Source organism: Ignavibacteriota bacterium (assembly GCA_013285405.1).
Taxonomy (GTDB): domain Bacteria; phylum Bacteroidota; class Ignavibacteria; order Ignavibacteriales; family Ignavibacteriaceae; genus IGN2.
In genome coordinates, this window is record CP053446.1 from 461,371 (window position 1) to 692,056 (window position 230,686).

The 230,686-nt window shown below is 34.9% G+C and carries 195 protein-coding genes (2 of these 195 running past the window's edge); 79 read left to right on the forward strand and 116 right to left on the reverse strand.

All coding sequences use genetic code 11. The annotated features are described in order from the left end of the window. The 4 genes from HND39_02050 to HND39_02065 form a co-directional block, all read right to left on the reverse strand. Positions 1–22, reverse strand: the start of a protein-coding gene (locus HND39_02050; protein QKJ95143.1) for a DUF1028 domain-containing protein. Its footprint begins 1,391 nt before the window's first position; only the first 22 of its 1,413 coding nucleotides appear in the window; the start codon lies at positions 20–22; its stop codon lies beyond the left edge, outside the window. Positions 23–72: 50 nt separating this feature from the next. Beyond that, positions 73–2,505 (reverse strand): penicillin-binding protein 1C, encoded by a 2,433-nt coding sequence (locus HND39_02055; GenBank protein QKJ95144.1) that lies wholly within the window; start codon positions 2,503–2,505, stop codon positions 73–75. Between the two features lie 394 nt (positions 2,506–2,899). Continuing rightward, on the reverse strand, positions 2,900–3,304 hold the full coding sequence (locus HND39_02060; protein ID QKJ95145.1) for a GxxExxY protein: 405 nt from the start codon (positions 3,302–3,304) through the stop codon (positions 2,900–2,902). Positions 3,305–3,697: 393 nt separating this feature from the next. Beyond that, positions 3,698–5,125 carry a hypothetical protein gene (locus HND39_02065; protein QKJ95146.1) on the reverse strand — a complete coding sequence of 476 codons (1,428 nt, stop codon included), beginning with the start codon at positions 5,123–5,125 and terminating at the stop codon, positions 3,698–3,700. A 28-nt stretch (positions 5,126–5,153) separates the two neighbouring features. On the opposite strand from HND39_02065, the gene HND39_02070 reads away from it, so the two are divergent. Further along, complete coding sequence (locus tag HND39_02070) at positions 5,154–5,360, forward strand: hypothetical protein (GenBank protein ID QKJ95147.1); 207 nt, start codon at positions 5,154–5,156, stop codon at positions 5,358–5,360. A 39-nt stretch (positions 5,361–5,399) separates the two neighbouring features. On the opposite strand, the gene HND39_02075 is transcribed toward HND39_02070, so the two are convergent. The 18 genes from HND39_02075 to HND39_02160 form a co-directional block, all read right to left on the reverse strand. Further along, complete coding sequence (locus HND39_02075) at positions 5,400–9,107, reverse strand: hypothetical protein (GenBank protein QKJ95148.1); 3,708 nt, start codon at positions 9,105–9,107, stop codon at positions 5,400–5,402. A gap of 159 nt (positions 9,108–9,266) precedes the next feature. Next, positions 9,267–9,887, reverse strand: coding sequence for a hypothetical protein (locus tag HND39_02080; GenBank protein QKJ95149.1), 621 nt, complete (start codon positions 9,885–9,887; stop codon positions 9,267–9,269). 25 nt (positions 9,888–9,912) lie between these two features. After that, on the reverse strand, positions 9,913–10,473 hold the full coding sequence (locus HND39_02085) for a hypothetical protein (GenBank protein QKJ95150.1): 561 nt from the start codon (positions 10,471–10,473) through the stop codon (positions 9,913–9,915). A gap of 19 nt (positions 10,474–10,492) precedes the next feature. Continuing rightward, positions 10,493–10,984: a hypothetical protein gene (locus HND39_02090; GenBank protein QKJ95151.1), complete on the reverse strand. Its 492-nt coding sequence runs from the start codon at positions 10,982–10,984 to the stop codon at positions 10,493–10,495. 310 nt (positions 10,985–11,294) lie between these two features. Then, positions 11,295–11,693: a hypothetical protein gene (locus HND39_02095; GenBank protein QKJ95152.1), complete on the reverse strand. Its 399-nt coding sequence runs from the start codon at positions 11,691–11,693 to the stop codon at positions 11,295–11,297. Between the two features lie 174 nt (positions 11,694–11,867). Further along, positions 11,868–12,101: a KH domain-containing protein gene (locus HND39_02100; protein ID QKJ95153.1), complete on the reverse strand. Its 234-nt coding sequence runs from the start codon at positions 12,099–12,101 to the stop codon at positions 11,868–11,870. 618 nt (positions 12,102–12,719) lie between these two features. After that, complete coding sequence (locus HND39_02105) at positions 12,720–13,025, reverse strand: hypothetical protein (protein QKJ95154.1); 306 nt, start codon at positions 13,023–13,025, stop codon at positions 12,720–12,722. A gap of 70 nt (positions 13,026–13,095) precedes the next feature. Then, the gene (locus HND39_02110; GenBank protein QKJ95155.1) at positions 13,096–13,692 is read right to left on the reverse strand and encodes a hypothetical protein; all 597 of its coding nucleotides are present in this window, start codon (positions 13,690–13,692) and stop codon (positions 13,096–13,098) included. Positions 13,693–13,849: 157 nt separating this feature from the next. Beyond that, positions 13,850–17,986, reverse strand: a complete 4,137-nt coding sequence (locus HND39_02115; protein ID QKJ95156.1) for a response regulator — start codon at positions 17,984–17,986, stop codon at positions 13,850–13,852. A 70-nt stretch (positions 17,987–18,056) separates the two neighbouring features. Next, positions 18,057–18,350, reverse strand: coding sequence for a hypothetical protein (locus HND39_02120; GenBank protein ID QKJ95157.1), 294 nt, complete (start codon positions 18,348–18,350; stop codon positions 18,057–18,059). Between the two features lie 435 nt (positions 18,351–18,785). Then, positions 18,786–18,953 (reverse strand): T9SS type A sorting domain-containing protein, encoded by a 168-nt coding sequence (locus HND39_02125; protein QKJ95158.1) that lies wholly within the window; start codon positions 18,951–18,953, stop codon positions 18,786–18,788. Between the two features lie 198 nt (positions 18,954–19,151). Then, positions 19,152–19,649, reverse strand: coding sequence for a hypothetical protein (locus tag HND39_02130; GenBank protein ID QKJ95159.1), 498 nt, complete (start codon positions 19,647–19,649; stop codon positions 19,152–19,154). A gap of 27 nt (positions 19,650–19,676) precedes the next feature. Then, positions 19,677–20,192, reverse strand: coding sequence for a hypothetical protein (locus HND39_02135; GenBank protein ID QKJ95160.1), 516 nt, complete (start codon positions 20,190–20,192; stop codon positions 19,677–19,679). Between the two features lie 99 nt (positions 20,193–20,291). After that, complete coding sequence (locus HND39_02140) at positions 20,292–20,672, reverse strand: T9SS type A sorting domain-containing protein (GenBank protein QKJ95161.1); 381 nt, start codon at positions 20,670–20,672, stop codon at positions 20,292–20,294. Between the two features lie 725 nt (positions 20,673–21,397). Continuing rightward, positions 21,398–24,199: a T9SS type A sorting domain-containing protein gene (locus tag HND39_02145; GenBank protein ID QKJ95162.1), complete on the reverse strand. Its 2,802-nt coding sequence runs from the start codon at positions 24,197–24,199 to the stop codon at positions 21,398–21,400. 318 nt (positions 24,200–24,517) lie between these two features. Further along, positions 24,518–27,493: a T9SS type A sorting domain-containing protein gene (locus HND39_02150; protein QKJ95163.1), complete on the reverse strand. Its 2,976-nt coding sequence runs from the start codon at positions 27,491–27,493 to the stop codon at positions 24,518–24,520. 188 nt (positions 27,494–27,681) lie between these two features. Continuing rightward, complete coding sequence (locus tag HND39_02155) at positions 27,682–28,968, reverse strand: T9SS type A sorting domain-containing protein (protein QKJ95164.1); 1,287 nt, start codon at positions 28,966–28,968, stop codon at positions 27,682–27,684. A 191-nt stretch (positions 28,969–29,159) separates the two neighbouring features. Next, positions 29,160–32,015, reverse strand: a complete 2,856-nt coding sequence (locus HND39_02160; GenBank protein ID QKJ95165.1) for a T9SS type A sorting domain-containing protein — start codon at positions 32,013–32,015, stop codon at positions 29,160–29,162. A 472-nt stretch (positions 32,016–32,487) separates the two neighbouring features. Here HND39_02160 and HND39_02165 point away from each other — a divergent pair, with 472 nt between their 5' ends. The 9 genes from HND39_02165 to HND39_02205 all read left to right on the forward strand — a co-directional run bounded on the left by HND39_02165 (position 32,488) and on the right by HND39_02205 (position 41,407). Further along, positions 32,488–33,567, forward strand: a complete 1,080-nt coding sequence (locus tag HND39_02165; GenBank protein QKJ95166.1) for a glycosyltransferase — start codon at positions 32,488–32,490, stop codon at positions 33,565–33,567. Continuing rightward, positions 33,558–34,379: a class I SAM-dependent methyltransferase gene (locus HND39_02170; protein ID QKJ95167.1), complete on the forward strand. Its 822-nt coding sequence runs from the start codon at positions 33,558–33,560 to the stop codon at positions 34,377–34,379. The genes HND39_02165 and HND39_02170 overlap by 10 nt, the downstream gene beginning before the upstream one ends. A gap of 55 nt (positions 34,380–34,434) precedes the next feature. Beyond that, positions 34,435–34,827 carry a cytidine deaminase gene (gene cdd, locus HND39_02175; protein QKJ95168.1) on the forward strand — a complete coding sequence of 131 codons (393 nt, stop codon included), beginning with the start codon at positions 34,435–34,437 and terminating at the stop codon, positions 34,825–34,827. An 84-nt stretch (positions 34,828–34,911) separates the two neighbouring features. After that, positions 34,912–35,493, forward strand: a complete 582-nt coding sequence (locus HND39_02180) for a thymidine kinase (GenBank protein ID QKJ95169.1) — start codon at positions 34,912–34,914, stop codon at positions 35,491–35,493. A 6-nt stretch (positions 35,494–35,499) separates the two neighbouring features. Then, positions 35,500–36,855: a NupC/NupG family nucleoside CNT transporter gene (locus HND39_02185; protein ID QKJ95170.1), complete on the forward strand. Its 1,356-nt coding sequence runs from the start codon at positions 35,500–35,502 to the stop codon at positions 36,853–36,855. A 1-nt stretch (position 36,856) separates the two neighbouring features. Then, positions 36,857–37,678 carry a purine-nucleoside phosphorylase gene (locus HND39_02190; GenBank protein ID QKJ95171.1) on the forward strand — a complete coding sequence of 274 codons (822 nt, stop codon included), beginning with the start codon at positions 36,857–36,859 and terminating at the stop codon, positions 37,676–37,678. Positions 37,679–37,780: 102 nt separating this feature from the next. Beyond that, entirely contained in the window at positions 37,781–39,715 is a 1,935-nt protein-coding gene (gene secD, locus HND39_02195; GenBank protein QKJ95172.1) for a protein translocase subunit SecD, read from the forward strand. A gap of 29 nt (positions 39,716–39,744) precedes the next feature. Further along, on the forward strand, positions 39,745–40,887 hold the full coding sequence (gene secF, locus HND39_02200) for a protein translocase subunit SecF (protein QKJ95173.1): 1,143 nt from the start codon (positions 39,745–39,747) through the stop codon (positions 40,885–40,887). Between the two features lie 271 nt (positions 40,888–41,158). Further along, positions 41,159–41,407, forward strand: a complete 249-nt coding sequence (locus HND39_02205) for an RNA-binding protein (protein QKJ95174.1) — start codon at positions 41,159–41,161, stop codon at positions 41,405–41,407. A gap of 381 nt (positions 41,408–41,788) precedes the next feature. Here the strand turns inward: HND39_02205 and HND39_02210 are convergent, their stop codons facing one another. The 16 genes from HND39_02210 to HND39_02285 form a co-directional block, all read right to left on the reverse strand. Then, positions 41,789–42,112: a rhodanese-like domain-containing protein gene (locus HND39_02210; protein ID QKJ95175.1), complete on the reverse strand. Its 324-nt coding sequence runs from the start codon at positions 42,110–42,112 to the stop codon at positions 41,789–41,791. A 208-nt stretch (positions 42,113–42,320) separates the two neighbouring features. Continuing rightward, positions 42,321–42,734, reverse strand: coding sequence for an STAS domain-containing protein (locus HND39_02215; protein ID QKJ95176.1), 414 nt, complete (start codon positions 42,732–42,734; stop codon positions 42,321–42,323). A gap of 311 nt (positions 42,735–43,045) precedes the next feature. Next, positions 43,046–47,068 (reverse strand): T9SS type A sorting domain-containing protein, encoded by a 4,023-nt coding sequence (locus HND39_02220; GenBank protein QKJ95177.1) that lies wholly within the window; start codon positions 47,066–47,068, stop codon positions 43,046–43,048. A gap of 637 nt (positions 47,069–47,705) precedes the next feature. Then, on the reverse strand, positions 47,706–48,335 hold the full coding sequence (locus tag HND39_02225) for a T9SS type A sorting domain-containing protein (GenBank protein QKJ97850.1): 630 nt from the start codon (positions 48,333–48,335) through the stop codon (positions 47,706–47,708). Between the two features lie 690 nt (positions 48,336–49,025). Next, entirely contained in the window at positions 49,026–49,442 is a 417-nt protein-coding gene (locus tag HND39_02230; GenBank protein ID QKJ95178.1) for a hypothetical protein, read from the reverse strand. 223 nt (positions 49,443–49,665) lie between these two features. Then, positions 49,666–50,385, reverse strand: a complete 720-nt coding sequence (locus tag HND39_02235) for a M48 family metallopeptidase (GenBank protein ID QKJ97851.1) — start codon at positions 50,383–50,385, stop codon at positions 49,666–49,668. After that, on the reverse strand, positions 50,381–53,413 hold the full coding sequence (locus HND39_02240; GenBank protein QKJ95179.1) for an HsdR family type I site-specific deoxyribonuclease: 3,033 nt from the start codon (positions 53,411–53,413) through the stop codon (positions 50,381–50,383). Before HND39_02240 ends, HND39_02235 begins: the two co-directional genes overlap by 5 nt. After that, complete coding sequence (locus HND39_02245; GenBank protein ID QKJ95180.1) at positions 53,410–54,618, reverse strand: restriction endonuclease subunit S; 1,209 nt, start codon at positions 54,616–54,618, stop codon at positions 53,410–53,412. The genes HND39_02240 and HND39_02245 overlap by 4 nt, the downstream gene beginning before the upstream one ends. Next, a complete protein-coding gene (locus tag HND39_02250; GenBank protein QKJ95181.1) occupies positions 54,609–57,095 on the reverse strand; it encodes a type I restriction-modification system subunit M in 2,487 nt (828 codons plus the stop codon). The genes HND39_02245 and HND39_02250 overlap by 10 nt, the downstream gene beginning before the upstream one ends. 98 nt (positions 57,096–57,193) lie before the next feature. Continuing rightward, a complete protein-coding gene (locus HND39_02255; protein ID QKJ95182.1) occupies positions 57,194–59,746 on the reverse strand; it encodes a SpoIIE family protein phosphatase in 2,553 nt (850 codons plus the stop codon). 4 nt (positions 59,747–59,750) lie between these two features. Continuing rightward, positions 59,751–61,430, reverse strand: coding sequence for a SpoIIE family protein phosphatase (locus HND39_02260; GenBank protein QKJ95183.1), 1,680 nt, complete (start codon positions 61,428–61,430; stop codon positions 59,751–59,753). A 3-nt stretch (positions 61,431–61,433) separates the two neighbouring features. Continuing rightward, the gene (locus HND39_02265) at positions 61,434–61,874 is read right to left on the reverse strand and encodes an ATP-binding protein (protein ID QKJ95184.1); all 441 of its coding nucleotides are present in this window, start codon (positions 61,872–61,874) and stop codon (positions 61,434–61,436) included. A gap of 2 nt (positions 61,875–61,876) precedes the next feature. Then, positions 61,877–62,227 (reverse strand): STAS domain-containing protein, encoded by a 351-nt coding sequence (locus HND39_02270; GenBank protein ID QKJ95185.1) that lies wholly within the window; start codon positions 62,225–62,227, stop codon positions 61,877–61,879. Between the two features lie 49 nt (positions 62,228–62,276). Then, positions 62,277–64,328 carry a SpoIIE family protein phosphatase gene (locus HND39_02275; protein QKJ95186.1) on the reverse strand — a complete coding sequence of 684 codons (2,052 nt, stop codon included), beginning with the start codon at positions 64,326–64,328 and terminating at the stop codon, positions 62,277–62,279. 168 nt (positions 64,329–64,496) lie between these two features. Next, positions 64,497–66,035, reverse strand: a complete 1,539-nt coding sequence (locus HND39_02280) for a hypothetical protein (protein ID QKJ95187.1) — start codon at positions 66,033–66,035, stop codon at positions 64,497–64,499. Further along, the gene (locus HND39_02285; GenBank protein QKJ95188.1) at positions 66,035–66,628 is read right to left on the reverse strand and encodes a sigma-70 family RNA polymerase sigma factor; all 594 of its coding nucleotides are present in this window, start codon (positions 66,626–66,628) and stop codon (positions 66,035–66,037) included. Before HND39_02285 ends, HND39_02280 begins: the two co-directional genes overlap by 1 nt. Positions 66,629–66,769: 141 nt before the next feature. On the opposite strand from HND39_02285, the gene HND39_02290 reads away from it, so the two are divergent. The 4 genes from HND39_02290 (at position 66,770) to HND39_02305 (ending at position 69,125) form a co-directional block, all read left to right on the forward strand. Further along, positions 66,770–67,111 carry an STAS domain-containing protein gene (locus HND39_02290; protein ID QKJ95189.1) on the forward strand — a complete coding sequence of 114 codons (342 nt, stop codon included), beginning with the start codon at positions 66,770–66,772 and terminating at the stop codon, positions 67,109–67,111. Between the two features lie 96 nt (positions 67,112–67,207). After that, positions 67,208–68,482, forward strand: a complete 1,275-nt coding sequence (locus HND39_02295) for an adenylosuccinate synthase (GenBank protein QKJ95190.1) — start codon at positions 67,208–67,210, stop codon at positions 68,480–68,482. 128 nt (positions 68,483–68,610) lie between these two features. Next, a complete protein-coding gene (locus tag HND39_02300; protein ID QKJ95191.1) occupies positions 68,611–68,835 on the forward strand; it encodes an addiction module protein in 225 nt (74 codons plus the stop codon). Beyond that, positions 68,832–69,125 carry a type II toxin-antitoxin system RelE/ParE family toxin gene (locus HND39_02305; GenBank protein QKJ95192.1) on the forward strand — a complete coding sequence of 98 codons (294 nt, stop codon included), beginning with the start codon at positions 68,832–68,834 and terminating at the stop codon, positions 69,123–69,125. Before HND39_02300 ends, HND39_02305 begins: the two co-directional genes overlap by 4 nt. Before the next feature lie 65 nt (positions 69,126–69,190). Here the strand turns inward: HND39_02305 and HND39_02310 are convergent, their stop codons facing one another. Continuing rightward, positions 69,191–71,221, reverse strand: a complete 2,031-nt coding sequence (locus HND39_02310; protein QKJ95193.1) for a T9SS type A sorting domain-containing protein — start codon at positions 71,219–71,221, stop codon at positions 69,191–69,193. A 361-nt stretch (positions 71,222–71,582) separates the two neighbouring features. On the opposite strand from HND39_02310, the gene HND39_02315 reads away from it, so the two are divergent. The 6 genes from HND39_02315 to fbp all read left to right on the forward strand — a co-directional run bounded on the left by HND39_02315 (position 71,583) and on the right by fbp (position 81,450). After that, a complete protein-coding gene (locus tag HND39_02315; protein ID QKJ95194.1) occupies positions 71,583–72,728 on the forward strand; it encodes an ATP-binding protein in 1,146 nt (381 codons plus the stop codon). A 144-nt stretch (positions 72,729–72,872) separates the two neighbouring features. Next, entirely contained in the window at positions 72,873–75,323 is a 2,451-nt protein-coding gene (locus HND39_02320; protein ID QKJ95195.1) for a leucine--tRNA ligase, read from the forward strand. Between the two features lie 138 nt (positions 75,324–75,461). After that, positions 75,462–76,754 carry a serine--tRNA ligase gene (serS, locus tag HND39_02325; protein ID QKJ95196.1) on the forward strand — a complete coding sequence of 431 codons (1,293 nt, stop codon included), beginning with the start codon at positions 75,462–75,464 and terminating at the stop codon, positions 76,752–76,754. Between the two features lie 98 nt (positions 76,755–76,852). Beyond that, positions 76,853–78,598: an ABC transporter ATP-binding protein gene (locus HND39_02330; GenBank protein QKJ95197.1), complete on the forward strand. Its 1,746-nt coding sequence runs from the start codon at positions 76,853–76,855 to the stop codon at positions 78,596–78,598. A gap of 6 nt (positions 78,599–78,604) precedes the next feature. Further along, positions 78,605–80,395, forward strand: coding sequence for an ABC transporter ATP-binding protein (locus HND39_02335; GenBank protein QKJ95198.1), 1,791 nt, complete (start codon positions 78,605–78,607; stop codon positions 80,393–80,395). Positions 80,396–80,427: 32 nt separating this feature from the next. After that, positions 80,428–81,450 carry a class 1 fructose-bisphosphatase gene (gene fbp, locus HND39_02340; GenBank protein QKJ95199.1) on the forward strand — a complete coding sequence of 341 codons (1,023 nt, stop codon included), beginning with the start codon at positions 80,428–80,430 and terminating at the stop codon, positions 81,448–81,450. A 560-nt stretch (positions 81,451–82,010) separates the two neighbouring features. Here fbp and HND39_02345 read toward each other — a convergent pair. Next, positions 82,011–82,277: a hypothetical protein gene (locus HND39_02345; protein QKJ95200.1), complete on the reverse strand. Its 267-nt coding sequence runs from the start codon at positions 82,275–82,277 to the stop codon at positions 82,011–82,013. Positions 82,278–82,392: 115 nt separating this feature from the next. Here HND39_02345 and waaF point away from each other — a divergent pair, with 115 nt between their 5' ends. Then, on the forward strand, positions 82,393–83,388 hold the full coding sequence (waaF, locus tag HND39_02350; protein ID QKJ95201.1) for a lipopolysaccharide heptosyltransferase II: 996 nt from the start codon (positions 82,393–82,395) through the stop codon (positions 83,386–83,388). Continuing rightward, the gene (locus tag HND39_02355) at positions 83,385–84,659 is read left to right on the forward strand and encodes a 3-deoxy-D-manno-octulosonic acid transferase (protein QKJ97852.1); all 1,275 of its coding nucleotides are present in this window, start codon (positions 83,385–83,387) and stop codon (positions 84,657–84,659) included. The genes waaF and HND39_02355 overlap by 4 nt, the downstream gene beginning before the upstream one ends. Positions 84,660–84,664: 5 nt before the next feature. Here HND39_02355 and HND39_02360 read toward each other — a convergent pair whose 3' ends face one another. Then, on the reverse strand, positions 84,665–85,171 hold the full coding sequence (locus tag HND39_02360) for a DinB family protein (GenBank protein QKJ95202.1): 507 nt from the start codon (positions 85,169–85,171) through the stop codon (positions 84,665–84,667). Positions 85,172–85,189: 18 nt separating this feature from the next. After that, complete coding sequence (locus HND39_02365) at positions 85,190–86,164, reverse strand: isoaspartyl peptidase/L-asparaginase (protein QKJ95203.1); 975 nt, start codon at positions 86,162–86,164, stop codon at positions 85,190–85,192. Positions 86,165–86,449: 285 nt separating this feature from the next. Between HND39_02365 and HND39_02370 the strand changes: the two genes are divergently transcribed. Beyond that, complete coding sequence (locus HND39_02370) at positions 86,450–87,202, forward strand: DUF2459 domain-containing protein (GenBank protein ID QKJ97853.1); 753 nt, start codon at positions 86,450–86,452, stop codon at positions 87,200–87,202. Positions 87,203–87,240: 38 nt separating this feature from the next. On the opposite strand, the gene HND39_02375 is transcribed toward HND39_02370, so the two are convergent. Then, entirely contained in the window at positions 87,241–89,373 is a 2,133-nt protein-coding gene (locus HND39_02375; protein QKJ95204.1) for a S46 family peptidase, read from the reverse strand. Between the two features lie 87 nt (positions 89,374–89,460). Here HND39_02375 and HND39_02380 point away from each other — a divergent pair, with 87 nt between their 5' ends. Continuing rightward, a complete protein-coding gene (locus HND39_02380) occupies positions 89,461–90,477 on the forward strand; it encodes a zinc-binding dehydrogenase (GenBank protein ID QKJ95205.1) in 1,017 nt (338 codons plus the stop codon). A gap of 73 nt (positions 90,478–90,550) precedes the next feature. On the opposite strand, the gene uvrA is transcribed toward HND39_02380, so the two are convergent. The 33 genes from uvrA to HND39_02545 form a co-directional block, all read right to left on the reverse strand. Beyond that, positions 90,551–93,370, reverse strand: coding sequence for an excinuclease ABC subunit UvrA (uvrA, locus tag HND39_02385; GenBank protein QKJ95206.1), 2,820 nt, complete (start codon positions 93,368–93,370; stop codon positions 90,551–90,553). A 235-nt stretch (positions 93,371–93,605) separates the two neighbouring features. Further along, a complete protein-coding gene (locus HND39_02390; GenBank protein QKJ95207.1) occupies positions 93,606–93,860 on the reverse strand; it encodes a hypothetical protein in 255 nt (84 codons plus the stop codon). Between the two features lie 104 nt (positions 93,861–93,964). Next, positions 93,965–94,996, reverse strand: coding sequence for an MCE family protein (locus HND39_02395; protein QKJ95208.1), 1,032 nt, complete (start codon positions 94,994–94,996; stop codon positions 93,965–93,967). Then, positions 94,993–95,742 (reverse strand): ATP-binding cassette domain-containing protein, encoded by a 750-nt coding sequence (locus HND39_02400; GenBank protein ID QKJ95209.1) that lies wholly within the window; start codon positions 95,740–95,742, stop codon positions 94,993–94,995. The genes HND39_02395 and HND39_02400 overlap by 4 nt, the downstream gene beginning before the upstream one ends. Next, complete coding sequence (locus HND39_02405; protein ID QKJ97854.1) at positions 95,742–96,482, reverse strand: ABC transporter permease; 741 nt, start codon at positions 96,480–96,482, stop codon at positions 95,742–95,744. The genes HND39_02400 and HND39_02405 overlap by 1 nt, the downstream gene beginning before the upstream one ends. 204 nt (positions 96,483–96,686) lie before the next feature. Continuing rightward, positions 96,687–97,052, reverse strand: a complete 366-nt coding sequence (locus HND39_02410) for a YraN family protein (protein QKJ95210.1) — start codon at positions 97,050–97,052, stop codon at positions 96,687–96,689. Next, positions 97,049–97,693 carry a ribonuclease HII gene (locus tag HND39_02415; GenBank protein ID QKJ95211.1) on the reverse strand — a complete coding sequence of 215 codons (645 nt, stop codon included), beginning with the start codon at positions 97,691–97,693 and terminating at the stop codon, positions 97,049–97,051. Before HND39_02415 ends, HND39_02410 begins: the two co-directional genes overlap by 4 nt. 14 nt (positions 97,694–97,707) lie before the next feature. Continuing rightward, positions 97,708–98,547 (reverse strand): geranylgeranylglycerol-phosphate geranylgeranyltransferase, encoded by an 840-nt coding sequence (locus HND39_02420; protein ID QKJ95212.1) that lies wholly within the window; start codon positions 98,545–98,547, stop codon positions 97,708–97,710. A gap of 271 nt (positions 98,548–98,818) precedes the next feature. Continuing rightward, a complete protein-coding gene (locus tag HND39_02425; protein ID QKJ95213.1) occupies positions 98,819–99,076 on the reverse strand; it encodes a (4Fe-4S)-binding protein in 258 nt (85 codons plus the stop codon). A 31-nt stretch (positions 99,077–99,107) separates the two neighbouring features. Then, positions 99,108–100,874: a BamA/TamA family outer membrane protein gene (locus tag HND39_02430; GenBank protein QKJ95214.1), complete on the reverse strand. Its 1,767-nt coding sequence runs from the start codon at positions 100,872–100,874 to the stop codon at positions 99,108–99,110. After that, a complete protein-coding gene (locus HND39_02435; protein ID QKJ95215.1) occupies positions 100,861–101,823 on the reverse strand; it encodes a 1-phosphofructokinase in 963 nt (320 codons plus the stop codon). The genes HND39_02430 and HND39_02435 overlap by 14 nt, the downstream gene beginning before the upstream one ends. A gap of 138 nt (positions 101,824–101,961) precedes the next feature. Further along, positions 101,962–103,239, reverse strand: coding sequence for a GWxTD domain-containing protein (locus HND39_02440; GenBank protein QKJ95216.1), 1,278 nt, complete (start codon positions 103,237–103,239; stop codon positions 101,962–101,964). A gap of 11 nt (positions 103,240–103,250) precedes the next feature. Then, on the reverse strand, positions 103,251–104,549 hold the full coding sequence (gene rimO / locus HND39_02445) for a 30S ribosomal protein S12 methylthiotransferase RimO (GenBank protein ID QKJ95217.1): 1,299 nt from the start codon (positions 104,547–104,549) through the stop codon (positions 103,251–103,253). A gap of 162 nt (positions 104,550–104,711) precedes the next feature. Beyond that, positions 104,712–105,527 carry a phosphatidate cytidylyltransferase gene (locus HND39_02450; protein QKJ95218.1) on the reverse strand — a complete coding sequence of 272 codons (816 nt, stop codon included), beginning with the start codon at positions 105,525–105,527 and terminating at the stop codon, positions 104,712–104,714. Beyond that, positions 105,520–105,879: a hypothetical protein gene (locus tag HND39_02455; protein ID QKJ95219.1), complete on the reverse strand. Its 360-nt coding sequence runs from the start codon at positions 105,877–105,879 to the stop codon at positions 105,520–105,522. The genes HND39_02450 and HND39_02455 overlap by 8 nt, the downstream gene beginning before the upstream one ends. Further along, complete coding sequence (locus HND39_02460) at positions 105,879–106,853, reverse strand: CPBP family intramembrane metalloprotease (protein QKJ95220.1); 975 nt, start codon at positions 106,851–106,853, stop codon at positions 105,879–105,881. The genes HND39_02455 and HND39_02460 overlap by 1 nt, the downstream gene beginning before the upstream one ends. 130 nt (positions 106,854–106,983) lie before the next feature. Next, entirely contained in the window at positions 106,984–109,062 is a 2,079-nt protein-coding gene (locus tag HND39_02465; protein ID QKJ95221.1) for a T9SS type A sorting domain-containing protein, read from the reverse strand. A gap of 11 nt (positions 109,063–109,073) precedes the next feature. Beyond that, entirely contained in the window at positions 109,074–109,769 is a 696-nt protein-coding gene (locus HND39_02470) for a hypothetical protein (protein QKJ95222.1), read from the reverse strand. 11 nt (positions 109,770–109,780) lie between these two features. After that, positions 109,781–111,388, reverse strand: a complete 1,608-nt coding sequence (locus tag HND39_02475; GenBank protein ID QKJ95223.1) for a T9SS type A sorting domain-containing protein — start codon at positions 111,386–111,388, stop codon at positions 109,781–109,783. Between the two features lie 290 nt (positions 111,389–111,678). Beyond that, entirely contained in the window at positions 111,679–112,458 is a 780-nt protein-coding gene (locus HND39_02480) for a DUF3108 domain-containing protein (protein QKJ97855.1), read from the reverse strand. A gap of 34 nt (positions 112,459–112,492) precedes the next feature. Next, positions 112,493–113,524: a glycosyltransferase family 9 protein gene (locus tag HND39_02485; GenBank protein ID QKJ95224.1), complete on the reverse strand. Its 1,032-nt coding sequence runs from the start codon at positions 113,522–113,524 to the stop codon at positions 112,493–112,495. Continuing rightward, a complete protein-coding gene (locus HND39_02490; protein ID QKJ95225.1) occupies positions 113,521–114,135 on the reverse strand; it encodes a DNA-3-methyladenine glycosylase in 615 nt (204 codons plus the stop codon). Before HND39_02490 ends, HND39_02485 begins: the two co-directional genes overlap by 4 nt. 35 nt (positions 114,136–114,170) lie before the next feature. After that, positions 114,171–114,833: a tetratricopeptide repeat protein gene (locus tag HND39_02495; protein QKJ95226.1), complete on the reverse strand. Its 663-nt coding sequence runs from the start codon at positions 114,831–114,833 to the stop codon at positions 114,171–114,173. 13 nt (positions 114,834–114,846) lie between these two features. Continuing rightward, on the reverse strand, positions 114,847–116,307 hold the full coding sequence (locus HND39_02500; protein ID QKJ95227.1) for a glycosyltransferase: 1,461 nt from the start codon (positions 116,305–116,307) through the stop codon (positions 114,847–114,849). Positions 116,308–116,322: 15 nt separating this feature from the next. Further along, a complete protein-coding gene (locus HND39_02505; GenBank protein QKJ95228.1) occupies positions 116,323–116,862 on the reverse strand; it encodes a hypothetical protein in 540 nt (179 codons plus the stop codon). Positions 116,863–116,864: 2 nt separating this feature from the next. Next, positions 116,865–117,974 carry a sigma-54-dependent Fis family transcriptional regulator gene (locus HND39_02510; protein ID QKJ95229.1) on the reverse strand — a complete coding sequence of 370 codons (1,110 nt, stop codon included), beginning with the start codon at positions 117,972–117,974 and terminating at the stop codon, positions 116,865–116,867. Between the two features lie 254 nt (positions 117,975–118,228). Then, positions 118,229–118,849: a ribonuclease Z gene (locus HND39_02515; GenBank protein QKJ95230.1), complete on the reverse strand. Its 621-nt coding sequence runs from the start codon at positions 118,847–118,849 to the stop codon at positions 118,229–118,231. A gap of 1 nt (position 118,850) precedes the next feature. Continuing rightward, positions 118,851–119,600, reverse strand: a complete 750-nt coding sequence (locus HND39_02520) for a tetratricopeptide repeat protein (protein QKJ95231.1) — start codon at positions 119,598–119,600, stop codon at positions 118,851–118,853. A gap of 39 nt (positions 119,601–119,639) precedes the next feature. Next, a complete protein-coding gene (gene miaB / locus HND39_02525) occupies positions 119,640–121,001 on the reverse strand; it encodes a tRNA (N6-isopentenyl adenosine(37)-C2)-methylthiotransferase MiaB (GenBank protein ID QKJ95232.1) in 1,362 nt (453 codons plus the stop codon). Positions 121,002–121,085: 84 nt separating this feature from the next. Further along, entirely contained in the window at positions 121,086–121,241 is a 156-nt protein-coding gene (locus tag HND39_02530; protein ID QKJ95233.1) for a hypothetical protein, read from the reverse strand. Between the two features lie 262 nt (positions 121,242–121,503). Further along, positions 121,504–122,796, reverse strand: a complete 1,293-nt coding sequence (locus HND39_02535) for a T9SS type A sorting domain-containing protein (GenBank protein ID QKJ95234.1) — start codon at positions 122,794–122,796, stop codon at positions 121,504–121,506. Between the two features lie 139 nt (positions 122,797–122,935). Then, the gene (locus tag HND39_02540) at positions 122,936–124,183 is read right to left on the reverse strand and encodes a T9SS type A sorting domain-containing protein (protein ID QKJ95235.1); all 1,248 of its coding nucleotides are present in this window, start codon (positions 124,181–124,183) and stop codon (positions 122,936–122,938) included. 167 nt (positions 124,184–124,350) lie between these two features. Further along, a complete protein-coding gene (locus HND39_02545) occupies positions 124,351–127,269 on the reverse strand; it encodes a T9SS type A sorting domain-containing protein (protein ID QKJ95236.1) in 2,919 nt (972 codons plus the stop codon). Between the two features lie 191 nt (positions 127,270–127,460). Between HND39_02545 and HND39_02550 the strand changes: the two genes are divergently transcribed. Then, positions 127,461–128,390, forward strand: a complete 930-nt coding sequence (locus tag HND39_02550; protein ID QKJ95237.1) for a TIGR01777 family protein — start codon at positions 127,461–127,463, stop codon at positions 128,388–128,390. Between the two features lie 31 nt (positions 128,391–128,421). Here HND39_02550 and HND39_02555 read toward each other — a convergent pair whose 3' ends face one another. The 4 genes from HND39_02555 to HND39_02570 are packed head-to-tail and all read right to left on the reverse strand — an operon-like array spanning position 128,422 to position 131,810. Beyond that, on the reverse strand, positions 128,422–128,982 hold the full coding sequence (locus HND39_02555) for a hypothetical protein (GenBank protein ID QKJ95238.1): 561 nt from the start codon (positions 128,980–128,982) through the stop codon (positions 128,422–128,424). Next, positions 128,979–129,215, reverse strand: coding sequence for a hypothetical protein (locus HND39_02560; protein ID QKJ95239.1), 237 nt, complete (start codon positions 129,213–129,215; stop codon positions 128,979–128,981). The genes HND39_02555 and HND39_02560 overlap by 4 nt, the downstream gene beginning before the upstream one ends. A 57-nt stretch (positions 129,216–129,272) precedes the next feature. Further along, a complete protein-coding gene (locus tag HND39_02565; protein QKJ95240.1) occupies positions 129,273–130,601 on the reverse strand; it encodes an adenosylhomocysteinase in 1,329 nt (442 codons plus the stop codon). A gap of 60 nt (positions 130,602–130,661) precedes the next feature. Beyond that, positions 130,662–131,810 (reverse strand): methionine adenosyltransferase, encoded by a 1,149-nt coding sequence (locus HND39_02570; protein ID QKJ95241.1) that lies wholly within the window; start codon positions 131,808–131,810, stop codon positions 130,662–130,664. 167 nt (positions 131,811–131,977) lie between these two features. Here HND39_02570 and HND39_02575 point away from each other — a divergent pair, with 167 nt between their 5' ends. After that, positions 131,978–132,931: a DUF561 domain-containing protein gene (locus HND39_02575; GenBank protein QKJ95242.1), complete on the forward strand. Its 954-nt coding sequence runs from the start codon at positions 131,978–131,980 to the stop codon at positions 132,929–132,931. Between the two features lie 4 nt (positions 132,932–132,935). Here the strand turns inward: HND39_02575 and HND39_02580 are convergent, their stop codons facing one another. Continuing rightward, a complete protein-coding gene (locus HND39_02580) occupies positions 132,936–134,165 on the reverse strand; it encodes a 4-hydroxy-3-methylbut-2-enyl diphosphate reductase (GenBank protein QKJ95243.1) in 1,230 nt (409 codons plus the stop codon). A 2-nt stretch (positions 134,166–134,167) separates the two neighbouring features. After that, entirely contained in the window at positions 134,168–134,650 is a 483-nt protein-coding gene (locus HND39_02585; GenBank protein QKJ95244.1) for a hypothetical protein, read from the reverse strand. Positions 134,651–134,726: 76 nt separating this feature from the next. Here HND39_02585 and prfA point away from each other — a divergent pair, with 76 nt between their 5' ends. Further along, positions 134,727–135,800 (forward strand): peptide chain release factor 1, encoded by a 1,074-nt coding sequence (gene prfA, locus HND39_02590; protein QKJ95245.1) that lies wholly within the window; start codon positions 134,727–134,729, stop codon positions 135,798–135,800. A gap of 17 nt (positions 135,801–135,817) precedes the next feature. Here prfA and HND39_02595 read toward each other — a convergent pair whose 3' ends face one another. From HND39_02595 to HND39_02685, 19 genes are all read right to left on the reverse strand, one after another. Beyond that, positions 135,818–137,383, reverse strand: a complete 1,566-nt coding sequence (locus HND39_02595; GenBank protein ID QKJ95246.1) for a response regulator — start codon at positions 137,381–137,383, stop codon at positions 135,818–135,820. A gap of 138 nt (positions 137,384–137,521) precedes the next feature. Further along, a complete protein-coding gene (locus HND39_02600) occupies positions 137,522–138,892 on the reverse strand; it encodes a sigma-54-dependent Fis family transcriptional regulator (GenBank protein QKJ95247.1) in 1,371 nt (456 codons plus the stop codon). Beyond that, complete coding sequence (locus HND39_02605; protein QKJ95248.1) at positions 138,885–140,543, reverse strand: PAS domain-containing sensor histidine kinase; 1,659 nt, start codon at positions 140,541–140,543, stop codon at positions 138,885–138,887. Before HND39_02605 ends, HND39_02600 begins: the two co-directional genes overlap by 8 nt. 106 nt (positions 140,544–140,649) lie before the next feature. Then, on the reverse strand, positions 140,650–144,042 hold the full coding sequence (locus tag HND39_02610) for a hypothetical protein (GenBank protein ID QKJ95249.1): 3,393 nt from the start codon (positions 144,040–144,042) through the stop codon (positions 140,650–140,652). Between the two features lie 2 nt (positions 144,043–144,044). After that, positions 144,045–144,704, reverse strand: coding sequence for a DUF4159 domain-containing protein (locus HND39_02615; GenBank protein ID QKJ95250.1), 660 nt, complete (start codon positions 144,702–144,704; stop codon positions 144,045–144,047). 137 nt (positions 144,705–144,841) lie between these two features. Further along, positions 144,842–147,295, reverse strand: coding sequence for a T9SS type A sorting domain-containing protein (locus tag HND39_02620; GenBank protein ID QKJ95251.1), 2,454 nt, complete (start codon positions 147,293–147,295; stop codon positions 144,842–144,844). Between the two features lie 34 nt (positions 147,296–147,329). Then, positions 147,330–147,968, reverse strand: coding sequence for a T9SS type A sorting domain-containing protein (locus HND39_02625; GenBank protein QKJ97856.1), 639 nt, complete (start codon positions 147,966–147,968; stop codon positions 147,330–147,332). A 1,902-nt stretch (positions 147,969–149,870) separates the two neighbouring features. Next, on the reverse strand, positions 149,871–150,896 hold the full coding sequence (locus HND39_02630; protein QKJ97857.1) for a T9SS type A sorting domain-containing protein: 1,026 nt from the start codon (positions 150,894–150,896) through the stop codon (positions 149,871–149,873). Between the two features lie 806 nt (positions 150,897–151,702). Next, positions 151,703–154,690, reverse strand: coding sequence for a T9SS type A sorting domain-containing protein (locus HND39_02635; GenBank protein ID QKJ95252.1), 2,988 nt, complete (start codon positions 154,688–154,690; stop codon positions 151,703–151,705). Positions 154,691–155,153: 463 nt separating this feature from the next. Next, positions 155,154–155,711: a hypothetical protein gene (locus HND39_02640; GenBank protein QKJ95253.1), complete on the reverse strand. Its 558-nt coding sequence runs from the start codon at positions 155,709–155,711 to the stop codon at positions 155,154–155,156. Between the two features lie 256 nt (positions 155,712–155,967). Then, positions 155,968–157,206 carry a hypothetical protein gene (locus HND39_02645; protein ID QKJ95254.1) on the reverse strand — a complete coding sequence of 413 codons (1,239 nt, stop codon included), beginning with the start codon at positions 157,204–157,206 and terminating at the stop codon, positions 155,968–155,970. A gap of 401 nt (positions 157,207–157,607) precedes the next feature. Further along, positions 157,608–158,900 carry a DNA recombination protein RmuC gene (gene rmuC / locus HND39_02650; protein QKJ95255.1) on the reverse strand — a complete coding sequence of 431 codons (1,293 nt, stop codon included), beginning with the start codon at positions 158,898–158,900 and terminating at the stop codon, positions 157,608–157,610. Positions 158,901–159,007: 107 nt separating this feature from the next. After that, positions 159,008–160,531, reverse strand: a complete 1,524-nt coding sequence (locus HND39_02655; GenBank protein QKJ95256.1) for an aromatic amino acid lyase — start codon at positions 160,529–160,531, stop codon at positions 159,008–159,010. A gap of 166 nt (positions 160,532–160,697) precedes the next feature. Then, positions 160,698–161,234: a hypothetical protein gene (locus tag HND39_02660; protein ID QKJ95257.1), complete on the reverse strand. Its 537-nt coding sequence runs from the start codon at positions 161,232–161,234 to the stop codon at positions 160,698–160,700. Beyond that, positions 161,231–161,821 (reverse strand): hypothetical protein, encoded by a 591-nt coding sequence (locus HND39_02665; protein ID QKJ95258.1) that lies wholly within the window; start codon positions 161,819–161,821, stop codon positions 161,231–161,233. Before HND39_02665 ends, HND39_02660 begins: the two co-directional genes overlap by 4 nt. A gap of 114 nt (positions 161,822–161,935) precedes the next feature. Continuing rightward, on the reverse strand, positions 161,936–163,204 hold the full coding sequence (gene hflX, locus HND39_02670) for a GTPase HflX (GenBank protein QKJ95259.1): 1,269 nt from the start codon (positions 163,202–163,204) through the stop codon (positions 161,936–161,938). Between the two features lie 121 nt (positions 163,205–163,325). Then, a complete protein-coding gene (locus HND39_02675) occupies positions 163,326–165,431 on the reverse strand; it encodes a VWA domain-containing protein (protein ID QKJ95260.1) in 2,106 nt (701 codons plus the stop codon). A 103-nt stretch (positions 165,432–165,534) separates the two neighbouring features. After that, positions 165,535–167,394: an aspartate ammonia-lyase gene (aspA, locus tag HND39_02680; protein QKJ95261.1), complete on the reverse strand. Its 1,860-nt coding sequence runs from the start codon at positions 167,392–167,394 to the stop codon at positions 165,535–165,537. A gap of 80 nt (positions 167,395–167,474) precedes the next feature. Then, a complete protein-coding gene (locus HND39_02685) occupies positions 167,475–169,736 on the reverse strand; it encodes an aconitate hydratase (GenBank protein ID QKJ95262.1) in 2,262 nt (753 codons plus the stop codon). Positions 169,737–169,911: 175 nt separating this feature from the next. Between HND39_02685 and HND39_02690 the strand changes: the two genes are divergently transcribed. From HND39_02690 to HND39_02715, 6 genes are all read left to right on the forward strand, one after another. After that, positions 169,912–171,285 (forward strand): sigma-54-dependent Fis family transcriptional regulator, encoded by a 1,374-nt coding sequence (locus HND39_02690; GenBank protein QKJ95263.1) that lies wholly within the window; start codon positions 169,912–169,914, stop codon positions 171,283–171,285. Positions 171,286–171,752: 467 nt separating this feature from the next. After that, positions 171,753–171,905, forward strand: coding sequence for a hypothetical protein (locus tag HND39_02695; protein ID QKJ95264.1), 153 nt, complete (start codon positions 171,753–171,755; stop codon positions 171,903–171,905). A gap of 374 nt (positions 171,906–172,279) precedes the next feature. After that, positions 172,280–172,810: a hypothetical protein gene (locus tag HND39_02700; GenBank protein ID QKJ95265.1), complete on the forward strand. Its 531-nt coding sequence runs from the start codon at positions 172,280–172,282 to the stop codon at positions 172,808–172,810. A gap of 21 nt (positions 172,811–172,831) precedes the next feature. Continuing rightward, on the forward strand, positions 172,832–173,428 hold the full coding sequence (locus HND39_02705) for a hypothetical protein (protein ID QKJ95266.1): 597 nt from the start codon (positions 172,832–172,834) through the stop codon (positions 173,426–173,428). Between the two features lie 10 nt (positions 173,429–173,438). Then, positions 173,439–174,692, forward strand: coding sequence for a hypothetical protein (locus HND39_02710; protein QKJ95267.1), 1,254 nt, complete (start codon positions 173,439–173,441; stop codon positions 174,690–174,692). A 360-nt stretch (positions 174,693–175,052) separates the two neighbouring features. Beyond that, entirely contained in the window at positions 175,053–175,829 is a 777-nt protein-coding gene (locus HND39_02715; protein QKJ95268.1) for an STAS domain-containing protein, read from the forward strand. Between the two features lie 22 nt (positions 175,830–175,851). On the opposite strand, the gene HND39_02720 is transcribed toward HND39_02715, so the two are convergent. After that, the gene (locus HND39_02720; GenBank protein ID QKJ95269.1) at positions 175,852–176,226 is read right to left on the reverse strand and encodes a co-chaperone GroES; all 375 of its coding nucleotides are present in this window, start codon (positions 176,224–176,226) and stop codon (positions 175,852–175,854) included. A gap of 128 nt (positions 176,227–176,354) precedes the next feature. Here HND39_02720 and HND39_02725 point away from each other — a divergent pair, with 128 nt between their 5' ends. Both HND39_02725 and HND39_02730 read left to right on the forward strand, forming a co-directional pair. Continuing rightward, complete coding sequence (locus HND39_02725) at positions 176,355–176,969, forward strand: class I SAM-dependent methyltransferase (protein ID QKJ95270.1); 615 nt, start codon at positions 176,355–176,357, stop codon at positions 176,967–176,969. Positions 176,970–176,973: 4 nt separating this feature from the next. After that, a complete protein-coding gene (locus HND39_02730) occupies positions 176,974–178,245 on the forward strand; it encodes a glycosyltransferase (GenBank protein QKJ95271.1) in 1,272 nt (423 codons plus the stop codon). On the opposite strand, the gene HND39_02735 is transcribed toward HND39_02730, so the two are convergent. The 12 genes from HND39_02735 to HND39_02790 form a co-directional block, all read right to left on the reverse strand. Beyond that, positions 178,219–179,475, reverse strand: coding sequence for a glycosyltransferase (locus HND39_02735; GenBank protein QKJ95272.1), 1,257 nt, complete (start codon positions 179,473–179,475; stop codon positions 178,219–178,221). The two genes, HND39_02730 and HND39_02735, sit on opposite strands and share 27 nt — an antisense overlap. 1 nt (position 179,476) lies before the next feature. After that, positions 179,477–180,283 carry an FkbM family methyltransferase gene (locus HND39_02740; GenBank protein ID QKJ95273.1) on the reverse strand — a complete coding sequence of 269 codons (807 nt, stop codon included), beginning with the start codon at positions 180,281–180,283 and terminating at the stop codon, positions 179,477–179,479. Between the two features lie 29 nt (positions 180,284–180,312). Next, positions 180,313–181,044 (reverse strand): class I SAM-dependent methyltransferase, encoded by a 732-nt coding sequence (locus HND39_02745; protein QKJ95274.1) that lies wholly within the window; start codon positions 181,042–181,044, stop codon positions 180,313–180,315. 37 nt (positions 181,045–181,081) lie between these two features. Further along, positions 181,082–181,984: a sugar transferase gene (locus tag HND39_02750; protein ID QKJ95275.1), complete on the reverse strand. Its 903-nt coding sequence runs from the start codon at positions 181,982–181,984 to the stop codon at positions 181,082–181,084. A gap of 140 nt (positions 181,985–182,124) precedes the next feature. Next, positions 182,125–183,495 (reverse strand): T9SS type A sorting domain-containing protein, encoded by a 1,371-nt coding sequence (locus tag HND39_02755; GenBank protein ID QKJ95276.1) that lies wholly within the window; start codon positions 183,493–183,495, stop codon positions 182,125–182,127. Between the two features lie 184 nt (positions 183,496–183,679). Beyond that, positions 183,680–185,179, reverse strand: a complete 1,500-nt coding sequence (locus HND39_02760; protein ID QKJ95277.1) for a T9SS type A sorting domain-containing protein — start codon at positions 185,177–185,179, stop codon at positions 183,680–183,682. A gap of 151 nt (positions 185,180–185,330) precedes the next feature. Beyond that, positions 185,331–186,038, reverse strand: coding sequence for an FkbM family methyltransferase (locus tag HND39_02765; GenBank protein ID QKJ95278.1), 708 nt, complete (start codon positions 186,036–186,038; stop codon positions 185,331–185,333). A 253-nt stretch (positions 186,039–186,291) separates the two neighbouring features. Beyond that, positions 186,292–186,762 (reverse strand): FkbM family methyltransferase, encoded by a 471-nt coding sequence (locus tag HND39_02770; protein ID QKJ95279.1) that lies wholly within the window; start codon positions 186,760–186,762, stop codon positions 186,292–186,294. A 25-nt stretch (positions 186,763–186,787) separates the two neighbouring features. Further along, positions 186,788–188,173, reverse strand: coding sequence for a flippase (locus tag HND39_02775; protein ID QKJ95280.1), 1,386 nt, complete (start codon positions 188,171–188,173; stop codon positions 186,788–186,790). Beyond that, positions 188,130–190,706, reverse strand: a complete 2,577-nt coding sequence (locus HND39_02780) for a hypothetical protein (GenBank protein ID QKJ95281.1) — start codon at positions 190,704–190,706, stop codon at positions 188,130–188,132. Before HND39_02780 ends, HND39_02775 begins: the two co-directional genes overlap by 44 nt. 14 nt (positions 190,707–190,720) lie before the next feature. Next, positions 190,721–191,533 carry a class I SAM-dependent methyltransferase gene (locus HND39_02785; protein ID QKJ95282.1) on the reverse strand — a complete coding sequence of 271 codons (813 nt, stop codon included), beginning with the start codon at positions 191,531–191,533 and terminating at the stop codon, positions 190,721–190,723. Positions 191,534–191,697: 164 nt separating this feature from the next. Continuing rightward, entirely contained in the window at positions 191,698–192,753 is a 1,056-nt protein-coding gene (locus HND39_02790) for a glycosyltransferase (GenBank protein QKJ95283.1), read from the reverse strand. Between the two features lie 249 nt (positions 192,754–193,002). Here HND39_02790 and sufB point away from each other — a divergent pair, with 249 nt between their 5' ends. The 41 genes from sufB (at position 193,003) to HND39_02995 (ending at position 227,759) form a co-directional block, all read left to right on the forward strand. Further along, positions 193,003–194,451, forward strand: a complete 1,449-nt coding sequence (gene sufB / locus HND39_02795; protein QKJ95284.1) for a Fe-S cluster assembly protein SufB — start codon at positions 193,003–193,005, stop codon at positions 194,449–194,451. A gap of 117 nt (positions 194,452–194,568) precedes the next feature. Beyond that, a complete protein-coding gene (gene sufC, locus HND39_02800) occupies positions 194,569–195,336 on the forward strand; it encodes a Fe-S cluster assembly ATPase SufC (GenBank protein ID QKJ95285.1) in 768 nt (255 codons plus the stop codon). Beyond that, complete coding sequence (gene sufD, locus HND39_02805; GenBank protein ID QKJ95286.1) at positions 195,336–196,661, forward strand: Fe-S cluster assembly protein SufD; 1,326 nt, start codon at positions 195,336–195,338, stop codon at positions 196,659–196,661. The genes sufC and sufD overlap by 1 nt, the downstream gene beginning before the upstream one ends. After that, a complete protein-coding gene (locus HND39_02810) occupies positions 196,661–197,920 on the forward strand; it encodes a cysteine desulfurase (GenBank protein ID QKJ95287.1) in 1,260 nt (419 codons plus the stop codon). Before sufD ends, HND39_02810 begins: the two co-directional genes overlap by 1 nt. Beyond that, positions 197,917–198,372: an SUF system NifU family Fe-S cluster assembly protein gene (locus tag HND39_02815; GenBank protein QKJ95288.1), complete on the forward strand. Its 456-nt coding sequence runs from the start codon at positions 197,917–197,919 to the stop codon at positions 198,370–198,372. Before HND39_02810 ends, HND39_02815 begins: the two co-directional genes overlap by 4 nt. A gap of 27 nt (positions 198,373–198,399) precedes the next feature. Next, the gene (locus HND39_02820) at positions 198,400–198,723 is read left to right on the forward strand and encodes a DUF59 domain-containing protein (protein ID QKJ97858.1); all 324 of its coding nucleotides are present in this window, start codon (positions 198,400–198,402) and stop codon (positions 198,721–198,723) included. Between the two features lie 95 nt (positions 198,724–198,818). Further along, complete coding sequence (locus HND39_02825; protein ID QKJ95289.1) at positions 198,819–199,352, forward strand: BrxA/BrxB family bacilliredoxin; 534 nt, start codon at positions 198,819–198,821, stop codon at positions 199,350–199,352. Between the two features lie 438 nt (positions 199,353–199,790). Then, positions 199,791–200,270 carry an Rrf2 family transcriptional regulator gene (locus HND39_02830; GenBank protein ID QKJ95290.1) on the forward strand — a complete coding sequence of 160 codons (480 nt, stop codon included), beginning with the start codon at positions 199,791–199,793 and terminating at the stop codon, positions 200,268–200,270. Positions 200,271–200,575: 305 nt separating this feature from the next. Then, positions 200,576–201,289: a Crp/Fnr family transcriptional regulator gene (locus HND39_02835; GenBank protein QKJ95291.1), complete on the forward strand. Its 714-nt coding sequence runs from the start codon at positions 200,576–200,578 to the stop codon at positions 201,287–201,289. A 139-nt stretch (positions 201,290–201,428) separates the two neighbouring features. Then, entirely contained in the window at positions 201,429–201,656 is a 228-nt protein-coding gene (locus HND39_02840; protein ID QKJ95292.1) for a DUF2249 domain-containing protein, read from the forward strand. Positions 201,657–201,673: 17 nt separating this feature from the next. Next, positions 201,674–202,483 carry a DUF2249 domain-containing protein gene (locus tag HND39_02845; protein QKJ95293.1) on the forward strand — a complete coding sequence of 270 codons (810 nt, stop codon included), beginning with the start codon at positions 201,674–201,676 and terminating at the stop codon, positions 202,481–202,483. 1 nt (position 202,484) lies between these two features. Then, positions 202,485–203,750 (forward strand): hypothetical protein, encoded by a 1,266-nt coding sequence (locus tag HND39_02850; protein QKJ95294.1) that lies wholly within the window; start codon positions 202,485–202,487, stop codon positions 203,748–203,750. Between the two features lie 5 nt (positions 203,751–203,755). Next, complete coding sequence (locus HND39_02855; GenBank protein ID QKJ95295.1) at positions 203,756–204,061, forward strand: metal-sulfur cluster assembly factor; 306 nt, start codon at positions 203,756–203,758, stop codon at positions 204,059–204,061. Continuing rightward, on the forward strand, positions 204,062–204,517 hold the full coding sequence (locus tag HND39_02860; GenBank protein ID QKJ95296.1) for a hypothetical protein: 456 nt from the start codon (positions 204,062–204,064) through the stop codon (positions 204,515–204,517). A 5-nt stretch (positions 204,518–204,522) separates the two neighbouring features. After that, positions 204,523–204,765: a 4Fe-4S binding protein gene (locus HND39_02865; protein ID QKJ95297.1), complete on the forward strand. Its 243-nt coding sequence runs from the start codon at positions 204,523–204,525 to the stop codon at positions 204,763–204,765. Further along, complete coding sequence (locus HND39_02870; GenBank protein ID QKJ95298.1) at positions 204,753–204,980, forward strand: hypothetical protein; 228 nt, start codon at positions 204,753–204,755, stop codon at positions 204,978–204,980. Before HND39_02865 ends, HND39_02870 begins: the two co-directional genes overlap by 13 nt. 80 nt (positions 204,981–205,060) lie before the next feature. Beyond that, entirely contained in the window at positions 205,061–205,369 is a 309-nt protein-coding gene (locus tag HND39_02875; protein ID QKJ95299.1) for a cupin domain-containing protein, read from the forward strand. 44 nt (positions 205,370–205,413) lie between these two features. Beyond that, entirely contained in the window at positions 205,414–206,190 is a 777-nt protein-coding gene (locus tag HND39_02880) for a methyltransferase domain-containing protein (GenBank protein ID QKJ95300.1), read from the forward strand. Positions 206,191–206,234: 44 nt separating this feature from the next. Continuing rightward, positions 206,235–206,960 carry an iron-sulfur cluster repair di-iron protein gene (gene ric / locus HND39_02885; GenBank protein QKJ95301.1) on the forward strand — a complete coding sequence of 242 codons (726 nt, stop codon included), beginning with the start codon at positions 206,235–206,237 and terminating at the stop codon, positions 206,958–206,960. 6 nt (positions 206,961–206,966) lie between these two features. Then, on the forward strand, positions 206,967–208,382 hold the full coding sequence (locus HND39_02890; GenBank protein ID QKJ95302.1) for a cytochrome oxidase subunit I: 1,416 nt from the start codon (positions 206,967–206,969) through the stop codon (positions 208,380–208,382). Continuing rightward, complete coding sequence (locus HND39_02895; protein QKJ95303.1) at positions 208,379–209,353, forward strand: c-type cytochrome; 975 nt, start codon at positions 208,379–208,381, stop codon at positions 209,351–209,353. The genes HND39_02890 and HND39_02895 overlap by 4 nt, the downstream gene beginning before the upstream one ends. Next, complete coding sequence (locus HND39_02900) at positions 209,350–209,598, forward strand: hypothetical protein (GenBank protein QKJ95304.1); 249 nt, start codon at positions 209,350–209,352, stop codon at positions 209,596–209,598. The genes HND39_02895 and HND39_02900 overlap by 4 nt, the downstream gene beginning before the upstream one ends. Beyond that, positions 209,576–210,388: a cytochrome c gene (locus HND39_02905; GenBank protein ID QKJ95305.1), complete on the forward strand. Its 813-nt coding sequence runs from the start codon at positions 209,576–209,578 to the stop codon at positions 210,386–210,388. Before HND39_02900 ends, HND39_02905 begins: the two co-directional genes overlap by 23 nt. Before the next feature lie 47 nt (positions 210,389–210,435). Continuing rightward, positions 210,436–210,927 carry a carboxymuconolactone decarboxylase family protein gene (locus HND39_02910; GenBank protein ID QKJ97859.1) on the forward strand — a complete coding sequence of 164 codons (492 nt, stop codon included), beginning with the start codon at positions 210,436–210,438 and terminating at the stop codon, positions 210,925–210,927. 15 nt (positions 210,928–210,942) lie between these two features. Further along, positions 210,943–211,614 (forward strand): flavodoxin reductase, encoded by a 672-nt coding sequence (locus tag HND39_02915; GenBank protein QKJ95306.1) that lies wholly within the window; start codon positions 210,943–210,945, stop codon positions 211,612–211,614. A gap of 3 nt (positions 211,615–211,617) precedes the next feature. Next, positions 211,618–211,839 (forward strand): hypothetical protein, encoded by a 222-nt coding sequence (locus HND39_02920; protein QKJ95307.1) that lies wholly within the window; start codon positions 211,618–211,620, stop codon positions 211,837–211,839. A 9-nt stretch (positions 211,840–211,848) separates the two neighbouring features. Continuing rightward, positions 211,849–212,202, forward strand: coding sequence for a DUF488 family protein (locus HND39_02925; GenBank protein QKJ95308.1), 354 nt, complete (start codon positions 211,849–211,851; stop codon positions 212,200–212,202). Positions 212,203–212,390: 188 nt separating this feature from the next. Further along, complete coding sequence (locus HND39_02930) at positions 212,391–212,984, forward strand: hypothetical protein (protein QKJ95309.1); 594 nt, start codon at positions 212,391–212,393, stop codon at positions 212,982–212,984. A 296-nt stretch (positions 212,985–213,280) separates the two neighbouring features. Next, positions 213,281–213,634, forward strand: a complete 354-nt coding sequence (locus HND39_02935) for an NADH-quinone oxidoreductase subunit A (protein ID QKJ97860.1) — start codon at positions 213,281–213,283, stop codon at positions 213,632–213,634. After that, the gene (locus tag HND39_02940) at positions 213,631–214,269 is read left to right on the forward strand and encodes an NADH-quinone oxidoreductase subunit B (GenBank protein QKJ95310.1); all 639 of its coding nucleotides are present in this window, start codon (positions 213,631–213,633) and stop codon (positions 214,267–214,269) included. Before HND39_02935 ends, HND39_02940 begins: the two co-directional genes overlap by 4 nt. Before the next feature lie 7 nt (positions 214,270–214,276). Continuing rightward, positions 214,277–216,025: an NADH-quinone oxidoreductase subunit C/D gene (gene nuoC / locus HND39_02945; GenBank protein QKJ95311.1), complete on the forward strand. Its 1,749-nt coding sequence runs from the start codon at positions 214,277–214,279 to the stop codon at positions 216,023–216,025. Positions 216,026–216,069: 44 nt separating this feature from the next. After that, positions 216,070–216,534: an NADH-quinone oxidoreductase subunit NuoE gene (gene nuoE / locus HND39_02950; protein ID QKJ95312.1), complete on the forward strand. Its 465-nt coding sequence runs from the start codon at positions 216,070–216,072 to the stop codon at positions 216,532–216,534. Continuing rightward, positions 216,534–217,814, forward strand: coding sequence for an NADH-quinone oxidoreductase subunit NuoF (gene nuoF, locus HND39_02955; protein QKJ95313.1), 1,281 nt, complete (start codon positions 216,534–216,536; stop codon positions 217,812–217,814). The genes nuoE and nuoF overlap by 1 nt, the downstream gene beginning before the upstream one ends. Further along, the gene (gene nuoG / locus HND39_02960) at positions 217,815–220,535 is read left to right on the forward strand and encodes an NADH-quinone oxidoreductase subunit NuoG (GenBank protein QKJ95314.1); all 2,721 of its coding nucleotides are present in this window, start codon (positions 217,815–217,817) and stop codon (positions 220,533–220,535) included. Further along, a complete protein-coding gene (gene nuoH, locus HND39_02965) occupies positions 220,532–221,488 on the forward strand; it encodes an NADH-quinone oxidoreductase subunit NuoH (GenBank protein QKJ95315.1) in 957 nt (318 codons plus the stop codon). The genes nuoG and nuoH overlap by 4 nt, the downstream gene beginning before the upstream one ends. A gap of 37 nt (positions 221,489–221,525) precedes the next feature. Then, positions 221,526–222,041: an NADH-quinone oxidoreductase subunit NuoI gene (gene nuoI, locus HND39_02970; GenBank protein QKJ95316.1), complete on the forward strand. Its 516-nt coding sequence runs from the start codon at positions 221,526–221,528 to the stop codon at positions 222,039–222,041. A 4-nt stretch (positions 222,042–222,045) separates the two neighbouring features. Continuing rightward, on the forward strand, positions 222,046–222,579 hold the full coding sequence (gene nuoJ / locus HND39_02975; GenBank protein QKJ95317.1) for an NADH-quinone oxidoreductase subunit J: 534 nt from the start codon (positions 222,046–222,048) through the stop codon (positions 222,577–222,579). Then, positions 222,576–222,884, forward strand: coding sequence for an NADH-quinone oxidoreductase subunit NuoK (nuoK, locus tag HND39_02980; protein QKJ95318.1), 309 nt, complete (start codon positions 222,576–222,578; stop codon positions 222,882–222,884). Before nuoJ ends, nuoK begins: the two co-directional genes overlap by 4 nt. Before the next feature lie 2 nt (positions 222,885–222,886). Further along, positions 222,887–224,770 (forward strand): NADH-quinone oxidoreductase subunit L, encoded by a 1,884-nt coding sequence (gene nuoL, locus HND39_02985; GenBank protein QKJ95319.1) that lies wholly within the window; start codon positions 222,887–222,889, stop codon positions 224,768–224,770. Beyond that, the gene (gene nuoM, locus HND39_02990; protein QKJ95320.1) at positions 224,767–226,347 is read left to right on the forward strand and encodes an NADH-quinone oxidoreductase subunit M; all 1,581 of its coding nucleotides are present in this window, start codon (positions 224,767–224,769) and stop codon (positions 226,345–226,347) included. The genes nuoL and nuoM overlap by 4 nt, the downstream gene beginning before the upstream one ends. After that, a complete protein-coding gene (locus HND39_02995) occupies positions 226,344–227,759 on the forward strand; it encodes an NADH-quinone oxidoreductase subunit N (GenBank protein ID QKJ95321.1) in 1,416 nt (471 codons plus the stop codon). Before nuoM ends, HND39_02995 begins: the two co-directional genes overlap by 4 nt. 61 nt (positions 227,760–227,820) lie before the next feature. Here the strand turns inward: HND39_02995 and HND39_03000 are convergent, their stop codons facing one another. Together HND39_03000 and HND39_03005 are read right to left on the reverse strand one after the other, a co-directional pair. Then, positions 227,821–228,255, reverse strand: a complete 435-nt coding sequence (locus tag HND39_03000) for a CBS domain-containing protein (protein QKJ95322.1) — start codon at positions 228,253–228,255, stop codon at positions 227,821–227,823. Between the two features lie 250 nt (positions 228,256–228,505). Beyond that, on the reverse strand, positions 228,506–228,856 hold the full coding sequence (locus HND39_03005) for a hypothetical protein (GenBank protein QKJ95323.1): 351 nt from the start codon (positions 228,854–228,856) through the stop codon (positions 228,506–228,508). 163 nt (positions 228,857–229,019) lie between these two features. Between HND39_03005 and HND39_03010 the strand changes: the two genes are divergently transcribed. The 3 genes in view from HND39_03010 to HND39_03020 are tightly spaced (at most 22 nt apart) and all read left to right on the forward strand, a layout consistent with a single transcriptional unit that may run on beyond the window. Next, the gene (locus HND39_03010) at positions 229,020–229,628 is read left to right on the forward strand and encodes a TetR/AcrR family transcriptional regulator (GenBank protein ID QKJ95324.1); all 609 of its coding nucleotides are present in this window, start codon (positions 229,020–229,022) and stop codon (positions 229,626–229,628) included. Beyond that, on the forward strand, positions 229,625–230,596 hold the full coding sequence (locus HND39_03015; protein QKJ95325.1) for an HlyD family efflux transporter periplasmic adaptor subunit: 972 nt from the start codon (positions 229,625–229,627) through the stop codon (positions 230,594–230,596). The genes HND39_03010 and HND39_03015 overlap by 4 nt, the downstream gene beginning before the upstream one ends. Before the next feature lie 22 nt (positions 230,597–230,618). Beyond that, positions 230,619–230,686, forward strand: partial view of an ABC transporter ATP-binding protein gene (locus HND39_03020; GenBank protein QKJ95326.1) — the beginning only. It continues 847 nt past the right edge of the window; only the first 68 of its 915 coding nucleotides appear in the window; the start codon lies at positions 230,619–230,621; the stop codon falls past the right edge of the window.

Sequence of the window (230,686 nt, forward strand, 5' to 3'; positions counted from 1 at the left end):
ATTTCTGAATTAAATTTTTCATTTCTGTTTCGCAAATTTTAATGAATTCATTTTTAAATTACGAATTATTAATCAATAATACTTGATGCTGACATGAACACTTCCATCTCTTCCTCTGTCATCGAGACAGGTAATTTTCAATTCCTTTTCATTGGGAATGAAGAAAACACGTTCACCAGGTTTAGTTTTTTTTAAGAACTTTTCATTCACATACCAGTAGTGAGTTTTCACTCGGCTATCTGAAGCAGCAAGCAAAAGAATTTCCTGCTTCGAATCTTTCTCAAGAAAATATTCATAATCTTCTGATGGTGATAAAATTTTCGGACCGCTTTCAGCGTATATTGCAGAGCAATCCGGATTATGAATCGGAGGTTTTTTGTAATCAAATTTATTTTGATAAAGCCAAACAGAAAGTTCAGGTTGATAAACTGCAAACACTTCTTTTTTATATTCTGATGAAGGCAGACAGCTTGTGCAATACTGAATCGTTTCATCGAGATTTACGTAAACTGGTTTGTGAATATCACAGACTTGATTGTGAGATTTATTTTTAATCGCATAATCTGAAATTATACTTGGACAATACTGAGTCGGAATCATTCCGCTTTCTCTGCAAACTTTTCTTGTTATTAATTCTTCCGGTGCTTCGAACCATTTTACGTCCGAATTGTAGCCTGCCTGCCGGACAGGCAGGTCAATTGAATTGAACAAATCGAACAATAACGGAACTGCAATTTCACTCCCAGATAAATTTGTTGAACCAACTCCATTGAAGTTGCCCATCCAGACTCCGATAGTATAGTTTGGATTGAATCCAATTGCCCATGCATCTCTTTTGCCGTACGAAGTACCTGTCTTCCAAGCAAACTTTGGCAGCTTTGAATCGTTCGAAAGATTTGCAATATCACTCCGGTTTACTCCCGAAAGAATATCTGCAATCAAGTATGATGATGATTCGGAAAAAATTTGAGTTCCTTCCTGTTCTTCATTCTCAAGTATAAAATTTATCGGATATAATTTTCCGTTTCTCGCAAATGCAGTAAACAACCTCGTTAGTTCCTGAAGATTAGTTCCGCAGCCGCCGAGGATCATCGAAAGTCCAAGCTGATTTTTTTGTTTTTGTATTTGATTGAATCCACATCCTTCGAGAAAACTAGTGAAATTATTTAATCCAATTTGCTCAAGCAATTTTACCGCCGGAATGTTTAGTGAATTTACAAGAGCAAATTCTGTTGAAACGTTTCCATAAAATTTCAGATCATAATTTTCAGGTTGATATCCGTGAAAGTCAGTTGGAATATCAGCGAACTTCATTTGCGGAGTTAAATTTCCTTCATCAAATGCATAAGCATAAAGTGCAGCTTTGAGTGTTGAACCGGGTGAACGGATTGCAGTAATTCCGTTTACCTGTCCGAATGAACTTTCATCATAAAAATCAGCGGAACCACAGTAAGCAACGACTGATGAATTTCTGTTGTCAATGATCAGAACAGCGCCGTTTGTAATTCCTTTATAAAAAACTTTGTTGACATTTCTCTTTAATAAATTTTCTACCATCTGTTGAATTGGAAGTTCAAGTGTGGTATTAATTATATCACCGTGAAAATTTTCTTTTATATAATATGAAAAGTGAGGTGCAAGAACCGGAATTGAATATCGATTGTTTTCTATCGGCTCATTGAGTGCATCATTTAAGTCTGAGGATGAAAATATTTTTTCTTCACTGAACTTGTTTATCCAGTAATTTCTTTTCTGAATAACTGATATTAGGTAATCCTTTACCATTCCGACTTGTTCGGAATCTGACAAAAGATTTTGATTGTTAGATTCCCGAGTCGCTCCGTTCCCGGGAATGACATTATCAATGTAATTAATTGATTGTCTTCGATCCAAACGAAGATTATTTGGATCATTTGGAATGATTGCAAGTGTTATTGCTTGAGCAAGACTTAATTTATCCGGTGGTCTGTTAAAGTAAATGTATGATGCTGACTTTACTCCTTCAATATTTCCGCCGAAAGGAAGAAGGCTCAGATAGAGTTCAAGAATTTCTTTTTTTGAATATTTAATCTCAAGTTGAATCGCACGAAACATTTCACCGAGTTTATTAAAGTACGTTCTCTTTTTTGGTTCAAGCATTCGTGCGACCTGCATCGTTATTGTTGATGCTCCAAGCTGAGTCTCTCCTGCACTTACATTTTTATAAAAAGCGCGAACTACAGCAATTGGATTTATTCCCGGATGCCAGTAAAACCAACTGTCTTCCTTTTCAACTATTGCTTTGATGAGTTCAGGAGAAATTTCATCAAGTTCTGTTCTCAATCTCCACTTATCATCACATGTCAGGTAAGCAGTTAATAGTGTTCCGTCTTTTGAATGTATTTCTTTTGAGAATTCCTTTTTCGATGGTAATGGAAAAAGCAAATCCAGCACAATAAAAAGTAACAGTATTGTGAAGACAATCTTTATTGTACGATCATATTTTTTTAATAGTTCAAAATGCATTTATACCCAAGTATACCCGAATAATAGAACGCAGATTCCGCTGATTGAGCAGATCAACGCAGATAATAATTTATTTAATTTCATATTTAAAATCTGAGAAAATCTTGCCTGATCTGCGTCACCTGCGTTCCATTAAAAATTTCTTGTTACACCTCTATCTAATAGAACGCAGATTTTGCTGATTGAGCAGATCAACGCAGATCAATATTTTTTGTGATTAAATATTATGCTCTTTTAATAAACAACTTTTGTTGAAATTGAATTAATGCTATAAAAATATCATTTTTAAAATTTATCTGAGAAAATCTTGCCTGATCTGCGTTACCTGCGTTCCATTAAAAATTTCTTGTTACACCTCTATCTAATAGAACGCAGATTTTGCTGATTGACCCGATTATCGCTGATCTGAATTTAATTTTTTGTTTTTATTCATAAATATTTTTCTTCTTACTTCAGGCATTTTTCCGAAATTCAAAAGTAATCCAACTTCAACATCTGTTGCTTTTAAATAATTTAGTAATTGCGCTTCGTGTTCTTCACAAATATTTTCAGCAGCTTTTAATTCTACTATAACCAATTTTTCAATTAAAAGATCGGCAAAATAATCTCCGATCATTTCTGATTCATAATAAACTTTAATATTCTTTTGCTGCTCAACAAAAATTCCCATTTTGTTTAGTTCAATTCTCATTGCATTCTCGTACACTTTCTCCAGAAATCCATAACCGAGAGTATTATAAACTTTATAAAATGCCTGTATTATTTTTGAAGTTAATTCTTTATGTAGATACTCTTCCATTTTGACCTCCTTGATTAATGATTATATGATACAGAACGCAATTTAAATCTGAGAAAATCTTGCCTGATCTGTGTCACCTGCGTTCCATTAAAAATTCCTTGTTACACCTCTATCTAATAGAACGCAGATTTTGCTGATTGAGCAGATCAACGCAGATAATAATTTATTTAATTTCATATTTAAAATCTGAGAAAATCTTGCCTGATCTGCGTCACCTGCGTTCCATTAAAAATTTCTTGTTACACCTCTATCTAATAGAACGCAGATTTCGCTGATTGAGCAGATCAACGCAATTAATAATTTATTTAATTTCATATTTAAAATCTGAGAAAATCTATCTAATCTGCGTCACCTGCCTACCGTCAGGCAGGTCTGCGTTCTATTGTTTTTAAACTATTCTCCTAACCTCTGCAAAACTTTCACAACACCGGCACCATGATACGAATGATACTCCTGATCATACATTGCTTCTGCACCAATTACGGGAAGCTGATAAGTGCCCTGATTGACTACACGAAGCAAGTAATAAAATTCTTTTGTCTGATTTCTAACCAAGTTAGTGAACAAAAGCAATCTGTCATCACGGATATCCATATACTGAACATTCATCGGATTTTTTGAAACCCATTTCAACTCAGTTGCAGGATTTAATCTGGGATTCTCAATTTCAAATCCCGCAGGAATTAAATCTGTAATGATTATGTTTTCAGCATTTCTGTCAAATCCTGTTAACTCAATTTTACAAACGATCAATTCGCCCTGATAAAATCCTTTATCAGGAATTAATCTTCCGGTATTGTAACTGTAGTATGATCTTCTTATCCGCATATTTGAATCTTCTTCTTTTACTTTATCATTTACTTTCACACCTTCAGCACTCCAGAAATAATATACTTCACCATTCCCAGAAGCTTTCAATGAAATATTTGCAGCATTTAGTTTGCTATCTGTTACGGTCAAATCTTTCCCTGAAAATTTATTAATTGATTTACCATCAACAAGAATATCCACAACTACATTTGCATCTGCATTCAAACTTGCAGCTTTACCAAGTGCAAGAAATGCAAATGATCTTTCCTGAGTTGAATACATTCTGTCCGCGTTCTGAGTGAGATATTTTATGATTTGTGGAATCTGTTTGTTAGCTGGTTCAACTTGCAGAAGAACATTCAGCATTATTGCATTAGCACGAATATCAGAATCAAAACTTCCGCCAGTTAATCTGTCAGTTCTCTCAGGAGTGAAAGCGTTCGGAACAATTTCATAATATGCATTCCATCTTCCCATCAATGCGTAAGAACCTGCAAGAAGATAACGCATATCTTCAGATACTAAATGAGGACGAGCTTTGTAATAATTCATTGTTGCAATATCACCTTGCTCAGCCATTGCAAGTACATAAAGCGAATAAATAATTTCTTTGTTTGCAATTTTCTTAATTGTTCTTCCGGTTGAAAGATAAGTTACATAATCAAAAGTGCTTTGTTCTTTTGCTTTCTGAGAAAGATATTTCATCAACCTGTTGAGTACATTTTCTGAAACATTAAAACCTGCTTTCTTTGCTTCCACTAAAAAGTGGGCTGCATAAACTGATCCCCACCAATTCGATTCGGTTCCTCCCTGCCAGTATGCGATTGAACCATCATACAACTGCATCGATTCAATTTTGCGAATTCCTTCTTTCACATAATAGACAGGATTATTTGAACGATACATTTCCGGCGCAACAAGCTTTGCGAGATCTTCAAAATATAATTGCGGAAATAATTTAGATACTGTTTGTTCAACACAACCGTGTGGATAACCAACAAGATATTTCAATTGCTTTGCAAACTTTACAGCAGGAAATTTGCTTATTGTTAATGTTGTTGATTGTGTTCCTTTCAGAAAATTTTTTGGAATATCAATTTTAATTTCATTACCGGCAGTAATTGTTCCCGAACCAGTTTCAACAACCAGCGGAGAAATTGGTCTGACTGCAATATCTATTTCCTCCTTAATCTTTGCGAGTCCATTGGTTTCAAAAATTATTTTTCCGGCTCCAACCTGTGACTGAGCAACAATATTAAATGTAACATTTCCGGTTGAATTAGGTTTAAGCTGAATTGTTTTTTTTTGTTGATGAAGTAATTTTCAATGGTCCTTCTACGTTTATCGATACCTCCACATTCGCTGCTTTATCTGTTGTATTAATTAATGATACAGGCGTAACAAGCGAATCATTCACTGCAAGAAATCTTGGAACTTGCGGTTCAAGAATTAAATCATCAGCAACTTTTATTTTATTTTCGGCTGAACCAAACTTTGAATCTGTATAAGCAACTGCCATCAATCTGACTTCACCATTGAATTGAGGAATGTTTAAAGATACAGTTACGGTTCCATCACTGTTAGTTTTCTTTATTCCACTCCAGTACGAAAGAAGTTTAAATCTTTTAACAGAAATCGGATTTGTCCTTTTCTGAAGCTGTTTTTCCATTTCACCACCACCGGGAGAGGAATTGATTTTCACAATTTCCGGAAGAAGAAGTTTGTACAAGTCATAACTTTCAACCATTAACGGACGTTTTGCGTACATAAATTCAAATGGATTGGGTGTTTCATAATTTGTTATTTGCAAAATACCTTCATCAACTGCTGCTACAGTTACATAAATATCTTTCTGGGATTCAGTTTTGATGGTGATGTTTTGTGTTGTGTTCGGTTTAATTTTTTGAGGTGCAGAAATTGTAACAGGAAGTTTATTATTGTTCTTCACAACTTTCATTGATGCAAAACCATGTCCGACAAGAAATGGTGCGGTGTCATCTTTAGAATGTTTCTTAAAAAGTGTTGCAGTTACGTAAACATTCGGCATGTAATCATTATTAAGCGATAGTTCAAGCTCTGCAGATCTTTCATTCACATCAAGATATTGATACTCATACACATTTCCGCGTTCAAGTGTAACGAGAAGCTTTCCAGAAAATGGACAGGTAAAAAGAACTTTAGCTCTTTCACCGGGTTCGTATTGTTCTTTATCATAAACAATCTCGACTCTGCCTTCTCTATCAACTTCAAAAGATCCTGCTGTTGATGTTCCCCAACTGTAAGCATAAAAAATTGTCTTCTCATAATTACTATCCCCCTTTTTTAAAATTCTTAATTCATACTTACCTGATTTTGAAACGATTACATTAAACTTTGTTGGTCCGGTTATAGTTATATCTTTTTCCCATTCAGTAAATTCTTTTTCTTCAGATGCATAATAGTAACGATTGCTGTAATCTTTTTTCAGAACTGTCTGCCATTCATATCTGACAAGTTTTGCTGTTGCGGAAAAATCTTTAATCTGTTTATCATCTTTATTAACAGCAACAAGATTGAAGTTTATATTCTGATTCACTCCATAGTAATAATCAGTTGATTTTATTCCGATGAAATAATCTTTCGGGAAAACATCAAAACTTGCTGAACGAGTTACTGTTCTTCCCGTTAAATCAAAAACACTAACGTATGCAGTCCCGGTTACAATTCCTTTGCTCTGTATTCCGTCAGGAATATTGAATTCGATTTTAGTTTTTCCTTCCGGATCCAACTGACCTTCGAGAAAAGTATTTTGTATTTCAGTATTGGTGATAGAAGAATTCGAAAAAGTGTATCCGGGATAATTTTTGCTGTAGAAAGATTTGTGATTCAACTGAATATCAGCTTCATATTTCATATCCGCAGCAGGTGCACCAAAAAGAAATTCTGCAGCCACATCAATTTTAACCTTATCACCAGGTTTTGATTTCTGTTTATCCGAAGAAACATTAACGCGAATTTTATCGGGGACAAATTCCTCGACACTGAATTTGTACGAACCGATCAGCCGTTTATCGCCTGTATATACATCAACAGAATAACTTCCTGTCTGTGAGTATTCAGGCAGTTTAAATGCAAGTTCAAATGAACCTTGTGCATTTAAATCTTTTTTGAACTCTTCAAAAACTTTTCCGGTTGGTGTAATTATTTTCGCAATCAGAGGAACATCTTTAACAATCTGAATTTTATCATTTCTCACAATCGCTGATAAGTTAATTTCTTCACCGGGACGATAAATATTTCTCGGTCCGTAAAGGAACACATTGAAATCTGCGGCATACTGTGTTAATCCTCCTACATCGAACCGTGAAGTTTCAACTAATGTTTCTCTTAAATCTATGTAATTAAAATCTTCATCCTTCTCAACAACAATTAATCTTGGAGAAAATCCTTCAATATTTTTTTTCACATCTTTGAAAACTGCAACTCCACCACCATCTGTATTTGCTGTCAATAAAGTCTGGTTGTTTGATGAAATAATACTTACCTCAGCACCAGATACCGGCTCTGCACTACCAATCGAATTCACAAAAACATAAATCTGATCCTCAGCTACTTTTGAAATAATTCCGAGATCAGAGATTGCGACAACTTTAGAATCACTTCGCCATCTTTCTTCTTCGGAACGAACGGAAACCGTGAAGATTCCTTTATATTTCTGACCAAGCGCTTTGTCAAGATTAACTGTAAAACTCTTTAGCCAGTTTTGTCCCTGTTGTAATTTTATTTTTTCTTCGTAGAGAGATTTTCCAAGATCACCGACATAATAATCCGGGTTGTAGCCATAATTATATTCATCATAATAATAGTAGTAGCCGTACTGATTTAAGAAATGAAGAATATTATTTTTATAAACCTGCGATACTTCAACCTCAACTTCATTAATATTTACTGCGTTGACTTTCAGATTTTCCTCACCGCCAAGCATCAGATACTTTCCTTTTTTATCTGCAAAGTTGATTGAAGGTTCAACATTCACCATTGAAACTTCCTGTTCATAATCATCCTGAAGGATACCACCGTACAATCCGGGTAAACCTTTTTTTATTTTGAGTTCAACGGTTTGAACATTACCGAGATCAGTTTCAATTCGCAAAACATTTCCACTTACCGAAAAGTTCAGCTTCTTTTCCGGGTTGGTAGTTATAAAATCTTTTAATCTTTTTTCATCAACTGTTTGCGTTGTTGCAACTTCAATCCATCCCGAAGCTCCGTTGAATCCAGCAGTTACATTTGTGATTGCAAGCTGAGTAATGGGAGGAAGTTTTGCTTCGAAAGTTCTTGATTCCTTTAAACCGTCTTTACCAAGTGAAGAAACAAAATTTTCTTTTACTTTTACAGAGAATAACTGTTCTTTATCTGTCTGCTGAACTTCTCCAAAATTTATTGCAATAACATCTGCGGTTTGTTGGGAAACAATCTGAAAATCTGTTACATCAGCACCTGCTCTTTTGATTTCCAAAAAATCTTTCAATGATTTTGGATCAACAGGATAATTGAAATAAATATTTGCCTGCACGCTCAGCTTATAATTCTGGTAAGGAATATTTGTCCAGAAAAAATCAACTTTTGTAACATCAAAGAAAGGTGTGTGAAAAGAATATTCATCAAAGTCCGGAGAGAAATTTGTTTTAAATAAAACATTTTTATTAATGCTTGCTGAATATCTTTGCATCGGTTCAAGAGGTGAATCAGGCGAGAAAACTAAAGTGCTTGGAGACGACCATTTAAACTTCCCCGGAATTTTCGGATTGAACGTAACAAACTCTTCATCGAGCCATTTATTCTGCACATCGGCAGGTGCAAGGTCTTCAGAAAATTCAATTGTGAAGTTGGTGAGATTCTGAACCTCACCTGTTGGTGAAAATGAATCGACTTCAACCGTATTGGAAGGTCCGCATCCGATTATAATTAATAAAAAAATTACTATTGAAATGAAGAAATGAAGCGAGCGCATTTTGTTCTCCTTAAAAAGCAGATAAATTTTTGTATGCAAAATATTTATTTAGAATGAAAGAAGGAATTATAAGGAGATAAAAATTGCAGACAATAAAAAAACCCTGCCAGTATTTAACGGCAGGGTTAACGGGGAACCAGCATTTATTCAACCTTTTTGTTATTCTGTGGTGTTGTTTACTACATTAGATATAGCTAATTCTAAAGCCATTGAAACAAGTGTCAATCTATCCTCTTGAAATTCAAACTTTAAAACAAGATTTAACGGATCACAACAAGTATTTTGTATTCTGAAAATCTTTGTGAAGTAAACAACCGACTGGTTTGCTGCATTAACTTTGACAATCTGTACCGATGGCTTTTTAACAGTCCACGGACGATTGCAATGTGGGCAGTTGACTTTAAACAATGCATCAACAAAAAGATCAACTTTAAGAGTCTTATCCGGAGACGTTCCTGCCGGAGATGTTTTATAAGTACTCAGATTGTGAACATTCCAGATGTCTTGTTCTACTTCACGAATTCCATAACGCACAAGTCCTGATATTTCAACAAGGCTGTTGAGTTTGTGACTTGGATCGTAAAGTGTTCCCGATAGTTTTATCACATTTGGATATGTGAAATGAAATACATCTTTGTTGAGTCCATAGGTTGATGATTCCTCATCAGGGCTGCCAATAAATTTTGTGGACTCAAAACCTTCAGGGTCCGTAATTGAACTCTGGCATCCTAAAAAGAAACCGAATACCAGAAGTGTCAGGGAGATAAATAGAGCTTTCATTTTAGTACTCCTTAGTTAAAGTTTATTAATATTGATTTATTTCTGTGGCTAAAGTTCTTTCGTTTGGCAGCGCAAGCCACACTGCGCTTAATTCAATACGATTATATGTAACCAGGAATCTGACTTTAAGCAGCATTCCGTCTTCACGACCTTGAATTGAATATGATTTTTCAAGCAGTGATACAGAGTTTCCAACTAATGCAACAAAGTCTTCAGATACATCAGAAATGAATCCGGCTAACTCATCTTCTGGTGATGGTGAACAAATTGTACAGACGTACTGCATATCTACATCGGTTTCAAAATAAATTGAAACAGATTTTTGAGGTTCAGGTAACATCTGATCCCGGTACGAAATTCTGTAAATATATTTTATTTGTCCTGATACCCGGTAAAACGAATTACCAGCAGAACGTGGATCACTTAACAATTCCTGAAGTTGGATTACACCGTGCAAGTTTGTATTTGTTTTTTGGACTTCAGATTTATCAACCACGTCATTTATTAATGGATCAACCGGAGAATCCTGACAACCAGTTAAGAACAATAACACTGCAGCGGAGAGAGATACGATTAAATTTTTCATTTTAATACTCCTTAATATTTTATGTGAAGTATCTTTCAAGTCGAACCAGATTTACGTTTGCCAATCCTACTCCATTTGTTGTTACCAGATAGCGAACAAGAAGCACAACATCGCTTCTGTTGGTGATTGAGTACATCTTTTCAAGAAGTAGTATTCCTTCTTCACTTACGTAAACAATTTCTTCACTCCTGTTTTCGATACGCCATTCAAGATGAACCATTCCAAGTTTATCACAAAGTTTTGAGCTCATATGAAATTTCAGGGATATCTCCCATAATCCAATTGGATTCATTGTTCTGTTAATTACCTCATGCGTGTAATTAACATAACCGTTAAGATTACAGATACCGTAATTCGGATCTCTGACTTCGCAACATATTTTAATTGTGTTTTTGACAGGAAGACTATCTTTATTGATTTGAGAAATTTCAGGTTGGTTAATCTGATTTTCCTGACACCCGGAAAATATTGCTATAAAGAAAGCGATTAGAATTAAACTTAATGTTTTCATTTTGACCTCCAAGTTTTTTTTAAAATGTTGTTTAAGCTACAGTGCAAATAAAATAAATTGATGAGGGAAGTAGTTATCAACTACGTTGCAAATAGTTGTCATTTTTTCAAAATCACTTGAACTAATGTTTCAAAAACTTGCAACTATGTTGCAAGTATTCTTTTTATTCATTTTTGTACGACTTTCAAGAACAGCAAATGAGTTAACGCACAGGAGTTATTACAGATTGATGAGAAGTGAAAATAAAAATGCGGATTAATCATCCGCATTTACAATTAATTTATAAAACAAATTATTTTACTTATAACAATTACTTAGACATTACAATTATTCTTGGAGGTGCATCAGGCCAGCTTAGGGTGCTAATACAAAAAATGGAACAATAAAATACCTGATCATTGATAGGTTCCCTTACCACATATGAATCGCTTACATCATCAGCAGAATTAATTACAAAACCAAGATTTTGTTCTTTGATAGGTAAAAAATCAGCAGCATTAATAATGTATATAGCAAAATCACCATTAATTGTTTTAAATTGAATTGTATCATCCACAGCTACGTCTATTCTTATTGTTTTAGCAAAGCAGGGGGCATCTGCATCTAATTCTATCAGATGAAATTTTGCTGGCTCGGTTGGTTGCGCAAGTATTATGTTTGAGAAACAAACTGCGAAAAAAAGAACCGGAATAAATTTTAATTGTTTCACATAACCTCCTATTTATGGTTGTTAATAAATGAAATTATTTAATGAAAATGTTATAAAGCGAATCAACCCCCGGGTGTTCAACAATTAACACCCGAAGGTGAATTAGAGAAATGATTTATTTGATCGCAGAGAAATTCTTGAATATGTGTTCATAGAATTAGTTATTTATTTTTTCTATTCTTTAACCTGCAATGTTGCCCGGTAACGATCTTTAGCCGCTACCGCAGTCAACAATGTTCTTAGTGCATTTACGTTTTTACCTTGCTTGCCTACAATTTTACCGATATCAGTTTTATCAACTTCTATTTTTATATCAATTGTCTTCTGATCGGAATTGCTTTCTTCAATTCTAACTTTTTCAGGTTTATCGACGAGCTGTTTAACAATATATTCGATAAATTCTTTCATGTATTCATCCTTTATTTGTGTTTGGGAAGTGATTGTCAAAAATTGTATTTGAATTTTGAAGATAGTTGGAAATTAAAATCGGTGGGCGGGCAATTAACCCGCCCGAGCTGTCCTCCCACCCGGAATTACCGCACATATTTTGCGCTGTTCTCCGGACAGATCTGCCTCCTGAATAAAAACAGTTAGTCCAATTCCTTAAAAAATTATGATTTGATTTTTTTAAATCCTCCGACAGATTAAACCCTGAAGTAGGATTCTGATTATCTGACTGGTTTGTATTTATACTGCTCAACATTTGGAACACTGCAATGGCTGTTTCACATTATTATTAAAATATTTTTACAAAAGGATATTTTCTATCCTAAATACTATTTGCCTTTTAGCCAGGTTTAGGAGCGAGAGGGCAAAATCGATAATTAGGGTGCGTATGCGTTTTTCTTTCAATCTCACCCTCTGCTTTGCTGTGCTGCGGGCAAAAACATTAAATCCAACTTTTCAAAAAACATTTACCTCCACTCGACTTAAAATTAAGAGGGCGAAATTGTACTACCGGGTGCGCTTACCTTTTGTAATCAATTTCCACCCTCTCATTCATCCGTTCTACAGGTAGGTAATAAATCATTTAGTTAATTCCATTTCCTTTGATTCACAAAAACTATCTGCTACCACATGACAGAAATATGTTCCAAAGGGAAGTTCTTCAGCAATAAATTCAAGTTCATACGTTCCTGCATCCTTTGTATTCTCAATCATTTTATCAATCACTTTACCGTAAGTGTTAGTAATTATCACCGTCATTCTTGTTCTATGAGGCAGGTTAATTTTAATTATTGTCCTTTTTTTGAACGGGTTAGGATCATTTTGTTCCAGACAAAAACCTGGTTTAATATTTTTCTTTATTTCTGTTGCTGCTGTTAAAATCACAATTATTACCTTTTATACTTATAACATGAATTGTAGCTGTTTCGGAAAAAAATTATCCGGCTATAAAAATTTATTTACTGAAATTTCGAACACACCATCCCAGTGCCCATCCTTCAACAGGGCTTCTATAGTACTCAGTGCATTGCTGCGGTTGATCTACTAGCGAGTCCAGCGTGTTATTGATGAAGCAATAATTTATTTCCATCGTCACTTTGTGAAGAAATTCACTTGCAACTTTATAGCCTGTATTTTCATCTCTCAGATAAACTCCACAGAAATGTTCTTGTTTATCATCCTCATAAGGAATCCACGAATTACCACCATCAGTCGTTTTCATTATCGCACAGAAAATATCTGCAGCCCAAAGCATTTTATTATCTACATTTTGATTTTTAGAAATAGCAGCCGGTTTTTCAGACCAGCTTTTACCTCCATCTTCAGTGGATAATAAAATACCATCTTCGGTTTGAGCAAAACCATTTTGTTTATCAATGAATGAAATTGTAAAAACTTTAGTTTTGCCAACGGGTGCTTTTCCCCAATAACTTTGATCTTGTGCGAGGCAAAGGAAAGAATAGGTAATGATGAAAAATATTAGAAACAGTATAAAATCATCTTTTCCCCAGGAAACTGAATTTATATAAAGGTATTTGATCCGGCGTAACACAGCGACCTCCCTACAACAATTAGAATATTAATTTTTAAGAATCTGTGGTTAAATAAACTAAATGATTGGCTCGGGTGGTTATCAACTATGTTGCAAACTCTTGCAGCTATGTTGCGTTTTGATAGAAATGAAGGAAAATGGTTATAAATTGCTATTTTTATTTGATGTGTTCACTTGGTGCATATCCGAATTCATCCCTGAAACAGCGGCTGAAATACGCAGGGCTGGAGAACCCTACTGCATAGCAAATGTCAGAAATGTTTCCTTTTTTCTGTTCAATCATCTCTTTTGCTTTTGCTAATCTGACGGTTCTCAGGTAAACACTGGTTGATTTTCCTGTTAATGCCTTCAATTTTCTGTGAATTTGCGACCTGCTCATCCCGACATCTTTTCCGAATTCTTCAATACTGAATTCTTCTTCGGATAAATGTTCATTAATAACAACCATGATTCTGTCGAGGAATTGTTCATCAAGCGAGTTTAATGTAGATTTTGCGGGTCGGTGAAGTACGTCTGAACCGCTCCCGAATTTTTCCTGCAGCATTCTTCTGGTTTCAACGAGATTTTTTATTCTTGCGATAAGTTCATCTGTATCAAATGGTTTTGTCAGATAATCGTCTGCACCTAAACCTAATCCTTGCAGCTTGCTGTCTTTATCAGATTTTGCAGTAAGAAGTATAATCGGGATGTGACTGGTTTTTTCATCAACTCTTAATTTTCTCATCATTTCATATCCATCCATCTTTGGCATCATTATATCGCTAATTATTAAGTCAGGAATTACTTTCTCTGCTTTTCTTAATCCTTGTTCACCGTTTGCAGCTACCTCTATATGATAATTTTCTTTCAAAGCATCCTTAATAAAATCTCTTACATCAGGATTATCTTCAACAATCAATACAATCGTTTTATCTAACAGATGTTCGCTGATTGAATCATCCGATTTCTGCTCAGCATTTGTAGAATCCACAAGTGAATCAATTTTTCTTAATTGATAATCTGATGGCTCAATAATATCATTATCTGAAAGGTGTGACTTGCCTAGTGGAAGCGAAATTTTAACTTCAGTCCATTGACCCTCGACGCTATCAACAGAAATGTTTCCTTTATGAAGTTCTATAAGTTCTTTGGTTAATGCTAAACCAATACCTGTTCCTTCATGTTCCCGTGTAATAGTTCCATCAACCTGGTAAAACCTGTCGAAAATTTTTGGAATCTCACTTTTAGATATACCAATTCCTGAATCTCTGACAACAATTTCGACCTGGTTCAGCAAAGTACTTTTCACCATAACAGTAATCCTTCCTCCAGCCGAAGTAAATTTAAGTGCATTCGATAACAAATTGGTAATTATCTTTTCCATTTTCTCTTTATCGAAGTAAGCTTCAATATCTTCTTTCTCTATAATTATTTTTAAAGATATATCTTTCCTCTCGGCGATTGATTCAAATTCCATTGCCAGACCTTTCACAAATTGTGAAATATTACCGAGCGCTGCATTCAGTTTTAACCTGCCTGCTTCAAGTCGTGAAAGATCGAGAAGCTGGTTAATCAGATTAAGCAGACGTTTTGCATTTGCTTTTATTAAACCAATCTGCTTTTGACCATCTTCATCATTTAATTTAGTTACGAGTCTATCAGCGGGACCAAGTATCAACATTAGTGGTGTACGAAATTCGTGAGAGATGTTTGTATAAAAAGTGGATTTCATTTTGTCAATTTCTTCAAGTTTTGATGAATGTTCATACTCAAGTGCAAGTTGAGTTCTTAAACGCTGTCGATTGAGATAAATTCTTGTTGAAATGGTGAAAGCCACTGATAATAAAATTCCATAAATTATATAAGACCACCATGTTGACCACCAGGGCGGATTAATGATAATTTTAAGTGAAGTCCCCGCTTGATTCCAGATTCCATCATTGTTCGAACCTTTAACTCTGAGAGTATATTCTCCGGGTTCTAGATTTGTGTAAGTAATGTTTCTGTTTTCTGCATCAGTATAAATCCAGTGCTGGTCAAAACCTTCAAGCATATAAGCATAACGATTCTTTTCCGGACTGTGAAAATCGAGAGCAGCAATTTCAAATGTCAGAATGTTATCATAGTGATTTAAATTAATTATTTCCATTTCACTTATTGACTTTTCGAGAATCGTCCGACTCCGTAATGAGTCATAACCAACCTCCACGGGTTTATGAAGTATCCGAAAATCAGTAATAACAATTGGCGGCAGAAAACTATTTTCTTTTATTTGTTCCGGATGGAATTTATTTAAACCATTTGTACCGCCGAAGAATATTTCGCCGTCCTGACTTTTATAGTACGCACCTCCGTTAAAATCATTTCCCTGAAGACCATCGCTTGCAAAATAGTTTGTAAATGTTTCAGATTTGATATTGAATTTTGAAATCCCTTTAGCAGTACTGATCCAGAGATTGCCTTTATTATCAGATAAAATTCCATTGACTACATTATTTGCTAATCCATTTTTTTCTGTGAAGGTTTTAAACAGATTCTTTGATCTGTCGAATCTGTTCAATCCACCGCCATTGGTTCCTATCCAGAGAATACCTTTATCTTCACAAAGAGATGCTACCGCATTATTGCTCAAACTCTTTTCTGCATTTTCAGGATTATTTCTGTAATAGCTGAAGTTATCTGTTTTTCGGTTGTATAACATAAGACCATCACCGAGCGTACCGATCCATAGATTCCGGGAATTATCTTCAAAAAAAATGTACACTAATTGTGAACTAACGCTTCCCGGGTCAGATGGATCATTTTCATAATGGATAAATTTTTTTTCAACCGGTTTAAATTTGTCCACTCCACCGCCAACAAATCCTATCCATAATTCACCATAACTGTCATAGAAGATTTTATAAATTTTATTATCTCTCATCGAATTCTGATATTCACCGTTAGTTGCAAATCGTTTAAATTTATTTTTCTGTCTGTCAAAACTGCAAATACCGGCGTTACCAGTACCAATCCACAAAGTACCATCTTTATCCTCGGTTATCGAATAAATAACATCGCTGCTGATAGTTCCGGGATCATCCGGATTGTGCTGATACCAAGTGAATTCATTTTTCTTTTCATTTATTCTGGTCAATCCTCCTGTTTCAGTTCCAACCCAAACGTCTCCAAATTTATCTTTGTGGATTGCAAATACTCCATTACTGCTCAGGCTGAAAGGAGAGTTGGGGTTGTATGAATAAGTTATAAATTTTTCTTTTTCTCTGTCATATTTGTTTATTCCACCGCTCCACGTCCCAAACCATAAAATACCGGAGCGATCTTCAAGGATTGAATAAACAAGATCATCGCTGATGCTTCCCGGATCGCCGAATTTTTTTTGAAAGTGAATAAATTTTTTATTACTCCAATCGAACAAATTCAAACCACCATAGTCAGTACCTATCCAGATCAGGTTCTTAGAATCATTGTCAACTACGTAAACACGATTGTCACTCAAGCTGTTTGAATTTTTTGGATCACGAATAAATTTTTCGAACTTGTTTGTATAAGGATCAAATTTGTTCAAACCACCATCTTCAGTTCCAATCCAGAGAAAACCAAATGGATCTTCAGAAATAGAAACTATCCTGTTCCCACCAATACTTCCTTCATCTCCGTTTGCTTTGAAAGAAATAAACTGGTCTCTTACTTTCAAATATTTATTTAATCCATTGTCCCCCGTTCCAATCCAGAGATTGTTTTTCGAATCCAGGAAAACCTTATAAATCATATTACTACTGATGCTGTATGGATTATTCTCATTATGAATGTAGTGTTTAACAATACCGGTATTTACATCAAGATAATCGAGACCTGCATCTTCTGTTCCGATCCAAATATTACCCGAGCTGTCAGCTAGTACAGATCTGATAAGATTCGAATTGATTCCGGATGAATTTTCAGGATCGTTTAAGTAACGAATAAACTTTTCTGATGCATAATCAAATTTATTTAAACCACCACCCCAGGTACTTCCGGTCCAGATATTTCCAAGCTTATCTTCACAAAGATCCCCGATCATATTATTGCTGATACTGAAAGGATCTCCGGGCTGGTTTTTATATACTGTGAACTTGTAGCCATCATATTTGTTCAGTCCATCATAAGTTCCGATCCATAAAAATCCGCGGCTATCCTGAAGTAAACAGAAAACTGTATTGGATGATAATCCCTGATCTGTTGTAATATGTTCAAACTTAATGTTTTGATTTTGAGCAGACAAAAATGCCGATGCAAAAAAGCAGAGTACAAATATTTTGCAGGTAACAGACATCTGTTTTTTTAGTTAAAATAAATTTTAAAGTAATGATAATTTTTACATTAACTATTATTATGAAACTGGATTATGACTGACGAATTATTCTTGGTGGTGCTTCACAACCAGGATCAATAGTATAGTATTTTGTTGCCCTTCCACTTCCTGTAACATTACCTAAACCAAGAGTTGTATTTGAATCAACTGTACCGGTTATTACCGGACTACTATTAAAAAATCCATCCTGATTTGGTACTACAATTTTAAATTGTTGATTTTGAACCTCTGTTGCTATTAGTACCGTGTCATTATTCTGAACCTTTGCATCCTGAGCGTGATAACAATTTCCCCATTGTTCGATTTTTATTACTACTACTGCCATTTTAGCCTCCTGATAAATAAATTGAAAATAGTTTGTTAATTCGTAAAAAATAAAAATAGTATTTAATGCAGATGTGATAATCCGGTAAGTTGGTCAACCAAACTGATGATGTAAACGAGAACTCCTTCACTACTGGCCTCTTTCAGTTTTATTAAGGAAAGAACTGATTAAACAACTTCATCATTCTTTCGTCCTCAATTTAGAAAATCAATACAGTAACAATTTGCTAAACGAGATGTTAAGAAGCAAGTAAAACTTTAAAGAATATTATTTACAGTAAGCAATCATGTGTAAAATTTACATCAATCTCTTCATCAATTAAAATTCATTATTTAGTTGGTCAGCGAGGTATTCGGGACAAAAAATAAAAAAGCCCCAATTCCGGCAGTTGCCGGATGGGGCTTTTAAACCTGAATCACAAATTATTAATCTGTGTTACTTCATCAGCATTAATTTCTTTGATGAATTGTAGTGTGGCGTCTCTATCCTGTAAACATATACTCCGCTCGATAATTGACTTCCATCAAATACTACTTCATATCTTCCTGCTTTCTGTGTCGTGTTTACTATCGTTGCAACTTCTTCTCCTAATAAATTATACACAGCAAGTTTTACAAATCCATCTTCAGCTATGAAAAAACGCTACTAGAACTTAAGCAACTTTTTCTTTCAATTTAAATTTTCATTTTTCAATTTATAAGAGGCGCACAACCTGAACAAATTTTTTGGCATTAAATCAAACCCTAATATTTATTTTGATATTATTCTAACACCATTAATTTATAAATGACAAAATTTATTTTAATTCCATCTCTCTTCTTTCATCTTTCGGCGTGTTTCTTCTCTTTTCCGCTCTTTATATAGCTCCTGTCCTTCATATTCTTCTATCCATTCACCAATAGTACGTTTTAGAAGATAACAATAAAGATAGAATGGAGCCGCTAGAACAATCATCCATCTAACAACAAAAATATCACCAAAAGAAATGCTGTAAGTAAACAACCACGGTAACACAACCATAACTAAAAAAGCTATAATCCAGGCACGTCGTTTTTCTTTAATTAAAACATATAATATGAAAAGAGTAGAAATCACGGCAGCACCAACTATTAAACACAGAGGGTAAAAAAATATTTCTGTATTTAATTTAAGACCTCTGGCATATCTGATTATGATAAATTGTATAACTGTTATTGGAATAAGGATTGGCAGTGAAACACTTACAAGTAAAAGTAGAATTATTCGAAATCTTTTTACTAAAAAAATATTATAAATTATTTCTCTCGGTTTTATTTTCATTTCTCTTTACTTTTTATTAAGAACAAGTTATGGACTCCATCTCATTTCATCTTGTTTTCTTTTAATACTTTCACTTTTTTGTACTTTGTATTCTTCGTGCGCGTAATGGTCTTTAAGCCAATCTGCTATAGAGTATTTTAAAATAAAGCAGTAGAAGTAAAAAAGAATAATCGGCAATAGCAGCCAGGCACCAAGTAAAACGAAATCATAAAATATTAACAGAATAATTATATAAGGTAAAACAACCATAAAAAAGAAAATAGTAATCCATCCATAACGTTTTTCATTTATCAATACATAGAAAAGAAAAGGAGTAAAAAGCACAGCAGCGCCAATGATCATCCCTAAAAGAATTTTTAACAGTAAAGCAAAATCAAGACCCAATCTTGCAATAGCCAAGTTGAATAAAAATATGACTGATAGAGGTAAGGGAATAACAATCTGAACAAATAAAATTTTTCTTAACCTCTCTACTAAATCAATATCATGTACTAATTTTTTTATTTTTACACCATCTGTTTGTAGTGCAGTTTTTAAAATCAAATGAATTAAAACATAAACAGTGCCATGATAGAATTAATATAAAATGCCCCGTAATTGGGGCATTTAAAATTTGATTCTATTATATGTCGGAAATATGGATTACTTTATTACCATTAGTTTCTTGATAGAACTGAAGTTGTTAGTTTGCAATCTATAGATATACATACCGCTTGGCAAATCTGCGGCATTAAATTGCACTGCATAATTCCCAGCCACTTGTCCCGTTTCTACTAATACTGCTACTTCTTCTCCCAGTATATTGTAAACAGCAAGTTTTACCATTCCATCATCTGCTAATGCGTACTTTATATTTGTACTTGGATTGAACGGATTAGGATAATTTTGTTCAAGAATATAATCTGTAGGTATTTCAGAACTAACCAGTTGAACTTCTTTAGGATAATTCAAACATAATTCATCTTGAACAACCAGATAAGCTGCACCCATTGGTTCCCCTAAACAGGTCCAGTTTATGTACATATAAATTACAAAAATTTCGACATGGTCTCTTGACGAACATTGAAACACGGTCCATAATAAAAAGCCCAAGTTGCATACTGTCCAATCCAACCTTGTGTACTTGCCACAGTCGCTCCATTAACTTTCACATTTAAACTACAGGCATACCAAACAAATCCACCATACTCACAAGGTACAGTGAAATTGTATGCATCGACCGCACACCGATAAGACCCTCCTGCATAAAAATCACAGTATTCAGTACCGACCACTGGGTCATCCATAAAAATCACAAATGCATTCCTCCTTGTGCAAAGGAATCAGGTACAAAAATAAAAGTTATGAAAAATAAAAAAAGCAAAGGTATTAAGTGTTTCATAGAACCTCCAGGATTATTAGTTAAATAAAACGTTAATTAAGGAGAAAACTCTATAAACATTAATTGATACGCTTAATTATTAAACGTAGTTTGAATTCAAGCTATCTATTCTAAATAATATAACCTTTATTAAATATCCTAAATACACTGATGAAGAATTATGCCAAGATCATTATTAAAATGTTACTTGGATTTTTTTTTAATAAGATTATGTTTTTAATTTTCAAAGGTTCAAATTGAAATTTAAAACAACAGATTCAGCGTTAAGTTAGTCGTTTGACAATAAACACTTTTCAATCGCACAAATTAAAAGAGCCCCGTGTAATCGGGGCTTTTAAATAAATTAAATCAAATAATTGCTTCGCTGTTATTTCATCAACATCAGTTTCTTTGATGATGTGAAGTTTGCTGTCTCTATCCTGTAAACATATACTCCGCTCGATAATTGACTTCCATCAAATACTACTTCATATCTTCCTGCCTTCTGTGTCGTGTTTACTATCGTTGCAACTTCTTCTCCTAATAAATTATACACAGCAAGTTTTACAAATCCATCTTCTGCTACAGAATATTTAATTGTTGTTGATGGATTAAATGGATTAGGATAGTTTTGTTCTAAACTATACTCAAGAGGCAGTTCAACTTCTACATTTACTTCCGATGAATATGTGTATGTTCCATCAAAATCAATCTGCTTTAGTCTATATGTATAGTTTCCTGTTTCCAATTTTTCATCTGTGAATGAATATGCTTTGGGTTCGGTTGTTGTACCGAATCCTGCTACAAATCCAATTTGTTCAAATGAACCATTGGATAATTTTCTCTCAACTTCAAATCCCTGATTATTCGTTTCGGTTGCAGTTGACCAGTTTAACTCAACTTCATTCTCAACTGAAATTGCTGTGAATGATGTGAGTTCTACCGGAACAACCCAATCAAGACACATATTATCCCATGCTATAAGATCAATATTGAAAGAATAACCGTTATAAGTAATTTCAAGCTGAGCATTAGAAGCTCCTGAAGCCGGAGTTGTAAAACTTCCGGTTTCAACCTGCGGGCCTATGTTACCTGTTGGATCTGAATAGGTAACCAAAGTTGTCGAGGTGGCGCCACCATCATAAGTAATTCCCACAGTTACAACTCCGCTGGGATTCGCATAAAAGTCCAAATAGAAATTGAATGTGTAGTTGGTCAGTGTATTATTCAGCAACGGAATTGGAACAGATCTGACTTTTGATACCCCTGTAAATGATGGTGACCAACTCATATAGAGTTCTGGTGGTGTTCCACCAGCCTGGCTTGTATTTGATGCAGACCAATTTGTCATTCCCGATGGACCAACTATAGTCCAGTTATTAAGACTTGCAAAATCATCACACCAGAAATTCAAGTTAGGATCCTGCATAGTGGTGAATGACCACATTGGTCCGGCAACAGTACAGGTATCATTCTTACCTTTAATCTGCCATGCATAATTTGTGTTATAAGTTAAAGGTTCAAATGACGCTAATGAAAGTGAAGTAATCGGTGCGCCATTATACACCTGATTTAAATTTCCTACTGTTCCAAACCAGACTTCCATCAATGTTGCGCCGGCACCGTTTGTCCAGTTTAACGTGTTTCCAGTAAGTGGTAAACCGGTTGCACCATTAGCGGGACTTGGATTAGATGGAGGATCAATTGGACAAGGAGGTCCAAATTCAACAGATGCAGTCCAGGCTTGATAGTGGTCGCTTCCAAGTCTGTTATCTGCCCAAAACGGAAACGCCATATCACCTAATGCAGCAACTCCAATATAGTCACCGGCATAGCCGCCAGCTAAACCATTAATTGGTGTTGGTGTATGTGGTTGATCGCTGACTTCAAAATTTTCAAAAGTGATTCCGCCATTAACTGAACTTGCCATATAAACTTCAGCCTGGCTATTAGGAACATCACGGCTATCATAAAAAATTAAAATCAATCGACCGGTTACCTGGTCAACAGTACTCCAGGCATAGTATTGATCTTTACCATTATTAAGTGCATCATCGTTTACACGAACCGGTGCAGACCATGTTGCCCCATTATCAGTTGATTTAATTATAACGATGTCAGGATCACTTCCGGCAGGTGCAACACCGCGTTGCGGCCAGGTAATATAAATTGTTCCGTTATTCGGTCCACCGGATCTGTCAACAGTCATCGAAGGAAAAGATGATACTCTTATTCCATTTTTGCTTGAGAGGTTGCCTCTGATTCCAAAGTTAACATTTTGATACGCACGAAGGTGAGTCCAAGTTACTCCTCCATCAGTAGATTTTGAAAAACCAATTGCATCTTCACCATCAGTCCAGTTTGCATCATAAATTACATAAGTAACATACACTTCACCATTAGGACCGGTTTGAACGTTAGCACCCTGAGCGAATGCACTTCCCAAAGGTGTTAGCGTACCTGAAATATTAATTGATGAACTCCAATTAACTCCAAAGTTAGTTGAGTAACGTAAGACTACTTCACCATCTGTAGCCCCTCCAAAATCTGTCCACACACAATATGCTCTATGGAGATAGGGACTTGTTGGAGTTTTATCAACCATAAAATGATTTTTATCGGCGACTTGACCGGGGTTTGGTGCAACAGTATGTGTAGTCCAGTTTACACCATTGTTAGTTGATACAGAAACACCCTGACCATACGAATTAGTGATATAATTTTCATAAAATCTGCCATCCTGCCCGATTACCGAAGCAGGGTCGCCTGAATTCGTACCAAATGGCGGATTATCAAAACCGGTCCAGTTTACACTACCATCTAACGACCAATAAACTCCTGTTCCCCATAAAGTACCTGCACCAGGCCAAGTTGTTGCGTTTGAAGATCCGAAAACGATACTCTGGTTTGTCGGATGAACATCAATGCTAAGTTCAGATTGTGTTGTGTTGCCTGGTTTAACTCTAAAATTTGGTCCCACAGTTGCATCTGTATTTCCAAAATATCTGGTAATTTGTTCTGCAGGAACCCAATTGCTGGGTGGTACATCAATTTTAGCATTTCCTCTTGGATCAAGTTTCACCACAGACCATATACGTGGATCATCGATGCCTCCTTGTGCAAATAAAATTCTACTGCCAGCACTTAATAATAATAAAAGTGCAAGAAGTAATGTAGAACGCTTCTTCATTAGATCTCCATTTATAATTAATGATATGTTGATTATTGAATTATATTTATTCAAGCTAAGCTGATTTGAATCTTTTTCCCACCCTATAATTTGAGAAATTATTTATTAACGCGAGTAAGAAGTGAATAATGATAAACTCAATTTTAATTAATAATAAAATAAAGTTGAGTAAACATAAATAATTCCGATGATAAAATGCTAATTAATTTTAGCGTATTCTTTTGCTTTATCAAGATGTTCTAAAAATTAAAAAAGCCCCAATTCCAGCAGTTGCAGTATGGGGCTTTTAAATATGTATCACAGATTATTTAATCTGTGTTACTTCATCAGCATTAATTTCTTTGATGAATTGTAGTGTGGCGTCTCTATCCTGTAAATATATACTCCACTCGATAATCTACTTGCATTGAAATTGATTTCATATCTTCCGGCTTTCTGTACATTATTTACTATTGTTGCTACTTCTTCTCCTAATAAATTATACACTGCAAGTTTTACAAATCCATCTTCAGCTACAGAATATTTTATCGTTGTTGTTGGATTGAATGGATTAGGATAGTTTTGATCCAGACTATATTCTAACGGTAATTCTACTTCAACATTCACTTCCGATGAATATGTGTATGTTCCATCGAAATCAATCTGCTTTAGTCTATATGTATAGTTTCCTGTTTCCAACTTTGTATCAGTGAATGAATATGCTTTTGGTTCAGTTGTCGTTCCGAATCCTGCCACAAATCCTATCCGTTCATAGGAACCACTTGTTGACATTCGTTCTATTTGGAATCCCTGGTTGTTTAACTCTGTTGCAGTTATCCAGTTTAGTTTCACTTCATCTCCATTTGATAATGCTGTAAATGATGTCAACTCAACAGGAACAACATAACTCAGGCACATATTATCCCAATAAATATAATCTATGTTGAAAGAATATCCGTCATATGAAACTTCCAGTTGAGTGTTTGCTGCACCATTTGATGGCGTAGTGAAATTTCCAGTCATTAATTGTGGGCCTACATTGCTAGTTGGATCTGATAGTGTGTAAATCGGTGTTGAGGTTGTGCCACCATCATAAGTAACTGCAACAGTTAATACACCACTCGGGTTAGCATACCAATCAAGATAGAAGTTAAATGAATAATACACTAATTGATTGTTCGGGAGGGGGATCATTGTTGAACGAATTTTTGATAGACCTGTAAATGAAGGTGACCAGCTCATCCTCAATTCAGGCGCTGTTCCACCTGCATTTGATGAATTATTTGATGACCAGTTGGTTGTTCCAAATGGACCAACTGCAGTCCAATTGCTGAAATTAATAAATGCATCACACCATTCGACTACGTTTGGATCTGTAACTGTTATATAATTAGCCTTAACTTCAGAAGAATAATTAGTTCCGTCAGAAACTGTAAGCTTTACTGTGTAATATCCAAAATTAGTATAAGTCCAGGATGGATTTTGTGTTGTTGCATCAACTGTCCCGTTATTATCAAAATCCCATTCCCAGGAAATAATAGGATTCGGTTGTGAGATAGATAGATCAGTAAAATTAACGGTTAATGGAGCCGGACCGCTCGTAACATCTGCTGTAAAATCAGCATTAATCGGTCCTTCAATATATCCTCTGTCTGCAAACACAGGAATAATCTGAGCAAGATGACTGCCCGAATAGAAAAGCTGATCTGCAGCAATGAACGCATTTGCAGCATCAACCTGCCCGGAAGAACTGTTTAACATTGACAATGCCTCCAGAAAGTTTTTATCAGTTGGAGTTCTACCTATTAGATCATAAATAGACATTAATGATGAAGCCCACATTTGCCCATCAGTATGAATCGTGCCAGTTAATCCTTCTGGATAGTGTGCAGTATAGTTTACAATTCTTCCAGCCCAAAATGGATTATGACCATCCCAAATAAATACCCAATTATAAGCTGGGTTAGAAGAGTTCCAATATCCAGTACTTCTTACATAAGATGTTGCCCAATAGTCTCCACTTCCTTCACTCAAGCCCTCAACTTGAGATAAACTACCAACTGTTAACCAATCGTGAAGACCATGACCAAGTTCGTGTAAAACTACACCAAGGTCCTCTGCATCATCAACACCACCATCGCCATAAGCAATACTTCCTGTTGAAGTAATATAATGAGAGTTATCACTGCCACTTAATCCGTGCGGATCGAATCTTACTCCGCCGGTGTATTGATATGGAGTAAGTGGATAACTTAATGAAATATTTATCCATCTCATTGAATTATCAATATGGTAGTACACATTAGCAGCTTCAAAGTTGTCACTGAATCTTGTAAAAAAGAAATCACTGGTTGCGTTTGTATGTAATCCGGTATTTGGGGATTCAAAATCTCTTATCTCTGCCCAAGGCCCTTTCAAGATATAAACTCCACCTTCAAAAGAAATATCTTTTAATGTTCGCAATGCACGATGAAAAGTAAGTGAATCAGAATCTGCATCATTATTATCAACAAAGCCGGTAGTTCCATAGGTTGTTCTGGCGTGTGTTATTGGATCAGGATCAAAAACATATCCGGCTCCATCTACTAATTGCGGATTTTCATTCATTGGTTTGTGATAGCAAGCTATATCTTCAACTCTGAAAATTTCTCCGGTCTTAGCATCCACAAGTATTTGCCATTCGCCAAAAACTTCTTCAGCAGGAATTAATGTTACAACTTGTGCGAGTCTGAATTCTCCTTTGTTGTAATAAATGCCGGGCTCACTTTTTTCAAATACAATTGACCCCTTAATACCCAGATAATCTTTGGCTGAAATTAATGCCTGCTGTGAACTGATGTTCATCTCATCAAAATTATTTTGACCTTTCGAGTTGTATGCAATCCTCGATCCATTTGTAACAAACACTACACGGTTATCTTTGCTGATGGTTACATTTATACGGGAATTAAGTACAGGATAATTTGCAACGTATTGATCGAAGTGAACGTGATATCCACCAGGAGTTTCTTTTGTCGTCAGATATCTGAGTTCAGATAAATCTGCTGATAGTTTTAATATGTTATGATTTTCCTGCAGAAATTGTCTCGCCATTTTTTCCGGAGTATCCGGAATAACAGAATAGTTTGGTTTGTATAGTGCCACAGGTACACCAGTGACCTGATTTATTCTCATATTATTTTCAACAAAAGTAGCTTCAGCTTCATCCGGTATTATTTGTAATGATGAATTGCCCGAAGCTTTTTGTGCAAATGAAACATTAAATACGAGAAGAACAAAAATCAACGCGAAAAATTTTTGAAGTAAGTTATTCATTTTTTACACCTCGATTGTATAGAGTTAATATATTAATTAATAAATATTTTGATTTTGAATAATTAAAATTATGGTAATTAATTTTCATCTGGTAATTATTTTTTTACTGAAAGTCTGAGCCTTTCTGAAATATCTAAAAAATTAACAGTATCCATATAATTTTTTAGTAACAACCTTCAGAAAAAATCTCAACGAAGAAGAATTAATTTCTTTGAAGATGTGAAGTTTAATGTTTCGATTCTGTAAATATACATTCCACTTGATAATCCACTTGCATTAAAATTTACTTCATAACTGCCGGCATTTCGATACAGATTTTCTAACTCTGCAACCTCTTCACCTAACATATTATACACAGCAAGTTTTACAAATCCATCCTCAGCAACAGAATACTTTATCGTTGTTGATGGATTGAATGGATTCGGATAGTTTTGCTCAAGATAATAATCTTTGGGAAAGATTTCATGTTCATTCAGATAAGTTGGCTTCTGGTAAACATATTTGACAATTGTTCCGTACGGACCAATCCCAAATCCATGTAATGAATCGGGAAAACATACGCGCATAACCGGTGTTGAATCGGGTGTTTGAACAATCGTCCAATTATTTCCGGCATCAGAAGTGTATAAAAAGAAACGCTGCTCACCCATCGGAACCCATCCCTCTACATCAGTTCGGAAACCAATACTTACAGGATAATAAAAAATTCCGAGGCTTCTATATTCCCAGGTGATACCACCATCTGTGGAAATTATCTGGCTGGAACCAAATTCCGGATCTCCTCCCATCGCAATAATATTAAGCGAATCGATCAAATGAATATCGTAGAGCGGTTCAGTAGTAAGAGTATCAACAACTGTAGTCCAGCTTATACCGCCATCTATAGTTCTCCAGACAACACCTTTAATATCACGCACTCCACCACAGGCATATCCATATTTGGAGTTGAAAAACTTTATTGTTATTGGAGGAATACCAGATGCAATAGAACTATCCAGTATCACCGGAACCCAGTTTAAACCACCATCGGTGGTTCTGTGAAAAACTTGTGGACCACCAACCGCAAACCCAGTCAGACTGTCAAGAAAATAAAATGAGTGTACAATCACTTCACCCAATCTCAGATATTCAGAGTTCCACTGATTGCCCCCGTTGGTAGTGCTTAAAAAAAATGTTCCATAGGGTTCATATTCATCGCTGTATCCTGAAGCCCATCCATATTGTTCATTGAGAAAAAAAATGTTTACTATGTTTAATGAATCGTTTTCAAACTGCTGCACCCAGTCTTTTCCTGCATTTGTAGTGTGAAAAATTAATCCTGAATCTCCTGATACCCAGCCAGTGGAACTATCAATAAATGATAATGAATTTAAAAGTTTAGAAGTCGGGCTGTTAATTTTTTCCCAAAAATTCTGAGGATAACAGACGGTTCCGATTATAAAAAGGAGAAAGACTATTTTTTTGATATGATTCATATCCGATAAAATACTGATAACGGTTATAAAATGATATGAATATAAAACATACGGATGTTAAAATTTATTTTTCACTGTTAATGAACTCAATTCCAAACCTTAAAAACATTTCAAGCTTTTTCTAACAATTCTTGATTAATATAAAAAGGCTGCTGATACCAGCAGCCTTAATGAATTGAATCTTACAGATACTATTTCATCAGCATTAACTTCTTTGACGAAGTAAAGTTTGCTGATTCAATCCTGTAAACATACACTCCGCTCGCTAATCCACTTGCATTAAAATTAACTTCGTATCTTCCGGCTTTCTGCATTCCATTGACGATCATCATTACTTCTTCTCCGAGCATATTGTAAACTGCAAGCTTCACAAATCCATCTTCTGCAATCGAATACTTTATCGTTGTTGATGGATTGAATGGATTCGGATAGTTCTGTTCAAGACTATACTCAATTGGCAGTTCAACTTCTACACTTACTTCAGGTGAGTAAGTAAATGTTCCGTCGAAATCCATCTGTTTTAGTCTGTATGTATAGTTTCCTGTTTCCAGATTAACATCTGTGAAAGAATAAGCTTTTGGTTCGGTTGAAGTTCCAAAACCTGCAACAAATCCAACCTGTTCAAAAGAACCACCGGTTGACATTCTTTCTATCTGGAATCCCTGGTTGTTCAACTCTGTTGCAGTTGACCAGTTGAGTTCGACTTCATTTCCACTTGATAATGCTGTGAATGATGTTAACTCAACAGGTACTATGTACATTCCATACACGCAGAAGTTATCAACAACCCACCACCAATCCCATCCGGGTTGTACGACGCGAAATCTGAATTTAACATTTGCCTGTCCTGATACTACAGAAGTTATATCCACTACTTCGTGAGTGCTTCTGATATCAGCACCAATCTTATCCCAAACTCCAACCCAGGTTGAACCACCATTTAGACTAACTTCAACGTGTGCTTCATCCTGTGCATCCAATACGTTCCAATCATTATCAAATTCAATCCATGCCATTGTAGTATATAATGTGAAGTCGAAAATCTGGTTTAATGTTGCAGTTGAAAGAAAAGTGCTTCCGCTTCCACATTCATCCGAATCAGCAGATAATAGTCCGCCTGTTGCAGTTGCAGGTAATGTGTAAGTGTTAGGGAATGGTGCGAATAAATTTTCCCAAACACAGGTTCCTCCTTCATTTGTTATTGTCCAGCCTCCTAATCCACTTTCAAATGCTTCACACATCAATGTGTCAATTTGAATGTTCGGATCAGCCATAGTTGTAAATGACCATAAAGGACCGGATACTGTGCAAGTATCATTCTTTCCTCTTATCTGCCAGCCATAAGTTGTGCTATAATTAAGTGGTTCAAAAGAAGCAAGCGAAAATGATGCAATCGGAGTGCTATTATAAACCCGATTTAAATTTACACCTTCACCGAACCAAACTTCGATTGAGTCTGCGCCAGAACCGTTAGTCCATGTTAAAGTATTTCCTGTTATAGCTAAACCGGTTGTACCATTTGCAGGACTTGGATTAGTCGGCGGATTGATCGGACAAGGTGGTCCAAGAGTAACTTTGTCGTAATAAACATTTGGATCTTTGCGAGGTGCGCCACCTGCCAGATCATCCCTGTTGTCTGACCATACAACATGAAATGCACTGTTTGTAGCCCATGCATGATTATAATCACCCATATACACACTATTCACAACATTATCACGACCAAATTCAGGTAAAGAAGCAACATCACTAATTGCTAAACTCGGATCGAAGGTCACGGTTGACCCTGAAATCACACCGATACGACCATAATATTTAAATAAATTATTCTCAGCAATATCTTCCTGCCGGCTGTAATAGAAAATGCCAAGCCTGTTGCCATTAGGAGTAACTGCAATAGCTGGCTGCCATTGATCTGTAGTTGTTATATCATCATTCACTTTTGTAGGTGCGCTCCAAGAAGTTCCGCCATTGGTGGATATCGTCAAAAAGATATCTCCTTTATCAACACCGGCGCCGTCATTATTGAAAGTCACATAAATGTGTCCGCTGACAGGATTGACTGCAACATGCGGAAATGCATTACTTCGGAAACTTGAGAATGAACTTGTTCCATTTCTTTTACCTGTTAAACCAAGATCACCATTTACACCGCCAGCAATTCCGTTATAAATAGTAACTGCAGAACCGAATGATACTCCAAAATCAGTAGATTTACGAACCTGAATTGTTGTTGAACCATTATAATAAAATGCATAAACGGAATGGTCTGGTCCGACAGCTACAAAAGCACCCTGACCACCAGAAAATATATTTACGCCGCCTGAAGGTCCAAAAGTATTTCCGTCATCAGTAGAACGGAAGAAATAGATACCTGGTGAACCACCAAATCGGCGTGATATCAAATAAACATTTCCATTACCAGCACCAGCAAAATTATCAACTGTATGCCATTGTTTATCCTCAGAAGAACCGCCAGGAGTTCCATTAATCGGTGCAGCCCAGGTCATACCATTATCATCTGAGCGAAAAATTTGAATTGTTGCTGCGCCGCTGAAACCGAGTGTGGATAAATAAATTCTTCCTGTTGTTTCATTCCGTGCAAGAACAGGATCACCAGCATCACCAATGGTATTAGTCGGCAGCGTACCACCGTCGATAAATGATGCACCACCATCAGATGAGTAAGACCAACCGGTAAATTTATTCGCACCACCCGTGTACGAACCAGAATCGTTAAAACCAATTACTACATTATTACCAAAAGCTAAAATTGATGTTTCGCTCTGGGTGAAATTGGCTGTTCCTGAGCTCCCATTATTATTATTAACCAGTGCGTCTGCCGCAGCAGTTGAATAAATAATTGAAATCTCATTTGAAATTTCTCCGTTCTTCTCCTTAATTGTGAATAGTTCGAAATCGCTTTGAGAATATTGCTCACGCAATCCTTCCTTCACCGCATTGCTTTGCTCTGCATTATCGGTCTGAGCAAAAACTGCGCAAGTTAAGAAGATTATGAAGTATGCTATGGTTAGCAGATGTTTCATTCACGCTCCTTTTTATTATTTGATATGTTGATTAGTAATTGAATAATAATTTTATTTTTTCAAACGGTACATAATGATTTTTCAGAGAGGATAACCCTGATACAAATAATTGAAAAGAATTAATGCTGGAATAATTGATTATTAAAATAATTGTTTTAATCTTCTGAATTTATTTATTTCAAAGATAAGTAATTTTGCTTTTAAAAAACTAATTTTGACTAATCTTTTTTATTAGCAAATATTGTCGCAAACCGACTGTCGCCAATTCTTACAAACCAAAATAAGATAATTAACAATCTGATTTTATCTTTACTTTCAATATTATTTTAATTGGATATTCAAGCTTGAAATTCACCTCCCACCAAATCGTAGAGCAAAAGATTGTAAATCTGATTCATAAATCTTTTTCTAAATTATTTAAGTAATTTTAAAGAAAGTTTCAAAAAAGGATTTTATTTTCTCCGATAAGCGAATGTTACTATTGGTACTTATATCAGTTTTTATATTCTTTCTATTAAATCTTTTGATGATTTATTCAGCCAGAAAGGTTTTTTATAGAACTATTAATAAAAATCAGAATGTAAATATTTCTATTGTAATTGCAGCGAGAAATGAAACTAACAATATTGAACTGCTAATTGCGGCTCTGGAAAAACTGGATTATCCGCCTGACAAATATGAAGTAATGATTGTCGATGATAATTCAACTGATAATACTTTTGAAAAAATAAAATCGGAGATTACTTGCCAGCAAAATTTTTATGCTAAAGAACTAAAGACAATTAATAAAATTGGGAAAAGAGATGCTTTATCCTTTGGTGTTGCGAATGCTAAATTTTCAAACATTTTAATAACTGACGCAGATTGCCATCCTCAGTTAAATTGGTTGAAAGCCTGCTCGTCCAGATTTTCAGAAGGCTATGATATGATATTCGGAATAGCACCTTTTTATCAGCATAAAAATTTTGTCAACAAAATATCCTGCTTCGAAAATTTAAGAAGTTCATTTCTTTCTGTCTGCTTTGCTTCAATTGGATTAGCATACACAGCAACAGCAAGAAATTTTGGATTCACAAAAAATTCTTTCTATTCAATTGGGGGCTACACACAAACTAAAGACACATTAAGCGGAGATGATGATCTGTTGTTACGCGAAGCAGTCAAAAAAGAATTAAGAATCGGGATAGTCACTGATCCGGGTTCTTTCGTTTATTCGGAAACCAAAAAAACTTTTAAAGAATATCTGAACCAAAAAGCAAGACATACTCAAACTTCTCTTCACTATTTGAAAAAGCATAAGTTGATTTTAGGATTTTGGCATATTTTAAATCTGCTTTTTCTTTTCTCACCATTATTAATGTTTTTTAATTTGATGTTTGGGATTCTGCTTCCCGTAAAACTTTTGTCAGATTATCTGGTCAATGCATTTTTTCAAAAAAAGTTGGATTATAAATTTTCATTTGCAGAGCTAATTTCACTACAGATTCTTTATGAAGTATTTATCGTAATACATTTCGTCAACGCTTCATTTTTTAAAATCAAATGGAAATAGAAACAGAGATCCAGAGAGAATATAATCCAGCTCATCCAAATTTTGAACGCTGGCAGAAAGCTCGAAATCTCTCTGATGAAAGAGCAAAATTTGTTGAAAGCATTGTATCGAATTTAGTATTTCTGTCAGGTCTGAATGTTCTGGATCTTGGTGCGGGTGAAGGAAGCACTTCACAACTGCTGTCAAAAAATAATTTTGTTGTAAGTGTTGAAATAAAACGGGAGCGAATAATAAAAATTCAGCTCAGCGATACTCTTCATCCTGTTCTTGCGGATTGTATCAATGTTCCGTTAAAAAATAAATCTGTTGATCTGATAATTCTCCAGGATGTTGTCGAACATATTAATTTCAGCAGTGATTTCATTGAAAAGTTATTTTTTCTTCTTAAAGATAACGGACTGATTTTTCTGAGCACACCAAATAAGTATTCACTTTTAAATTTAATTTCTGATCCACATTGGGGATTACCTTTTATTTCAGTTTTAAATCGCCACAAAATAAAAAAGTACTTCCTGAAATATTTCAGGAAAGCTGACTTCAACAGATCAGACATTGCAGAACTTTTATCACTGAATGATATCTACACAAAATTCGATAAAAAATTTTCAATACATTTATTCACTAATTATTCCGTTGAATATTTATTAAGTGGAGGGAAAGGATTAATCTGGAGCAATTTTCATCTTAGTATTGTACGCTTGATAAATTCATTAGGTTTAAAAAGGGTATTATTGAAAATTGCAAACGATAAACCCGGATTTATTAATAAATATCTTACTCCAACATTTTATGTTTTATTAAAAAAGATTTAGTTTATTTGATATCGCTAACTAAAAATTTATTTATTATTATTTATTCCGGATTACAATGGACTACAAACAATTAGCAAAATTCGCAATTAAAGCCATGCAAAATGCTTTACCGGTTTACTCAAACTTTTATGTTGGTGCAGCATTATTGACTGCAGATGATAAAACTTATACTGGCTGCAATATTGAATCCAGTTCATATAGTCTGACAATTTGCGCTGAACGCAATGCAATCTTTAAAGCAATCTCAGAGGGCGAACGTCAATTTAAGGCTATTGCTGTGGCTGGTGATACTAAAGATTTTATTTCACCTTGTGGTGCATGCAGACAGGTTATCAGTGACCTTTGCGGAGAAATTGATGTTGTTCTTGTGAACTCAGATGGTGAGTATATTGTTAAGAAAACTTCCGAACTTCTTCCTTTTGCATTTGGTGATAAAGATCTTGAATGACCATAAAAAAAATTTTTTTTTCTTCAACTGAAAGCTGAACAGCCTCTGGCTGAAAATTTCTAATAATAAATTTTAATAAAAACAATGACAGATATTCCTCCACATCAACTTCCAAATGGTATTGGCTGGATTGAAGTGATAACTGGCTGTATGTTCAGCGGTAAGACTGAAGAGTTGATACGGCGTTTGAGAAGAGCTCAGATAGCAAAACAAAAAGTGAAAATATTCAAACCAAAAATTGATTCAAGATATTCGCAGGAATCCATAGTATCCCACAATGATCAATCACTGCCTTCAATTCTGATTGATGATATAGATGAAATTCTTAAATATTCAGATGATGCACAGGTAATAGGCATTGATGAAGCGCAGTTTTTTAATGAGAGTATAATACGAATATGTAACTTGCTCGCAGCAAACGGTAAGCGGGTTATCATCGCTGGGCTTGACCAGGATTACACTGGTAAACCATTCGAGCCGATGCCACAGTTGCTGGCAATTGCAGAATATATTACAAAACAGCATGCAATCTGTGTTGTGTGTGGAAATCCTGCTGACAAAACACAAAGAAAAATTGCTGAATCAGAAAGAGTAATTGTTGGTGCGGCTGATATTTATGAAGCACGCTGCCGCAAATGTCACTACATACCAAAAGAAGAAGAATAGAATAGTATGGATCTAATTTCATTATTCAGAGGTGCAATCGGAATTTTATTACTCGTGGGAATTTCCTTTCTTCTTTCAAATAATAAATCAAGAATTAATTGGAAACTTGTTAGTGGTGGACTTACACTTCAATTAGTCTTTGCCATTTTAATTCTAAAAGGTGAATCACTTCGTCAATTTTTTGTTCCATTTGCCTGGCCAAAAGATATTTTCAACTGGATTAGTTATTTCTTTGTGCTTATTCTGAATTTCACTGCAGAAGGCGCGCAATTTGTATTTGGTGATTTAGCAAAGCCACCGGGTGTAGAAGGCAATCTCGGTTCCTTTTTTGCTTTCCAGGTACTTCCAACAATAATCTTCTTCGCGAGTCTTATGTCGGTTTTGTATTATCTTGGAATTATGCAATTAATAGTTAAAGGAATGACGTGGATAATGGCGAGAACACTGGGAACCAGCGGAGCAGAAACACTATCCTGCGCTGCTGAAATTTTCGTCGGTCAAACTGAAGCACCACTAATGATAAAACCATTCCTGAAAGATATGACTCAGAGCGAACTGCTTACAATAATGATAGGTGGAATGGCAACCATCGCTGGTGGAGTTATGGCTGCATATATTCAGATTCTTGGTTCTGCTTATGCCGTAAAACATGGTATTCCGCTTGAACAGGCTCAACAAATATTTGCTACTCACCTGCTTGGTGCAAGTGTCATGGCTGCACCAGCAGGAATTGTGATTGCTAAAATAATTTTACCCGAAACCGGTGAGCCTGCGACTAAAGGAAATTTAAAACTTGATGTCGAAAAAAACGCTTCGAATGTAATTGATGCCGCTGCAAATGGTGCAATTGATGGTTGGAAACTTGCAATAAATGTAGGTGCGATGCTGATTGCATTCATAGCACTTATAGCTTTGGTGAATTATCTATTAGTTGGATTGGGTGATATTCTAAACATAAATCATTCTCTCAAAGTACAATTCGGACAACCGTTGAGTTTTCAGTTATTGATTGGATTAGTGTTTCAGTTCCTTGCTTTTGGTATCGGAGTTCCCTGGGAAGATGCATTAAATTTTGGAAGTTTGCTTGGAGTTAAAATTGTTCTTAATGAATTCGTAGCTTATACGGAAATGGGAACTCTTCTCGAAGTAGGAAAGTTATTAAATGAAAAATCAATTTTGATGTTGACTTATGCACTATGCGGTTTTGCTAACTTCAGTTCAATAGCAATTCAAATTGGAGGAACCGGTCAATTAGCCCCTTCAAGAAAATCTGACATTGCAGCTTTAGGGATTAAAGCGGTTATTGGTGGAACTCTTGCAACTTTAATGACAGCTACTCTGGCTGGTTTATTATTCGGTTAAAATGATTGACTTATCTTTTAAATACAAAGATGCAATTAGTTTTCTGCTTAACGAATCTCCTTTCATTCCGGAAATTGCAGTCGTATTAGGTAGCGGACTTGGAAACTTTGCAGAGTCAACTGAAAAAATCAAATCTGTTTCTACTTCAGTAATTCCAAATTATCCTTTGCCATCCGTCGAAGGACATAAAGGAATGATACACTTCTCAAAGATTAATGAAAAAAAAGTATTAATCTTCCAGGGGCGTAATCACTTTTACGAAGGTTATGGAATAAGTGACTGTATTCTTCCGGTTCTGCTTACAAAAAAAATTAACTGCAAAAAAATTATTTTCACAAACGCCGCAGGTGGAGTTAACATAAATTTCCGCCCGGGTGATTTAATGCTCGTTGAATCTTTCAATTCAATAAACCTAAAAAAAGAATTGGCAGAATTGATCGGGATTTCATCCGTCGAATCAAAGAATAATTTTTTAAACTGCCCGTCAGAAAGAATGAATAAAGTTATCAGACTTGCTGCAAAAGAAAACCTGATAGAATTACAATCCGGAATTTACTGGTATTCAAAAGGACCTTCTTACGAAACACCTGCCGAAATTAAAATGATTGAAAAATTCGGAGGAGATGCAGCCGGAATGTCCACAGTACACGAAGCTGTCTATGCATCATTTATAGGAATGGAATTGGCAATAATCTCCTGTATTACAAATATGGCTGCAGGCATCTTACCACAAAAACTTTCTCATCAGGAAGTGACTGAAACTGCAAATCAATCTGCTGAAAAATTTACTATATTATTAAAATCAAGCATTTCAAGATTATAGCACACATCGATTAAATACTCTTATTTTAATTGACTTTGTAAGAGGCAACCCCTAATTTTGGCAGTTCATTATAAAAATTTCAAATCACTTTATTAATCAGGTATGAAAGAATATAGATTTAGACTTATTATCATTCTGGCAGCAATTGTTTTGTCGGTTTATCTTTTATATCCTACCTATCTGGATTATCAGAATAGTAAAGATATACAACAGACTCTTGATGTAGTCGCCAATCAACTAAAACAAAACGAACCGGATTTAACTCAAGCCCGGCTTGATGAAATCCTTAGTTTTAAAAAGGATAGTATTTTAGCTTCGAATCCGGACATGATGAAAGACAGAGAAAAAAGAATTAAACTCGGGCTGGATCTTCAGGGCGGTATGAGAGTTGTACTCGAAGTTAACACTGGAAAGCTTCTTGAAAAACTTGCAAAGAACCCGGATGAAGTATTTAAAACTGTTCTGGCTGAAGCTCAGAAAGAAGCAATGACCACCGATAAATCAATCGTTGATATTGTTGCAAGAAAACTTAACGAGCGTGGAATTCGGTTAAGCAGATATTTTGGAACTATACGGGAAGACGACAGCCAGATTCTTTCTCAATTAAATGATAATGCGGAAGATGCCGTAAATCGCGCTGTGGAAATTATCCGAAATCGTATTGACCAGTACGGAGTGAGCGAACCTTCAATACAAAGACAAGGAAGTAAAAGAATCGTTGTTGAACTTCCCGGTATCGCCCGTGAAGAAGAGGCAAAAAAATTATTGCAGGGAACTGCTTTGCTTGAATTCAGAATAGTCAGAGAACCTGATTTCACTTTTGCTATTATGCAGAAAATTGATGATGTGCTGGCTGGTAAAGTTCAGGATTCATTAAAAGTTGATTCAGTTAAAAATAAAAATGAAACAACTCAATCTGACACTTCTATGGTTTCAAATGATACTACTTCTGATAAAGAATTATCCGAAGAAGAATTTAAGAAACAGCATCCGTTCTTTGCGCTTGCTTTGTTAGACCCGCAGGGAAGAAGTGCAGATGCTTATGTAAAATCTGAAGACCGAAATAAATTAGAATTAATACTTAAAAGACCTGATGTTCAAAAAGTTATTCCGAATAACGTTGAATTTAATTTTTCTGCAAGAACACAAAAAGATGCTTCTGGCGGCGAATTTTATACAATGTATCTAGTTAATAAAGAACCTGAACTTACTGGTGGAGTTATTACAGATGCAAACGCTAACATTGATCCGAGTACATCTGCACCAATAGTTACAATGACGATGAACTCAGAAGGTGCAACTGAATGGGCAAGAATTACAGGTGCGAATGTAAATAAGAGAATAGCAATCATGCTCGATGGAGCTATTTTCTCTGCACCGGTTGTAAAAGGAAAAATTCCCGGAGGAAGATCACAGATCGAAGGAATGGCTGACCTCAATGAAGCAAACCTACTTGAGATTGTTCTGAAAGCCGGTGCCTTACCTGCCCCGGTAGATATAATCGAAGAAAGAACTGTTGGTCCATCTCTTGGTGAAGACTCAATCAGCAGCGGATTTCTTTCTACAATTCTTGGTTATGTCGTAGTTGCTTTATTTATGATAATATATTACAGACAAGCTGGAACAATCGCATCGGGTGCTTTAATATTCACAATTCTATTTACGCTTGCGGTATTAGCTGGCTTTGGAGCAACTTTAACACTTCCGGGTATTGCAGGAATTATTCTGACAATAGGAATGTCTGTTGACTCTAATGTTTTGATTTATGAACGTATCAGAGAGGAATTAGCAACCGGCAAAACTTTAAAGGCTTCAATTGACAGTGGATTCTCAAGAGCGAATTCTGCAATCATAGATTCAAATTTAACAACACTTATCACCGGAATTATTCTATTTCAGTTTGGAACCGGGCCCGTACAAGGATTTGCTTTGACATTGATGATAGGAATAGGTGCAAGTTTGTTCAGTGCGTTGGTTATAGCTCGTGTTGTACTGGATATTATGATTTCTAAAAATATTCCAGTAAATGTTGGTTAATAAAATAGTATAAGGGAGTTTTTTTAATTATGAGAATATTTCAAAATTTTCATTACGATTTTCTTAGCAAAAGAAAATACGCTTACATCTTGTCGGCTTTTTTGTTCGCTATCGGGCTTATCAGTGCTATCACCAGAGGTTTTCATTTTGGTGTGGATTTTACAGGTGGTACTGAAATAGTTCTTCAATTTGAAAAGCCCGTTGATATCACTAATGTTCGAGATGATCTGGAAGGCATTGGTTTAGGATTTTTGGAAGTTAAAACCTTTGGCGGAGAAACCGGAGTGATGGTTCGATCAAAGGAACAAGAAATTTCTAGTGATATCTATCCAAAAGTTGTTGCTTCGATAAATGATAGAATTGAAAAGATTATTCCCGGCATTCCGGTACAAATCGCTGATTCTTCATCTATTAGTTCTGTAACGTATTCTTTTTTAAGTGCAGACACAGCAAAAATAATTGCCGATGGATTAAGCAAAGCAGGTTTCCAGGTTTCAAGTATTTCTGATGAACAGGCTAAAAATCAAATTTTAGTTGGTATTGGAATATCTGATTGGATAAAAGAGAATCTACGCACGAAAGTTTCTGATAATCCTTTTAAAATTTTAAAAGAAGATAAAGTCGGTCCAAAGATTGGCGGAGAATTAAAACGTGATGCATTGCTGGCAATCCTTTTTTCACTTATCGGAATATTAATCTACTTAGGATTTCGGTTCAAATTTATTTTTGCACTAGGCGCTGTCGTTGCATTATTCCATGACGTTTTGATTACCATCGGATTGTATGCAGCATTATATGGAATTATCCCTGGACTAAATCTTGAGATTGATCTTACCATTGTGGGCGCATTTCTTACGCTGATAGGTTACTCAGTAAATGATACCGTTGTTGTTTTTGACAGAGTCAGAGAAAACTTAAAAATTCATAAAACCAGATCTTTCTTCGATATAGTAAATACAAGTATGAGCCAAACAATGAGCAGAACCATTCTTACTGGTGGGGCAACATTATTAGCTCTACTCGTACTTTTAATTTTTGGTGGCGAAGTTCTCAGACCTTTTGCCTTCACAATGTTTTTCGGAATTATAATTGGTACTTATTCATCCATTTTCGTGGCGAACTCAATGGTCTATGAATACGTTACCAAATACAACAAGAAAATAGAATTCTAATCATTTCCGAAAAGAGGCTGTCTTACAAGAAAAGTTTTCTCGATAACTTTTTCTGATTCCATCAGAAAAAACCTGCTTGCGGCAGGCAAACTCGAAAACCAAAACAAATAAAAGGTTCCCGAGTAATGAAATGTATCGAGAGAACCTTTTAAGACAGCCACTTTTTCATTCACCACAAAAGTAACTCTAAACTTTCATTTGCAATTAATCCGATTAGTGCTATTTTAATTAAAAGTAATTAACAACATTTACGAATCATAACAGGACACAATTGAGTATAAAACTTTATGTTGGAAATCTTCCGTGGTCTTTCAATAATGAAAAACTTATGGATACTTTCAAATCATACGGAAGTGTAGTTTCTGCAAAAGTTGTGATGGACCGAGAAAGTGGAAAGTCAAGAGGATTTGGTTTTGTTGAGTTGGAAAATGAACAAGAGGCAAATAGTGCTATCAAAGAACTCAATGGATCAGAATTGAATGGCAGAAAGTTAATTGTTGCTTCAGCCAGAAACAGTTAGTAACTGATGTTACGCAGAAAAGCAATTAGCAAAGAGATGACATCTTTATTTTTTATTAAATATTTAAACAAAAGTAACATTGACATTCCAATTTAAGTGCTTATTTAATCTATAAAAAGATGTCATCTCTCCATTTTGCGTAAGGTGAGTTAGTAAGTAAAAATCTTATTTTTTTCAGTTCTTATTAACGGAACTCTATTCTTCAATGGATTCAAAGTCCACAAATTCGTTGTAAAGCCTATTATTGTTTTTCAGATTTAAAGACTCGAATTAATCTATTCCTACCTGATCCAAATCTTAATCAAGGTCAGTTCAGAATCTCACTTTATATAAAATTTGTCTTAATCAGGTTTGCAGGAATTGATTGCTGCTCTGGCAATTTCAAATATCAAATTCTTTTTTACCCTGCCATCCTTTAATTCCCGGTGCCAGGTTATAAACTTTCTCAAAACCAGATTTAAGCATGTAATTTCCAGCGTGAAAACTTCTGTTTCCACTGCGGCAATACACGTAATAACTTTTTGTTTTATCAAGCTTATCAATTTCCTGCATAAATATCGGACTGTTTATATCGATTAGTATAGAATTTGGAATTCGTTCCATCTGATGTTCAATCAGTGTTCGTACATCCAGCAGAACTGCATCCTGATCTTCCAAAATTTTTTTCTCGAACGAAACAGCATCAAGGTTTTCTACAATTTTCATGCTTGCCTTTTGTTTTTATTTACTTGGAAATCAGATGAGAGAAACAGAGATTGGATTCAAAAACTATAAATAAACAATACCGTGTTTTAATACGGATGTTATCAAATAATTTAAGAATTAATTTAGCTAAAGCGTGAAGCCGAGTCTGAGATAATAACTGGTGGGTGAATCAGGAGAAATGTATTTCTGAAAACCGGATATAAAAAAGTTATTTCCGCACATGAGCAATCGAGTGATAAAGACTTTTTTCGTCAATACTAATTTTTGAAATTGCAGATTGCGGGTTAAAACTTTCGATTGCATTATCAAGACTTTTAAAACATTCTAAAATTTTTGTTATTCCAATTACACGAAAAGATTCTATATCTGTTATTTGAGGAAAAACTAATTTCATAGCTCCATGTTTTTCATTAACTCTTTTAAATACTTTTACAATCATCCCGATAAAAGTAGAATCAATGAAAGAACAGGCTGACAGATCTATAATTAATTTTTCTCTTTCGAACAACGAATCAGAAGCTAATGATTCCCACAAAGCTGATGCATCTCTCATTGTAGCGGCGGGAAGATCAACTTTGACAATCGTGATGTCTTTGGTATAGTTTATAAGAAAATTTTCCATATGTTTTCTCGTCTTGTATTATAGACACTTTTACAATTAATAAATTATATAAAGTCCACAATAGTGCCACTACATTGTTTAAAATAAAGTAAAAAATCAATGAAAAGTCTTATAAAATGAGAATGGGGATTATTTTGAAACAAAATTTCATTGGTCTTGCTGCCGGTAAAATCTCCAAATTGAAGTTCTGAAGCGGCGATCACATATCATCCGAATTGTAAGTTCTGAAATAAAAAACCCCTGTGTTTTATGACAGGGGTTTTGTAATAGTTGTGATAAAAAGAAAATCAGGATTGACTTTCGTTAAACGTTTATCGAAGTAATATCAGCTTTTTACTGCTAATAAAATTACCCGCAGATATCCGATAGAAATAAACCCCGCTTGCAAATTGTGAAGCATTCCACTCATATTTGTAATAGCCAGGTTTCATAACTTCATCAACCAATGTAGCAACTTCAGCACCAAGCATATCATACATCTTTAAAGTCACTTTAACTTCTTTCGGTATATCAAATTTAATTGTTGTTGTCGGATTAAAAGGATTCGGATAATTTTGTGACAGACTGAATACTTTTGGTATCATTGAATAATCAACTTCAATTACATCCGACAAATTTTCAGTTCCATCGAAATCTACCTGTCTTAATCTGTAATAGACTTTTCCTTTTCCTGAAGATATGCTAGCATCCTTGAAAGTATATTGCTGCATTTCAGTGGTAGTTCCTTTTCCTTCAATCTCACCAATTCTATCAAAGTTAAAATTATCGTTACTTCGCTCAATGATAAATAATTTATTATTTGTTTCGGTTGCAGTTTCCCATTTCAGCAGGATTATATTCTGATCAATATCTGCGCTGAAGGAAACAAGTTCAACAGGAACTATTCCGAGACCAAAGAACTCAACTATCTTTAGCATGAGCATCTTTCTGTTTGAAGGTGCTACACCATTACTTAACCCACCAAATTCAAAAGATGCACCAATAGTTTTATATGTACCTGCATTGTATGCAACCGCACAGATATAATTAGGTGTCAGGTTTTTAAAGATTGCTACTGCCGGTGGAATGTTGGACAGCCGATCTATCCAGGAATTATCACCTGCATAAGTAAAATTCATTCCTTCAGTCATTACTCCGGTCTGACCTTGAATAGTTCCAAGATCTCCACTTCCATCGGATAAACCAGTGATATTAAACATAGGATGCACAGGAGTTGGAGCATTATAATACCATGTATCTCCACCTTCCATATAGATCATTCCGCCGTTATTCAGGAAATCAGCAAGTTGTTGTCCTTCTGCAGAAGTCAAAACATAATTATTGCTGTAAGTACCTAAACAAACAAATATGGATCTATAAAGACTCAAATCAGCAGGGAAAGTTGTAGAATAATCGTATGCAACATTATTTGAATCCAGCGCAGCTCTTATGGCAGGACTTGAATTATGGTTAGCATCCATACAAAGTACAAGTGCTGGTATTTGTCCAACAATCAGATTAAAACTACCGCTCGCTGTTAATCCTGGTGTTGCTGTTATACTGCAATTAAATTCAGCAGAATGTCCGGCTGGAGTATTGACACTTGTGGTAACACTAAATGATTTAATCATGCTGCTTCCTGCTGATATATTACCATAAGCCTGTGAAGAAGTATTAATAGTAATATAAGGATCGCTTGAAATCAGATGACCAATTACACCAACCGCACCGGATGTACCCTCGTTCTTAATTTCAATTATTATGTCTGCAGTTTTGCCCGGATCAAGTGCATTGTTATTATTCCCAAACGGGTCCGAAACATTGTACTCACCTAATTCAAGCGAAGGAGCGTAAGCCTTCAGAGAAAAATTACTCAGCCAATTGTTTACACCGTCAGATGCAATCACTGTGAAAGCAGCCAGATGACCATCAGGAACAAGCGGGCTGATAGTTATCGCAAATCCATTGCTGATTAACTTCTGCGCACCTGCTGAAACATTTCCATAGAATTCAGTCGAGTCAGATATAGTTATAAAACTATCTGTACTTCTTAATGTAACGGTAACATTACTTGCATCTGAAACACCAACATTTCTCACTCTTAATGATAACAACGGAGATTCACCATAGTCAATCAATCCATTTCCATTACCTGAAGCATCGTTAACTATACAGGAATCCGCAACTACATAAGCACCTTCAGCAGGAACAACAGAAATATTAGAAGAGTATCTGTAGTAGTTTTGCTTTGTTACAGTCAGTACTACAGTATTTACAGGAGTTATAAATGGAATCGGGATTGTGACCGGTGACCCTGTTCCTTCGGCAACACCAATTATTTCCCCGTTAAGTGTAAGTGAAATCAATGAATAATTATCAGCGGTAACTACAAACTGAGTTTGCCCGCTAATTATTACCGGATCATGAATTACAGTAAGATTCTGCGGCATCTCGGAATAAACTGTAGAGAATGCATCACCGTGATGATGAAACAGATAATATGTTACCATTTTGTTGCTTGTATTGTATGGCCAGTTTGAGTATTGCAGAAAATACTTGCCGGTTACATTTCCGAATGCCGGAAGAATTCTGTCAGGACCCGGATTTCCATAGTCAGGCATAAAGTTTGGCCACATCCCATCAAACATTCCCCAAACATAAGTATCATTAACAAAAGAGTAGGAGATTTCTGTTGCTGCAATAATTCCAAGCGCGCCTTTTTGATGACGGTGAAAAGCTTCTGCAAAACATTCACCGCTCCAATTAAATTTTCCTGTAAGACAGTTAATAGACATAACGAAAATAAGATCATTATTGTTTAGCCCAGCCAGGTTGGAATTAGTATAATCGGGCTCACCCCATCCGGTTTCCAGTCCATGATCACGATGCTGTATCATGAACGCACCATTGTTTATGTCATTATTTATCCGTGTTGCATTCCCTCCCCAATCTGTTAAGTATGCAGGTGAAGTTGGAATATAACCTCTCCCGCTTGGACCAAAATAATTAACTACAAGGTTTGTGTTGGTTGCAGTTGACCATGTTGAAAATGGAGGCGAACCGCTGTAAATAGCATTTTCCCGAACCGGCGTTTTACCTAATTGATATTGCCAGAAACCGTTAACAGTTTCAGAGCAAATCTGGAACCACCGTTCTGTCTGCCAGCCCAAAGCAGTTATTGGTTTGTTATAAAAGTTTGGATTTGTCGGAGGTGTTCGCTCATACTTTAAAAATTTATTTATCATTGTTTGCAGATGAGTTGCGTTTTGAGCTGTCATTCGTGCTGTGACAATATCTGCCATATTATCTCCGTTCACATCAGCATAAATATGATCAGACACGCAGTAATTATCCCACGTAGGACAATGAACAGTATTTCCGGAAGTTCCATAATCTCCTAAGAACAATATTGCAACCGGAGGAATATTCCATGTATTATATGCATTGTTAATGTAACTCTCAATCAATGTAGAATTGTTTCCGCCAATTTCCGTTGTTGTAACAATACCTGTCCTTATTCCCTGTAATGTTCTGAATTGTTTTATCGAATCTGCCCACGCAAGGAACGTTGGATCATTCGGGCATATAATCAAGTATTCAAAATCTTCAGCATCCGCACCCGATTGGAACTGATATTCAACTTTGGGCAGCGAATTAAAATTTATCAGAATGTTATTAAGTATCGGGTCAAACCACCGGTTTCGCAAACGATTATCTCCAAAATGTCCGTTGCCGCCAATGAAATTAACTTCAACTTTTATGTCTCTATAGACAATCAACTCTTTTGTAACCGGATTGTATTGAAACGGTGTGATTCCGAGCTGAACAACATCAACACCTCTGATTTCAGTTGGCTCAGAGAGTATTACTGGTTCAGCCGGATAAAATGCGTTGGAAGCATAAATTCTCTCATCCTTAATATAACTGAGAGGACCGTCTTCATTACCTTTTGGAATACGAAATGCCGGTGCTACTTCAACATTCTCAAATGATTCGGTTCGGGTTGCTGTAATATTAAAGCTTGCTCTTGCACCCTCGGGTATCATTATAAATCTCGAAGTTCCAGCAAGATCCGGTGCGCCTTCATCGTTAGGCAGGAAAACTCCTGGAATATGTACGGACTTCATCGAAGTTCCGTTAACAGTTACTTCCTGCATTTCAAACTGATGAATTGAAAAATTCAATTTCACTCCCGTAACATTTTCAGTTTCAATACTGAATCCCTGTGAGCCCCAGCCATCGGAGTAATTAATTACCTGCCCATGCAAATTCAAATTTGAAAATGAGAAGGCAGCGAGGATCGATAATAGTTTAAATGAACTATTAGTAAAAAATCGGAAAATATTTTCCTTCATTATTACCTCCACAAATTTAAACTGTACTAAACAGTACGTAGTAAATGAAAAAATGAAAGCCTACGAATTATTACAGAGCACAGGAGTGTTTTGGTTTAAATAAATACTGGTAAGTCCCCCTGAGAAGATTTTCAAAATCTTAGACTTGCTCTTAATCAAGTAGTAAGCTATGGTTAATTAATTTATAAAATATTTAAATGCGACTGACAACTATTGCAATCGTTATACAAAAATCGGTATATATCTTTTAAATGAAAAGCATCAATTGCTGAATGGAAATTAATTTATTAGATTTTCTTTATAAATGAAATGATAACCAACTATTTTTAATAGCATGAACACTTCTATCAGCAGTGCAGAATCCTGCATACTCATCTATTTCAACATTTACTAACCGTGAAACTTTAATAACCCGATAATATTTGTTTAAAGAATATCTGATCATTCCAGCTTTCTCATCAATAATTTTACGGGATACATAAATTCATTTTAAAAATAAAAAGCCCTGCTTAACAAGCAAGGTTTTATTAAAACTTTTATCGGTGTCTTTTTATTTCACAAAAATCTTCGCAAAGTGGGAATCCTGACCTGTCTGCTCACCTCGCTTCCGCTTCGGCGGAGCAGGTTAAGTGACATATCACCTAAGCATCACCATTTTTTTTGTTTCTGTGTAGTTCCCAATCTGAATTGTATAGAAATAAATTCCGCTCGTCAAGACCGAGCCTGATCGGCTTGGTAACGATGCTGTGTTAAGCTCTATCTCATAACTGCCTGCTTGTTTTATTTCATTAACGAGTGTTGCAATTTCGTTTCCCAAAATATCATAGACAACAAGCCTCACCCCCTGCCCCTCTCCAAAGGAGAGGGGAGAATTTGGAATTGTAAATTTAATTTTCGTTGATGGATTAAAAGGATTAGGATAATTTTGATATAAATTAAATCCGGTAATCAAATTATTATTCTCTTCTGATGTTCCGGTTGATGAACCAGCGTTAATCCATTCAGTATAAATAATGCAGGTTAATTTGTACGAAGCTCTTTGAAACAATCCGATGGTAAAACCTTTTGCAATCTCCCAAAACTTATTGTAGTATGTCGTGCTATTATGATTGCCTGCATAAGCTTCAGCAACTGAATCAGCATAAAGAACAGAATCTACGTATTGATAATTATCGTATATCATTTCAAAAACAAAATCAGGCAGATTATCAATGTATTGAAGTGTATCTCCTTCATAAACTATCTGTGACTGAAAGTTTTGAATCATTGTTGATTCATATCTCGAATGAACTCCATACTGGTTGGTGTATTGTCCATTATAATTTCTTGTGATGTGCAAAGGATTATGTGCATCGCCAATGTAATGCCCGAGATCTGCTGCAACCAGCATTGCTTTGTGCATATCATTCATCTCAAATAATGTTTGAATCGAATCAGCAGTTTTAAGTATTGCCCACGGAAGAATTCCCTGATCCATCACAAAAGAGTAACCGTGCATTGCAACAAGCGAATCAAAATCTTGTGAGATTCTGCCTGTCGCAATAAATTCAGGATAATTATCAATATCTATAAAATGCTTTGGAGCTTCGTCAGGGTCCCAGGATTTTCTATAATCAGCATCAGATGCATGAGCTTCAAGAGAATCTGCCCAGGTTTCAAAGAATTCCATTTCTGGGTGCGCAGATAGTATTGTGTTATAATTTATAATTTTATGTCCGACATTTCCCCAGCCAAGAAAAACAAATGAAACCAGGACAATCAATGCAAAAATTAAATTCGTTTTAGTAAATGATTTTCTTTTATTTGATTTCAGAAACATTTTATTCAATTTTAATTAATCTATAACAAACATATATACGTTAATACACTTGCACAATGAAAATTTTCCTTGAGATATTTTTAAAATTAATGCGATCGATAGATGCAGATGAGAAATGACCTTTATCGTTCAATTGAATTATTTAGATTTTGATTTCTCTCTTATTCCCAGGAATTTCAGAGATTCATTCTTGTCGGTAGTAACTTTTAAATTGAGCCCACGATTTCTTGCAACTATTTCTCCAAACCTGCGGGGATCAATTATTGGTTCATTTCCACAAACAGACACGGTTATCCTTTTTAAACCTTTTTCCAAATATTTCAGAGACTCATACGCTGTGAACTCGCCAAAATAATATCTCTGAATGGTGGTTATTTCTCCTTTAACTTTATAAGCATCAAGAAACAATTTGGAGAGATCATTTTCCAAGAGTGCTTCCAGTGCATCTGTATACATTCTCTTTACTTCCGAAAGAGAAAAATGTCCTGAGACGGTAACACTCAGATAATTATCTTTAACTTTAAAAGAATATTTGAGTGGAGATTTTTTTTGCACAAATAGTTTTTCAGTTTAAGTTTTCTAAATATAATAAATGAGAATTGAACAAATCATAAAAACGTAAATTGATTATTTTAAATCCTTATCAAATGTAAATACGAAACAGATTCAGAAACAAATTTATGCAGTTAATCGGAGATAGAATTACTTCACCTTCACTACAACCATTGTCATATCCGAATTATAAATTGAGTTAAGTAGATTCAAATAATTTATTAATTCAATAACTCCAATCCGTATGACTGATTGGGATTTTGTTTAATTCTTGTCTTTGTTGTTTCCACTGTGGAAGAAATTGATTCATATATGCTTTGAATTTATAGTTGTGCTTGCGTTCTAGTAAATGAACCATCTCGTGAACAATTATATATTCTAAACAATGAATTGGTTTTTTTGCTAATTCAAGATTGATCCAGATTCTTTTGACATTGGTGTTACAAGTTCCCCACCTGGTTTTCATTCTTTTTATTGCCCACTCGTCAACTTTCACATTCATTACCTTTTCCCAATTTTCAATGTAAGCTGGAATAAGTTCTTTCAGTCTTTCACGATACCAATCGTTTAATATTTCCTGTCTTTTCTCTCCTGGTGTATCGGGCTTGATGTATAATTCAATTGTATCGTGTTTAATTTCTACTTTTGGTGGATAGTTATGTTCTATAACTTTCAATAAATATCTTTTACCTAAATAATAATGGCTTTCTCTAGTAATAAATTCTCTTTGTGTTTCTCTCTCCTGATTTTTCATTCTTTGTTGTTGTTTTTTTATCCAGCTTAATTTAGAGATTGCGAAGATTCTCAGAGTATCGAGTTTTATTCTATGCGGAGAAGACATTCTTACTCTGCCTGAAGGAGGATGAACACTAAGATGTATGTTCTTTATATCCTTAAAGAATACATCAATGGAGATTTCACCTAAGTTTATTTTTTGTCTATCAATAATCACTTTGCTGCTTGATGATTAAAAATATTCTTTCAACTTCATCTTTACTTTTCATTATTTTATAAATGGCAGCTTTGATTTCATTTTCCTTCTGTGGATTACCTCTGAAATCAGCTTTCTTTGTATATCGAACTGCTTCATCAATCTTTAGTGCTAAGTCCTGATCTTTACTCAGGTTGTTATACAATGCAATATGAGCATTAGTTGTTATTCCTATTGGTAAATCAACACTCTTCCTATCATTGACTCTTTTAGCAAGTGCGGCTATTTTTTTCAAATATTTTTCGTATTCAATTGCACCAATTCTTCTTTCGTAAACAATTTCATCTAACAGTTTTGACATTTCTTCAAAGTAAGCAGGGTCAATCAGATATTCTTTTATAATCTTTTGTCTAACATTATTCTCAATAGTTTCCTGTATTGCCTGTCTATTCTCTCTGATACCTTTTGGCAAATTATTAATTGCATCGGCAATTCCACTATTAACGATTATATCAAGCAGAGTTTGATCACCAAATGGTGAAATAGTTTTACTTTCTTCTGCCTGAATATAATTATCAATTAAAAATCGCATATCAGCTTCATAGGTTTTTAGATCAATAACTTCTCCACTTGCACGTTTTATTTCTTCACGAAGTTTTAAGTAAAAATTTAATGTCTCTTTCAATTCGTCAAGTTCTTTGGGTGTATAACCAGCCTGATCTATTTCATCTGCAATGTTTGCATAAGCTCTTATTAGTGAAGCAACATTTTTATAGAGAGCAATTCTTCTAACTTCAGTTGCTTTGAGATCATCCTTGTTTTCAGGATTACCACAAAAGAATCTTATATATTCAAATGTTCCTCTTGGTGGTTCAACAGGTTCACATAATAAATTTAATTCTTCGATTGCATTGTCCAATCTTTCTTTTCCTTTTTCGAGTCTGGTCTTAAGCATAATGTCAACGTCTTCTTTTTCAAATTCATCATAATCTAAATCAGCGGTATAAACGGCAACAGCGTTTTCTACTCTCTTGAATAAATCTTTATAATCAACAACATACCCAAATTGTTTGTCTTCACCATCCAATCGGTTTACTCTGCAAATTGCTTGAAACAATCCGTGATCCTGCATACTCTTATCAATGTATAGATAAGTACAAGGAGGTGCATCAAATCCAGTTAAGAGTTTATCTACAACAACAAGCAAACGCATATTTGAAGGTTCCTTAATAAACTTTTTCTTTGCTTCATCCTCATAAGTTTCAGTGTTTTTACCATTCAATAAATTGATGTATGTATTGTAAATAAATTCTTTTTCAGTATCCGTGTTAGCTCCGGTATCTTCAGTAACAATGTCTTTTGTACTTGGATTGTATGATGTGATAATTGCACACTTATTTCTTAGTTCTGTTTTCTGAAATAGTTCAAAGTATCTGCTTGCTTCATAAATGCTACTTGAGACAAGGATTGCATTGCCTCTATCTGAATTGAGACGTGGCTTTGTATTAAAATCATAGATTATATCTTTAACGATCATATCAAGTCGTGAAGCAGAACTTAATACCTTCTGCATTGTTCCCCATTTTTTCTTTAGTTCAGATTTTTGATAATCATTCAATCCTTTTGTCTTTGCTTCAAACCAGGCATCTATTTTTTGAGGCGATGAAATTTTCTGATCTATGTCTCTCGCTTCATAAACTAAATCTAAAACTACTCCATCTTCCACAGCTTCATTAAATTTATAGGTATGAATATATCTGCCAAAAACTTCGAGACTTGTTTGTTTATCTTGTTTGAGCAATGGTGTTCCTGTGAAACCAATAAACGTAGCATTCTTCATTATTGCTTTCATCGTTTTGTGGAGTTTACCGGATTGAGTTCGATGACATTCATCCACAAATACAAAAATATCACCGTAAGTTTTTGAGGGAGCTTCTTGAAGTTCCTTAATGAACTGATCAAAGTTATCTACATCTTTTTTACCGAACTTATGCACTAATGAACAGAACATTCTGGGGAGTGGATTACCAAGTTTTTCCATCAGCTCTCTACCGCTTCTTGTACGAACTATTTTTTCACCAGCATCATTATAAACTCGTTCAATCTGTTTATCGAGTTCATCTCTGTCTGTAATTATAACTACTCGTGCTTGAGGATTATTTTCTAACAACCATTTGGAAAGCCAAACCATTACAAGACTTTTACCACTGCCTTGTGTGTGCCAGATAATTCCACCTTCGTGACGACTGCAAAAACTCTGGGCTTCTTTGACACCAAAAAACTGATGATGGCGTGGGAGTTTTTTTATTCCTGCATCGAATAAAACATAATCGTAGATCAGTTCAAGGAATCTTTTTTTATCGCAAAGGATGGTGAGATATTTGTCCAAAAGTAATTGAGATGAGTCTTCTTCATTCTCATTCCAGTTGAGATAATATTTTTCAGGCGTTCCTATTGTTCCGTATCTTAAACCTTCAGTATCATTACCAGCAAATATGAATTGAACTGTTGAAAAAAATTGCTCGATAAATTCTTTTTTCTGATTTACAATGCTTTGTCTTATTCCTTCACCGATTGAAATTGTACTGCGTTTTAATTCCAAAACAGCTAGAGCAATACCATTTACATAGATGACTATATCCGGTCTTTTCTCACGATTACCTAAAACAGTAACTTCTTCTGCAATTGCAAAGTCATTCTTCTCGGGATGTTTCCAATCTATGAGTTCAACAGTCTCTTTCTTTTCTCCTGCTTCGGTTTTATCCTGAACGCCATATCTAAGAAGAGAGTAAATATTTTTATTGTTTGTGTAGAGAGATTCGTTGTAGTTGTTTGCAGTAATGCGGAGTTTGTCGAGAGTTTTGTTTATTAAAGTGTCATTTACATTTTTGCGTTTGAGATAAGACGTAAGCAGTTCTTCTTCAATGTTGCTGTTGTTTTCTCTTTCTTCCCAATTGCCGAGATAGGTGTAACCGAGTTTATCTTTGAATAGTTTTACTATCCGGTTTTGGGTTTCTCTTTCTCTTTGACCTACTTCGCTCATACTAACCTTATTTTACCTGTTAAAAGATTTTGCATCATTCCTTGTTTGATTAATTTGTATTTATTTAATTTTTGTTCGAGCGATTCGATATCAGAATCTATGTTATTAAGAACTTCTGCAATTGCATCTTGCTCAGTTACATCAGTAGGTATTTTTATATCAATCGCTGAAATAGCTCCAAGATTTATTTTTTTGGGAACAGCCCATTGCAATGATCTAAGTTCTATTTCTTTTTGAAAATCATAACTTTTAATTAGATGAGCAATAAACTTATTGGAGTAACCTTTCTTGATTTTTAATAATGCAAGGCTAACATAAAAGCTCGCTTCCACATCCCAATTAATTAATTTACAATCACCAATGGAACCTATTCTGGTCATCAGAATATCACCCTTTTCAATCTTATAAGTTTTAGTTAATCTTTTATGTTCCTCAAGTGATATGAATTTCGTATTAGTAAAATTATTTTCAGTGATGTTTTCTACACTATAGAATTGAATACCGTCATCAACATAAACAGGGGTTTGATGTGTACCATCTCTTATTTCTGCTACGTCACCTAACTTTTTTACTTCCCACTCTCCACTAAACCCCGGCAAACGTTTTTTACCTGTTAGCAATTGCTGCATTGTGCCTTGCTTAATTAGTTTTTTCTTTTCAATTAGTTTTTCAAGTGAGGAGATTAACTCATCGGTATCGCTGAGAACCTGTGCAATTGCGGTTTGTTCTTCTGTAGGTGGGCATATGAACTTTGTAATCTTTATGATGTCGTTATACAACCGTTGAATAGTCTGTCCTTCAGTTCTGTAATCGACAACTTGGTATAAATAATATAAGTATGAATTGGATACTATAGTTTCATTGTTATCAATCCAAATGATGTTTGAGTCTTGAAAATATGCTGGTTTACCATCATAAATAACGGTTCTACCTATTGTTCCAGATGCAGAAATAAGTATGTCGCCTTTCTTTGGGAAATAATACTTTTGCCTGTAGTTGTTAAATAGTTCCTCAGTAATGAAAGCATCTGGTTCTTTTCCAAATGTCCCAATCTTATAAAATGGAATTGGACCTGATTGCTTGGTTTGATTATTAAAAACTCGTTTACACATTTTCACTTCGCCAACATCGCCCAGACTTTTCACTCTCCATTCTTTAGGAATATTACCAAACTCTGTTTGACTATATCCTTCCCTCATTTCCATTCAAATCCCATTTTTTTCAAATGCAGGTTTACCTTGCTTTCTAGAGATTTTACATTTTCATCAAGGTTGGGTAAGGTTTTATTGTAACGCTCAGCAAGTTCTTTTATTCTATTTGTTAGCTGCTGTGAGATTCTGTCCAGTTCACTTTTAACATCATTGTAAATTTTAGTAAGCCACTTATCGTCAATTACTAAATTTTTAACTTCTACTTCAGTCAACTCAGCATATTTCTTTTTCAGTTTTTCAAGGAGCTCAACTTCAACTTCTTTAATTTGTTTTTTAATGTCAGATTCTTTCTCAATCAGTTCAAGATATTTGTTTAAGACTTCAACTTCTTCCTTGTCATCCTCACTATAACTAATTTTTGGTTCAGCAACTTTTTTATATTGCTTTACGGCATCAGAAATTTCTTTTAATCTTTTTTTAATCAATGTCTTCGTAATCTTCCCAGAATCAGTTTTAACTTCCTCAAGCAATCCATCTTCACCGGAGTGTTCCTCAGCCATTTCTTCCATCTGTGCAGAAACGTTATCTCTATCAATTTCTAACTGTTCAATCATTTCTTTTTCTTTTAAGAAGTAACGGTCAATCATCAATTCTTTCGGGACAAGATCGCAAACATATTCTTTCTTCTCTGTATCGTAATAGAAATCAGCTTTCCAGTCATCATTGGCAATTATATAAACATCATCCTGCATCGTGTCTGTCCAGTAAGTCATCAGGTGCTGGTAAACATCATACTTATCAATAAGAATAAGATTTGAGAATGATTGAAGTATTTCTTCAGAGATTGTGTAAATAAGCTTCTTGGGTTTTGTTCCAACTTTAATGTTTGTGAGTTCAGGATAGATTTTATTTTTCCATTCTTTGAAAGCTTTATCTACCTTCTTTGCATAATCAACAAATTCAGGATGGTTGTAAATTTTATTTTTAATTCCTGCCTGTTCGGCAGGCAAGTCTGATTGCCCGATCTTTATTTCTAAATATCCTGGTCTTGCATTATTCTTAAACAACTCTTTTCTTAATAAAGGATATACATTCCAGTATTTCTCCAATGCATCAACATCATACTTTGGAATACCACCTTTAAGATGAGCTTCAATATCCTGTAAATCTTCCGGTTCCTGGCTGTCAATGTAACGAGGGATATTCAGGTTGTATTCGTTCTTTTCAATTTCATCAAAGGAAACATTGCGGGAATATTTTGAAATCTCTATCTGCTTGTTAAACACATCAACAATTTTATGAATATCCTGATGTCGCAAGCGGTTCTTGTTTCCATCTTTCAGATAACCTTTGCTTCCATCAATCATAAAAATACCTTTTCGGTTGTCGGCATTTTCTTTATCAATTACAATTATGCAAGCGGGAATGCCTGTTCCAAAAAACAAGTTAGCAGGTAAACCAATAATACCTTTAATGTAACCACGTCTGATTATGTTCTGGCGAATTTCAGATTCTGCACCACCACGGAATAAAACTCCGTGAGGCAGAATAATTGCACCTTTACCTTTGCTTTTCAGCGAGCGAATTAGATGAATAAGAAAAGCATAATCACCATTTTTATTTGGCGGAATACCAAAGCCTGTGAACCTGTCAAACTTATCATTCACAGAACCTTTATCGTTGGTAAGTCCTGTTGTCCAGGATTTATAAGAAAATGGCGGATTAGCAACTGCATAATCAAATGTTTTTAATTTAGTATCACCGTCTGTGAATTGAGGATCTGATAAAGTGTTTTCTCTTGCAATTGTTTGAACATCTGAAGCGTGATTATGAAGAACCATATTCATTCGTGCCAAAGCTGCTGTTGAAACATCCATCTCCTGTCCATAAAGAGAAATATTTGTATCTGCTTCATCTGCAACTTTCAGCAGCAAAGATCCGGAACCACACGTGGGGTCGTAAACAGTCGTTTCGGCTGTGATTTTTGAAGTATTTATTCCGATAACCTTTGCCATTATTCGACTGACTTCTGCAGGAGTATAAAATTGTCCTTTGCTTTTACCGCTCTGAGTTGCGAAATTTTTCATAAGATATTCATAAGCATCACCGAGAAGATCATCACCTTCAGCTTTGTTTTTTGAGAAGTCGAGTGCTTGATTTTCAAAGATTAAAACCAGATTGGTAAGTCTGTCAACCATATCCTTACCTTTGCCGAGCTTTTCAGAATCATTGAAGTCAGCAACGTCTATTGTTCCTGTCAGCTTGTTAGCTTCTGCAATTGGAGCGATGATTTTTTTATTTATGTCATCACCGATAGTTGGCTTACCTTTCAATGCAGCCAAATCCTTAAAGCTTGCACCTTTAGGAATAGTAATTGGAGAGTAAGGTATGTTGGAATACTTATCGGATATGTATTTAATGAACAGTAAAACGAGAATGTAGTCTTTATATTGGGAGGCATCCATACCGCCACGAAGTTCATCGCAGCTTTTCCAGATAGAGGAGTATAGTTCAGATTTTTTTACGGGCATAAGAAATCTTATGAATTGAATAGTATAAAAATAAACAAAAAGATTTTTACTTAGGCAAGAAAATATTTCAGAAATAGCCAGAAGAAAAAAAAGAGTAGCTACTTCACCTTCACCACAACCATTGTCATATCATCGTTGACTTCGGCTTCTCCGCGGAAAGATTTTATGGATGACCAGATTTCATTCACGATATCGGTTGATCGTGCTTTGGATTTGTTCTTGAGAATTGAATTCAGATTTTCATCACCGAACAGTTCGCTGTTCTCATTCATTGCTTCTGTAACACCATCAGTAAAGAAAGCATAAATTTGTCCCGGCAGTAACTTTACTTCCTCTTCTACCAAAGACTTTTCGAAAACTATTCCTCTTTCAATACCAACACCAAGTCCTTGTGTTCTGTATGATTGAACTGTTCCGTTTGATGCCTGAAGCACAGGCATATGTCCGGCACGACAGAATGTAACTGTACTTTTTTCAAGATCGAAAAGAGCAAGCGTTATTGTAACAAACCAGCTTTTATCCATCTCGGCATAAATTCTTCGGTTAATATCAATGAGAATTTCTTTTGGTGATTTATTATCCGAACAATTTAATTTTATCATCGTTTGGAGCTTTGTCATATAGAGTGAAGCTGATAAACCTTTTCCGGAAACGTCTCCAATAACCACAAATAATTTTGAATCAGAAATTTGTATCAGGTCGTAATAATCTCCACCAACCTGCATTGCTGGAATCATCTCACCGCAGATATCAAGTCCGTTCATTTCGGGAATACATTGAGGAAGTAAACCTTGCTGAATTTTTCTTGCAAGATCGAGATCTCTTTCAATTTTTTGTTTTTCAACTTCAGATTTGTAAAGACGTGCATTCTCAATTGAAATAGCTGCCTGATTTGCTGCAGCCCATAAAAGTTCCAGATCTTTTCCTGCAAAGTGCGAACCTGAATGTTTAAGTCCGAATAAAAGAAGACCAACTATTTTTGATTTAGCCATCATTGGAATGATTGTGTAAATACCTTCGGAAATTAATCTTTCGGCTTTCTCATCGGTAAAAACTAATTTAAAATCGGTTTGTTCAATAGAAGGAAATTTTGTAATCAGATATTTATCTTTTAAGAAAGGAATTATTTTCGACTCAGTTATCGTGCATTTGGCATTATTCATTCCAACACTATCCACAAGCGCCAGATTACCATCTTTATCCCGCATCATTATCCCAAAGGTTTTTATTTTAAGTGCATCAACAAAAGTTTTTTTCATCAATGAAAGAATATTATCCATCCCGACAACGGTGGAGAGTTCACTGCCCAGATCAACTAAAACTTTCTGGTAAGCAAACTGTTCAGGATAAAATCTTTTTGTAAGAAAATTCTGAAAGCGATCTTTTGTTGACTGGAACACCAATGCAAATACGATAAAGAATATTCCTGCAATAATTCCCTGGTTCTCGACACCAAAGAAAGAACTGATGCTTTGCCCGGCAACATATATTACAAAGAAATAAATAGCAGCAACCGTTGCAGTTGCAGTTCCGTAAACAATCGTGTTCTTTACAACAACGCTAACATCCATCAATTGATATTTAAATATGGAATAAGCAAATACTAACGGAACAATTGAGATCAGAATTATCGGCATATAATATTCCGGTGAATTAAATATTGTATCAGCAATAGCAGGTGCAACTCCGCCGGTGTACAACGCAACTGCAAACCCAAAAGTAACTGCAATCAGCATTATAAGAATTGGCTTCTTCTGTTCTTTAGATTTGATTTTTCTGTATTGAAAAAACAAAGCCCACCATCCGGTTATTTGAGCTAAGATTAAAAAGAACATATACGATTGTAACGCAATATCAAATACACCGCCTTTCAAAGTTCCTGTCATTGTCATATAGAATAATGTAATAAATAGAATAACAAAAACTGATGGGACAATGAATACAGCTTTCTGCACCCATTTTTTTTCGGCAAACTTGAAAGTGGATGGAAAATTCCAGAAGAAATAATTGATGATAAACGGGAGAAAACATACTCCAATCATATAAAGAATTCCCACTATCCATGCAAGAATTCCATAGTTCAGAAAGATTTTTATTACACCACCGAATTGTGGCCGCAAGGCATCGAGAGAAGCTAATACAGACACTGCACCAAGGAAATAAAACAACCTTTGAATTCTGCCATCGGGTTTTGCAATCATCACAATAAAAGCAATTAATATCCAGAAGAGCGCACTCAGAGCACCTGCAAGCGCTCCGTATTTAACTAATTTTTTTACATAAACTTTTGTCGAATATATTTTTCCTTCCCGTTTGTATTTATAATCTGCTAATTCTCCTTTTTTATATTTGTTAAGTATTTCCTGTGCCTGATGATCAGAATGAAGAATTGTGTTGTTAATTTCAATAAGTTGATCACCGTCGCGGATACCGGCATTCCATGCTACGCCGCCAACCTTCACAAAATCAAAATAGAGCGCAGTACTGTCTTTGGTAATTTTTTTGTTTATCCATAAACATTCGTCATTGCTTGTTACATTGACTTCAACGGCAGTGTAAATATTTAATATTGCAATACCAATTAAAATTAGTGATGCTGCAACAATAAGTTTTGAACGATACTTTAATAATAATGTTTTAAATGTTCTCAAAGTTTCACCTGACTTTTAATACAATCATTGTTATATCATCGGATTGAAGATTTCCCTGCGTGAAAATCTGAACATCTTCTTTTATACCGTTAAGTATTTCATTTGCTGATTTATGCATTAAACTTTTTCCTATTCTCTCTAATCTCAGTTCAGAATATTCTTCAAACTGAAGATTTAAAGCTTCTGAAACTCCGTCAGTATAAAGAATTAAAACATCATCTTTCTGAAGTTTCACATCCTCAAAAATATACGGAACGAAAGTTTTCATCACCCCAAAAATCATCCCGCCCTGAGTAAGTTTGATAATTTTATCTCCTCTCAGAAGATACGGCGGGTTGTGTCCTGCATTCACGTAAGTAAGTATATCCGTTTTTGTATTAATGAAACCCCAGAAAAAAGTTATAAATCTTCCCTCAGAAGAATTTGCAGTTACGAGATCGTTTATCATTGCCGTTGCATCTTCAATTTTCATATTCTGCCTGCAAATTACCTGCAGAAAAGCCTGGATGTTTGCCATCATAAGTGAAGCAGGAACTCCCTTTCCGGCAACATCAGCGATAGCTATATAGAATTTTTCATCATTGATAGGAATAACATCATAATAATCTCCGCCAACTTGTTTGGAGGAAACGTTCAGTGCAGCGATATCATATTTCTCATACTCAGGTAAAGTTGATGGAAGTAGATTTCTCTGAATGTCTCTCGCTATAAGCAAGTCTTCTTCCATTTTTTGTTTTTCAAGCGCTTCAAGAAACAGCCGGTTATTTTCCAGGGAAATTATCGCGAGATTGCCGACTGAATAAATGTATTCAATATCACTATTATTAAATCCTCTGTTCCCTGCTCTGTTCCCAAGTAATATTATTCCACGTGTTTTTCTTTGAAGCTGCATAGGTACGATAAGTTCAATTCCAAGTTCGAGCAATTCAGAATATTTAATTTTTAAAATGTCTTTTCTAATCGAATCCGGTGTGTTATGAAGTTCATATTTCTTTATTAACAGAATTAATTTTTCGTTATCGAATTTTGAATCAAGAATATCCGGCTCATCATTATCAAAAAGAACTAAAGCATACTTCTGAATCAGGAACTGACCGAGTAAAGAAAATACCAACAACTTAACTACCCGAAATGATTCTGCGAATGTTCCGAATTCTTTGCTGAGTTCAAACAATGAACTGAGTCTTTGTACACGTGAATCAAGCTGACGGTTTACTTTTCTTAACTCATCTATCACCAAAGAATTTTGAACCGCAGTTGCGGAGATATTTAAAATCGTACTGAGGAATTCAACATCGTCTTCAGTGTAATCTGTTTTATTTAACTTCTCACCAAGACAAACCAAACCGATACAATTATCTGAAGCACTTATCCTCTCAGCAACTTTCAGGTTTGCTTCCTGCATAAACGAAACTAATTTGGGATGATCAATACAATCTGATGTAAGTTCCATTTCGGGAAATCCCTTAATTAATTCGGAGGGTAAGCCTTTAGAACCCTTCAGGATAATCTTGTTTCCTTCCTTAAGTGCAATGAGTCCGCGTGTTGCTAAAAATTTGCCAAGGCAGGTAAGAAGAACATTATTGGTAATGAAATCAAGATCAATACTTGAGTTAATAATTCTGCTAAAGTCAACGAGCGCAGTTAGGTTTCTTTTTAATTTAAGATTTTTTGCCTCCAGCATTTTTTAACCGTTCCCTATTTTTTTCGAAAGCAGTACCTTATTATACTTTCCCGGAACGGAAGTATATGTAACGTCATCCATTAAAGATTTCATAAGATACATTCCAAGTCCGCCAACACGATGTTCACGATAATATTTTTGCAGGTCAGGAAGAGGTATCTTAGCAGGATCAAAAGAATTGCCGTAATCAATAATAGTAACCGTAAATTTTTCCTTATCAAATTCTACTTTAATAATAATTTCACCTTCCGGAGAAAGTTTATAGGCATGTTTAATAATATTTGAACATGCTTCATCAACTGCCAGAATTATTTTCTCGACCGTAGTGTCCACTATTCCCGCATCATAAGCTTTTTCGCTGACAAAATCCCTGATCTCAGAAAGGTTTTCGGTTTTGCTTTGAACTACGAGTTCACCGGTGTTATTATTTTTGCGGACTGACAAGCTTAACTCCCAAAAAACTTCTTTATTGCTTCCTGCTCGTTTTTATAAATTTCATAGAGCAATGGAAAACCCAGCAGATCAAAAATGTTAAATACTTTATCGCTCATATTTGTCAGCTTTATGTCACCATTATTATCTCTTACGTTTTCTATGAATGCCATAAACACACCTAAGCCTGCACTGCTGATGTAGGAGAGCTCTTCGAAATTAACTACGATTTTAAATTTGTTTTCATTAATTAGTTGAGTAAAATTATTCTCAAGAGTCGGCGCTGTATGAGCATCCAAAAATCCTTTGAGATTAATAATACTAACTCCTCCGCTTTCTCTTATTGATGAACTGAAATCTGCCATCCTTATTCTCCATTCCGTCGAGACATAACGTCTAACGACTTTTCAAGTTTTAATTTTGCTTCCACTTAAAAATAACTAAAGTTATATCATCATATTGATTATGCTGACTTGAAAAAACTGTAATTTCTCTTATTATTTTATTAGAAAGTTCCTGCGCGCTCAATGATGCGTTATCCTGAAGTACGTTCAAAAAATATTTATCGCCAAAATCTTCCATCTGTTCATTCTTTGCATCGGTTACTCCGTCTGTATAAAGTACTATGGTATCATTTCTGAACAAATCAATAGAGAATTCTTCCAGAGTCTGTTCAAAATATTCTTTACTGCTCAATCCCAAACCGAGACCTGAAGGTCTGATTTGTTTCGAATTCATATCTCTTATTAAAAACAGAGGGCAATGACCTGCACGTGCAAAGATTAACTTTTTTTCGTTGAAATCGAAATATCCGTAAGCAGCACTTACGAAAGTTTTAGAATCCAGAGTTTCTTTTAAAATTTCATTTGCTTTGATAAGTATTTCTTTAGGTCTTTCAATAGTTTTTGAAAGTGATTCAAAAATACCTTTCACTTCAGCCATAATGAATGCTGCGGAAATACCTTTTCCCGAAACATCTGCAATTACAAAACCAAGTTTGGTTTCACTTATTCTGAAAAAATCATAATAATCACCGCCCACTTCAAATGCCGGAATAAAGACTGACGCAATTTCCAGATTCGGATAATCAGGAACATCTGCTGGAAGAATTTTTCTCTGGATTTCTCTGGCAACATCGAGTTCCTTCTCAAGTCTCTCCTTTTCTATTGACTGTTCAAGCAGCCTCGAATTTTCAATTGCAACTGATGCATAATCAGAAAAAGTTTCGATTGCACTAAGATCATCGCGTGTAAAAATCTGACCTTCTCCTTTAGCAGCAACAAGAATTCCCTGAGTTTCTCCGCGGGATTTTATAGGTGAAACTGAAACAACTGAATACAAATCTTCTGTAGTTCCGTCTGTAATTCTTTCTTTTATATTAAATGTTTTTGTTGAAACAAGGTTACTGAAATCAATTCGCTCCAAGATTTGGTTTGTCAGTCTCTCCGATTCGATGAAACTAATATTTCTTGAAGCAAGTGAATTATATCCGACACCGTTTTTCCAGATTATCCAGGCAGCTTTTGAACCACTCAACTTTTGAGCGATATCTGTGACAGTTTCAGCAAGGTCGTTAAAATCTAAAACTTCGGTTATCAATTTGCTGAAGTACTGAAGTGATGTAACTTCCTGCGCTTTTCTGTCATAGGCTTCAGCAGTCGGGAGATGAAACAGTGTAGTAAAAAATAAAAACACAAAATAAATTGATCCGTAAATCATTATCATCTGGTTGAACTGTTTGAGTGACGGTGAAAAAGCAGTAAGAATCTGGCTGTAAATATTTCCATCGGAACTGTTGAGTATGTTAACTACAAATAAAATAGTGATGACGAAAGAGAAAAGCAGCAAATAAATTTTTTCTTTTTTGGAAAGAAAGGCAATCCATGAAATCCTGATAGAATTAAAGACTATCAGAAGAACAGATACAACAAAAAAAGTTGTGTTGAGAAATGACAGATTTTCATCTCTGAAAAAATTTATTGAGAGACTTGCTAGTATGAAAAACACCAGCATTGTGTTAAAATAAACTTTTACATTTTTTGTCCGGTTCAAGAAGAAAAAATGTCTGAGCACTATTAAAAAGAATGAAATAAATCCAATAATAATCAGGACATAAATAAATGAAACGATGTTGTAAACTAATCCGGGATTATTAAGCTTGAGGTTAATATTATTAAAAATATCCGGCAGCAGATAATCAGAAAATATTAAAAGAAAAAACATTATTGCCAGTAATATCCCTGTGTTTAAAACCAGGGAAAGTGGAGTAGTTGTCCTGCTGTTTTCAAATTGAATCAGGATTTGCACCACAAAGAAAATTAAAGCTGCAATTAAAAAATCCTGTAAAAATCTTAGTCCGATGATTTCAGGTGTGCCGAAGAATATCTTAAAAACAAATAATAATACTGCAGCCAGAATTACAAGTTGTGCCTTTGGACTAAAGAAATTTTGTTTTAACAGTTTCATCCGTCTTCTTAAATACAGAAATTTATTTATTGGTTACCAATTAAAATAATATGGTTAAAACTTAAGGGAAACCTTTAAATAGATAAAGATTTCAGTTATGAACGGTTTTTTATTAGGATGATTGACTAAAATCAAAAGGTTAGTCCGGCAGCATCAACCGGTTTGATTTTACTTTCGGGGACTTTTTGTAACTTCTGAATGAACCCTGACTTTTTTGCTTTTTAACTCTTCGCTCAACTGTTTCAGTTCATTTTGTAATTTTTCCATTTCTTTTTTGAATTCATCATCAGATGAATATTTATGATAATAGTTTCTGTTAAACTGATACTTGATCAGCATTGTATCATCGGATGGTTTTACCTGATTGAATTTATTACTAAGATTATAGAGATCCATTCCTTCATTAACCCGATTGAGCGAATCAAAATTCAAAGAATTATCATTGACAACGTAGCTGTACACAGAGTCATCATTAAAATATTCTATTTTCAATCCACTTTTTGATTTTTCAATCTTCGGAATTTTATAAGCATAAAAGTGAATATTATTTGTTGCCTGTTCTATCAATGGTTCAATTGCTGCGATTTCAGGAAATGGCGCTTCGGGGATTTCGATTGAGGGAATATCTACCCGGCAAATATTTGAATCAAGCATTACTTTGAAATTTTGTGCATCGTTCATTTGTGCAGAATGAATAAATGTAGAATCAAATTTAATATTTAGTGTGAACTGTTTGATTTTTTCTTCATGATCTCTGATCTGTTTTTCAAATTCTCTCATTTCTTTTTCATATTGAACTGAATTGAATGTGTAAGAATCAGCAAAGACAGAATCCGGAGTCACGAATATATACTGATCACCGGAAATGTTTTTCAGTTTTTCAAGAGCTTTTACAAGCTCCACTTTTTCATTATTCGATATACCTTCAGGTACAATTCTTTCAAATTTTGCTTTGTTCAATTTTTCAGAAGCAACAAGCAGATCTGCAAATATTGCTTTTCTCAGATTCCATAGATTCGGATTTATTGCGATTGTATTATTCTCATTTACAAGTACCTGCGCTTCAAGTGCTTTGCTGTAACTGCCGATAATCGAATCCACTGTCTGTTTTTGTTTTTCATCAAGATTCATAGCAGTAACAAATTCATCATAGCTTTGTCTCTTTATTTTTTGATCACTTGATCTGATCTCAAAGAATTCCTTTCCGGAATCATCGTATCCTAAAAGGAGATATTTTTGACGTGAGTCATCAAGAGGCAGCTCGTTATTAAAAGCAAAATTGAAAATATCTTCATTGCTCAAATTTGCAGCAAGAAGCACTGGTTGAAGATTTTCTTTGTAGAAACCCGCAATGGCTACTTTTTGATCTTCCCAGATTTTATCAATTAAATCCGGATCAAGTTTTAATACGATCATTAAAGCAATAGTTAAAGCAACCAACGACGCTGCCGGTATCCATCTTTTTATTCCTGACGAATTCTTTTTCCTGCTTTCAATTTCCGCCATTAACCTTGTTTCAAAAAATGGTGAATCGGGAATACGATTTATTCTGCTGCCAAGTTGTTTGATTCGTTTAAGGTCATCGAGTTCCTTTCTCATCTCAAGTGAAGATGACAATAGTCTTTCAACTTCAGATTTATCTTTGGCATTAAGTTCATCATCCAGGTAGGCAGATAGTAATTCTAATATTTGTAGATTTTTTTTCATTATCTAAGTTCCTTCTCAATAGGCTGAAGTATTTCTTTCAGCTTTTCCCTTCCTCTGAATATTCTTGATTTTACGGTCCCCATTTCGCAGTTCAAAGTTTCAGAAATTTCCTGGTAACTAAAGCCTTCTATATCTTTCATTATTAATGGCATCTTTAATTTATTCGGCAATCTGGAAATTGCATCCATAACTATTTTTGAGATATCGTTACTTTCTACCGGGGATGAGTAATCAGAAATCTCTATCCCATCCTCAACAGGAAAAAATATTTTTCTGACATTCATTTTCCTTAAATAATCTTTGCATCTGTTTACAGTAATCCGGTAAAGCCATGTCGTAAACTGTGATTCAAATCTGAAATGCTTAAGATTACGATATACAGTAATAAATACATCCTGTGCTATATCATCCACCAGAGCGCTGTTATTCATAGTTAGATAAATAATATTTCTTACTTTCTCCTTATGCCTGCTCACAAGGATCTGAAAAGCAGTATTATCCCCATCAAGAAATTTGCGGATAATTGAGTGATCATCATTAAATGATACTTTTTGCTGCTGCTGCAAGTCCTTTTCTTCTTCTTTTAAAATCATTTGTTAGACGTGATATTTTCGATGTTGTTCCAATTTATTAAATTAAATTCATATCAGAAAACTTTGTTATTATTTTCTTTTTCCTGTTTGCAAAAGTATGCTATACTGATTAAATTTCGATGAAAATTTAAAGGAGTATTCATGAAAATCAAAACCACCGAAAAATATGGAGCAGTCATTGTTGAACTAAAAGGAAATGTGATGGGCGGTGATGATACCAAAGATTTCAACGACTTGCTGCATAAATTAATTGACGAGGGAAAAATAAGAGTAATTATAGACTTAAGCGATGTTAAGTTTATGAACAGTTCCGGACTCGGTATGTTAATTGGCGGTTTAACAACTATGAAGAAAGCCAACGGCTTTTACAAACTGGCGAATGTAACTGATAAAATTGAAAGCTTGCTCATTATAACTAAATTGATAACAATTTTTGAGCATTACGAATCTGTTGATAAAGCAATCGAATCGTTGCCAAAATAACTCAGGATAAAATTTAATTTGAAATAAACTCCGGATTGAAAAGTTCGGAGTTTTTATTTGTAAAAACTAAAACCAAATCTTAAACTAAACCAAATTATGAGCGTTACAGTACTTGTTGGAAGCCAATGGGGCGACGAGGGAAAAGGTAAAATTGTTGATATACTCAGTGAGAAGTATAAAATAGTCGCAAGGTATCAAGGTGGTGCTAATGCTGGTCACACCGTTATCATCGGAGATCAAAAATATATTTTACATCTCATACCTTCCGGAATATTGCGGGATGACGTTATCTGCGTTATTGGTAACGGTGTTGTTATTGATCCAACAGCATTACTGGAAGAAATTGATCTTCTTGAAAAAAATGGGATCAAAGTAGAGGGTAGATTATTCATCAGTCATAATGCTCATTTGATAATGCCGTACCATAAGCTGCTGGATAAAATAATTGAAAGCGGCGATATAAAAATCGGTACGACAGGAAGAGGAATCGGTCCCTGTTATATTGATAAGTTTGCCCGTAAAGGAATCAGGATAGTTGATCTTCTTGACAGAACTGAACTAGAGAAGAAAATCAGACAGAATTTAAAAGAAAAAAATGAATTACTTGAAAAAGTTTACGAGCACGAAGGACTTGATGTTGATGCTATCGTAAAGGAGTATCTTGAATTCGACAGAACAATTGACAAGTATATTAAAGATGTTCCTTCATTCCTGAACCAGGCAATTGCTGACGGTAAATCAGTTTTACTTGAAGGTGCTCAGGGAACTTTACTCGATGTTGACCATGGAACCTATCCATTTGTAACCTCAAGCAGTCCAACATCCGGCGGTGCTTGCACAGGAACAGGAATTCCCCCAACAAAAATTGATTCGGTTATTGGAATTGTAAAAGCTTATACAACCCGCGTTGGTAATGGTCCATTCCCAACCGAACTTTTGAATGAGGAAGGTGAAAAGTTACGAACAATTGGAGCTGAATTCGGGGCTACAACAGGAAGACCAAGAAGATGCGGCTGGTACGATGCCTTCCTGGTTGCATATTCACAATTGGTAAATGGAATAACCTCTGTTGCAATTACGAAACTTGACGTGCTGAGTGGTTTTGATAAAATAAAAGTATGTATCGGTTATGAGTTGAATGGGAAGCGGTTAAAATATTTTCCTTCTTCGGTCGATCAATTATCTGCGGTTAAACCTGTCTATGAAGTTCTTGATGGCTGGAATGAAGATATAACTAATTATTTATCTTACGAACAGCTTCCATCAAAGACAAAGGAATATCTCCAATTCATCGGCAAACATTCAGGAATTAAGATTGAAATCATTTCAGTGGGACCAAAACGCAAACAGACATTCTACGTGCAAAAATAATTTTAACCATGGCACAAAATGTTGTGTCACGTTTTTACCCTTTCGAGTCACGACAACGAATTCTGATTTAATTAATTGTTAATTAGTGTATGAGCTAATATATTTGCATTTAAACTAGTGAGATAAATATGGACTTAAAATCTTTAGAATCTGAATTACTAAAGCTTACACCAAGAGAAAGAGCAATTGTAACATACAAGCTTTTGAATAGTTTAGAAAATGAAGAATCAGAAGATGTGGAAGATATCTGGTTAGATGAAGCACTCAGCAGGTATGATCAGATTGTTAAGACCGGCAAGTTTACTATTGATAGTGAACTAATTATTCGGGAAGCTAAGTCAAAGTATAAGTGACCAGGATTATATTTCACGAATTAGCGGGGAAAGAGTTTCTGGAGGCGAGGGATTACTACGATGATTTTGTTTTTGGATTGGGTGAAAAATTTGTTATCGAAGTAGAAAGATGTTTAAACATAATCAAAACTAACCCACTCGCATATCCGGTTGCAAAACAAAATGTCCGCAAAGCTGTAATCATAAAGTTCCCTTTTTCTATTTTGTATCGGGTGGACGAAAATGTCATCTCTATTCTTGCTGTGATGCATCAAAAAAGGAAACCATTATATTGGGCTGAGAGAATTTAGGGCGTGAAGCTTCACGCCCCTACAAATTTTAAAAACTACTTCATCAAAACCTGTCCGCAGTAGTTTTAACGAAGGAGGATCATTTTCTTCAACTCTACAAAATCTCCTGCTTTCAATTGGTAGAAATACACTCCGCTTGATAGATTCCGGACGTTGCCGGAATGACTTGCAGCGTTGAATTCTACTGTATGATATCCGGGTTCTTTTTCTTCATTAACCAACAATGCAACTTCTTCACCGATTGAATTAATTACTGTAATCTTAACATTACTTTTTTCTTTTAGCCCGTAACCAATAGTTGTTACTGGATTGAACGGATTCGGATAGTTCTGTTCGAGAAGGAAAGAATTAAATATTTTTATATCTATTTCGATAATATCAGAATACTCGCTTTGTCCCAGATAATCTATTTGTTTAAGTCTGTAATAATATTTTCCGTCTGCAATTATCTTATCTCTGTAAGAATAATTCTGTCTTTCAGTAGTAGTACCTTTACCATTAACAAAACCAATCGAAGAAAAATCATTTCCATTTATGCTTCTCTGCACTTCGAACAACTGATTATTTAATTCAGTAGTAGTTGACCAACTTAAAATTACTTCTTTACCGTTCGCTATGCCAGTGAATGAACTCAATTCTACCGGTACAATAGTAGTATCAGTAATAAAACTATAGTAAACATCCTGACCACCTGTGAATGTTGCTGCCCACGCTAAATGCGCTCCGTTAACCTCAGAAACCATATCGAAATAGTCGCCCATTTTATTCTGGTTTGGCCAGCCGACATGCGGATCAAAATAATCAGAAAGTCTTTGATTTGCTGACCATGTTTCTCCTCCATTTGTTGAATTGGAATAATACAGTGCTGATAAATAAGTTCCCGGATTATCACGCGTGTCAAGCCAAACCACATCAATTCTTCCGTTTGGTGCAACCGACATTGTTCCAAACCATTGATAAGCTGAAGTTCCTATATCATCATTAATTTTGATTGGTGAGCTGAAACTTACACCACCATCCGTACTTCGGGCAAACATAACATCAAGAGGATCAGGATTAGAATTTCTTTCAACAGAACATAGTAAATAAATATTATTATGATATGTTCCGCCTGAAGTATCAATTGCAATTATTGTCTGACCAAGTAAACCACCTGGATTTGGTCCGACACCGTAAGTGATAGAACCATCCAGATTAACCGTAGTGTTCATATCCCACGCAACTGTTTGACCAGCAAACTTTGCATTTGAAGATTTTGCCACAAGAAAATCCCATCCTAATGAACCGCCAACAAATAAATCTCCATTTGAGGCTACTGCAAGAGTTCCCCAATAAGGATCGTTTGGAATTGTAACACAATCCTCAAAAAATATTCCGCCATCAGTTGAACGGGTAAATGAACCGGGTGAGCATACGCTGTAAAAACTAGTCCAGTAAGCATATATATGACCACTTCCCGAACTACTGGATTTATCAAGTGCCATCCATTGTTTATCTCCTCCTTGAGCATAAGTTTTATCACCCCAAATAGATCCTCCGGTGCTTGATTTAAATACGTCACAAAAATATGTTGGTTCAGTAGCCAGACTGTTATAATAAAAATTTCCGTCAGCATCACTTTCTAATACGGGATCTGATCGAAAGATTCCAGGTTCAATTACACCAGGAAATGTCCATGACTGTCCTCCATTTGTTGTAAATCCAAATCCTGCCTGGCGGAAGTTGTTGCTGATTGTATTAAACTGTCTCCATCCGATTGCAATTCTATTTGGATTATTTCTGTCAACTGCTATCGAAGGTTCGTTTGCAGCATCTCCAACAATGTTTTGCCCGTTCGCATCAACATTTACCTGAGTAGTAACAATACTATTTAATGAATAATTATATGCAGGTGATCTTTCCTGACTTTCTCTTAAATCGGGAATATATTCATCATCTTTAATCTCGTGATGCAATCTGCGATCAGGTGGATTTCCTTTTTGTTGTGTGTTTGATTGGGAAAAAATCTGAGCTGATGAGATGAGAAAAATAATTATCACTGTAAAAACCAGTCTGATAATGTTTTTAATACTTTTGATCTCTGATCTGCTATTCATAAAATATCTCCTGGAATGGATTTGAACATTCGCAAATTTTTATTTTGATACTTATCAAACTTACATATATCCCGCAGTAAATTGAACACTTAAGTAATACCAAATCAAACAATATATTATTTTAATCTTTATGAAATGTTTTTGGACGATCGGTTTGTAATTGGCAAATAAAAAGTATTTATCTAATTTTAAATTCAGAGCAAGGTTATGGGAATACCAGATCGGAAATCACTATCTAATGGCTTCAGACTTCCAATTTCAATTTTGCCGGATTACACAATCCTGTAAATTTTAACAAGTACACACTTGCAATTGATATAAACACACTTTACATTTGGGCGTCTATTTGTAAAGTAGAATTATGATAAAAAGACCTTATTGGGTAAATAAAATAGAGCAAGCGTGGCTTCAGCGACCTATCGTCTGGCTTTCAGGTGTAAGACGCGTTGGTAAAACAACTATTGCAAAAATGTTTTCAGATGCCGGATATTTAAACTGCGATTTGCCTTCGGTTGCACGGAGATTAGAAGACCCGGAGATATTTTTCAGCAGCATAGATAAAGATAGTAAAGTGATATTTGATGAGATTCACAGATTACCTGATCCGAGTAATCTCCTAAAAATTGGAGCTGATGAATTTTCAAATCTTAAAATACTTGCTACGGGTTCCTCCACAATAACGGCAACTAAAAAATTTCGCGACAGCCTGACAGGCAGAAAGAAAACAATATACTTACCTCCGGTTCTTTGGAATGAAAGTATTTCGGAGTTCGGTATAAAAGATTTAGACAAACGTTTACTTCACGGCGGACTTCCCGAACCTTTACAAGCTGAGAAAAAAGATCCTTCCTTCTTCACAGAATGGATAGACAGTTTTTATGCGCGAGATATTCAGGAACTGTTTAACGTTAGAAATCGAGAAGGTTTTATTTCGCTTTTGCATTTGCTGTTGCGCCAAAGCGGCAGGTTAATTGATTACACTCAGCTTGCAAAGCTAAGCGGTTTAAGCCGACCGACAGTTAAAGCACATATTGAAGCAATGATAATATCACATGCTGTATTTCTGTTAAAACCTTTTTCAAGAGGCGGCAGAAGAGAAATAACACAAAGACCAAAATGCTATGCTTTCGATACAGGGTTCGTATCATTTATAAAAGGCTGGGAAGGTATAAGAGAAGAAGATCGTGGTTTGCTTTGGGAACATTTAGTACTTGATTCACTTCGATCAATCCATCCAGAAAGCAATCTATTCTTTTGGCTTGATAAGTCAGGACGGGAAATTGATTTTGTAATTAAAAGAGATAATAAAAACGTTGATACGTTTGAATGCAAAGTTAATCCATCAAACTTTTCAACTAAAAATTTAAAGGTATTCCGTGATCTCTATCCCAATGGACAAAATATTTGTTTGTCACCAAACATTATTGAAAACTTTACCACCAGAAAAGATGATCTGTTAATTGAATTTCATTCCTTGCAAAGTTATTTTGAAAGAATTAAACCATAAGTTAGCTATCAAGCACTTTTAACTTCTCACTACTTGCCTCGGCTCGCGATCAGCGAGATGGGCTAAATCCTAACTACTTAAGTTTGAATTCCCTGCCCTTTTGGCTAAATTTGCTCCTAATTTTTACGAAAATCAAAAGAATCAATGAGATATCCTCACGCAGAAATAGAATCCAAATGGCAAAATTACTGGGAAGAAAAACAGGTTTATAAAACTGATTTTACAAAAACTGATAAAAAACTTTATCACCTGAATATGTTTATCTATCCATCCGGTGCGAAGCTGCATACCGGACATTGGTACCATTACGGTCCTTCCGATTCCTGGGCTCGCTACAAAAGATTAAGAGGCTTCAATGTTTTTGAACCGATGGGTTACGATGCTTTCGGTTTACCTGCAGAGAATTATGCGATACAAACAGGTATTCATCCGCAGGACAGCACAATAAAAAATATAAAAGATATAAAAGAACAGTTGAAAAAAATTGGCTGTATGTACGATTGGAATGCTGAGTTAATGACTTGCGTTCCTGAATATTACAAATGGAATCAATGGCTATTCCTTCAACTTTATAAAAAAGGATTGGCTTACAGAAAAAAAGCTCCGGTTAATTGGTGCCCGAAAGATCTGACCGTACTTGCAAACGAACAAGTTCATGATGGGAAATGTGAACGTTGCGGAACAGAAGTGATTCAAAAAAATCTTTCGCAATGGTTTTTCAAAATAACTGAATATGCTGAAGAACTATTACAAGGTTTGGATAAAATAAACTGGCCTGAAAAAACAAAACTGATGCAGCGAAACTGGATTGGAAAAAGTGTCGGCGCTGAAGTCGATTTTAAAATTGATGGTTCTAATGAAGTAATAAAAATATTTACAACAAGACCTGATACTCTTTTCGGTGCAACGTATATGGTTCTTGCACCAGAGCATCCTTTAGTTGAAAAACTCACAACTTCTGAACAGCAAAATAAAGTCGATGAATATAAAGATTCGATTAAATCATTAACTGAAATTGAAAGAACATCAACTGTAAAAGAAAAAACAGGTGTATTCACAGGTGCTTTTGCCATCAATCCGGTTAACAATAAAAAAATTCCAATCTGGGTTGCTGATTATGTTTTACTGACTTACGGAACCGGTGCAATAATGGCTGTTCCAGGACAAGACGAACGCGATTGGGAATTTGCTGAAAAGTTTAATCTTCCAATCATCAGAACTATTCAACCGCCGGATGATTTTAAAGGCAAAGCATTTCTTGAAGATGGTCCTGCTATCAACAGTGATTTTCTAAACGGACTTTTTGTTGAAGATGCAAAAAAGAAAATCAATCAATGGCTTGCGGATGAAAAAATTGGTAAAGCTACAGTAAATTATCGTTTGAGAGACTGGCTGATTTCCAGACAAAGATATTGGGGAACTCCGATTCCGATTATTCACTGCGATAACTGTGGTGAACAAGCAGTGAGTGAAGTCAAACTGCCGGTTGAACTTCCTTATGATGTTGATTTTCATCTTGGTGGTGAATCACCTCTTGCAAGAAATGAAAAGTTTATAAATGTTAAATGTCCGAAGTGCGGTGGAAATGCGAAACGAGATCCAGATACAATGGATACTTTTGTTGATTCATCGTGGTATTATTTCAGATATTTAAATCCACATTTTTCAGATGGAATTTTTGATAAGTCAATTGCCGATCAATGGGTACCGGTTGATATGTATGTCGGTGGTGCAGAACACGCAACGATGCATCTTTTATACGCAAGATTCATTCACAAATTTTTGCGTGATCTCGGAATTGCAAAAGGTGACGAACCTTTTCAAACACTTGTTCATCAGGGAACGATTACCAATGCCGGTGCAAAGATGTCAAAGTCGAAAGGAAATGTTGTAAACCCGGATATGTTCACATCAAAATTTGGTTCGGATGTCTTTCGTCTTTACCTGATGTTTATGGGTCCGTACGATATGGGCGGAGATTGGAGTGATAAAGGAATTTCAGGAACTGATCGTTTTGTAAATCGGGTTTATGATTTGTTCAATGAATTTAAAGATCTGCAAAATCAAACATCGTCAAAAGATAAATATGAACTGAGTTCACTTTCAGATGCAGACAAATTCATTTACAGAAAAATTAATCAAACACTGAACAAAGTTGGAGAAGAAATAAATCATTTCAGATTTAATACAGCAATCGCTGCTTTAATGGAGTTGCTGAATAATTTAAAAGATATTTCGAATTGCTCAAAGGAAATTCAATTATTTGCTCTGCAGAGATTAGCAATAATGATCTCACCACTTGCACCTCATCTTGGAGAAGAATGCTGGAGTTTACTTGGCAATGCTACATCGATCTATGAAAAGTCTTTCTGGTTTGATGTTGATGAGTCAGCACTGATTGAAGATACGGTTGGTATTGCAGTACAGGTGAATGGTAAAGTCAGAACAACTCTTGACGTACCAATTGACAGCGAACAGGAAATAGTTAAGAAATTAGTTTTCAGCGATGATAAAGTGATAAAACACACATCAGATAAAACAATTGTTAAAGAAATTTACGTTAAGAATAAGATCTATAACATCGTAGTAAAATAATTAATAGCACGCAGATGACGCTGATCGAGCAGATATGCGCAGATCAGTTAAACCTGCCTGACAGCAAGACAGGTCTGTGTCACCTGCCTGCCGTTAGGCAGGTCAGCGTTCTATTCTTCTAAATTAAAAATATAAAATATGCTTGATATAAAATTAATTCGTGAAAATCCTGAAACTGTCAGACAGGGATTAAAAAATAAAAACGAAAAAGATCGTGTTGACGAAATTCTTTCGCTGGATGAAGATCGAAGAAAAATAATTTCAGAAGTTGAAGAACTGAAAGCAAAGAAGAACCAGGTATCATCAAAAATTCCTCAGATGAAAAAAGCCGGTGAAGACACTACACAAATCTTTGCAGAGATGAAAATCGTTTCTGATAAAATCACTGAGCTCGATAACCAGTTGAAACATGTTGAAGAGAATTTGAATGGAATATTGATGTTCATTCCGAATCTTCCTCATTCATCTGTTCCCGTCGGAAAGACTGCTGATCAAAATGTTGAAGTTAGAAAATGGATGCCGGAAGGATTTTCATTTCCCATCGGGACAAGCGGCAAGAAACCAAAAACTCTTGACCACATTGAACTCGGGAAGAAATTTAATATACTCGATTTTGAAAGAGGTGCTAAAATTTCAGGTACTGGTTTTCCTGTTTATGCTGGAAAAGGTGCAACACTTGAGAGAGCATTGATTAATTTTATGCTTGATTATCATCTGACTCATCACAACTACAAAGAAGTTTTTCCCCCGTTTCTTGTAAACAGAGAATCGATGATGGGAACCGGTCAGCTTCCAAAGATGGAAGATGATATGTACGCAATTGAAAAAGATGGATTGTATCCGATTCCAACTGCGGAAGTTCCGATTACAAATCTACATCGTGATGAAATAATTTCTGAAAAAGATTTGCCGATTCGGTATGTTGGCTATTCAGCTTGCTTCAGACGAGAAGCCGGTTCTTATGGAAAAGAATCAAAAGGTTTTTTGAGAGTTCACCAGTTTAATAAAGTGGAGATGGTAAAAATTGTAAAACCAGAAACTTCATACGATGAATTGGAAAAACTTGTAAACGATGCCGAAGATATTTTAAAGTTACTAAAAATCCCTTATAGGATTCTTATGCTGTGCACTGGCGATTTAAGTTTTTCTGCGGCAAAGTGTTACGATATTGAAACGTGGTCTCCTGCAGAACAACGATGGCTCGAAGCTTCTTCCTGCAGCAACTTTGAAGATTTCCAGGCAAGAAGAGCAAGCATACGATTTAAAAGAGAAGGTGAAAAAAAACCTGAGTTCGTTCATACTTTGAATGGTTCGGGGTTGGCTACAAGCAGATTGATGGTTTCAATACTTGAAAATTACCAAACAGTTGAAGGAACTATTCGGGTACCTGAAGTGCTTCAAAAATACACTGGATTCCGTGAAATCAAATAAGCATTTTGCCTTTCATATAGTTTATCAATTAGCTATCCAAACATAATTGTATTTATAGCTTCATAATTAAAATTTAAGAGCAAGATTCAAAATAATAATTGAAAAACCTATTTACTTTAAAAAAATATTTTCTCCGATATAAGAAGAAACTTATTCTAGGTTTGATCTTTATCATTCTTTCAGATATTACTGCGGTTTACGTTCCTCTGATCATGAAAGATTCAATAGATGCACTTCAGAAAAATGCAACTTCTGAATTGTTGTTGAAGTACGGACTGATGATAATCGGTTTATCAGTTGTATCCGGAATATTCCGTTTCATGATACGGCAAACAATTATCGTTGTGTCAAGAGAAATTGAATACGATTTGCGGGGAGATTTCTGGTCGCACGTCCAAAGATTACCACTGAGATTTTTCCAGAATAACTCGACTGGTAACATTATGGCGCATGCTACTAATGATATTAATGCTGTCCGGACATTTATTGGTCCTGCAGTGATGTACACAACAGATACAGTGGTGATATTAGTGCTCGTTTTAATTTTGATGATCACATTGAATTTTCAACTTACTGTGTATTCATTACTTCCACTTCCGTTTTTATCATACGCTGTTTACAAAGTCGGAAAGAAAATTCATCAGAAGTTCACAGTTATCCAGGAAAAGTTTGCTGAGCTTACAACAATGGCACAGGAAAATTTTTCAGGGATCAGAGTTGTAAAATCTTATGCGCGTGAAGAACGCGAGATGGATAGATATGCTAAAGAGAGTAAAGATTTCGTAAAAAAGAATATGCATCTGGTAAAAACTCAGGCGCTCATCATGCCGATTCTTTTCCTTATCACCGGTATGTCTATTATAATTGTTGTATTGGTTGGTGGAACAATGGTGATTGATAATGAAATCACATTGGGTGAATTGACAGCATTTGTGGTCTTTCTTGGTTTTCTTATCTGGCCTATGTTTGCTTTCGGATGGGTAACCAATATCGTCCAGCAGGGTGAAGCAAGTATGAAACGTTTGAACAAAATTTTTGCTGAACCTTATGAAATTGAAGACTCAGCAAACACTGATTATTCCATAAAAGAACTCAAAGGTGATATTGATTTCAGAAATGTTTCATTCAGATATAGCGAAAACCATCCTTATGTATTGAAAGATATAAATCTGAAAATCCCTGTTAACTCTACACTTGCTGTAATGGGATATACAGGCTCAGGAAAAACATCTTTCGTAAACCTTATCCCGAGATTATACGATTGCACTTCCGGTGAAATATTAATTGATGGAACGGATTTAAAAAACATTCCGTTAAATGTTTTAAGAACAAATGTTGGATTAGTGCAGCAGGAATCATTTCTATTCTCGGATACTGTGATGAATAATCTTACTTACGGTTTACGAGGTAACGATGAGAAAAAAGCTCTTGAAGCAGCATCAATTGCACAATTCAATGATGATGTTCAAACATTTCCTCAAAAATATGAGACGATAGTCGGAGAGAGAGGAATAACTTTTTCCGGCGGACAGAAACAAAGAGCATCACTTGCAAGAGCATTAGTCATTGATCCCAAAATACTCATTCTTGATGATTCATTCTCTGCAGTTGACACAAATACAGAAGAGGAAATCTTAAAAAGAATAAAAGAGTTCATGAAATCCAGAACAACAATTATAATCAGTCACAGGATTTCAACTGTAAAAGAAGCTGATAAAATAATTGTCTTAAGCGAAGGAAAAATTGCAGAACAAGGTACACACGAGCAATTAGTTGAACTTGGCGGCATTTATTCTGATTTACATCAGAAACAATTACTCGAAAAAGAATTAGAAGAAATTTAATTTATTATGGCTCAGGAAATTTTCGGCGAAGATGAAGTTTTAGGTAAAGCGTATGACGCTAAATTGATGAAGCGTCTTCTTGGATTTATTGCTCCATACAAAAAATATGTGATCTTTGCTATCATACTTAATATCTTTGTTGCTATACTCAGTGCTGTTGGTCCAATGCTCACCAAAATTGCTGTGGATGATTACATCAGTAAATCAGATTATCATGGATTGCTTATAATAAGTCTTGTACTTACCGGTTCACTGATTCTTCAGGCAACGATACAATACTTTCTCACGTATTTTACACAGTTCATCGGTCAAAAAACTCTTTATGATATGAGAACCAAAATCTTCAATCATATTCAAACACTCGCTTTAAAATTTTTTGACAGAACACCTATTGGCAGATTGGTCACAAGAGCTACAAATGATGTTGAAGCACTTGGAGAGTTATTCTCATCCGGAATTGTGATGGTATTTTATGATATATTCATAATTATCGGGATCCTTGTTTTCATGTTCTTTATGGATGTTTCTTTATCACTTGTTACGCTTACTGTTCTGCCGGTTTTAATTTACGGAACGTTTCTATTCAGAAAAAAAGCACGTGAAAGCTATCGGGATGTTCGGCTTTATCTTGCAAGATTAAATGCTTATATGCAGGAACATGTAACAGGAATGAGTGTAGTACAGATATTCAATAAACAGGAAGATGAGTTTAACAAATTTTCATTAATCAATGACGATTACAAGAAGACAAATATTCAATCTATTTTTTACTACGCAGTATTTTACCCGGGAGTTGAACTGCTTAGTGCAATTGCTGTTGGTTTGATAATCTGGTACGGTGGCGGTGAAGTAATACAAAAATCTTTAACGATCGGTGTTTTATTTGCGTTCATTCAGTACACTGAAATGTTTTTCAGACCAATTCGTGATCTTTCTGAAAAGTATAATATTATGCAGACTGCAATGGCTTCATCAGAAAGAATTTTTAAACTGCTCGATAATCAAACCATAATTAAAAACCCTGATCATCCGGTACAACTCGAAAATGTAAAAGGCAGCATTGAATTTAAAAATGTTTGGTTCGCTTACAATGGTGACGAATATGTTTTAAAAGATATTTCATTCAATATTAATCCCGGAGAAACAGTTGCAATAGTCGGACATACAGGTGCCGGAAAGACAAGCATTATAAATACTTTCACCAGATTCTATGATATAAACAAAGGCAAAATACTTCTTGATGGAATTGAAATAGAGAAACTGGATAAAAAGGAACTGCGAAAATATATTTCTATGGTTCTGCAGGATGTATTTCTTTTTTCAGGAACAATAAAATCAAATATTAATCTTTACGACGATAATATTTCCGATGAACAGGTAATCGAAGCAGCCAGAATTGTTGGTGCTGATAAATTTATCGAAACACTTCCTGATAAGTATGATGAAGAAGTCAAAGAACGCGGAGCTACTTTGAGCGTTGGGCAAAAACAATTAATCTCATTTGCACGTGCACTCGCTTATAATCCTAAAATCCTGATTCTCGATGAAGCAACATCAAGTGTTGATACTGAAACAGAACATCTGATCAAGAATGCTATTGAAAAACTTCTTGTTGGAAGAACTGCGATTGTTATTGCGCACAGACTTTCAACCATTCAAAATGCTGATAAAATCATTGTTTTACACAAAGGTGAGATCAGAGAAACAGGAAATCATCAACAATTGCTTGCAAAAAAGGGAATTTATTATAAATTGTACCAGTTACAATATAAAGATCAGGAAATTCTTTCATCCTGATATTAAATTAATTAAAAATAGAGGGTAGAATCATGCCAACCACACAATTCATGACATTAAGTCGTTACATAATTGAAGAACAAACTAAACATACCGAGGCTACTGGTGAGCTTTCAAAATTACTTCACGATCTTTCACTCGCTGCCAAAGTAATATCTCTTGAAGTTAACAAAGCCGGACTTGTTGATATAATTGGTTATACGGGTGATAAAAATGTTCATGGTGAAAAAGTTAAGAAGCTCGATATACTCGCACACGAAATGATGATTAAAGCAATGGATCATGGCGGCAACCTGTGCGTTATGGCGTCTGAAGAAGAAGAAGAGATCATTCATATTCCGGATAAATTTCATATCGGAAAATATGTTTTGCTTTTTGATCCGCTTGATGGTTCTTCAAATATTGATGTTAATATTAGTGTTGGTACTATTTTTTCCATTTACAAACGAATTTCACCAGGTGATGGACCAGGTACAATGAAAGATTGTTTGCAGCAAGGAATTAATCAGATTGCTGCAGGTTATGTTATTTACGGCTCAAGTACAATGTTAGTTTATACAGCAGGTAATGGTGTTCATGGATTTACTCTTGACCCTGCGTTCGGTGAGTTTTTATTATCTCATCCTAATATGCAGACTCCCAAAAAATCTAAAATTTATAGTATCAATGAAGGAAATTATCTTTACTGGCATCCGGGACTTAAAAGATATATTAAGTATTTGCAGGAGGAAGATAAAATGTCAAACAGACCGTTTTCTTCAAGATACACAGGATCTATGGTAGCTGATGTTCATCGTAATTTAATTTATGGTGGAATTTTTATGTACCCTTCTGATTCTAGAAACCCAAATGGAAAATTGCGTTTGATGTACGAGTGTAATCCCATGGCATTTATTGTTGAGCAGGCTGGCGGAAGAGCAACAAACGGCAAGCAACGGATAATGGAAATTACACCGGAAAAACTTCACCAGAGAGTTCCCATTTTCATCGGAAGTGAAGATGATGTAAGAATGGTTGAAAAATTTATGGCTGAAGTTGAAGTGACGGTGAGTTGATACTTGGCTTTGGCAAGTTCTATTATTTATGCCCATAGTTAACTCCCCCTAAATCCCTCTCTTAAAAAGAGAGGGACTTTATTACCACTCAAACTTTCTATTATTTTCTGTCAACAAATAAAATACAAAGACTTTATCACTAACAAGTCCTTCCCTTTGTAAGGGAAGGATTAGGATGAGTTTCAGTCTATCAGGAAATACCTGCCTGTCCGGTAGGCAGGATTCCTGATAACTAAGTGAAAAATTTATGGCTGAAGTTGAAGTGACGGTGAGTTGATACTTGGCTTTGGCAAGTTCTATTATTTATGCTCATAGTTAACTCTCCCTAAGTCCCTCTCTTAAAAAGAGAGGGACTTTATTACCACTCAAACTGTCTATTATTTTCTGTCAACAAATAAAATACAAAGACTTTATCACTAACAAGTCCTTCCCTTTGTAAGGGAAGGATTAGGATGAGTTTCAGTCTATCAGGAAATACCTGCCTGTCCGGTAGGCAGGATTCCTGATAACTAAGTGAAAAATTTATGGCTGAGGTTGAAGTACCTTTCAGCTAAATAATTTTATTCAGTTATTTTTTTTAACTCGGCATCGATTTTTTGAGCAAGCTCATCTATTGAGATGCCGATAACTTTAATCTTGGCACTTCGCAATGTGATTTTTGGTGGGTCTCCTTCCTTATTCATATACTTAAACAAGCAATAACCAAGTCTGTTTTTATCATTTGTTACAGGAATAAATTCACTAAAACTTTCAACAACGGAATAGACTTTTTTTCCCAATGAAGTCTTTGGAAATTCAATTGTTCCGGGAGGTGGTAGAGTTGTCATCTCAAATCTTTCTAAATTTTGTATGCTAAATTAATTCCATTTGAGTTAAACTTCAATATTCGTTTCAGGTGTAATCAATATTTACTTATATTTTAAGGCAAATTTTGCATCAAATATGGTTATCGACTATTCAAAAATTAAAAAAATATTAATTATCAGGCTCAGCTCGATTGGTGATATTCTTTTAGCAACACCGTTAATTCGCTCAATTAAGAAGAAGTACCCTGCCACACAAATTGATTTTTTATTAAGGAAAGAATTCACTGAATTAGTAACGAATAATCCTCACCTCTCGAAAATTTATTCTTATAATAGAGATAAATCAGAAAATCAATTATTAGTTGAATCACTCCAAAAAGAAAATTATCAGCTTGTAATTGATTTGCAAAATAACTTCAGATCAAGAAAAATAACAAGAGAATCAGGGTCTCCTGTTCTTAAATTTAAAAAACAAAACTTTAAAAAATTTCTGCTGGTACATTTTAAAATTAATTTACTCAAACACGCAAATAAAATTTCTGAAAGGTATGCGGCTAATGCTCAATTCAAACTTGACAATGACGGGCTTGAATTTTTTACGACTCATCAACCGGATTTAAGTTTGAAAGAAAATTATTCATATATAGGTTTATGTCATGGGTCCAGACATTTTACAAAACGCTGGCTGGTGGAATATTTTATTGAGCTTGGGAAGAAATTGGAGTCTTCCGGATACAAAGTTGTTCTCTTTGGTTCAATGGATGAATCAGAATCTGCGCGTTTAATTTCAGGACAACTTAATAGTGCGATAAATCTTTGTGGTGAGAGTTTATTACAAACAGCAGCTAACCTAAAAATCTGTAAGGCAGTTTATACTAACGATTCTGGTTTAATGCATCTTGCTGCTGCAATGAAAGTCCCGGTTATTGCTTTCTTCGGTTCAACTGTGAGAGAATTCGGTTTTTTTCCGTTTAAAGCAAATAGCATTGAGCTGGAAGTTGAAAATCTTTCATGCAGACCCTGCACACATATTGGGCGGTCGTATTGTCCAAAAGGTCATTTCAAATGTATGAAAGAAATAACACCGGAACTGGCTTATCAGAGTTTAGAAAATCTTTTGGCGGCAAAATGAAAAGATTCTGGCAAATACTGTATAACATTTGTTTTATTCCTTTACTTTATCTCAGTCTGATTGCTATTTCTCTTCTTAACAAGAAAGTTCGTATTGGAATAGCCGGAAGAAAAAGAATTTTTGAGGATCTGATTTTGAACAGATTGAGTTTCAATCCAGCTAAAAAAGTAATCTGGTTTCATTCCTCATCTCTTGGTGAATTTGAACAGGCTAAACCTATAATTGAGAAACTTAAAAAAGAAACTGATGTAAATATTGTGGTGAGTTTCTTTTCTCCGTCCGGATATGAGAACTCAAAAAAATATCCTTATGCAGACATCATAACCTATATGCCTTTTGATTCTAAGTGGAGAGCTAAAAGGTTCATAGACATTGTTTCACCCAATATGGCTGTATTCATGCGTTATGATATCTGGCCAAATCACGTATGGACATTGAAGGAAAAGAAAATTCCCTGTTTGCTCGTGGATGCAACAATGAAGAAAAATTCTGCGCGTAAATTCCCACTTGCAAAATCATTTCATAAATATCTGTTCGAAGATTTTGCAAAAATACTGACAGTATCTTCGGAAGATGCGGATGGTTTCGCCAGCTTTAAATGTAAAAATGTTCAGGTAAAAGTAGTTGGTGATACACGTTTTGACAGAGTTTATAACAGAAGTCTTGCATCAAAGAATAGTAAAATTATAAGGCAGGAAATACTCGGAAATAAAAACGTGCTGGTTGCGGGAAGTACGTGGCAGCAGGATGAAGATGTACTTGTTCCTGTCTTTCTTAAACTTATGAAATACGATAATAATGCAATGATGATAATCGCTCCTCATGAACCTTCACTACTACGTCTTGAAAAATTAGAAAATGAATTTTCAGGTCAAACATCATTCATCAGATTATCACATATAAATAATTATAATGGAGAGAAGATAATAATCGTGGACTCAATCGGAGTCTTATCAATACTTTATAATTATGCTGATGCAGCTTTTATTGGCGGCAGTTTTAAAATTAATGTTCATAACGTACTGGAAGCTGCAGTTTATGGAATTCCCGTTTTGTTCGGTCCTAAAATTGAAAATTCACAGGAAGCGAAAAACCTGGTTGATGCCGGTGGAGGATTTTTAATAAATAATAAAATGGAATTTTACCGTGAACTGCGAAAATTATTTACAAATGAACAGTTGTTAAAAAAATACGGACAAAATTCTCTCGAATTTGTTAACAAACATCTTGGCGCTACTGACAGAATTATAAAAGAAATTTTTGGAAGATGAATATCTTATAAATACTTTTCTTTCAGTAATTTCATATGGTGTTTTTCGTGACCAGCGATCATATATAGTATTGCAAGAACAGTAACTGATGTTTCGTTTGCAAATCCTCTTCTTTTAAACATCGATGGTGTAAAACTTCTGAACATTAAAATATTCGATTCACGGAGTAATCTGAAATCATAATTTAGTTCAAAAAGTTCACGGCTATTGAAGTTCCCTTCTTTCACATAATCATCTTGTTCAAAACCAGGTAAAGATTTCTTTTCTCCTCTTGCAATACACAAAGCGCGGTATGCAAATACTCTTTCAGTATCAAGCAAATGACCGATAACTTCTTTTACTGTCCATTTTCCATCAGCATAACGAAAATTACCTTTGTGTTCAGAGAATGAATTTAAAATTTCCTGAGTTCGTTTGCTTTGTTCGTTTAGTATTTTTAGAATATCATCGCCTTCAATAAGTGTAATGTATTTTTCATAATAAGGTGCGTAATCTCCCGGCTCTGGTCTCACATTCCCTCCAAATAATTTTTATTTCCAGATTTTAATTTCAAATATTCCTTCTGATGTTGCAACTGCACGCATCATACTTCCTGTATTAAATGCAAAGTTATAATTATAATCTTTATCCACGCAAATTATTCCGCCTGAACCTTCGGGCAGAATTTTGAAGATAACTTCTTCGGCAGCTTGCTCAAGCGTATAATTATTGTACTCCATTAAGATTGAAACTTTCAAGCAAGCTGCATTTTTAATAAACAATTCACCGATGCCTGTCGCAGAAACACCACAGGTATTATTATTAGCGTAAGTACCTGCATTAATAATTGGTGAATCACCAACTCTACCAGGCATTTTACCTGTTCTTCCACCGGTTGAAGTTCCTGCTGCAATATTTCCATATTGATCAATTGCTACACAGCCGACTGTTCCCTTCGTTTTCTCTTTCATCTTCATCAGTTCTTCATATCTTTCATAAACAAAAAAATAAGATGGGTCAACAATTTCAACTCCAAGCTGTTTTCCCAATTCATCAGCACCTTTTCCCGCGAAAAGAACATGTTGAGTTTTTTCTTTTACCAATCTTGCAAGTGAAATAGGATTTTTGATTATTGTTACTCCGGCAACTGCACCCGATGAAAGATCTCTTCCATCCATAATTGATGCATCGAGTTCATTCTTTCCTTCTGAAGTGAAAACTGCTCCTCTTCCGGCATTGAATAATGAATCATCTTCTAAAAATCTTATTACCTGTTCAACTGCATCGAGACTGCTTCCACCTTTTTCAAGAATTTGTTTTCCTATTTTCAGAGCTTCGGTCAACGAATTTATATAAAGCTGTTTTTCTGATTCAGGCACATTTGAATCCATCGAACCTGCACCACCGTGAATTACAATAGTGTATTTTCCGTTCAACTGCTGAGCAGTACCGCTAACCGGGAGTAAGATTAAGTTTAAGAGTAAGAGTAAGAATGAAGAAACTTTATTTTGTGTGAAGATTTTCATAAAAATTTAGATTAATTTTATTAACGTATAGAAATTATAAAATATTTTGTGAATAACCAGTTCTTTCCATATTTATTTGGTTAGAAATAATAGATATTTATCAGAAATATTTTTGCTTTTGATAACACTATATCGTCCCTGCTTGCAGCAGGCAAGCCTGACGAGACTTTGAAAATCTGTTATCATAAATATTGATAGAAGTATTTAATCCCTTACGGGATTATGTTGATAGCAAGCACTTATCATAAAAATGTTGTCCCGATAGGGACAAAATAAACATAGAAAATAAAACGGCATTATAGCCAAGTCCCGGAGGGACGAAATAGAAAAATTTTATTAGGTAAATATCTGAATAACATAATAATCTTTCCAGTAATTTTCCTTTTTCTAAATAGTTCGCCAAAACTGCAAGCGGAGAAATCTATCTGGAAATGCTGTGGGTTTTCAGTTGAATCGGCGAATGAATTTTTTCAAGATGATTCGCTGATTACTATTTATCTGATTAAACAAAACTGGCATACTGCAATTGTTTTTCATACTGAAGACATAGATTCAACAATCCTTCCCGAAGTAAAATATTTCAAAGGAGCAGAACTTATTGATATCGGCTGGGGTGATGAAGCTTTCTATCAGAATCCTGACTTTGATTGGGAACTTGCTTATCAGGCATTGTTCTATCCAACACCAAGCACTTTACGAATGGAAGGTATTTACATTTCGATGATTGAATATTTTAATATTTCTGAGATTGTTGTGGAACTAAAAATTAACAATGAACAATTAAAAATTATTTTGGAATATATTTCTGAAACTATTTGGAGAGACAATGAAGGAAATATTAAAATTTTAAGTACCCAATATTTAAACAGAGTTTACTTCTTCAAAGCAAACGGAGATTATCATTTATTCAACACTTGCAACACCTGGCTTGCAAGAGGTTTGAAGAAAGCAGGATTTGAAATTGAAGATGATATTGTTTTAACTGAACAACTCTTTAATGAAGCAGAAAAATTCGGGGATGTTGTTAAATCAGAATGAAAAAGAATCCGAATTATTTAATTAAGCAACATTATTTGCTATTCAATTTTACCATTTAAAATTTCCGAAGATAATTTTTCAGCTTTATAAAGATCACGAATCGCTTCAATCATCCCTTCTGCACTCAAGCTGACTGTCCGGTTTTTTTCTGTGGTATAAATATATCTTCCGGCATGACTTTCCATATTTCCATCGAACGCAAGTCCGACAACTTCCGCATCTTTATTTATAACAGGACTTCCCGAATTTCCACCGATGATATCACAAGTGCTTATGAAGTCCAATGTTGTAGAAAGATCAAATTCTTCAGGCAAATTTTCCCAGTAGTCCGGAAGATTAAATGGAAATTTTTTATTGAAGGAATAATACTTATCGAGCGAACCGTAAAAAGTTGTTTTGATTGGAGCTATTGTACCATTATACTCATAACCTTTAATTATTCCGTCAGAAATTCTTAAAGTACCAGTTGCATCCGGTGGAATGGTATCACCGTAAACTTCATATAATGCTTCTCCAAGCAGTTGATTGTTGATCACATCTGAGTCATCAAGTCTTTTATCAATTGATTGCAATTCATTAATACGATCGCGTGTCGCTGCAATAAACCTGATGAAAGGATCATTTGAATTCAGTATTGACTCCGGAGAGGATTTTGCCAATGCGATTACATTTTCTTTCGTGGTAATTTTTGATTTTGCGAGAATCATTTCGGCGGATGTTTTAACATCATTACTTAATAACAAAATCTGAGCAATTTCATTTTCAGGCGGAAGATTATTTTTTACAACACTCAGATTGACTAAAAGTTTCTTGTCTTCCACTTTTTTATCAAAAGATGAAGGAAAAATAAAATCTATCAAACTGTCTATTTTTCCACTCTTGTAAGCTTCTTCTCTTTTTTCATCGGGCAGCTTTAATTGTTCAGCAAGTTTTAACAAATCTTTTGCGATGAAAAAATATTTTGGTGAATAAGTTGAACTGATAGAAAGTGCAAATTTTTCATTTGCTATTTTAGATGCAGCTTTTCTGTTTTCAGCAATCTGTTCCCAAATCCTTCCATATTTTTTATTTAATTCCGGATCAGAATGAACTGCATTCTTAAATTTATTTTCAAAATCTTTTTTCCTTGCCATAAAAAACGGATCTTGAAGTGCGAGATAAGTTGATTCATAAACTTTCAATCCATTACCAACATTGAAAAGAGTTGCAACCAGTTTCATATCTTCTGCATTTGATTGCATAACTAAGTCATAATAGATTTTATATAACTCTTTCCACATCGGAGTTTGTAATCCGAAACGGTAATCTCTAAGAAATTCCAGTTGAGCGATTGTATAAAGTCTGTTTGTACTGCCAGGGTTTCCAACAACAAACACTGATTGATCTTCATAAACTGGTTCTGTATTGAAATTGAAATAATATTCAGTCTTTATCGGTTTATTATTTTCATAAGCACGGAGAAAAGCACAATCAAGTCCGTATCGTGGATAAGTAAAATTATCATAATCGCCACCAAGCTTTGATACAATCAGCTCAGGAACAAAAACCAATCTGATATCTGTGTATTTTTTATAACCATACAAAGAATATTTTCCGCCATAGTACAAAGAGATAACTTCATAGCTTAATTCAGGATTTAAATTGAAATATTTCGTTTTGATTTCTTCAATCTTCTGATTTTTTATTGCGACTTTTTCTGAATCTGAATTAACTTTGTTCATTGCACGCTTAATTTCTTCAGTAACATCTTCAATCATCATTAACTGACGAACAAATAATCCTGGTATCTTCAATTCGTCTTTCTGATTCTCAGCATAAAATTTATACTTCAGCAAATCCAGATTATCCGTGCTTAAATCCCGGAGAATTCCTCTTATACAATGATGATTGGTCATAATTAATCCATCTTCTGAAATAAATGAAGCAGAACATCCGCTGCCAAATTTCAGTGCTGATTTCTGAACTTTGTTAAGCCATTCTTCGCTCGGTCGGAAACCATACGTTTCCTCAAAATAATCTAATGGTGGATTTTCAAAAGTCCACATTTTACCCATATCAAATTTCTGTGCTTTGACTGTGTCGAAATCAATCCCATAGTAATACGATTGAGGAAGCATTGAAACTCGTAACGAAGCAAGCAGGAATAAAACAAATAGATATTTCCGTTTCATATTATTCTTTCAGATTTTAAGAATGGAATATTAAATTAAAATTATATTGTATGTCCAAAATAATTAAAAATATTTTTCTAATGTACCATGAAAAGAAAAGTTTACAGAATAAATAAAGCAGGGTCTATCAAAAATCTAAAATTGTTTGAAGAAACACTTCCTGATCCTTCGAATGATGAATTGACTATTGAAGTTAAGGCGATTGGTTTGAACTTTGCAGATTTGTTTTCAATTCAGGGATTGTATAGTGCAACTCCAAAAGGCAGTTTTATCCCTGGGCTTGAATATTCCGGATTAGTTGTGAACAAAGGAAAAAATGTAACTGAATACAATATCGGTGATAAAATTATGGGTGCAATCAGATTTGGTTCATATACAACTCACTTAAATATTGATAAAAAATATATTCTGCCACTGCCTGCTGATTACAGCTTTGAAGAAGGTTCTGCGATGGTTGTTCAACCATTAACGGCGTATTATTCATTATTTGAACTTGGAAATTTAAAACCAAATCATACTGTACTTATTCACAGTGCTGCTGGAGGAGTTGGAATTTATGCAAACAGGATTGCTAAACAATTTGGTGCTTATACGATAGGCACAATTGGGTCGGAGTCAAAAAGAAAGGTTTTAATTAATGAAGGATATGATGAAGTAATCGTAAGGAATGAAAACTTTGACAGACAATTAAAAATAACTCTTGGAGAAAGAAAACTTAATCTTGTGCTGGAATCAATTGGTGGAAAAATATTTGAAGCAAGTTTTAAATCTCTTGCACCTTCGGGAAGAATAATTATTTATGGCTCAGCAAATTTTATGAGCCGGAATTCACGACCAAATTATTTAAATGTCATTTACAAGTATCTGACTCGACCAAAAGTTGATCCGTTATCACTATCAGACAAAAACCGTTCGGTTATGGGATTTAATCTTATTTATTTATGGGATCATCCGGAGGAACTGAGAGAAATGCTTATTAAAATAATTGATATGAAACTGGAGAAGCCGCACATCGGGGAAGTTTTTTCATTTGATAATTTAATTAATGCTTTGAAATATTTTCAGACCGGGAAAAGCATCGGGAAAGTTGTCGTTAAAACTTAGTGCGACTAAGTGCTCTTAGTGTCTTAGTGGTAGAAAAATACTTTTACCACTGAGACACCTAGTACACTAAGATTCACTTAGAATGTGAGGAACCATTCAAATACGTTTTCAAATATTTACCTGTCCACGAATTTTCAACTTCAATAATTTCTTCCGGCGTTCCGATTGCAACAACTTCTCCACCTTTTTCTCCTGCTTCGGGACCGAGATCAATTATGTAATCAGCACATTTGATAACATCAAGATTGTGTTCAATAATTACAACCGAATTTCCTCTTTCAACAAGCATATTAAAGCAATTCAGTAATTTCGAGATATCATCGAAGTGAAGTCCGGTTGTAGGTTCATCAAAGATGAAAAGTGTATGATTATTTCCTCGACTTGCTGCAAGATGTGATGCAAGTTTTACTCTCTGTGCCTCGCCACCGGAAAGTGTATTTGATGGTTGACCAAGTTTGATATAACCTAATCCAACATCAGAAAGAACCTGTAAAATATTTTCAATTTTTTTATGATCTTTGAAAAATGTTAATGCTTCATCAACTGTCATTTCTAGAACATCAACAAGATTTTTCCCGTGATAAGTAATTTCTCTTGTTTCTTTTTTGAATCTGGTTCCTTCACAATCATCGCATGTTAAATAAAGATCGGCAAGAAATTGCATTTCAACTTTAATAAATCCATCGCCCTGACAAGTTTCGCATCTTCCACCGGGTACATTGAAAGAAAAATATCCAGGTTTGTATCCACGAGCTTTTGCCTGATGAGTCGAAGCAAAAAGTTCTCTTATCAACTCAAATGCTTTTACATAACTGATTGGATTTGATCGTGGTGATTTACCAATTGGTGATTGATCAACTATTTCAATTCCATCTATATATTTTGCACCGAGAATGTCATCAAACTTTCCGATATGCGATGGAGCCATTCCAAAATACTTTGCTATTCCAGCATAGAGAACATCGTGTATTAACGTGCTCTTTCCGGAACCGCTTACTCCTGTAATCACAACAAATTTGTTAAGAGGAATTTCAAGCGAAATATTTTTTAAATTGTTTTCTCTTGCTCCGATAATCTGAATGCTTTTTGTATTTCTGGTATTTCGCTTTTTGGGCAGAGGGATTTTTATTTTTCCAGAAAGATATTTACCAGTCAGTGAAGTTTCTTTTTTCAATACATCGTCAACGGTTCCACTTGCAATAATTTCTCCACCATTTGTTCCTGCTCTCGGTCCCATATCAAATATCATATCAGCATTCTGCATCATCTCAGGATCATGTTCAACAACCAGAACTGTGTTTCCAATATCACGAAGATTTTTAAGTAACTGAATTAACCTGTTATTATCTCTTGGATGAAGTCCGATAGTCGGTTCATCAAGAACATAAAGAGTACCAACCAAAGATGAACCAAGTGATGTAGCCAGATTTATTCTTTGTGTTTCTCCACCTGAAAGTGTACTACTCAAACGATCCATCGTCAAATAACCAATACCAACATCGTTCAAAAATTTTAATCTCTTTATTATCTCTTTTAAAATTCTGTCACCAATAAGCAGATCATATTCGGAAAGTTTCAGTTGTTCAAAAAACTTTAGTGAATGTTCAATCGGCAGAGCAACAACGTCGTAAATAGATTTGCCGGTTATCTTCACCTGCAAAGCTTCTCTTCTCAAACGTGATCCTTTACAAGCACTGCAAAGTGTATATCCTCTGAAACGACTTAGCATAACCCGGACGTGCATCTTGTATGTTTTCTGTTCCAGCTTTTCGAAGAAACCGTCAATTCCCAAATATGTTCCGAAACCTTTTTTAACCAGCTCAACCTGGTTTTCAGTTAGTTGTTTGAAAGGTATGTGAAGTGGAATTTTAAACGGTTTTGCATTCTGAACTAAGTCACGAAGAAACGAACTATACTTTGCACCACGGAATGGTGCAATTGCTCCATCCATTATGCTTAGATTCGGATCAGGAATTACAAGATTCATATCAATACCAATTGTCTTGCTGAATCCCTGACAAACGGGACAAGCACCAAACGGATTGTTGAAAGAGAAAAATCTCGGTTCAGGTTCTTCGTATCTGATTCCGCAGCATTCATAATATTTGTTGAACTCTTTCTCTTCTCCCGTTTCTGCATTGATGATGATAAGTCTGTTCTCACCTTCTTTAAATGTTACTTCAATCGAATCAGATAATTTTTCCCGGACTTTTCCTTTCTCTGCTTTGAATCTTTCAATAATGACACGAATATTTTTTGCACCTTTGGAAGAAAATTTCTGTTCGTTCAGATCAATTAATTTTTTGCCTGCCTGTCCGGCAGGCAGGTTTAAATAAATCCTGAAGAAACCACGTTTCTTTAGAAGATCAATTTCTTCTTTTAGTGTATGACCTTCGTGCTGATGAAGTGGAAAGCCAAGATAAAATTTTGTTCCATCGTTTTGTGATTCTAACCATTCAACAACTGTTGTTGTAGTTGCTCTTGTGACTTCTTTTCCGCATTGAAAGCAGATGGTCTTTCCTATTCTTGCAAAGAGAAGACGAAGATAATCGTAAACTTCTGTTGTTGTTCCGACAGTCGAACGTGAATTTCTTGCAACCGTTTTCTGTTCGATTGCAACTGCCGGAGAAATTCCCTGTATGAAATCAACATCAGGTTTGTTCATTCTTTCCAAAAACTGCCGTGCATACGAAGAAAGACTTTCGACATATCTTCTCTGTCCTTCTGCATAGATTGTATCGAAGACGAGAGAAGACTTTCCGCTACCACTTACACCAGTAAACACAACCAGCTTATTTCTCGGAATCTCAAAGCTGAGATTTTTCAGGTTGTGCTCGCGTGCACCTTTAACGATTATTCGTTTATTATTTATCGATGACTTGTTGTTATTCATTTTAAATATTTGAGTGGTAGCCGCAACTTTCAAGTTGCGCAAAACATTTAATTCCGCAAGCTAAAGCTTGCGTCTACCATAATTAGTTTTTTAATCCAGCCTATTAATTTAAGAATTTATCGGATACAGGATAGGGGGAAATGTGAGTGCAAACAAAGCAGAGATGACATCTTCTTATATCGAAGCCAGCGCTCAGAAAGATGTCATCTCTTAAATTGGTACGAATAAAATATAATTATTTGTTTGTTTTATTAAACTCATCGAGAGCCATTCTCTCAAGTTCGCTTTTCATTTCTTTTGGGAGTGTAACGGTTTCATAATATTTGCCGTCTTTGCCTTTTTGATCGGGTGAAGAAAGAAAAAGTCCATTTGAACCGTTGATGAGTCTGAATCCTTTAATCACAATTCCATCACCAGTTTGAATGTCGAAGAATGCAGCGGTTTTTCCGCTTCCATCAGATTTTAAGGGATTCATTCTTATGATTTTCATTTAGCCTCCTTGAATGGTTATTAAAAATTTTATAAACAATTTATAACATTTGCCGCAGGATGTCAACTTTAAACTTATTCGATATAAAAAAATCTCTGAGATTTTTATTTAGTGGAAGATTCGAGCAATTTAAGTTCATCTATTTTTTTGTTCAATAATTCAATTTTTTCATCCAGTTCTTTTGTCTTTCGGTCAATTTCTTTCTCATATCCAGAAGCATCCCAGTAACCTCTTTCCTCAAAATAACTCTTAAATAGCCAGTTGTGCTTTAATGCTTCCATATTTTCGGACAAACTAGTGGCTGCAATTTTAGATTCCTCCGATATTTCTTTCAAATTGATGATGAGCGTTTGCAGATTTGAATCAGCACTTGTTCCTTCAACAAGAAGTGAACCTATAACACCTTTACCTTGTGAAGTGTTTGATAACAATGTATCTAAACTCATCACTACATTATTTATATTCTCCACTGCCGAGCTAACAGAAACACCCAAAGATTTGTACTGTTGTGTAATAATATTCAACTCGGCTGTTATAGAATTAAGACTTTTACCAGCAGATATTGTTAGATCAGTAGCGGCGTTATAAAGTGCTTCATCTCTAAACAATTTACCTATACTACCCTCGCCTTGATTAATTCGGGAAATAATATCAGCAAGATCGCGGGTCATTTCTTTTGTATAACCTATAATTCCCTGAGTTTCTTCAATTATATCTGCAAAACTTACGGGTTCTTTTGCCAGAATAGTTCCACCATCTTTTATTGGTTCGTCGCCGCCTTCACCTACTCTAAGAGATACAAATTTATTTCCGACTAATCCTTCAGTCTGAATTTCAGCTTGAGTGGAAACAGTTATGAAATGTCTGATCTCATCGAGCAGTCTCATTTTTACTTCGATCATACTGACAGTATCGCCAACTACTTTAATATCCTGCACAGCACCTGCATCAATACCGCTTAACTTAACAGGAGCACCGTTACGCAGTCCTTCAATATTCCGAAAGTATGCCTTAACTGTAAAAGTAGGTTTAAAAAGTGCTTCTTTGTTGCCAAGCATAAAAATCCCGATAACAAGTAATGCGCTTCCAATAAAAATAAAGATGCCAAGCTTAGCGCCTGATAATCCACTTTTCATTTCAAACTCCCGTTATGTTCGAATATTTTATCACTAAAAAAGTTTTTGAGTAATGGTTCTTCAGAATTAACAAGTTCGCTTATACTTCCTTCCTTGACAATTTTTCCGCTATCAAGAACAATGGCTCGGTCTGCAATAATTTTTGCACAAAGCAAGTCATGAGTAACAACTATAGAAGTCATTTTCAATCTGTGCTGCAAATCATTTATCAGGACACTGATCTCTTTAGCAGTTATAGGATCAAGTCCGGTCGTCGGTTCGTCATAAAACATCAACTTTGGTTTTGTTATTATTGATCTCGCCAAACCGATTCTCTTCCTCATTCCGCCTGAAAGTTCTGAAGGCATTTTATCAATAGCTTCAAGCAAAGATACTGCATCAAGCACAAAGTGAACTCTCTCATCAATTTCTTTTTGCTCCAAATCGAAATTCCGGATAAGAGGGAATTCAAGATTCTCTCTTACGCTCATTGAATCATACAAAGCAGCACCCTGAAAAAGGAATCCAATATTTTTCCTCAGCTCATTCAACTCAGTAATATCCAGCTCCAAAACATTTTTATTATGGATGATAATACTTCCGGATTCCGGTTCCATTAATCTTATCATACATTTAAGCAAAACACTTTTACCAGAGCCGCTTCTTCCGAAAATAATCATGTTCTCAGCTTCGATAACATTAAAAGAGATGCCATCTAAAACGATGTTGCCGTTAAATGATTTATGTAAATCTTTTACTTCAACCATTATTTTACCACCGGCCAGATCCACAATGACAATTTTACGAGAACCATATCAAAAATTAAAATCAATAGTGATGAAACAACAACAGCGCTTGTTGATGCTTTCCCAACTCCTTCAGTGCCATTTGTTGTTGTATAGCCTTTATAACAACCAACAAGCCCAACTATAAAACCAAACACAAAAGTTTTACTAACGCCCGGGATTGCATCACCAAATTCAACTGCATATATCACTCTATCCATATAATATGCCCACGTCATATTCTGAACAAGAACTACCGCTATATAAGCACCGATGAGTGATATGAAAATAACATATACAGTCAGAATAGGAAGAATAAATGTTGTTGCAAATATTCTTGTTACTACAAGATACCTGAATGGATTTACACCTGAAACTTCCATTGCATCAATCTGTTCGGTAACACGCATTGAACCAAGTTCGGCACCAATTCCGGAACTAACTCTTCCTGCAAATATCAACGCGCAAATAACCGGACCAAGTTCGCGAACGATTGATATTCCAACCGAACCGGGAAGAAAAGCTTCAGCACCAAATCTTTTAAGTACCGGACTTAACTGCATTGCAATAACCAGCCCGATAATGAAACCGGTAACTCCAACTATTGGAAGTGTTTTCATTCCAAGTTCGATCATATGTTTTCTGATCTGATCGGTTTCGTATGGCGGACGGAAAACTTCTTTCATAAATCTCACAGAGAATGAACCAAGTCCCCCGATCATTGTGAAAAAATCTGTGAGTCGGTTTTCTGTTGTTGTTAGGAATTTATCGTTTGTAAAAAGAGTTTTCAATTCTGATACATCAAATATTGTTTAATAATATTCAAAAATATGGAAAATGAATGTGAATATAAATCAAATGAAGTGAGGAAAGAATTCTATTTAACGATATCTTTAATAATGTAACAGCAGCTTTATTTAGGATTGTCAGAAAGCATTTTCATAATGATTGACAACTGGATTATTCAGATCTTCAAATAAGATTGCAAATACATCAAACCTGCAATCAATTTCTGTAATTCCTTTATCATAGAGATATAGATCAGCAAGTTTTCTTATTTGCTTTTGTTTGTTCTTTGTTATTGAATATTCCGGCTGCCCAAATTCAAGATTTTGTCTTGCTTTTACTTCAACAAATACGGTAAAATTATTTTTCGGATCAACGGCAATGATGTCTATTTCTCCATGACTAAAACGATAATTTCTCTCAATGATCTTATAACCACTATCAGACAAAATTTTAGCAGCGAGATCTTCTCCCCTTTTTGCAAGTTCTTTTTTATCGAGATTCATTTCTCAGTGATTATGTTAGATTTTTCATCAAAGTTTATTTCTTCCTGCTCGATAAGAATTTTTTTCAAGAAGGTTTTCCGGTGCAACGGACTTGGTCCTATCTTTTTAATTATATCTCTGTGTTGTTTTGTCGGATAGCCTTTATTCCGTTCCCATAAATATTCAGGATAATCTTTTGCTAAATTTTTCATTAACCTGTCACGGGTAACTTTTGCGAGAATAGAAGCAGCCGCAATCGAAAAAGATAAAGAATCACCTTTAACAATTGGTATCACTGGAATATCCGAATGAAATGCTCTGTTACCATCTACGAGGATTAAATCAGGTTCAATTACTAAATCATTCACAGCATTCTTCATTGCTAACAGACTTGCATTGAGTATGTTTATTTCATCAATAACAAAGTGATCGATTATCGAAACCGAATAAGCCAAAGCTTTCGAAATAATTTTTTCAAATAATTTTTCTCTTTGTTTTTCAGTCAACTGCTTCGAATCATTAACATCTTTTATAACTGTATTTTTGTTAAAGATAACAGCAGCAGCTACAACCGGGCCAGCAAGCGGACCTCGTCCGGCTTCATCAACACCTGCAATATATTTTATTTCTTTGCTGAAATATTTTTTATCGAATGCTTTCAACTGATTTCTTTTCCTTAAACACCAAGATAAATTGCAAACAGACCAATTACCATACTTATCTTTAAAAGGTTGCTGACTTTCCTCAAATTTTTTACGGATTGATCTTGAAACAAAATTTTCAGGCAATAGATAATTAAAGAATTCACAAATACCATTACGATAACAAAGTATTCAATTTTGTAAATCTTAGTGATGAACGGATAAAGCGTAAAAAGAATCAGAATGAAAGACAGAATCAGGATTAAATATTTTGATTTCTGATATCCAAATGCAATGGGAAAAGTTTTTATTCCAACTTTTTTATCACCGTCAATATCTTCCATATCTTTTACAATTTCTCTAATTAGATTAATTAAAAAAGCGAATACAGCCGGTATTATTGCTGCAGCCGGATTATCAACCACAACTCCTCCAAAAATAAAAACTAATCCTGCAAGTAATGCGATGGTGAAATTTCCAAGTATCGGAATTCGTTTTAATATTTTGGAGTAAATAATTAATAACAGAATTGAAAACAGAACGATGATTGATGCAATCGAATCAAGAAAAAATGAACAGCCAACTGCTATTGCTGTGTAGAAAAAGTAAAGAATATATGCTTCATTTGATTTTATTTTTCCGGAAGGTAGTGGTCGATCAGGTCTGTTGATTTTATCTATCTCAATATCGGTGATGTCGTTATAAATATTTCCCGAAGCCAGCACTATTGCTGCAACAAAAGCCGCTAAGAATATTTTCTGATTAGGCAGTGTACCTTGCGAGCAAATAATTGAAGCAACAATTACTGAAATGAAAGTAATTATAAAGTTAACCGGTCGGCAGAGTTTTACGAGTGTTGTAAGTTTTTCTGTCAAATCTTATTAAAGTGTTGATGAAAGATTTATCGAAAATTACGAAAAGAATAGGAGATTGTTCTGATTTTCATTCTGAACTTATCATCTGTCATCCTGAATTTATTTCAGGATCTGATTCATTAAATATTAATTTAAATCATAAGCTGAAACAGGTTCAGCTAGACAACGCATACATTAAATTATTCCTGGTCAAAAGCAGTTTTTCGAGTAGTCCTATGAGTGGAAGATTCATAATTCAAACAACCTTTCTATTCTAATCCAACTTTTAGGATTACGTAGATTGTTCATTTTGTTTCTTCTCTTCTTTCGGTTTATCATTTCTTTCAAAAGAGAGCGCACCCGAAGGACAGTTGTCAACTATTTTAATAATTTCTTCAGTTGAACCACCAGACATATCTATCCATGGTCTTCTCTTTGGATTAAATATTGCAAGTGATGCTTTCCAGCATTTTGTTGAATGAATACAAACATCCGGTTTCCAGATTACTGTTATTTCTTCATTCAAATATTTATAAAGTTTTTCTGGCACTTTTACTTCATGAATTTATTGTAAAAAATAATCAAAACTCATTTACAATTCCAAAATGTATTTTGCCTTCGCTGAAAGTTTCACCCTCTGCGAGAGCAAAACTTACACCGAGTAATCCAATTGCAGTTTCAAGAGTAATTCCAAGACCATATCCGAAAATATAATCTTCCTGCTGCAAGATTCCCCGCTCAAGATCTGCATCCAGAAAATAATAACCTGCATCAAGAAAAAGAAAAGCATAAGATCTTTGTGTCATCATTAATCTGTATTCAAGATTTGACCAGGCAATTCTGGATGCTAAAAATTGTTCTTCCCTGTAACCTCTCACAGTTCTTGTCCCGCCAAAACGCCAGAGATCGCTTTGTTCAAAGAAAGGACCGTTGAGTTCCTTACCGTTTACACTAAGCGCTAATACATTACGGGAAAAGATTTCATAAAAGGCTCCAAATCCGATTGTAATTCTCTGTAAATTAATATTCGTTTCGGTTTTGGGAGTGACATATTCTGCCGGACCATTAATATCTTTATTGCTAAAGGAGTAACCTGTTTCAAAAAGAAACCCGCTTGTAGAAGCAATTGGATCGTTTCTGAAATCAATTCTCAGTCCAAGTCCTGTTGTGAGTGATGAAGAATTATAAACAGTAAATACCGGTACATGTCGTTCTGTTGGAATTATTTCTTCCGTTGAAATAAAAGCAGACGCAGAAATATCTTCGGTTGCGAGAAACTCAAGTGCGCCGCCGATCCTTCTTTGAACATAGGTTGAATCCTGAATTCTCTGGAATAACTCTGCATTTACATTGAATGGATATCCAAATAACCACGGTTCTAAATACTTTAGCTCAAGTTCCTGATTTGATCGTGTTGGTTTCTGCCATCTGATAGCAGCGGCTCTTCCGGTTCCGAAAATGTTTCTGAGAGTAACATTTACAAGTCCGGTAACGTAACCTGTTTCATCTTTTGTTGCAGGCGGAACATAACCGATAATACCATCAAAGTTATTGGTATTTCTTTCTCTTACATTTATCTGAAGAACTCCGTTATTCTGTGAGTCAATGTAAAACTGAGGTGTTGGGACCGGATCAAAGTAACGAAGCTTATTCAAACGTCTCGGCAGGTTCTCAATTTTTTGCTGTGAATATTCCTCACCGGAATCCATTCTCAATTCTCTTATGATTACATAATCTTTAGTTGAAGTATTTCCGGTCACTTCTATCTTATCAATTTTACTTTTTCGTCCCTCTTCAAAAGTAATATTAAGATCTGCGTAATGTTCTTTACTTATGGAATCATCATAAAAATAAACGGATTGGATTTTTACGGAAGCAAAAGGAAATCCACGATTTTCAGAATTTGTGAGAAGATTGCCTATACTCGCTTCAATTTCAAATCTATCAAAGATCTCCCCTCTTAAATATTCCAGCGATGATTTAAAATCAGTTATATCAATTGAATCATCCGAGCTTATCTCAATATTTTTAATAAGTGTGGGATTTCCTTCGTCAACATTTATAAACAGGTCAACTTTTTGTGAATCAACTGAAAATTCAAAATTCGATCCATCAAAAGAAAAATTAAAATAACCGTTTGAAATAAGACCAACAGATATATGCGACAGAGACGAATCAATAATACCGGGAAAATAATTTTGCCCTTCGTTTAGACCAGCCCAGCTTAAAATTTCTGTATCACTGAAAATTTCATTCCTGTTGATTTCTATTTTATCAATCTTTTGAGCAAATAAAACAGAAGCACCAATTAAGAAAAATAATAAAATATTTTTTTTAAGGTGTATCATTCAAATGATTAAGAGTCTTTCCAATTGGTTCCGGCAGAATTTTTTCAGCGAGCTTTTGTGCATCGGCTAATTCAACTTCACAAACTTCAAAAGATTTTGCATTTAATGTCCCGAGTGCTGTTGCGAATTTTAATTGCTGTTCAAATGTAAGCTTGTTGTGCCAGGCGTAAACAATTCCTGACACGAATGCATCTCCGCTTCCCGTAGAATCTACTGACCTAATTTCAGGAGGAATTACTTTATAATGAAAGTCAAAATTGGAAGCATATAATGGGTTCTCAGCGTTAGTAATAAAAGCTTGTTTTATTCCTTTTTCATAAATCGATTGAAGAAAATCAAGATAATTCTGCGCCTGATTGAAATCGTATTTAATTGAAGTTTTCAATTCATCAATATTATTATGCAAAATTGTTGGTGACGCATCAAAGCAGCTTGCGAGATGTTCACCATAAGTATCGCAAACGGAAATCTTATCAAGCTTATTTGCAATCTTAATTCCTTCAAATATTATTTTATCAGTTTCATCGCATGGTGAACTACCCGAGAAAACAACCATCTCACAGGCAGCAATTGCTTTCTCCATCTTCAAAATAAAATCCGAAACTTCTTTGGAAGATATAATCGCTTCGGTTCCAAAGAAAGAATAAATTTTTTCTTCAGACTCGTTAATGATTATTGCAGCATCTCTTGTCTCTGCTTTTATTACAACTTCTGAAAAATTAATTTTTTCTGAACGAAGAGATTCCCTGAATACTTTTCCGTTATTACCTCCGAGAAAAAGCATCGCAATATTTTTTATACCAAGCTTATTGAGCTGTCTGTTAACATTTACGCCTTTGCCTCCTGCCTTAATTATAAGCTTGCCTTGCCTGTTAACTTTTGACAAATCAACTTTCGAATAGTAATATCTTCTTTCAAGAAGAGGGTTGAGTGTGATGGTAAGTATCATTGATTCATAATGTTAAATTGCCGTACTGTTAAATTGCCCGAAAATTATTTTTCATCAAAAACAATTTAACAGTTAAACAATAATTATCCCCTATCAGATAACACTTTCAGGATAAAGGAAATCGAGAGTTATAATAAATTAATATCTGAACCTGTATAAATCACCATAAAGCGGCGTGCTCGGGTCTAATCTGTAATCTCCAAATCCTGAATAATCCATAAAAATAAATTGCTTGTTAAGATTGTAATACTGCCAGACTTCGTAAGGCTTTGCATAATATTCAAATGGATGACGATCGATATTGTCAGGAGCGCCGAGTATAATGAAAACCATTCCTCGATCTGATTTCCATCCATCAAGCGAGTAAGTTGTGAAATTCTGATTAGCATAAGCAACTCTGCTGTAATACTCATTGAATACCGGATTATATTCATCTGCAGGATTTGGATCTTGTTTCTTCCAGAAAGCTACGAATCTTTTAGACTTTTCGATACGCGTTTCTGCATCTCTGATATAAGATAATTCTTCGGGGCTTGCTAAATAGATCATCTGGTCAATTGCTTTATCAAGATCGGTTATATAAACCGGTACACCAACCCATCTGGATGTAAAACTTTTAATTGATGTGTCAATAACTTTTTGTGTTGAATCTTTCAAAGAAACTTTCAAAAGATGTTTCCCGAGATCAAGAACCAGAGAATCCAGATTATGAAAAATCTGATTCTTGCCTGATTTTACTTTGACAATCTGAGATGATGTGTAAACCTGTTGTACACTTTCATTAAATATTTCATAATCAATAGTCAAATTCCGGTTTGTATCGGAGTAAATTTCATAAAACATATCCAATGGATCTCTATCCGAAACAAGATTCCTCGAAACATTTGGAATTATTTTGGATTTTCCATCTACAACATTTTTCCCTGAGATTAACATTATGTCACTTAATGAAGGATACTGATCGAACTGCTTAACAATTACTGTACTTTCTGCGGTATATTCATTTTTTGAATCTTTATCAAGTAGAATTGTCTTAACGGAATATGTCCCCGGTGAAAGTTCGAATGAACGTGAGCCAAGATTGAAATTATCAGGTGAAGTGGTAAGTTCAAAACTGATTGCTATAATTTTTTCATTCCAGATCTTTTCAGTGATCAGTTTACTTTTATCTTCACTGAAAATGGAAACCGTTACTGTGTATGACGCTTCAAAACCCTGACCAGTCTTAACAAACTGAACAGCATTGTAAGGAACTTTGATAAAAAAATCCAGTCTCGTTTTATCATCATTACCTTTAAAAGATATGAAATCCTGGTAATATCTGATTTTATTATCGAGAATTTTGGATTCATCCTCAGTTTGAGCAAAACTCAGAAAAGAGTAAATACATACAAAAGCAAGCAGTAACTTTTTCATTTTAGTAATCCTTATTTTTTCGTTAATCTCGCAAAAAGATCAAATTCATCATAGTCATATATTTTTACGGTATTAAAATCACCTTGAATTATATGATCCCCTTCTGAATCTATTAAAACTTCTCCATCCACCTCAGGTGCATCTCTGTAACTTCTTCCAACAAAAAAATCTCCTTCTTTAGATTCAACTAAAACTTTCAGATCTGTTCCAATTATCTCTTTATTTATTTCAAGAGAAATTTCATGCTGGATTTCCATCAATCTACTTTGACGTTCTTTTTTTACTTCATCCGGAACCGGATCGCCAAGGTCATAGCTGAATGTATTTTCTTCCTGAGAATAAGTAAATGTACCCAGTCTTTCAAATTTATATTCACGAACAAAATCACAAAGTTCCTGAAACTCTTTTTCAGTTTCACCGGGGTATCCAACAATAAAAGTTGTTCTTAAAACTAAATCCGGGATTTCGGATCTTAATCTTGTCAACAATTCTTTCGTCTGTCTGCTTGAAATTCCTCTTCGCATAGATTTTAAGATATTATCAGAAATGTGCTGCAAAGGAATATCAATATATTTACAGACTTTATTATTATTTTTTATTTCAGCGATCAGGTCATCAGGAAATTTTGACGGATATGCATACATAATCCTTATCCATTCAATTCCCTCAACTTTGCTAAGCTCCGATAAAAGATGTGAAATATTTCTTTGATTGTAAATGTCTTTTCCATAGTCGGTAGTATCCTGAGCTATAAGCACTAATTCCTTTGTATTATTTTTTGCGAGGAACTCAGTTTCCGCTACAAGTTCTTCAATGGATTTGGATTTATGAAGACCGCGCATTATTGGTATTGCACAAAATGAACATGGGTGATCGCAGCCTTCTGAGATTTTGAGATAAGCTGTATTTGATGGAGTAGAAAGTATCCTTTCACCAAGAAGATTTTTTTTGAGTTCGCCGCCGAGTTCATTTATAATTTTCTGGTAATCTTCAGTCCCGAAGAATACATCAACTTCCGGAATTTCTTTTTCGAGTTGATCCCTGTAACGTTGAGAGAGACAGCCAGCCACAAATATTCTTTTTGTAATTCCAGAATTTTTGCTCGCAACAGTACTCATTATCGTATTAATTGACTCTTCTTTTGCAGCTTCAATAAATCCGCAGGTATTGATAATAACAGTATCTGCTTCGGAAGGATTTGTTCGAAGGTCAAGATTATTTAGCTGTAATTGTTTCAGTAATCTTTCTGAATCAACTGTGTTCTTAGCGCAGCCTAATGTGATTACACTTACTTTTTCGCGCGTTTTCATTTAAGTTTTAAATAAAAATTTCTCTGTGGAACTCTGTGTTTTCTCAGTGGTTCTCTGTGTAATAAAAAGTGTAACACGGAGTTGCACAAAGAAATCACTAAGAGCCACAGTGACAAAAAATGAATTTTTCAATAATATTTCTTTAAGTTCTTACAGTTAGTTTTAACTTAAATACCTGAGATACAACCAGATTGCAGGTGCACTGAACAATAAGGAATCAAATCTGTCAAAGAAACCACCGTGCCCCGGAATTATTGAAGATGAATCTTTAACGGCTGCATCTCGTTTTAAAAGTGATTCTACCAAATCCCCGATCTGACCGATGGTTCCGATAATAATTCCAATGATTATTACATTCTGCCAGCTAATAAAATTCAGTATAATCACTTTTGCTAAAATCATAGCTCCTGTTGTAAAAATAAAACCAAAAATTGCACCTTCCCAGCTTTTATTTGGACTAACCCGGGGAAACAACTTATGCTTTCCCAAATTTATTCCACCAAAATATGCTGCTGAATCTCCAATCCAGATAGAAGCCAGAATTGAAATTATAAGATATGCACCATTTATATATAAATCTGTATTCGCCGGATAAAATTCCCGCAATGAAATAAGCGCTGCAGCAAAAATCCCGATGTAAAATATTCCCAGGAAAGTTGCACCAAGGTTTAAAATTGCTGAACCTTTATTCCTGAATAGTTCAATAATTAAAAGTAATAATGAACCCAGCAGAATAATAATTTCAAGATTGGTAAAATTTCTAAACTGATTTAATAATAAAAGTATAATTGCAATGAATCCTATGGGGAGATTTACAAATGAACTTTTATTTTTTGCGAGCATACTGAATTCATAAAATGAAAACAGGCTGATTAACATTACAAAGAAGAAGAAGTAATATCCACCAAAGTATGCGCAAGCAAGTATTATAGGAATCGCCAGGATTGATACAACTACTCTTTTAAAATTTTCAGTCACCTTCCGATTCCCCGGATTCTAAATTTTTTCTTACAACATCCTGAATAAATTCTAATGCTTCATGAACATTAGTTTTCTTGACGAATAATTTCACCACTGACAAATCGCCTGGTGCAGGAAAACTTGAATCTTTCTGTGATAGGATAGAAGTGGGAATACCTGCACTTTCAAGATTTTCTTTTAACATATCAACTTCAATAAAATTGAATGAAGTATAAACAAGCACCCAATCATCTTCTGAAAGCTCAGGATATTTTTTTAATTCAGATGCATCAACAAGTGGTGTGTTGCAATCAGGACAAATTGTTATTCCTGGCACATATTCATATTTACAATTAGGACAAACAGCCATTAAATCATCTCCTTTAATTTTTTTTGTTTATAATAATTTCTGATAAAAACAATAATGAAAATGAAAGCTATCAGAAGCAGCATAAAATACAAAATGTTAGTATCGAGCGAAGTTTCGTCTGAAACATTACTTTTAAATAATTCATCATCGCCAATAATGAAATACAACATTACCGCAAAAAAGTTATTAAGAAAATGGAGTATAATTGGTATGATAAGCGACTGGCTCGAGTACGCGGCAAAACCAAGATAGAATCCGATTAATGCTAATGGTATTAACCCATAAGGATTGAAATGATATAATGCAAAGAATATTGCAGTGAGCAATGCTGCTATATGTGGTTTAAATTTGAAACTGAAACTCTTTTGAATATAACCGCGAAACATAACTTCTTCGCAAATTGCAGGGATGATTGAAATGGTTATAATTACAAGGAGAACTTCAATAAAATTATCCGCACGAAGAAGATTACCAAAAGTTTTTTCGATTAATTCATTTAGTGAATCAAACATGAATTTAATCGAGTTAATAAATTCTGAAGATTGTGCCCACTGTTCAATCAGGTAGTTTTGTATGTAAAGATAACTTTGTAATAATGGTGTCAGAATCAAAATTCCCAAAACAAAAAGCAACAGTTCCTTCCAATGAGGTAACCTAATGGAAATAATTTTGGAAATATCACCGTAAATCCACTTACTGAAAAATATTGCAGGAAGAAAAATGAAAAGTAATTGACCAATGATTGTGATAAATCTGATTCCATTGACAGGCGCTGCTTCCAGGTCAAATCCGAAAAGCAACACTGTTAATAGTCCACCCACAAACTGATAAAGAATAAAACCACCAATCAGACCAAGAAATGCAGCAGCAACTGGTGAAATTAGAGGATATGGAGAGTAAGTTTCCGCTAACGGAATTTGTTCTCTTGTTTTTTCAGGTTCAATTTGATTTTGTTGATTGTTGAATTCTGCCAATTTAAACTTTTAATTATCTATAATATTTGTTTTGAACAAAGATAACAAATTAAAGTTTTATTAGTTTAATATTTGGAAGTCCAATATAAAAAAGCCCCGATTTTTTCGGGGCTTTATGAATTAGGAATAATTATTTGAGAAGTATCATCTTCTTCGTATCAACATAATCTTTTGTTTTAAGTTGATAGAAATAGATTCCGCTCGAAACGTTTGAGGCATCCCATCTTACTTCATAGGTACCGGGTCGCTGTTGCGCATTAACTAGGGTTGCGACTTCTCTTCCAAGAATATCGTAGACAATTACTTTTACATCCTGGGCTTTTACAATATCATATTTTATTGTTGTTAGAGGATTGAAGGGATTCGGATAGTTTTGGTACAATTCAAATCTTTCTGGAAGATTAGAGTTAAATGAACTACTTATTTTCCCAAACAGTTTAATTTTTCCATTTGAATTTTCATCAAAGGTAAGTTTCTTATTTAATGAAGAAACCTTACCAAGTCCACTATCGCTTATAAATGAATATTCAATTCCGTTTGCTGGATTTATTTCCCAACTTAATGTAATAGGATAATCATTCGTTAACACATCTATTTCCAAATCAACTTCGCCGCTATCTACCGACACTGCTTTTATAAATTCCCCATAGTTGAATCTTGCATCAAAATCTATTACTGGTAATGGAGGGGGTAAACTTCTATCGACATCGGCAATGGTAGTGTCTATATCTACATTTGCAACATATAAATCCTGAGTTTTTCCATTTGCATCAGTTATTATAAATTTATCCATACTTGCTATGTTAAATTGTTCACTTTCCGGGCATTCATAATTTCTTAAAAGAATTACATTCCCGTCGCTTTCTGCATTTAGCCAGTACCCCCTTCCAGGTTTTAATGAGTCACTGTTTGTTAGATAATTATATCCTCCATCATAAAAGTACATTGAAACAATTAAACCGGGAGGTTTAGTACAAATATTTAGTTTTGGAACTTTATCCGATATTGACCCGATTAAATTCCAACCACTTTTAACAGGAATATTTAATGAATCTAAAATTAGTCCCGTGTGAACAAGTGTTTGTGCTGCTCCGAAATTAACCCAATAACCAGGTCCATTTGCAAGTGTGGTTCTAACAACATATCCTTGACCCGGGATATAACCATAGACTGATGAAATAGCGGTTGGAAAAACAGACGAAGCTGAATAATCGGATAAAATAGCACCAACACTTACCGTTTTCCATCCAGAAGAGATTTTATTTCTTATTATGGCGTGGTTAAGTTTAATTTCATCGATAAGTGTATTTCCATTTCCCAATTTATGTATTCCATTTATTGCAAAGTGAGCTGGTCTTATATAATTCTCATAATATTCGTCAAAGATGTCACCTAAAGAAGCCGCCGGGAGTGTAGTATCATTAAGACTTTGATAATTATTATAACCTACTGATGGAAAGAAATCATTCAACTGTGATTCATCTGAATAATCTGCTTGTTTGAGTCTTATCTTGTCGATTACGATTTCATTTTGAAACCAAAATTCAACATCATTCTGCCAAATAAGCAATGTCCCAGGTTGATTTTGATAGGTCTCTGGTGGTTCAGGTACATATAAATCAAAGCCCTCTCGTTTTCTTACTTCGAATAAATAATGCATATTTCCTGGTGCATCAATGGGATTAATTCTGTAAATCTTGGAACTATCATAATCATATTCTACTATAAAGTTGCTTGTATCATTTGTAATTGTTGTGGGTTCAATCCATTCCTTTTCTATTCTGAAGTAAGGTGCAAGAGTGGCTGAACATTCTCCCTTGCGAAGTGGTCCATTTGCCCAACCTGTACTCATCAAATCAAAATTCCAGGTGTGTGTTGGATTTATTGGAACATCAAAACCTAAATCATAAAAGCCTATGTCCACCCCAAATGAATTTAGATGAAGACCAATATGAGTAAAGGTTTCATCCGGGTTATATATTTCTGATCCCATCTGCTCACTTAAAATATACCATCTGTGATTTGGTAGCGCTCCAATCATATTATAAGTCCCCCTAATGGGATATTGTGCAAATACAACTGCATAGTTATCATAATAATTTGGATCTGTAGAGTCTTCACTTATATAACCCTCGTTTATGGCCTTTTGAATAGCTTCGAGAGCTAAAAGTGTACCACCAGGATAAGTATCAGTATAGTACTGCTTCACATGATCAGCAATTAACCACTTGGTACTCCTGTGCTCTCATCTGTTGGATTTGCTACATGTCCTTCAATTATTAATTTACCAAGGGACATTTGATTCCAGTAATCACTGAAACTGCCAAAGAGTAGTTCATTTTCAGGATGAGGTGTTGGAGCAGTAATATCATACCAAAAATTATTTGAGAACATCATACTGTCAAAATCTGATGTAAGATAACCATCAGGTCTATATTCTTCATCTTCAAAATGTTTTACATCTTGAAATTCAATTAATATTAAACCAACTTTCAAAGTTACTGGTTGCCCTTGTGCTTCAGCTTGTTTTTGTGAAAACCACTCCTTGTTTAATTCAACCTGTTCAATGAATTCTTCTATCATCTGGTTTATCTCATCAATTCTTGCCTGTGTTCTTTCGAGCTTATAAGATTCAGATGGTGGTTCATCAATTTCCACTTTGTATTCTGTCGCCGTGAATTCACCGTTTTCATCAAGTTGGGCGTAATAATACCATTCATCACCTGATTGCACAAAACGGTAACCATCTTCAGTTTCTGCCCAATAGAAAAATTCATCTCCCCATATTCTGCCCGTGAAAGTAGTTTCATCAGGCTGCTGTAATTCTATCATCCCTGTGTCGAACGGAGCTGGTATTATTTCTATGCCCATCGATAGAAATAAAATACCTAACAATATTTTTAACAAATTTTTCATGGTAATCCCTTTCATTTAATAATTAATAATTTCTTAATTAATACTTGAGTGTCAGTCTGCAATTTGTACAAATAAACGCCTGATGGTAAATTGTCTGATGACAAACTTACTATGTGCATTCCCGCATCAAAGAAATCATTTATAATTGTTGTAATTAGTTCTCCTAAAGCATTATAAAGTTCTAAAGTAACCTTTCCCTCTCTGGGTATTGAATAACTTATAACCGTACTTGAATTAAATGGGTTTGGATAGTTTTGGTATAGTATGATTTCTGATGGAAATATTTCTTGATATTCTTGATGCACTGAAGTAATAATCTCTCCAAGATTCCCGTACTGGCTGACTTGCTGAGCTACTACGGTAAACTCATTAATGATTCCAGTAATAATGAATCCACCATTTCGATCAATAGTATATCCTTGGTAAGAAATTGCAGGATCAGCCACGACGATTCCATCTTTATCCCATAATTTATTTCCAAGGGTGTCATAGATTTGAGTTAATGTTGAATCAGGTAAGTTTGGATCATTATTCCAAATAAAAATAGTTTTACCTGACTCTGACGGGATAATCCCTGCTATACTCAACGGCAGGCCATCATTGATTGATATGCCTCCATCTGAAAAAAGTTTACTGCCATCTAACCTCAAGGCTTGAAATTTTGCTATGACATCAATCCCATTTTCCATACCGCTCCAACTAAAATAATATAGTCCACTGTTACTCATCATTTTATTCCTTGTGTTTATATAAAGACTATCAGCAACTTCTACATAGGGTTCTTGCCAGAGGTTGTTACCAAGAGAATCTTGTCTTTGAGCTACAAGCTTTCTATTATTTATATTCCCAACTCTACCACTTAAAACTACTCCTCCTTCAGGATCTGGGATTATATTTTCAGTAAGTGTTACACTGTCCTGTCGGATTATTTTTCCGTTTTCTTTAATTCTGTATAAACTGGTTCTAATACGCACATAATAGTTTCCATCACTTGCTCTTACTATACTTGTAGATTGAGTGTAATCATTATTTTCAAGCAATATTCCTGTATCGCCCCAGGTTCTCTCACCCAAATTATTTATTCTGTTGGCTCTGTAATCGTAAGTATAATTTTGCAATTCATCTGACCAGACAACAACACAACCTCCATTACCATCACTAACTATTGCCTGATCACCGTGATTTATTTCAGTTGTTGTAACTCTTACACCTGTCTGACCCCATAATAAATTACCTGCACTATCTACCCGCTGTACTCGTACTCTATATATAAAATCAGAACCTGTTATTAAATCATCTAAATAAGAAACAATAACTCCGCCCACTCCATCTTCAATAATTTCTGCATACCATTGTTCTGGAAGTTCGCCGGGTATTTGTTTCAATGTTCCCCAGGGTGTGTATCCATATTTGTCTAATCTTTCTAATCCTAATTTTCTTGGATAGCCGGTCGTGCCGTATTCATAGGTTATATAGCACCCTCCGGCACTGTCGCTGCAAAGGTCAGGGTTTAAGCCGTAACCTACAATTAAATTATTATTAGGATCTGTTGACCATTGGGAAAATAAATGAAGGGGGAAAAGCATCAAAACAAAAAAGGAGCGAATAAAAGTTTTCATCTTATCCTGCAGTTAATTTCACATTAAGAAGATTATTTTGAATAAGACTATAATAACGGGAGTCCTGTTAATAAGCAACGTGGAAAAGAAAAAGATATTTAGCATTATAAATTCTCCAATAAAATCTAATTATAATTAGCAATTTTGCCCGAAAGATCAAAACATAAGAAGCAATATTTGTTAACTATTAAAAAACAATTCAAAACTCATTAATAATTTCAATACATACTTACCTCTGTAAATAAAAAAGGGAGACAAAGCTCCCTTTATTAAAAATTAAATAGGATCGTTTAACGCTTTGAAGTTAATTTCCCGGCAAGCCCTTCATACTTCGTCAATTTTGCTTCAACATATCCAACAACAATTTTAGTTCTTACTTTCACCGGCATTTTTAATTCATCATCGGTAAGCCAGATAATAATATTTCCTTCGTGCTTGAATAAGCCACCTTCTTTAACTAATGGTTCAACGATAATACAATCAAATTTCCCAGCAGGTACATCAATTGTTTCCTTACCATGATATTTTACGTCAAGATCATATACTTTATCTTTATAAAAATTCTGCAAATGAATTAAATCATTCGCTTTCATGCCGGAATAATCAATTGTTCTGGCATAATAGAAAGCTGACATCATATCATTCACATATTTCGGAATTTCATATTCGCCCTCACTTGTTTTAGCTATTCCTTTCCGTTGATCAAAGAATGCAGAAAAATCTCTTGTATATCCGCCTTCCCTTATATGCTGCTCAAATCTCCATGGAAACAATCCATCAACATCAATATACGTTTCATATCGATCTCTTACTTTGTAAAACATATCAAAGCTTGGAACTGAGTTTACTTCAAATACAACGTGGTAAGTTTCTCTTCCGGATATTTTTTTAATTCTCGGAATTTCCATTACTGCAATTCCGGCTGTTACAAAACCATAATTCAAATCAAAAGTGAGTTTCTCTCCCTCTTTAAACGCCTTGTTTTCAACAGTTCTGAATTCCTCTTTAGTTGAGGAAGATTGAGGAAGTGTAACACCAACACAAAAACTTAGGAACAAAATAAAATACATCCATTTGCTGAAATACATTTATGATCTCCGTTAATTACTTAATTTTCAATACGCGTCTAGTTTCGTCAAATACTTTGCCAATATCAATGCTATTCATGCAATCGAGTTTTGCACACTGTTTACGGGTACAATTGACGCAATCAATTGTTGGGACAAATATTGTCCTGTTTACTGTATAAGGACCCCACCTGTTTTGTGAACAGGCTGCAATCTTTGGAAAAAATCCTAATACAAAAACATCGTACGCAGCAGCTATGTGCATCGGTCCTGTTGAATTTGAAATAAACAGATTTGATTTTTTTATCAGTGCTTTTAATAGATTCAGATCAAGTTGTCCGGCAAAATTTTTTACTGAATCACTAACCTCAAATTCTTTACAAAGCTCTATTTCATTTTTACTGCCTGTGATTATAATTGTCACTTCATCGAGTGAACTGATCAGCTTAGTTAGCTGAATTAATTTCTCTTTTGGAAGATCAACCGAACTGCCTCCGCTTCCGGGATGAATAATTACAATTTTATTACCTGGCTTATAACCTTTTTCAAGTAATAAAGAATCTATCTCGTGAAGACTGTTTTCACTTGCCGTTAAATTGAATTTTATTTCATCTGCTGTGTTAGCTGTTTCAATTCCGATTTGCCCGAGTAAATTTATATTGTATTCAAGTTCATGCTTGTCACCATATTTACGATGTTCATAAACTTTTTTATTGAATAAAAATGAGTACCACCTGTATCCGGTTCCAATTCGATTTTTTATTCCGGCAAGAAACATTATCAAAGCAATCTTCAGAGTGGGATTTATAACTATACAAGTATCAAATTTTTCAGATTTTATTTTTTGAAGATTGTTTGTAAAGAGAATTTCATCATTTGATTCTTCAGCAATAATTACTTTATCAATAAACTGATTGCCTTCAAGCAGAGCAACAGTATATTCACGAATTAGATAGGATACTTCACTCTGTGGATATTTTTTCTTCACCAGTTCAGCCATCGGCAATGATAAAACAACATCGCCAATCCTGTCAGTTCTCACCAATAATATTTTTTGTGGTGGTTTCATTTTCGTGAAAGGAAGGGATTATTTATAATGAAAAATCTCCATGGCAGATTAACCGATCTTGTAATACCAATTCGTTTTGAAATGCCAACTTTATCAGCCGCAATCTTTTTATTTCCCAGCAGAAATATTTTCCCGCCGGTAAGTTCAGTTCCCAGATGACTTTTATTAATTCCGAATGCTGCACATACTTTACCCGGACCGTTTGTCAGATTAAAAATTTCTTTTTCATTTTTCAAATTTCTTCCAAACCGGTTTTTAATCATTTTTTCGACACCAGCTAAAGGCTCAATCGCACGAATCAGAACTGCGGTACCGTGACCTTTCTTGCCGGTTACGATATTACAACAAAAATGAGAGCCATAAGTAAAATAAACATATAAACAGCCACCTGCTTCAAACATTATTTCATTTCTTTTTGTTTTTCCATGGTATGTGTGAGCAGCCTGATCAAAATCGCCATGATACGCTTCAACTTCCACAATTTTTCCCGCAAGTATTCCGTTCTTATCTTTTTTTACAAAAATCTTCCCTAATAAATCTTTCGCCACAATTAGTACATCTCTGCGATAAAAATTCTTACTTAATTTTTTTGCTGATAATAAATCTGTCATCAAATTTCTGATTTAGAAAAACGGAGAGGTATTTTTCACATCTGCTGTGATTTTATTTCACTGATTTTTGCTTCGTAATAACTTTTTCTTTCAGGAAAACGTTTAATTAGCATTTCATAAACTTTAATTGCTTCAAGTTTCTGTCCCTGCGAAAGGTATATGTTTGCAAAAGTTTCAGTTGCCAGTTTACTTTTATCAGGTGAGTAATCACTGACTATGGGAGCTGAAAAGGAAGTATCTTCTTTACGATCTGTATTTCTATTCATCAATTCATCAGCAATTTCAGAAAGTCTGTCATCAACTGAATCTGAATCTTTGTTTTCAATCTCTTCGACATAATCATCATTCTGATTAATAAAAATGCTTCCGCGCGAAGTATCAAAAGGTGAAACAGGTTTACCGGTAAGTCTGTACTCCGATCTGTAATATTCATAAGTCTGTTGATTATCTAATTGCTCAGCCGATTTTTTAAAATAGAAATCTGCTTTCTGAAAGTCACCGAATCTTATAAAAACTTTTGCGAGCATAATAAATGCAAGTGGATGTTCAGGAAATGTTTTCAATCCGTTTTCAAGAATTGAGAAAGCAGTTTGTGGTTCACCATTTTGAAGATAATAATCGGCAGTTCTCAGAAAGAGAGGAGAGTTGTTATCCCGTTCATAAATTAATTTAGCTCTTGCCGGTAATTTATCATCCACAGTTCACACACAATTAATGAGCAGCATTTTTTGCAAAAGCATGCTTTATTGAAGTTATAGATACGAAAGAGAAACCAATGAAAAATAAAAGCTGGAAAGGAAGACTTGCTATCTCCATAAAATATATACTTGATACTACACCGATTAAGCAGTAAAACGCCAGGATTAATTCAACAATAACTGCAAAACCAATTTTATTTTTTGAATATTTTTTCCCAACCCAGGTATCTTTTTCAGAAACCAGTTTGAATTTTGGTGTTCTTACGAATTCACTTTTCCGGTTAAGTAATCCCTCAAAAACAGCACGGGAATTATTGAGTGCAAAGCCCATACTTCCAGCCATAAAAATCGGGAAGAGTACGATTCTTTTTCGCCAATCAGGGTGAATATCTTTTTGTGAATATAAATAAAACATAAATGAGCTGATGAATGCTAGAACAAAGATTGACATAAATGCAAAATAGACTTCGTGTCCGCCGCTGTTCTTTACAAAAATGAGAGGAACATTCAATATTGCTGCGAGCAGAATAAAAGGAAATACAATGTTATTTGTAAGATGGAATGTGCTGTAAAGTTTTATTCTCAACGGGACATCAGAATTCCAAACAAGCGGGAGAATTTTTTTTGCTGTTTCGATTGCGCCTTTTGTCCATCTGAATTGCTGGGATTTCAGAGCGTTGATTTCCTGCGGCAGTTCGGCAGGTGAAGTGAAGTCTTTCAGAAAGACAAACTTCCATCCATTCAACTGTGCACGGTAACTTAAATCGAGGTCCTCGGTTAATGTATCAGCATGCCAGTTACCAGCATCTTCGATACAAGATTTTCTCCAAACACCGCCCGTTCCATTAAAGTTGATGAAGAATCCTGCTTTATTACGGACGGTTTGCTCAATAACAAAATGTCCATCCAATGCCAGAGCCTGTGCTCTTGTTATTAGTGAATGATCTCCGTTCAAATGTTCCCAGCGTGTTTGAACCATTCCGACTTTTTCATCAGCAAAGAATTTTAAAGTTTTTTTAAGAAAATCCGGATAAGGAATAAAATCAGCATCGAATATCGCAACGTATTCACCGTGTGTTATTTTTAATCCTTCTTTAAGTGCACCGGCTTTAAAACCTTCGCGGTTAGTTCTCCTGATATGTTGAATATTAAATCCTTCTTTTTTCTTTGCTTCGACTGCTTTCGCAACTACATCAATTGTCTCGTCAGTCGAATCATCAAGCACCTGGATTTCGAGTTTATCTTTTGGATATTCGATTTCGCAAACTTTATCAATTAATCTTTCAATAACATAAAGCTCATTGTAAAGCGGGAGTTGAATTGTTACTAATGGTGTCTCATCAAAATCTTTTCCGGGATTGAAACTAACATCTTTATATTTGCGATGATAGTAAAGCAGAACGAAACCATGCAGTCCAAATATGAAAAGAATTGAAAGTGAAACGAAATATCCGATTAAAACAATGTTATCCATAATTTTTTTCCTTTATTACCAGCCAGACACTACAGCCAGTAAAATATCTTCTGAAATTTTATCGACAGCAATTGCTACTGCATTTTCCCGTTCGTTTGTTGCTTCTCCCGGGACATAATCACCGTGGTTTGTAAATGTTGATTCAAAAATAGTTTTTCTCTGAATCAAATCTTTGTAAACGACTTTAACTATTATTGTTAACCGTCTTGATGCAATTTCTTCACCAGCGCTAACAATTGCCGGTGCATCCGTAACAGAGGTAATTACACATTCAAGTGTTGCGTTTGCCGTTGATCTTTCTGTTACCTGGAGTGAATTGTCACTTATAAATTTTTGAATTAAATCATCTGTCAGGAGTTCTCTTAGTCCCGGAATAGCCGCAGGACTTTTATCTTCTGCTATCGGTATTGCAATCGTCTTTAAATGAGCAGGAACTGAAGCACCAGTAAAAGAATAAGAACCGCATCCAAAATTAATTACAGCACTTATCCCGAACAATAGACTAAAAACTAATATTCTTAAAATACCATTAATTTTCTCATTAAATCGCTTCATTTTCATTCTTCCAACAAATCATATTGTTTAATTTTTCTGTAGAGAGTTCGTTCACTGATATTCAGCAATCTTGAAGCTTTTCTTTTGTTACCACGGGTTTTATCGAGTGCGGCTTTTATTGTGTCTCGCTCGATAATATCGAGCGCAAAAAGATTCTTTTTAGGTTCTTCAGTTTTTACTGTCTGTTCCCTGCTTGTGTTGATTACGAGATCTTTTAGTTCAATTAAATCTTTTTTTATCTCAAATAGTGCTCTGTATAAAAGTTCTCTATCTGCGTCTTCAGGTGATTTCCTGAGAAATACAGGTAAATGCCGCATAGAACTATTTTCATCTTTCGTTACCAGCAAATCTGAAAAAGAATTAACATCCAGTAAACCATTTCTATTCAAAGTTAGAGCTGTTTCAATTGTATTTTTTAATTCTCTGACATTTCCCGGCCAATTGTACTCAATCAGCAAATCCATAGCCTCATCCGAAATTTTTGGTGCTGTTAATTTGTTAGCTTTCGCATAATGTTCAAGAAAATGGTTAGCGAGCAATTCTATATCACCTTTTCGTTTTCTAAGCGGAGGGATATTTAGACTGACAGCTTTCAGTCTGAAATACAGATCCTCTCTGAATTTTCTGCTGTTGACCTCTTGCTGCAAATCTTTATTAGTCGCAGCAATAATTCTTACATCTACTTTAGTGACAGTCTCTGCACCAATTCGCATAAACTCTTTAAACTCAATTGCTCTTAAAACTTTAACCTGAGTAGTTAAAGGCATCTCAGCAATTTCATCGAGAAACAATGTGCCGCCATCAGCAATTTCGAAATAACCTTTTCTTCCTTCAAACGCTCCTGTGAAGGCACCTTTCTTATGACCAAATAATTCGCTTTCAAGGATTCCTTCCGGTATCGCACCACAATTGACACTAATTAACTCCTGACCAGCTCTCTTACTTGAATTATGAATTGCTTTTGCAAATACTTCTTTACCAACTCCGCTTTCGCCATAAATTAATACGGTAATATCAGATGATGAGACCTGCATAACAACATCAACAAGGTCGTCTATCTCACCGGACTGGCTTATAATTCCATGTTTTATTTTGAATTCTTCTCTATTCACGATTAAATTATTTGAGTTGAGTGACAATCTGTCGCAGGAACAAAAATAAACATTACGACTTTGAATTGAAATGGAGTTTTTATGGGATATTACTTTTGAAATTATTCAGATTTCAACGATTTGTAAATCCTGAGCTAATTTTATTTTATCCTGGAATGGTTTGGGAAGGCTTGCCAAAATTTCACTTATGTTATGAGAGTCTTCATCTGAATAATGAGTCAGATAGATTCTGAAGGAAGAATTCTGATATTCATCTATATAGAATTGATTGAAATATGATTTGCTTCAGTAATTAAAATATCTGGAGTGATATCCTGAAATAGTAAAAGATCTTTTTCTGAACCGATATCAGAAGTATAGACAATCTGTTTATTTACAACTCTGAACAAGAAGCTTCCACTAAAGAGACTCAAAACCGGATAGATCGACTTGTAATTTTCCAGTTTGCTTAAGTGTGAATTTTTTCTTCCGATAAAAGAGAATTTTTCTGAGATTTTAATTTCCTCATTTTCTTTGAATGTGACGTATCGAATTTCAAAATTTGCTCGATCAGGAAGAATATATGAGTTGAGTAAAAGATTTTGAACGACACTTTTCAGACTTTCATGTATAAAAATTTGGAGAGGCTTTTTTCTCTCATTCAATTTCATCTGGATAATTAAACCCGGTAAACCTGCAAAGTGATCAGGATGAAGGTGAGTCAGCAGAATTCCATTAACAGAATCATACTCCGTGTTATTTTTTAATAAGGCAAGTGATACACCCTCCCCGGCATCGACTAACAGATTATAATCATTAAAAGAAAAAAGAAGTGATGAATGGAAGCGATTGGCAGAAGTTTTACCAGTGCTTGTTCCGAGGAAAATAATTTTCAATTTATTTTCCGGGTGCCGCTACGATTGTACCGTTAATTTGATAACGTGAACTCAAAACCTGTAAAAAACTTTCAGCATCTTCACGTTTTTCAAATTTTCCTGCATATACAATATGAAAGCTTGTTCCACCAACAACCTTTTCATCTATCCGGCTGAAGATACCTGCTGATTCGAATTCTCCGCTTAATTTTTTTGCGTTATCCAGATTTGTAAATGCACCTGCCTGAATAGTGAAATTGTAATCATCTTCAATATTAGTTTTTGGTTCTTCAACCTTTGTCTCAACTTTTGTATCAATTTTCGTTTCAATTTTAGTTTCTTCAGATTTTCCAATAGATGAAATATTTTGTTCAGCAACCTGAATGTACGGAGAAGAAGGATATGATGTTTTTAACTGCTTTAATTTTTCCTGAGCGGTTTCATATAGACCCAGAGCATAATAGTAAGAAAATATTCTGTAGAGCGAAGCATCGGCATATTTACTCTTTGGATGATTATCTACTAAATCCTGATAGATAACGATCGCTTCCTGTCCATTTTCCTTCAATACTGCATCAAGAAACATAACTGATGGATCGTTTGGATTTTTTTCTTTCAATTCCAAAAGAGCATCTTTTGCACTTACCAGATCACCATTTTCAATTGCTTTGAGATAAGGGACAATATCCGCATCCTGCGAATAAATATTTGAAGCAAATGATATAATCTTGACGATCAGAATAAGGAGAAAATTTATTTTAAGATTTTTCATTTTCTTACCGCCATTTGAAAGAGATGTTGAATAAAGTTTTTACCCGGTTAAAGATAAGTTTTCTTCAACTAAATTTGCGAAACCAGAAAAATCACCAAAGAGAGTGGCAGAAGTTGCTTTGTTGATTTTAGCTTTCACATAATTCCCGACTCTTATTTTATTGTCAGCGGGAATTATCACTACTTTATTTGTATCTGATCTGCCTGATAAAAACTTATCAGATTTCCTGCTGAAACCTTCAATTAAAACAACTTCTTCTTTTCCTATTAATTCCTGGTTCAGTTCAAATGATATTTGCTGTTGAAGATTAATTATTTCCTGTAATCGTTTTGATTTTGTTTCTTCTGAAACATCATCATTCATTCTGAAAGCTTTCGTCCCTTCGCGGGGAGAATATTTAAACATAAATGCACCATCAAATCTCACCATCCTCATTACATCTAAAGTCATAATATGATCTTCATAAGTTTCTGTAGGGAAACCCGTGATTATATCTGTGGAAAAACTTACGCCTGGAATAATCTTCCTTGCTCTTTCGACTAATTGAAGATAGTGTTCGATTGTATAAGTTCGATTCATTAGTTCAAGTATTCTGTTTGAACCTGACTGAACAGGCAGATGAATGTAATTACAGATATTTGAATGAGATGATATTGTATATAATAATTTATCGGAAAGATCCTGAGGGTGTGAAGTTGTAAATCTAATTCTGATTGAATTATCAACCTGTGCACAGGCTGCAAGAAGATCAGCAAAATCTCCGGCTTCAGCAGATTCTTCATCTTTATATGAATCAACATTTTGACCAAGCAAAGTAATTTCCCTGAATCCTCTGTCTGACAATTGTTTTATTTCATCTGCAACAGAATTTAATGAACGGCTTCGTTCCCGTCCACGGGTAAACGGAACAACACAAAATGTGCAGAACTTATCACAACCGCGCATAACTGAAATCCAGGCTTGCAATCCATCTTCCCTGTGAGGAATTATATCATCATAAGTTTCTGTTTTGGATAGCTTGACGCCAATTCCTTTATCGCCGTTGAAAGCAACATCAATTAATTCAGGTAATCTTCTATACTCGTCGGGACCAACTACAACATCAACAATTTTCTTTTTCTCAACAAGGTCTGTGCGTAATCGCTCAGCCATACAACCCAATACACCAACAATTAATCCGGGTTTGTTGTCTTTTATAGTTTTAAAATTCCCGAGTCTTCCATAAATCCTTTGTTCTGCATTATCCCTGATGCTGCAAGTGTTAACAAGAATCACATCAGCTTCATCAGAATTTTTAGTGTGGCTGTAACCATTATTCTGCAAAATACCAAGCACTATTTCGGTATCCGCAAGATTCATCTGGCAGCCATAAGTTTCGATATATACTTTATTTTTATTCATATTATGATGAAGAAGAAGGACAAATATAAAATATTACCGTCTGCGGTTCAATCTAATTTAAAGTAAAATATGTGGAGATTGAGATCAGTTTGTTGAGAGAGCGTAAAGAATGATATTAAGTATCAAAAATCCGATTGTTCCATAAATTACATTGAATAGAATTTTCTTAATTTTATGATCACGATGGATATTACGCTCAAGTTTAGTTTTTCCGTTGGTCTTTACAAATCCGAATAGCATTTACTTCTTGTATTATTGTTTATCATTATAAAAATAATCAAAATAATTTTCACTTTCAGTAACAATCTGTGTGCCCCTATTATCTTCATAAGCATCAGTTGATAGATAGCTGAATTCAAACGTTCGAAATAAAATGAAATTTCTCAAGCACAGATTTACATGCTAATATTTACTGCTTTGAAAATATTTTAATTAAAAACCCCTCACGAGTATCCACTTTTTTGTCAGCAGATGGAGGGGTTTAAATTTGAAAGTATAAATCTTATTTAAGCAAAGTCATTTTTCTGACTTCGTTGAACATACCTGCTTCTAAACGATAGAAATAAATTCCACTGTTTAGTTGAGTTGCATCAAAATTAATTGTGTGTGAACCAGCTTCCATATTCTGATTTACCAATGTGCTAACTTCCTGTCCGAGTGCATTGAACACTTTCAAAGATACATTTGAACTTTGTGGAATTGAGAACTTAATAGTAGTATTTGGATTAAATGGATTCGGATAATTCTGAGAAAGCTCAAATTGTGCTGGTGAAGTAACTTCAACATTAACTTCATTTGAATAAGCAAATGATCCATTAAAGTCAATCTGCTTTAATCTGTAAGTATAACTTCCTGCAAGAAGATTTGCATCAACAAACCTGTAAGTTTTTGCTTCGGTGGTTGTTCCATAACCAGGAACAAAACCAACTGCCGCAAATTCAGTTCCTGAACTTGATCTTTGAATTTCAAAACCTGAGTTGTTTAATTCAGTTGCCGTTGACCAGTTTAGGAATACATCACCACCAACGGATGATGCAGCAAAAGAAGTCAACTCAACAGGTACAAGATCTTCCCATTGAGTAGATAATCTGATACCGTCAATCACAACAGAGTACGATTGTCCGCCTTGTCGTAATCCGATAGCATCAATAACATCCTGACCATTTGTTGAAGTATTAGTTACTTCTGGCGTACCAGCGAGAACTTCACTTTGTGGAACTCCGGAAGTTATTACCCAGAGTTTGCATTCATCTGCACCACCGGTATTAATTGTATATTTTACGAAGATGAGATAAGTTGTATTGTAGCTGAAATCAGTCGTACCCATTGTTTGGGTTGATGTGTTACTCATCCCAAATCTAAGATTTCCGGAAACATCCTGAACAAAAACTCGTGCAGCAAAGAGTGTAAAAACAGTTGGTGAAACTCTGTTACCGATGTGAATAAAATAATCCTGCGTCGCACTTGCAGAAGCAACATTAGCTAAAAAGGAATAATATATTACATCACCGTTATTGGCAAGTGAGTCGAAGCCTACGTTATCATCTTCCCGCGAACCAGATCCACCATTTATTGAGACCTGATTTCCTATCCCGGAAGATGGATAACCTGTATAATTTATACTAGCTGCTTCGACGAAAATTGGTGAACCGGCACCACTATGTTTAGTCCAGCCATGCCCGGTTATTGAATCACCTACAGCATAATTAAAATCTTCAACCAGCAACTGCCCGAATGAAAAACTGAATGGAAATATTAACAATACAAAAACAACAAGTAAATATGATTTTTTCATATTTGCCCTCCGATTAGAATTTATGAATAAATAAATAATTACAACTGGATTGTTGACTGAAAAATAAATGAAAAAAAAGAGAATGAAAAGTTTTATCTATTCATTCTCTATTATTTTTTTAACGATTTAGAAATAATGATTATTTGGCAAGAATCATCTTGCGCGATTGTATTATTCCATTGGTTTCAAACTTGTAGAGGTACACACCACTGTTCAAATCTGATGCGTTGAAATTAACTGTATGAATGCCAGCTTCCAGGAAGCCATTCACAAGCTGCATAATTTGTTCACCAAGCAAGTTATAAATTGATAATCTCACATCCCCGGAATGTGTGAAATTAAATCTGATAGTAGTTGATGGATTAAAAGGATTCGGATAATTCTGTTCGAGAACAATTTCAGCCGGAATTATTCCTGCATCAACTTCAATAACTTTTGAATATTCAGACTGTCCGTCAGTATCAATTTGCTTTAAGCGATAATAAAGAGTACGAGTAAGAGTAAGATTGTCAGTAAATGTATAATCCTTTGGTGAATTTGAATTGCCATTTCCTTCAACAAAACCGATCTTCTCCCATTTGTCATTCTGAGTCCTGCTTTTTGCGGGATAAACTCCGCGAAGAATCTCAAATCCATAATTATTAACTTCGGTTTCAGTTCGCCAGTTTAGTTTTACAGAATTTTCTAAAACGATCGCTGTGAAGGAAGAAAGTTCGACGGGGAGGTTAGTTTCATCAATTGAAAAATCATCTATAGCCAAGCCATCATCAGCACCAGTCGCATTAAAATCTATCCATCTGATCCAAAATGTTGCTCCATTTGCAATACTCAAACCAGTAATTGTTTGGGTAATAGTTGTCCTGTTAGCCGATGCATTCCCATCAAGCGATCCAACCGTACCTGTACTGTTCGGTGCAATAAAATCTAAGCCATCCACGTCCGTCCACGTCCCTGTAGATAAACTCGTTGCATCTAAGCTATACTGAAAATCCAATCTATCATTTCTACCTGTTGCACCTAATCTCCATTGTTCACCTGTATAAGAAATTGGTAATTGTGTAATTGTAAAACCAGTATTATTTATAAAACTTGCTCCAATTGTAGGTATTAATGTACCTGATTGGAGTCCACCAAAAGCTCTATCGGTAGCAGATGTCGCACCAAAGCTATATGTATCTCCAGCGTTGCCAGAACCAGTTCCAGCCGTGTATATTCCATTAGCATTGGTACCGCTTTCAGAAAAAGCCCATCCTGTTGGAACTGTGGAGGAAGTACCTGTGCTTGTTAAAGTATTAAAATCTTCTGAATAAGTGTTAACTCCATCAAGTGAAACCTGGGCAATAGTTAAACTGTAAGTGAATAGTAACATTGATAAAACTTTTTTCATAATACCGTCGCAGGAATTTTGGTTGAGATTAAAGTTTATTTATCTGGTTTTAAACGTAAAGAAAAATTTTAAAAGATGCCATAAATTTTGTGTTAAATAACTGCAAAGAAATAAAAAATCCCCGCCGAAGCAGGGATTCATTAATAATTCTAAATTTCAAATTGTTATTATTTCAAAAGGAGCATTTTTCTAGTCTCAAATTTTTGTTCCGTTCTAAAAGTATAGAAGTAAATTCCACTCGAATAGTTCTCCGCATTAAATACTGCTTCATAAATCTTCCCACCATCTGCAATTCCAGTAAATATCGTCTCCACTTCATTCCCTAATAAATCAATTACTTTTAGCTCTGCTTTTTGTGTTTCTGCGACAGCAAATTTAATAGTGGTAATTGGATTGAACGGATTGGGATAATTCTGCTCAAGCACAAATCCATTTGGAATATTTCCTGCATCAACTTCAATTACTTTTGAATATTCAAACTGCCCGTCAGTATCAATCTGTTTTAGCCGATATGCATAACTGCCATACTTTATCACTTCATCCATATAGGAATATTCTTTAGGTGAGTTACTGTTTCCACTTCCTTCAACAAACCCAATCTTTATCCACACGGTGTCATACTTTGCGGAGCGAAGAATCTCGAAACCATAATTATTAACTTCGGTTTCTGTTTGCCATTTTAATTGAATGTCTCCACTCTTCAAAACTTTTGCGGTGAAGGATGTGAGTTCGACGGGGAGAGGATTATCAATATTTAATTCATATACTCCTCTACCGTGAGTTGCTGCTCTAAGGTATCTAGTACCACCATTACTGTAAAAGCTAAAATCAAGTACAGGTACAAATGGCATTCCATTGCTTAATTTTATCCAGTTTGTACCTCCATTGGTTGTCCAGTAAACGCCAAAATCATTTCCAGCATATAAATGGTTAGTATTTGCAGGGTCTATAAATAAATCACTAACAGGAACTGACGGCAAGTTACCACTGACATTGGTCCAGTTTGTACCAAAGTTGGTCGTTTTAATAACCTGCCCACCAATGTATGATGCTCTTGTCATGTAAAATATATTAGCGTTCACTGGATCGGCAATTACTCGTTGGATATTAGTCCCAGTAAATCCGGCAGCAGTTACATTCGATGTTATGTCTGTCCATGTTACACCTTCATCAGATGATCGGTGTATGGCTGGTGCGATAGTATAGTCACTAGATACCGCAATCATATTATTAGTTGATATCGGTGATTGAGCAACTGAGGTAACATGGTAACCACTTATTAAACCTGAAATCATTGACCAGGTTCCTGATGCGCCTGAAGAATTTGATCGCCGAATTTGGCCATTGATCGCAGCAAAAATACGAGTAGAAATGGTAGGATGTTGCCAATATGGAGCCAACCAAGCTGCGCTCCCAACATAATCAACGTTTTGCCAACTTACACCAGCATTGGTGCTCCTTAATAAGTTTCCATACTGAGTACTCATAAAAATAAAATTCGAGTTGCTATAATCAACAAAACACTCCATACCATCACCGCTTGTTTCAAAAATCCAATCACTTGCACCTTTATTTGCAGTGCTGAAATTTCCGTTATCCTGTGCCCCTCCAAATAGTATAGAAGAATTAGTTGGATGAGATGCTACTCTGTAAAATTGTATTGTATTAATATTGTTATTAACGTTGAACCAGGTTGCACCAGCATCAGTAGATTTAAAAATACCGCCATCACATCCCAGGTAAACTATATTACCATTCGACGGAGCAAATTGTATTTTATGTATATCAACGTGAGAATAACAATCCCAAGCCGTTGTACCTCCCTGAAAACCGGATGGATTCCGAACGAATGAAATATTTGAACCATTAGTTGTTCTGCTAAGTTCTACATTACCAAAACAAGCAACATTAGCATTTGTTGGATGAACAGATAGACATAGGTCGTATGATCCCTGGTCATTAACTGATGATCCATCATAGCTACCTGAAATATTAACTCCTGAGGAAATCTGAGACCAATTTACTCCTCCATTTGTGGATTTGAATGCTGCTGTAGTCCGTCCACCGGGTAAAGCAGAATCGTTATAAATAAGCAAATATATGATTAGAGGTGAGGAAGCAGATAATTCAAATTGCATTCTACCAATCGAAGTTGCTGAAGGAAGACCTGTATTACTTTGAATCCAGTTTACTCCACCATCAGTAGAACGATAAAACCCACTCGAAGAAGATTGATCTCCACAGGCAGCATAAGCTAACAGGCTACTTGATGGATGAAAAGCAACATCAAAAGCATCTTGAACATTTAAAGTTCTTGTCCAGGTAGTACCTGCATCAGAACTTCTCCAAACACCCTCATTATTTGGAAAAGCATTATTCCAATTACCTGACCCAAGTGATGCCAAAATAACATTTGAATTGCCTGGATTTACTTCAATATCTGAGAATTGAGTTTGAGTTCCGAATCCATTTGTAATATGAGTCCAATTATCTCCACCATCTATTGTTTTGTAAAGTCCATTTCCTTCGTATGTAACATTATTATAAAACCATATAGCTTCACCGGTACCGGCATAAACTACATTAGGATTATTAGGGTCGATTGCAATACCACCAAAAGTTAATCTGCTTAAACTACCACTTTTATCCAACCAGGTTGTGCCACCATTACTAGTTTTCCAAATTCCTCCCGCAGCAGCACCAAGATATGCAGTGTTTGGATCTGTTGGATGAACATCAAGTCCGCGTACTCTTCCGCTTACTTTTCCCCAATAAGGAACAAAGCTTGACGTCATGTCAATTGCATTCGGACCTAGATTCGTCCATAAATCTGAGGTGCCACTTATTTTATTAAGTTCCAAATTATTTTCTGCAATTTTTTGTTCTTCAATTGCTATCTGGTGATCAACATGTTCTTTTGGGAATATACCGTTTTCATCAGTTCTTGGACGATAAAACCATTCGTATCTCTTAAATGATTTTTTCTCTCTTATTTTCTCCGGCACTTGGTCCCAAACAGATTTATATTGACCATAAGTAGATGTTAATAATAGTAGAATTAGAAATGGTATTATTATTTTCATCATTTTACACCTTATTATTAATTTTTCTTTGATGAATTGAAATTAACATGACTAAAAATTGAATAATTTCATTACTACTTATGATTAAATTATTAATAAAAATCAAACTTTCATCAATAATCTTATAATAATTTACAAGCAAATTTTTTTTAGTTGCATTTTAGTAAATCAACACGATGTCTATTATGAATAAAATGTCAAAAAAAATACTTATCACTGGCGCAACCGGTTCGATCGGTCGAAGATTGGTGCAGGAGTTATCTGCAAGAGGAGATGAAGTAATTGTCTTCACCCGAAATCTGGAAAATGCTCAGATGAAAATAGCTAATGCAAATAAGTATGTCAAGTGGGTTTATGATTGTATGGATGTATGGATGTATGAATTGAACGGTGCGGATGCAGTAGTTCATCTTGCCGGTGCAAATCTTGGTGCAAAAAGATTAACTGCTAATTATAAAAAACTTGCGTACGAGAGTCGGGTGCTCAGTACTAAAAATTTAGTTGAAGCAATCAGACAGACAGAAAAAAAACCAGAAGTGTTTATCTGTGCAAATGCGGTTGGGTATTATGGTAATCGATTTGAAGAAATCCTTGATGAAAATAGTTCAGCAGGAAATGACTTCCTGGCGAAACTTTGTAAAGATTGGGAAAACGAAGCACAAAAAGTTGAACAGTACGGCGTAAGAAGAGTTTCGCTGAGAACCGGTTTGGTTATGATGAAAGATGAAGGTGTAATTAAACAATTACTTCTTCCATTCAAACTTTTTTTTGGTGGACCACTTAGAAACGGCAGACAATGGTTTCCGTGGATTCACATTGATGACATTGTTGGAATCTATATTGAAGCAATTGATAATGAAAACTTATCCGGACCAGTTAATGCTTCATCTCCCGGAATCGTCCGGATGAAAGAATTTGCCAAAACATTTGGGAAAATATTGAAACGACCTTCGCTGTTCCCTATCCCAAAATTTGCAATGAAAATTGTTGCAGGCGAAATTGCTGAGTATGCTGTTATGAGTCAGAGAACAAGTGTAGAAAAAATTTTAAATGCTGGATATAAATTTAGGTTTGAAAATCTGAAGTTGGCTTTGAGGGATTTGCTGATTCAAGGCGTAAAATAATCAATCTATAATAATTTGTGAACTTTATTTCTTATTTCACATCCTGAAGTAATTTATTGAGATTTTTGACTATGTCTTCTCTTTCAAGCTCTTTGAATTTTTCAGCAGTAGAGACTAAATAATTTTTATCGATTGAATTTTTATTTCTAATTAAAAGATTCTCAACATCACCCAGATCAAGATGTCGGCTTGCAAAAAGTTTGTATAGAATTAAATCTTCCAGAGTGCAAATATAAAATTCAGATTCACCGAGTTTTTTTCTTTGTCTTCTGGATATAATTGTATCATCGAAAATTGTTAGACCTGCGATAACATCAATTCTAACATTTGTAATTTTATCTTTCAGCGGTAAGACAAAATTTCTGGAAAAGAAATTCAGAGAATCATCATAAACCGGTTGATATTCTTTGACAAATTTATCATGAATTTCCTTTATTTGTTCTAATTTGCAAAGAACAGTTATGTCAATATCCTTTGTTGTTCTTTGATAGTCATAGCTTATTACAGCTACTCCACCAACAACAGCGTATTTGATAGAAGTGTCTTTACAGAATTCATCTAACTTAAACAATGTTTGTTCGAAACTGTTCACGTTTTAATACCAAATTTTTCTATTAGTTCTTTTCGTAGCTTAACTTTATCCTCAACATATCGCGATTCGAATGGTGAATTATTTTTCAGCCAAATATCATAGATCTCCTGCCAAAATTCTAAAAATTGTCTGGTCTCATCATCAGTAGGTTTATGATAGTTTTCTTCTTCCCACTTACGGTATGCAGCATAATTGGGTCTTGGTTCGAAAAACTTTTTTGAATCTTTGCTCATAATTTCTTTAAAATAAAAAATGCCAGCCTTGACAGGACCGGCATATTGAAATAATTTTCAATACCTGTAATAATCAGGTTTATAAGGTCCTTCAACAGGAACACCAATATATTCTGCCTGATCTGATCTGAGAACATCAAGTTCAGCACCAACTTTGGCAAGATGAAGTCTTGCGACCATTTCATCAAGATGTTTTGGTAATGTATAAACTTTGTTCTCGTATTTTTTATGATGATTCCAAAGTTCGATTTGTGCAAGAACCTGGTTTGAAAATGAATTTGACATTACATAAGACGGATGTCCCATTGCACAGCCGAGGTTTACCAATCTTCCTTCAGCAAGAACGATTATATTTTTTCCATCAATTGTGTACATATCAACCTGGGGTTTGATGTTGTCTTTTGTAGTTCCGAAATTCTTATTCAACCACGCCATATCAATTTCATTATCGAAGTGACCAATGTTACAGACAACTGTTTTATCTTTCATCAGTTTAAATATCTTTTCATTAATTACATTATAGTTTCCTGTTGCTGTTACAATTATATCAGCACGCGGTGCAGCCTTTTCCATTTTTTGAACTTCGTAACCATCCATTGCAGCCTGCAGAGCACAAATCGGATCAATCTCAGTTACGATTACTCTGACTCCGGCTCCTCGAAGTGATTGAGCAGAGCCTTTTCCAACATCGCCATAACCTGCAACAACTGCAACTTTACCTGCCATCATTAAATCTGTTGCTCTTCTTAATGCATCAACTAAAGATTCACGACATCCATACTTATTATCAAATTTTGATTTCGTTACAGAGTCATTAACATTGAATGCAGGAACAGGAAGAGTTCCCTTCTTCTCTCTTTCATACAAGCGATGAACACCTGTTGTTGTTTCTTCGGAAATTCCTTTAATCTCTTTTATCAGTTCAGGATATTTATCAAGAACCACATTTGTCAAATCACCGCCATCATCAAGAATCATATTTAATGGCTTGCGATCCTTTCCGAAGAATAAAGTTTGTTCAATACACCAATCATATTCTTCAAGCGTTTCACCTTTCCATGCGTAAACAGGAATTCCTGCTTTTGCAATTGCAGCGGCAGCATGATCTTGCGTAGAAAAAATATTACACGAAGACCATTGAACTTCAGCACCAAGATCTTTTAAAGTTTCAATCAACACGGCTGTCTGAATTGTCATATGAAGGCAACCGGCAATTCGTGCGCCTTTAAGTGGTTGTTCTTTTTTATATTTTTCTCTGATAGACATTAAACCCGGCATTTCTGCTTCAGCCAGAATAATTTCTTTTCTTCCCCATTCTGCCAGCGAAATATCCTTCACTTTAAACGGAAGAATTTTCACATCATTTTTAATTGCGACGTCACTCATTTTTAACCTTATCTTTTTTTAGTAATAATAAATAGCCAACAAAAGTTCGATACACATAAATTATTTTTTTAGGTACTTCTTGAATATTGGAACAAGATCAAGTTTTTCCCAGGTAAAATCTTTGTCATTTCTTCCAAAATGTCCATAAGCCGAAGTTTTCTGGTAAATTGGTCTTCTTAATTTTAATCTTGAAATAATTCCTTTCGGAGTTAGATCAACTTCTTTCTGGATCATTTGTGAAATAGCTTTATCGGAAATTACGCCAGTACCATTTGTATCAACGAAAACAGAAATTGGTTGTGCAACACCAATTGCATAAGAAACCTGCACCAAACATTCTTTTGCAAGTTTTGCAGCAACTACATTTTTTGCAATGTGTCGCGCAGCATAAGTAGCGCTTCTATCAACTTTGGAAGGATCTTTCCCAGAGAATGCACCACCACCATGAGGAGCCCAGCCACCATAAGTATCAACTATAATTTTTCTTCCTGTTAATCCGCTGTCACCGTGTGGTCCGCCAATTTCAAATCTTCCGGTTGGATTTACAAAATACTTCGTATTCTTATCAAGATATTTTGCAGGTATTACTTTCTTAATCACATTCTGAATTACATCTGATTTTATTTTACTTTGTTTTGTATTTGCATCATGCTGAGTCGAAATAACTACTGCATCAACTCTTAATGGTTTTCCGTTGTCATTGTATTCGATTGTTACCTGTGATTTTGAATCAGGACGAAGGTAAGGCATTAATCCGTTATTTCTTTTTCTAATGTCTGCAAGCCTTTTTACAAGTTTATGTGCGAATACAATTGGCATCGGCATTAACTCAGGAGTCTGATCACAGGCATAACCAAACATAATTCCCTGATCTCCGGCACCGCCGGTATCAACTCCCATTGCAATATCCGGTGATTGTGAATGAATCGCATTAAGTACAGAACAAGATTCTGAATCAAATTTATAATCTGCTTTTGTATAGCCAATCTTTTCAACTGTTTGACGTACAATTGCCGGAACATCAATATAGGTTTTAGTAGTAATCTCACCACCAACTAAAACTAATCCGGTTGTTACGAATGTTTCGCAAGCTACTCTTGCGTAAGGATCATGAGCATAGATTGCATCAAGAATTCCATCGGAAATTGCATCACTAACTTTATCAGGATGACCTTCAGAAACTGATTCTGATGTAAAGAAAAACGACATTATTATCTACCTTTATGAAATGAAAAATTTTCTATAAGCGCTTTTTGAAAAAAGGCTTACAAACTTAGGGAAAGGGGTTTTTAATAACAAGTTAAACAGGCTTAACTTTGGTATTAAAATTATAAATTAATTTTAATCAGATATTATTTTGAGTGAAGTAACATAGCATGAAATTATCCACAAAAATTACAGAACTCTTCAAGATTGAATATCCTATTATTCAGGCTGGAATGGTCTGGGCTTCAGGATGGAAATTAGCTTCAGCAGTATCAAATGAAGGTGGTCTCGGTTTGATTGGTTCTGGTTCTATGAAACCTGATCTTTTGAGAGAACATATCCAGAAATGCAGAGTAGCAACTGACAAACCATTCGGTGTAAACATTCCGCTAATGAGGCGTGATGTAGATCAGCTTGTTAAAGTAACTGTTGAAGAAGGTGTTAAAATTGTTTTTAGTTCTGCTGGTCATCCGGGAAAATTTATCAGGCAATTCAAAGAAAGTAATATTAAAGTAGCTCATGTAATTCCATCTGTAAAACATGCTTTAAAAGCTGAAGAAGTTGGTTGTGATGCAGTAGTTGGTGAAGGTGTTGAGGCTGGTGGTCATAATGGGATTAATGAAACAACAACACTTTCTTTGATTCCACAGCTTGTTGATGCAGTAAAAATTCCTGTGATAGCAGCAGGAGGAATTGCTGATGGCAGAGGAATACTTGCTGCATTTTCACTCGGTGCAGATGGTGTGCAAATCGGAACGAGATTCGCCGCGACAATTGAATCTTCAGCTCACGAAAATTATAAAAAGAAAGTTGTTGAGGCTAAAGATGATGGAACTGTACTTGCATTTAAAAAAATCGGACTTGTGAGAATGTTAAAAAATGATTTCGCTTTTCGCGCACTTCAAGCTGAAAAAGAGGGCTGGGATGAAGCCAGGCTAATGCAATTACTTGGTTCAAAAAGAGAAAGATCCGGAATATTTGAAGGTGATGAAAATGAAGGTGAGCTTGAAGCAGGACAAAGTTCCGGATTGATAAATGAAATCCTAACTGTTAAAGAATTATTTAAAAAATTATTGGTTGAAACTTCGGAAGCTCAGAAAAGAAATAACTTGCTGATCCGATAAGCAATCAAATCGCTTCGAGAACATCATTAACAACCGTATCTACATCCTTTGAATTTTCAAAGAACGATACTAATCTTCTTATCACTGCTTCTACAACAGCATCCGGACAGGAAGCTCCGCTGGTTATCATTATTTCTACCGGATACTTTGCAGGTAGATAGTTTTTTGAAAATGTAATTGTTTGTTTATGCACATCGAAATGGTTGATTTCATTTTCGGAAATTATTCTTTCAGCAGAATCAATAAAGTAAGTTCTGATTTCTTCCTGGCAAATTTTCACAATGTTTGTCGTATTTGAACTATTGTAACCACCAACTACAATTGCAAAATCTGCTTCCACTTCAAGCATACCATAAGTTGCATCCTGGTTATCGTTAGTTGCATAACATAAAGTATCACGGGTATCAGCAAAATGTCTGTTAATATTTTCAACACCAAATTTTTTTATCATAGTATCTTTTAACAGATCAGCTATCTCCTGCGTTTCAACGGCAAGCATCGTTGTTTGGTTTACCACACCGATTCTTTCAAGATCTTTCCTGACATCAAATCCTTCAGAATATTTTCCTTTAAAGTATGCAAGAAAATCCTCTTCTGTTTTTATACCAAGTATTACGTCAGAAAGAAATTTTGTTTCCTCAAGATTACGAACGATAACGGAAGGAGAATTTTGTATTGAGTGTGAAAATGTTGCTCTTGTTTCTTCGTGATAATGTTTGCCATGGATTATTATAGAATAATCTTTTTTCCCAAGGTCTTCTGAGCGGTTCCAGACTTTTTCAACAAAAGGACAGGTTGTGTTGAAAGCATACGGATTTACACCCAACTTATTTAATTTTTTTTCTATTTCAAGAGTAGTTCCAAAAGCTGGTATTATCACTATGTCATCGCTTTTAATCTCTTCCCAGGCAATGAGTTGATTCCCGCTTGTATCCATAATGAACCTGATACCCATACTCAGCAAATCATTGTTAACGCCGGGATTGTGAATCATTTCGCTCAAAAGAAAAATTCTTTTTCCCGGATTTTGTTCGATGGTTTTATAAGCTATTTCGATTGCGTTTTCAACTCCATAACAGAAACCAAAATGACGGGCGAGATAAAATTTTACGGGACCGAAATCAAGCAGCGTCGGTGAGAAATCTTTTTTACGCGGGTCATCAAGCTTTCTGTTGTTCTTTATTTGAGTGATGAAAGAACTTTTATAATGTATTGGTATATCAAACTTTTTCATAATTAACTCTTTAAAATTAAATCACTTTCTTCTGCATTTAAACGCATATCACGTATCAGCGATTCCTTTGAAGGTCTCAGTAAAATAAAATAACCTGCAAGGAAAAGGAAAACCACTGTGTAAAGATAATTCGATGTCAGCATAGTTGCTATAAGTGCCAAAAAACATGCACTTTCAATCATAGCCCAGGAAACAATTTTTGCAGTTCTATAATTGGCTATCTTTTGAATTATGTTACTACTAGGATTTAATTTTAATATCATTCGGTTATACAGAAATCGTGCAAAAAACATAGCTGTCAATCCAAAAACCGGAATAATAAATACAAATATTTTATCAATTTCCCCGTTCTCCGGATTATCAGTGCTTTGGAAAATTATCATTACAATAATGAAGAATATTATCACCCCTGAAAAAAGAGAATAAAAAATTAAACCTGTGATTCGTAATTGATTCTTCAATTCAGGTTTACCTGTGGTATTCATTGGGGTGAAATCTTCTAATGTTTAGATTTTCAGAAAGTGCTTTAATATATTTGCACACAATTTTAAGAAATACAATATGAATTTAGCTGATAAATTAGAAAAAATAAAAATAAAGTTTGATGGCATCAACGAACAGCTTTCAGATCCTAAAATTGCTTCTGACAGAGAGAAAATGATTTCTCTTACCAAGGAAAGAAGTGACCTGATTGAAATTGTAGAAGCTTATGAAAAATATGCTGAAGTGCTGAAAAATATTAATGGCAATAAAGAAATTATTGATACTGTAAGCGACAGCGATCTTGTTACAATGGCTCTAACAGAACTTGACGAACTTAAAACTGAAAGAGATAAGCTTGAGGAAGAAATAAAAGTTCTGTTGTTGCCAAAAGATCCTAACGATGATAAAGACGTAATTATGGAAATCAGAGCCGGTACAGGAGGTGAAGAAGCCGCACTATTCGCAGGTGATTTGTTCAGAATGTACAGCCGTTATGCTGAAATGCGTGGGTGGAAGCTTGAGCTGATTGATATTAATGATACAGGTTTGGGCGGAGTTAAAGAAGCTATATTTTCTCTCAGCGGAAATAATGTGTATGGTGATCTTAAATTTGAAAGTGGTGTACACAGAGTACAAAGAGTTCCGGAAACAGAAGGAAGCGGAAGAGTTCACACATCTGCTGCATCAGTGGCGGTTCTTCCTGAAGCTGAAGATGTTCAGATAGAAATAAATCAAAATGATTTAAAGATTGATATTTTCCGTTCGGGAGGTGCAGGTGGACAGAATGTTAACAAAGTTGAAACCGCTGTTAGAATTACTCACCTTCCCACAGGAATTGTTGTTCAGTGCCAGGATGAAAGATCCCAGTTGAAGAACAGACAGAAAGCAATGAAAGTATTAAAGGCACGACTTTATGATCTTGAACTTAAAAAACAGAATGAAGAAATATCTGCACAACGAAAATCAATGGTAAGAAGCGGTGACCGAAGTGATAAAATCAGAACCTACAACTTCCCTCAAAACAGATTGACTGATCATAGAATTGGATTAACTCTCTACAACCTCTCTAATATTATGGAAGGTCGTATTGATGAGATTATTGAACAGTTAAAAATAGCTGACAAAACAGAAAAGCTACAGGCTACAGAATAATTTCAGGTGATGATAATTCACTTTGCTGTAACCGTTATAACACTAACATCATCATCGAATGAAAACTGGTTAAATGATTTAATTTCTTCTTTGAGAAATGCAGCAGGATCCTGATTAAAATTTTCCCTTTGTATCGTCTTCACAAGTTTACTTAAACCAAACTGTTTACCCTCCGAGTTGCGGCATTCAATCATCCCATCTGTAGATAAAATTACTACATCACCAGATTGCATTTGAAGTATTGCATCATCAAACACTGCATCATTGTTAAATCCCAACAATGAACCATTTGATTCAATTTTCATTATCTCGCCAGTACCGTTGTTTTTATAAAGTATGGGCATATCTCCGGCACCCGAATATCCGAGAGTTAATTTCCGTTTATTTATAATTACAGCTGAAAGTGTGGAGAACACTTCTGATATCTTAGAATCCTGATAGACCAGTTTGTTAACTTTGCTAATAATTTTTGCCGGAGAAGAAATATCTCCTTCAGTAATAACTGAATGAATAGCACTTCGGATATAACCTGCGTATGCATAAGCAAAATACCACGCACCCCATTTTTTACCCATAACATCACCAAGTATCAGTGCTAAATTATCCTGATCGAGAAGAAAGTGGTCAATAAAATCTCCGCCTGGAATTCCTGTAAACGGCAGATGCCAGTACTGAATATTAAAGTTCTCAAACTCAGGAACTTTTTCAGGAACAACGCTGGTCTTCAGTAATTCCGATGCTTCATGTAGTTCGGTTATAACCCGACTTCTTTCTTTACTCAGACTCTTCAATATTGCAAGAACTTTAGCAATAACAATCCTGAACCCATAATCTTTTTGGAGGTAGTCAACGATATCCTTATTAAAACTTTCTAAAATTTCCTGTTCAGAATTTATGTTGCTCAGGAAGACAACAGGTATTGATGCAGTTTCCGGATTGTCTAAAAGCATTTCACGGAATTTGAATCCGTCAATTTCCGGCATCATCACGTCGGTAATAACTAAATCAGGTTGAAATGATTTCACTATTTTTAATCCATCACCCGCAGTTTCTGCAACCTGACAATCAATTCCTTCCTTCGTGAGTCCGGTTTGGTAAATGGTCAAAGCGGTTCTATCATCATCTACAATAAGAACTTTATATTTTTTTGCAGAGAATACTTCCTGAAGATTTTTTCTTGTACCATAAATACGATTGATTTCTGTACGACGTATCAGTGATTTTATTTTCAGAATCAGCTCATCAACATTGAATGGTTTTGTAATAAAATCATCTCCACCAACTTCAAGAGCTTTTGATTTGTCTTCGAGTGTGTTTTTTGCTGTAACAAATACAAAAGGGATAGAACGGTAATTTTCATTTTCACGAACAAGTTTGCAGAATGTAAATCCATCCATCTTATCCATCATAATATCACATAAAACCAATTCGATTTTATTATTCTTTAACTGAGTAAATCCTTCGTCAGTATTTGCGGCAAGATAAACTTTGTAATTATTAAGATTCAGATGATGGGAAATCAGTTTGCGGATGGTTATATCGTCATCAATTACCAGGATCGACTTTTTATCATTAAAACTCATTTGACGTATAACCTGTTCGTTAATTTTGAATTTACTTTCTTTAGACAGCAGCTTTTTATCAGCATTCCAACATTCCAAAACTTACGGATGAGAATTAAAGTATGTCTGTTGGGAGGATTTTAATCTAGGAATACAGTTTCAGCTTTCAATGCCATATTTTTCCATTAAGCGATAAATAGTGGCTCTCCCAAGTTGAAGTTTTCTTGCTGCTTCAACTATGTTGCCGCCGGTTACTTTCAGTGCGTGCCTGATCGATTTTTCTTTTATTTTTTCAAATGGAATAATATTATCGTCTGAAAACATAACGCTTTGCTGATCCACAACTGCGGAAGTATCAGCAGCACGTATATGCTGAGGTAAATCGTCCACATCAAGTTGATCTTTATCCGAGATAATCATGCAGCGTTCTATTGTATTTTCCATCTCTCTCACATTTCCCGGCCAGTCATATTCGTAAATAAGTTTCAAGGCTTTCTTGGTAAAGCCTTTAACGTTTCTCTGAAGTTTTTTATTAAATTCATCAACAAAGAATTCAGTAAGTACAAGAATATCTGCTCTTCTCTGCCTTATTGGTGGAATGAATATAGGAAATGAGTTTAATCTGTAAAACAAATCTTCACGAAACTGTTTTTGTTCAACGGCATGTTTTAAATCTCTGTTCGTAGCTGAAATTATCCGGACATTAGTTCTTATTAATTCCGTACCACCAACACGTTCGAATTCTCTTTGCTGGATCACTCTTAAAAGTTTTGCCTGCAGCATCATCTCAAGTTCGCCGACTTCATCGAGAAATATTGTACCGTCCTTTGCATACTCAAACTTTCCGAGTTTTCTTTGATGAGCTCCGGTGAATGATCCTTTTTCATGTCCAAACAATTCACTTTCAAGCAGTTCTCTTGGAATGGATGCACAGTTGACAACAACAAATGGTTTATCTTTTCGTCTTCCGTTATAATGTATCGCCCTGGCAATGAGTTCTTTTCCTGTTCCGCTTTCACCATAAATCAGAACTGTGATGTCATTATCGAGAACTTTTGAAACAAGTTTGAATACATCCTGCATTTTTCCATCAGCGGAAATAATATTATCAAAGCTGTATTCTTTTTTAACATTCTCTTTAAGATTCTGAAGTTCTTTTACAAGATCATAATTACGAATTGCATTTTTAACTGCTAACTCAAGTTTTTGCTGATCAATTGGTTTAGCAAAATAATCGAATGCTCCATACTTTATCGAGTCAACAGCAACATCAATTCTTCCCTGTGCAGAGAGCATTATGATCGGCAGATGTTCATCAATTTGTTTTATTCTTCTTAATGTTTCAATACCATCTAAACCCGGTAACATTATATCAAGTAAAATCAAATCAGGTTTGGAGCTCATCTTCTTAAACATTGATTCACTGTTCGGGAAAACTTCAACTTCATAACCCCATTTATCTTTTACCCAGAAGGATAAAAGCTTAGATATGGATTGTTCATCATCAACTATGAATATGAGTTTATTCAAAATTTACCTCATTTTTCTCAATTTTACTTCTTTTGGGCAATTTTACCAAAAAAGTGGTTCCACTTCCGGCTTCACTTTGAACTGTTATTAAACCTTTATGTAAATCGATTATTTGTTTTACAAAAACCAAGCCAACACCTGTGCTCGGGATATCACTGACTCCTCTGCTAACTTTGAAAAATCGTTGAAAAATATATGGTTGATCGACCTCAGGAATACCAATTCCAGTATCGCTAATGATAATTTCAACTTCTCTGACAAAATTATTTACAATGATTTTCACTCTTCCAAGCTCATCAGTAAATCTAACAGCATTATTTATGAGTGCAGTAACTACCTGAGAGAGACTATCTTTATCAGCTTCAATAAATACTTCTTCTTCAGGATGCTCAAAATTAATTTTGATATTTTTATAAGAAGCTAATTCTGAATTTGCATTTATTGCATCCTGAATTAACCTCTGAAGACCAAAATTCGTTTTATTAATTATAACTAATTCTTTATCCTGATCAGAAGCATCTAAAAAGTAGTTGATTAATTTTGCTAACCTTTTGCCCTCACTCATTATCACTTTCATAAACTCTTCTTTCATGGATTCAGCTAAATCCGGATCAGATACTATAGTTTCTGAGAAACCAATTATTGAAGCCAGAGTTGTTCGGAATTCATGAGATATGCCAGATATGAAATCATACTTCAGACGATTGAGTTCTTCAACGACTGATTTCTGCGGAGAAGTCCTTGCTCTTTCGATTTTTAATAATCTATTCACTTCAGTTAATTTCGGTTTTAGCTTCTGCAACTCTGTTTCATATCTTTGCTTATCACTTAAGTCTCTGCCTACTGCTAACAAACCTAAAATTTTATTATTGCTAAAAATTGTATTACAGCTTATTTCAAATGGAAAAGACTGCCCGTATTTTGTTATAAGACTTGCATTAAATTTTAATGGCTTTTTATCACTTAATACTTTGTTCAATGAAAGATTAATAGATGGTGAATCTTTCACATTGATAAAATCCAAAAAATATTTTCCTTTCAATTCATCAGGCTGGTAATCGAGATAACTTTTCACAGCATCATTTGTGAGAATGAATTTTCCTGAACTATCAAGAATGAAAATCAAATCCGGTGAAGTATTAACCAGCAGCTTGAACTTGTTTTCCCATTCATCCAATGTTTTATTATCCTGTTGCGAATCATATTTATTCTCCGTACGATTTTGATTAAAATCGGGTCGTTGCTCAATGAAAATTTTTAGCTGATGGCTGAGAATAGAAAGCACCGGTAATATCCGGTTTTTAGTTTCTTCTTTAAACTCATCAGGATAGTCCGAGAAGAGCAGAATATAGATGAAGAGATTCCTTTCAGAAAAGAAAATCAGATCCTTAATAAAAAATGAAGCCGCAAATCTCTCTTTTAGAAATTCAGGAACTGAAGGAAGTTCACTAAATTTTTCCGTATCAAATCCGCCGGCTTTAAACAATTTGAAGATCAAATCATTTAGCTTTGTAAAATCTGTATCTCGTCCACCCCAAATATTTAGTACTTCGTAACCATGATCATTAAGCTGCAACAGATATCCCTGTCTGCTATAGCTTATCTTGGAAATAATGTGGAGTGTATTTTCTATTAAAGAATGTATTGGCATATTTTAATTGCTCAAAGATATGCAGAATTAAATAAAAAAGTTAAATTCGGGATTAAATTTGGATTAAAATCCCGGAAAGAAATTTGGTCAGTCTGAAATAATTATTCTATTGTTTTTCAATGTTTTCACTTTCGAGTAATTCATAGTACTTCCGAATAAGATCCTCATAATCTCTGGAAAAACCTTCCTTGACGGCTTTATTCAATTCATCTTTTATTTTATTCTGAGCATTTGGTGAAGACAGATTCAGTTCAGGCGGAAGATCTCGATTGGCTGTTTCACCTGATCTGGATTCTCTTTCCTTTTCATAATCCCGTTCATTTATTGACTTCTGTGCATCCAGTAGTTTACTTAATATATTTTCCTGTTTTTGCAGAAGTTCGTCATCCAGCTTTTGACCCTGCATATCAGTTATAACTTCCTGCATCTTTTTCGAAATTTCCTCAAGATCTGCCGGAAGTTTTTGTGACTGCCCTGATACCTTCGACTCTTTGTCAAGCTGTTCAAGCGATTTTTGAATTAACTGCTGTTGCTGAGTAAGCCTTTGCATTTCCATTTGCTGCTGCGGAGTCAATCCACCCTGCTGCATACGTTGAAGCATTTGTGTAAGATTATTCAGGTTCATCTGTTGACCAGACATTTGCTGTAATTGCTGCATTAGCGACATCATTCCTCCCTGACCATTTCCTCCCTGCATCATAGATTCCATCGAACTTTTCATCATCATTGCAGCTTCATTCAAGGACTTCATTGCTTCACCCTGTTGATTCGAAGCCAGCATCCCGTTTCTGTTTTTCATTGATTGTACAGAATTTTCCATTTGCTTTTTAGCATCACCAAGTGACTTACCCATTTCAGGACTGATGGCAAAAGTTTTCTGAGAAAGTTCAGACATTTGCTGCATAATGTTATTCAGATTATCCGAAAGACTTTTTTCTTCTTTTGCTAAATCGTCCAACTTAGATGAATTTGGATCTAAATTATCCGCGTCACGTTTCAGTTCCTCCTGTTTTTTTGATAATGAAAGAATATTATCAAGGATTTTCATCATATCTGTAAAAGTCTGCATCTGGTTTTGCTGCTGCATCGAGTCTTTCATCTGCTGCATCATTTGTTTCATCTGTTTCATATTCTTAGAAATATTTTGTTGATTCTGTTTTGCTTTTTGTTTTTTATTCTGTTGAATATCCTGTGAAGCCTGATCTGATAACTGCTGGTTCTGCTGCTGATCAAACTCCTGCATCATTTTTTCCATTTCTTCCTTAGGCATATCGGGAATCTCACTCATCTTATTTTCAAGATCCTGCATTTCTTTTTTAAGTTTCTCAAGCTCTTTGGTTATTTCATCCTGCTTCTTGCTGAGGTTTTCATTTTCTTTTTGATTTGAAGGATCACTTTGTTCAGTCTGTTCAGAAAGATTTTCCTGTTTCTCGGTCATTTCCTCAGTGCGTTTAAGCAATTCATCCATTTTTTGTTCAACCTGAATTCGCTTAAGTAAATTAAGTGTTCTTTCGATACTTTTTTTGAATCTTTCTTCATCCATCTGCATATTCTGCATCTGCTCCTGAGTCATATTCCTGTTCATATCTTTCAAAACATTTTGAAGATTCTCCATTGCCTTTTTCATTTCTTCACTTGTCATTTCATCCATCAGTTTTTGCAGTTCCATATACTTTTCCATCGTTTCTTTTGAAAGCAGATTATTTTCCTGAAGGTTCTGCTTCATATCACCAAGCTGATCGTTAACTTCATCTACCTTGTTTTGCAGTTCCTGAAATTTCTCAACTGCTTCCTCGATTTTTTGTTTTTCTTCCCAAGTTAATTTTGGATCATCTTTTTTTAATTCTTTATCAATTTCATCGAGAGTTTTTTTCAAATCTTCAGCATCCTTTAGAACCTGTTCAAGATCGGTTTCGCTTTGCTGCTGAACCTGATCCGCTTCTGTAAGAATTTCATCCAGCGAAGGAACACGAACCGTTAATGTCTGAGTTCTTGCAGACTTTGGACCGTTAATATTATCATTATCAAAAATTTCCAGATAAAAAGTAACAACATCATTCACAGCGAGATACATTTGCGTCAGGTTCCAGATGTAGCTGATATCTGTTTCAAGCTTGGAGTGATCAACAGGAATTTCTATAGTACTGAAATCAACTTGAGGCGATTCGTATTTCGAGGCAGATAATCTGTAATTCAATAATAATTTTGAAAAACCATAATCATCTGAAACTTTTGTAACAAGCGGAAGTCTGTTATCAGTTGACAGGTTTGTGTTTTGATTTGGCGAAATCAATTCAATCACGGGGAAAGCATCGTAAAGAGCTTTAACCTGATAAGTTATTGGAGAAAGATTACTGTTACCATTTTCATCAAGAAGCTTTATCTGATAATTGTTGTCCTTCTTCACAATAAAATTTCCTGCTACTACATCGTCATTAACATTCAAATTAATGATTGATGAATCGCTAAACTCAAGTTTAGCTTTGTTTAGTTTTTTTGTTGAAGTAATTTTAAAATCAACTTTGCTTCCAACAAGAGCCTGAACATTTCCATTATCCTTCTGAGCAACTTTAGGAATTTTAGAATATCCGGGCGAAATAATTTCAAGTTCAAGTGTCTTTACGATTGGTCTGTCAATCACCACTATTTCAAACAATTCACTTTCCACACCTTCAGCTTCAGCAAAATATTTAAATGAACTCTTCACAGAATTAATTGTAAATAGATAAATACCTGAAGAATCCGGTAACAACTTCTGTTTAAGAAAATCAGCTTCTTCCTCGTTACGAATCGAAAGTTGAAGTGATTGTGGTTTCGAACCTTTAACTCTAACTGCAATATCTAATCTATCACCTTTTGTTATTTCTTTATTGCCCGGATTAATTTCAAATACAAATTTGGGCGGAGGTATAAATTCTTTGTTGAAATTTAACAACCTGAACGACGCTGCGTTTAAACCGGGGACAAACAGAATCATTACCAAACAGAAAATGCTAATTGCAGCAAAGTAAGGCAGAACCTTTTTTGCTTTTTCAAAATTAATTATCGACTGGAAATTTAAATTTTTAACCCGTTCGTAAACATTCCTGAATGCAGCATCAATAAGATTCGGTGAATAAAGATTCCCCTTTGTGTTTTCAGAAACAAGCTGCATTGAATTCAAAAGTTCGTCTTTCACTTCCGGGAATTTTATCCCGACTCTCTGCGCCGCATTGAAATAGTTTTCTTTCCTGATAGTTCCGATATACTTTATAAATGGTTTTATCAAAAAGTAAAAGAGTAACCCGATTGCAGCCAATACAAAAAGTATGAAGAGAATTGTCCGTACCGGCGAATTGAAATTTGCAATCAATTCAAGAAAAGCATAAAAAGTAAAATTAATCAGAACAGCAGCAACGAAAGCCTGGATTCCAAAAAGAAGAAACTGCAAATAGTCCTTCCTGATAAAACCTTCAAGCTTCTTCAGTATTTCCTGATAATATTTTGAATCGCTTCCCATTTTTATTGTGATAATGCAAATACAACAATGTTGGTTCCGAATCTCAATGCTTCTTCTCTTTTTTCGGGTGAATCGTTATGGACTTCTGCATCAGCCCAGCCGTCACTCGGATTTGATTCATAAGTATAGTAAACAGCGAGCCTGTTGTTAACAAAAATACCAAAACCCTGCGGATTTTTTTTATCATGTTCGTGTGTTTTTGGCGGACCGTTTTCAAATTTGTAAAATGAATGATAAAGCCCGTAACTAAAAGGAAGTTCAACAAAGTCATTCTGAGGAAAAACTTTTTTCATTTCACGACGTACCGCGTTATCAAGTCCGTAGTCATCATCAATATAGAGAAAGCCGCCATTCTCAAGATAAGTTCTTAACCTGTAAACCTCATCTTTTGAGAAAACAACATTGCCGTGTCCGGTCATAAATAAAAACGGATAAGAAAATATTTCATCCGAAGATATATCAACAAACTGGTAGCGAGCATCAACTTTAATATTTGTATTCTGCTGAATGAAATTTAGAAGATTAACTTCTCCGGAAGGATCGTTATACCAATCGCCTCCCCCTTGATATTTTACCCTTGCGATTTGGAAACCATCTTTGGTTTGAGATTGGAGGGATATAAAATTAAATGTTAAAATTAATATTATTAATAAATTTTTCATTTGACTAATACTTGCAATTCTATTCGATGCAAATATAGTTTGTTATAGATATAAATACAGCCATTTTTGAAGTACCAAAAATAAAAAAGGGCAGCACTTTTTCAATACTGCCCTTGATTTAATTAATCTGACAATTACTATTTAAGCATCAACATCTTCTTTGTTTCTGTAAATTGTCCTGCCCTCAATTGATAAAAATAAATTCCAGTTGCCATATCAGGACTGTCCCGCAAAGCGGGATGACCTACCGAAAACTCAACTTCATAAATTCCAACCTGCTTTTCTTCATTGACTAGTGTTGCAACTTCATTCCCCAAAACATCATAAACCTTCAATGTCACCAGCATATTGTCATTCCGGGCTTGACCCGGAATCTCAAATCGTATTACCGTGTTCGGATTAAACGGATTAGGGTAGTTCTGAAATAACACAAACTTTTTCGGAGTAAAATCAACTTCCACTTCTATTTCATTTGAGCCTGCCTGTCCGATAGGCAGGTATTCAAAACTTCCATCAAAATCAATTTGCTTGAGTCTGTATTTGTAAATTCCGGTTGTAATTTTCTCATCAATGAAAGAATATGATTTTGGTTCAGTAGTAGTTCCAAATCCCGGGACAAAGCCAATTGTCTCCCATTCTGCCTCCTGACTTCTAACTTCTAACTTCTTGCGATTAATCTCAAACCCCGAGTTATTCGTTTCCGTTGCGGTTGTCCAATTTAATTCTAATTTGCTTTCAAGAAACTCTGCAGTGAATGAAATCAGTTCAACTGGAATACCCCCATTAATTGAATAAAGAATTAATTCATAACTACCTGCTATCCAAAGTTCATCTGTTTCGCAATGTGCAATTGATTTTAATCCATTGTAGAAATCAACTTCATTTAAACTCCAATTATTACCACCATTCGTGCTATACCAAATATCTCCTCCTGAACCGACTGCCCAGCCATAATTTGTATTTTTGAAGAAAATGTCATTGAAATTATAACTCTGACTTTGAATTTGAAGTTGTTCAGTCCAATTAGTTCCTCCATCTGTAGTTTTAAAAATGCTAGCTGCACCACCACTCGCGCCATCAGCTAACCACCCAATCGACTCATTTAAAAAGTAAACAGAATTAAAAAATTGTACACCAGGAACAGTTAAAGGTTGCCAACTTAAACCTCCATCTGTGGTTTTAATGATAGTACTATAAGAACCAGCGGCCCAACCATAATTTTCATCCAGGAAAAAAATTGTATGGAGCCAACCAGTAGTTCCAGTATTAAGCTGAAACCAATTTTGACCTCCGTTTATAGTCTTTAACATTATGCCAGTATTTCCTGCAACCCAACCTGTGTCAGCATTGATAAAATAAATTGATCTAAGTGGGATTGATACACCACTATTTTGCAGTGTCCAATTATTTCCACCATCACTTGAATGATATATAACACCATAATGACCAGAAGTCCATGCGTTTTGTGAATCAGGGAAAGTTACTGAATAAAGATGCCAGGAAGATGGGATGTAAGCTGATAACTCCCAATTTTGTCCGCCATTTGTTGTGTGAATTATTTTACCACCTAGACTCACAGCTATTCCACAATATCGATTTGCAAAATCAACAGAGTTAAGATGATAATGATCTCCATCAGATATTCTTATCCAATCCTGCCCGGCATTTGTAGTTTTTAAAATTGATCCAGCTCCTCCAACTGTCCAACCATAATTTTGTCCTATAAGAGAAATCGAAGCAACATCCGCATCTTGTAGAACATTACTCCAACTGGTACCAGCATTTGTAGTTTTTAAAATATCTACACCAACAGTATAACCAGTCTGAGAATCGACAAATTTAATATCATAATAACGCTTTCCCGTAAAATTATTATTCCAAGTAATACCGCTGTTTGTTGTTTTCCAAATATACCCCTCATCCCCTGATATCAAGCCGTCTGTACCAGCTGCGAATCCAATTGACGAATTTGTGAAAAAGATTGTCTGAAGATCTGGAATGTTTGATTGGGGATACCCTTCCCAATATAGTCCACCATTAGTGGTTCTCAAAATAATAGTAGGGTTAACAAATAGATCACTTGCAATTGCCCAACCTGTTTGCTCACTTAAGAAAAATAATGAACGTATGTCATAATCTGAATTCCAAAATTGTTGAGACCAGTTTAATCCGCCGTCCGTAGTTTTATAAATGCTTTCGTAACCAGCTACCCATCCAATAGTACTATTTATAAAAAACATGTCCCAGTAGGAACCGTCTTCTAAATCAGAAATAATAAACCAAGAATCTCCTGTGTCAGTTGTTTTCAAAATTTTACCATAAAAATCCAATATCCAACCTGTATTTTCGTTGATAAATTCGACGTCTTTTAAATAAGAAAAATATCCAACATCCTTTCTGACCCAAGTATTACCCGAATCTGTAGTCTTTAAAACAATTGATTCATCACCCACAGCAAATCCAGTTGTTTCATTAACAAACTTTACGGATACCAACCCATTACCTGGAGGAATAGGATGTTGCCATTCCCACTGTGCAGATATAGTAATCGAAAAAATAAAAACCAGTAGAGATATTTTAACGCTACGCATAATTTTACCTCATATAAAATTAAACTTATAATTCTTACCTAAGCAAAATCATTTTCTTCGTTTGAACAAAACCACCTGCTTGCAGTTTGTATAAATACATTCCCGACGCAAGTGATGAAGCATCAAACTCAACTTCATAAACTCCGGCTTGTTTCTCTTCGTTAACTAGTGTTGCAACTTCATTCCCAAGAATATCATAAATTTTTAGTGTCACTAGTACATTGTCATTCCGGGCTTGACCCGGAATCTCAAATCGTATTACCGTGTTCGGATTAAACGGATTAGGGTAGTTCTGATATAACACAAATTCCTTTGGAGTAAAATCAACTTCCACTTCTATTTCATTTGAGCCTGCCTGTCCGATAGGCAGGTATTCAAAACTTCCATCAAAATCTATTTGCTTGAGTCTGTATTTGTAAATTCCGTTTGTAACATTTTCATCAATGAATGAATAAGACTTTGGTTCAGTCGTAGTTCCAAATCCAGGTACAAATCCTATCATTTCCCATTCTAACTCCTGACTTCTAGCTTCTAACTTCTTGCGATTAATCTCAAACCCTGAGTTATTCGTTTCCGTTGCGGTTGACCAGTCAAGTGTAACATTATTGTCAAGTGACGTTGCGTTGAAAGAAATCAATTCAGCTGGCATTTCCATATTAAAATCAATCATCATTTTTAATCCGATAAATACATATGGATTCGGAACCACAAAACTTCCGGAGTCAGCAATGGGGACATTAATTACAACACCTCCTGCTAAATCTAATAATACTCCTGACATCTCTTCAGGCAATATCCAGCTTATTTCGATAAAGTTATTTAGATCAGGCTGATATGCAATTCTGTATTCAATAGTTTCTGAAATAAAGATATTTCCAAATCGATAATCTTTATAAGAACTAAGGGTTCCCGCAAAATTATTTTCCGGAAGAATTAATTTAGATTCAAATGCACCTGGTGGCGGGAAGGGAGGCAAATCTGCTTCGCCAAGATGTTGGTCAATCCCGTCTGTTGCAGTCGGATCAATACCAAATAAATGGGTCCGATACTGGCTTCCACTATAAACAATGATCGTTCCTTCTGACAATGGATCAGCAAGTTGATTCGTTACATATAATTCAGCAGGTGAACCTGATGCGTTGTGAAAAAATTCAATCGTCCCGGTTTGAACTCCCGGAGAATTATTTAATGTTACGTAAAATATTTTTATCGTGCCAGGAGAAATATATATTGGTAAAGAATTTGGTGTAACTGTATAATTGTTATTTGATGAAACTATCCCGTTGATGATTAACGAATCTGAAGTTCCCAGATTTTTTATTATTACTTGTTTAGTCATCGGGTGCGAACTAAAATATAAACCCAGCGGATCCATATGAAACTGAGCATAATTGTAAACCGATGAGACGTTCAGAAACGCAGGGGATCCGGGTGCATTATGAATTATTTCAATTATACCTTGCTGTAATGTATCGGCAGAAGTGTAAGTAACATAGAACTGCTGCTGTGAAAGAGGTTCAATTGCAATCGGAAATGAATTTGGGTAAACACTAAAATAGTTGTTATTGGATGAGATATAATTAATATAAAGTGTGTTTTCTCCTCCTGCATTAAAAATAGTAAAAGGCAGACTATTTGCTACTCCAATAGTATCTTGTATAAATAGCAATGAAGTTGTGGACATTGAAAAAAATGGTCCTGGTGGAATTCCAGCAGGAGCGGAAACAGTCAGGGAGGCAGGTGATCCACAGCCATTGTGTGTAAACTGAATTGTGCCTTCTTCAGCAATTACATCTGACGTATTTGTGATAAGGAAAACCTGTGAATCCTGTGGGGCAAGGTAAATCGGAAGTGAATTTGGAGCGATTGTAAAATGGCTGTTTGAGGAGACGATATTTGTTATACTTAAAGTATCTTCCAAGCCTATATTAGTTACTGTAACTGGTAGAGTAGTATCATTTCCAACTATCATCTGAGGAAAAATTAAATTCTGAGTAGAAATACCAAAGATAGGATCACTAGGAAAACCGCCTATACAATTATATTGCATTTTTATTATTGCTTTCGTACCGAAAGCAGTATAGCTTCCCGGTATTGTTGCAACTCCTTGCCCGGTAAGCGGACCCAGATTTAATAGTGTACCCGTTATATTGTCAACAATCCTCATAATGGCACCTGGGGGAATATTATAAGTAATATTTAAAGGTTGACCCGGTGTTGCGACTTGCCACCATAAAGTATGTTGAATCATTCCAGTAAACGGATATGCTGGTGGATTTCCCGGAGCTCTGTAATCTTTCATAGATGATATGTATGGACATCCATAGGGAGCCAAATCAAAACAAGCAAACAAACACCCGCAAGGCGGAATAGGGGGGAGATCAGACTCTCCAAGTTGTGGGTCAATACAATTTGTTGCAGTTAAATCCAATCCAATCGCAAGTGGTATGTTATCTGTACCATCTGAAACTATTAATGGAATATCTACATCCACCTGTCCACTAATTCTTACTATTAATAGTATTGTAAAAGAAAAAGTGATAAATATTTTTTTCATTTTTCCCTCCTGATTAAATTACTTTGTCAAAATCATTTTCTTTGTCTGAATGAATGAACCCGCCTGAAGTTTATACAAATACATTCCCGACGCAAGTGATGATGCATCAAACTCAACTTCATAAACTCCAGACTGCTTTTCTTCGTTAACAAGTGTTACGATTTCATTCCCAAGAATATCATAAATTTTTAGTGTCACTAGTACATTGTCATTCCGGGCTTGACCCGGAATCTCAAATCGTATTACCGTGTTCGGATTAAAAGGATTAGGGTAGTTCTGAAATAACACAAATTCCTTTGGAGTAAAATCAACTTCCACTTCTATTTCGTTTGAGCCTGCCTGTCCGATAGGCAGGTATTCAAAAATTCCATCAAAATCAATTTGCTTGAGGTGGTATTTGTAAGTTCCAGTTGTTACATTTTCATCAGTGAATGAATAAGCCTTTGGTTCAGTAGTAGTTCCAAATCCCGGGACAAAACCAATCGCTTCCCACTCGTTGTCATTCTGAGCGAAGCGAAGAATCTCAAAACCAGAGTTGTTCGTTTCCGTTGCGGTTGTCCAATTAAGCTGAACTTTCGTATTGACAAAAGAATAATTGAATGATATCAATTCGATTGGATTATATTCATTATAATGGATTATTAAATTGAGTTTGCTGAATACAAGTGGGTTAACAACAACATAACTTCCGGAATCTGCAATTGCAACATTTATAAAGGATCCGTTAATTATGTCACGTAAAAAACCTGTCACTCCTGGTGGCAAAAACCAAAATATTTCTATACCATAACTATTATATGGCTGGTAGGAGAATTTGTAATCTACTTGACCACTAAATAAATTATTCCCATATCTGTAATCTTTCACTGTGTTATATTCCCAAAAATAATTTTCAGGGAGAATAAATCTTGCATCAATACCACCTGCTGGAGGTAATGGCGGAATCTCAAATTCTTCAAGTATTTCATCCAAACCATCGGTTGCAATTGTGTCTAAGCCAAATGATAACGGCAGAGTAACCGGACCACTTTTAATCTCAAGCATTCCTTCAGTCAGCGGTGTTAAAGGCTGATTCGAAACGAACATCGAAATGGGTGAACCAGAGAAATTATGAAAAAACTCGATATTTCCTAATTGGAATCCTGATGCATAATTAAAAGTTATATCAAACCACTTTTCTGATAATGGTAAAACGATAATGGGAAAATTGGTCGGTGATACATAATAGTTGCTATTTGAAGAGATTATGTTACTGATAACCAATGTATCTGTTGAACTATGATTTAATATTTTGGCAGGTTTAGTATAAAATGTTCCGGTAAATTGTAACGACGAGGGGTGAATAAAAATTTGTGAACTATCCGCAATTGGCATTGCCCCGAGTTTTGCAATTATAAATATAACTGATAGATTAAATAATAATTTTTTCATTTTTCCCTCCAAATAAAAAATCTTGTAGTTAACCGAAGAGCCCTGTTGGGTGTTGTGGTTTTTTTTCTCCCTAGGAAGTTGTAGTCTAAGCGAAGTATAGGAAGAAATTCAGAAACAATTTTTATTCTCATTCATCGGATCATTTTTATTCACCGGAAACATCGATCAGAACTTTTCCTTTTTTATTACCTTAAATTTAATCTATTAAAATTGAGAAGCAAGTTGTCATTTTGCTAAGTTTACTTGTCAACTACGAAGTATTAGTATTCCATAATTGAATTTTTACAGACATTTTAATTAAAAAGCATAGTTGCTTATCACATTGTACTTAGGCTTTAATTGTGCTTTAACATTATATACTACTCATAAAAAAGGCGATCCGAAGACCGCCTGAACTTGAACCGGTTAGTCGCTTAAAATTATTTGAGCAGAAGCATCTTTTTTACGGAAACAAATTTATCTGTTCTTAATTCATATATATACATTCCTGTTGCCACTCCACTTGCATTCCAGTTGTACTGATATTTTCCGGCTTGCAGTGATGTGTTTACAAGTTCTGCTACCTTTTCTCCCAATGCATTGTAGATACTGAGTTTTACATTTGCCATCTCCGGCAACGAGAACTCGATCATAGTGCTTGGGTTGAATGGATTCGGATAGTTCTGTTCAAGTGAATATACTGTCGGTAACAGTTCTCCCGATACCATCAGTTTCTCTATCGTTGTTTCACTGATTTCTATTGATTCTCCATCCTTCAGATTTTCATTCAGCTTCTTGCCGCTCTCATCCATCAACCTGATATCCATTCCTTCTACTCTTACTGTTAATGGATATACTACTCCGCTCATCTCAATCGTCTTCACTGAGCTGCTCAGGTCTTCGGCTATTCTTCCACTCGTGTATCTGAAGTCATACATTCCTGCTGGTGGTGCTGGTGGTAATTCATACTGACTTAAGTCAACCTGTCCATTTACTGCATACAGTGTGTAGCTCACTCCTGCTGCATCTGTCAGTATTATTCTTCCCCAACTATCAGGGAAGTATTCTACTGGTTTGCTGTCTTTAGCAAACGATTCTGGTATGATTATCTGTCCTGCGCCTGTCAACTTTATCCAGTAACCAAATCCCGGATCAAGTGTCGTTGCTACAGAATATCCACCTGAATATTTGTAGATCGGACCACTCTGTAGTCCTGGTGGATTTGTTGATACGTTCGCTGCTGTTACAATCAATTCATATCCACCGATCATATTCCAACCGATAGCTCCTGTTAATGGTGTGTGTGCAACTACTTGCAATCCGCCTGCTGGCCATTCATCTCCTGTATTATAAGTCTGAGCTCCGTTATTTTTCATCCAGTATCCTACTCCAGGTGTTGCTGTGGTTACTGTTTGATAACCAGCATTATATTTATAAACATCTCCAACTCTGCCTGGCCACCAATTTGCTACTCCCATTCCATCAGGATTTGTTCCTGGTACTGATACCATATTCCAGCCATCAGATACATTAACAGATAATTGAAATGTTGATGATGTACTAACATTACCTCTGATTATCATACCATCAGTTCCCACTGCCCAAACTTTCGTACCTGCAAAACGAATATCTCTAATTGATTGGGAGGTACCAAGATACAGTTGAGCAGCTAACCAATTATTTCCGCCATCTGTGGTATAATATGCAACTCCGCTGCCACCTCCAATTATACCAAAGTCATTATTGATAAAACGAATTGTGTAAAGAGTAGCTGTGCTTGGCATTTGTATCTCGTCGAAGCTGCTGCCGCCGTTTGTTGTTTTATATAATCTTCCTGAACTGCCTGAGATGTAACCATTATTTGCATCGAAGAAGTGCATTGAGTATAAGGTAATTGTTCCAAGCGTTGTTATCTGCGTGAAAGAGACACCTCCGTTAGTTGATTTACTAACCCTGTTCCCACCACCACAAAGATAGATAGTTAAAGAATCGACAATAAAAATTTCATAACCAGCTGCATTTCCCCAGCCAGCCGAAACAGGTGCCCAATTAGCTCCGCCATTTGTAGTTCTTGCAACTTGACCACTGCCATACATTGCAAAACCAAGATTTTCATTGTAGAATTTTATATCGTATATATTACTTGATGAGGTACCAGTTCCCGTGTTTAACTGAACCCAATCGATCCCGCCATTTGTGGTTTTGTACACTCCTGTTGGACCTAACGAGCCAACATAACCAACATTTTCATTCACGAAGAATACTGAATAGGTTCGATACCCCGGATCGAATGAAAGATTTGTCCAGGTAACTCCACTATCAGTTGTTTTTAAAATATCTCCGAATGAATTTCCAGTTGTAATGCTTCCTCCCACAACAAAGCCTGTAGTCTCTGATGGAAATGATAAACGATGAAGAATTTCGTTTGTCGCAGATATATTTTTAGTTTGCCAGCTTACTCCATCATCAACAGATAAAACAATCTGACCGATATCACCACCTATAAGTACAGGAGTTGTTCCCTCTGAATTAACACCGAGAATTCCCAAACCATATAAATTTTCTGTTGAAGATGTTTGTGTGAGTTCCCAGTTTGCTCCACCATTCGTAGTTTTTAAAACTCTTCCTGCGGTAGTAAGTGCATATCCAATCTCCGCGTCAATAAACTTTACTTCATAAATAGTCGCCGTTGTTGAACCAATGTTATAGATTATTGCACCGGTTGCACCACCATCAGTGGTTTTATAAATTTTACCAGTACTGTTTGAAATCCATCCTGTATCAGCATCAAAAAAGTGGATCCCGCGAACAGTACCATCCAGACCAGTAATGTTAGCTGTTATGTTTTCCCATGTTGAACCGGCATTTGTTGAGCGGAGAAGCCTGCCTGTTGTCGAACTTGCGGATCCTAAAAATATCAGAGTATCATTTACATAATGCACTTTATAAATTGCAGTCGTACCATTTGTTGATAAAGTCCAGTTCGATCCACCATCTGTCGTCTTCAGAATATTTCCGCTATTACCAACTGCATATCCAACATTAGTATTAATAAAATCCACATCCCAAAGTGTGACTGTTACACCTGAATTCTGCTCTACCCAGCTTGTACCTCCATCAGTAGTTTTCATAATTAAACCCCCGGTACCTACTGCGTAACCAATGTTCTGATCAGAAAAGATTACATCATAGATATCTCGTGCAAGCGAGTCAATATATGAAATTGACCAAGTTGTACCAGCATCTGTGGAAACAGTAACTGCACTTCCATTTCCGAACAACATAAATTTTGTTGGTGAGAGAATAATTGCGTCGTTATGATCAGCACCAGTTGGGGTAGGATTTTGCCATTCCCAATCGAAATTTTGAGCATAAGAATTTAAACTTATTGCGATCATAATGAATAATAGAAAGTAAAATTTTTTCATGACTCACTCCCTAAAAGATTGATGAAATAGTTTATCCGAATTTTGATTACAAGTTATTATAGATCGTTGAATAAGTCAATAAATATTTAGAGATTTTGAAATCTGAATTCTTAAAACGACACAAATAGATATGGTGAATCCCATACCCAGTGTATTTTAAGAAACAATAGGAAATTTAAATAGCTTAAATCTGTAGGTGTAAAATATTGGCAATTCTAATCAAAACTTTAAAAAATTTTATAACAATCTTGAGGAAAAATTAAAACAAAATCACTTTCCGGGATGAAGTTAAGAGTTCGCTTATAAAGATTTTTCTTGCTGTTAAAATTATATTCATGGCGAATTAAAGCCTCCCGGTAGTTCGTACTTTAATCATAAATATTCAATATTTAAGTGAATAATGTACATCGAACCTGCTTGTTTTGCTGGTAAGCGAAGAATTTAATTATTAGAAGTTTCCCGATTACGGCTTAATCTTCCACGCCAAAACTAATCCAGCTAAAAACCATGTAACACACAAATCAATTACACCAACTATTGTAAAGCCGAATGGAAACTTCCACCAGTTCCACATAATAAATGGACCTACAAATCCTGCGAATAATCCTAGCAGCATCACAAAAATTACTCTTCGCCTGAATGAAGGATTTTGTGCAAGTGTCATCATCAACAATGTTGCTGCGATGAATGCAGAAATAAAATTAATCAGAAAGCTATTGATCATTGGCATTGCCATATTCCATTCAGAACCTTGCGGATTGTAAACCATAAAATGAATTAGTGGACCAGCTTTATATTGCTCAAACCATTTTTCCATTCCCGCATCTGTTTCTTCTGCAGGTTCGCCTGGATAAAGATAAATTCCTGGTTCTGTGAGTGAAGATTTTATATGTTCGAGCAATGCTTGATCGGTAATATTCTTCATATCAGAATAATGCCACGGAAGTACTGCCCACGAAATGAACATCCAGATGAAAACAACAACTGCAGCGAGTAGTGAAGGTAAAATAATTTTTTTCATAACGCCTCCTGTGATTAGAATTGATTAGTTAATATAAAAGAAAAGAGATGACTTCTTTTTAGCATACAATTTCCCATCAGATTTATGAATTAATGTTGAAAAGGGATAATTACTAAAAACAAAATAATTCAAACTGGATATATTGTCAATTGTTTGATATAATCTTTATTAATAATTATTTGGGAAAAGAGAAAGTGAGACTCACCTCAAAGGTGAGTCTCACGTAATAAAAACTAATATAGTGTCTCGTTACACGTTATTTTATACTCATAAAGAACTGATTTACTTCATCAGCATTTGAAAAAGATTTCCCAACTAATGCTTCATAAAAAGGTTTTTCTTTAATAAACATTTTTTGAGTAACAAAATCTTTTATAAATCTACACTTAGATAATGAATCAAAAGGAACTAAATAAAGGTAACCACTGGCTATGTCACCAAAACAAACTTTTGGATTTTTACTAAAGTTATCTGAGCTGGTATCTCTTAAACTATTAAATGGCGAACTAACTATATCGAAGCCAACTTTGTCAAATACAGATTTGCTAATAATATTTTCGATATAGTTACTGATTTTTTGTGAATAAAATTTTTCGTGTAAATATATTTGAAATATTTTACCCTTAAATTTCTTGTGTAAAATAAATGACATTCTTCCTTTTTCGGAAAAGGGTTGTTTAAAATTAAGATAAGAATGTGATGCTCCAACCCAAACAATTCCTTTTTTCCCTTTCTTAATAATTTGATCTTCAATTTGTTTTGCCATTAGTTCATCACGATATTGCAGAAGAGGCATAGTCTGTATTGTTTGCAATATCCTCAGCTTCTCATAGAACGGACCAGACCTTTTATCCTCAGAGTTGAGAACTAAACTTATTGAAGGCATTTCACACTTGCTATCAAGTCCTATAACTTTCATCTTTTCCTGATTTACATCTAAACTTCTATTCAATGACCATACTCCTTCAAGAATATCCCAATATTCTTTCCAGCCCCAAATCAACCAGGGTTGATGTCTGCCTATTTCCAATGCAAGTTCATAGTCATATTGTTTTGAAGTGACCAGTTTTTCAATTAGCTCATTGTCATCGTAAAGACAAACTTCCATTGCGATAATTCTGACACCGGCTTTATAGAGATCTGGAATCATTCCTTTTAATAAATTTAAGTAGTTGCTTCGTTCGTGTACTTCACCAAAAACTATAACCTGATATTCAGAAACTTTTTCCAAAATATAATCTTCAGGTGTATTACCATTTTGATTAAGCCAGTTCAAAAATCTTGTCTCATCCGATGAATCTATTGAAGATATTTCAATAAGTTTGCTACTATCTGTTTCAGTGTAATCAGGCTCAGACAGAGAATATGAAGAATATCCATTCGATACATCATAAATATCTTTGAAGTAAATTATTCTTTTTATTATGAATAACGTTATTAATATTATCAATGCAAAAGCAATGTGGCTTTTATACTTCCCGAATAATAGGAGCACCCATCTCCCAAAGGTTTTAATTTTGAGTAAATGTGATAACAAAAAATAAAGTGTGGCAAGAACAAGAAAGGTTAATTCAAAAGGAATATAAATGTTGATACTTTGGGTTAGATAGACTATTACTTTAGTGAAAAAATATATAAGCAGCAGATTTACAATTAGAATAGAAAACCTGATCCAAATTTTTATTTTGGTTTCTTTGTCATTCATCAAAATACCATTATTTAATGACCTAAAACGACTAACAGTTAATCTTCTCCTGTCCGTCTACCCAGGCTGTTGCACGAGTCTCTTTTTGTCAACCTGAACTCGTTTCAGGTTCTTCTTATTCACCAAAAACGCGATTAAAGATTCTTAAACAAGCCTGACTGCCGTCGGGCAGGTTCAGGATGACTATTAATTTATTCTTCTGAATCTTCTTTCGCACGATTTAAAATTGCAGGCGGAAGCGACTTGGAAGTTTTGGCTCCAAGTTCTTTTATTTTTTCTGCACGACTAATCAAATTTCCTCGTCCATCGGTTAATTTATTCATCGCTTTATCGTAATTATCTTTAACTGAAATTAATCCTTTACCGACTGTAAGCAAGTCTTCAACAAATGCTGTAAACTTATCGAGCATATCTCCACTTTGCCTTGCAATTTCCAAAGCATTTTTGTTTTGGTTTTCTTGTCTCCAAATGCTTGAAATGGTTCTTAGCGTTGCAAGTAGAGTTGAAGGACTCACAATCACAATATTCATTTCAAAAGCATCGTTAAAAATTGCCTGATCATTTTGTACTGCGAGTGCAAATGCCGGTTCGATCGGCATAAACATTAGAACAAAATCAAGACTTTCGAGCTGATATAGATTCTGATAATTTTTTCCGCTTAGATTTTTTATGTGTGATCGGATTGAATTTATATGCTCTCTCAAACCAAGCTGTTTCTGGTGTTCATCTTCTTCTGAAATATATTTTTCATAACCAATCAATGAAACTTTTGAATCCACAACTATACTTTTATTCTCAGGAAGTTTTATTATCACATCCGGTTGTAATCTTTTTCCTGATTCTGAAGTCAAACTTTCCTGGACAACGTATTCCCTCCCTTTCACCAATCCGGATTTTTCGAGAATGCTTTCGAGAATAAACTCACCCCAATTGCCTTGAGTTTTGCTTTGTCCTTTTAATGCTTCAGTAAGATTTTTCGCTTCCTGAGTTATCTGCTGATTCATATCTTTCAATGATGTCAACTGCTGACGAAGCGACGCAAATCTGTCAATATTTTCTTTGTTTGTTTCCTCGACTTTACTCTGAAATTCGTTAATCTTTTCTTTTAACGGATTGAGAATTTCCGAAAGATTTGTTTTGCTTTGCTTTGAAAACTCATCTGTTTTTTCTTTGAAGATTTTATTAGCAAGATTTTCAAATTCTTTTGTGAACTTCTGCTGCAATTCCTCTACTTCTGCTTTTTGTTCAGTGAGTTTTTGTTGAAGATTATTGTAATCAGATTGAAGTGCTGATAATTTTGAGTTGAGCTCAAGAACTTTTTGTCTCTCTGAGTTAAGATTATTTTCAAGTGTGGATCTTTCACGTTCGAGAATTACACTTCGTTCTTCAACCCTGCCGGATTCACCTTTAAATTTTGATGAAGCGATAAACCAGGCAGCAAGTCCTCCAACAATTAATCCAATTATTAAAAAAATTATTTCCATTTTCTTACATCCTTTTAAAACAATAGAACGCAGATGACGCAGATATAACTGATTTGCGCTGATCAGAGATAATCTGCTCAATCAGCGTAATCTGCGTTCTATTCTGCCTATTCTAAACTTCCCACAACCTTCTCAACTTCTTCTAGAATTTCACAAGACTTAACAAGCGCTTTCATCTTGTTATGATCAGGATAAAGCGGACGATCAACGTCGAGATGTTCAACATATTTTCTAATTACTTCTTTTGCTTTTGCAACTCCTTTTCCTGTTTTATGCTCACGGAAATCGAGTGCCTGAGCCGCAGCCATAAATTCAATTCCTAATATACCATAAGCATTATCAAGAATCTGTTGGTTTTTCAAAGCCGTATTCATTCCCATAGAAACAAAATCTTCTTGATCAGCAGCAGCAGGGATTGATTGAATCGAAGCAGGAGTTGAAAGAATTCTTTGTTCAACTATTAATGTATCTGCTGTGTACTGACTCAACATCAAACCAGAAAACATTCCAGCACCTTTTGTTAAGAAAGCAGGAAGTCCGACACTCAATGCCGGATTATTCAATCTGTTCATTCTTCTTTCGGATAAAACACAAATCATAGTAACTGCAGCACCAACCATATCCATTGGAAGCGAAACAGGAGTTCCCTGAAAGTTTGCACCGGTCAATGTTATTTTATCTTCAGGAATAAATATCGGATTATCACCCACGCCATTCAATTCAATTTCAATTTGTGATTTGGCATAAGCAACTGCATCGTGTGCTGCACCAATTACTTGTGGAGAAGATCGCATCGAGTACGCATCCTGAACTTTTTGTTTTAATTTACCAGAAAGAAGATCACTTCCTTCAATACATTTTTTAATTGATTGTGAACTTCGGACAGCTCCAGAAAATCCTCTCAGTTTATGTAAACGAACATCGTACGGTTTCATATTTGCGAGAAGAGCTTCAAGTGACATTGCACAGGCAATTTCAGCTTGTTTCAAGAATCGGTTGATATCATAAATTTGTATCGCAGCAATCGCTGTTAAAAAATTTGAACCATTGATGACTGCAAGTCCGTCTCTTGCTTGAAGTCCGGGAATTTTTATTCCTGCTTTTTCAAACGCAACTTTTCCGGGAAGTCTTTCTCCTTTATAAAATGCTTCTCCTTCTCCCATCATAAGCAAAGCAATTTGCGACATCGGAGCTAGATCACCGCAAGCTCCAACCGAACCTTTTTCGCAGACAACCGGAATACAATCTTTGTTCAGCATATCAACAAGTGTTAAAGTAATTTCAGGTCTGCATCCTGAATTTCCGTGTGCATGAACATTTATTCTTCCTGTAATTGCACCACGCACCCATTCAATCGGCATTGGATTGCCGATTCCTGCAGCGTGATTATAGATAAGATATTTCTGAAAATCTTTTACCTGTTCGTCATTCAACACAACTTCGGAAAATTCTCCGATGCCCGTGTTAACTCCGTACATAATTTCGTGAGCTTTGATTTTTTCTTCAAGCATTGCACGACAGGTTTTTATTCTTTCGATTGAATCTTTGTTGAGTTCGACTTGTTCTTTATTTCTTGCGATGCGGACTACTTTTTCAACTGTTAATCCTGATCCGTTTAAAGTAATAGCCATTCTTTCCTTCCGTTATCCTGTGGTAGATAAAAATGATGATGAATTGTGAATGTAAAATTAACTATTAAGCAGGAGAAATCAGAGAGGAAAAAGAGTAAGAGTAGGATTAAGAGTAAGAGAAAGATCTGGAAATCTTTCTCTTTCAAATTGATTTATAAAATAGAATTCAAAAATAAACTGTTGCGAAAACTGCAGCACCAGTATTAATGTTAGTACCTCCGGGATTGCCAAACCGACTTGAATTTTCATCGGATATTGTGGCGTTCAATTGCGCTTCAACTCCAAAACTAAAACTTTCATTTAGGAAATACTCGCCGCCAGCTAAGAATCCAACTAAAAAATCTGTTGTCGATTCAGGGTCAGCTCCTCCATCATCGCTGCTTGCAGGACTGAAAAAAATAGACCCGGCTCTGCCACCTAAAAATGGCCTTACAACTTTTTTAGTTAAATAGAATCGCCCGACTAGCCCAAGACTTATATCCGACCCAATTTCAGAAGCATATATGAAACCTAAAGCAGGTGCGAGAACAGCTGACTCGGACAGAAAAATAGGAAATAAAATATCAAATTGACTATCCTGTACTAGAGCTGATATACCGAATGAATTACTATTTTCTTTCTCTTGTGCGAACGTACTTTCAGTTACAAATAAAAATGAGACGAACAGAATTAGAATGATATAATATTGTATAAGAATTTTCATTGTGGTCTCCCGATAGAAGTTAAGTTATCGTAAATTTGATTAACTATTACTTTGTAGTAATTACTTTCATTTCTAAAGTTCAATACATCACACCACTTTAGCCAATCATCTGATTGGACGTATATTCTATAAAATCCTTCAGGAAGCAACCTACCTTGCGAATCAGTGAAATGATATTCTAGTCCATAAGAACCTACATTCATTACTTCATTAAGTAGTGTGTTCACAGACAATCTGTTTAAAACTTCAAACTGAGCATTCATTGCATTTAGTACTTCCTTCGATTCCTGCTGAGGTAATCTAGCTGGAACGACCCAAACCTTTACAACATTCTGCTCTGGAATTGCAAACCCGATATTAGTATAATCACCTATTGAAGGTTTACAAAAGCTTCTCCCAGATGGATTTCCCCAAACTGCTAAGACTTCGGGAGACTCCTCTGATGTAAAAAATAATCCTGTAACAACAGGCATTTCATCAAAAGGAGAGTAAGATGATGGATTCCCGGAATCGTTTGAACAAGAAATTAAAATAAGGCTTAATATTAAAAAAAGGATCTGGATGGACTGTATTTTTTTCGTATTCATATTCTTCTCCAAGATTAAGAAAATTATTCTGATAATTCAGATTACTTATAAGAATAAAAAAAATTTACTAATAAAACTTATGGTTTTTTTCACAGTATTCAAATAAGTAATTCTCTATTTATAGTTTTCCAATAACTTTTTAATCTTATCAGAATTTTCTTTATTCGCTCTGAACTTAAACAGAACCGTATCGTGATTGTATTTTACCGAAGTTACTTCTGCAAGATCGTGAATTTGTGATGCGAGTTTTGTTTGCTCAATTCCGAGCGTTAATTCCTGCTCAACGAAAGAATCTTTGATTACATTTTCAATTGATTTAATCAAAGCAGATATGTTAATTCCTTTCTTTGCTGAAATAACAACACCGTCGGGAAATTTATTTCGAACATATTCGATTATGCTTTTATCATCCACGGAATCAACTTTGTTAAATACTTTTATTTCTTTTTTGTGCTCGCTATCGAATTCTTTCAATGTTTCATCTACAACTTTCAGATGATCCTCATAATACGGATGTGAAAGATCAATCAAATGGAGAATGATGTCTGAGTCTCTTACTTCATTCAATGTACTTTTAAATGATGCAACAAGATGTGCCGGAAGTTTTCTTATAAATCCAACTGTATCGCTAATAAGAATTTTTTCCTTAGTATCGAAATTAACTGTACGTGTCGTTGAATCAAGTGTGGCAAATAATTTATCTTCAGCAAACACATCTGACTTTGTAAGAAGATTGAATAAAGTTGATTTGCCTGCATTTGTGTAGCCAGCAATTGAAATTCTTACAAAATCTTTTCTACCTTTGCTTTGTGTTTCTCTTTGCGATTCAATACTTTTTAATTTTTCTTTCAGATGACTGATGCGAGTCCTGATCATTCTTCTGTCAGTTTCAATTTGAGTTTCACCGGGACCTTTCGTTCCGATTCCGCCGTATTGTTTTGAAAGATGTGTCCAGGCTCGAGTTAATCTTGGCAGCATATATTCAAGCTGTGCAAGTTCAACCTGTGTTTTTGCTTCTTTGGTTTTCGCACGGAGAGCAAAGATGTCAAGTATCAATCCGCTTCTGTCAATAATTTTTCTGTTAAAAAGTTTTTCAAGATTTCTAACCTGAACCGGAGTGAGATCATCATCGAAAATCGCAAGATCAATACCATTCAACTCAATAAGCTGAGCCAGTTCTTCCGCTTTTCCTTTGCCGATGTAAAATGCTGAATCAATACTGTTCTTTGACTGAATGATTTTAAATATCGACTCAGCACCAGCCGTATCAGCAAGTTCTTCAAGTTCTGAAAGATGTTCTTCGGTAAGTTCTCTATTGACATTTCTTGTTTGCAGAGCAACAAGCATTGCACGTTCAACTTTTTTTCGATTAATTTCGATCACAATAATTTTGCTCGGATTTACTATCTATTTCTTAAATTTAATTGCATGGTAGTATGGTTGCATGGTTGTATGATCATCAAATAAATTAATAATTCTTGCATACATGCATGCACCCATACAGTCATACACTGTCTTTCAGCTCAACTAATTCTTTTTTCGCATTTCGTGCAATTGTCATTTCAACCAATGCAAGTAGTATTGCAATCAGTACAAAATATCTCCACAACTCAGAACCAAATCTTGCCTGCAAAATCATTTGAGTTGGATTCTCGTTTTTATCAATTATAATATGTTTTCCATTAAAATTAATTTTCTCGAGATACTCGTCAAAATCACTTTCGGTTAAATATTCAGTTACAGATTCAGCCGGATCGGTATTCACATTTGCTGAAGCTAAAAGCTTTTCTCCCGATAGAAATTCATAATTACCTGCAAGTGAAGTTGCAGCGTATGAAATAAAATCCGAGGTCTGATTTTCATCAATGTTTATGAAGTCTTCACTTTTATCAGGTCGTACTATTTTTATTTGAGGAAGAGTCCGTTCTGCAACATTTACATTTATTGTTTCACCTGCAAAATAATTTACCTCATTTTTGTTGTATGCAGATAAATACATAACCGATTTGGTTACAAGCGGTGCAAATATTCCTTTAATCGGGAAATCACTCCACGAAAAAACCGGTGATGAACTGAACAACAAAACTTTTCCATCACCAATAGAATATTCACTCAGGAAACTGCTTTCATCCTGCAACTTGATTATGCTCTTTCCTTTTCCTCCAGGATTAATTTTAAAATAAGAAAATATTTCGGGTGATTCGATTTGTTTCTTCTTCTCATCCATAAAAATATTTTCGAACAATGGATGATTAAAATCTGTCTCACTGAAATGGATTGATTGTCCTGCTTCCAATTTAACAAAACTTCCTGCTGAAGTAATTCCAATTGAGTTTAATGAGCTATTAAATCCTGAGCTGCCATTTTCCGAAGGTGGAAAAATTATAATTCCTTTTCCTGAACTAAGGAACTGATTTAGTTTGACACTTTCATTTCCAAAATTATCACTCAATAAAATTATCACCTGAAAATTATTTAATGAAACGCCTGAGATTTGCTCTGTTTTTTTAATAGTGATATCAAAATAACCTTTTTCGGAAACTGATTTCAGTGCAGCTTCAATGAGTTTCGTATCATTTACATCATCTGCAAGGATCAGCACGGGAATTTTTTCAGAAATAAAAAATGAAGTGTAGCGTTTGTTATCTTGTATTATATCATCTTCTTCAATTTCTATGATGGCATCGTTATATCCAAAATTTCTTGCTGATGCTTCCAGGTTTGCTATTTTTGATTCACCCGAATTCAAATTTATACTTTGTTGAGCAAGTCTTTCTCCATTAATAAATAGAGAAACCACAAGATTGTCTTTCGTTCTTTCAGAATAATTTTTTAAAGTTGCCTCAAATTTTACAGGTTTATCTTTCTCAAAAATCTGTGTGTTTAATTTCAAATCATCAATTCCAAAATTAAAAACTTCTTTTCCTGAATAATTAAATGTGTACAATCGAACCTGCTCACCAAGCTGCTCTTTCAAATCAATTATTTCATCCTCATTTGCAAGTCTTCCTTTTTGAAAATCAGCTAGAACATAAATTTCTTTATTGAAATTTTTTGCTTCGCCAATTAACTCAGCAGCTTTGATAATTGAATTATTCAATTTCCCTGAAGCATAAGAAATATTTGTTGCATCAACTTCCTGAACGAACTTATTTAGATTTGATGTCATTTCGATTTCATCCGGTTGATGTGAAACGAGAACTAATCCAAACTCATCACCTTCTTCAAACTGGGTGAGGATATTTTTTATTGCTTCTTTTGCTTGATTGAAGTATGAGCCATTCTGATCAACAACCGACATACTGAAAGTATCATCAAGTATAAAAACGGCGGTGGTTTTTGCAGCAGAAGTTGTTCCACCAATTGAAACACCAACAATGGTTGGTCTAGCAAAAGCAGTTACGATTGCGAGTATAATCAAAACGCGAAGTGCAAGAAGCAGCCATTGCTTTATTTTTATTTTCCTGATTTTATTCTTCTGTAGCTCCTTTAAAAACTGGAGTGTACTGAAATCAATTTTTTTCAGCTTTCTAAGATTCAGCAAGTGAATTATGATTGGAATCGATGCAGCTAAAAGTCCAAATAAAACAGCAGGATTTAAAAACGTCATTTAGAAAAATTACTTGTGATTGAATAATTGATTGAGGAAAATAGCTATATGTGATTAGTTAATCCATACAAGATTTTGGGGCCGATAATTTTAGTTTTCAAAATTATTTCGGCTTAATCATATTTTCAGGCTTAAGTAAATCATCAAGCTCAGCTTTCGATAAAAGCTTTTTCTCCAGCACTAATTCATATACACCTTTATTTTTATCAAGAGCTTCTTTCGCTAATTGTGTTGATGTTTCATAACCGAGTACAGGATTGAGAGCAGTTACAAGTCCGATACTGTTTTCAACAAGCGATCTGCATCTGTCTTCGTTTACAGTTATTCCGTCAACACACTTTTGTTTAAGAGTCATCATTCCGTTCTTCAGCATTTCAATTGATTCAAAAAGACTTTCAACTATAATTGGCTCAAATACATTCAACTGAAGCTGCCCGGCTTCTGCAGCGAGTGTAACCGTTAAATCATTTCCGATAACTTTAAAAGCAATTTGATTCACAACTTCAGGAATAACCGGATTTATTTTCCCCGGCATTATCGATGAACCTGGCTGCATTGGTGGAAGATTGATTTCATTAATTCCGGTTCTTGGTCCTGAAGAAAGCAGCCGAAGATCATTACAAATTTTTGACAACTTTACTGCAAGTCTTTTCACCGCAGAAGAATACATTACGAATGCACCAGTATCCTGTGTTGCTTCTACTAAATTATTAGCGAGCACAATTTCCATTTTTGTAATATCACGCAAATGAGAAACAACTTTTTTGCTGTAATCGGGATGAGAATTTATTCCGGTACCGATTGCTGTTGCACCCATATTAACTTCCAAAAAAAGTTTTACGTTTTGTTCGAGTCGTTCAACTTCTTCACCGAGAGTAACAGCATACGCTTCAAACTCCTGTCCCATTGTCATCGGAACAGCATCCTGAAGTTGTGTTCTTCCCATTTTAATTATGTGAGAAAATTCTTTCGCCTTGTCATGAAAAGACTGAATCAATTCTTTCAGCACTTCGGTGAGTGTTCGGTTTGCGAGAATCAATGCGATCTTTACTGAGGTTGGATATGCATCGTTTGTTGACTGTGATAAATTAACGTGATTATTAGGATGGCAATATTTGTATTCACCTTTTTCATAGCCAAGAATTTCAAGTGCGCGGTTTGCAATCACTTCATTCGCATTCATATTTGTGGAGGTTCCGGCTCCTCCCTGAATCATATCAACAATAAAATGAGTATGAAGTTTTCCATTAATTATTTCTGAGCAAGCCTGAACGATTGCATCCGTAACCGGTTTGGAAAGAAGTCCAAGTTCATTGTTAGTTTTAGCAGCAGCCATTTTAACCATAGCTAAAGCCTGAATTATCACCGGATGAAAGTTCAGTGTAACTCCGCTGATCATAAAGTTTTCAATTGCACGCAGAGTTTGAACACCGTAATAAACTTCATTTGGAACTTCCCTGTCTCCGAGTAAATCGTGTTCACTTCTTGTTCTTCCTGATTGATATTGAGCTGCAAGGTTTACGGATCTTGTATTCGCTGAACTCATCCTTCTTGAAATTACACGAGCAATCTTTGAAAGAATTTCCATTGCAACATCATTGTGCTCAATCATTAATTCTTTGAACTTATCTCTTGAAAGCCTGAAGATTACTGAGTTGATAGTTGCTCTTGCAGAAGTTGAATGGGGTGAATCATCCATCAAAGCTCCTTCGCCAAGAAAGTCGTATTTACCAAAAACTGAGAGTCTTTTCTCTCCGCCGAACGGAGTGGTTTTAAATAATTCAACTTCTCCTTCGTAAATAATTGAAAGATTTTCCCGTGTGTTGTTTTCAGTGAAAACCATTCCATTTATCGGAAAGTTTATGACTAAAATTTTATCGACAACTGTCTGAAGTTGGTTGTCATCTAATCCTTTAAATAACTCAATTCTTTTTAGAAAAGATTTAATGTTTGATTTTTCCATTATTTCACCTGATTAAAATGTGTTACTAAAAAAAAGAGAATCCTGATAGATTCTCCTTTAAAGTTATTTTCAAATGTAATTTAGTTTTTATTTTTCTCAGCAATTAAATTCAACGCACTGCCAGCTTTGAACCAACCAATCTGTGCTTCATTCATTGTTTGGTTGAGCATGATTTCATTTTTACTTCCATCAGAATGTTTGGCTATCATTTTTAGTTGCTTGCCTGGAACAAGCTGAGTTACGAACAAATCGATTTTGTCATCTTCTTTTATTTTGTCATAATCTTTCGGATCTGCAAAAGTCAGCGGAAGCATTCCCTGTTTTTTCAGATTGGTTTCGTGAATTCGTGCAAAACTTTTTACAATGATTGCTTTGCCGCCAAGAAATCTTGGTTCCATTGCTGCGTGTTCACGCGAAGAACCTTCGCCATAATTTTCATCTCCAATAACAATCCAACCAATTCCCTTTGCTTTATATTCACGGGCAACTTCAGGAACTGATTTTATCTCGCCGGAAAAAATATTTTTAACTTTCCCTGTATCTCCGCTGTATGCATTTGTAGCCCCGATGAACATATTATTTGAAATGTTATCAAGATGCCCACGAAACCTTAACCACGGACCAGCCATTGAGATGTGATCGGTTGTACATTTACCTTTTGCTTTAAGAAGAACCGGAAAATCATTAAAATCTTTTCCATCCCATTTTTCAAATGGTTTAAGTAACTGAAGTCTTTCACTTTTTGGATCAACTTTTACTTCGACTGAAGAACCATCTATTGCAGGAGGAATAAATCCACTGCTTCCTTCATCAAATCCTTTCGGAGGAAGTTCCTCTCCTGTTGGTGGATTTAGTTTAATTTTTTCTCCTTTTTCATTTACCAGTTCATCTGTAACAGGGTTAAACGAAAGACTTCCTGCAATAGCAAGTGCGGTTGTAATTTCAGGTGAAGCTACGAATGCTAGTGTTTCAGGATTACCATCGTTTCTCTTCGCAAAATTTCTGTTAAATGAAGTTACTATTGTATTCTTTTCGCCTGTTTTGATATCCATTCTTTTCCACATTCCGATGCAGGGACCACAAGCATTTGCTAGTATTAATCCACCAATATCAGTTAGTGCTTTTAGTTGGCCATCACGTTCGATTGTAGCTCTGACTTGTTCTGAACCAGGAGTAATTGTGAATTGTGATTTTGCTTTCAATCCTTTTGAAAGTGCAAGCTTTGCAATGCTGGCAGATCGATCAATATCTTCATAGCTTGAATTTGTGCAACTTCCAATTAAAGCAACAGAAATTTTATCGGGATAGTTTTCTTTTTTAACTGCTTCTTTCATTTTAGAAATTGGCCAGGCTTTATCGGGCGTGAATGGACCGTTGAGGTGAGGTTCAAGCTGGCTAAGATTAATTTCTATCACCTGATCAAAATACTTTTCTGGATTTTCAAAAACCTCTTTGTCTGCACATAACTCATCCGAAATTCCTTCTGCAAGTACGGCCACATCAGGTCTTTTAGTAATTTTTAGATAAGCAGACATCTTTTCATCGAACGGAAAAACAGAAGTTGTCGCACCTATCTCAGCACCCATATTACAAATCGTTCCTTTGCCAGTACAGGAAATTGATGAAGTTCCTTCGCCAAAATATTCTACAATTGCACCTGTTCCACCTTTTACGGTTAAAATTCCTGCGAGATTTAGAATTACATCTTTTGCTGAAGTCCAGCCATTCAGCTTGCCGGTTAACTTTACTCCGGTGATTTTTGGCCATTTTAATTCCCACGGCATTCCAGCCATCACATCAACTGCATCAGCACCACCAACTCCAATTGCAATCATTCCGAGCCCGCCGGCATTCGGAGTATGCGAGTCAGTTCCAATCATCATTCCACCAGGAAAAGCATAATTCTCCAAAACAACCTGATGAATAATTCCTGCACCGGGTTTCCAGAAACCAATTCCGTACTTTTGCGAAATGCTCTCAAGAAAATCATATACTTCCTTGTTCTCTTCATTAGCTCTGAGTAAATCATCTTTTGCTCCAACCTGAGCCTGAATAAGATGATCACAATGAACGGTGGAAGGAACAGAAGTAGTCTTTTTTCCTGAAGACATAAATTGAAGAAGCGCCATTTGTGCTGTTGCATCCTGCATTGCAACTCTGTCAGGTGTTAAATCAACATAATCTTTTCCTCGATTAAATTGCTTTACCGGATTATCCCATAGATGTGTGTATAAGATTTTTTCAGTGTAAGTGAGTGGTCGATTCAAAACTTTTCTAATTTCGGTCAATTTTTCCCGGTAATTATTATATACGGCTTTAATCATATCAAAATTTGATGTCATTTGAAGTCCTTTACTTTAAGCAAATAAAAATTTTTCTGCTCCAAAATACAGAAAATCATCGAAATTTGTTTAATTCCGACATTCCCAGATTGTCTGCACGATATTTGACGCCGGGAGACGAACCTTAAATAAGTGCGTATTATAATTCAGAAAATAAACCGCGGGAAAAAATATAGTGGAGAAAAATCCTATACTAATCGTTGATGATGAACCTTCATATTTGGAATTAATGAAGGATTTCCTGAACCAGGAAGGTTATGCTAATGTGATTACTGAATCAAATCCATTAAATGTTTTGCCACTTCTTGACAGGACAGATATTGATCTGATTCTTCTGGATATTTTTATGCCGGAGATGAACGGACTTGAATTGCTCGAAAAGATTTACGCCGTTTATCCAGGAATTCCTGTCATAGTTATCACAGCGGTTCACGAAGTTCAGATTGCACTAAAAGCAATAAAGCTCGGTGCCTACGAATTTATTACAAAACCACCAGATACTGACAGATTGTTGTTAACTATACGAAGAGCATTAGATACAAAGCTTCTGGAGTCTGAAAGAGATTCATTAAGAAGATCGTTGTTTGAACATAAACCAAGCCGAAGAATATTTTCAGATATTATTACTGATTCACCTGTGATGCATAAAGTATTTGAACTTGTTGAAATTTTTGCACCAACAAATGAAACTGTTTTCATTGCAGGAGAAACCGGAACCGGTAAAGATATGATAGCAAGTAAAATTCATGATCTTTCTCCAAGAAGAGGCAGACCGTTTGTTGCAGTCAACCTTGCTTCAATAACACCAAGCTTATTTGAAAGTGAACTTTTTGGATACAAGAAAGGAACGTTTACCGGAGCTGTTGAAGATAAAGTCGGATATTTTGAAGCTGCTAACGGAGGTACAATTTTTCTTGATGAAGTTGGCGAACTGCCAATTGCTCTTCAAGGTAAACTGCTGCGCACAATTCAATACAATGAAATTTACCGGATTGGTGATGCAAAACCAGTTCAACTGGATATTAGGATTATCTCAGCTACCAACAAAGACCTTCTTCAGGCAGTTAACAATAAAGAGTTTAGAGCAGATTTGTATTATCGTCTCAATCGCGGATTTATTTTTATGCCTCCTCTTAATAAAAGAGGTGATGATGTTGTTCTACTTGCAGAACATTTTCTTGAAGTAGGAAACCGGACTTACAGCAAAAACATACAGGGATTTTCTGAAAGTGTTATGGAAGCATTGAAAAGCTATACGTTCCCGGGTAATGTAAGAGAATTAGAAAATATTATACTAAACTCTGTTGCAAAAACATTTGGTGAAACGCATATAAATTCGATCGATCTTCCAAAAGAATATCTCAGACCAATTGACAATGGGAATAATCACAAACCAAAATTAACCACACTCAACCTCGCTGCTGAGGAACATATTTTAAATATTATGAAAACGGTTGGGAATAGCGTTCAAAGAGCTGCACCGCTTCTTGGAGTTAGCGAAAGAACCTTACAAAGAAGATTGAAAGCAATTAGGGAAAGAAGAAACTGAGATTGAATAATTTCTGCAATAAACTATTTATCTTAATTTTTTTAAGATAATTACTTATTTGAGAAGTTATTTAAATTTTATTTGAGTTAAGTCAAAGTTTGAATACGACTTAACGAAATTATTGACGACAGTATTGCCGTTAAATTTGCATCTAACTTTTAAAACACTTCCAAATAATTCCAAAAATCAATTTTTTCATATTAGCACGCCAATTGCAACTTTTAAATTAATTTGGGTTACTATCAATTTCCCAGAGCTTAAAGATTAAATGAATCAATTTCTATCACAAATTTTAAAAGTAATCGATTCATTTAGTAGTTAAGTAAAAATTAAAACTTGTTTTAAATAAGATACGTATATGATCTACTATTTTTTGGAAAGTTTTATTCTTGTTTCCGAAGTAATATTTGGTTCAGAATCGTATCAAAATAAAATTTCTTAAATTTATTAAAATGTGGGAGAGAACTATGATACAATTAAAGCCAAATAAAAATGGGACTGCTGATGTTAATGAGTTTTCAGGATTTGTTTCAACAAAGCATAATGGAGTAACCAATCTTACAAAAATTGTTCTTGCAATCTCTGTACTACTAGCAGTACTAATGTTCGTATCAAAATAATTAATCAATTGCTGAATAATTTTTTGAGTTGAACCAAAATTGTTTGAATTAAATACGCTAACTAATTAATGCTACTCTTAATTCTCGGCAATAATTCTGTGAACGTTAATTATGTCACAATTACTTTAATTCTGATAAAATCATGGAATTATTACTAATACTAAGAAGGTAAAATATGCTGATATATAAACTTTTTCTGTGGTATTACTTCCAATTCTGTCGCCTGCGACATGAATGACATTTTTAGATTCTAAAAATTTCGAGAAAACATAATAAAAAATTAAAAATCTGGTTCTTCAGCACAAAACAGAAAATTGCACAATAGTTGCATAAGATACACTAATAATAATTTTTAATTTAAGGAAATCGATTTTATGACCACTGCCCAAACACTGCTTTCGATCGGAGCAATTATGCTTTTAACATTCTTAATCTTAAGATTTAATAGTATCCAAATAACTTCATCAGAAGCTGCATATAATGCAAAGTTCGGAATTGTTGCTAACTCATTAGCTAATTCATTGATTGAGGAAGCAAAAGATAAGGTGTTTGATGAGGTAGTACTTGATACAAACAAAGTTATACTTTCGGCTTCAGATTTTTCACCGACTGCAAATACAAATATGGGAAAAGAAATTGGTGAAGTTTATCCGAACTTTGATGATTTTGATGACTATAACAATTTATTTGTTCTCGACACACTTTCTTTAACTAATCCAACAACAGGAAGAGCAACTCCTTTTGAAATACGATCAACTGTAAACTATGTTTCTGACACAGCACCTGATGTAAAATCAGGGAGTAAAACATATCATAAAAAATTAACTGTAGCAGTTTATAGTAGTGCAATGATTGATACAGTTAAGATTACTACTGTATTTAGTTTCTGGACATTATTAGAATAATTTAAGTATGAGGATTAACTAATGGGATTTTCAGTAATATTTGATATTCTTACCGCCACGATCATTGGTGGAATTATTCTTATGAATCTTCTCAATCTTAATGAGAATGTTTATCAAACCGAAGTAACTTCTATGATGGATGTCAACTTACAAGTGGAAGTCATTAATACAGCAAACGTAATTGAAAATGACTTTAATAAGATCGGTTATTGTGCGAACCCCGCAAATATAAATGATCTTCCAAAAGTTACATTAGGTGATTCATCTTCAATCAAGATCGTATTTGACGCTGATAAAAATGGCTTTTATGATACTGTTTACTATTATGTAAGTGATACAACTCTTCTCAATAATACACCCAATCCAAGAGATAAAGTACTTTACAGAAGATTAAATGGGAACACACCATATATGGTAAGCAATAGAATCACAGATTTTAGATTACAATATCTTGATGCTTTATATAATGTTCTGCCAACACCTGTTGCTTCTCCAGGATTAGCTACATATATAAAAATTGCAATTAAAGTAGAAGATCCTTTTGCTATTGAAAATGAATACAACGAAGCATATTGGCGTAGATTAACCGTTACTGCAAAAAATTTAAAAAGAAATTAGGAGATTTAAAATGGGCGGAAAAGTTTCACTTCTTCTTGTAATGTTATTCAGCGGAATAATGGCATTATTTAGTGGAAAAATAGTCAATAGAAACGTAGAAATGACGGAAAACTTTGTTGACTATTACAGCGTTACTAGAGCATCAAACATTGCCATTAGCGCAGCTAATATTGCCATCAATAAACTATATTTAAATAGAAAATGGATGGATGGTATCAGTAACCGTGCATTTGCTGATGGAGTTATGAATGTAGATATCGACACAATTGGCTGGGACAACCGAAAAATTGTTGCAACCGGAGAATATAGAGGAATTACCAAAACTGTTGAAATACTACTGGAACCTGAAAATTTTGCACTCTTCGGAAATTTTTATAATGTTTTTGGAAGTGTTTGGGCTGCAACTGGTGATACATTCTCTGGCAGATTTCATGCAAACGATTGGATCAATTGTTATGGTGATCCTGTATTTCTAGGACCTGCAACAACTTCCAAAGGTGTAAAATTGTATGATAACAAATCGCACCCGGAATTTTTTGGTGGGACGAAAGTTACCGATCCGATACCATTGGAGTTTGATACTTCTTCAATTAGGATTGCAGCATACAGTAATGGAAGAATTTTTAGAGACACAACAAATGCTGGGAAAGTCACAACAGTGGATTTGACATTTTTGGCAAATGGAAATGTTACTTACAAACTAAAAATCGGTAGTGGCAGCTACACTTCACCAATAACCGTTCCTTTAACCTCTCTGGCTCCTAATGGTGTTATTTATGTTGAGAAAGGAAATATTAACGTTCAAGGAACGTTAGATGGAAGGACAACCATTGTTGCTTCTCAAAAAGGAAGCTCGAGTGCTGGCCAAGTATTTATAACAAATAGTATTAATTACGCAAGTAATCCCTTAACTAATCCTTCAAGTAACGATATGATGGGTATTGTTGCGGAGAATAAAGTAGTTGTAACCTATGATCCTGCCCGCGGCGATATTAATATTTGTTCTTCTATCTTTTCTAAGAAAGACGGTTTAGTTATTGAGAGATATGGCGAATATCCAACAGCTTACAAAATGAACCTCCTTGGTGGAATAATTGGACAGAAAGTTCAACCCACTGCGAACTACAAACTCATTAATGGTAAATATGTGCCTATTAACGGATATAGTTATGTTCATAAATATGATGATAGAATGCTAAAAGTAAGACCACCATTTTTTCCATCCACCAAATATTTTCGTGTAATTAGCTGGTACGAAGAATAATCTTACCTTTCTCTCAATTTTTAAACAAGAGTAATGTCGATGGCATTACTCTTCTTTTATTTAAATCTGTTTAACATTTATATTTTTATCATAATCTCTTTAGAATAAAATTATCTCGTGAACCAGCGTTAATTTTGTCCGACACCGGCACCAAACAGAACTATTTATCCCATTTTCTCACCTTTTTATCGGAAAATTCTTCTGAATCTACTGACGATTTTGTCGCTTGCACAATCAATTGTTAAATAATGCAAATCGTTAGGTGGCCTGAAAATTGTCAATTGCGTAATAATTCTTTTAAAACAGAATTAAAATTTTGATCATAGTATTCTTAATAATTATTCGAGAGGCATAAAAGCAATGGAATCAATAGAACGCAAAGTTGAAAACTACGCAATAGTATTTAATGTAAACTTATTGAGAGCTACTCTCATTGAGGCGACTGAATTTAAGGATTTACTGGAAGAAACAATTGCAGATACAGACAAAGACATTATTGTTAATCTGAGTGCTTGTGAACATCTTGATTCAACTTTTCTTGGTGTTCTTGTAAGTAGTTATAAGAGACTAAAAAGCCAGAATAGAACTCTTGTAATAATTGAGCCAATCGAACAATCAAGTATTTTCCTGACTCTAAACTCAATTGGAAAAATATTTCCTCTCTATACAAGTGTAAAAGTTGCATTAGAAGATATTGAGAATAAAAAACTTCTTGAGAACGAACTTCATGAGATTGATGCAAAGCAGACACGAAAATCTGAAAGACAATTAAGTTCTAACAGTGTAACTTCAACTCATCCTTTAGTAGATTCTCCGTTAGTTCAAATGCAGGAACCGATCCAGGAATTAGAACCAGAAATTACTGAGGAACTTTTTGAAAAAAGTGCTCCGGAGAAATTGAGTTTTTCATCTGTAGTGGCTCAAACTGAAAATGCAAATAAGTTCGAAATGGAAAATAGTAGTGAAGATACTCCACGAATAGAATCAGCAGAACCAATGTTTAAAAACAGAAATTTAGAATACGAGATTGATGCTGTGAAAGAAGATATTTTTGTTTCTGTTCCCCAAGAAGTTATCAAACCAGATATGCGTTTTCATTCAGGTAAAGTAGAGTGGGAATTTGGTTTCAGTTCTTAATCATAGATGAAAAATAAATCGTCTAAGGTGAAAAATCCTCGTTCCTGATCAGTAATAAAATTGCAGATTGAGGAATAATGAGAAATTTTTCTTTATCGAATTCAATTTCAACAGCTTCTTTTCTTAAAAAAATAGCCAGATCACCTTCACGTGCCTGAAGTGGAATATATTTCACTTTATTTACTGATTCCTTCCATGGTTCATCATCAATCTCAGTGGATGTTGCATAACCCGGACCAACTTTCATAACGTAACCGCTTTGAACACGTTCCTTTTCAGTTACACCTGATGGTAAATATAAACCGCTGGATGTTCTAGAAGATTCTTCCTGAGGTCTGATAAGAACTCTATCCCCTACAACAACAAACCGATCAATATTTCTCAATTTCAATTCCATTAATAATTTCAAATGTTTCTCACTGAAATATATCAAAAGTAAAAGTTAATCTCCTGTTGGCAGAAATTCTTTTTCCACATCGGATTCTTTATTCATAAATTTGAACAGCTAATTGAACAAAATGATCTATGTCTGATTACAATTCAAATTTTTGGGATGAGAGATTCTCTGTAGAGGGATATGTTTACGGCACTGAGCCGAATAAATTCTTCAAAGAACAGTTGATGAAAATTAATCCGGTTGGCAGGCTACTCTTGCCGGCAGAGGGTGAAGGAAGGAATGCAGTTTTTGCAGCAAAGCTCGGCTGGAATGTAGATGCATTTGATCAGAGTAAAGTCGCAAGACAAAAAGCAATGAAGCTTTCAAAAGTAAACGACGTTAAAATCGATTATTTTATTACTCAATTGGAAGATTTTATTCCTCATAAAAATTATTATGATTGCGCTGCAATTATTTTCGTTCACGTTCCAACTGAATCAAGATCAATATTCTATAAAAAAATTATTGAGTCATTAAAACCGAAAGGTAAGATTATCATTGAATTATTTTCAAAGAATCAATTAGGTAAAAATTCAGGAGGACCACAGGATACAAATATGCTTGCTTCTGTTGAAGAGATTAGAACCGATTTTAGAGAAATAAAAACAGAACTCCTCGCCGAAGAAAATATTTATCTCGAAGAAGGTGCAAAACACTCGGGTAACGCCAGCGTAATCAGATTTATTGGTGAAAAAATATTATGACATTATGAAGAAAGTTTTATTTATTACATATTATTGGCCGCCATCAGGGAAAGCATCGCTTCACTGGCCTTTAAAAATTATTAAACACCTCCCTTCTTTTGGCTGGATGCCTTCTGTTTTGACGGTCGATGAAGATACTTTCACACAAAAGGATGATACCTTTAAAAATGAAATCTCAACTGAAGTAAAGATTATCCGAGCGAAATCTGTTGAACCTTTTAATATTTACAAAAAATTTATTGGTAAATCCAGCAATGATCAACTTATTGCCTCTGAGACTATTTCGAAAAAAAACAAAAGCTTTTCACACAGTCTGTCTATATGGATAAGGATGAATTTATTCATTCCGGATTCAAGAGTTGGTTGGTATTTTCCAGCAGTTAAAGCCGGTAAAACTTTTTTGAATAATGAAAAAGTTGATGCAATCGTTTCAATCGGACCGCCACACACATCACATCTTGTCGGTAAAAAGCTTTCCTCCATTTTTAATATTCCCCACTTCCCTGTTTTCATTGATCCATGGATTGATATTTCATATTATAAAAATTTTAATCGGAACAAACTCACTCTTTCTATTGATAAACATCTGGAAAAATCTGTATTGCTGAACGCTGCTTCAGTCATATTTGTAACACAGTCAATGTGCAATGACTTCATAAAAAAATATCCGTCAATAAAAGATAAAGCCAATGTTCTGTATTGGGGATACAGTGAGGAAGATTTTTGCCCACCCCCTAACCCCCTTCCTAAGGAAGGGGGAAATGAAGAAATAATTCTTCATGCAGGGAATATTTTTGATTATCAGAATCCAAAATATTTTTGGCAATCCCTGAGAAAAAAAATTGATCGGGGGGAAAAGATTAAATTGGTTTTTGTGGGTACTGTATCACCCGGAATTAAGCAATCAATTTTAGTTGCAGGTCTTGAACCAAACACAATTTACAAGGGATTTTTGCCTTATAAAAAAATGCTGAATGAGATGATGAGTGCGGACTATCTTTTAGTCTGTGCAACCGAACCACGACATGTACCGGGGAAACTCTTTGAATATCTGAGAGCAGGAAAACCGATTATTGCTTTTGGTGATGGAAATGAAGAAGTGAAAAAAATTCTTACCGAAGCAAATGCAGGAATGATGTTTGGGTATGAGGAAAGTGGAGAGAAGTTTTTCAATGAGTCATCTCACTTTAAGTCTGACCAGGAATTCATAAAAAGATTTGAAAGAAAAAATATTAGTCAAGGATTGAGTTTAATTTTGAATAAGGTTGGTGTATAATTCTCTGTACTTTGCGGCAATATTTTGTGGATTGAAATATTGTAATACTTTTGCTCTTGCAGCTTCACTCATTTTTTGTCGATAATCTTCATTCAATAGAATTTTAAGCATACCTTCTGCTAATGCTTCAGCTGATCTTAGTTTTGTCAATAAACCATTCAATTCATTATCCACCATATCGGGGATTCCCCCAGTATCAAATGCAACAACCGGTGTTCCACATGCCATTGATTCCATAATAGTATTTGGCAAGTTATCCTCCAAGGATGGAGCTACAAAAACATCGGCAGAATTATATACAGAAACTATTTGGTCATCATTTTTAACTGAACCTAATTGATTTACTTTAAATGGAATTTTATTTAATATATTTTTGTCAATTTTACCAAAGACTGCAATTTCTATTTCGGAATTTAAACTTTTGTTTTTAATAAAATTTAACGCTTCAATCAAATAATAAAATCCTTTTCGTTTGTCTTTAAGATTCATCGCGCCAAATAGAATTATTTTTTTATCCAAAGGTAATTTCAAGTTTTTTCTGACACTATTCTTGTTAACTGGTTTAAATAAACTGGAATCAATAGGTGTTGGTATAACAAAAATATTTTTATTGGAAAATAAATAACTTCGTGCGACTTCGCTTGCAAGCCAATTGCTTGTTGTAACAAATGTTAAATTTAGTTTATTGAATATTGATTCTTTACGTTTAAAAATTCGATTGGAAAGATCATGATTACTTCTAAATTTGAGCGCTGGACAATTCTTACATTCAGATAAATACTTATTACAATCTCCAACATAATGACAGCCGCCTGTAAATGACCACATATCGTGAAGTATCCATACGATTGGTTTTCCATGTTTTCCGATTCGTTCAATTGCTTTCAGCGAAATAAATCCACCATTTATCCATTGAAGATTAATTACATTAGCATCCTTTATAATCTGATATTTTGAAATGTCTAAACCAATTTTTGGATAAGAAAATCTCCCTCGGTCCTTGTTAGTGAAAAATCGTATAAATCCTTCATCAAGTACCATTCGACTTTGATAATAAAGTTTAGATAAACTTTTGGTTGTTGTTGATATGATTTTAGGATCAAAACTAATTTTTTTTTGAACAAGAAGCTTTGCATCAATGCCATTTAATGCCTGTGCATCAACTATTCTTTTGCAGGCAATTGCAGCTCCACCTGCTAAATCAGAAGTACTTAAATGAACGATTTTCAACTTACTTATATCCGTAAATATTTAACTGGAGATCTATCTGTGGATTAAACTTATTCTTTCGATTAATAAAAGGCATCTCTCTGTAATTAACAAGATTGACGAAATATCTAAATTTATTATCTTCAAGTACTTTTAGGATTTTTGATAATTTTTGATCTGATTTAGCATAAGAATGGTATTCAATAAAAATATTTCTTACCTGATTTAATGAGTCCTTACAATCTAATATTACTTCATATTCTGCACCTTCGATATCAATTTTGAGTAAGTCTATTGACTTTTCAATTTCAATTAAATCTTTAAGTCTAATTGTTGGAACTTTTGTTTTATTTCTCGAAGAATTAATTGATGCACCATCAGCTCCTTCCAAACCAATTTCAATCCCATCTTTATTTATCCAAACTGCCTTATCAATCAATTCTACATTATTAATTCCATTCCTTGAAAGATTATCACGAAGAATTTTTGCAATATTTGGATCAGCTTCAAAAGCCACAATCTTAGAGGCAGGATAATGTTTACTGAAGTATAAACTACTTACCCCGATATTTGCTCCACAATCGTAAATGACCTGATTGATAGAATCAGTTACAAATTTGTAGCTTTCATCAGCAAATATATCTTTGTACTGCCAAATAAATGACAGAGAATCATTTGTAAATAGTTTCAAACCATTAAAATTAAAATTTCTTGCTACAAATCTTTTTTTACTGCCATAGAGTATTGAGTAGAAAATAAATCTCCGATAAGCTGAGCTTTTAATAAATCTATATAACCAGTACTGAGTATGTTCAAGAAAAACACGCAATATTTTTCAGCCTATTTAATTTATAATGATTAAGAGCGATTATTTATTTTTGTCGCTAATATTATGTTATCCAAGTATAGATCGTTATTTCTGGGCATAAATTTCCTGAATATTATACCAAGCACTGTAACAGGTGTCATGAAAAAGAATGTAACTAATTTTTTTAATAATGAATGTTTACGATACACTAATTTATAAAGGTAAAGATTAAACAATTGAGCAAATACGGTCAGATCACCGGCAGTTTTTTTCTGTACCATTATTTCAAAACCATATTTCTCCAAGAGATATCTTATACCAAACGAGGAATACCTGGCAAAATCAAATGGCTTTTCGTGTTCGTCCCAAACGAATGGTAAAGTTATTAGCAGTTTCCCTCCTAACTTTAACACTCTATTTAATTCTGAAAGGAAAAGATTTGGTTCGAAAACATGTTCAAATACCTGGTTGCAGATTATTGAATCAACCTGTTTATCTTTTATAGGAATTGTTTTACCATTATAAAATATATCAGCAAAAGATTTAACATTATGAATACTGGTTTGAATATCTATTCCAATATAACTGCTCACTTTAAAAAGTTTTTCATAAGGTTTATTTCCACATCCAATATCAACAGCTAATCCATTAATTTCATCGGCTAAGGACATAATATTTTTTAGTAATTCTTTACGGGCAATGTAAAAAGGATTTATAAATAACCCTAAGACGTCCGGATAAAATTGCTGCTTTTCATAATACTTTTTTAGTGATTCTAACATTCGACTTTAATTAAGTAGATAATGTTGAGTTGAGCTTTCAATATTTCATCATAAAATTAATGACCCTTCTAATCGTACCAATATTTACCAAAGAATTAATTTGGCTCTGAATTTCATCTGAATATTTAAGATCTTTCTCCAGCATTTTAATATCATTATCCTCTACGATTTCAACATCAAATTTGGCTATTTTTCTTTTGAAGTTCGTACCCGTCGCATCCACACCAATATTATTTACGAATGAACGTATCGGGTAAATACAGAAAGCATCATTTATAATATGAGTAAACACCCATTTGACAGCCCATGAATCTATTTTACCATCAATTGCTTTTTGTAGCATGGGTACTAAATCTGTTCCTGCTTTATCCAATAAGTTTCTAAGTGATTTTTTATCCCTCACATTAAAGACGGTTTCAGGTTTCCATATAGCATTTTTCCATCTATCTTTCCAGGTTGCCCAACCCCAGGATGATGCTCTTGGTGAAATATAAACCTTGTAAAAATATGATAGTGGAATTTTAATTGGGAAATTATAACCAGAAATAGAATATATCCTTTTATCATCTACATAAAAATTCAGTGCAAGATTGATAAAGTTGAGGAAATTTTTTGATGTTAGAATATCATCTTCAAGAACAATGACTTTTTCATAGTGATTGAATACTTCATTAACTCCGGAAATGACCGAATCAGCCAACCCTAAATTTTCATCACGTTGTATAATATCAATTTTGGCAAATCCTTTGACTGTTTTTAGATAGCTTCTAACATTGTTAATCTTTTTTTCATCATTATCTGATTTAGCCCCATCAGAATAAATAAATAATTTTGATTTAGCTGCTAATATATTTTTCTGTAATGCTTCAACAGTCTTCCTAGTATGTTCGGGCCGATTATAGACGAAGAGAATTATCGGGGATAAATTGTTTACAGACATTAAAAATTGATGTAATAGTTATATTTTCTAAAACAAATATAATCTATTTGTTATAAACCACTTTTATTTTAAACCTAATATGAAAAGCCCTGACAAAAAATATTTTTTCAGTCAGAGCTTTAATAAATTGAGTGTGAAATTTATTTCATCAATATCATTTTTTGTGTCGATGAATGCTCCATCGAAAGCAGTGAAAAGAAATAAATTCCACTGGGTAACTCAGTCGCATCAAATTCAATCTGATAAAAACCAGGAATTTTTAACTCATCAACTAAGGTTCTGATTTTCTGACCAAGCGAGTCATAAACAATTAAAAAAATGTGTGTGGTCTTTGGAATTGAATACTTAATTACAGTTACAGAATTAAAGGGATTGGGGTAATTCTGATACAAAGTAAAATCCTGGAGCGGAACATTTACTTCAATTTCATTAGAATATTCGAAATGACCATTGAAGTCGATTTGTTTCAATCTGTAATAGTTCATCCCAGGTTCTGAACTAAAAAGATCATCAACAAATGAATATGTATGCAATTCAGTTGATGTTCCCTGACCGTTTATAAAAGCTATTGTTCGCCAATTATCTTCCTGTGTACATCTTTCAATTTCAAAACCAAGGTTATTTACTTCAGTTGAGGTTACCCATTCCAGCAAGATCTGCTCATTAACTACTTTGCCTGTAAATGAAACTAACTCTACAGGAACAATTAAATCAGAAGGAACCAAATGGGTATTTCCAGCAAAGTCAAGGTGATTTTGAAGAATTGAAAAATCTCTAATATCATCAGCTCCGTCATTATTAATTCCGAGATCTTCAAGTATATCAAATTTCCAATAGCCAACTAACCCACTATCAGCACTTAAGTAGTAGGAACTCTCCAACGGTGAGTTCATAAGTGCAGTAATTTGCTGGCTGTTCTTTTTAAAATTCCAGATTCTAAGTTCATCAATTTGTCCATTAAAAAATCCGCTTACCACATAACTACCATTATGAAGCATGTATCCGTGAGCACCAACATAGATATTATATGTAGTGTTCAAAGCTGGATATGAAAAGCCGTTCTGATCATTTTGTAATACACCATTAATATAAGTTTTCATTCCACCAGAGCCCCAGGTAAAAGCATAATGAACCCAGTTGTTGATATATTGCCAAAATGAGTTATTAGTTCTTACATCAATTTCCAGTGAAGGTGGATATTGAATTCTTGAATAAAGATAACCCGTACCATATTCAAGATACGCATAGAAGTCACCAACGTTCCATTGCTCTTCATTCTTTGCAAAGAAAACATCTCCCAAATTTCCTGGAGGTTGAAAATCTTTTACTTTGATCCAGGCTTCAAGCGTGCCTTTTACTGTTGGCAAGTACGGATTGTTAAATGTGTTAGCAAAATCACCATTGCCATCAAAATCAACTGAGTTACCAAATGATGTTTGAGGTAAGATGTCTGTGATTGCCATTAGAAAAATTATAAAATTAAAACCTGACAATATTTTAATCAATTTCATTTCATTACCTATAGTTTAATTAAAATAGAATAATTAACCCGCAATTATGTTATAATTTTATTTGAATGAATTAATAAATTTCGAGTATAATCTTATAACTAAATGAATATATTTAATTTAACAATCTGGCCCCGAATAATAAAAAATCAATGCTGATTATGGAAATATTATAATTTTATTAAACTTATTTCATAAGTAACATTTTTCTGGTGGTCGAATTTTTTTCTGAACTGAGCGTGTAAAAATACAGTCCACTCGATAACTTTTCTCCATTAAATTCTGTTTCATAATATCCCGGTTCAATAATCTCATCAACCAGTTTGCTCACTTCTTTCCCCAGTATATCTGTCACGATTAGTGAAACGTGACCAGATTCAGGAATTGAATACTTAATTTTTGTAATTGGATTAAAAGGATTCGGATAGTTTTGAAAAAGTGAAAAATCCTTTAGTGGAACATTGATTTCAAGTTCTTCCGAATATTCATAACTACCACTGTAATCAATTTGTTTCAATCTGTAAAAATATAATCCAGGTTGAACTCCAAAAAGATCATCTGTATAGGAATATTCCTGAAGCTCAGTAGAAGTTCCCTTACCATTTACAAAAGCAATTGTTCGCCAATCATCTTCCAGAGAACGTCTTTCAATTTCAAAACCCCAATTATTAATTTCTGTTGCCGTTGACCAATTGAGAATGATATCGCCATTCTGAAATTCATAGTTAAAAGTTTTTAACTCAACTGGAAGACCACCATTGTCGGTAAACAAAATGACTGACTGATTCCCGGATAAATAACCCGGTGTTCCTATAATCCACCCCTTACTGTTATCAAAAAAATAAATATTTAAATATTCATAATCGTCTCCTGTATGTTCCAATATCCAAGTAATGCCACCATTGCTAGTTCTTAAACGTGTTTCATCTTTACCTACTACCCAACCAAATTCTGTATTACTAAAGAAAACGGATCTAAGATTAACCACAGTTGACGAAAATTGTCCAAACCAAGTTTCACCTCCATTGGTCGTTTTTCCAATCGTTCCATACTCGCCAACAAACCAACCAACATTCTCATTCACAAAATGCATTCCCCAAAGTGTAATTTGCCCTATCTGAGCTTTCAACTCCCATGAATTTCCACCATCTGTCGTTTTTCTCACTTCCCCCATTTCACCACAAACCCATCCGATATTTACATCTAGAAAATATACCCAATAATTGTTAAACGGACCTGTGAATGAACTTTGCCAGCTACTACCACCATCGGTAGTTTTTAATACTAGTCCAAAATTTCCAACTAACCAACCCACATTCGTATTAACGAAAAAACCTTCTTGAATTCTAATATACACTCCACTTGAAACATCATACCACGAATTTCCACCATCTGTAGATTTTTTAATAACACCACCATCACCTGCAATAATTCCATTATTGGAGTCAAAAAACTTTATAAAAGTTAATGCGTAATTTGTACCACTACTTTTAGGAATCCAGCTAACACCGGAATTTGTGGTTTTTAATATTCTCCCATTTGCCCCTACAATCCACCCGGTGTTTTGATCGATGAAAAAAGTTTCATATAAATTTTCATAAACACCACTAGATTGATTATACCACTGTGCATTTATCAAATTACTGGAAAGAAATAAAATAATGAGAAGAGTTAAATATTTTTTCATATGTCCTCCATAAAAAAAATTAAAATTTTTCATAGCTACTCCATGAAATTTATTTAACGTGTTAACACATATTAATTACTAACTTAGTCATTCCAAGTAATAAAACCAAGTCTTATTTGCATTTTCTGCCTATGATTACTGTGCAAATAAATTACTTTAATCTAAAAATCAAAGTGCTGAGAGTTTTTGCGAGCAATTGATAATTTTGGTCATTCAAGAAGCAATAAACTTCTGACTTTTGGGGATTTTCGAAGCTAAACTCTTTATCTTCAATTATTATATACATCGGTACATACTTGTCCCAATTATTAGACTTTAAAACTTCCGAATCCAAACCTTCGACATCTATGCTCATAAAATCTATATTCTGTCCCTTCGGTAGAAATGTGTCCAGTACGCTTCCTAAAGTTTTTGTTTTCATTTCTACTGTTTTGACTATTTTATATGCATTGAGTTTTTCTCCTTCCGAAGATAACTCGCGTGAGAAACCATTCAATGCTGGTTCATTAAATATGTAGTAAGTCAATTCCTCTTCCTTTGAACTTATCGGTATTTCAAGATTGATATCCTTAGGGCGGATTCGATCAAATTTATTCTTACTACCCGGCATTGGCTCAATATTAATTCCTCTCCAACCTCTTTTGTAAAAATAATATGTGTTAGAAAATCTTTTTGGATGATGAGCCCCTACATCAATATAGAACCCTCTCACTATCTTACCATAAAACAATCTACTTAAAATTAAATCTTCGCCTTCCTGTGCATAAGCTTTTGATGTAAAATCATTAAAAACATTATTATAAATGTCTAGTAGATATAAGTAAAGTTTTTCGGGTAATATATTTTTTAATCTTTTCATTATATCTTTTATTTGATTTTTTGTTGATTGAATTAAACTTAATGGAAATATTCACAATTCATAAAAACGAAAGTTAAATTCCCAAGCAATTATTATTTCTGTAGAAAATTGTGGTCATATTATTGTAGCTCACTACTGGAAGTAATCTTTCAAAGTCTATTCTTTTAAAACCATTACTTAATAAAAGATCGATAGAAGTTTTATATTCAGGGCGTTGAATGTTATCATAAATAATAATGCCATCATCAGTTAATTATTTTATACTAAAGCTTATACAATTATTTCTATCCACCCCATCGATGCTGATTACATCATATTTGGTATCATCAGCAGTAATTTCCTTTGCGTATGAAAGGTCATTATTGAAAGGCCTATGAACAGCTTGTACGTTTTTGGGAAAAAGAGATTTATATTCCATATACCAGGTTAAATCATGTTCAACACATTTAATGGAACTGATTCTTCGAGCGTACCATAAAGTTGAGTTTCCGCTTCCATATTCAAAGACTACAAAATTCTTTTTTAATCTTGGCTCTATAAATTTATTGAATGAATGTGTACACCAGGGGATTGGGTTTCCATTCTGATCAATTGACTTTTTTGTATGAAAACTTTTAAACCACCCATCATCTCGAATTCCGCTCGAAAGAATTATTTGAACTACTCCTCCAACCTTCATCCAATTTAGGATTCGCCATATGATTAGTTTTATTTTGCTTATCATAAATAAACTGCTATAATTTTATCAACTAATTATTTTTTAGACTAATATCTTTAATATAGCTAAAAAGCGTAATTCCGGATATCGACTTCAACATTAACTTCATTTGAACCATATAACCTTTATTGAATGACGGAACAAATGCTATACAAGTATAACTAATCAATGTTGCAATTGCCGATCCAACTATTCCATAGATTGGAATAAAAATAAAATTTAAGATTATGTTTAAAACCATCCCAACAAATGAACGAAGGAATGACAGCTTTGTTAGGTTTTCATTTATTAAATACTGACTGCTTGCAACTCCCAGGAAAACTGCAACTCCTGCCCATATATAGATTGTTAGTATTGGTGCAGCAGCTAAAAACTCACTACCGAATAATAGTTCAATTATTAGTGATGAAAAAATTGTTACGGGTACCGCTATCCCGATCGCCAGCCAGGCTAACAGATCATATAATTTTTGCATCCTGTTATTATAGAAATCAATACTGACATTCTTTGCATTTACAATTGCAGGAAAAATTGCATTGCATAATGTAACTGGAATAAAATACCATGCTTCACAAAGTCTTACGGCAACTGAATAATATCCTACTGCTTCATCGTTTAACATATTCTTTATCATAACCTGATCAATACGCATATAAATCATTACAAAAACTCCGGATAATGCCAGCGGCCATGAATCTTTAAGCAATGATGAAGCTATTTTTTTGGAGTACTTCCATTTAAATACGGATAATTTATTGTGATGATAAACTACAACAAGTCCGATAGCCAGAATAAAATATTCCAGAGAAGCTGCTATAATAAAATAAATGATCGGAGCTTTGAGAGTAATGAGGATAATTTTTAATGCTGATGAAAAAATAACCGAAACAGATAGTGCATAAGCATTATACTTTGCTTTTACAATTCCTCTGAAGTAATACTCGATTGCAGAAAATGATTGGAATATAAACGATGCAGAAAAAATTAATATCAATATGCTTGTATAAGTGCTTTCCCCAGTCAGTATTAATACGATTGCTGTAATTATTATACAAACTATACTGCCAGCTAATCTTAACAGGAAAACTGTACCATTAATTTCATCTCTCTTATCAGGATTTTTTACAAGTTCTCTTGTTGAGATAGATTCAAGACCAAGAGTGCTGATGGCAGCAAATATCCATGCAAAACTTATTGCATAACTATAAAGTCCGAAATCTTTTGGTCCGAGATATCTTACAACAAAGATCGTAACAATGAAAGAAATTAATATGCGCAGGATTCTTTCGAAAAAAAACCAGGAGGTATTAGCTAAATATTTTTTAAATGAGTCAGAAGAGAAATTAATCTTCGTACTTACTTTTTCATTTGTATCACCCAACTTTGGCTTTTCCCTGGAATTTTTTTCTGAGATCAAGAGCGATCCCAATTACTACACCAAGAATGACAATTGAGCTGAAAATGAAGGACAGATTTTTAGATAAAACCCAGGATTCCGGAAGATATACAAATTCTATTTTATGATTGCCTTTTGGAACAACGATTCCTCTGAAGTCGTGATTCGCACGAAAGATTTTTGTTTCATTTCCATCAATAAAAGCTTTCCAGCCTGTGTGAACTTTAAATAATCTGTAATCTGTTTCACCGGACATATAAGTATCACCAAGAAACAGAAAGTTATTTCCACTTGCATTAACATCGAGATGAATATATTCATCTTCGAACTTTTCTATTTTAACGAATGCGGTACTGTCAGGTACTTCAATTCCATTTATATCTTCTTCGGTGAAAGCAATGAATGCAGGATCAAATTGTGTATTCTTAACCATATTAATAATTTCTAAACCAGATTTTTTAGCTATCTGGTTTACAAAATAAGCTCTCGGCAAAGCATCATTATTCTTATACACAAAAGATTTGTCACCTGAGAAGATCAATTCACTGTTTGGCAGATTAACTGCCTTGTCAAATACAAGATATTTCACATTCAGCATTCTCCAGAAAATCGGGTTAGCCGGAGAACCGAGCACATCATAATAATCTTGTATTGCGCGTGGTTTAATTCCTGAGTAACCATAAATATCGTACATCAAAAAGTATGAAAGATAATTTGAGTTCTGGTTCAGTGCACCAATTGAACCATCCTGCTTCAGATTTAAAACTCTGAAAACAGATTTATCACCCGTGTTTTCGATTGCCCGGATATAATCAGGTTTGTTGAATAATTTTTCGATTCCTGAATATTCAGTAAAGGTTTCTCCGCGATAATTTATTCTGAAAAGATCAACTACCACCAAAACTGATATCACAATTACCATCAGATCAGAACTTAGTCTTTTCCGTAGGAAAGCAAATGCAAGTCCGAAAGTTGCAGCAGCAAAAAAGAATGCATAACGAATATCAGATAGAAACATATCGCCCATATAATCGTGAATTGCCTGAAGTCTCGCACCTTTTTGAGGTTCACTTGCCACTCTTGTGATGAACCAATCTTTTAATGGGGAACCAAGCAATAACGTCAGTACAAAAATTCCAAGAAAAACATAAAACGCATTACGAATTATCTTTGCAACTTTTTCGTCCGGATTTGTTTTAAGTGAAATTATTTTAACGAGACCTAAACCTGCAAGAATCGGAAAACTCAACTGCACAAGTACAAGAATCATTGAGGGCACTCTAAACTTATCAAAAAACGGGAAGTAATTGAACATCAGATCATAAAACAACGGGAATGTTCTTCCAAAAGAAATCAACAAAGCAATAACAGAAAGTATGGTGAAGAATCTGACTAATGGATTTTTCCAATCTGTAAACATTGCAAACAACGCAAGAAAGAAAACAATAACTCCCATATACATTGCAACATCAACAAAAGGCATCTGTCCAAAATATGTATTCACTTCAACAGGTTGATTTTGAGAAAGAGGACCCTGATAAGTTGACTTACCAAATCCGTAGTATGAAGGAATGATGAATGTAAGAACTTCCCCCGGAGAAAATGACCAGTTGGTTGCATAATCATAAAAATCTGATTCAGATTGTTTTGTGCTTCCTGCATCTTTTTCAACAATACTTTCAGTTCCTCTGGTCGAATAAGGATTATATTCATAGATCTGAGTGAGGTTATCGGATTGTATCAAAAGTCCGACAGCAACTGCTGCTATAAAAATTGCCAATGATTTTATCATTTGTGATCTGAGTATTTTATCCTTCAGTCTAATTGATCTTAAAAAGAAATAAATGAAATAAATCATCACTGCAAAGAAAATGTAAAAGATTATCTGCACGTGCCAGCCAAGAAACATCACATCTATAAAAAAGATAAGCAGGAAAATCTCAAGCCATTTAATCCGTTTTTGAAAATTGAATAACAGCAGAAAAAGTACAGGAAAAACCCATAATGCCGTTAATTTCGTAACGTGACCTATAAACAAAAATACAATTATGCCTGTACTGAATGATGATGCAATTCCTACTAATAAGCTGACAGCTTTATTCTTTGTTTGTAAATAAAAAAATGTAAACATTGTGTAAGCGAGCGCAAGTAAGTAAAATGTCCATTTAGCATAATCAACAATGAATGGACTGCTGAATATTGATCGCACGGTATCAACTGAAACCCAAATCAAATTAAACCATTTATATCCCGTAGCAATTGCATAAGCAGGCATTCCTCCAAAAACATACGGATTCCAAAGAGTGTAATCTCCTTCGTGTGTCTCGAGATAAGTTTTGGCACTCATACTGGTCATAATATCACCAGACTGGAAAGTCTTTCCGCCAAAATATATTGGTGAAAAGAAAATCAGGAATAAAACCAATATTACTATTGCAAATACAAGTATATGATATTTCTCGGAAATGTAATTGCCAAGATTGAAGGCTGAAATAAATGTTGGTTTTTCTTGCTTCGTTGATTTGACGACCTTACTAATTTTTTTTGCTGACATAGTTTTCCAGAATTTTATTTTTTTTGTGCGATGAAATTTATTCCTGAGCCTGTTTTATTTTCAGAAGTAAAATCCAGTTTCATCATTATTAAAGTAAACGGAAATGTTAACAGATAATATAAAGGTAAAATCAGAAGAAATAGTTTGGAGATGTTTAATAAAAGCATTGGATATTTAATCCCGAGCCGCCATGCTTTATCACCCCAGAATCCATAAGTGTATCTTGATTTGTAAGTTGAAAAACCAAGTGGATGAAGTTTATTCTCCAGATCTTCTTTTGAATATCCGTCTCTGGCATGTTCACTTATAAAACTTTTTTCATCATCGTGATGAACATCGCTTCCACCGTATATTGATGGTGAGTTGATGAGAAGATAACCCCCTGATTTCAAAGATGAATAAAAATTGCTGAAAACTTTTTTATCATCGGTAATGTGTTCCATTACATCAACACAAACAATTAAATCAAATTTGCTCTTATGATTGATGATGGTCAAATCTTCAACAGCAAAAGTAGTATCGGCAATTTTTTTTTGCTCAAAAAATTTTTTACAGTCATTTATCCAATCATCTTTAACATCGACAGAGAGAATTTTACAGGGATTTATTTTTTTTGACATGAAATATGTGTACTGCCCGAAACCAGAACCCGCATCATATATACTGATGTTTGAACTTCCGAATTTTTTTCTGATATCTTTTAATTCCCTTCTGACATACCATGAACGAAGAAACATTAAATCAAGAATTTTATAAAAAAAGATTCTGAGTGAAGGAAATTTGCGAATTGTGTTTGCGAAAATATTCTTTATGGGATCGTAATACATTTTACCTATGGTAGATGTCAAATGGGCGATGGTAAATGTTTAATTGAGTCATTTACTCATTTAGTTTATATCAGGAAAGAATAACTTAAGAATATTAAAAATTGGATTTATCATTTTACATCTTCCCTCTTCAATCATACATTTTACATCAACCATCATACATTCTAGCTTTTATCTTTGATAACATATTCTCTGTCATCCATAGAATTGTGAACAATCACTTCACCGAGCAATCCGACGGCAAATAATTGAACTCCAACTATGATCAATAGCATACCAAGAAATATCATTGGTCGATTACTCAACGAGTGCCCCTGAATCCACAATACAGTCAGGTAGGCGAGTATGATAATACCTATCAGAAATGCAAGCGCACCTAAAAATCCAAAAAAATGCATCGGACGTTTTATATACCGGGTTACAAATGTTACTGTTACAAGATCAATGAATCCTTTAAAGAATCGTGAGATTCCAAATTTAGTTTTACCGTATCTGCGGGGATGATGCATTACCGGAATTTCTGTAACAGTATATCCCTGCCATTTTGCCAGAACAGGAATATATCTGTGAAGTTCACCATACACTTTTACATTTTCAACAACTTCTTTTTTGTAAGCTTTAAGTCCACAATTAAAATCGTGAAGTTTTATTCCGCTTATCACTCGTGTAACAAAGTTGAAAAACTTTGATGACATTTTTTTTATAAATGGATCCTGACGCTTCTTCTTCCAGCCAGAACATAAATCGAACCCTTCTTCAAGTTTCTTCAGAAGGTTTGGGATTTCCTGCGGATCATCTTGCAAGTCAGCATCCATTGTAACAACAACATCACCGGTTGCTTCTTTGAAGCCAACATGCAACGCTGCAGATTTTCCATAATTTTTTCTGAAACTAAAATATCTGAACCTGTTATCAGTCTTGGTAACTTCTTTCAATTTTTGAAGCGATAAGTCTGTGCTGCCATCGTCAATTAATATCACTTCATAATTAGTATTTAGTTTGCTAATTGCTTTCCTGATTTCGTGACTCAAAGGAATTATTGATTCTTCTTCATTAAAAAGCGGAATCACAATTGATATTTTCTTGAATGAAGTTTTTAACTTCTCAAAGTGAGGTGATTGGTTTGGTTTATGGTGATAGCGTTTTCTTCGATTGTAGTATCGTTTATATCCGATAGATTGTTGTTTCTGAATTTCTTGACGGGTATCTTTTTCTTCCACGAATCAGGTCTTTTATAATATTATTTTAATTGTTATAAAACGTTGAAATTTCAACATTTAACTTTATTTCAAAATTAATTTAATCCTGTATTAAATACAATTTAATATTATTCATCGGGTTTCCAGTCCAGTGTATCCAAATGTGAGTTGCACAACGTTTAATCTTGACAATTTTGTATAGATAAGATAAATTTGAAGAGCAAAACAAAATACTTGTTGACACATAAAAGATATTATCAGGAAAATCAAATGAGTTCGACAGAAGTCTCCAAAATAGAAGAATTAGCAAATAAAGAATACAAATATGGTTTCGTATCTGAAATTGAAGCAGATACTTTACCAAATGGTCTGAATGAAGAGATTATAAAACAACTTTCTGCAAAGAAAAATGAACCTGAATTTATGCTTGAATGGAGATTGAAAGCTTACAGGCATTGGTTAACAATGAAAGAACCACATTGGTCGAATGTAAAGTATCCTCCTGTTGATTACCAGGCGATTTCTTATTACTCAGCACCGAAGAAAAAACCATCATTAAAAAGTTTGGATGAAGTTGATCCGGAATTACTTGAAGTTTACAAGAAACTTGGAATTTCTTTAGATGAACAAAAAAGATTAACAGGTGTTGCAGTAGATGCAGTATTTGACAGCGTTTCTGTTGCCACAACTTTTAAAGACAAACTAAATGAGCTCGGTATTATCTTCTGTTCATTTTCTGATGCAGTGCAAAATCATCCCGATCTAATAAAAAAATATCTCGGAAGTGTTGTTCCTTATACAGATAATTTTTATGCTTCACTAAATTCGGCGGTATTCAGCGATGGTTCATTCGCATATATTCCAAAAGGTGTTCGATGCCCGATGGAGCTATCAACTTACTTCAGGATTAACGCTGCAAATACCGGACAGTTCGAAAGAACTTTAATTATTGCAGATGAAGGGGCATACGTTAGCTACCTTGAAGGATGCACTGCTCCTATGCGGGATGAAAACCAATTGCACGCTGCAGTTGTTGAACTGATCGCTTTGGATAATGCTCAAATAAAATATTCAACTGTTCAAAACTGGTATCCGGGCGATAAAGATGGCAAAGGCGGTATTTATAATTTTGTTACAAAACGCGGTGCATGCCGGGGAGTAAATTCAAAAATTTCCTGGACACAGGTTGAAACAGGTTCTGCAATCACATGGAAATACCCGAGTTGTATCCTTCAAGGTGACAATTCAATCGGCGAGTTTTACTCTGTGGCAATGACAAATAATATGCAGCAAGCCGATACCGGAACAAAGATGATTCATATTGGCAAAAACACACGAAGCACTATAATCTCAAAAGGTATTTCTGCAGGAAGAAGTCAAAACAGTTATCGCGGCTTGGTGAAAATTACTAAGAGAGCTGAAAACGCCCGTAACTTTTCTCAGTGTGATTCCCTTCTGCTGGGAGATAAATGTGGTGCGCATACTTTTCCATATCTTGAAATAAATAATTCGTCAGCAAAGATGGAGCATGAAGCTACTACATCCAAAATTGGTGAAGATCAGATTTTTTACCTCAATCAACGCGGAATTTCAACTGAAGAAGCAATCGGGTTGATCGTGAACGGTTATTGCAAGGAAGTATTTGCTGAACTTCCAATGGAGTTTGCGGTTGAAGCAACCAAGCTATTAAGTGTAAGCCTTGAAGGAAGTGTTGGTTAGGACAGTTTGTCATTCTGAATCCGGCAGCTGCCGGATGAAAAATCTGAGTCAGCAATAAGATTCTTCGCTTCGCTCAGAATGACTTGACAAGTAATATTAAAAATTAAAAGGATAACAATGTTAGAAATAAAAAATTTACACGCAGGTATTGCAGGAAATAAAATTCTGAAAGGAATTAATCTAAAAGTAAAAGCTGGCGAAGTTCATGCAATTATGGGTCCGAACGGTTCCGGTAAAAGTACTCTTGCACAGGTTCTTGCCGGAAGAGAAGAATTTCAGGTGACAGAAGGTGAAGTTTTTTATAACGGAAAAAATCTTCTGGAATTGGCTACAGAAGACAGAGCAAGAGAAGGTGTCTTTCTTGCATTTCAATATCCGGTTGAAATTCCTGGTGTTTCAAATACAAATCTTCTAAAAACAGCTTTGAACGAAATAAGAAAATATCATGGTGAGGAAGAACTCGACACAATGGAATTCCTTTCCCTAATAAAAGAAAAAATGAAATTAGTTGAACTCGATCAGAAATTTTTAAGCAGGTCTGTTAATGAAGGTTTTTCAGGTGGTGAGAAAAAGAGAAATGAAATATTTCAAATGGCAGTACTCCAGCCAAAGCTTGCAATACTTGATGAAACTGATTCAGGTCTTGATATTGATGCATTAAAAATTGTTGCTAACGGGGTAAACAAACTTCGATCGAAGGAGAACGCAACGATTGTAGTAACTCACTATCAGCGTTTACTCAATTACATCGTTCCGGATTTCGTTCATGTTCTTTACCAGGGAAAAATAGTAAAGTCTGGTGGAAAAGAATTAGCTCTGGAACTTGAAGCGAAGGGATATGATTGGGTAAAAAATGGTAATAAGGAAGCGGTGGTAAATCAATAATGAATAATCCGGTTGATATAAAAGATTGGTATCTCTCAAATTTTGGTGAGTTTGAGAAACGATTAAACGGCGGAAAAGAAAACTCTATCCATCAAAAAAGAAAAACTGCTCTTTCAAACTTCAGCAAGCTTGAATTCCCGACTATCAAAGATGAAGAATGGAAATACACAAGTATTGCCCCATTGTTAAAATATAATTTTGTACCAAAATTCGTCAGGAAAGTCATCCCAAAAGATTTCATCAAATCATTATTATTTGATGAGATGGAACATAGCCTGATAGTATTTATTAATGGAAGAGTCTCCACTGAACACACGGATTTGCTAAATCTTCCGGAAGGTGTTGTTGTTGGAAGTGTTGAAGAACAAACAAAAAAGCAAAATGAAAATTTTCTGAAGCATTTTGGAAAATATGCAGACGACAACAATCATATTTTCACGGCATTAAGTACAGCGTACACAGATGATGGTGCTTTCATTTTCGTTCCCGCGGGAAAAATAGTTGAAGAACCAATTCACATAATTTTTATTACTGATTCAGAAGATGAAAAAATATTAACGCAGCCAAGAAATCTTTTTATTGCCGAAAAAAACTCCCAGGTTACAATCATCGAGCATTATGTTGGTTATAAGGAACAAATTTATTTTACTAATACTGTTACTGAAATAGTGGCTGAAGAAAATGCTGTTGTTGATCACATAAAACTTCAGGAAGAAAGTAAAAATGCATTCCACATTGCAAGAATGGAAGTTGACCAGGAACGAAACAGTAATTTCAGTTCACATCTGATTTCAACCGGTGCTGAACTTTCACGCAATGATTTCAATGCAAAGTTTAATGGTGAAGGTGGTGAATGTACACTGAATGGATTATATATGATCGATGGAACACAATTATTCGATGCTCATACTTTGATGGATCATGCGAAACCACATTGTAATAGTCACGAACATTACAAAGGAATTCTTGATGATAAATCACGCGGTGTTTTTAACGGTAAAATTATAGTCAGACCCGACGCTCAAAAGACAAATGCATTCCAGGAAAACAACAGTATTCTTTTATCCGATGGCGCATTGGTAAATACCAAACCACAGCTTGAAATTTTTGCCGATGATGTTAAATGTTCACATGGTGCTACTATCGGGCAAATGGATGATGAAGCAAAATTCTATCTGAAATCAAGAGGCATTGGTGAAGAAGCAAGTAAAGGTATTTTATTACACGCTTTTGCAAGCGATGTTATTACATCAATTAAAATTGAAACGATAAGAGATTATGCAGAAAAAGTGATAACTCAAAAATTTGATGAGCAGGAAAATTGATGACCACACATGCTGAAACAGCAGTTTCTGTTTCTAAAAATAGTTTTAATGTAAACAGAATTCGTGAAGACTTTCCGATCCTAAGTAAAAAAGTACACGGCAAAAATCTTGTTTATCTTGATAATGCTGCAACTACTCAGAAACCCGTTTATGTAATCGATAAGATTAATAATTATTACACGACGATGAACGCAAATATTCATCGTGGAGTTCATGCACTCAGCCAGGAAGCAACGGAAGCTTTTGAAAGTGCAAGAATCCAAATCAAGCAATTCATCAATGCACTGGGAAAAAACCAGGTAATCTTTACAAGAGGAACAACTGAAGCAATAAATCTTGTTGCAAGTTCATACGGAAGAAAAAATATTAAAGAAGGCGATGAAATAATTATTTCACACATGGAACATCACTCCAACATTGTCCCTTGGCAGCTTCTCTGTATTGAAAAAAATGCAAAGCTGAGAGTAATTCCAATTAACGATGACGGCTCATTGATCTATGATGAATTTGAAAAGATGGTTAACGAGAGAACAAAATTTATTTCGATAGTTTATGTGTCAAATTCCTTAGGCACAATCAATCCGATTAGGAAAATAATTAAATACGCTCACCAATTTAATATCCCGGTATTAGTTGATGCTGCACAAGCAGTAAATCATTTAAGAGTTGATGTTCAGGAACTTGATTGTGATTTTTTAGCGTTCTCCGGACATAAAATTTACGGTCCCACAGGTATTGGTGCTCTTTACGGAAAAGTTGAACTGCTCGATGCAATGCCTCCATATCAAGGCGGCGGTGATATGATTTCAAAAGTTACATTTGAAGAAACTACTTACAACGAGTTGCCTCATAAGTTTGAAGCAGGAACACCTGATATTGCCGGGGCAATTGGTCTTGGGGCCGCTATTGAATATGTAAATAAAATCGGAATAGAAAATATAAGAGAGCATGAACACAGCTTGCTTGAATATGCAACCACAAAAATTGCTGAAGTACCGGGTTTGAAGATCATTGGAACTGCAAAGGAAAAAACAAGTGTTCTTTCTTTTGTACTTGAAAATATTCATCCGCACGACATCGGAACTTTTCTGGATTTTGAAGGAATTGCAATCAGGACCGGACATCATTGCACACAACCACTGATGCAGAGATTTAATATTCCCGCAACATCACGCGCGTCATTCGCAATGTATAACACAAAACAAGAAATCGATGTTTTAATAAATGGGTTGAAAAAAATATTCGAGGTTTTTGGATGAACCGGGAATTGAAAGAACTTTATCAGCAGGTAATTCTTGATCATAACAAAAGCCCGAGAAATTTTCGGAAAATGGAAAACGCTACACAAACCGCAGAAGGTTATAATTCTCTTTGTGGTGATCGGATTGATGTATTTTTATTTGTGGAAGATGGACTAATAAAAGATGTTTCATTCAATGGTGAAGGTTGTGCAATTTCAAAAGCTTCTGCTTCACTAATGACTTCAATATTAAAAGGTAAAAGTGTTGAAGATGCCGAAAAACTTTTTGAAAAATTTCACGATCTTGTAACTGGAAAACTCGGTGATAACCCTGATACAGATGAACTTGGAAAACTTGCTGTATTTGCAGGAGTTCAGGAATTTCCAGTCAGAGTAAAATGTGCTTCACTTGCATGGCACACTATGATCAATGCATTACATAATAAAAATGAAAAAGTGACAACCGAATAAGAGTAAGATTAACAGTATGAGTAAGAAATAATGGTAGAATTAAACAAACAACAACTGGAAGAAAAAATAATCCAAACTTTAAAAACTTGTTACGATCCTGAAATTCCTGTGGATATTTTCGAGCTTGGTTTAATTTATGAAATTATTATTGATGATGAATCTAACGTAAACATTAAAATGACTTTAACTTCACCAGCTTGTCCTGTTGCAGGATCACTTCCACCGGAAGTTGAAGCAAAAGTAAAAGCCATGCCGGAAGTCAAAAGTGCAAAAGTAGAAGTTGTATGGAGTCCGCCGTGGGATAAGGATATGATGTCAGAAGTTGCAAAAGTTGAATTGGGTTTTATGTGAGTTGTCATTCCGAATTTATTTCGGGATCTTAAATAGTAATCAAAGATGCTGAAATAAATTCAGCATGACTTATAATGAAATAATAAGGAGTAAAAATGTTCAACATAAGTTCAAGACCACCAATCTACGATCAGAGTTCTGTTCAACCGATGCGGGACGAATTAGTAGCCGTAGGCTTTAATGAATTGTTAACGCCCAAAGAGGTTGAAGAAGCTATAAAAGTAAATAACAACGAGACTGTTTTCGTGTTTATAAATTCAGTTTGCGGTTGTGCTGCCGGTAGCGCGAGACCAGGAATTTCACTTGCGCTACAGAATAATATTATTCCAGATAAACTTTATACTGTTTTTGCCGGTCAGGAAAGAGATGCTGTTGATAAAACCAGAGAGCTGATAGGAAATCTTCCACCATCCTCTCCGAGTGTTGCATTATTCAAAAATGGTAAGTTAGTACATTTTATGCATCGTTACGAAATTGAAGGTAGTATGCCCAAACAGATTTCAGATTATTGGAGAAATATTTTTAATGAGCAATGTTCTAAACAAGGTCCATCAATTCCGGCAGAACATTTTGAGAAAGTTATGTATGCAAAACAATGTGGTTCGAAGATTCCGTTGTTTCAAGGATAAGTAGTTTATGCTGAATTTATTTCAGCATCTTAATAAATAATATAAGACCCTGAATCAAGTTCAGGGTAAATTATTATGAAATTTAGTACACAAGAAAAATCATAATGCTGAACCTGTCTGCCGACAGGCAGGCTTGTTTCAGCATCTCATTGACAAACGAACTGGAGTCCCTGAATCAAGTTCAGGATAAATTATTATGAAATTCAGCACATAAGAAAAATCATAATGCTGAACCTGTCTGCCGACAGGCAGGCTTGTTTCAGCATCTCATTGACAAACGAACTGGAGTCCCTGAATCAAGTTCAGGGTAAATTATTATGAAATTCAGCACATAAGAAAAATCATAATGCTGAACCTGTCTGCCGACAGGCAGGCTTATTTCAGCATCTCATTGACAAACGAACTGGAGTCCCTGAATCAAGTTCAGGGTAAATTATTATGAAATTCAGCACACAAGAAGAATACGGATTAAGACTTTTACTGAGAATTGCCAAAAGTGATTCTCAGCATGGTCTCACTATTCCTGAACTCAGTGAAGTTGAAGGATTATCACCGGCAAATACAGCAAAAATTTTAAGAGCTTTAAGACTTGCCGGTTTCATTGAAAGTGCAAGAGGTCAAACAGGCGGTTACAAATTAAGTCAGGCAGCAGATAAAATTATTATCAATGATGTGTTAACTGCGCTTGGTGGTAAACTATATGAATCCAATTTCTGCGATCTTCATTCGGGGATGGAAAATATCTGTACAAACTCCATCGATTGCAGTATTCGTTCTGTTTGGAAAACTATTCAAAATGTTCTCGACGGCGTACTGAGTAAATTCACATTACAAGACCTTCTCGGAAAAGAACAGGAAGTTCAGGCGCTTGCTTTAACTTATGCACAGGAGATGGAATCAAAGTTTAACAAGAATTAAATAAACCAATTCTTCCCCCAACTACTACTTTAAGTCAACGATTTTTTTTAAGTAAACTCTTAATATATTCGCCAAAAATCCTCGTAATTCATTTAAGGATCGCCTTTTAGAAATTATCAAAAGATTATTTTATATATTCAGAGTGATAAAATACTTGTCTAATAAAAAATGGGAGTCCGGGCTTAATTATTCCTCTGTGGATTGGTGGGATATTAACATAAAACTCATATACTTAAGATTAAATATTACTTTTTCTGAGCAGTAAACTTTTTCTTATAATGATAAGCCATAAATAATAAATAACTATGAACATTTCTAGTCTAAACGTAATTGATATTTCAAAATCCAAATTCACCTTACGTGACATTCCGTTATTTTCTGAATTAAGTGTTCAACAGTTAAGACAAATAACTTCTGTCAGTAAGCTTAAAAGGTTTTCAAAACACGAAAATCTTTTCAATGAAGGTGATATCTATTGGGGATTTTATATTTTGTTAAAAGGTGTAATAAAAGTTTATAAAGTCTCACTGTCCGGAAAAGAGTCAGTCGTACACATTGTAAAACCATTTAATGTTTTTGCTGATATTCCATTGTTTGAAGGAGGAAATTATCCGGTAAGTGCTCAGGCAATTGAAGAAAGTTTGGTTTTATTTGTTCCGAAAGAAAAATTCCTCGAGTTGATTAAAATTGAACCGGAAATTTCCATGAAGATGCTTGCAGGATTTGCAAAGAGATTGAAATCATTGGTAAATCAGCTTGATGATATTGCTTCTAAAGAAGTTCCGAACAGACTTGCAAAATATTTGTTAAAAGAAATTAAGAATACAGGAACAGATAGATTACCAGAACCATTTTTAAAACTTACGTTACCCAAATCGACAATTGCAGGCTATCTCGGTACAATAACTGAAACATTATCCCGCGCATTTAAAAAACTGCAGAATGAAGAAATAATTCGTGTGAACGGTAAAAATATTTTTGTAACAGATATTAAAAGATTAAAAGAACTTTCAAAGTAAATAATATTCTATCTTCATTATCCGCATTACGCATTCACACTACCAGATAAAAAGTTGCAAATCTGACTTAAGTCAAGAATATCCTCAGCTTCATTAGATAATTTTGGATTGAAATTCCAATTAAAACAAAGGAGTAATCATGGATTTAAAACAACTTGATATCAGACCGGTGCCTGTACGTGAAAAGCATCCAACAATTTTCAAAACATTTGATGAATTGAAGAATGGCGAAACATTTCAATTAATCAATGATCACGACCCAATGCCGTTATATTACCAGTTCAACGCAGAACGTCCAAATCAGTTTGGCTGGGAGTACGTTGAACGTGGTCCGCAGGTTTGGAAAGTTAATATTTCAAAAACCTAAAATCATATCCAGATACGATGATTACGAAAGATATAAAGATATCCAGATTGCTTGCTGAACATCCACAAACTCTTGAAGTGCTTGATAAATTTAGTTCGCACTTCGATAAATCAAACAATAAAATACAGTGGAAAGTTATTGCAAGTCGTGTAAATGTTGAACAAGCTGCAGGTATTGCTGGCGTTGATGTTGCCCGGCTATTGTCTGAGCTGAATGACTCGATAAACGCTAATTATAATGCTCCAGAAATATCCATAAATAAGAAAGAAGCAATGAAGACAATAGTAAAACCTGAAAAGCTGAAAGATATACGCGCAGAAAAAATCCTGCAGCTTGATGTTAGACCAGCAATTAACTCCGGGAAAGATCCGTTTCTGGAAATAATGACAACTATAAAATCATTGAAAGAGGATGAAGTGCTGCACCTGATAAATTCATTTGAACCGATTCCTCTTTATTCGGTTCTTGAAAATAAAGGCTACAAGCACTGGACTGAAAATGATGGCAATACATTCAACGTCTTTTTTTATAAAGAGGGTGAGGCGCAAATAGATTCAGCTAAAGCAGCAACTGACAACAAAAACATTGACAAAGATTTTGAAAACGTGATTGAACTTGATGTTCGCGAATTAGCTCCACCGGAACCGATGATGAAAATTCTTGAAAACATTTCACGAGTTGATGACAAAACCATTATGCTGGTCCATCATCACCGCGACCCGATGATGCTTTATCCCAAATTAGAAGAAAGAGGATATTCTGCTGTTGCAAATAAGATCAATGAAAACTATTACAAAGTAGTTATCACAAAACAAAAGAGAGAATAAATTGAACCAGCCAGTTTCAATAGCGTCTGCTTACTCTCCTCCATTCAGAATTGTTTCTAAATATTTTATTGCTGCAATATTTTCCTTTGTTTTACTTAATTTGTTTTTACTTCTAAATCACTCTGATATTACCGGTCATCATTTCAATCCCAAAATTCTGACAATTACTCACATTGCAACACTCGGATGGATTACAATGATAATCTTTGGAGCTTTATTCCAGTTAATCCCCGTTGTCCTTGAAATAAAACTATTCAGTGAGAAACTCGCAGAAATTCAATTCTGGATTTACACAATTGGTGTAATCGGACTTCTTTATTGTTTTTGGTATTTCACTACCGGTTTGTATATGAACATCTCAGCTATTCTGTTAAACACTGCGATGTTCATCTTTGCATTCAATATAATAATGACTTTCACACGTGTTAAAAAATGGAACATCACAGGTTTATATCTCGGTGCGGCAATTTTCTATCTGATTATTACAGCTATTGCCGGACTTTTACTTGCGATCAATCTCGGAACCCCTTATATAAAAATTGATCATCTTCAGTATCTGAATCTTCACGCACATACTGCTTTTATCGGATGGGTGTCCATGGTTGTAATGGGCGTTACTTTCAAATTAATTCCGATGTTCACTCTATCGCATGGTTATAATTTAAAATTCGGACACTGGGCATTCTGGTTAATCAACATCGGTTTGCTCGGAATCAATTACATATTTCATAACGAACGAATTCATTTTCTTTACTATGTACTTACTCCGATGATATCGGTCGGTATAATTCTATTCCTGATTCAGGTTTATATCATTTTTAAAAACAGAGTAAGAAGAAAGCTTGATACCGGTTTACGGTTTTCCTCATACGCTTATTTGATGTTAGCATTAACAACTCTGCTTGGAACTTTTATTGCTTTTATTGATTATCAAAATATCATAAATCTTACTTTAATTTACGGCTACATGATAATTTTCGGCTATCTATCGATGCTTATCGTCGGACAAATGTATAAAATTGTTCCTTTCCTTGTTTGGTATCACAAATACAGCAGTAAAGTTGGCATTGAAAAAGTTCCGATGTTGAAAGAAATGTTCAATGAGAAAGTTGCACAGTATGGTTTCTACTTTATGATTACAGCATTATTCGGCTCACTGTTTTCTTTTGCATTCAGCAACCAATACGGATTAATAATTTCATTTGCAGTTATGCTTTTAAGCTCACTAATCTTTTCATTCAATATGATTACAATATTCAGGACATAAAAACAATGGCACAAAAAGAAGAAATACTTGAAATTCTGAAAGGAGTTATCGATCCTGAAATCGGAATTAATATCGTTGATCTCGGTTTGGTTTATGAAATTGAATCGACAGATGAAACAAACAAAATAACAATGACGCTTACTACTCCGGGATGTCCGATGCATAACACTATTACTACCTGGGTGGAAAATGTAATCAGTCAATTTGAACCAAAGAAAAAAGTAATTGTTGATCTCGTCTGGGAACCGCGCTGGACACCCGATAAAATGAGTAAAGAAGCAAAACAAGAATTATATCAAAGGAATTTTTAAGTGTTTACAACAGTAAGATATTTCGTAAAAACAAGCATCATTTTTCTTGTGCTGGGAATTTTAACAGGCGTATTCATGTCGTATTCAAAATATATTGTTGAAAGTGGTTACACTCAGGAATTAATTTCTGCGCACACACATATTATTCTTGTTGGCTCTGTAATGATGATGATAATGGGAGTTGCGCTTTGGTTTTTTCCGCGTGCCGAGAAAGATGATAAAAAATACAATCCTGATTTAATATTAATTGTTTACTGGCTGATGGCTGGTTCAACTTTTGCGAGATTCATTTTCCAGGTTGCAGCTTCATTTACTTATATAAACTGGCTGAATACCTCAATTTTTATTTTTTCTTCTTTACAGGTTGTAGCAATGATTTTGTTTTTCTACTCAATGTGGGGTAGGATCAGAGGTGTAGGAAGTCAGTATCGTGAAGCAAAAGGAGAAAAGTTTTGATACAAATGATAATTAGTGATGATTGTATTAATTGCTATGCCTGTGCTGTTGAATGTCCAACGTCAGCAATATTCGAACCGGCAGAGAAACGAATAATTAACGGAGAAATAATTGAACCTCTTTCATATGAACATTTTTTTATTGCTGAAGAAATATGTGACCATTGTTCCGGTTTAAATGAAATCAGATGCATTGCAGTCTGCCCGATGGATGCAATAAAAACTGTCGAAGAAATTTGGGTTTATTAATCAAGATGAATAATGATAGTAAAAAATATATTGAAGATTTTCTCGATGAATTTATGCAGATTGAATATCATGGCAGAGATCATATTGTAGCACGAGCTCATTATAGGGATGTATTTAATCAACTTCTTCCAAAATATATTCATCCTGAAAATGAGACGAAGAAAAACATTCTTCAGAAATCAGAAAAAATTAAAACTGTAAATACTGATGAATAGATCCAAGCGAGACAAACGATTTGTTTAAGCAAAGAAAACCGTAAACCGATTAATTATTAGAAAATTACAAGGAGACTAAAATGAATACAACAATAAGCGAAACAAAAACTCCAAATCTTAAAGTTTCTAAAAAAGGAAACACATTTAAAATATTGGAAGTTACTGCTGAAACTGATGCGCTTATGCCGCCGCATTTAAGTACAAATGAAGCGGTTGTGATTGTTCAGGAAGGTGATGCAGTTTTGGAAATTAATGGAACAACAAATCACTTAACTCAAAATGATGTATTTGTAGTTCCTGCTGCTACTGCACATACTCTTTCAATCAAAAGTAAATTTAAAGCAGTTGTAATTATGGAACTTGATTCTCAAATAGAATTTGTTAACTGAAATAAATGCAGAACAACATTAATTTAATTTTAGAAAGATATGAAATGGAGATTAATGATTTTGACAAAGCACAGGGACATTGGATTTTAGCTCGAATGGGTAAGCGAGTTTTAAGACCAGGAGGAAGAGAACTTACACTTAAATTGATAAAGTCATTAAATATTTCTTCTAAGGATGATATTGTGGAGTTTGCACCTGGAATGGGATTTACTGCATCTTTGACATTGAAGAAAAATCCTAAGTCTTACACAGCAATTGATTCAGATGAAGATGTTGTAAAATTGATGAGAAAAAATTTTGCAGCAAACAATGTATCAGTTTTTCAAAGAAATGCAGCAGACACTAACTTGCCGGATAATAGTGCTGACAAAATATATGGGGAGGCTATGTTAACAATGCATGCAGATCACCGTAAAACTGAGATTGTTCGTGAAGCGCATCGTATTTTAAAAAAAGGAGGCTTGTATGCAATACACGAATTGGGATTGACTCCCGATGATTTAGGTGAAGAATCTAAAGCAAAAATTCAAAATGAATTTGCATTAACTATCAAAGTTAACGCACGACCGCTTACTGAATATGAATGGAAAGAATTACTTGAAAAAGAAGGATTTAAGATTAAGGAATTCTTTTTGAACCCAATGAAGTTATTAGAAGTTAAGAGAATAATAAATGATGAAGGGTTATTAAGATCATTAAAAATTGGTTATAATGTTTTGACAACCGCTAAAGCAAGGAAACGAATCTTTGCAATGCGTGATGTGTTTCGTAAATATCAATCGCACATAAACGCAATAGCAATTGTGGCGGAAAAATTATAAAAGAAGAATAATAAATTTTATTAAATAAATATGAAGGAACTATCATGAATAATTTCAATAATAAAACTATTGGTGAAATTGTTGCAGAAAATACCAGTGCTGCTAAAATATTTGAGTCTTATAATATCGATTTCTGTTGTAACGGTAACAAGAAATTTGATGCGGTAATTAATGAAAAAAAACTTGATCCTCAGAAAATTATTGATGAGCTATCTGTTCTGCAAAAAGATAAAAACAACCATTCAATGGATTTCAAATCATGGCCACTCGATTTGTTGGCAGATTATGTAGAGAAAAAACATCATCGTTATGTGGAAGAAAAAATCCAGGAAATAAAACCGTATCTTGAAAAAATTACACAGGTTCATGGAAGTAATCATCCTGAACTATCCCAAATAAATGAGCAGTTCAATCAGTCCGCAGGTGAACTGGCAATGCATATGAAAAAAGAAGAATTAATTTTATTTCCTTACATCCGGAAAATGGCTGCCGCAAATCAAAAAAATGAGAAAGTAAATCTGCCGCAATTTGGAACTGTGGAAAATCCTATTAAAGCAATGATGAGTGAACACGATACCGAAGGTGAACGTTTTAAAAAGATTTCTGAATTATCAAATAATTATACAACACCAGATGATGGCTGCAATACTTATCGCCTGACTTATGCAATGCTCAAAGAATTTCAGCAAGATTTACATATACATATTCATCTGGAAAATAATATACTTTTCCCGGCTTCTCTTGAACTTGAAAAACAAATGAAAGCATAAAAGACAATGGCTGTTGAAAGACAAATAGTTCCGGTTAAAACAAAAATTGATGAATTGATTGATGAAGACAGTCGGTTAACAAAACTGATTTATTCTTATCTGGTTTCAGCAACGTTTTGGCTGATCTTCGGAACTTTGGTCGGATTATATCTGGCATTCCGATTTATTTATCCGGACCTGGGTGTTGCTTCATGGCTTTCTTTCGGCAGATTGAGACCGATTCATACGAACGTTGTTTTTTGGGGATGGACATCTCTTTCGATGATAGCTCTTGCGTTGTATGTCGTACCACGTACAAGTCAAAGACCTCTGTTCAGTATCACACTTGCCAGACGTGCACTTTATGTCATAAACGTTTCGTTAATAATTGGTGTTACTTATTTGTTTCTTGGTTACAATAACGGTGGTCAGGAATATCGTGAATTTATTTGGCCTGCGATGATGTTATTTGCGTTAGGAGTGATTTCACACGCTTTAAATTTTTATAAAACAATTGCTCTTCGAAATACAAATGAAATTTACATTTCAAACTGGTATATACTTGCTGCGTTTTTATGGACAACCGTTGTAGTTGTAATAGCATACATACCATGGTATCAGAATGGATTGGGTGAAACGATTATTCAAGGATTTTACATGCACATGGGTGTTGGTATGTGGTTCACTCCTCTTGTTTTGGGATTAACATATTATTTCCTTCCAATGCTTCTTAACAAACCGATTTACTCCTATTCACTTGGAGTGTTGGCTTTCTGGACACAGATGGTATTCTATTCTTTAATTGGTGCGCATCATTTTGTATTCAGTCCCGTACCATGGTGGCTTCAAACTGTCGCAATAGTTTTTAGTTTCGGTATGATCATTACACTTGCTGCCGGTACCGGAAATTTTCTATTGACAATGAAAGGAAGTTTCGGTCGATTGACAAGAAGCTATTCTTTACCATTTATTCTGGTTGGTGTGATTTTTTATTTTCTCGCATCGGCACAAGGCTCATTTGAAGCGTTGCGTAGTCTTAATGCTCTCTGGCATTTTACAAATTACACTATTGCACATTCACATTTTACAATGTATGGATTTGTAGTATTTCTAATTTGGGGCGGTATCTACGCTTTATTACCTCGATTGACGGGAAGAGAGCCTTCGCATCTATTAATCGGAATACATTTCTGGTTCGCATTTCTTGGACTGATGATTTATGTAATTGCTCTTTCCATTGGCGGAACACATCAGGGTGAAAGCTGGATCGCACAATTACCGTTTATTAATTCAGTTGAACTTATGGTGCCGTTCTGGATATGGAGATCAATTGGCGGAACATTTATGTTTCTTTCGCATATCATCTTTGCTTATAACTTGTATAAAATGAAACCACAGACAGCAGAAAAACCAGCCGTCGAATTAGCAGGTGAACAGATATGAAGTTGAATTTTAGTGAAAATCATAAATTACTCTTCAGCATTGTTTTCTTTGGATTTATTGTACTATCACTGGTGATCGCAGTTATTCCTGCAATCCAGGTTAATGCAGCAGATCCGATGTGTGGTGTCAATACTCTTACTCCTTCAGAGTTCAGAGGATTAACTACTTATGTTTCAGAAGGATGTTTGTACTGCCACACTCAGCAAGTAAGACCACTTAAGCTTGATAAAGTTTATGGAAGACCATCTTCACCGCTGGATTATTCTTACTTAGTTCCGCTTGATGAAATACGAATGACACCTTCAGTTTTAGGAAGTGAACGAACAGGACCTGATTTGAGTAATATTGGAAATCGTCAGCCGAGTGAAATCTGGCAGCATATGCATTTGTATAATCCAAGATCAGTTGTAAAGTCTTCAATAATGCAGGCATTTCCATGGCTGTACGAAGTGAAAGAAAATCCTACACCGGATGATTTAGTTGTCCCTGTACCTGAAGAATATGCACCAAAAAATGGAAAGGTTGTCGCAACACAAAAAGCAAAAGACCTGGTTGCGTATTTATTATTCCTTAAACAAAAGCCGATGGAAGGATCCACATTATTTGAAGGAGATGCTGAAAACACTTCAACAAATCTAAGTACATCCGGTGCTCAACTATATAATTCGGATTGCGCCAGTTGTCATCAGCAAAATGGAGAAGGAATAAAAGGAATCTTTCCGCCGTTGAAAGAATCTGAAACGGTTAATTCAGACAATCCGGAAAAGCAAATAAGAACGATACTTTTTGGTGCTAAAGGAAGAGTTATTAATGGAATTGTTTATCCATCCGAAATGCCAGCTCATAAAGATAAGTTCAATGATGATCAAATTGCTGCTATAATTAATTATGAAAGAACTAGTTGGGGAAACAATGGAGTAAAAGTAAGCAGCGATGATGTTAAGAAAATCAGAAACCAGGAGAACAAATGATATTGAAATTATTTGCCGGCATTTATTTATTGATAACATTAATTCTTCAACACCAGAATATGGAAGTGGTTGATAAAAATATCTGGTTTTATCTTGTTTACATTATTTCAGGTTTGATTGTATTACTTGTTTTAATTTTTACAATAAAATATTTAATTAACCCGGGCGAAAAATCTGAAGATCATATTAAGCGAATCATATTGCTTGATCAGAAAAAAAATTATGGCAGACATAAAACAAAATAGAATTGAAATTTTTCTTGATGAGAATAAAGAATCAATTGCTTCGTATGTACCTCCTGCAAAATTCGACCTTGATACTTCCGAATTGGAAGACGGTGAGCATACTCTCATTATAGTTGCCTATGGTGATGATGAAAAAAGATCAATAAGGAAAATTAAATTTTTCGTGCGCAATGGTCCCGGAATTGCAATACAGGGACTGAGAGAAAATGATGTTGTAGAAGGAAAAATTTCATTACTTGTCAATGCTTACGGAGGTTCAACTGCCGAAAAATGGGAACCAACAACAGCAGAAACCCCTGCAGCAATTCCAAGCTGGATCTGGATAATGTTTATTCTTATTACAGCCTGGGCTATTTTTTATTTCATTAACGAATGGAAACCAACTGAGGAATTTGCAAATACGCCAACTTACAAAAATTTACAAATGCCCGTTGAAAAGAAAGTAGTAGTGAATGAAACAGCAACAAATGGAGCTGATTTGTATCGCAAAAGTTGTTCAAGCTGTCACCAGGAAAACGGACAAGGACTAACAAATGTTTTTCCTCCGCTTATGAGTGACGATGTAATTAATTCAGATAAAACTGATCAGCATATAAAAATTGTTTTATTCGGATTGGAAGGAAAAGTAATTAATGGAGTTAAATATGCAACTCCAATGCCATCATGGGAAAGTCAATTATCTGATGAAGAAATTGCTGCGGTAATTAATCACGAACGATCAAGCTGGGGGAACAAAGGTAAATTAGTTTCACCTGAAGAAGTTAGTAAAATCAGAGCAGGTGGAAAGTAATCAGCTAAATAATATTAGAATATTGAAATATTTATTTTGAAAGGAAAATTAAAATGCGATTAAACTGGTATAAAATGTCACCGGAAGGTTACAAAGCAATGCTTGGCTTACAGAAAATTGTTGATGAAAGTAAAATAGATCACAGACTTTTAGAATTAATTAAAATAAGAGCATCACAGATTAATGGCTGTGCCCACTGTCTTGAGATGCATACAAAAGATTCTTTAGCTCTTGGCGAAAATGAACAAAGGATTTTTTTACTTTCTGCCTGGCGTGAAGCACCTCTCTACACAAAACGCGAAAGATCCGCACTCGCATGGTGCGAAGCGTTAACATACTTGCCCCAGTCCGGTGCACCGGATGAAGTTTACAATGAAGTTAAAAATCATTTTGATGATAAGGAACTTGTGGAACTAACAATGGCAATTGTTGCAATTAATGCATGGAATAAGCTTGCGGTTGGTTTTAGATCCGAGGTTGGTAATTATGTTTCTAAGTTAACGAAGAAAAATGAATCTTCTAAAAAATTAAATACTTAATAGGAGGAATAAACAATGCAGGAATATAAAGTCAAAATAATTGAAATTAAACGTGTTACTCACGATGTAAGATCTTATAAATTTGAAAAACCAGCCGGGTTTAAATTCACTCCCGGACAAGCTGCTGATGTTTCTATAAACAAACCTGGTTTCGTTGATCTGAAAAGACCATTTACATTTACTTGTCTGAATGATTGGGATCATCTCGAATTCACAATTAAAAGTTACAATGACCATAATGGTGTTACTAAGGAAATCGGTAAGCTTGTAGTTGGTGATGAGTTAATAATCAGTGAACCATGGGGAACAATTAGCTATAAGGGTGAGGGCACTTTTATAGCTGGCGGTGCTGGAGTTACACCATTCATTGCAATATTAAGAGATCTTGAAAAGAATAAACAAATCGGTAATAACAAATTACTTTTTGCAAATAAAACTGAATCAGATATAATTCTAAAAGACGAATTCGAGAAGATGCTCGGCAAAAATTTTATAAACATTCTATCTGCTGAGAAATCTTCTAAGTACGCCTCCGGGATAATTACTAAAGATTTTCTTAAGCGAAATGTGGATGACTTGAGTAAAAAGTTTTATGTCTGCGGTCCGGATCCAATGATCGCAGCTATGGAAAAGATTTTAATTGATTTAGGTGTTAATAAAACTTTAATAGTAAAGGAGGAATTTTAAATTATGAATGAAAAATTCAGATCTGAAAAAGAAATTAATACAAATATTATAAATACCATTTTAACTATACAGGAAAAGTATCCGGAACTTTCTGAGTATCTCGGAGAAATGCCTGTTACAATTCCAATCATCAAAAAGCCTGTGATAGATTTTCAGAACTTGAGTGCTTATTATGATTCACTTAACTCCATGCTGAATAGTTATGCACAGGCACATCAAAGGTAGGTTACAAAAATGAATATCAATATTAAAAGAATTTATGAAAAACCAGCGCGAACAGATGGGATGAGAGTTCTGGTTGACAGGCTCTGGCCAAGAGGTCTCACTAAATCTGAAGCAAAAGTTGATCTTTGGCTGAAAGATATCGCACCGAGCAATGAACTGAGAAAATGGTTTCATACGCATACTGAAAAATGGAAATTGTTTGAAAAAAAATATGAGAAGGAGCTTGATAATTTACCGGAAGAATTTTCAGAACTAAAAAAACTTGTGAAAAAGAATAAAAAAGTAACACTGCTTTTTGCAGCGAAGGATGAAGCTAATAATAACGCAGTTGTACTCAAAAAAATACTTAACGAAGAAAAATAACTACCTGAGCGTCTGATATAAGAAAGTTATTCGGTTCGGATAACAGGCATAGTTAAATGCAAACAAACTGAATAACACTTTGTTAAACATCTCATGGGGTTATCTGATATCTGTTTGAACAAAATTGTTTCAGGTTTTTTAGAAGTCTTTAAATAATAATTTATAAATAAATTTCAGAGGAGTTAAAAATGTTACACAAGACTGTTCTCTCAACTTTGATCGCTGTTTTATTTCTTGCAGCGTTAATTTCAGAACCAATCTTTGCGCATTGTGATTCAATGGAAGGACCTGTTGTAAAAGCATCAATAAAAGCACTTGAAACCGGGAACATAAATTACGTTCTCGTGTGGGTCCGTGCAGAAGATGAACAGGAAATTAAAACTATGTTCGATAAAGTAAATAGTGTGCGAACAATTAATGACGAAGCAAAAGAACTTGCAGATATGTACTTCTATGAAACTGTTGTACGAATTCACAGGTTGGGTGAAGGTGTAGGCTATACCGGATTAAAACCTGCTGGTTATGAACCCGAAGAAGGAATTGAGGCTGCTGATATAGCCATAGAAAAAAATTCAGTCGATGATATTCTTCAACATCTTGAAGAAGCTAAACACGAAGAAGTCAAACATTACTTCGATGAGCTTCAATCAAAAAGAAATTATGATGTGAATGACCTGACAGCAGGAAGAGATTATGTTGCTTCTTATGTCCATTTCATTCATTACGTTGAAGCACTTTATTCAGGTGATACGAAGAGTATGGAACATCAGCATCATCATTAATTAAAAGTTAAACATAAACTTAACTTAATTGATAATAAAAATAATTTTTAAAATATTTTCTGGTAATAAAACATCATTACAATTTTATTTTACAGAAATACCTGTTTATAAGTAATTATTTTCCGTAGATTGAATCTGATTCTAAATTATTTAGGATTCGGGAAGATAACTTAAACTGATCTATCCTGGAATTGAATGTGAATAATTAAAAGGAATGTTAATTGAATAATTCTTCGACTGAATTGATTTGGCCCTTGATAGTATATGGAGGTGCAGTAGTGCTTCTTGTAACTATAATGATAGGACTTTCCTATCTGCTCGGTCAAAAGCATGAAGAAAAAGAAACTAATGAACCTTTTGAATCGGGAGTAAAGCAAACTGACTCGGCACGTTTGAGATTCCCAATTCATTTTTATATCGTCGCAATGTTCTTCGTTATTTTCGATCTTGAAGCAGTTTTCATTTTTACCTGGGCAATTTCATTAAAAGAAGTTGGATGGACTGGTTATATCGCAGCATCAATATTCATCGCAATACTTATTGCGGTATTAATTTACGAATGGAGAATAGGTGCGCTTGACTTTGGCACAAGTGGCAAAAAAATATTAAAAGCAAGAAACAGAATTCTGAAAGAAAGTAAAAATTTATGAAGTGGTGGGTAACAAAAGCTGATCAGGCAGGAATTCCTTTAAAAGGAACCAGTTCACTCGAAGAAACTGTTCAGCAGAGTATTGTTTTATCAACAGTTCAGGATTTAGTTGCCTGGGGTCGAAAAAATTCTATGTGGCCATTTAACTTCGGACTTTCCTGCTGTTATGTTGAAATGGCAACCTCGCTCACAAGCAAATACGATATCGCCAGATTTGGTGCTGAAGTTATTCGCGGTACACCTCGCGAAGCCGATATTATGATTATTGCAGGAACAGTATTTATAAAGATGGCTCCGATTATAAGAAGATTATATCAGCAAATGATGGAACCCCGTTGGGTAATTTCGATGGGCTCGTGTGCAAACTCTGGTGGTATGTATGATATCTACAGTGTTGTTCAGGGAGTTGATAAATTTATGCCGGTTGATGTTTATGTTCCCGGCTGTCCTCCCAGACCTGATGCATTTATGGAAGGTCTTGTAATGCTGCAGGATTCTGTCGGCAAAGAAAAGCGTCCGTTAAGCTGGGTAATTGGTCCGCAGGGAATTCAAAAACCTGAAAAGATTTCCATGCGGGATTTAAAGCGTGATGAAAGAATGAAGATGACAAAAATAACTCCTCCAACTGAAATTTGAATTTGTTATGGATCAGATAATTACTATTGATGAAGAAATAAAACAGAAGTTTGGTGATAAAATTATTTATCAACAGGAAACTAAAGATGAATTCCCGACTATTTGGGTTGGAAGAAATTCATTAGTTACTGTTCTTAATTATTTAAAGAACGAAATTACAAATCCCTTCCGAATGCTTTATGACATCACTGCAATAGATGAAAGATCGTACAGCAACCGAAATGGTTTACCACAAAGCGATTTCACGATAGTATATCATCTTCTGTCATTTGACAGAAATAATGACATAAGAATTAAAGTTCCGTTAAAAGATAATGATGTTAATGTTCCAACGATTACTGACCTATGGCAAAATGCAAACTGGTATGAGCGGGAAGCATTCGATATGTTCGGAATAAACTTTAATGGACATAAATATTTGAGAAGATTGTTGATGCCGTTAACCTGGAATGGTCATCCGTTACGAAAGGATCATCCTGCAAGAGCAACCGAAATGGGTCCGTTTCAGCTTCCGGATGATAAACAAATCAGAGAACAGGATGCGCTTCATTTTAACCCCGATGAATGGGGAATGCAAAAACATAGCGACGATTCGGATTTTATGTTTCTTAATCTCGGTCCTCAGCATCCGGGTACACACGGTGTATTGCGACTTGTTCTTCAACTTGATGGTGAAGATATTGTTGATATTGTACCTGATATTGGATTTCATCATCGCGGCGCTGAGAAGATGGCTGAAAGACAATCCTGGCATACTTTCATACCTTACACTGATCGTGTTGATTATCTCGGTGGAGTAATGAACAATCTTGCTTATTGTCTCGGAGTAGAAAAACTTGCGGGGATTGAAGTTCCCGACAGAGGGAAAGTAATTCGTGTCATGCTGTGTGAACTATTCAGAATTGCAAGCCATCTTGTTTGGTACGGAACATTTGCACAGGATGTTGGTCAGCTTTCACCTGTGTTTTACATGTTCACAGACAGAGAGAAAGTTTTTGATATCATTGCTGCGGTATGCGGCGATAGAATGCATCCGAATTGGTTTCGCATTGGTGGTGTTCAGGATGATTTACCAAATGGATGGGATAAACTTGTAAGAGAATTTGTGAATTATTTTCCAAAACGTTTAAATGAATATGATAAACTTGTTATGAAGAACAAAATCTTTAAAGCAAGAACAAAAGGTATCGGAAGTTATACAAAAGAAGAAGCCGTTGAATGGGGAATTACCGGACCGGGTTTACGTGCTTGCGGATTTGAATGGGACTTCAGAAAAAAAAGACCTTATTCAGCTTATGATCAATTCGAGTTTGATATTCCGATTGCACATAATGGAGATTGTTACGATCGTGCTTCTGTTCGTGTTGAGGAAATGAGACAGAGTTTGAAAATAATTGAACAGTGTTTAAACAATATGCCAGAAGGTGAATATAAATCTCATCATCCGCAGGCAACACCACCCGTTAAAGAAAGAACGATGCACGATATTGAAACTTTAATAACTCATTTTTTAAATGTTACCTGGGGACCTGTAATCCCGCCAGGAGAAGCTTTCTCAGGAATTGAAGCAACGAAAGGAAACAATGGATACTATCTTATCAGCGATGGAAATACTTCACCATACAGAGTAAGAATAAGAACTCCTTCCTTTCCGCATATGCAAATGGTGCCTTATATCAGCAGAGGACATACTATTGCGGATCTTCTCGCTATTCTGGGAAGTGTTGATTTTGTATTAGCTGATTTAGACAGATAATAAATAAATGAATATCAAAAGTATAAATATTTATCATTGAGTTTATGCTTACAACAGAGGAACAAAAAGAAATTAACGAGCACATAAAAGATTATCCTGACAAAAAATCAGCCTGTCTGGAAGCGCTTAAAGTTGTTCAGGAAAAACGACGCTGGATTTCTGATGAAAGTTTAAAGGATATAGCCAGCTATCTTGAAATGACCATAGATGATCTGGATGGTGTTGCAACATTTTATAATCTAATCTTCAGAAAACCTGTTGGTAAACATGTTATTCTGATTTGCGATTCAGTTAGCTGTTATATTATGAGTTATGAAAAAATTCTTGATTACCTGAATAAAAAGCTCGGAATTAAACTCGGTGAAACAACAGAGGATAACAGATTTACATTATTACCTATTCCCTGTTTAGGAACCTGTGATCACGCACCGGCTTTAATGATAGACAATGATTTACATCAGGATCTCACCGAAGAGAAGCTGGAAAAAATTTTAGATCAATACAAATAATGGAAAAACCTTTAACACAACATATTAAAGAAAACAAGCAGCCGCATACCATTAAAGAGTATGAAAATGTTGGCGGATATTCTTCCGTAAAAAAAGCTTTGAAAGAAATGAATCCAAAAGAAGTGCAGAAAGTTGTAAAAGATTCTGAGCTTAAAGGAAGAGGCGGCGCAGGCTTTTCCACAGGAATGAAATGGAGCTTTGTTCCTATGGGTGAAGCTTCACCATCAAAAATAAAATATTTAATTGCTAACGCTGACGAAATGGAACCCGGAACTTTTAAAGACAGACTTCTGCTTGAAAGTAATCCGCATCTGTTAATTGAAGGAATGATTGTAAGCGCTTTTGCAATCGAAGCTACAAATGCATATATATTTCTCAGATGGGCTTATAAAACTGCAGATAAAATATTAACTAAAGCAATTCAGGAAGCTTACCAATCCGGTTACCTTGGCAAAAATATTTTAGGAACAGGTTATTCACTTGAACTTAGAATTCACACAAGTGCGGGACGTTATATCTGTGGTGAAGAAACTAGTCTGTTAAATTCGCTTGAAGGAAAACGAGCAATACCAAGAGCAAAGCCACCCTTCCCTCAAACAAGTGGATTGTTTGGAAAGCCTACTATTGTAAATAATGTTGAAACTCTCTGTTGTGTTCCCGGAATAATTAATAACGGCGCTCAATGGTTTAAAGAGTTAAGTATAACCGGAGAAGGCGGAACAAAACTTTATGGTGCAAGTGGTCATGTGAAAAATCCAGGTATATGGGAACTTCCGCTTGGAACTTCGATGAGAGAAATAATTGAAAAGTATGCTGGTGGAATGAAAGCTGGCTACAAATTTCGTGGTGCTTTACCGGGTGGTGCTTCAACCGATTTTTTAGTTGAAGAGCATCTTGATACAATTATGGATTATCAGAATGTTCAAAAAGCTGGCAGCAGACTTGGAACAGGAACCATGATTATTCTGGATGATAAAACATGTCCTGTTGGTATGGTAAAAAATCTTGAACATTTTTTCGCTCAGGAATCTTGCGGATGGTGTACACCTTGTCGGGAAGGTTTACCATGGGTTGAGAAAACACTTGGTGCAATTGAAAACGGCAAAGGTAAAATGGAAGATCTCAATCACCTGTCGTTTCATTCAAAATATCTTGGACCGGGAAATACATTCTGTGCTTTAGCTCCCGGTGCTGTTGAACCTTTACAAAGTGCTTTAAAATATTTTCGTGAAGATTTTGAAAAGCATATTAATGAAAAGCGATGTCCCTGGAGATCATAAATGCCAAAGATTATTATAGACGAAATAGAATATGAAGTTAAAGACAAGAAAAATTTGTTAGATGCTTGCCTTTCATTAAAACTTGATCTGCCGTATTTCTGCTGGCATCCAGCTATGAATTCTGTTGGAGCTTGCAGACAATGCGCTGTTACAAAATATAAAGATAAGAACGATACTAAAGGTAAACTTGTAATGGCTTGCATGGAACCGGTGCAGGATGGTATGAGAATTTCAATGAAGGATAGTGAGTCTGTTGAATTCCGCTCACACATAATTGAATGGTTGATGACAAATCATCCGCACGATTGTCCTGTTTGTGATGAAGGCGGAGAATGTCATCTACAGGATATGACTGTAATGACAGGACATTCATACAGACAGTTTCGTTTCAATAAAAGAACTTACAATAATCAGTATCTCGGACCTTTTATAAATCATGAAATGAACAGATGCATTCAATGTTACAGGTGTGTCCGCTTCTACCGTGATTATGCTGATGGAAGAGACTTCAATGTATTTGCTTCAAAAAATCATATTTACTTCGGTCGTTCTGAAGACGGCATTCTCGAAAACGAATTCAGCGGAAATCTCATTGAAGTTTGCCCGACAGGTGTATTTACTGATAAAACATTAAAACAACATTTCACTCGCAAATGGGATTATACAAGTGCACCATCAATTTGCCATAACTGCGGAGTTGGATGTAATATCATTGCTTCAGAACGATATGATTCACTAAGAAGAATAAGAAGCAGGTATAACGCCAAAGTTAATGGATATTTTATTTGTGACAGAGGACGATTTGGATATGAGTGGGTTAATGACAAAAAAAGGATTCTTCAACCATTAATAAAAAGCATAGAAGACAACCGACAAAAAATTGCCGATAGAAAAACGATAATTGAAAAAACAGGTAAACTAATTTCATCAACTAAAACAATAGGAATTGGTTCTTCAAGAGCCTCTTTAGAATCAAATTATACTTTAAGAAAGTTAGTTGGGAAAGAAAATTTCTATTCGAGTTTTAATACAGTTGAAAATAAACTTTATCAAACATCACTGAATATTTTAAGAAAAGGAATTGTCAGAACTCCTTCTTTAAAAGAAGTTGAAGAATTTGACACTGTATTTATTCTTGGCGAAGACGTTACAAACACAGCACCAATGCTTGCGTTATCAATCCGTCAGGCAATTAAACTTAAACCAAAAGAAATCGCAGCAGACCTGAATATTCCTCTTTGGCATGATTCCGCTGTAAGAGAAGCAGTTCAGGATGAGAAAGGTCCGCTATACATCGCCTCGGTTTCAAAAACCAGGCTTGAAGACATTTCTAAAAAAGTAATTCATTCTTCACCAGATGACATAGCACGAATAGGATTTGCTGTTGCAAATATTATTGATAACAATTCGCCAACTGTCAGTAATCTTTCGGATGATGAAAAAGAATTCGCAAAAAATGTGGCAGAAGATTTAATGAGTTCAGACAAACCATTAATTATTACTGGTTCAGGTTGTATGAATGAAGATATAATAAAAGCATCGTATAATATCTCACTTGCTCTTCATAGAAAAAATAATCGAGCTGAAATCGTGATTACTTCGTCTGCTGTAAATAGCCTCGGTCTTGCTATGATGGAAGCTGAATCTCTGGATTCTGCTTTTAATGGAATTGATAAAGGAGAAATTGAAACGTTAATAATTCTTGAAAGTGATTTGTTCAGGAATAATTCAAAAGAAAAGATTAAAAATGTTTTTGATAAAGTTAAAAATATAATTGTCATCGATAGCATTGAAAATGAAACAACACTTGCTGCTGATTACGTTATTCCTGCCGGCACCTTTGCTGAATCTGATGGAACAGTTGTAAATAATGAAGGACGTGCACAGAGATTTTATCAATGCTTCCAACCGAAAGAAGATGTGTTCGAAAGCTGGCGTTATCTTACTCTCATATCAATAGCAGCGGGCAGAAAAGATTTCACTGCTCTGAATCATTTTGATGATTATGTGAAGTCATTAATTATTGAAATGCCTCAGTTCGATGGAGTTCAGAATACTGCCCCACCTTCGGATTTTAGAAAAGCCGGGCAGAAAATTCCGCGCGAGTCACATCGTTTCAGCGGACGAACTGCTATGAATGCTGATAAAAATGTAAGTGAACCCAAACCACCTGTTGATGATGATTCCCCACTTTCATTTACGATGGAAGGATTCAGAGGACAGCCACCTTCTTCGATAACTCCTTTTTACTGGTCACCCGGATGGAATTCTGTTCAGTCAATTAATAAATATCAGATTGAAATTGCTGGTCCTTTACACGATGGAGACCCGGGAATAAGATTAATTGAACCTAATGAAAATTCAATTACTCAGTTGAGTTTCTTTAAAGATGTACCGAAGAAATTCATTTTTAAAGCCGACGAATATTTTCTGGTTCCGCTTTATCATATTTATGGTTCTGAAGAACTTAGCAGTAAATCTCCAGCAATCAAAGAAAGAATTCCGGAAATTTATATTGCAATCAATCAGAAAGAATCTGAAAGACTTGGTGTTAAAGAAAAAGAAAATCCTGAGATAATAATTGACGACAAGAAATTGGGTTTGCAAGTAAAGATTTTAAACGAATTGCCTGATGGTATCGCTGGTTATCCTGTTTACTTACCGGGAATACTGTTTATTGATTTATCTTCCTTTCATAAAATAAAAAAAGAAGTTAAATGAGTCAGACGATAAGCATATTAATAATTATTGTTGTGGTCTTGCTTGTTATGTTGACTATCGCTGCTGGTTTAATATGGCTTGAAAGAAGATTGCTTGCTTTATGGCAGGACAGATATGGACCAAACCGTGTCGGACCTTTCGGGCTCCTTCAGGTTCTTGCAGATATGTTAAAAATTTTTATGAAAGAAGACTGGGTTCCAAAGTTTGTGGATAAACCAATCTTTGTAATTGCTCCTGCAATTGTTGTTGCAACTGTTTTAATGAGCTTTGCAATTATTCCTTATGCGTCGGGAATATTTGTTGTTGATTTTAACATTGCACTTCTTTTCTTTCTTGCAATGTCATCACTTGGTGCATACAGCATTGTTCTTGCCGGATGGTCTTCTAACAATAAATATTCTTTGCTAGGTGCAATGCGTGGTTCTGCTCAGATGATAACTTATGAAGTTTTTATGGGGCTTTCTTTAATGGGAGTAGTTATGCTAACTGGTTCATTCAGCCTGGTTGATATTGTTGAAGCACAAAAAGATATCTGGTTTTTCATTCCGCAGTTTGTCGGATTTATAATTTTCTTAGTTGCAGGTATTGCAGAAACACATCGTCTTCCATTTGATATTCCTGAAGCTGAATCAGAATTGATAGCTGGATATCATTCAGAATATTCAGGAATGAAGTTCGGAATGTTTTTCGTCGGTGAATATCTCGGAATAACTCTCATCTCTGCTTTGATAGCAACTTTATTTTTTGGAGGCTGGCTTGGACCAGATTTTTTGCCGGGCATTGTCTGGTTCCTGATTAAAATGTTTTTCTTTATCGGTCTGTTTATTTTAATGAGAGCTGCTCTTCCGAGACCAAGATATGATCAGTTGATGAGCTACGGTTGGAAACTTATGCTTCCTTTATCACTTTTAAACTTGCTCGTAACCGGTGCTATAATTTTAGCCGGAAATTAAATTATGAACAATAAAATATTTAGAATATGAGGAATTGATGTTAAGCCAGTTAAGAAGTTTGTGGGTTACGTTTTTGCACATGTTTGAAAAACGCGTAACAATTCAGTATCCTGATGAAAAACCAAAATTACCTGCAAGATGGCGAGGCAGAATTGTTTTAACTCGCGATCCTGATAACGGAGAAAGATGCGTTGCTTGTTATCTGTGTGCTGCAGCTTGCCCTGTTGACTGCATTTCATTACAGGCAACTGAGGATGGAAATAACAGACGTTATCCTGAATTTTTCAGAATTAATTTTTCCCGATGTATCTTTTGCGGATTTTGCGAAGATGCCTGTCCGACTTATGCAATACAGTTAATTCCTGATTTTGAAATGTCTGAATACAACAGACAAAACCTTGTTTATGAAAAGGAAGATTTGTTGATTAGTGGAGAGGGAAAATATCACGGATATAATTTTTATAAAGTTGCCGGAGTTGCAATTACCGGTAAAGGCAAAGGTGAATCCGAACACGAAAGCCCGCCAATTGATATAAAAAGTTTATTGCCGTAAAAAAATGACAATCGCATTTTACATAGCTTCGATAGTTGCAATCATATCTACAATTATGGTTATTACCCGATTGAATGCCGTTCATGCTTTGCTTTATCTTATAGTTTCCCTGTTGTCAGTTGCGGTAATCTTTTATATTCTCGGTGCTCATTTCGTAGCTGCTCTTGAAGTTATAGTTTATGCAGGTGCAATTATGGTTCTTTTCATTTTTGTGGTGATGATGCTTAACCTTGGAAAAGAATCAGAAAATAGTGAACGGAAATTGCTCTCGTCAAAAATGTTAATCGGTCCCGGAATATTAGTCTTAATTCTCCTGATTGAATTTATAACGATACTGTCATCCTCAACCTCTGAACATCTATTCGAAAAAAATATTACTCCTGCAGAAGTCGGAATCTCATTATTCACAAAATATTTACTTGGAGTTGAACTTACCGCGATGCTTTTGATGGTTGGAATTGTTGGTTCTTATCATATCGGAAGAAGAAAGAAAAAAGTTTTACATCGTTTTCTTCAGGAAAAAGAGGAAGCCCAATGAACATTGTTCCGGTCAGTACAGCATTATTACTTGCAGGAATATTATTCTTCCTTGGTTTGATTGGTTTGTTAGTAAGACGCAATATTATTTTTATACTTATGTCGCTTGAAATTATGTTAAATGCTGCCGGACTTGCTTTTGTTGTCGCGGGATCTAAGTGGGCAGAGGCAGATGGACAGGTTATGTTTCTTTTTATTCTTGCAGTCGCTGCTGCTGAAGTTTCCGTCGGGCTTGCACTCATAATTCAGGTTTATAATAAATTCAAAACTCTCGACACTGATGTTCTTAATAAGCTAAAAGGTTAATGATGTTTGAATTATTATGGTTGGTTCCTGGTTTGCCTTTTGCTGGATTTTTAATTCTGGCAATCTTTGGAAAAAGAATGGGACAAACTGCAACTGCAATCACTGGCGTCGGTTCAGTTGGATTATCCGCATTATTAACTCTGATAATAGGTATTACTTTTATTACTTCTCCACCCGCAGGAAATTCTTTCGACATAATTTTATGGGAGTGGTTTAACATCGGAGGATTTAATCCTTCGATTGCATTTCATCTGGATTCATTATCGTTAGTTTTCATGTTCGTTGTTTCCTTCGTTGGATTTCTCATTCATCTTTACTCAGCAGAATTTATGATTGATGACGAGGGTTTTTCCCCGTTCTTCGCTTACATGAATTTGTTTGTTGGATCAATGCTGACTCTGGTTCTTGCAGATAATTTTTTACTTCTTTATCTCGGTTGGGAAGGTGTTGGTTTGTGCAGTTATCTGCTTATAGGATTCTGGTATAAAGATCCAGTAAACAGTGCTGCTGCTATTAAAGCATTTATTGTTACGCGAATTGGTGACACTGCTATGATAATCGGATTATTTATTCTTGTGATGTCTTTTGGTACGCTGAACATCCAATCAATCTTATCAACCGCTTCGGGAATTTGGACTGCAGGATCATCAACCGCAGTTGCTGTTGCGTTTTTATTGCTTGGCGGAGCGTTAGGCAAATCTGCACAGCTTCCATTACAAACGTGGCTTCCTGATGCGATGGCTGGTCCGTCACCCGTAAGTGCTTTGATTCATGCTGCAACTATGGTAACTGCAGGAGTTTATTTAATCGCAAGAACAAACGTGATTTTTACACTTGCACCTGTCGTGTTAAATCTTGTAGCGATCATTGGTGCATTAACATTGTTGATTGCCGGCTTTAGTGCTTTAACACAATTTGACATCAAAAGAGTTCTGGCTTATTCAACCATAAGTCAGATTGGATATATGTTTCTTGCATTGGGTGTTGGTGCCTGGTCTGCAGCAATATTTCATTTTATGATACATGCATTTTTTAAAGCATTATTATTTCTTGGTGCCGGTGCTGTCATTATTTCAGTTCATCACGAACATAACATGTATAAAATGGGAGGATTGAGAAAAGAACTTCCGGTAACATTCTGGACATTTTTAATTGCTTCAGCTTCACTTGCAGCTTTTCCACTCGTCACTGCAGGATTCTACAGCAAAGATGCAATTCTTTGGTTTGCTTGGTCAAGTACAACAAATGGCAGTGAGATATTATGGGCTGCAGGATGGATCGGAGCATTCATTACTGCGATTTATACTTTCCGAATGGTGTTTCTTACTTTCTATGGAAATAAACGTTCTGAAGTTTCTCATAAACCGGGATGGTTAATAAAAATTCCTTTAATCATTCTTGCAGTATTTGCTCTCATCGGCGGATTTATAGAACTCCCGGATACACTTGGACATGTAACAATCTTTTCATCTTTTTTAGATTTAACTTTACCTGCGGTGAAAACAATTGAAGGAAGTGTAAGTGAACTCACTCTGCAAATTATTGTAGCCATAACTGCTTTTCTGGGAATCTACATCGCATATAGATTATACATAAAAATTCCGGTTAGTGAAGCAGAAGATATTAAACAGAGTTTAATTCGGAAATTTCTCTTTTCGGGTTGGGGATTTGACTGGCTGTATGATAAAATTTTTATTCGACCGGTTGTATTCTTTGCAAAGATTAATAAGAACGATTTCATAGATTATATTTATACTTTCATTGCATGGTTAAACAGAATGTTCAATCAAATGTTTGCGATGACACAAACCGGTAAAGTCAGATTGTATGCAATGGCAATTGTTCTTGGAGCAATAATTACTTTAACAATAGCAGCGTTCTTATGATAATTATCTGGATTATATTGATTTTAATTATCACCGGTTTAGCTGCCTGGTATTCAGGTAAGTTCAATGAAAATTTGCCGCGATGGATTTCTTTAATCGGTTTATTAATTGATTTCATGATTATTCTGATTTTTTGGTTAAGTGAACCGATTACCATCAACTTAACTTCCAACGATAACTGGTTAGTTCGTTTTAACTCTGAATGGATTCCGCAGTTTGGAATTAGTTTGAATTTTGCACTTGATGGTTTGAGTTTGATACTTGTAGTATTGACAATCTTCCTGGGAATTCTTTCAGTCTTAACTTCCTGGACTGAAATTAAAGACCGCATTGGTTTCTTTCATTTCAACCTCTTGTGGATACTTGCAGGAATTGTTGGAGTATTTACATCGCTCGATTTATTCCTGTTTTATTTTTTCTGGGAACTGATGTTAGTTCCAATGTACTTTCTGATTGGAATCTGGGGACACGAAAAAAGAATTTATGCTGCATATAAATTTTTCATCTTTACACAGGCAAGCGGCTTATTGATGCTTCTGTCAATTCTCGGATTATATTTTATTCACGGCAATCAAACAGGAATTTACACTTTTAACTATTTTGAATTATTACTAACTCAACTTCCATCCGGAATGGAATGGCTTTTAATGTTTGGTTTCCTGATAGCATTTGCTGTCAAACTTCCTCTGGTTCCTGTTCATAACTGGCTTCCTGATGCACATACACAAGCACCAACCGCAGGAAGCGTAATACTCGCAGGACTTCTGCTTAAAACAGGTGCTTATGGATTATTGAGATTTGTTCTTCCGCTTTTCCCTAATGTATCAATTGAGTTTGCACCTTATGCAATGTTTCTGGGAGTTATCGGTATTCTTTATGGTGCCAAACTTGCGTTTGCTCAAAATGATTTCAAAAGACTTGTTGCTTACTCAAGTGTAAACCATATGGGATTTGTTATGCTCGGTGTTTATTCATTCAATGTACTTGCTTATCAGGGAGCTGTGTTTGAGATGATAACTCACGCAATCAGCACAAGTGCGTTATTCATTATTGTCGGATTACTCTCAGACAGATTGCATACACGAAACCTGGATGAGATGGGTGGATTATGGGAACAGGTTCCTAAAATGGGTGGAATTGCAATGGTCTTTGTAATGGCTTCACTTGGATTGCCCGGACTCGGAAACTTTATCGCAGAGTTTCTTGTTCTTGCCGGAAGTTTTCAGGCTTCAGTTTTATGGTCAGTACTCGGCTCACTTGGATTGATCGCTTCAGCAATTTACGCTTTAAGGATAATGCAGAAAGTCTGGCACGAAAGAAAAGCCAAAGAATGGAAAATTAAAGATTATATTCCAAGAGAACTGATAATACTTGGTTCACTAATTCTTGTTATTGTGTGGCTTGGATTATTTCCACAGAAAATATTTTCAACTATCAGCTCATCAATTAATTCCATTCACGACAGAATAAACGATGCGAAAATATTGTTGATTAATAATTCTATCAAAACAGAAATAATAACGAACAGTAGTGTGAATAATGAAATAAATACCAATCAACAGAAAGATGATAAATGAGCAGCGCTGAATTCAAATCAATAATTCCACTGGTAATTTTATCAATCTTCCCGATTGCGATTATGTTATCAATAGCAATAAAAAGAAATCACCTGGTAATTTTTGTCACCTCGTTAATAGGTTTTGTTGCTGCTTTTTACAGCTTGTTCTCTGCTTCAATTTACTCATCCATTAAAGTAAGCACCTTGTTTATAATTGATGGTTATACAATTTTCTTCTGGGGATTATTAATCGCTTCATCTTTTTTTATAACATTAATTTCATTTAACACTTTAAACATTCAGGAAGAAAATAAAGAAGAATATTACATTCTTTTGTATCTCGCATTACTTGGTTCCTGCGTGCTCGTTGCAAGCATTCACTTTGTTTCTTTTTTCCTCGGACTTGAAATTCTTTCTGTTTCTCTTTATGTGCTTATATCCTATCTAAGAAAAAAAGAAATTGCTGTCGAAGCCGGAGTTAAATATCTTATACTTGCAGCTGCATCTTCTGCTTTTCTTTTATTCGGAATGGCATTGATCTATAACGAATTCGGAACGATGGATTTTTACCAGTTCGGAAGTGCATTAAAAATAGGCGGCTTTGATGCTTTATCAATCAGCGGTTTTGCAATGATAATTGTTGCCGTTGGATTTAAACTTGCGGTAGTTCCTTTTCATATGTGGACTCCTGATGTGTACGAAGGTGCTTCATCTCCCGTATCTGCATTCATTGCTACCATTTCAAAAGGAGGAATGCTTGCATTACTATTTCGCTTATTCAGTATAATTGATGGTTACAGATTCTATGAACTGATACTTATCTTCAGCATAATTGCAATCGCTTCAATGTTTATTGGTAACTGGCTGGCATTACTGCAAAACAATGTTAAAAGAATTCTTGCTTACTCATCAATTGTCCATTTAGGATATTTAACTGTTGCATTTTTAGCTGGAGGAAAATTTGCTGCTGAAGCAATTGCTTTTTATCTCGTCGCATATTTTATTACAATGATCGGTGCTTTTGGAGTAGTCGCAATCCTTTCAAACAAAGAAAGAGAAGCATTTAGAATTGAAGATTTTAAAGGATTGTATTGGAGACATCCATGGCTTGCAGCAACTTTTACTGCAATGTTATTCTCTCTCGCCGGAATTCCATTAACTGCAGGATTCATAGGAAAGTTTTATGTACTATCAGCAGGAGTAGATAAAACTTTATGGGCACTTGTAATTATCCTCGCAATCAATAGTGCAATCGGACTTTTTTATTACCTTAGAATTGTTGTGGAAATGTTCACAAAATCTGAAGCTGAAAAAACGAACGTTAAATTTTCACTTGTAACTTCTGTTGCTTTAACAGTTTTAACGGTATTATTGATTTATCTTGGAGTTTTTCCTTCTGCTCTTATCAGGATTATTCAAATCATGTTATGATAGATTTGATGTTGTATTTTCAAGAGAGCAATTATCAGAATTAAAATAATTCAAAGAAATTTTATCTTCTGTTTGTAATATACTGTTCAAGCTGTCCGATTGTAAATTCTTTATGATCCAAAAGTGCTTTAACAACATCACCGATTGAAATCAACCCTTTTAATTTTGTCTCTTCATAAACCGGCAGATGACGAATCTTTTTTTCAATCATTAATGCCATACATTCATCAACACTCTCTTCACCCGTTACAAACAGAACTCTGGAAGACATAATTTCTTTTACGGGTAATTCTTTTGAAGATTTTCCTTCGAGTACAACTTTTCGTGCATAATCTCTTTCAGAAAAAATACCTTCAACTTTTCCGCTTTCCATCACCAGAACCGCACCTATATTTTTCTCAGCCATTAATTTTAATGCATCATAAACTTTAGAATCAGGTGCAACGGACCAAACAAATGAACCTTTTGTTTGTAAAATATCATTTACTGTATTCATATTTATAACTCCTGTATTTAATACTGATGAATATTAGTTTCAGTTTTTTGTAATTGAGCTATGTGTTTTATCAACTATAAATTTATGACTTATAATACTTAATTGTGTTCATTTATTCAAGTAAATACTTTAGCATATAATTCTACGTTTTTTCAGAGACTCCAAGTAAATTTTGAAAGCCTTGTTTGATTATTTGTAGCATTAAAACTTTCATAAGATGATGGTTGGTTAAAATTAGGATTAGTGTAATTTAATCCTCTCCCCAGCCGCTGCCGGGAACATTGTATCCTTCACCTTTCAAACTATCATAAGATTTATAAATTATTATTTCAATCTGGTTGGTCTGATGAAATCCGATTGAATTTACCTTCACACCATTAACTTCTTTGCTGATTTTTACTGATGCGTAAAGTTTATCATCGGCGATCAGGTCATTGGAAAGTGAGGCTTTTTTACCGGGAATATTAGAAAGCGCCCAGTAAATTCCTTTCTTGGCATTTTGATAAGCTGCATTCATATCATCTTCAGTTTTTGTTTGAGCTGATAAAATTAAAGTTCCGAATAATCCCAGAATTATTATTAATAAATGTTGCCGTTTCATAGTTTCCTCTTTTTTTGAAATGAATTTTAATTATTCAGTCTGGAATTAACAACATTTCATTTTTTGCCATAAATCACATCTTTGGAAACTATGGCTTGACAAATGAGTTTCCACTGACTATTTTAGAAACTAAAAATACGATAATAGTTTCCGAGAGGATAAAATGGATGATCAGATTAAAATCATTGAACATACTGAAGAAAAATTTTTTCGTGATGGATTTTATAAAACCACGATGGATGAAATTGCAGCGGAATTAAAAATGAGCAAGAAGACCATCTACAAATTTTTCCCTTCAAAGGAAGACCTTGTAAAAGCAATTGCAAAATATTTTATGAACAAAATGAAAAACACTATTCTTCCTGCTTTGAATTCAGATAAAAACGCAATTGAGAAACTTGGTGATCTCATTAAAATACTTGCAAAAGTTTCTGAGAAAATTTCAGCCTCGCGTATGGAGGAACTGAAAAGACACTTCCCTTCTTTATGGAATGACATTGATAGTTTCAGAACAGAAATGATGTTTGGTAATATCACAAAAGTTATTGACCAGGGGAAAAAAGAAGGTTTATTCATTGATTATCCGACAAATATTATCATGAATGTTCTCGTAGCTTCGATAAGAACAATTGTTAATCCTGATTTTATTATGAATAATAATTATTCATTGATTGAAGCAGCCAGATATGCATTCAGAATTGTTATCAGCGGGATACTTACCGACAAAGGGAAAAAAGAATTTAATAAATCATTTAATAAGGTACTACAATGAGAAGTTTCATAATTCTGTCAACAGTGACACTCATTTTTCTGATATCTGGCTGCGGTAATAACAAACAACCAGATTCAATTGACGCATCCGGAACTATCGAATCAACAAACGTAATAGTGAGCGCAAAAACTTCAGGTGAAATTTTAATGATTAAATTCACCGAAGGAAGTAAAATAAATGCCGGCGATACAATTCTGATTATTGATCACGAACATCTTGATTTGCAGCTTCTTCAGGCAATTGCTGTACAGAATGCCGCTGAAGCTCAGTTAAGGTTAATGCAAAAAGGTGCCCGCGAAGAAGACATTATTCAGGCAGAACAAAATCTCAACCAGGCAAAAGTAAATTTAGAAACTGCTGAAAAAGATAAAATCAGGATGCAAAATTTATTCGACACACATTCTATTACTCAAAAACAATATGAAGATGCTGCTGCAAAATATGATTTAATGAATGCTCAGTATAAATCAGCACAGGAAAATTATGCTAAAGTGAAAAAGATTTTCCGTCCGGAAGAGATCGATCAGGCAAAAGCAAATCTTGATAAAGCTGTTGCTGGTGTTGAGTTATTACAAAAAAATATTCGCGATAGTTATGTTACCTCACCCATAAACGGATTCCTCGTAAAAACTTTTATTGAGCGTGGAGAAAGTGTAATACCAATGTCTTCACTTTTCAAAGTGTCTGATCTCGATATTATCGAGCTGGAGATATATATTTCTGAGGAAGAACTTGGTTACGTTAAGCTGGGACAAAAAGCAGATATATCAGTTGATTCTTTTAAAGATAAAACTTTCGAGGGAAAGGTAACTTACATCTCTCCCGAAGCTGAATTCACTCCAAAGAATATCCAGACAAAAGATGAACGGACAAAACTGGTTTATGCAGTTAAAATTACAATTCAGAACAAAGACTACTATCTTAAATCTGGTATGCCCGCGGATGCTGTAATAAGACTACAATATTGAAAGATTAAAAATTAAAAGATTAATGAATTCGGTAATTAAAATAGAAAACTTAAAAAGAAGCTTTGGCGATATTGTTGCAGTAAATGGTGT

Coding starts and splice junctions, on each gene's coding strand:
- HND39_02055 (QKJ95144.1), bottom strand. CDS start 2,505: ATGCATTTTGAACTATTAAAAAAATATGATCGTACAATAAAGATTGTC.
- HND39_02060 (QKJ95145.1), bottom strand. CDS start 3,304: ATGGAAGAGTATCTACATAAAGAATTAACTTCAAAAATAATACAGGCA.
- HND39_02075 (QKJ95148.1), bottom strand. CDS start 9,107: ATGCGCTCGCTTCATTTCTTCATTTCAATAGTAATTTTTTTATTAATT.
- HND39_02080 (QKJ95149.1), bottom strand. CDS start 9,887: ATGAAAGCTCTATTTATCTCCCTGACACTTCTGGTATTCGGTTTCTTT.
- HND39_02085 (QKJ95150.1), bottom strand. CDS start 10,473: ATGAAAAATTTAATCGTATCTCTCTCCGCTGCAGTGTTATTGTTCTTA.
- HND39_02090 (QKJ95151.1), bottom strand. CDS start 10,984: ATGAAAACATTAAGTTTAATTCTAATCGCTTTCTTTATAGCAATATTT.
- HND39_02100 (QKJ95153.1), bottom strand. CDS start 12,101: ATGAAAGAATTTATCGAATATATTGTTAAACAGCTCGTCGATAAACCT.
- HND39_02115 (QKJ95156.1), bottom strand. CDS start 17,986: ATGTCTGTTACCTGCAAAATATTTGTACTCTGCTTTTTTGCATCGGCA.
- HND39_02120 (QKJ95157.1), bottom strand. CDS start 18,350: ATGGCAGTAGTAGTAATAAAAATCGAACAATGGGGAAATTGTTATCAC.
- HND39_02130 (QKJ95159.1), bottom strand. CDS start 19,649: ATGAAAATAAAACCGAGAGAAATAATTTATAATATTTTTTTAGTAAAA.
- HND39_02140 (QKJ95161.1), bottom strand. CDS start 20,672: ATGTACATAAACTGGACCTGTTTAGGGGAACCAATGGGTGCAGCTTAT.
- HND39_02145 (QKJ95162.1), bottom strand. CDS start 24,199: ATGAAGAAGCGTTCTACATTACTTCTTGCACTTTTATTATTATTAAGT.
- HND39_02150 (QKJ95163.1), bottom strand. CDS start 27,493: ATGAATAACTTACTTCAAAAATTTTTCGCGTTGATTTTTGTTCTTCTC.
- HND39_02155 (QKJ95164.1), bottom strand. CDS start 28,968: ATGAATCATATCAAAAAAATAGTCTTTCTCCTTTTTATAATCGGAACC.
- HND39_02160 (QKJ95165.1), bottom strand. CDS start 32,015: ATGAAACATCTGCTAACCATAGCATACTTCATAATCTTCTTAACTTGC.
- HND39_02165 (QKJ95166.1), top strand. CDS start 32,488: ATGTTACTATTGGTACTTATATCAGTTTTTATATTCTTTCTATTAAAT.
- HND39_02170 (QKJ95167.1), top strand. CDS start 33,558: ATGGAAATAGAAACAGAGATCCAGAGAGAATATAATCCAGCTCATCCA.
- cdd (QKJ95168.1), top strand. CDS start 34,435: ATGGACTACAAACAATTAGCAAAATTCGCAATTAAAGCCATGCAAAAT.
- HND39_02180 (QKJ95169.1), top strand. CDS start 34,912: ATGACAGATATTCCTCCACATCAACTTCCAAATGGTATTGGCTGGATT.
- HND39_02185 (QKJ95170.1), top strand. CDS start 35,500: ATGGATCTAATTTCATTATTCAGAGGTGCAATCGGAATTTTATTACTC.
- HND39_02190 (QKJ95171.1), top strand. CDS start 36,857: ATGATTGACTTATCTTTTAAATACAAAGATGCAATTAGTTTTCTGCTT.
- secD (QKJ95172.1), top strand. CDS start 37,781: ATGAAAGAATATAGATTTAGACTTATTATCATTCTGGCAGCAATTGTT.
- secF (QKJ95173.1), top strand. CDS start 39,745: ATGAGAATATTTCAAAATTTTCATTACGATTTTCTTAGCAAAAGAAAA.
- HND39_02210 (QKJ95175.1), bottom strand. CDS start 42,112: ATGAAAATTGTAGAAAACCTTGATGCTGTTTCGTTCGAGAAAAAAATT.
- HND39_02215 (QKJ95176.1), bottom strand. CDS start 42,734: ATGGAAAATTTTCTTATAAACTATACCAAAGACATCACGATTGTCAAA.
- HND39_02220 (QKJ95177.1), bottom strand. CDS start 47,068: ATGAAGGAAAATATTTTCCGATTTTTTACTAATAGTTCATTTAAACTA.
- HND39_02225 (QKJ97850.1), bottom strand. CDS start 48,335: ATGATTCAAAACTTTCAGTCACAGATAGTTTATGAAGGAGATACACTT.
- HND39_02240 (QKJ95179.1), bottom strand. CDS start 53,413: ATGAGCGAAGTAGGTCAAAGAGAAAGAGAAACCCAAAACCGGATAGTA.
- HND39_02245 (QKJ95180.1), bottom strand. CDS start 54,618: ATGGAAATGAGGGAAGGATATAGTCAAACAGAGTTTGGTAATATTCCT.
- HND39_02250 (QKJ95181.1), bottom strand. CDS start 57,095: ATGCCCGTAAAAAAATCTGAACTATACTCCTCTATCTGGAAAAGCTGC.
- HND39_02260 (QKJ95183.1), bottom strand. CDS start 61,430: ATGCTGGAGGCAAAAAATCTTAAATTAAAAAGAAACCTAACTGCGCTC.
- HND39_02270 (QKJ95185.1), bottom strand. CDS start 62,227: ATGGCAGATTTCAGTTCATCAATAAGAGAAAGCGGAGGAGTTAGTATT.
- HND39_02275 (QKJ95186.1), bottom strand. CDS start 64,328: ATGAAACTGTTAAAACAAAATTTCTTTAGTCCAAAGGCACAACTTGTA.
- HND39_02280 (QKJ95187.1), bottom strand. CDS start 66,035: ATGAAAAAAAATCTACAAATATTAGAATTACTATCTGCCTACCTGGAT.
- HND39_02285 (QKJ95188.1), bottom strand. CDS start 66,628: ATGATTTTAAAAGAAGAAGAAAAGGACTTGCAGCAGCAGCAAAAAGTA.
- HND39_02290 (QKJ95189.1), top strand. CDS start 66,770: ATGAAAATCAAAACCACCGAAAAATATGGAGCAGTCATTGTTGAACTA.
- HND39_02295 (QKJ95190.1), top strand. CDS start 67,208: ATGAGCGTTACAGTACTTGTTGGAAGCCAATGGGGCGACGAGGGAAAA.
- HND39_02300 (QKJ95191.1), top strand. CDS start 68,611: ATGGACTTAAAATCTTTAGAATCTGAATTACTAAAGCTTACACCAAGA.
- HND39_02310 (QKJ95193.1), bottom strand. CDS start 71,221: ATGAATAGCAGATCAGAGATCAAAAGTATTAAAAACATTATCAGACTG.
- HND39_02315 (QKJ95194.1), top strand. CDS start 71,583: ATGATAAAAAGACCTTATTGGGTAAATAAAATAGAGCAAGCGTGGCTT.
- HND39_02320 (QKJ95195.1), top strand. CDS start 72,873: ATGAGATATCCTCACGCAGAAATAGAATCCAAATGGCAAAATTACTGG.
- serS (QKJ95196.1), top strand. CDS start 75,462: ATGCTTGATATAAAATTAATTCGTGAAAATCCTGAAACTGTCAGACAG.
- HND39_02335 (QKJ95198.1), top strand. CDS start 78,605: ATGGCTCAGGAAATTTTCGGCGAAGATGAAGTTTTAGGTAAAGCGTAT.
- fbp (QKJ95199.1), top strand. CDS start 80,428: ATGCCAACCACACAATTCATGACATTAAGTCGTTACATAATTGAAGAA.
- HND39_02345 (QKJ95200.1), bottom strand. CDS start 82,277: ATGACAACTCTACCACCTCCCGGAACAATTGAATTTCCAAAGACTTCA.
- waaF (QKJ95201.1), top strand. CDS start 82,393: ATGGTTATCGACTATTCAAAAATTAAAAAAATATTAATTATCAGGCTC.
- HND39_02355 (QKJ97852.1), top strand. CDS start 83,385: ATGAAAAGATTCTGGCAAATACTGTATAACATTTGTTTTATTCCTTTA.
- HND39_02365 (QKJ95203.1), bottom strand. CDS start 86,164: ATGAAAATCTTCACACAAAATAAAGTTTCTTCATTCTTACTCTTACTC.
- HND39_02375 (QKJ95204.1), bottom strand. CDS start 89,373: ATGAAACGGAAATATCTATTTGTTTTATTCCTGCTTGCTTCGTTACGA.
- HND39_02380 (QKJ95205.1), top strand. CDS start 89,461: ATGAAAAGAAAAGTTTACAGAATAAATAAAGCAGGGTCTATCAAAAAT.
- uvrA (QKJ95206.1), bottom strand. CDS start 93,370: ATGAATAACAACAAGTCATCGATAAATAATAAACGAATAATCGTTAAA.
- HND39_02390 (QKJ95207.1), bottom strand. CDS start 93,860: ATGAAAATCATAAGAATGAATCCCTTAAAATCTGATGGAAGCGGAAAA.
- HND39_02395 (QKJ95208.1), bottom strand. CDS start 94,996: ATGAAAAGTGGATTATCAGGCGCTAAGCTTGGCATCTTTATTTTTATT.
- HND39_02400 (QKJ95209.1), bottom strand. CDS start 95,742: ATGGTTGAAGTAAAAGATTTACATAAATCATTTAACGGCAACATCGTT.
- HND39_02405 (QKJ97854.1), bottom strand. CDS start 96,482: ATGATCGGGGGACTTGGTTCATTCTCTGTGAGATTTATGAAAGAAGTT.
- HND39_02410 (QKJ95210.1), bottom strand. CDS start 97,052: ATGAATCTCGATAAAAAAGAACTTGCAAAAAGGGGAGAAGATCTCGCT.
- HND39_02430 (QKJ95214.1), bottom strand. CDS start 100,874: ATGATACACCTTAAAAAAAATATTTTATTATTTTTCTTAATTGGTGCT.
- HND39_02435 (QKJ95215.1), bottom strand. CDS start 101,823: ATGATACTTACCATCACACTCAACCCTCTTCTTGAAAGAAGATATTAC.
- HND39_02440 (QKJ95216.1), bottom strand. CDS start 103,239: ATGAAAAAGTTACTGCTTGCTTTTGTATGTATTTACTCTTTTCTGAGT.
- rimO (QKJ95217.1), bottom strand. CDS start 104,549: ATGAAAACGCGCGAAAAAGTAAGTGTAATCACATTAGGCTGCGCTAAG.
- HND39_02455 (QKJ95219.1), bottom strand. CDS start 105,879: ATGGCTGTTTGTCCTAATTGTAAATATGAATATGTGCCAGGAATAACA.
- HND39_02470 (QKJ95222.1), bottom strand. CDS start 109,769: ATGAAAAATTTGTTAAAAATATTGTTAGGTATTTTATTTCTATCGATG.
- HND39_02475 (QKJ95223.1), bottom strand. CDS start 111,388: ATGAAAACTTTTATTCGCTCCTTTTTTGTTTTGATGCTTTTCCCCCTT.
- HND39_02480 (QKJ97855.1), bottom strand. CDS start 112,458: ATGTATTTTATTTTGTTCCTAAGTTTTTGTGTTGGTGTTACACTTCCT.
- HND39_02485 (QKJ95224.1), bottom strand. CDS start 113,524: ATGAAACCACCACAAAAAATATTATTGGTGAGAACTGACAGGATTGGC.
- HND39_02490 (QKJ95225.1), bottom strand. CDS start 114,135: ATGACAGATTTATTATCAGCAAAAAAATTAAGTAAGAATTTTTATCGC.
- HND39_02500 (QKJ95227.1), bottom strand. CDS start 116,307: ATGGATAACATTGTTTTAATCGGATATTTCGTTTCACTTTCAATTCTT.
- HND39_02505 (QKJ95228.1), bottom strand. CDS start 116,862: ATGAAGCGATTTAATGAGAAAATTAATGGTATTTTAAGAATATTAGTT.
- HND39_02520 (QKJ95231.1), bottom strand. CDS start 119,600: ATGAAAAATCTTAAAATAAATTTTCTCCTTATTCTGATCGTCAAGATT.
- miaB (QKJ95232.1), bottom strand. CDS start 121,001: ATGAATAAAAATAAAGTATATATCGAAACTTATGGCTGCCAGATGAAT.
- HND39_02530 (QKJ95233.1), bottom strand. CDS start 121,241: ATGCTATTCGGATTTGTAAAGACCAACGGAAAAACTAAACTTGAGCGT.
- HND39_02535 (QKJ95234.1), bottom strand. CDS start 122,796: ATGAAAAAATCATATTTACTTGTTGTTTTTGTATTGTTAATATTTCCA.
- HND39_02540 (QKJ95235.1), bottom strand. CDS start 124,183: ATGAAAAAAGTTTTATCAATGTTACTATTCACTTACAGTTTAACTATT.
- HND39_02545 (QKJ95236.1), bottom strand. CDS start 127,269: ATGATGAAAATAATAATACCATTTCTAATTCTACTATTATTAACATCT.
- HND39_02550 (QKJ95237.1), top strand. CDS start 127,461: ATGTCAAAAAAAATACTTATCACTGGCGCAACCGGTTCGATCGGTCGA.
- HND39_02560 (QKJ95239.1), bottom strand. CDS start 129,215: ATGAGCAAAGATTCAAAAAAGTTTTTCGAACCAAGACCCAATTATGCT.
- HND39_02565 (QKJ95240.1), bottom strand. CDS start 130,601: ATGAGTGACGTCGCAATTAAAAATGATGTGAAAATTCTTCCGTTTAAA.
- HND39_02570 (QKJ95241.1), bottom strand. CDS start 131,810: ATGTCGTTTTTCTTTACATCAGAATCAGTTTCTGAAGGTCATCCTGAT.
- HND39_02575 (QKJ95242.1), top strand. CDS start 131,978: ATGAAATTATCCACAAAAATTACAGAACTCTTCAAGATTGAATATCCT.
- HND39_02580 (QKJ95243.1), bottom strand. CDS start 134,165: ATGAAAAAGTTTGATATACCAATACATTATAAAAGTTCTTTCATCACT.
- HND39_02585 (QKJ95244.1), bottom strand. CDS start 134,650: ATGAATACCACAGGTAAACCTGAATTGAAGAATCAATTACGAATCACA.
- prfA (QKJ95245.1), top strand. CDS start 134,727: ATGAATTTAGCTGATAAATTAGAAAAAATAAAAATAAAGTTTGATGGC.
- HND39_02595 (QKJ95246.1), bottom strand. CDS start 137,383: ATGAGTTTTAATGATAAAAAGTCGATCCTGGTAATTGATGACGATATA.
- HND39_02605 (QKJ95248.1), bottom strand. CDS start 140,543: ATGCCAATACATTCTTTAATAGAAAATACACTCCACATTATTTCCAAG.
- HND39_02610 (QKJ95249.1), bottom strand. CDS start 144,042: ATGGGAAGCGATTCAAAATATTATCAGGAAATACTGAAGAAGCTTGAA.
- HND39_02615 (QKJ95250.1), bottom strand. CDS start 144,704: ATGAAAAATTTATTAATAATATTAATTTTAACATTTAATTTTATATCC.
- HND39_02620 (QKJ95251.1), bottom strand. CDS start 147,295: ATGCGTAGCGTTAAAATATCTCTACTGGTTTTTATTTTTTCGATTACT.
- HND39_02625 (QKJ97856.1), bottom strand. CDS start 147,968: ATGATGATTGATTTTAATATGGAAATGCCAGCTGAATTGATTTCTTTC.
- HND39_02630 (QKJ97857.1), bottom strand. CDS start 150,896: ATGCTTGAGATTAAAAGTGGTCCGGTTACTCTGCCGTTATCATTTGGC.
- HND39_02635 (QKJ95252.1), bottom strand. CDS start 154,690: ATGAAAAAATTTTACTTTCTATTATTCATTATGATCGCAATAAGTTTA.
- HND39_02640 (QKJ95253.1), bottom strand. CDS start 155,711: ATGAAAAAAATTATTTTACCTTCACTACTCGCTGCAGTTGTTGTTTTC.
- rmuC (QKJ95255.1), bottom strand. CDS start 158,900: ATGGAAATAATTTTTTTAATAATTGGATTAATTGTTGGAGGACTTGCT.
- HND39_02655 (QKJ95256.1), bottom strand. CDS start 160,531: ATGGCTATTACTTTAAACGGATCAGGATTAACAGTTGAAAAAGTAGTC.
- HND39_02660 (QKJ95257.1), bottom strand. CDS start 161,234: ATGAAAATTCTTATACAATATTATATCATTCTAATTCTGTTCGTCTCA.
- HND39_02665 (QKJ95258.1), bottom strand. CDS start 161,821: ATGAATACGAAAAAAATACAGTCCATCCAGATCCTTTTTTTAATATTA.
- HND39_02675 (QKJ95260.1), bottom strand. CDS start 165,431: ATGACGTTTTTAAATCCTGCTGTTTTATTTGGACTTTTAGCTGCATCG.
- aspA (QKJ95261.1), bottom strand. CDS start 167,394: ATGGAAAAATCAAACATTAAATCTTTTCTAAAAAGAATTGAGTTATTT.
- HND39_02685 (QKJ95262.1), bottom strand. CDS start 169,736: ATGACATCAAATTTTGATATGATTAAAGCCGTATATAATAATTACCGG.
- HND39_02695 (QKJ95264.1), top strand. CDS start 171,753: ATGATACAATTAAAGCCAAATAAAAATGGGACTGCTGATGTTAATGAG.
- HND39_02700 (QKJ95265.1), top strand. CDS start 172,280: ATGACCACTGCCCAAACACTGCTTTCGATCGGAGCAATTATGCTTTTA.
- HND39_02705 (QKJ95266.1), top strand. CDS start 172,832: ATGGGATTTTCAGTAATATTTGATATTCTTACCGCCACGATCATTGGT.
- HND39_02710 (QKJ95267.1), top strand. CDS start 173,439: ATGGGCGGAAAAGTTTCACTTCTTCTTGTAATGTTATTCAGCGGAATA.
- HND39_02715 (QKJ95268.1), top strand. CDS start 175,053: ATGGAATCAATAGAACGCAAAGTTGAAAACTACGCAATAGTATTTAAT.
- HND39_02720 (QKJ95269.1), bottom strand. CDS start 176,226: ATGGAATTGAAATTGAGAAATATTGATCGGTTTGTTGTTGTAGGGGAT.
- HND39_02725 (QKJ95270.1), top strand. CDS start 176,355: ATGTCTGATTACAATTCAAATTTTTGGGATGAGAGATTCTCTGTAGAG.
- HND39_02730 (QKJ95271.1), top strand. CDS start 176,974: ATGAAGAAAGTTTTATTTATTACATATTATTGGCCGCCATCAGGGAAA.
- HND39_02745 (QKJ95274.1), bottom strand. CDS start 181,044: ATGTTAGAATCACTAAAAAAGTATTATGAAAAGCAGCAATTTTATCCG.
- HND39_02750 (QKJ95275.1), bottom strand. CDS start 181,984: ATGTCTGTAAACAATTTATCCCCGATAATTCTCTTCGTCTATAATCGG.
- HND39_02755 (QKJ95276.1), bottom strand. CDS start 183,495: ATGAAATTGATTAAAATATTGTCAGGTTTTAATTTTATAATTTTTCTA.
- HND39_02760 (QKJ95277.1), bottom strand. CDS start 185,179: ATGAAAAAATATTTAACTCTTCTCATTATTTTATTTCTTTCCAGTAAT.
- HND39_02765 (QKJ95278.1), bottom strand. CDS start 186,038: ATGAAAAGATTAAAAAATATATTACCCGAAAAACTTTACTTATATCTA.
- HND39_02770 (QKJ95279.1), bottom strand. CDS start 186,762: ATGATAAGCAAAATAAAACTAATCATATGGCGAATCCTAAATTGGATG.
- HND39_02780 (QKJ95281.1), bottom strand. CDS start 190,706: ATGTCAGCAAAAAAAATTAGTAAGGTCGTCAAATCAACGAAGCAAGAA.
- HND39_02785 (QKJ95282.1), bottom strand. CDS start 191,533: ATGTATTACGATCCCATAAAGAATATTTTCGCAAACACAATTCGCAAA.
- sufB (QKJ95284.1), top strand. CDS start 193,003: ATGAGTTCGACAGAAGTCTCCAAAATAGAAGAATTAGCAAATAAAGAA.
- sufC (QKJ95285.1), top strand. CDS start 194,569: ATGTTAGAAATAAAAAATTTACACGCAGGTATTGCAGGAAATAAAATT.
- sufD (QKJ95286.1), top strand. CDS start 195,336: ATGAATAATCCGGTTGATATAAAAGATTGGTATCTCTCAAATTTTGGT.
- HND39_02810 (QKJ95287.1), top strand. CDS start 196,661: ATGACCACACATGCTGAAACAGCAGTTTCTGTTTCTAAAAATAGTTTT.
- HND39_02815 (QKJ95288.1), top strand. CDS start 197,917: ATGAACCGGGAATTGAAAGAACTTTATCAGCAGGTAATTCTTGATCAT.
- HND39_02825 (QKJ95289.1), top strand. CDS start 198,819: ATGTTCAACATAAGTTCAAGACCACCAATCTACGATCAGAGTTCTGTT.
- HND39_02830 (QKJ95290.1), top strand. CDS start 199,791: ATGAAATTCAGCACACAAGAAGAATACGGATTAAGACTTTTACTGAGA.
- HND39_02835 (QKJ95291.1), top strand. CDS start 200,576: ATGAACATTTCTAGTCTAAACGTAATTGATATTTCAAAATCCAAATTC.
- HND39_02840 (QKJ95292.1), top strand. CDS start 201,429: ATGGATTTAAAACAACTTGATATCAGACCGGTGCCTGTACGTGAAAAG.
- HND39_02845 (QKJ95293.1), top strand. CDS start 201,674: ATGATTACGAAAGATATAAAGATATCCAGATTGCTTGCTGAACATCCA.
- HND39_02855 (QKJ95295.1), top strand. CDS start 203,756: ATGGCACAAAAAGAAGAAATACTTGAAATTCTGAAAGGAGTTATCGAT.
- HND39_02865 (QKJ95297.1), top strand. CDS start 204,523: ATGATAATTAGTGATGATTGTATTAATTGCTATGCCTGTGCTGTTGAA.
- HND39_02875 (QKJ95299.1), top strand. CDS start 205,061: ATGAATACAACAATAAGCGAAACAAAAACTCCAAATCTTAAAGTTTCT.
- HND39_02880 (QKJ95300.1), top strand. CDS start 205,414: ATGGAGATTAATGATTTTGACAAAGCACAGGGACATTGGATTTTAGCT.
- ric (QKJ95301.1), top strand. CDS start 206,235: ATGAATAATTTCAATAATAAAACTATTGGTGAAATTGTTGCAGAAAAT.
- HND39_02890 (QKJ95302.1), top strand. CDS start 206,967: ATGGCTGTTGAAAGACAAATAGTTCCGGTTAAAACAAAAATTGATGAA.
- HND39_02895 (QKJ95303.1), top strand. CDS start 208,379: ATGAAGTTGAATTTTAGTGAAAATCATAAATTACTCTTCAGCATTGTT.
- HND39_02900 (QKJ95304.1), top strand. CDS start 209,350: ATGATATTGAAATTATTTGCCGGCATTTATTTATTGATAACATTAATT.
- HND39_02905 (QKJ95305.1), top strand. CDS start 209,576: ATGGCAGACATAAAACAAAATAGAATTGAAATTTTTCTTGATGAGAAT.
- HND39_02915 (QKJ95306.1), top strand. CDS start 210,943: ATGCAGGAATATAAAGTCAAAATAATTGAAATTAAACGTGTTACTCAC.
- HND39_02920 (QKJ95307.1), top strand. CDS start 211,618: ATGAATGAAAAATTCAGATCTGAAAAAGAAATTAATACAAATATTATA.
- HND39_02925 (QKJ95308.1), top strand. CDS start 211,849: ATGAATATCAATATTAAAAGAATTTATGAAAAACCAGCGCGAACAGAT.
- HND39_02930 (QKJ95309.1), top strand. CDS start 212,391: ATGTTACACAAGACTGTTCTCTCAACTTTGATCGCTGTTTTATTTCTT.
- HND39_02935 (QKJ97860.1), top strand. CDS start 213,281: ATGATAGGACTTTCCTATCTGCTCGGTCAAAAGCATGAAGAAAAAGAA.
- HND39_02940 (QKJ95310.1), top strand. CDS start 213,631: ATGAAGTGGTGGGTAACAAAAGCTGATCAGGCAGGAATTCCTTTAAAA.
- nuoC (QKJ95311.1), top strand. CDS start 214,277: ATGGATCAGATAATTACTATTGATGAAGAAATAAAACAGAAGTTTGGT.
- nuoE (QKJ95312.1), top strand. CDS start 216,070: ATGCTTACAACAGAGGAACAAAAAGAAATTAACGAGCACATAAAAGAT.
- nuoF (QKJ95313.1), top strand. CDS start 216,534: ATGGAAAAACCTTTAACACAACATATTAAAGAAAACAAGCAGCCGCAT.
- nuoG (QKJ95314.1), top strand. CDS start 217,815: ATGCCAAAGATTATTATAGACGAAATAGAATATGAAGTTAAAGACAAG.
- nuoH (QKJ95315.1), top strand. CDS start 220,532: ATGAGTCAGACGATAAGCATATTAATAATTATTGTTGTGGTCTTGCTT.
- nuoI (QKJ95316.1), top strand. CDS start 221,526: ATGTTAAGCCAGTTAAGAAGTTTGTGGGTTACGTTTTTGCACATGTTT.
- nuoJ (QKJ95317.1), top strand. CDS start 222,046: ATGACAATCGCATTTTACATAGCTTCGATAGTTGCAATCATATCTACA.
- nuoK (QKJ95318.1), top strand. CDS start 222,576: ATGAACATTGTTCCGGTCAGTACAGCATTATTACTTGCAGGAATATTA.
- nuoL (QKJ95319.1), top strand. CDS start 222,887: ATGTTTGAATTATTATGGTTGGTTCCTGGTTTGCCTTTTGCTGGATTT.
- nuoM (QKJ95320.1), top strand. CDS start 224,767: ATGATAATTATCTGGATTATATTGATTTTAATTATCACCGGTTTAGCT.
- HND39_02995 (QKJ95321.1), top strand. CDS start 226,344: ATGAGCAGCGCTGAATTCAAATCAATAATTCCACTGGTAATTTTATCA.
- HND39_03000 (QKJ95322.1), bottom strand. CDS start 228,255: ATGAATACAGTAAATGATATTTTACAAACAAAAGGTTCATTTGTTTGG.
- HND39_03005 (QKJ95323.1), bottom strand. CDS start 228,856: ATGAAACGGCAACATTTATTAATAATAATTCTGGGATTATTCGGAACT.
- HND39_03010 (QKJ95324.1), top strand. CDS start 229,020: ATGGATGATCAGATTAAAATCATTGAACATACTGAAGAAAAATTTTTT.
- HND39_03015 (QKJ95325.1), top strand. CDS start 229,625: ATGAGAAGTTTCATAATTCTGTCAACAGTGACACTCATTTTTCTGATA.